Here is a 230,686-nt window from a genome sequence, read left to right as displayed (position 1 = left end):
CCACCGAGCTGGTCATAGATACCGCCGCCGATCATTTTATCCAGGCTCAGCAAGGCCTGTTGCCAGGCGGCCTGCGCCCTTTCGGGTTGCCGGTCACGATGGTAGTGCTGGTATTCCAGCAGGTACCGGATCGATCCGGTGGCCGGGAATTTAGGCGCGGGACCGAATCCGCCTTCTTCCGTATCGGCCTGCTGCAGCAGGTTGGCGGCAATGGTATCGACTACAGACAAGCTGATCGCTTCGTCATGCCCGGTTGCAGCAGCAACCAGGGAAGCTTGCTTCAGGTGCTCCAGCATTTGTTCCGACTGCAGCCTGATCTCTTCCGGCTTTTCGTGCCAGGCCCGGTGCAGGGCTTCCAGCAGCTGTCGCCAGGAGCTGCGTCCATAACGGTTTTCGGGCGGGAAATAAGTCCCGCCATAAAAAGGTTTCCGGTCTGGCGTAACAAACATATTCAGCGGCCAGCCCCCCGATCCGGTCATGGCTTGTAGCGCATCCATGTACAAGTGGTCCACATCAGGATGCTCCTCGCGGTCTACTTTGATATTGATGAAATGCTCGTTCATGAATGCCGCTACTGCCGGATCTTCGAAGCTTTCATGCTCCATAACGTGGCACCAGTGACATGCCGAATAGCCGATGCTCACCAGCACCGGCTTATGTTCCTGCCTGGCCCGTTCAAAAGCCTCGTTGCCCCAGGGATACCAATCGACGGGGTTATGGGCGTGTTGTTGCAGGTAAGGGCTGGACTCGTATTGCAAACGATTGGGCATAGCAATATTCAGATAAAAAGGTTAGGATGAAGTATCGAGAAAATCAAGCACGATCCGGCTGATGATATCGGCCCGGTTCAGGATCATGAGATGACCGCCGCCTTCGATGGCATAGTCGGCTTTTACGGCCTTAAAGGGGATGATCTTGTCGGCAGTCCCATGGATATGGATCAGGTGCGGTGGTATGGTCTCATTATCCCAATGTACGATACTATCCATGGCCCAGCGGAAGAAAGATACATCGGTATCTTCCAGTATGGCGCCCAGCAGCTCCTTGTCTGATGCGGTCTCTGCGCCGAAAAGATTGTTGGCGACAAAATTGGGCTGCTGCAGCAGGTATCCCGGAATATACTTGTACAGCTTCCACTTAAAGAAAAAATTGCTGCCGGCCGCCAGGTCGCTGCGGGTCTTGGCAGAAGAGATCAGGACCACTTTCCGCGCCGGCACCTGCTTGGCCACTTCTACCGCGATCATGCCGCCAAAGGAAAGCCCAATCAGCACCGGGTGGGGATCGGCGATCTGGCTCCGCAAACGCGTGGCATAATGAGCCATGCTTTCGTCTTTCTCCGGTCTGATCCATTGGATATGGACCAGGCGATAACCGGGCAGCGCCAGCTGGCTGAAGACCCTGTAATCCGCACCCAGGCCGCTAAAGAGGTAAACCGTCTCCTGCTTCGGCAAGCGGGCCCCGGCCGGCTGCCCGGCCATTAAGGATAAACAAAGCGAAAGCGTGGCAAAGTAATTCATAACATCAGAAATTAACAGGATAACGCAGCGATACAGGCCTCCCTTATCGTCCACAATTCGTCTGCGTGATAAGGCAAAGCAACCTGCTCCAGCCAGCGGCTGAGAAAAGCTTTGTGATAGCTTACCTTGAAATCACCGATCTGTTCCGGATCAATAATACATTCTTCAATCAGCTCCGGTTCGAAATCGGCGGCGGAGGCATTGACCCGCGTAGCATCGCATACCAGGCCGTCAATCCTGAGGTAGTTGTGCGCTTCAGGGATATAAGGAAGACCATAGCGATCCAGCACAGCAGCAATACACGGTGTATTCTCCCGGTTCATCTGGAAGATACCCATGCAGAGCTGTACCTGCTGCTGTCCTTGCTCACGGGCCAGTCGGCGGAGTGCTGCATGCTTGGTGCTGCAGGTGCCCTGCCCTTCTGTGAAGAGCACTATCGGGTTCATCTTGCCGTTATTACGGCAGTAGGGCAGTTGACGCACCCAGATCAGGGCCTGTTCAAAATCGGCAATCTCCTTGAGCCAGAATTGGTCCGACACCGGGCCGCTGCTCCTGATAGGAAAATTAAAGGTCATCTGGAAAATCTTCTCCAACAAAGCTAGCCATTGTGATCCAGGAAAAGAGGGTTTAATTATTTTGAAAAATAATTTTAGATTAATCTAAATTTTATTTTCCTTTGCAAAAAGGAACCAAAAATGATCCGCTTAAATTTTATACTTTCATTACTCTTAATTTCCGGGCTGGTCGCGGCACAATCTTTTTCAGGAAAAGTGGCGGACAGCCGCAGCGGCGAAATATTGCCCGGCGCCACGATACGGATTATGGGAAAAGATCTCGCCACGTTTACCGATGCAGGAGGCCGCTTCAATCTCGCGCTGCCTGATAGCATGACGACAGCATTGGTGATCATTTCCTATACCGGCTATTACAGCGACACGATCACCTTCAAACCGGCCAAAGACCAGACCATACGACTGAAACCGCAGCAGGACCTGGATGAAGTAGTGGTCACCGGTACCTTAAAGCCTGTAAGCCGCGCCGAAAGCCCTATCCCTGTGGAGATCTTTACCCCTAAATTTTTCAAAAAGAATCCCAGCCCTTCTCTTTTCGATGCCGTGGGCATGATCAACGGCGTAAGGCCGCAGCTGAACTGTAACGTGTGCAATACAGGCGATATTCATATCAATGGCATGGAAGGTCCTTATACCCTCGTGCTCATCGACGGGATGCCGATTGTAAGCGCCCTTTCAACCGTGTACGGCCTCAGCGGCATTCCCAACAGCATCGTGGAACGGCTGGAAGTAGTTAAAGGGCCTGCGGCTTCCCTCTATGGCAGCGAGGCCATGGGCGGCATTATTAACGTGATCACCCAATCGCCGCAAAGCGCGCCCCGCCTCAGCGCCGACATTATGGCCACCTCCTGGCAGGAATACAATACCGACCTCTCCTTCAAGGCAAAGCTGGGTAAGGCACAAAGCCTGCTGGGCATCAACTATTACAATTACCAGCAGCCGCAGGATCGTAACCACGACGGTTTCACCGACGTGACCCTGCAAAACAGGATCTCGGTCTTCAATAAATGGGACTTTGCCCGGAAGGACAACCGCGTAGCCAGCATCGCCGCCCGCTATGTGTATGAAGACCGCTGGGGCGGGCAGATGAGCTGGTCACGGCAATGGCGGGGTAGTGACAGCATTTACGGCGAAAGCATTTACACGTCGCGCTGGGAGCTGATCGGCCAGTACCAGCTGCCGGTAAAGGAAAAGATCATGACGCAGTTTTCCGTGATCGGTCACAACCAGGATTCGTATTATGGCACCGTATCTTTTCAGGCCAGCCAGAAAGTGGCTTTCGGCCAGGTTTACTGGGACAAGGAGCTGGGGCGGCACAGCCTGCTGGCCGGGGCTTCCTTCCGCTATACCGACTATAATGATAACACGCCGGGCACGGCTACAGCCTCCGGGGCAGATGCACCTTCCCGTACCCCGCTACCCGGCGCTTTCATCCAGGACGAATGGTCCCTGCATGCCCGGCACAAGCTGCTCCTGGGCTATCGCTTCGATTACGACAAAGTGCATCATGCCATTCATTCGCCCCGCCTGGCTTACAAATGGTCACCCGACAAGCGCAATACGATACGTGCCAGCTTCGGCACCGGCTTCCGTGTCGTGAACCTGTTTACCGAAGATCATGCTGCGCTTACCGGCGCACGTAAGGTGGAAATAGAAGAAGCGCTGAAGCCGGAGCGATCGTTCAACAGTAATCTCAATTATGTGCTGCAGCTCCCGCTGGGCAACAATTTCGTCAATGTCGATGCAACGGCATTCTACAGCTATTTCACCAATAAGATCATCGGCGACTATGACACGGATCCCAATAAGATCCTTTATCGCAACCTTGACGGGCATGCTTTATCGCAGGGCCTATCGCTCAACCTCAGCATGACTTGCAGCATACCGTTGCATGTTATGGTCGGCGCTACCTATATGGATGTGTACCAGGAGAACCTCGATCCGGCCAGTGGTCGCATGGTCAGGAGCAGCCAGCTGTTTGCCCCGAAATGGTCGGGCAACTATGCGATCACCTATACCCTGCCCCGGCGCTGGACCGTAGACCTTACCGGGATGGTGAACGGGCCGATGCGGCTGCCCCTGCAGCACGACGACTACCGTCCCGAATATTCACCGCTGTATTGCCTGGCCAATGTACAAGTAACCAAAAAGATCGGCAGCGGCTTTGAGGTATACGGTGGCTTGAAGAACCTGCTGAACTTTGTACCGAAGGAAACCTTTATGCGCCCTTTCGACCCCTTTGATAAACAGGTCAACGACCCGGTAAGCAATCCCAAGGGCTACACCTTCGATACGGAATACAACTATGCGCCTATCCAGGGCATCAGGGGATTTGCCGGGCTGCGGTACACTTTAAGATAGGCGGAAAGCTATCGCCCTATTGCAAAACATTAACCCTTATCTGAACCCTGCAGCTTTACCTTTGTGTCATGAAAAAATGGATCATAGCGGCACTGCTTTTCCTGGGCGGCTCTTCGCTTTATGCACAGGAATCCAAGGCAGGCGCAGGCTTGTACAACCCTGCTGCCAACGCTAACGCTGATATCAGGCTGGCGGTAAAGCAGGCACAGCAACAGCATAAAAACGTGCTGCTCATGGTAGGCGGCAACTGGTGTATCTGGTGCACCCGGTTCAACCAGACGGTTACCGGCAACGATACGCTCAGCAAGCTGATGAAAGACAACTATGTGCTGGTGCATGTGAATTATGAGAAAAAGAATGCAGAGGATAAGCTCTGGGGCAAGCTTGGCTATCCGCAACGCTTCGGCTTTCCGGTGTTCGTGATCCTTGACGAAAAAGGCAACCGCATCCATACCCAGAACTCGGGTTACCTGGAAGAGGGCAAAGGGCACAGCCCGGCGAAGATCGCGGAGTTCCTGCAGCAATGGTCGCCCGCGGCTGTAGCCGGGCAGACACTGAAATAAAGCGAATGGCTGCCGGCAATTTTTGTGTTAGTGTGTAGTATCGTAGCAGTGCTACGATACTACACACTAACACAAACCACCAAAAACGGTGACCGGACCAGTATCCACGATACAGGGTTTTCGGGTATCCATGAATACAATTCAGCAACCAGTAATCAGGCAGCGGTAATCCTTACCGGCTGCCGCTTTTTTTAAGCTACCTTTGCAGCTGAACCATGGGCGATCCTACAGGCGCCCGGCAAAAATTCACTTCCTTGAACAGACCATCGTTTAAACGCTCCGGCCCGTCCGTGCCCAAGAATCGATTGATCATCGGCCGCAAGCCCTTACTGGAAGCCCTTGAGCAAGGCACCAACCTGGAAAAGGTCTTCCTGCTGCAGACGGCGACGGGAGATGAGATCTCGGCGATCAAAAAGAAAGCCCGCGAGCTGAATATCGCCCTCAGCCTGGTTCCCCTGGAAAAGCTGGGCCGGTTCACTCAAGCCAATCACCAGGGTGTAGTTGCCATTGCCGGCCTCGTTGAATACCAGCCGCTGCAGGAGATCATCAGCCAGGCGGTCGATAAAGGAGAAACGCCGTTGATCGTTTTGCTCGATGGCATTACAGATACCCGCAACCTGGGCGCCATCGCCCGGTCGGCCCATTGCTACAGCGCTCATGCCCTGGTCGTTCCTTCCAGCAACAACGCTGCGATCACGGAAGAAGGGATCAAGGCTTCTGCCGGTGCGTTGGAGCGTATTCCTGTATGTCGTGTCGCCTCCGTGGAGCAAGCCGTTGATATCCTGCACCTGAACGGCATACAGCTGGCGGCGACCAGCTTGCAGGGCAGCACGCTGATACAGGAAGTAGACCTCACCATCCCCCTGGCCATCGTTATGGGTTCGGAAGACAAAGGTGTCAGCGACTTCGTGTTAAAACATGCCGACCATTTGGTACGCATTCCCATGGCCGGTAACTTTGATTCCCTTAATGTATCGGTAGCTACCGGCATCATGCTGTATGAAATGCAGCGGCAGAAGGCTTTAGGTTAAAATATGACAGCGCGTTCCCGTCGAAGATCACCGGCTTACCGGCCAAAGTGTTTCCCCGGGCAATGAAAAAGGCTGCCCTGCGTTTTAACATTTGCCGGAACCGGTCAAACGATGAACATCAATGAAACGCCACTTTCTTTTTCTTCCGGTAATCGCTTGTGTCCTGCTCCTGTTTTCCTGCGAGAAAGAAGTAAAATTCGACCTGGGTCCTTCAGCAGAAAAAGTAGTGGTCGAAGGCACCATCGAAACTGATCTTCCACCCCTTGTGGTCCTGACCAAAAGCTTTGGCTTTTTTGCGCGCATTGATCTCCAGACGCTGAATAACGCTTTCCTGCACGATGCCCGCATTACAGTGTCCGACGGTACACAATCTTTTGTATTAAGAGAGTACCAAATCGACAATAACGGTACGCCGGTCTACTTCTACAGTGTTGATTCTTCTGATATCAATGCCCTGCTGTTCAGGGGCAGAGCGGGAAAAACCTACCGGCTGAAGATCGACTATAACGGTAAGACTTACGAATCGGTAACGAGCATACCCTACCCCAAGGCGCTCGATTCCATATGGGCTGAGGCGCCCAAACCCGGAGAGATACCCGAAAAGTATCCTAATTCGATGCTGCTGTTTGCCCGGTATACCGATCCTGATACCTTGGGCAACCGCATCCGTTATTTTACCAAGGTCAACAGCGGGCCTTTCCTTGCTCCTTACTATTCCGTAAACGACGACGCCATCATCAACGGCAGCAAGATCACGATACAGCTGGCCGCCGGCTTCGACCGCATGGATACGATCGACCGGGAGACCTTCGGTTATTTTTACAAAGGAGATACCGTGGTGCTCAAATGGAGCGCGATCGACAAAGGCGTATTTGATTTCTGGCGCACGCTGGAATTCTCTTATGCGGCTAACGGCAACCCTTTTGCATCGCCTGTCGACATCAGCACCAATATCAGCAACGGCGCCCTGGGCGTGTGGGCGGGCTACGGCAATACTTTCGATACCCTGGTCATCCCTAAATGATCTCTATACAGGCTTTGACGCTGCCTATTTACTCATGAGAGAAAAAACACCTATTTTCGCAGGTATTCCGAAGCAATTCAAAAAAGCATCATAAAATGTCAGAAAGCACAGAAAGAATTCATTGCCTGATTATCGGTTCGGGACCGGCCGGCTATACCGCCGCCATCTATGCGGCGCGCGCCGGTATGAAACCCGTTCTGTATTCAGGATTACAACCCGGTGGTCAGCTGACCATCACGACCGACGTGGAAAACTATCCCGGCTATCCCGAAGGGATCATGGGCCCACAGATGATGAAAGATTTTGAAGCGCAGGCCCGCCGCATGGGTACCGATCTCCGCTGGGGCATGGTATCGAAAGTCGATTTTTCCCAACGCCCGTTCCGTGTAGAAGTAGATGAGGAAAAATGGATCGAAGCGGACTCTGTGATCATTGCTACCGGCGCTTCCGCCAAATGGCTGGGCATCGAGTCGGAGCAACGGCTCAACGGCTATGGCGTTTCTGCCTGCGCGGTGTGCGACGGCTTTTTCTTCAAGGATAAAGAAGTAGCGATCGTGGGCGCCGGCGATACTGCCTGCGAAGAGGCCCTGTACCTGGCCAAGCTTTGCTCCAAAGTACACATGATCGTACGCCGCGGCGAAATGCGCGCCTCCAAGGTAATGCAGGAACGTGTGCTGAAAACCGCCAACATCCAGATCTACTGGAACAGCGAAACCGTAGAGGTGCTGGGCGATAAAAAAGTAGATGGTGTAAAGATCAGGAACAACGAGCGCAACGAAGAAACGATTGTTCCGCTGAGCGCCTTCTTTGTGGCTATCGGTCACCAGCCCAATTCCGACCTGTTCAAAGATTACCTGCAAATGGACGAGCAGGGTTATATCCTGACCACTCCCGGTACATCAAAGACCAATATCGACGGCGTATTTGCCTGTGGCGATGTCCAGGATAAGATCTACCGCCAGGCCGTAACAGCAGCCGGCAGCGGTTGTATGGCTGCGCTGGATGCAGAACGCTACCTTGGCGCCCTGGAACATGAAGCGGCTACGGCAACCCACGCCAATGTCTGATACCGGTACCGTTATTTCATCAGACAAGAGGCTGTCTAAAAAGGAGTAATTTTTGTCCTGTTGCGCGCAGTCGAAATACAACAAAAATTACGTCTCAAGCCTGTTTACATTTCGACTCCGCTCAATGTAACAGGCTTGAGACCTTTTAGGCCAGCCTCTTTTTTTATCTGCTATGTACACTTCTTTTTACCAGTCGCCGCTCGGCCCCGTCAGGATCAGCGCCTCAGAAGCAGGCCTGCTTTCTGTTTCCTTCATCGAAGAAGAGCAGGGTCAGTACCTCGCTGAGCCCGCGGTGGCCAATACCCTCAGCCGTCTTGCCGTGCAACAGCTCGACGAATATTTCAACGGGAAAAGAACGGCATTCGATATCCCGCTCAGCCCTTCTGGGACCAGCTTCCAGGAAGCCGTATGGCGCGAGCTGGTCAAAGTGCCCTTCGGTAAAACGGAAAGCTATGGCTACATCGCCCACCAGCTCAACAATCCGCTGAGCATACGCGCCGTGGGCTCGGCCAACAACAGGAATCCCATTGCCGTCTTTATTCCCTGCCACCGGATCATCGGCGCCGATGGCTCGCTTACCGGCTACGCCGGCGGACTCTGGCGCAAAGAATACCTCCTGAAGCTGGAGCGGGCAGGCCAGCCCGTGCAGGCGACACTTTGGTAGGGTCAACCTTTTTTTATTTCTCCCGTTAAACAACCTCCGGGAAATTAAATTTTCATATCCCGATAAAAAGTAATTTGCACCCGCTTCCGGCAGGGAGCATGTTTTTACAATTCAAAACGGCTAAAATTTTACAAAAGCAATGCACACGACCTTACCCGATCAGGCCGCGCAAGGCCAGATCAAAAGATTACTGGTAGCTAACCGCGGAGAAATTGCCATCCGCATTCTGCGGGCAGCCTCCGAAATGCGTATCCGCACAGTAGCTATCTACACCTATGAAGACCGGTATTCCCTTCACCGGTATAAGGCCGATGAAGCTTATCTTATCGGTAACGAAGACGAGCCGCTGAAGCCCTACCTGGACATCGAAGCTATTATTAAAACCGCAAAGGATAATGCCATTGATGCGATTCATCCCGGATACGGCTTCCTGAGCGAGAATGTCCAGTTTGCCCGGCGTTGCCGGGAAGAAGGCATTATCTTCATCGGCCCCACCCCGGAGGTCATGGAACAGCTGGGCGATAAGATCGCCGCCAAAAAGATCGCCCGCTCGGTTAACATACCGGTTATAGAAGACAGCACCATCAACTTTGGCGACACTGCTAAAGTAATCGCAGAAGCAGAACGGATCGGCTTTCCTATTATCCTGAAAGCCGCTGCAGGCGGTGGCGGCAGGGGTATGCGCGTAGTGCGGCAGAAAGAGGATCTTGAGAAGTCTTTCAACGAAGCGCACAACGAGGCAGAGAAAGCCTTTGGCGACGGGACGATCTTTATCGAGAAATTCATTGACCAACCCAAGCATATCGAGGTGCAGCTGCTGGCCGACAATCACGGTCATATCGTCCATCTTTTTGAGCGCGACTGTTCCGTACAAAGGCGCTTCCAGAAAGTAGTCGAGATCGCCCCTGCCCCCAATCTGCCGCAGCAAGCCAGGCAGGCCGTATACGATTATGCGCTGAAGATAGCGCATGCCGTCAACTACAATAACGCAGGTACAGTAGAGTTCCTGGTCGACAAAGCGCATAACGTTTACTTTATAGAGGTGAACCCCAGGATACAGGTAGAGCATACTGTAACGGAAGAGGTGACCGGTATCGATATTGTCCGCAGCCAGATCCTCATCGCACAAGGCGTACCCTTATCAGATCCCAATATCTTTATCCGCAGCCAGGATGATGTAAAGCTGAACGGCTTTGCCATCCAGTGCCGCATCACGACCGAAGATCCGGAAAACAGCTTCAAGCCGGATTACGGCACGCTCATCACTTACCGCAATGCCGGCGGCTTTGGTATCCGGCTCGACGAAGGCAGCGCCTATTCGGGTATGAAGATCTCTCCCTTCTTCGATTCCATGCTGGTAAAGGTTACCGCATCGGGCCGTACCCTGGCCGGCGCAGCGCAGCGCCTGAACCGTTCCCTGCGCGAGTTCCGCGTAAGGGGCGTTACCACCAACATCCGCTTCCTTGAAAACGTAATCTCCCACGAGCAGTTCCGGAAAGGCCTGTGCACCGTGAATTTCATCGACAACAATCCCGAGCTGTTTGCTTTCGACCGGCCCAAGGATCGCGCCACACGCATCTTAAGATACCTGGCCGACATCAAGATCAACGGCCATCCCGACGTGAAGCATTACGATCCTACACGGAAATTCAGGGTACCGGAAATACCGGCATTCAATTCCTTTGCGCCCTTCCCCAAGGGCACCAAAGACAAGCTGACCGAGCTGGGAGCGCAGGGTTTTGTGCAATGGCTGAAGAACGAGCCTTCGGTATTGTTTACCGATACGACTTACCGCGACGCTCACCAGTCGCTGGTAGCTACGCGCATGCGCAGCCGGGATATCCTGGCCGTTGCCGAAGGCTATGCCCGCAACCACAACGAGCTTTTCTCCATGGAGGTATGGGGTGGCGCTACTTTCGATGTGGCACTCCGCTTCCTGCACGAATGCCCCTGGACCAGGCTGCAGGAGATCCGCAAGGCTATGCCCAATGTGCTGCTGCAAATGCTCTTCAGGGGATACAATGCGGTAGGCTATTCCGCTTATCCCCGCAACGTGATCCAGCAGTTCATTGAGAAGTCCTGGGAGAACGGCGTGGATGTGTTCCGCATCTTCGACTCCCTCAACAATATCGAATCTATGCTGCCGGGGATAGAGCATGTGGTGAAGCATACCGGCGGCATTGCCCAGCCAGCAATCTGCTATACCGGCGATGTATTGCGCAAAGAGAACAACAAGTACAATCTTCAATACTACATCGACCTGGCCCGCAGGCTGGAAGATACCGGGGCACATATGCTGGCCATTAAGGATATGGCCGGTCTGCTGAAACCCAATGCTGCGACAGAGCTGATCGGGGCGCTTAAAGAGCAGGTATCGCTGCCTATCGCCCTGCATACGCACGATACCGCCGGCACCCAGATCGCCACCTACCTTAACGCGGTCAATGCCGGCGTGGATACGATCGATTGCGCGCTGGCTTCATTCAGCGGCACAACGGCACAGCCCAACCTCAACTCGCTGATCGCCTTGCTGCAAGGGCACCCCCGCGAACGCAAGAGCGACCTGCACAGCCTCAACGCCTACAGCAATTACTGGGAAGCAGCGAGAGAATACTATTATCCTTTTGAATCGGATCTGAAGTCGGCTACCGCCGAGGTCTACGACAATGAAATACCGGGCGGGCAATATTCCAACCTGCGGCAGCAGGCGGAAGCCATCGGCCTGGGCGGCCAGCTCACCACTATCAAGCAGAACTATAAGGTAGTGAACGAACTCTTCGGCGATATTGTAAAAGTAACACCGAGCTCAAAAGTAGTTGGCGATATGGCCCTTTTCATGACAGCCAATGAGCTGACGGCAGAAGATGTCCTGGACGAAAACAAGAACCTTTCGTTTCCTGCTTCGGTGATCGGCTTCTTCAAAGGCGAGCTGGGCGTGCCTTACGGCGGCTTCCCCGAAAAATTGAAGAAGATCGTGCTGCGCAACGAACCGCAGGCCAATGGTACGAATGCGCAGCTGCTGCCGGACATCGACCTCGATAAAGCTTTCCGGGACTTTACGGAAAAGTACCCTGGCAGCACCTTTCTCGACTTCCTGTCGTACCAGATGTTCCCGAAGGTATATGATGAATATTACCAGTACCAGAACGAGTTCGGCGAAGTGAGCAATATTCCCACACCGGCTTTCTTCTATCCTTTGAAAAATGATGAAGAGCTGCTGATCGAGCTCGGCAAAGGCAAGACCATTCATGTGCGCCTGATCTTTGTTTCCGATGCCGACGATACCGGCATGCGTACCGTATCCTTCGAGCTGAATGGCTACAACCGGACCATTAGGGTTAAGGACAACTCCGTCAAATCGCTGAAACCCCAACACAAAAAAGTAAGCGACGCCGACAGGGAAACCGGTGCGCCGCTGCAAGGCAAGCTGAGCGTAGTGCTCGTGAAAGAGGGTGATGAGCTGCAATCCGGCACGCCGCTCTTCGTGATCGAGGCCATGAAGATGGAAAGCACAGTTAGCGCCGCCAAAGCGGGTAAGGTGAAACGGGTGCACATCAACGCCGGCACTATGGTCGATCAGAATGATGTGGTGATTGAGCTGGAATAAGTGGTTTTATCTCCCGGATCATAAAGCGCCGCCCTACTTTGGGCGGCGCTTCTTTTTCACATCGGTATTGTATAATCTTTTCTCTCTCAGCGCTGCGAGCGCTATTGATAAACATAAATTGTTTCTCGCAACAGCGCGAAGACGCTGGTATTGCTGTTATATCTTTCATTTCTTTGCAAGCACTTATTGATGGCGTATTTCTTTCTCACGAAGGCGCAGAGGCACAATGTGAAAACTTTACGATTTTGTGAATAACTAAAGGTATACTTCGGTTCCTTCGGAGACCTCAGTATGACAATGGGATGTTTATACTGCGGCGCTTCATCTGTAAACGCTCAATGTCATCCTGAATGCAGCTTGCGCAGCATGTGGAATGAAGTATCTCCGCCCGCTTTATTTCCCTGGTCCTTGAAAAACGTTGAGCCGTTGTGAGCAGCTAAAAGAGATACTTCGGTTGCTCCGCAGACCTCAGTATGACAATGGTATGTTTATACCGCGGCGCTGCTTCATCTGTAAACGCTCAATGTCATCCTGAATGTAGCTTGCGCAGCATGTAGAATGAAGGATCTCCGCCCGCTTTATTTCCCTGGTCCTTGAAAAACGTTGAGCCGTTGTGAGCAGCTAAAAGAGATACTTCGGTTGCTCCGCAGACCTCAGTATGACAATGGGGTGTTTTACTGCGGCGCTGCTTCATCTGTAAACGCTCAATGTCATCCTGAATGTAGCTTGCGCAGCATGCGGAATGAAGGATCTCCACTCACTTTATTTCCCTGGTCCTTGAAAAACGTTGAGCCGTTGTGAGCAGCTAAAAGAGATACTTCGGTTGCTCCGCAGACCTCAGTATGACAATGGGGTGTTTTACTGCGGCGCTGCTTCATCTGTAAACGCTCAATGTCATCCTGAATGCAGCTTGCGCAGCATGTGGAATGAAGGATCTCCACTCACTTTATTTCCCAACGTTGAGCCGTTGTGACTTTGTGAACAGCCTGATACACTTCCTTCGCTGCCCCGCCGCATCGCGGTGGGAAATAAAGAACGCTACTCCGAAAGTCCCAGCAGCAGCGCCTTCCGTATCAGGCCTGCCATGTTCTTTACATCCAGCTTCAGGAAAAGATTAGAGCGGTAATATTCGACGGTACGCAAGCCGATGAACAGCTTTTCCGATATCTCCTGTATGGTATCGCCATTGACGGTCATCCGCAGAATCTCTTTTTCCCTTAGCGTAAGCGTAGGCTTCAGCGCTGCTTCTCTTTTCATTCTTTGCTTAAACTGGTCCAGGCTATCCATTAAAGCCGGATCGATAAATTCCCTGCCTTCGTATACGGTCTCTACAGCCCTGATCACAATCTCCGGATCGGTATTTTTCAGCACATAGCCGAGCACCCCCATGCGCAGCATATTGTGTACATACAGGGCGCTGTTGAGATTGGTGAGCGCCAGGATACGTACGCCAGGATGGCGTTTCAGAATTACCGGCGCCAGCAGGTCGCCAGTCTTATCGGGCAGCTGTATGTCGAGCAGCAGCACCTCCGGCTCCATTTTTTCCAGGCCTTTCAGCAGATCGGCGCCATTCACATAGGCCCCGGCCAGGGTTATATGCGGGTACACAGACAACATGTTCTTCAGTCCGCCAATGATCATCGGATGATCGTCTGCTATTGCTATACGAATGTTCATGCCTTCTTCAGTTTATTTTATCCAGGTCAAGCTCTATAAAGGCAGTGGTGCCCTTTGCGGCCGGCTCTATAGAAAAATAGCCGTTCAATGCCTGCACCCGTGCTTCTATATTCATCAATCCCAGGCCTCCTTTTTTGTCCTGCGGCCTGAAACCGCTGCCATTATCCTCTACCAGTATGCTGAGCACATTACCCTCGCGCCGTACCTGGATGGCCACCAGCGTAGCCTGCGCATGCTTGAGAATATTCTGCAGCAGCTCCTGTATCATCCGGTATACCGGCAGCTCCAGCGATTTATCCAGGCTGTCGAGATCGCCGTAAAGCTGCAGATCGATTGCCGGCCGGCCGCCGGTATCCAGCTGTTCGCAATAGAGCTGCAACGCTTCCCTCAGGTGGTGCTTCAGCAGGATGTCGGGCATCAGGTTATGTGCTGTTTTATGGATCTCCCGGCCCATATCCTGCAGCATCTCCATAACATCGCCCAGGCCGTTACCGGTAACTTCATGCTCATGCAGCTTTTGCCAGGTCTTCAGGTTCATCTTGATCCCAGTAAGCATACCACCGATACCATCGTGCAATTCCCTGGAAAGGCGTACCCGTTCCTTTTCTTCCCCGGTCATCATGGCTTTCAGCTGTTCTATCCGACGGTCTCTCATTGCGATCCTGCGGCGGCTGCGCCAGACCCCTATCACCACGGCCAGCAGGATCAGCGTGCCGCCGACGACAGTGCCGATGAGCATATTCTTGTGTTCCAGCTTCCGTTTTTGCTCTGCGATAGTCCATTCTTTTTCCAGCAGCGCCTTATCCTTCTGTATAGTTTGGTACCGTGCTTCCACTTCATTAATGGCGCGCACTTTCTCCGTATTGGTCTGGCTGTCTTTCAGCTGATCATACAGCCGGTGCTGCTCCAGCGCCTCACGATACCGGCCTGTCGCCTCGTATAGCGCTGCCAGCGTGGCGCGCCCATCTTTCATATTGCCCGTAAGCCTTGTTTCCTCTGCCCGGGCCAAAGCAGCCAGCAATATTTGCTCCGCCTCACGGTATTCTCCCAGCCGGAACAAGGCCAGACCCAGCGAATAGCCCGGGGTGATAAAGGCATGTATCGGGCTGGTGGTGGTGCTCAGCTGCATAGCTTCCCTGTAGTGGGCAACAGCCTCCCGGTTGCGGCCGGCCTTCAGCAGAAGGTCTCCGATACTGGTCAGGCAGGCCTGCTGGATATCGACAACACCTTCTTTCCGGCTCAGCTGCAACGCTTCGCGGAAGGCCAGCATCGCGCTGTCGGAAAGGAGCAGCTTATCATATGCCGTGCCTTTATTGACCAGGGCGCTGCCGACCAGCACCGCTGCATTCTTTTTACGGGCAAAGGCTTCAGCCTTCAAGGCATAGTCCAGGGCCTGCCGGTGCTGTCCCAGCTCTTCCTGCACTGTCGCCAGGTTGTTGTACACCGCCGCGATATTATCGTTAGACGGCATGTACTGCTGCAGGTACTTCAGTGCCTGGTAATAGTATTCATAGGCACGTTCATAGTTACCCACCTGGAAAAAGCTGCCGCCCATATTGATATAGAGGCTGGGCAGGGCATTACCGATGAAGCGGGCCCGCCGGCAGTAAGGCATGGCTTCCCGGTAAAGAGCAAGGCCTTTGCTGAAATCGCCTTTGTCCGTAACTGCCGCGCCCAGGAAAGCCAGGGCATAGCCGATGCCGTCGTCGAAGCCGGTATTCCGGCTCAGTGTTTCGGCGGCTTCGAAGCAGGCGATCGCACTATCGGTATTGCGCGACAACAGCACAATTCCCTTGCGGATAAGAGCCCGTACTTCAAGCGTATCCGTCCGGGAAAAGGTAGCATGGGAAAGATGCAGCTGCTCCTGTGCCCGGCCCCGGCCAGCAGGCAGCAGCAGGCTACCGGTCAGCAGCGCTGCTCCAAAAAGCAAGCGGTAGCGAAAGCGATTGAAAAACACTTTACTCAATGCTGTACAGCGGGAATTGTAGTTAAATAAAAAATATCAGTAAAATCCGAAAAGATTTTCTGCAACAGGGTTCCTTAATTTGTAAGGAAAGACTGGAGCAGCGTCCGGGTATCACGGTATCCGGGTTTGGTCCTGGCTTTGCGTATCAAGATAATCAAAATAAAAATGTTCGCCGATTTCTTAACAACTAAAAACAAGCTGAATCCCTGGGGAATGCCGCCCTTTAAGACCAATGCACAACAAGCCCGGTTGGGTACCGCCCGGTACACCTTCCTGAACCAATACAACATTCCTGTGGCGTTCATTTTTCACCTTAAAACCAATAAAACGCTTCTATGAAGAAGATACTTACACTTGCCTTGCTGCTTTCGGGCAGCGCGGCATTGCAGGCGCAGCAAGGTACGCTCGACGCCACTTTCAATCCCGGTCCGGCGCTCGATTACAATGGCGCCAATTCCCTGGCGCTGCAACCCGACGGGAAAATACTCGTCGGCGGAGGCTTTTCCAAGCATGTCGCCCGGTTGAATACCGACGGCACTATCGATGCTTCCTTCTCCCTTACCGGCAACGGCTTCAATAGCTATGTACCTGCTATGGCGCTGCAAAGCGATGGTAAAGTGGTGGTCGGCGGCGGATTTACCGAATTCAACAATCTTCCCATTCCCGGCCGTATTGCCCGGCTTAACAGCGACGGATCGGTGGATGCCACTTTCAAGACCAACCTGGGTACCGGCATTACCACCGACTACTCTTCTGTAAACGCCGTGGCCCTGCAAAATGATGGCAAAATACTGGTCGGCGGTGAATTCGACGCTTTCAACGGCAGCACCAACAACAATATCCTGCGCCTGAACAGCGACGGTACGCGCGATGCTACCTTTAATACCGGAACCGGCTTCAACCGCGCCGTGACCTGCTTTACTATCCAGCCCGACGGCAAGATCCTGGTGGGCGGCTCCTTCTGGACTTATAAGGGACTGGCTGTACCGGCCCGCCTCGTGCGCCTTAATGCCGACGGCACATTGGATGCGACCTTTGGTGTAGCCAGCGGCTTCGACGGTACTGTGAACTCCATTGCCTTGCAACCCGATGGCAAAATGATCGTCGCGGGCTTTTTCTCCAATGCCAACGGTGTTCCCCGCGCCGGCATTACCCGTCTCAACAGCGATGGCACCACAGATGCCACTTTCAATGTAGGTACGGCGCTCAGCGGTCCCCAGCCTTTTGCACATGCAGTGAAGCTCCAGAGCGATGGTAAAGTATTGCTGGGCGGCCAGTTTGTGACCTACAACGGCACGAGCATTAACCGCATTGCACGCCTCAACAGCGACGGCACACTCGATGCAACTTTCAACGTAGGTATCGGCTGCGACCAAACCGTGCTGGTCTTCGCCATACAGCCCAATGAAAAGATCATTATCGCGGGCGAGTTGACCAGCTACAACGGCACCAACCGCAACTTTGTCGCCCGCCTTACCGGTCCCGATAACATTAAGACCAATGCGCTGACGCCAGGCAATTTCTGCCAGAACCCGGCAATCGCCGTACCCTTTACGGTAACCGGAACGATCAACAGCGGCAATGTGTTTACAGCGCAGCTCAGCGATGCCACCGGCAACTTCAGCAGTCCTGTAGCCATAGGGACGCTTACGGGTACAGCCAGCGGCACCATCAATGCTACTTTGCCTGCCAATACGCCGAGCGGCACGGGCTACCGTATCCGCGTGATCAGCAGTAATCCTGCGCTTACCGGCAGCGACAATGGCGAAGACCTCTCTATCACCAATGTAGCTCCCGCCGTGATCCAGCGTACAAGCAATACCCTATCGACCACCTTGCCTTACGCTACTTACCAGTGGATACGGAACAATGCCGCTATTACCGGTGCCACCAACAGCACTTATACCGTAACGGCCAACGGTGACTATAAAGTAGCGGTAACCAATACAGAAGGTTGCAAGGATACTTCCGAGGTCTTTTCGGTAGTCAACCTCAGCCTGGACGAAACGGAGCTGATGGCCCGCCAGGTGCAGGTGTATCCCAACCCTGCAACTGATGTGCTGAATATCCGTGCGCCGTTCAAAACAGGTATAAGCATTACCGGTATTGAAGGGAAACTGACCCGTGAAGAACGCCAGGCGACCACGGTGCAGCTGAGCAATCTGCCTGCGGGCATCTACCTGCTGCGCATTACCGATACTAAAGGCATGCTGATCAAGACCGAGAAGCTTGTCATAGCCCGATAGTCGATTAACCAGGCACAACCAGCCGGCCTTGCAGGATCTCCTGCGAGGCCTTTTTATTCCCCCCGGGACTTAACCGCTTCACGGCCTGACCACTGACGGTAATTGGACCTTATCCACATACTGATCTCCAGGTCGGATGCCGTCCGGGCATAATCGTAAGGCATAGGATAAGTATTCATGAAAGCAGCGAGGGTATCTCCGGTAAGACCGGTAAGGGCGTGTACTTCATCCGGGGTATAACGGGTATCGATAAAGGATTGCTTTTCCTGCGCTTTAAACCGTCTCTGAAAAGCGCGCAATCTTTTGTATTTGCGTGCGAAGCGCTGGTAAGGCGCAGATATGGGGTTGTTAAAGACCAGGCCAAAGCCGCCGGGCGGACCACGCTTGTTCAAACCAAACCGTACCCGTTCCTGCGCCACTTTTTTTCCAAATAGCCTGCGATATTCCAAGGAGTCCCGCTGGTAGTCGCTGAGGCCGGGGCGCACCACCACCGTATCGATGTGCTGCAGGTATTTTTCAAGCGGAATGCGCTGGTATTGTTCCGCCTCCCCGGAGCCGACAAGAAATTCCCTGACGGTGTACCCGAGCAGCTTGAAGCGCACCCTGTCCCCGCTCTTTACGGCTATCGAATAGGTTCCTTTTTCCGAAGACAGGATATGCTCGCCGCTGCGGTCATTGTCTATGCCCACAGCGGGCAAAGGCGTTCCCGTAGCCGCATCTACGACCACACCATACAGCTGCTGCGCCCGAAGGCCGACAGCTCCGGGAAGCCATAAAAAAAGAAAAAGAAACCTCATGGTTTCTTTAACGTATCAGCAGTTTCTTTTGGTATCGGTTTGGGCAGCACTATGGGCTTCTTTATCCATTCCCTATAATTGTATTTGATCCACATCTTGACCTCGAGATCTGTAGCCGACCGGGCATAATCGTAAGGCATAGGATAAGCATTCATAAAGGCAGCGAGGGTGTCGCCGCTAAGCCCGGTAAGCGTTTCCACTTCTTCCGGCGTGTATCGTGTGTCTACAAACTTCTGACTTTCCCATTTCCTGAAATTCTCCTGGAAGCGGGTACGCTGCTTGCTCTTTTTGTTGAACTGCTCGGCCAGCGCCGACGCCGGGCTGAATATAGAGCCCATCACCGTGCTGCTGGCCCTTTTGCGGGAAAGGTCCAGGGCATAGCGTTTGGCGCGTGCAATAGAATCGAGCTGATAGGGTGTCCAGTCGGGCCGTATCTCCACTTCTTCCAGGGTAAACAGCTTTTTCTTCAGCATAACCCGGCGAAAGACATCGACGCCTTCGGGCATTTGAAAAGTAACCGGGTAATAGCCCACATAGGTAAACTCAAGATCGTCCCCCTTATCGGCCCTGAGGCTGTATTTGCCATCAGCATCGGTCATGGTAGAAAGGTTCTTCGTCTTATTGACAACGATAACTGCCGGAAGAGCGTCGCCCTCATTGTCGGCCACAATGCCGTCGAGCGACTGGGCTACGGCGGGTAATGCGCCGAACAGGATAAGCAGCAGGATACAATAGCGAAGCAGCAAGAGAGAATGGTTTTCGGGAATAAAACAGGAACAGGTCAAAATTATTGTTTTTGACCCATAAAAAATCCCGGTAGTGAACTACCGGGACTATTTCATTAAGAAATTTAGCATTACTTTTTCTTAGCAGCAACCTTAGTAGGGGTTGGCTTTTTAGCAGCTTTAGGAGCAGCTTTTTTAGCAGCAGCTTTCTTCGGAGCGGCTTTTTTAGGAGCAGCTTTCTTAGCGGCGGCTTTTTTAGGAGCAGCTTTCTTAGCAGCAGCTTTTTTGGGAGCGGCTTTCTTAGCGGCTGCTTTCTTCGGAGCAGCTTTCTTTGCAGCAGCTTTCTTAGCTGGAGCGGCTTTTTTTGCGGCTGCTTTCTTCGGAGCAGCTTTCTTTGCAGTTGCCATACTTATCGAATTTATGGGTTAGAAAATAAAAAAGCTCTTTTATTTATGGCAAAACCGCGGGAAGGGGGTTAGGCTTCAGCGGCGCTTACTTCGTTTATGGAAACTAAAGTCTTACTGCGTGTTTTTCTGAATTCAACGATACCGTCTTTCAGTGCGAATATAGTAAAATCTTTACCAATTCCAACATTTGCACCAGGATGATATACTGTACCCTTCTGACGCAGAATGATATTTCCGGAGATAGCAGGCTGGCCACCGAAAATTTTAACACCCAGCCTTCTGCTACGTGAATCGCGACCGTTCCTTACGCTGCCTTCACCTTTTTTATGTGCCATTACTTTTTTATTAAGTTGTAGTAACTACAAAGTTAAATAATAATTTGATTTATCCAAGAAATCGTTATGCGAACATTACGCGATTGCCTGGATCCTGATTTTGGTCAGCGCCTGGCGGTGACCATTCAGCTTCTGATATCCTTTGCGGCGCTTCTTTTTAAAGATAAGCACTTTATCGCCTTTCAGGTGATCGATGATCTCTGCCTTTACTACGGCTTTCACAGCGCTGCCTACGGCAACATTGCCGCCATCGCTGGTCATCAGCACATCAGAAAATTCCACGCTCTCCCCTGCATTACCTGCGAGGCGGTGTACGAAAAGCTCATCGTTCGCCTGAACTCTGAACTGCTGTCCTGCTATTGTTACAACTGCAAACATGCTCCAAAAATTTTGCGCAAAATTACCGGAATTTTAATTTATAGCAAAATTATTTTTGATCTTTTTTGCTGCGACCGAATTCTGCCAGCACTTTTTCACCCTGCATCAGGCTCAGTTTATCGCCCGAAACCCGGTAATGATCCACCTGCGTGTACAGCTCAAACAGCTTGTTTTCCGTCTTCATACCCGGCATACAGGCCATTTTGGTCGAGAGCACCCGCCCCAGCTTAAGGCTGCTGCCTTCCAGGGTATAGGCCCCGCCGTAGCCGTTGCAACCGCCGTTGCCGCTGAAACGAAGGCTATCCTGGAACGAAATGGTGACCGGCTTGGGTGTCTTTTCAGCTTCAAAACCCGATATAGCGCTGAGCGTCCAGCTGGTGCCGGCAAGCGGATCGCTGTTTTTGGCGCCTGATTGGGACTGCTTTTTCATGGAGGAGCAGGAGCACCACACCAGGAGCGATAAAGCAATACAGGAAAGGAGATAACGCATAGTAGTCTTTATTTTAGAATTGATGAACAAAAAGGAACGGACTTTATTTCCACAATCGTTGTACCTGCTCAGCAATAGCGGTCACGGAAATATCATTCATGCAACGGAAATGCTTCCGGGGACATTTATGATAGCCGATCTTGCTGCAGGGCCGGCAGCCCAGGTCCTTTACTTCCATGATTACAGACAATTGCGATACGTTTTGGTTTAAATTATTGAAGCCATAATAAGGGAACATGCCCATTTCCGGCGTCGTGTTTCCCCACAGCGATACGATCGGCTTCTTAAAGGCAGCAGCGATATGCATCAGGCCGGTGTCATTGCTCACCACTACCTTCGCGCGCTTCACCAGGTCGGCCGACTCGTTGAGGTTGAATTTACCGCAGGCATTATACACCTTCGCCGGGTCGGCAGCCACGATCTCGTTGCCTGCATCGCGGTCCTCGGGACCACCCAGCAGGATGATGGGATAAGGGCATTGCGCCACGAATTCTTTCCAGCGGTCTGCAGGAAGCTTCTTGGTAAAATAAGAACCACCGATCACGCAGCCGACGAAGCCGGCCCAATGGCCCATAGGAATATCGTCCTGGCGGGTACGCAGGTTCTCGGGGATGAAATAGTCCAGCCCTTCTCCGTCGTTCTTCAGCTTCAGCGGCTTCATACCTTCAAAGTAACGGTCCACGATGCTCTTGTCGGGCATCACCTTCCATTTGAAATTGACATAAAGCCATTTCCGGAAGTTCAGCTTTTCGAAGGTAAGCGAAGGCGCTCCCAGCGCTTTTTTAACGCGCATGGTCCTCAGGTTGCGGTGCAGGTCGATGATATGGTCGAAGCGAATCTGCTTCAGCGCGGCCACTGTTTCACCAAGGTCCTGGTCCAGCGTATGGATCACATCGATATAAGGGTTGGCTGCAATCACAGGTTTAAACTGCTGCTTGACCAGGAAGTGGATCTCGGCCTGGGGGTATTGACGTTTCAGGCAACGCAGCACCGGTGTGGTCAGCACGATATCGCCTATGGAAGAAAAACGGATGAGGAGTAATTTCATGAAAAAGGAATCGCTGTGCAAAGATAAAAGGGCCATTCAAATAAAAGTGGCCTGTACTTCCCCTTCGCTGCGTTTTTTTTGGCGGTGTGCTGAAAAGGAATTTACTTTGTAATTAAAAGTGCTTTTTAAAACAGAAACCATGAAAACACAGATCAGGTCGATACGCTTCTGGCTCCTGCTGTTTATGACAGGGCTTTTGCTGAGCGGCTTTACGGCATTCGTAGTGGAGCCGGGACTTCAATGGCTGCTTTCCTTCGGACCGTATGATAACGCCTTGTACCGCTGGCTCGAAACAAACTACCAGGCCATCAGCGCCACCAACAAAGCTTTCCCGGCCATAGCCTATGGCTACGACTGGCTGGCCTTTGCTCATATTGTGATCGCCACCGCTTTTATCGGCCCGCTGATCGATCCGGTGCGGAATGTATGGGTGGTACAGTTTGGTTGCATCGCCTGCCTGATGATTTTCCCTCTTGCTTTCATCGCCGGGCGCATCAGGCATATTCCCTTCTTCTGGCAGCTGATCGATTGTTCTTTCGGGGTACTGGGGCTGGTCCCCTTGCTGGTCTGCTATTATAAGATCAGGCTGCTCAACCGCAGCCGCCATTCATCTGTTCTGTCTAAAACGGTACGCTCATGAAGTATTTTGTGCCGCAGAGTTCGATCGTACGGGAGGTATGGGGCCAATCGGATACGGTGCTGTTCATCTTTGCCGGCGCTGCTGCAGAATTTGCCTTGAACAAAGCGGTGGACTGGCTTTACTTTACCGGAAAGCTTCCCGCCGATCCTATAGGCCGGCTGTTCTCTACCGTGGCTTATGCCCGCCAGATCATCTTCGCCGGCGAGGCCGAGGCCCATGCGGCCATCACCCGCATCCGCCAGATCCATACCGGTGTGGAGCAAAGCCGGGGCAGCGCCATTCCCGATTGGGCTTACCGCGATGTGCTCTTCCTGCTGATCCACTACTCCATCGCTTCTTTTGAGCTGCTGCAGCGACCGATGACCCTGGCAGAGCGTGAAGAGCTGACTGCCGTCTTTCTCCGGGTAGGCGAACTGATGGGGATCAAAGACCTGCCTGCGGATTATGACAGCTGGTGTATAGCCTACCAGCAGCAGCTGGCGGCCGACCTGCAATACAGCAAGTATACGGCCGACCTGTACCGGCAATACCGCAAGCACCTGGGGCCGCTGCGCTACTACCTTTTGCAGCAAGTGCAGGTACGCCTGGTATCGCCCGTTCCCCTCAGTCTGCTTCCGCTAAGATCATCTGCCCTGGTCGACCTGGCGCTGCACCTGTACCGGGGTAGCCGGACACTGGGTCTTCACCGTTTTCTGCGCGCCTTCCTGATACCGGCGGCTTACAAAGAGCAGGTAAAAGAGCTGGATGTAAAGGCCTGAGGTCGCTACGGCTTCTTTCACCGGGGAATATGCTTCAGGAATCGTGCTGTGGCAATCGGGCTCTACACACTTTTTAGCTGAACGCTATACACTTTCAGCGATTGGAATTTGCCTTTCAGCTGCACATCGCCGATAAGGCCCAGCGTAAATTTTTTGTTCCCGGCAATAGGATTGAAGATGCTCTCAGAAATGAGCAATTGCTGGCTGTGCTGATTGCACAAGCCCTGTATGCGGGAAGCGGTATTGACCACGTCGCCATGATAGGCGATCTCCGTCTTCAGCTCGCCTACTTCGGCGGCGACTACGGTGCCGGAGTGGATGCCCGCTTTGAAGACAGGCTGCACCCCAAAGGTCTTCATGAAGTATTCTTTTTTGCCCAACAGCGCATTGGCAAAGGCAAAGTAAAAATTAACGCATTGCCCGTAGTCAAAGTCTTTATTTACCTTCCAGGTCACCACCACCTCATCGCCTACGAACTGGTATACATGCGCCGAATAAGTGCTGATCGGCTCCGTCAGCTCTATGTAGCAGGATTGAAGGAACTGGCTGTACAGCAGGGTATCCAGCGATTCCGCTATGGTAGTGGATGCGGTAAGATCGAGGAACATGAACACCCGCTTTTCTTCCTTCGGGCTAAAATACTTCCCGATAATATATTCAAACAGCACACCCGGCCCGAACTTCTTGTTCATCTGCAGGATAAAATGGTATAAAAGACTGCATACCGACAGGTAAAATAAAGTGACCAGGCTGGCGCTTGAAAGGCTGTACTGAACAGCAAACGCCAGGGTGTTACCGACAAGGCTTGAGCCGAAGATCACTGCACCGAAGAAACAGACATAGAGCACCGTATTGATAAGCACCGTACTGAAAAAGGCTCTCCGCTTGAGTCTCAGGCTTAAGGAAGAAGAGGTGAAAATACCAAAAAGAAAACCGATGACAATGCTGTCGAAAGTAGCGAGGAAAAAAATCTCCCCGTAGTTTATCTTTCCGGCTGCATCGCCATCGATCCCTATAAAACGCAGTATGATATAGCAGTGGCAGGCCAGAAGCCAGTACACCACCGAAAACAGTATGTATTTAAGCCTGTTACTGAATTTCATTTGCTAATGAAGATAATGCTTAAAAATAACATTTGATTACCTACACTGCAAATGATGAAGAGGGGGCTTATTTTTTAGAAACTTTTACATCGATCCTCCTGTTCATAGCCCTTCCCAGCTCGGTGTTGTTGTCCCCTACGGGGAACTCTTGTCCGTAGCCATCGGCTTCCAGGCGAGAAGCATCGATGCCCAGCGCGACAAGGCGGCTTTTTACGTGCTCCGCCCTTTCCTGGCTCAGCTTCAGGTTTGCTGCTGCATCGCCGGTATTGTCGGTATAGCCGCCGATCTTAAGGCCTACCTGGGGATACGCTTTCAGGATAGCGACGATATTGTTCAGCTGCTCCTCCGAAGAGGGTTTCAGCGTGGCTTTGCCTGTTTCGAATTGCAAGCGGTCGAAGGATATCCAGTTGGCGCTTTTGTTGGCCTCATCTATGGTACCGGTTTGAATAAAATCGACCAGCTTCCGTTCTACGCTTTGCTCGCCTACCTGCAGCTCGGTATTGTTCTGCAGCTTCAGCACAGTAATGCTGCCCAGGTCAGCCACAAATTCATTGTCGACCAGCTTGCCGCTGCGCTCGGTCTTCACTGTGGCATCGGGTGTCTGCGCTACAGTCTCCTGCTGCACATTTACGGTAGTACCGGGCGCTACTTCCGTACCGGAAGCGGCCAGCTGCATGCGTGCTATGCTGGCGGTACGCTGCTCCTGTATCTTACCGGCATAGATATGCGACAAGGTAGGCGCGATCACCAGGCTCACGATGCTCATCAGCTTGATGAGGATGTTCATGGAAGGCCCGGAAGTATCTTTGAAAGGATCACCTACAGTATCTCCTGTTACAGAAGCTTTATGCGGCTCCGATTTCTTATAGTAGGTCTCGCCGTTGATCTGAACACCTTTTTCAAAAGATTTTTTGGCATTGTCCCAGGCGCCGCCGGCATTGTTCTGGAACATGCCCATCAGCACACCGCTGACAGTAGCGCCTGCCAGGAAACCGCCCAGCACTTCGGGTCCCAGCAGGAAACCGATGATGAGCGGAGACAGGATGGCGATCGCACCGGGCAGCATCATTTTCTTAATGGAAGCATCGGTAGAGATGGCCACACATTTTTCGTACTGAGGCTTGCCCGTACCTTCCATGATACCGGGTATCTCGCGGAACTGGCGGCGCACTTCTTCCACCATGGACATGGCTGCCTGTCCCACGGCCTTAATGGCCAGGGAAGAAAAGATAAAGGGGATCATGCCACCAACAAACAGGCCGGCCAGCACATCTGCCCTGTAAATATCGATGCCATCGATCTTCGAAATGCCGACAAAGGCCGCAAACAAAGCCAGGGCGGTAAGCGCTGCAGAGGCAATAGCGAAGCCCTTACCTGTGGCTGCCGTGGTGTTGCCTACAGCATCAAGGATATCGGTCTTCTCACGTACATCGCCGGGAAGCTCGCTCATTTCGGCAATACCACCGGCATTGTCGGCAATAGGACCAAAGGCATCGATTGCCAGCTGCATGGCAGTAGTTGCCATCATGCCGGCTGCGGCAATGGCCACACCATACAGACCTGCAAAAGCGTAAGAGCCGTAGATACCGCCGGCCAGCACCAGGATAGGCAGCAGGGTACTTTCCATACCCACGCTGAGGCCCCCGATAATATTGGTGGCATGGCCCGTGGCCGACTGGCGGATAATGCTGAGCACCGGGCGCTTGCCCATTGCGGTAAAGTATTCGGTAATGACACTCATCAGGGTACCGACAACCAGGCCGACAATGATGGCGCCGAAGATATCCATCTTGTTGAATTCATGCCCGCGAAGGGTCATTGTATCGGGCATAAGGCCATTAACCAGGAGGAAGGCGGCAATAGCGGTCAGCACAATGGCTCCGTAGTTACCCATGTTCAGCGCGCGCTGCACCTTTGCCGTGCTTAAACCGGCGCCTTCGCTGATGCGTACAAAAAAAGTACCGATAATCGACAGGATGATACCGACGCCTGCGATCAGCATCGGCAGCAGAATGGGCGCCAATCCGTGGAACCGGTCACCGGCCCCGCTTATTGTTTCCCTGCCCAGCACCATAGTGGCCAGCACGGTAGCTACGTAGCTGCCGAAGAGATCGGCGCCCATACCGGCTACGTCGCCTACGTTGTCGCCTACGTTATCGGCAATGGTGGCCGGATTGCGCGGATCATCTTCCGGGATACCAGCTTCCACTTTGCCCACCAGGTCGGCGCCTACGTCGGCGGCCTTCGTATAGATACCGCCGCCTACACGGGCAAAGAGCGCGATGCTTTCTGCGCCAAGGCTGAAACCGGTAAGCACTTCTATGGTACGCTCCATTTCAAGGGAGTCCACACCTGCTTCCGGAGCAAAGATCATTTTCAAAATGATAAAGAGACCACCCAGGCCCAATACAGCAAGACCAGCGACGCCCATACCCATAACACTGCCGCCGGTGAAAGAGACTTTAAGGGCCTTACTCAGGCTGGTACGGGCGGCCTCGGCAGTACGTACATTGGCCTTTGTAGCGATACGCATACCAATGAAACCGGCCAGGGCGCTCATAAAAGCGCCCAGCACGAAGGCCAGGGCAATACTCCAGTGCGAATTGGCATTGCTGGAACCCATAATCCCCAGAAGGATCGCCGCAAGGATCACGAAATAAGTGAGGATCTTATACTCTGCCTTAAGAAAAGCCATCGCACCATCGGCGATGTATTTGCTGATCTCTTTCATCCGATCATTACCTGCTGATTGCCGGCCTACCCAGCCGCTTTGTATCAGTGTAAACAGCAATGCTACTATCCCGAAACAGGGCACCAAGTAAAAAAGTGAGTCCATGCTTAGTATTAAGTTTTTAGAGTTGAAACAAAAATAGTCGTATAAACGGAAAATCCATGCCATTTTTTACAGACAAATAAAAAAAGATATGGAGCAATAAAAAAACCGCGCCTGGCGCGGTTTTCAAAATATCGGTTCTATAAATTTCTTAGCGGATCAGGGTCACGGTACCTTTATAGGTCTCCACATAACCATCGGGATAACCGATACGGATCACATAGCCATATACACCCAGCGGCTGCATCTGCCCCTTATTGGTGCCGTCCCATCCTTGCTTGGGATCGGTGGTACGGAAAAGGATCGTGCCCCAGCGGTTGAATACCTTGAAGTCGATCAGCTTTTCATTGGTAATATTACATACTTTAAAAAAATCATTTTGTCCGTCGTTATTGGGACTAAAGGCATTCGGGATCAGCAATTCCTTTCTGGCAGCCGGCGCCGGTACACTGCCGGGCATAGCACCTACATTGATCGTCTGCGCCTTAGCGGCCAGCGGCAGTAGGGCAATGAGCACAAGCACCAGGTAAATATGTTTCTTCATCTTCTTGAGTTAACGATACAAAAGTAGACGCTTTCTCTGTAAAAAAAGTTGGGTAACAGAAAAACAACACCGAAATACATGCGAAATTAACACAAATTAACTCAATCGCGTATCTATAACTCAAAAACCAGGCTTTTGCCTGAGAACCCCGGCAGGTGGGCTTCCCGAGAAGCTATTAAACAAGGATCAGAAGTCGGTACCCAAAGAAATATACCATTGAAAATCGTTACGGATGTTCCAGGCGGCATCAAAACGAGCAAAATATCCAAACAGCATGGTTCTCACGCCTGCGCCGTAGCCGATAGCAATACCGTTATCGGTGTAGTTGGGCACCGATACCGAAACAATGGGGCTTGTAGGAGCGGGCGGCCAGCTGACATGATAATAGCGGTCCATGTTTGTAGAGGTGGGGAGCAGACCTTCCCAGGCCGAGCCCACATCGACGAAGCCAACCACCTGGAGATGCTTCAGTATCGAAGACTGTATAGGACGACGCATCAGGGTACCAAATACCGGGAACCGCAGCTCGGCATTCAGCAACGCATAGGTATTCCCGTTCCTGGAATTCTGGGTGTAGCCGCGCAGGTTATTGGCCAGGGCCTGGAAAGCATAATCATTCTTCCCGGATGGCTGCAGCGCATTGTTGAATTTAGGATTGACATCATTATCGACGCCACCCATATAGTAGACGATCTTCTGGTTTCCGCCCGAGTGCGCGCCGGCCGCGCGGATAGCAAAGATGAAGTTCTTATAGATCTTATGGTAATAGCGGAAATCGAAGCCCAGGTTGTAGAAGCCGCCCTTTTTGGTGGAGGCGCTGGTATCGACGTCCGTGGTATACGTATTGTTGGAGTAGAGCCGGTACATATATTCGGCGAAAAGCTTGTACCGCAGACCATTCCATATATTCAAAGTAGGATTGCGCGTATCGTCGTAGACAAATTCGGCGCGGCTCATGACCCAATATTGCTTGGTATTGGGCAAAGCCAATCCTACCGGGTCTTTGGCCTTAATCACCATTTTGTCTTCCCTGCCGCCCATATGCAGCCGGAAGCTTTTCACTTTATCGAGGGGATAGCTGACGCTTCCCTGTACCAGCGTGGTGATGTTCTTACCCGGCTCAGTAAAAACGATAGGTTGGGTGGGGTCGACCGAAAAGTTATAGTTGTTCTTGGTTTCCTGGCGATAGAAAATAAGCCCCCAGTCTACCCTGCGCCGGAAATTCTCAAATTGCATGAAGTAGGTCAGGCCCGAGAAGTTGACCGGGATACGCAAACTGCCCGTGAACCTGTAGTCTTCCAGCTTATCGATAAGGCTGGCCGTAAGCATACCGGAGATCGGCGTGTTGGAAAACTGGCCAAGGGTATTGTCGTAGGACTGGTAGCGGTTAAAGATAATGCTGTTATCGGCCCGTATGCTGAAGAAGTCCAGCGTGAAAGACCGGCGGTAAGGTTGTGAGCGGAGGTCGATGAAAGTGCTGTCGACATAGACGATCCGCTTATTCAACGCGCCATCGGTGGCTCCTGAAGCGGAAGTGATCCTGGGCTGGGCCGTATCGGTGCTTGTATCGGTATGGGTGATACCGGGTATCGCTGTAGAATCGGCCGGCTTATTCAGCGCCAGCATTTCGGCCAGCGTATTCGATTCGGCGCCCGGCTCGACCCTGGCTGAATCCTCGGGATCGATCTTGCTTCTGCGGCTGAACTCACTCTGCAGCTGATCGCCGGTGGGAACTGAAAAATCATCTTCCTTCTTTTCCAGCTCCGACTTATCCATAAAGTTTACGGGAGTGCTGGTTACCGTTGCAGTCTTATTGTTGACGATGCCATCTACAAATACCAGAGGCAGCAGCTTCCGGGGCGTTGCAGTACCATCGGGAGCCGGTAATTCGATCTTATGAAAAAAGACCTCGTATTGTTTCTGCTGCTGGATGACATCTGCGATCTTTCCGCTGGCAGGATTGTATTGCTGGTAGAGGATACTGCGGCTGAAATTAGTCGTGGGTACGGCATAGGCCGAATCCTGGTTCTTTGCATTACGGGCAAACATGACCACAAAGCGGTTGCGCACGCCGTTCTGGTCGGAAAGAAAAGCGAAGTGGTCGCTGCCATAGGGAATGGCCTGCATCACTTCTCCCTTTACACTACGGCTCAGCTGCAGCAGGTCATAGCTTTTGGTGGTCGAATTGTAGAAGAAAGCGTTCATGGGACCTGCCGGCAGCTCATTGGGCAAAGGCTTCAGGTTGAGGTACGGCTCGGGCCGGTTGCTCAGGAAAACAATGCCTTTGCGCGAGCCCCCGCTGACGAATACCGGTGCGAGATCGTCCCAGGTATCGTCGGTAAGCTGGTTCATACGGCCGCCTTTCAGCCGGTATTCAAAGAGATCGCTTTGTCCTTTCCTGATTGCCGAGAGGATCAGCATATCGTCATCTTCCATAAAGGTGAAGCCGGTAATGCGATCGAACCGCGAGACGGGCACCCTGAAATCTTCAATTTTGCCTTTGATGGAATTATATACACGAATACGCAGCCGGTTCTTGATCTTGGAGATGATCCCCAGCTTAAAGCCCGTATTGTTCCAGGCCACCAGCGGATAATCGGGATCATCGTTCTCACGATAATTCTTCACGCCACCGGAAAGGATCACGGAGCTTTCCCTTTTAGCGACGCCATCCACCATTTTTGTTTTTTCAAGCACGACCTGGTATTCTCCGAAGCGCCACTTCACATAAGCCACATCACCGCCCCTGGGCGAAACGGCGATATCCCGGACGCGCCCTTCATCATCGGGTACGGGAATACGTGTAAGCATATGCGAAGTATCCACCGGCTCGAATATCTGCTCTTCAAAGCCATACCGGCCTTTGTAATAGCTCACCAGGGAATCGTAGGTTATCTTCAGCTTCTGGTTGATCGTAAGCTTGAGCGCCTTATTGAGACTGCTTTTCAGCTGGGTAAGGTACAGCAGGTTCTTGACATTGTTCTCTCCGTGCTTGACGGCAATGTACTTCCAGAAAGCCTTTCCGGCCAGCCTGGGATTACGGTCGCCGATCTCGTCAAAGTGGATCTTTTCTCCCGTCATCAGGATATTCTTCCAGTCGTTATCGTCGTTGGTAGTCCAGCCATCCACGACATAATCGACATAACCTGCGGTGACCCAGGAGGGAAGATTCAGCAGCACTGCATTACGAACCATTTCCCTGAAGTTCTCGCCAAACATAAGCCGCTCCATCACCACCTGGGCCATACCCTGGCGCAACTGGCGCTTCAGGTCGGCATGCCTGCCCGTAAAATAGATCACCAGCTTGTCTCCTACCAGGTTGACGGTACCTGCAGGATTGTCGTTCTGCAGCTGCAGCTCACCATTAAGGCCTACATTGCTTTGCTGATACTCATCGTAGGAATTATAGACAATAATATTGAGCCTTTCGGGAAAAAGCCCTCCCAGCCTTCGTTCTATAGCGCTTACATCCTGTTCGGCCTGTTCGGCGACATAGCGGGCAAGCTCACGGCCGGCGCGGTCGTAATGGTAGATCTTAAAGTGTGCAGCATCGTAAAATTTCCAATCGAATCTGCGGAACTGAACGCGGTTCTGACCAAACACTTCCAGGTTGGTCTGTGCAAAGGTCGTCAACCCTGCCCCCAGGAACAGCAGGAGGCTAACGATATATTTCAGCCTGTAATTCATTATTGAGCCCAGAATGCTTTACGGTAATGCCGGTTAAAAATTAATGTAATTTACTTGAAATTTCCGAAATTCCCCTTTTATAACGCCGGCAGCGCATATTAATTATTGGAGAAGAGGCATATTGCGCAATTTTCTACAAGACAAAGAAAGAGTTTTCCAAAATAACTATAATTTTAGCCTCTCTAAAACAAAGATCAACATGACTGATTTCAATCAATTCCACGACAGCTTCAATGCCGACAGCCAGGCGCAGACCAAGAAATTGCCGGATATGCTCAATATTCTGACGATCCTGACTTTTATCGGTTGCGCCATTGGGCTGCTCTCGTCCATATACAATTACTTTGCCGTTTGCAAATCGGTGGAGATGATGGCTAAGCTGACAGAAGACGGCGACAACCCGATGGCGAGCATGATGAGCTCCATGTCCGAAGCCATGGTAAAGCAATGCGAGCTGAAGCTGCCGATATTGATCATTATGCTGGCAAGCATGGCGCTTTGCTTTTTGGGCGCCCTTCAAATGAGGAAGCTGAAGCGTACGGGCTTCTTCCTCTACCTCTTGGGCCAGGTTGTGGCGCCAGTGGCCATGATAGTGATGGGTGCAGCCGGCGGCGGTATCCTGGCCATGATCGGCTATATATTTCCGGTGATCTTCCTGGTGCTCTATGCTACCCAGCTCAAACATCTTAAATAAACCGGGCGCTTCTGCGCAGCAACAATGCCTGATGACCATTAAATTAAAAAGTGCGGCTCATAAGAGCCGCACTTTTATTATTATAGACTAACCAGGCAGCAGTCTGCAGGCTTATTTTTTCTTATAAGCTGTTTTCACTTCTTTCATGATGTCCAGGAAACGCTGTACATCGGGAACATAGCCTCCGGCCTTCTTCAGTACTTTTCCTTCGCTGTCTACAAAAATGTAGATCGGCTGTCCCACTTCGCCATAGGTATTCACCTCCAGGTCCACATTCCGGTCGCCCAGCGTGGTGATCATATTGCCATCTTTAGCCGATTTGTACACTTCATTCTCCGGCAGCGATGATTTATCGTCGCAATACAGGCTGGCGACAATAAAGTCTTCGCTCAGCCCGCGCAGCACCTCGGGCTTGGACAATACGGCACGTTCCATTTTGCGGCAGTTGACGCAGCTATGCCCGGTAAAGTCGAGCAGTATGGGCTTACCAGTCTTCTTAGAAGCGGCCAGGGCTTCTTCATAGTCAAAGAAGGCATCTACACCCGGCAGTTCTGATTTCAGGTTCTCGGTGTATTTAACAGGAGCGACCTCAGAGGCGCCCTTGCTGCTGACCGACACTTGTCCGCGCTTCAGGCTGATGATATTGTCATGAAGGTTAAACTCAAGTGTTTTGCGTTCCGGTAACCAGCCGCTGATCCCCGACAAAGGAGCGCCCCAAAGACCAGGGATCATGTAAACGGTAAAGGCCAGGGCCGCTATGGCAAAGAACAAACGCGTCACAGTTAGGTACGGTTGCCCGAACATATTCTTCGGCAGGTCATCGTCGTGCGAAAACTTCAGCTTGCCCAGCAGGTACATGCCCAGCAAAGCCGACAAGACAATCCATATGCTGAGATAGACTTCAAAATCAAGCAGATGCCAGTGGTACTGCAGGTCGATATTGGATAAGAACTTCATCGCCATGGCCAGCTCGATAAAGCCCATTGTCACCTTTACGCTGTTGAGCCATCCGCCCGACTTGGCAATATTGTTGAGCAGGCCGGGGAAGAAAGCGAAAATAGCAAAAGGCAGCGCGATGGCCATACCGAAGCCCATGAAGCCGACCAGGCCGCCGATGCGGTTATGGGCCTGTACAATCTGAACAATCAGCCAGCTGATAAAGGCGGAAGTACAGCTGAAGGAGACGACAACCAGCACCAGCGCCATAAAGAAGATACCGCCGAAGCTGTTGGAGTTGGCTTTGCTATCAAGCTTCGTGCTCCAGGAGGCCGGCAGGGTAATTTCGAAAGCGCCCAGCAAAGAGATACCAAACACCACGAACACCGCGAATACAAAGAAATTGAACCAGATGCTGGTTGAGATAAGGTACATCGTATTCTCCTTAAAGAAGAGGCTGATGAGCACGCCGATAAGAGAGAAGATGCCAATGATAGAGAGGGAATAAATTAATGCATTGCGGATGCCTGTAGCCCGGTTCTTGCTGCGCTTGGTAAAGAAGCTGACGGTAATGGGCAACATGGCATAGATACAAGGCGTAACAAAAGCCGCGAAGCCTGCACCCAGGCCGGTAAGGAATATCGCCCACAAGGACAGCTCACCACCCGCAGCGGCGCCGCTTTGTGTTCCGCCGTCCTTATGAGCAGTAACGGCAGCTGTGTCTTTACCGGAAGCTGCTGCTACCGTTTCTTTGTTATCCTGTACCGGGGTATCAGTTGCCGCGATAGCAGATGTATCCTGCGTTTCCGCGGCTGTCGTGGCCAGGCCTTCAACCTTCAGCTGGAATTTTTTAACCGCGGGCGGCAGGCAAAAATCCTTACAGGTCATGAAAGAGACCTTGCCGTTCAGCGTGGTATTGGCCAAGGCTACGATCTTCTGTGTATAAACTACTTTCTTTTCGTAATACTGGATAGAATAGCCCAGCTCTTTGATCTCTTCGTTAATGGGCTTGCCATCGACCTTAAGCTTACCGGCAAAGCGGATGCTGGGGTTCTTACTGAACTCGACCTTGGTAGGCACCTCGGTACCTTCGCCGCCCGGCGTGGCCGTATAGATATGCCAGCCGTCTATTATTTTTGCTGTTACCACAACATCGAAAGTACTGTCTCCGGTCTTTTTAATGTCATAGGTCCATTTCACCACTTCATCCACCGACTTCTGGGCAAACAAAGGCATTCCGATGATCAGAAAGGAAAGCAAGAATAATAAACGCTTCATTTAAGGAAGATTAATAAAAAATGAAAGAACTGTTTTTGGGTGGTGCAAAATACCAAAATTTAGGTAATAAAAAATGACATTTATGGGTGGTTAACGAGCACACAGGAATAGCGCTATCATTTTCTTTTATAAAAAACATAGCCGTTGCGTTCCCCGATCCGGATCAGGTTGGGATGCTTGTCATATTCTTCCTGCGAAGTGATCTTACTGATAAAATAACAGGGCTTATCTACCTGCCCGTTCAGCATCCAGCCTCTTTTGTCCTTATAGTATTCAGGATTGGTTGAGGGTTGCTTGGCCGAATAAAAGAGATAGCCATAGCTGGCAAAGTCCAGTGTCTGGAGGTAAACATCCTTGCCGGCAAAGCCCTTGTAATAATCCACAGCAGCCTTTTGCGAGTAGGCCTCGATCTTAGGCACGAAATGGATCATAGTGACTTGTATAATGAGCAGCTGAAGCCCGAGGAGGAGCACCATGCCCTTCTGAAAAGAACGACGGGCCAGCACAAGCGCGGCTATGATGCCGGCCAGGTAGACCAGACCATAAAGACATTCGGCATAGCTCCAGGGAACAGCGGCCTGCAGGTTGGCCACAGCAAAGGGATCGTCGAACAGGGGCACCAGCTTCTCTTTATTGATCCCTACCACCGGCATCAGGGTAATGGCAATAGCAATGAGGATGCCGATCCCCGCCAGGAAACCGGTAACGATCTTTTTCATATTGATCTTCTTCTCGTCGAGCCGGCTCAGCTGCACCGCTGCCAGGAAGGTAAGCGGGAAATAACAAAGCGAAGAATAGTGCACGATCTTGGACTGCACGATGGAGAACAGCACCAGCACCACCCAGAACATGATCCACATCCAGCGGATGAAATCTTTTTCCTCCTTACGCACCACAGTAGCCGCCGAGCGCTTTCCCGACTGGAACAGGAGCGCCGAAGCGGGGAAGCAGCCGATCAGCAGCACGACAACATGGTAGTAAATAGGTCCGCCATGCCCCGCGTCTTCGGTAAGGAACAGGCGCACCTGGTATTTCAGGAATTCGCGGGTAAACCACAATCCGTTCTGGATCATATCCACACCAAACCACAGGAAGGCGGTAACAAAGCAGGTAAGGGCCAACACCAGGAAGGAATACCATTTGTAGCCCCACAAGCCTTTGTTGAGCAGGATATAGATGCCGAGACTCAATACAGGAACCAGTACCGCCACAGGGCCTTTAGTCATAATAGCCAGCCCCATGAAAATGCCCCCCAGCAGGGCATGCAGCATGCTGCGCCGGCCATAGCGCATCAGGTACACCTGGTAGAAAGAAAGGAAGATAAAGAGATTGAAAGTAGGATCGATGATTGCGGTTTTAAAGTAAAAAGCAGGCAGCCAGCTGGTCGCATAAATAGCAACCCACCACCAGGCCATTCTTTCGCTGATCACTTTCCTGCCGACATGAAACAAGGTGCACAGCGTAATGATACCCACGACCGCATTGGGAAAGCGGGCCGCGAACTCGTTGATGCCGAACAGGTGCATGCAGATCGCCTGCATCCAGATGAACAGGGGCGGCTTTTCCCAGAAAGGCTGGAAATCTATCTGCACCCGCATGTAATTCCTGCTCACCAGCATTTCTCTTGCACATTCAGCGAAATTCACCTCGTCCCAGTCGAAAAGGTGAACATGTCCCAGGAAAGGGATAAAGAGTATTGCTGCGCCCAGGGCGATCAGCAGCTGCTTGACGACGGTTTGTTTCATGAATGGGGCAAAAATAAGGATAAAGACCCGCATAATATTATACTCGGCGCATAACAGGCCGGCAACAAAAATTTTGCGGGGCAATTGCTAACTTGCAGTATGCTGAAGAAAATGCTGACCCTCCTGCTGTTCACGATTACCGCGCTCGCTCCCTCAAGGGCCGGTAAGCTTTATATCCCCATGAGCGCCGACAACCAGGGCAATCACCTTAAGGCCTATGGTATTGCCTTCCTGGCGCTTAAAGCAGGCATGCCTGTAGACTGGCTGCTGAACTATGATGGCGGGGCTTTTGCTATGGACCGGAACGCAGAGCTGGAGCGGGCCTGCAAGCTGCGCGGTGTGGATTATACCGTTATGGCCGATGCCCAATACGACGGCATCCTGCAAAAGATCGCCGATCCCGATTTCAATGGTGATGTCATCAAGCTGGAAAAGGCGCCCAAAGTAGCCGTGTATACACCCAAAAGCAAGCTTCCCTGGGACGACGCGGTGACGATGGCGCTGGAATATGCCGAGATCCCCTACGATAAGGTCTATGATGATGAGCTGCTGGCCGACAAGCTTCACGAATATGACTGGCTGCACCTGCACCACGAGGACTTTACAGGACAGTATGGTAAATTCTGGTCGCAGTACCGTGGTGCCAAGTGGTATGAAGAAGATGTAAAAATGCAGGAAGCTATGGCCGCCAGGCACGGCTTCCGCAAGGTATCGCAGCTCAAGCTGGCCGTTGCCAAAAAGATACAGGGATTCGTTGCCGGCGGCGGCTACCTGTTTGCCATGTGCAGCGCTACCGATAGTTACGATATTGCGCTGGCAGCGGAAGGCGTCGATATCTGCGACGTGCCTTTCGATGGCGACCCCGCCGATCCGCAGGCCCAGCAGAAGCTGAATTACGGCGCCTGCTTTGCCTTTAAAGATTTTCGGCTCAACACCAATGTTATGGACTACGAATATTCCGACATCGACAATGGTCCACCGCTGCCAGGCACCCGCAGGGTCAACCCCGCTTCCGACTATTTCACTCTATTCACCTTTTCCGCCAAGTTTGATCCCGTGCCCACAATGCTTTGCCAGAACCATACCACGACTATAAAAGGTTTTATGGGTCAAACGACCGCCTTCCATAAAGAAGTGCTGAAAAGCAATGTGCTGATCATGGGCGACTATAAACCGGAGAACGAAGCACGCTATATCCATGGCGAATACGGCAAAGGCACTTTCACTTTCTATGGTGGCCACGATCCTGAGGATTACCAGCATATGATCGATGATCCGCATACCGACCTTTCGCTGCATCCCACCTCGCCGGGCTACCGCCTTATCCTGAATAATGTACTGTTCCCGGCTGCAAAAAAGAAACCGAGAAAGACATAAACTTTTATTTATAAGCTTATTATAAGCCCGCACACCAACCGTTGGCGCCGAAAACCGGTTATGGACCATGGCCAATCGCCGGGTGCTATTTCCCGAATGCAGGTATTTTATCAGGCAAAAACCTGGTTTTTAAGCTGTAATTTCCCTAATTATCAGAAAGTTAAATTCGCATAATTTTTTACAAAAAGGCTGCGCTTTTTGGATGATAAATCTATATCTTTGATATCCATATTTATTCATTAAATTTTTTTACAGTGGAAAAAGAAAAATTCCAGGGAACAGTAAAGTTCTTCAACTCAGAAAAAGGCTTTGGTTTTATTAAAAGCGCTGCCAGCAAAGAAGACGTCTTCGTTCATGCTACGGGTGTTATTGATGAAATTAAGGAAAACGACCAGGTTGAATTCGAATTACAGCAAGGTCGTAAAGGTATGAATGCAGTCAATGTCGTAGTTGTACGATAGTCGAGTATATAGATACCAACCTTAAGCTATGCTAAGTCCGGCCCGCAGCCGGACTTTTTTTGTCTTCCGCTATACGCTTTTCCATGTTCTTTTAACGTTACGGACTGACAGCTTCCCTATGCGGACATCATCCCATCTCTGTTTTTTCCTTTTCTTTGCAGCATTCTTCTTTCCGAAAACAGTTCAACGCTTTTATACAATACGACCATGGACGTAATTAAATTCGGTACCGACGGCTGGCGGGCAATCATAGCCAAAGACTTTACAGTGTACAATGTAGCGAGAGTATCGCAGGGCCTTGCCGCTTGGCTCAACCAATCAGGCAAGGAATCCCGTGTGGTGATCGGGCACGATTGCCGTTTTGGCGGTGAGCTTTTTGCAGCCACTGCGGCTGGCGTGCTGTGTGCCAATGGTATCAAAGTATCGCTGGCAAAAGGTTTTGTCAGCACCCCTATGGTTTCCTTCGGCGTTAAGGCCCTGAGCGCGCAGCAAGGCGTGGTGATCACCGCTTCGCACAACCCTCCCGACTATAATGGTTATAAGCTGAAAGGCCCGCACGGCGGCCCTACCAGCCCTAAAGACATTGCTGCTGTAGAAGCCTTGATTCCCGATACAGTTACGGTTCCGCAAACATCCCTGGCCGAATGGGAAAGCAAAGGCATGCTGCAGTATGTAGACCTGGAGCAGATGTACCTCGACTACCTGCATACCAAGTTCGATTTCGGAAAGCTGGATAACGCCCCTTACAAACTGGCTTATGACGCGATGTATGGCGCCGGGCAACATGTGATCCGTCGTACACTGCCCTCAGCCGTGCTGCTGCATTGCGATTATAACCCGTCCTTTAAAGGTACACCTCCTGAACCGATCCATAAGAATCTGGGCGAGCTGTCGGACACCCTGGCCCGCACCCCGGAGCTGAAGGTTGGCCTGGCCACCGATGGCGACGCCGACCGCATAGGCCTTTACGATGAAGACGGCCATTTTGTCGATGCTCATCACATTATCCTGCTGCTGATCCAGTACCTGCATCAATACAAGGGGCTCGGCGGCAAAGTTGTGATCGCGTTCTCTGTTACCGACCGTGTGAAAAAGATGTGCGCCGCCTATGGCCTCGAGGTAGAGGTAACGCCGATAGGCTTCAAATACATCAGCGAAAAAATGATCGAAGGCGATGTGCTGCTGGGTGGCGAGGAAAGCGGTGGTATCGCGATCAAGGGGCATATACCCGAGCGCGACGGCATATACGACGGCCTCATCATTTACGAATACATGATGGAGACCGGCAAAACGCTGAAAGAGCTCTGCGAAGAAGTATATGCGGTAACCGGTCGCTTTGCGTACGAGCGGAATGACCTGCACCTGCTGGAAGAGCAGAAGCAAAGGATCGTGAAGGAAGCGGCCGACGGTGTGTACAAAGCATTCGGCCCTTATGGTATCGATCGTGTGGAGACCATTGATGGTATCAAGTACCACCTCAGCAATGGTGGCTGGGTAATGCTGCGGGCCTCGGGTACCGAGCCTGTGCTGCGTATTTATGCAGAAGGCAACAGCCGCGAAGAAGCGCTGGATATACTTGAGCAGGTGAAAAAGACCGTGCTTTAAGCACGGGGTATCGTAATCTCGAATACCGTACCCACAGGCTCGTTATCCCTTACCAGGATGGCTCCTTTGTATTGCTGAATGATCTTTGAAGTGAGGTACAGGCCCAGGCCTGTACCTTTTGTTTTGCGGGAGTTTTCGTTGCCTACACGATAAAATTTGCGGAAGACCTTTCGCTTTTCCTCGTCGCTGATACCACAGCCCTGGTCGGCCACGCTCAGGATATAATCCTCATCCTGCCGCACCAGCTCCAATGTGATGGTGCTTTCTGCAGGCGAGTACTTGACCGCATTTTCCAGCAGGTTGTTGATGGCCAGCTTCCACAGCAGGCGATCGCCTTGTATGAAGCAGTCCTCTTCAAGATTGACAATGTAATGGTTGCGCCCCCGATGTTCATAAGCCTGCACACATTCGGCAGCAACGCCGGTAAGGCTGATACGCTCTTCGGCCGGGCGGAAGTGCCGGCTTTCGATCTGCGAAGCCAGCAGCAGGTTATTGCACAGGTCGTCGAGCCGGTTAGCTTCCTGTATGCTTCTGCTGATCAGCTGCTCCTGGGTATTTTCATCGAGCTTGCGCCGGGCCATGGTTTGCAGGTTCAGCTTCACTGCAGCGATCGGCGATTTAAGCTCGTGGGTTACGGAAAGAATGAAATTGGATTGCTGCCGGGACAGCAGGTGATTGCTGCGTATCGAAGAGTATACCACGCCGGCGCCGATCAGGATAATGGCCAGGAAAGTAGCTCCTTCTCCCAGGTATTGCCGCTTCCGGGTATTTTCCCTTTCCCTGATGGCCTTTACTGCTTTCTGGTAGGCCTGCGGCCGCGACACGCTGTCGATATGGGTATGCAGCGCATCAATCTCATTGCTCACGATCAGGGCGCTTTGCCGGTTGAGACTGAGTCCCCAGAAAACAATGGCGGCTATAATGTAGACCAGCAGCAGGAAATAGAGGAAAGAGATCAGCCGCATAGGTTCTTAAAGTTCTAATTCGAGTTTCGTAGTGACATTGCTTTTGATGCTGAAAAGCTTCAGCTCGGCCTTGGACAGCGGATCTACAGGCCCCTTGTAATAACGGACCTGGTAATTGCCCGGCTGAAGGCTCAGCTTCTGCATATCCACCCTACCCGAGATCATCATCTCATAAAAGGGCACGTAGGTCTGATCGCCCATCTGGTACCAGAACTGGATCTTGCCCACACTGGTCTTGTTGGTGATTTGCACGGTGCCTTGCTCCTTGATGGGTATACGCTTGTTCACATTAAACTCCAGGTCCATATTCAGCATCATAGGCGGCATGGTCGTGATCTCGACATGGTAGTTATCGGGATCGTAAGGCAATTCCTCATCACAGTTCTGGTTGACTACCGGTCCGTTCTTGAAACGCTTGCTGACACGGGCCTGAAACTCTTTTACCGGGCGATCGGGTGCGGTGGGATAAAAGAAAGAAAGGGATCCTGATCCCACCCGCATATAGTACTTCTTGTTTTTGCCCGCCTCGATCAAAACACCGTTTGCTTTACTTCCCGATCCGGGCATGCTGATATCATAGGTACCCGGCTCCAGCTTGATAGGATCGGGCTCTCCGTTCGTCACATTGCGGTATACATTCCTGACTTCCTTTCCCGTTTTGCTGTCCCTGATCACCATACGGGGTTCGGTAAGATAGTTCTTTCCCTGCCCGTTGGTAAAATAGATCTGCAGGGTGCTTTCCTTTGCATCTTCTGTCTTCACCACATATTCCAACTGTTCTTCTTTCCGGGGTACAGACTGTATATCGTTACCTGCAGGCTTCACAGGTTTTTTCGCAGCAGCAGGTGGCTTTGCTGCGGCGGGTGCAGGACGCGTTGCCGTTCCTGTACGGGCTACCGGCACGACAGCACGGGGCGGCACAGGGCCATCTTCTTCAATACGGATAGTCATCTTCAGGGGCGGCACCTTTACCATCCGTTCTTCCCCGGGCAGTGTGAACAGCAAGCCCTGGCGGCTGGGTTTTGTCCTTTGGTAGATCCGGTTTATAGTCACAGGTGCAGGGCGGGTAACAGCAGGCTCCGGGGCTCTCACCGGTTCTTCTTCCGGAACAGGCGTCGCCGCTACAGGCTTTACAGGTTCAGGCGCGGTATGGGTTATCACCGGTACCGACCGGCGCACCGGCGCTCCCTTGGGAGCATTTGCAACGACATTGGTTTGTTTCAGCCCGCTGGTTCTGATCGTGAGTATTTTCCTGTTGTCGTTGATAATGGTATTGATAGCAGGAACAATATCCTTCTCTTTGGCAACAATAAGGTATTTGCCCAGGCAGGCGTATTGTTCCCGCAGCGGCTCATAATCCACCAGGCTCAGGATGTAAGGCTTGAAGCTGATCTTTTTGGCCAGCAGGCTGGCTACTGTAGCACAGATATCGCCGCCGCAGCTTTCTCCGCCATCGGTAATGAGGATAATGCTGTAAGCATAGGCATTGCTTTCAATAAAGTCATTCTCAGCTGTTTCTTTCAGCGACCAGGCGATAGGCGAATAACCTCTCGGCACCAGGTACCTGAGCCGCGTCTTTATCTGTCCCTCGTTGTTGAGCCCGAAAGGTACTTCCAGGCGGGTATCGTAGCAATTTTTGTCCTGCGCCGGGTACTGGCTGCCGAATGCCCTTACCGCAAAAGCGACATCGGGATTAACCTTGTGAATACTGTCTACAATTGAGCTGATGAGCCGGGAAGCGGCATGGAAACGATTTTCAGGGGCATTCCAATCGCCCAGCATGCTGCTTGAAGCGTCCAGGAGAAATAAAATACGGGCAGGCTTCTCCGCTTCGGGTTGCGCGAAGCCCGGGGCCGAGCAAGCCAGCATCAGCAAAAATATCATCGCCCGTATGCCGTAATGTTTCCGGCTTCGCCCGGATTTCCGATTCACCTCTTTCAAAATGTCGACCTGTTTATTGAATTATACTTAATGATCAGGCTGCCAAATTACGAGGATTACTTTAAAGATGCTCCACTAAGCCGTTTATGCCTTTTGCAACAGGTTTCGTTATCTTTGCAGGAAAGGCCCTCCGGGTGTTTTTGTACAATATGATATTCTCCTCCAGACTGATAGAAGATGCTGTCGACGCGTTTTCCCGGCTGCCGGGCATTGGCCGGAAAACGGCGTTAAGAATGGTGCTCCACCTGCTTAAGGAAGATAAGGACAGTGTAAGCCGGTTCAGCGATACGATCAGCCGCATGCGCTCGGATATCTGCTTTTGCCCGCAATGCAACAATATATCGGACAATGGGCCATGCGGCATCTGCAGCGATCCCTTGCGCAACCGCACTATTGTGTGTGTAGTTGAGAATATAAGGGATGTGATCTCCATTGAAAGCACGAGACAGTTTAACGGCCTGTATCATGTGCTGGGCGGATTGCTTTCGCCACTGGACGGCATCGGCCCCGATCAGCTGCAGCTGTCCAACCTTATCGGAAGGCTTGACCAGGGCGGCATTGAAGAGATTATAATGGCATTGAACCCAACAATCGAGGGTGATACCACCGTCTATTATATCAGCAGGCAGCTGCGCGACTTCCCTGTACGGATCACAGGTATCGCGCGGGGTGTATCTTTCGGGGGCGAATTGGAGTATACGGATGAGCTGACGCTTGCCCGTTCAATAGCCAAAAGATTACCCGTTGAAACATATGTTAATACTGAAAACAAAAATTAGCGCGGTGTTGGAAATTATCCAAAATCTTTCCTACATTTGAAGCCTAAATTAAATTTTTATAAACAAAAAAAGAAGAACTATGAAACGTATCTACTTGACGCTGGGTTTGATCGCAGCAGCTACTACTGGAGTAATGGCACAAACGTCTAAAGCTATCGACTTAGGAGTACGGTTGCTGAACCCCATGGACAATCAGACTTTCAACAACTTTGTTGCCGGCACTGATACCATGAAGTATCAAATTGAGATTTCAAACAATGGTACAGATGCCATCACTACTACTGATACTCTTACCATCATTATGGATCTGACTGCTATGGGTATTGCCCCTACCGGCTCCAATACTAAGAACCTGCTCTCTCTGGGTACTCCTGCTCTGAGCATTGCTCCTGGCGCAAAAGATACCCTGTACTGGAATGTTGGCCAGGGTCAGGTGTTTAACTTCACTTCCGGAGCTAAAACCGTTGCTTACCCCGCTGATTCCAAGGTATGTACTTATGCCCTTATCTATGGTTATGACGTAGATTTCGGTTACTTCAACGATCCTGGTTTTGACGGTGCTGCACTCAATGCTGCTACTACCGCTGACCAGCTGTATGCTGCCTTTACCGGCAACAACAGGGACAATGTTGACAACGTTAAATTCGGTTCCGGTGCTGCAGACAAATGCAGCGGTGGCGTAGGTATCATCGAATTCGGTGGCGATTCTAAAGTTGCCCTGAACGTTTACCCCAACCCTGTTATGGATAACCTGAACTTTGATTTCAACCTGGACAAAGCTGCTAACGCTGTTGTACGGATCACTGATATCGCTGGTCGCACTGTTAAGACTCAGGACCTGGGTAAAGTTAAAGCAGGAGATCACAAATTCTCTATCAACGTATCTAACCTGAACTCTGGTCTGTACATGGTAGAAGTTTCTGCTGAAGGCAAACGCTTCGTAAGCAAATTCAACAGGAAGTAATTCATCTTCCGGATGAAAACATAAAAAGCGCCCCGCATGCGGGGCGCTTTTCTTTTTAAAATATTACCGGGTCAAGCGGAAGATCTGGGGGACAGTAAGTGTACGGATGAGGTTATGGGAACTTCCATTACGAAATGATAAGATAGCACAGTCGGGCCCGCACTGCTGTACACACCCCTTCCCGGTCCACAGGATCGGGGAGATGATTCCTATAGCTATCCGCGCGTTATAGGGCTCCTACGGAGCCTAACGTTTGTAGCGCCAGCAAGGAACAAACATAAATTGCTCCGTAGGAGCAAAACCAGGGTTGCTAAGAAAGAGACGGATTCAGCCTACTGTCAGGGCCATTGTATGTCCCGACCGGCCTGACCCGAGCAGATGCGCTACAAGCTCACCGATAAGTATAAAGCGTTCCATCCTCTGAGACATGAATCGGTGCTCCGGATTTTGTCAGGACCATACTTAATTGTATTCCCAACTTTTCCGCTTGCTCCGCTGATTGATCCTTTGAAACCTGCTCTTGTGCCCCGGCCCGGCTGATGCATCATACTATCGCCGCTACAGCCCGGCCTTTCTGCAGCCGGATGCTGCTTGTCTGGACCATGTTTATACAAAAAAAGAGGGTTGCCCATAAGCAACCCTCTCTCTGTATTTTTTGCTGTCTTAGAACTTAGGACAGGCGAAGTTGTATTTTTTGCGGGTAATTTTGTTGATGATACCGTTGTAGATCACGGAAACTTCATAGGCACCCTGGCCACCGTTCATATTCTGTGCGCTGGACAAGGTTACGTCATAGCTGAAGCCGATCTTCATACGGGACCATTCGAACCCGATATAGGGAGCGATCGCGTCACCGTAGCGATACCAGCCACCCAGGTAGAATACGGTATTGCGGGTAAACTCGTCGTGACCGGGGTTCATTACAAAACCAACTGCGCCACCCAGCAGGAATTCGGAGGCCGGCCCTTGCTTCTGGTACATAGCGCTGAGGTACATCACCGTATTCTCATTCATTTCAAAAGAACCGCCAAGGTGGGCAGAATAACGGGAATTGATCTTTACTGCGCTGCCGCTCTGGAGAAACTTCTCTTCGGGGCGGGTAAAGTGATAATAGGCAAAACCACCATACAGCGTCGCTTTTTCCGCTACACGACCTGAATACATGATACCGGCATTGAAGTCGGGATAAGTAAGATCGGCATTACCGAAGCTTTCAGCGGAAGTCCCCTTCAGGTAACCTTCCGGCATATTGGGATCGAACTGATCGCCAAAGATGAGCTTATCGAACTGGATGCTTTTTTGAACGAGGTAACCCTGTACGCCCAATGACAAAGTATGCTGCTTGTCTATACCAAAGGCTTTATGGTAGGCAACAGATAATCCGACTGTGGTATTCTGTAATCCTCCGCTGCCGGACCTGTCGTACAAACCCAGCACACCGATACCCAGGGCATCGCCCTCTGGCAGCTTACCCCTCAGCGTAGGGATATCAAAGGCAACCGTTCCGCTCATGTAAGGGTTATCAGATACCGTATACCACTGAGTCCGAAAGTTTGCCGATGCGCGCCAGTCATTTTGGGTAAGCCCTGTTTGCGCAGGATTCAAAGTCAGCGGTGACGTAAAGTATTGGGTAAAGTGCACATCCTGAGCCCCTACACCCAAAGAAATACCTGCCAGAGCCAACGCGCTTAGTAATACTTTCTTCATGATTTTTATTTATCGGGATTACCAATTTTTCTTATCAATTGTGCACAAAATAGCACAAAGGAAGATATTATACAATAGACAGCGAAAAAAAATTTTGTGTTGGGTATTTGCGCCCCTTTACTATACGAAAATAGCGGAAAACACAGTGCTTTGCAACTACGACTTTCGGGCCCACATCCTCATGTATTTCAGCATTATCCCTGCTGCTTGCTGCCGAAAGCCAGGTCGCCGGCATCGCCCAGCCCGGGCACAATATACCCTTTGGCCGTCAGTTCGTCGTCAATATCTCCTGCCCATATATCGACCTCTGGAAAACGGCGCAGCACATTTTCAATACCTTCGGAGCAGGCAATAGCTGTAACGATATGAACATGGGCTGGCTTGCCATAACCCATCAGCGTTTCCAGGGCCAGGATAAGCGAGGCGCCGGTAGCCAGCATCGGATCGGCGATAATCAGCACACGCCCCTCCAGGGATGGGCAGGTAATATAATGCTGCTCAATCTCGAAGCTTCCATCCCTGTGATGCTTGCGATAGGCAGCAATGAATGCGGAGTCCGCCTGGTCAAAATAATTCAGCAAACCCTGGTACAGCGGTACACCTGCCCTTAAAATGGTTGTCAGCACCGGCTGCCCGTCCATCACATTCACCATCGACTCACCCATGGGCGTTTGTACCAGCCGTTCGGTAAAGGGAAGCCTGCGGCTCAGCTCATAAGCAGCCACTTCGCCTATGCGCTCCATATTGCGGCGAAACCGCATCCGGTCCTTCTGTATCTCGTGGTCTCGGATCTCGCTCATCCACTGCGACAACAGAGAATGCTGCACGCTTAAATTATAAACCATTATGCTTCGGAATTTGACGCTAAAAAAACTATTTTTTCAGCAGAACCGGAAATAATTTACCGCTAATCTTTGAACGGTTAAACTCCGGGCCTTCATCCCGATCCAAAATTTTTCCGTTTCATAAATTAATCAGAACTTTATATTTTGATTGTCCCGGCTATATGAGCAGATTGTTGAAGGCCTGTTTTTTCCTGGTTGCGGTACTCCTGCCTGCGATCAGATCAGGCGCCCAGAAGGGCGTCAACGATACGATTTTGCTCGGCGGCATACAGGTCGGGAGCGAGGTTTATCCCATGCTCTTTATCGATGAGGTCGAGATTACCGGCCCCTATACCGATCCCAAGCGCCGCGACGAGCTCCGGCGGCTACGGTACAATGTATACAAAGTATACCCCTATGCCGTTACCGCAGCTTTTGTGCTGAATAAGGTGGATAAAGAGGTTGCGATCAGGACCAAAAAAAGAGACCGTAAGCAGTACCTGAAGCAGGTGGAAAAAGAAATGAACAGCCGTTTTAAAGATGAGCTCAAAAACCTCTCTATGACCCAGGGAAAGATTCTGGTCAAGCTGATCAACCGGCAAACCGGCAGGGACTGCTACAGCGTGATCAAGGAGATTAAGGGCGGCCTGAATGCCCGTATTTACCAGACGGCGGCCTTCTTTTTCGACAATGATCTGAAGGCACAGTATGATCCATACGGCAAGGATAAGGATATTGAAATGATCGTGCAGGAAATAGAATCCAAAAACTATTACCAGTATCAATACATGCAGCAGCAGAAACGGCTGGCCAACAGGCCATGATATGCTCCCTTTCTCTTTCCGGCATTTATTCCGCTTAAGCCCTTAATTTTGCGCCCATCTCCGTCCATAAAAGAAGCCGCGGAGCATTTGTCAAGCGCATGAAACTTCACATACTCGCCATAGGCGCCCACCCCGACGATGTAGAGCTGGGTTGTACCGGTACACTGATCAATCATATCCGGAAAGGACAAAAGGCCGGGGTGCTCGACCTTACCGAAGGCGAGCTGGGCTCGAGAGGTACGGTCCAGAGCCGCTATGAAGAAGCACAGGCCTCGGCCGGGGTGCTGGGCCTTTCGATGAGGACCAACCTGCAGATGGCCGACGGTTTTTTTCAGAACAATAAAGAGCACCAGCTGAAGATCATCCGCATCCTGCGCCGTTTCCAGCCCGACCTTGTGCTGGCCAATGCGCTGGCTGACCGGCACCCCGACCACGGCCGTGCCGGCAGGCTGATCGCCGACGCCTGCTTTTTCAGCGGGCTGCGTAAGATCGAAACGGAATGGGAAGGCGAGCCGCAAAGCCCCTGGCGCCCTAAAAAAGTATTCCATTATATCCAGGACCGCTTCTTCGAGCCGGACCTGATCGTCGATATCTCCAGCAGCTTCGAACAGAAAATGGAAGCGATCAGCTGCTTTAAGACCCAGTTTTTCAATGACAATTCGGGCGAGCCTGAAACCTATATTTCCAACCCCGGCTTCCTGGATAAGATCCGTAACCGGGCCAGCCAGCTGGGGCACCGCATCGGTGTTCAGTACGGAGAAGGCTTTATGGTCGAATCCCGCCTGGGCGTCAGCGACCTGGACCAGCTGATCTACCCCGACCTGGTATGATCTCCGGAACAGCAGAAGGGATTGTTCAATGAGAACAATCCCTTCTGCTGTTCCGGTCATTGGCTGGGTTAATAGCCGACACAGCGGAATGAAGAAACCTGGTCATTGCGTATGCCAACAGCTTCGACCCAGGGGTAATACCCCGGTCCCAGCACCGGCCCCAGCGGCTCCACAAAGTCACGGTGGAGGTAAAACTGCCACTGCCCCGACACCACGACGATTGAAGATATCTGGTCATTCCACACTCCACCAACAAACAAAACATTAAGGTTTGTACGATATTCAGATCCCTTGAAATCCTTATCGTAATAAATCACTACTTCGGGAAGATGAATGTGCCCGGCGCTGGCAACACCTGCTTCTTTTAAATCGATGGCTGCGGTAATAAATTCCATAGTATGTGTTGTTTAGGCTCCTACTCGTATGGCTTTTCGGTTTCGCCCCGTTTTTGATGGTCTCCGGACTCCATTTGTCGGCAACAAAGTTAGTCTCCGGCCCGGGCCATCCGGGAAGAAGAAATACGGAATTAAGCGGCGTAGAACTACGGAATTGTGGTGATGACCGGGGAAAAAGCGCATAGCTTGTTTTTTTATATTTCAGGGAAAGAAAGCGTATCTTTGCAGCCGCTTTGGCAACAGCGGGCCGGGGCAGCCAACGAAAAAAATATTTTTAGAATATTTTTGCCGTTTCCAAAATAATCCGCACCTTTGCAGTCCAAAAAAATTTAAGTCATGGCTCGTGTTTGTCAGGTAACCGGCAAGAAACCAATTACAGGTCACAAGGTTTGCTTCTCTAACAAGAAGGCAAAACGCCGTTTTTTACCCAATTTACAGACCAAGCGTTTCTTCCTGGTTGAAGAAGACCGCTGGATCACAATGAAAGTGTCTTCCGACGCTATTCGCACCATTAATAAAAGAGGCCTGTTCACCGTAGTTTCCGAACTGCGCGAGCAAGGTGTTGCAATCTAATTTTCATTTTATATTATTCTCAATAATTACCCAAGATGGCTAAAAAAGGAAACCGCGTTCAGGTGATTTTGGAATGTACCGAGCATAAGACCAGCGGAATGCCCGGCACGAGCCGTTACGTCACACAAAAGAATAAAAAGAATACTCCGGAGCGTATTGAATTGAAAAAATACAATCCTATTCTTAAGAAAGTAACCGTTCATAAAGAAATCAAGTAATTGAACAATAGGCAGATAGGCAGATGTGCAAATTCGGAGTGATTTGTATAATTTGCTGATTTGCACATTTGCTAATTTTTCAAAAAAAATATCATGGCTAAAGCAGCGAAAACCGCGATCAAGAAGGACCCGAAAGCGAACCTGGAGGCGAAGAACTATACGAAGGTGATCAAAACCGTTCGCAGCCCCAAAACAGGCGCTTATTCTTTCAAAGAGGCGATCATTCACAAAGACAAAGTGAAAGATTTCTTCGACGCGAAATAATTTTTACCACATCGATTCGGGTAATCATAAAAAAGCAAACCTCCAGGGGTTTGCTTTTTTGCTTTGCTATCACCTGCCATCCTGCTGCAAGAAGCATATAGGTGACCGATCCGTTTTATGCTTAACTTGCAAGGCTAAATAAAATACCCCGTCTTGCAGTTCGCCGACGTAATATTACCGCTTAATCTTCCCCGTACACTTACTTATGGCATTCCCCTGCAATGGCAGGACAGGCTTGTGCCCGGTATGCGCGTGGAGGTAAGCCTGGGCCGCAATAAGATCTACTCCGGCGTTGTGCTGCAAACGCATGATTTCCGCCCGGAGAGCTATACAGTAAAACCGATACGCAATGTGATCGACGAAGACCCGGTGGTCTATCCGCTGCAGCTGCACTTCTGGCAATGGGTGGCGCAATATTACCTTTGTGGCATCGGCGAGGTGATGAACGCTGCGCTGCCGGCGCATCTCAAGCTCATGAGCGAATCTTTGCTGCTGTGGAACGAGACTTTCGCAACGCCACCGCTCAATCTGAGCGATGCCGCTTTCATTCTTGCGGAAGCACTGCATATCCGCAAGCAGCTGACCATTGGCGAAGTGCGCCAGCTGCTGGAAGGAAAAAATACCGCGAAGGCCATTAATGAGCTGCTGGAGCGGGAAGTGGCTACCGTAGCGGAAATACTGGAGGAGCGCTATAAAGCCAAGGTGGAGCGCTATGTATTCCTGGAAAGCCTGTATGAAGCAGAAGCGCCGCTGAACCTCCTTTTCCGCGACCTGGAGAAAGCGCCCAAACAGCTGGCGCTGCTGATGACCTTTTTCCAACTGAGACAGCAGGAAGCTGCTGTTGCAGTACCTGCGCTGCTGAAAAAGGCCAGCGCCACTGCCGCGCAGCTGAACAGCCTTATCGACAAGGGCATCCTGCGGGCGGAGTATATACCGGTCGATCGTGTAGGCCTTCTGGAACAAAAAAGCCCGATTGCGTTCCAGCTCAGCACGGAGCAGCAGACCGCACTGGAGCAGGTGCAAAAGGGCTGGGAGCAGCATAATGTAGCCTTACTGCACGGCGTTACCGGCAGCGGCAAGACCCTGATCTATGTGCAGCTCATCAGGGAAGCGTTGGCGCAGGGCAAGCAGGCCTTGTTCCTGCTGCCGGAAATCGCGCTCACCACACAGGTGGTAAACCGGCTGCGGGCCTATTTCGGCGATGAGCTGGGGGTGTACCACTCCCGCTTTACCAACAATGAACGGGTTGAGATCTGGAACAAGGTAAAGGAGGGTAAGTTCAGGGCCGTTGTCGGGCCCCGCTCGGTACTGTGGCTGCCTTTCCGCGAGCTGGGCTATATTATTGTCGACGAAGAGCATGACCCTTCTTACAAGCAATATGATCCGGCGCCGCGTTTTCATGCGCGCGATGCCGCAGTGTACCTTGCCGGCCTGCATAAGGCCAAAGTGCTGCTTGGCTCGGCTACGCCTTCGCTGGAAAGCACGGCCAATGCCCAGCAGGGCAAGTATACCTATGTGCAGCTCAGGCAGCGCTATCGCGGCATTTCCATGCCTGATATCGAGATCGTTTCGGCCAAGAACATACAGGCAGCTTTATCTCCCCTGCTGACCACCGATCTGCTGGAAAGGATCACAGCTACCCTATCGGCCGGCAAGCAGGTAATCCTCTTCCAGAACAAACGCGGCTATGCGCCCTTCCTGATCTGCGGCTCCTGTGGCTGGGTGGCGCACTGTAAGAACTGCGACGTGTCGCTCACCTACCATAAATCCACCGATAAGCTGCACTGTCATTACTGCGGCACCAAATCGCCGCCGTTCAGGCATTGCCCGCAATGCGGTCATATGAAGATCGTGGCCAGGAGTTTCGGCACGGAAAAGATCGAAGAAGAGCTGCAACGTATTTTTCCCAAGGTAAAGACAGCGCGCATGGACTGGGACAGCGTGAAGGGCAAGAACAAAATGTCGCAGCTGATCGAAGACTTCACGCGCGGGCGTATAGATATCCTGGTAGGGACCCAGATGATCGTTAAGGGACTGGACTTTGAAAACGTAGGCCTGGTAGGCATTCTCAGTGCCGACAGCTTGCTCAGCTATCCCGATTTCCGGGTCAACGAACGAGGCTTCCAGCTGATGGAGCAGGTAAGCGGGCGCGCGGGAAGGCTCGACGGCGAGGGCCAGGTGATCATCCAGAGCTATGACCTGAAGCATCCTGTGCTGCAATGGGTGAAAGAACACGATTTCCGCGCTTTCTACCAAACGGAATCGGCCTCCCGTCAGCAATTCGGCTATCCGCCTTACAGCCGTATGATCAAGCTCACCTGCCGGCATCGCGATGAAGAACGCAGCGCCCAGGCTGCTACAGCATTGGCTGCGGAGCTGCAGCAGATCGAAGGTATCCATATCCAGGGACCGGCGCCGGCGCTGGTGCCGAGGGTACGCAATTATTACCTGCAGGAGATATGGCTGAAGCTCCCCAGGGACAATCAATTCCTGCGACAGGCTAAAGAGCGGATCGCTGTAGCCATCAATATGGTTTTGCAGAAGCGGGGCAACTCTGCGCTGCAGATCATTACGGATGTCGATCCGCAGTAAAGCGATCCATTCCAAAGCGCCCGTCCGTCCCGTATTGGCGCACATGGATACAACGGAGAAACCCATTTGTAAAAAACATGACTGCGAACCGGCTGCTTATGCCTAATTTTAATGGCAGGTAATTGCTTAATGCGGCCCCTGTAGCATCCGCTCATCAGTATTTTCCTGCAACAAATCCAAACAATAACATCCTCATGAAAAAACACTACCTGCTTGCCTTCCTGGTCCTGCTTTTTAATCTGCAGGCGCCCGGACAAAGCGTATCTCCCTGCCTGATCTCTAGCGGGATCGTGAAAACTTTTTGCCCCGCCGGCGTTAACGCTTCCATCGAAGATCCCTGGTGCGCGGGTATTCCCAAACAGATCGCGCGCAGCTTCAATGCCGAGGGGCTTTCTGCCTGGATCATGCCCGACAAGTGCTGGGGCTGGATCGGCGTGGACGGCACACCCTATGACGACAATGCGATCCCTCCGGGCACGACGCCCGTTAATTGTACACCGCCTTATGATCGCTGCTTCGGCAATTATTGCCCCGATAAATATTGCAGCATTATCAGAAGCATGATCGATCTTAAAGCTTCCATTATTCTGAGAGCTGCCAACACCTGGGGAAAATACGGCTTGATGAAGCCCGGCACCCTTTTTTACCAGAGCATGAAACAGATCGTGATCGACATTAATGCCGCTTATGATTGCAACGGCCTGAAGCGCCCGGTGATCCAGGGTACCATTTTTGAAAATATAGACGCTGGCGTGGACCAGGTACCGATCCCTGCAGAGATCATTACTGCTTACAAAACCGAGCCCGGATTTGAAAGCAGTTATTACCTGGATGCATTGGGCAACCCGAAGACCAATCTTTTTTTCCACCTGACAAGGATCAGGAACAACATCTTCGGATCCGGCCTTTCCGACTGCCCCGACATTACCCGTATCGAAGCCCGCATGTGGTTTTATTACCAGGCCAAGCTTTTCATCGATCTCGGCTATACTTCTATCCATATGGGACAGCTGAACAACTGGGGGCGCCCCGACCAGCCCAATTACGCCAATACAGCCGCTACGCTGGCGAAGATCAGGGCTTACGCCCAATCGAAGAGTACTTTCGTGCTGCTGACCCAGGAAAATTTCAGAGCCCTGAAGTATCCCGGCACCAATACGTTTATGTTTGATTACGACAGCAGGGCCTTACGTATCCGTGAGATATCTAATCCGCAGGTCTGCGGCGATTTTGACTGCACCAATGCGCCGGTAAATTACCTGGTGAATTCACCCTGCGCCAGCGAAGCTTTTCCTGCCGTGATCGATCAGTGTGTTGTTTCCGCGCAGGGCAATACCAGCGGCGTCAACCCGGTATACAATACGGCTACCCCTTACCAGCCTTTTAATACTTATTTCGACTTCGGCCCCGGTAACTATCCCAATCCCGGCGTTGCTTCGGGAGGCTGTGGCTCCAATCCCCAGTGGGGTACCTGGGGCTGGGACGATACCAAATGGTTTGCCATGAAGATCCATGAGCCCTGCCGGGCCTTCTGGATGGACGATGCCATACCGCGGCTCAGGCAATATTATAACGGGTTCGGCTTTATGGCGGCGCCCGGGTTGCTGGCGGTACCGATGCCGGAAAACAGCGATCGTTATCTGAGCGGCCACAACCCGACGGCGGGTGCATCGTACCTGCTGGCTGATGAAGCTTCGGTGAAGAACACGGTGAAGGGCCGCTGGGAACCCAGCAACGTCGCCGAGATCTATGTGGACCTGCTGTGCACAACGGACGCAGGACAGTGTACCAATACCATTCCCGCAACCCGGAGAAGGGTAAAGACCTATACGTTTAAAGTGCTTGGCGGAGACAATACCACCGTTTATACCTGGCATATACAGAACCCCGATGCCAGCTGGCAGCCGCATACCTATGGTCAGAGCCGTACCTTTACGGCGCCCGCGGATGGTACCTATACTGTGTACCTGCGCCAGGACAACCTGGGTAAGTTCAGCGACAACAGCACGATCAAAACCATCTCCATGCAGATCAACCTCAGCAGGTATTGCTGCGGTGATTTCGAGGTGCCTCCCGGCGGCCCGGTGGGCCTTGCTATGCGTCCGGCTTCTACAGCTTATCCACAAGGCAGCATTCCTTATGAAAAGAACGAGGATTTTACGGCCTATAACGATTACCTCAACCGGCATGGGGGTACGGCGCATACCCCTCCCCTGCAGGAGAAAAAGGCAGCAGGACTATCGGCAGGACTGGAAACAGGAAAGGAAAAGCCGGCTATCTATCCCAATCCCTCCGACCACTTTATTTACCTCAAAAATGTACAGGAAGCCAACCTGGATGTGGTTAAGCTGACGGATGTGCTGGGCAGAACGGTAATGTCGCTGGATGGCCGGCAGCTGGCGCACGATACCTTCCGCATTAACATTGCGGCACTTAAGCCCGCGGTGTACTTTGTGCTCATCGCACAAAGGAACGGACAGGTGGATCAATTTAAGCTGGTAAAGCAATAGCTGCAACAAATACCTGAAAACTTTTTTTACAGGCCGCCTTGCTTTTAGAGGGCGGCCTTTTTCAGGCAGCTACTGCCTTGCCTCATAGCAGACACAAGGCTGCAAACGGGGATGCGCGGCTAATAGAGGATGGCTGAATTCAAGGAGCGGCTTCATTCCACATTTTTCCATGACATGAATGGAAGGTGCATTGACCAAAGGTGCAACCGCTACCACACGATCCAACGCTAAGGTGTGGAAAGCATGATCCTGGCAGCGTTTCGCGCCTTCGGTAGCATAGCCTTTGCCCCAGGCATGGGGTGAGAGCCGCCAGCCCATCTCTGCGCAGGGAGTAAAAGGCGCATCGTACGTAATCCAGGACAGGCCGATAAAGCCAATGAACTGTTGCCCGGCAAGCGTATCCACAGCATAAAAACAATATCCCTTTTCGACGTACATATTACGGAAGCGTTGCAACGCTACAGCCGTTTCCGCTTCGCTTTGCAGTGCGGGGAAGTACCGCATCACTGCGGCGTCGCTGTTGATGGCGGCCATAGCAGGCAGATCGGCGTCGGTCCAGGTACGGAAGCCCAGGCGCTCGGAGGTAAAAAGATAAGGTGAAGACATTTGTTACAGCATCAGCATTGTGATCACATAATCGGCAAAAAGGATCATAATACAGCTTACTACTACAGAGGTGGTAGAAGACCGGCCGATCTCCAGTGCGCCGCCCTCTACATTGTAGCCATAGTAAGCCGGCACAGAAGCAATGATAAAGGCAAAGGTGAAGGCTTTGACCATGGCCACCAGTATGCCGAATGCTTTAAACCCTTCGACCAGGCCATAGGTATATTGCTCGCTCGACATAATGCCGGTCAGCAAACCGGTGGCAAAGCCGCCGGCAAGGCTCAGGGAGATGGCGATCACGATAAGGCAGGGGATCATGATCAGGGCAGAGACGAGCTTGGGCATGACCAGGTAGGATTTGGTATTGATGCCCATGATCTCCAGCGCATCGATCTGCTCGCTTACCCGCATATTACCCAGCTCGGATGCGATCTTGGATCCGACCACACCTGCGAGCACAATACAGATAATCGTTGGCGACAGCTCCAGGATCACGGAATCACGCACTACCTGGGCCATAACATATTTGGGGATAATAGGGCTGATGAGCTGATAGGCTGTCTGTACGGTCATTACCGCACCCAGGAATACCGAGATGATGATCACGATGGGCAGTGAACGGAATCCGATATCGATACACTGATGCATAAACTCCTTCCAATAGACCTTGCCGTTCTCGGGCTTGCTGAACATGCCTTTCAGCATAAGGGTATAGCGGCCCAGGTGTTCAAAAAATAAGCTTATCATCTTGAGCATAGGGTACAAATATAAATGAAAAAAGCGCCTCGTTGTTGAGGCGCTTTTCAAATATATTAAACTATTATTTAGATCGCTACAGGCTGGCGTCCGGAAATACGGCCGGTCTTCATCAGACCATCGTAATGGCGCATCAGCAAATGGCTTTCGATCTGCTGCAGGGTATCCAGGATAACCCCTACACCGATCAGCATGGAAGTCCCCCCGAAGAAGCTGGCGAAACCGCTGGTAACACCGCAAAGGGCGGCAATACCGGGCAGGATACCGGCAGCTGCCAGGAACACCGCACCGGGTAAGGTGATGCGATCCATGATAGCACCGATGTAATCGGCTGTCGGCTGACCAGGCTTAATGCCGGGAATAAAGCTGTTGTTGCGCTTCAAGTTCTCTGCCATTTCCGTGGGGTTAAAGATCAATGCGGTGTAGAAATAGGTGAATGCGATCACCAGCACGGCGTAGATCACGTTATACCACAGGGAAGTGTGGTCGGAAAGAGAACGCATGAAATTGTTGCCGCCGCTGTCTTCACCGGTAGCAAAACCGGCAACCATTGCGGGGATGAACATCAGGGCCTGGGCAAAGATAATGGGCATTACACCGGCAGAGTTCACTTTCAGGGGAATAAAGTTACGCGCGCCGCCGATCTCTTTGGCAGCATTGGTACCCACAATACGGCGGGCATAGTTGAGCGGGATACGGCGTACGCCTTGTGTCAGCAGCACCAGCCCGATGATCACAGCAACAAATACGGCCAGCTCCACCAGGAAGAAAAGCAGCTTGTCTGTTTGCTGCTTAGAGGTGAATTCTTCCACGAGGGAGTGCGGCAGACGGGCCAGGATACCCACCATGATGATCATGGAAGTACCATTACCGATACCTTTATCCGTGATCTTCTCGCCCAGGTACATTACAAACAGGGTGCCTGCGGTGAGGACAACGATCGTAGAGACATAGAACAGGAGACCGTCGTTAACGATAGCACCGTTAGTTTGCGTACGCAGGTAAGCGATATAGGCCGAAGCCTGAAAAACGGTTACGAGCACGGTCAGGAACCGCGTGTACTGGTTCATTTTGTTACGGCCGCTTTCTTCTTTCTGCATCTTGGCAAACTGGGGGATGACGATACCCGCCAATTGCATGAAGATGGATGCCGAGATGTAAGGCATTACACCCAGGGCAAAGATAGAGGCGTTCCCGAAGGCGCCGCCTGCGAACATATTGATCAGGCCCAGCAGGCCTTCCTGGCTTTGGCTTTGCCCCAATACAAGCGGGTTGATCCCGGGAAGCACGATATAGCTACCGACGCGATAAACGAGGATCAGGCCCAGCGTAAACAGGATACGCTTACGAAGCTCTTCGATGCTCCAGATGTTCTTGAGGGTTTCAATAAGTTTCTTCACAAAAACGGTAATATTTTTAAATAGGTTGCGAATAAACGACAAAAGACGCGTTTTACCAAATCTTTAATAAAGATAATCATTTATTAAAGCAACTCTTGGTTAAAAAGCGTCTTTTGTAATAACTAAGTACCTGTTAATGACCTAGATCAGCTCAACAGTACCACCGGCAGTTTCTACAGCACTTTTCGCTTTTTCGCTGATCGCGTTCACTTTGACGGTTACTTTTGATTTGAGCTCACCGGTACCCAGCACTTTCACCAGGTCGGTGCGGTTGATCAGGCCATTGATGTACAGGGCATCCAGGGAGAATTCCTGCAGGCTGTATTTTTCCATCAGGTAATCGATCTGACCCAGGTTGAAAGCTTTATACTCAACACGGTTCCTGTTTTTGAAACCACGTTTAGGCATACGGCGCTGGATAGGCATCTGACCACCTTCGTGACCTTTTTTGGATTGATAACCGGTACGGGATTGCTGACCCTTGTTACCTTTACCTGCGGTAACACCGTGACCGCTACCTTCACCGCGGCCTACGCGTTTCTGATGATGAGTTGCACCTTCGGCCGGCTTTAAATTGTGTAGTTGCATTGTATTTTGTTTTTGAACTTACGCGGGTATCTCCCGCTCGCGTTTTAAAAAATGAAAAAGCAAAACTAAAATTAAAAATCGGCAAGCGTCTATGACGCTTTTGACTTTTTAATTCTGACTTTTTACCTGGATATTTACTTTACGTCTTCAACCTTTACCAGGTGGAGCACTTTGGTTACCATACCTTTGATCTGGTCGGTAGCTTCCACTTCCACGGTAGCGTTCATTTTGCGCAGACCCAGCGCGCGCAGGGTACGTTTCTGGCGCTCCGGACGATCGATACCGCTTTTTACCTGAGTTATTTTGATCTTAGCCATTGTACTAAAATTTTGAAAAATGAGAAATGGGAAATTACTGAAGCATCCCGGGAATTAACCGTTGAATACTTTTTTCAGGCCAATGTTGCGCTTCCTGGCTACTTCGATCGGCTCGCGCATTTCGCCCAGGGCTTTAACGGTGGCTTTAACCACGTTGTGCGGGTTAGCAGAACCCAGGGATTTGGCCAGAACGTCGGTATAACCGGCAGCTTCCAGTACAGCGCGCATGCTGCCACCGGCCAGTACACCGGTACCATGGGCTGCAGGCTTGATCAATACTTTGGCAGCGCCTGCTTTGGTAAACTGATCGTGGGGAACGGTACCGTTCATTACGGGAACCTTGATCAGGTTTTTCTTAGCGTCGTCGATACCCTTGGCAATCGCTTCTTTTACTTCTTTAGCTTTACCCAGTCCCTGACCTACCACACCATTACCGTTGCCTACTACTACCAGGGCAGAAAAGCTGAACGCACGGCCGCCTTTGGTGGTTTTCACCACGCGGTTGATGGCAACCACTTTGTCTGTTAATTCTAATTCTCCGGATTTGATCCGGTTATTGGATTGCGTCATTTTTTTTGAATATGCTCTACGGGTTTCGGCTTACCTGGCCCGTAAAATTTTTAAAAAATATTTTTTGCTTACGTGGATTAGAATTTCAATCCACCTTCACGAGCGCCATCAGCCAGTGATTTCACACGGCCATGGTACAGGTAACCGCCACGATCAAACACGCAGGCTTCGATACCCAGGTCTTTCGCTTTCTGGGCGATAGCCTTACCTACGAACGCTGCTTTTTCGGACTTGGTGCCGGATTGGGCAGCGATGTCCTTCTGACGGGAGTTGGCTGAAGCCAGGGTAAGGCCGGTAGCGTCGTCGATCAGCTGAGCATAAATATCTTTGTTACTGCGGAAAACGGATAAGCGCGGCGCCTGAGCTGTGCCCTTAACATTTTTCCGGATACGCCAGCGCAGCTTCTGGCGGCGTATTACTGTTTTTGCTGTTTTTGACATTGTGTCTCTATTTGTACGGGCTCGCCTTTGTGTTGTGATGGGCAGCGGACCGATCCCTTTTGATCTGAGGCCCTGTCACCCGGCAACGGTCATAGACGGCTTCCGAAGGTTACGTATAAATTCAAAAATCAAAAGCCAAAAGTCAAAATGTGCCTTCCCGGATATTGACTTTTTGCTTTCCGTATTATTTACCGGCAGTTTTACCAGCTTTACGGCGAACGATCTCACCAGCAAAACGCACACCTTTTCCTTTGTAAGGCTCGGGCTTGCGCAGGCTGCGGATCTTAGCGGCTACCTGGCCTACCAGCTGCTTGTCGATAGATTCGAGCACAACGCGGGGAGGCTGACCTTTTTCCATGGTAGCGGTTGCTTTCACCTCGGGGGGAAGATTCAGGATAATGTTGTGGGAGTAACCCAGGGACATGTCCAGCTGCTGTCCGGCAACTGCGGCACGATAACCCACACCTACCAACTCCAGGGTCTTGGTGTAACCGTTGGTCACACCTTCCACCATATTGGCGAGCAGGGCGCGGGTAAGGCCGTGCAGGGCACGGTGGCGGATCTGGTCGGTAGGACGGGTAATGGTCACTTTACCATCGGCCACTTCCACTTTCAGATCGCGGTCTACTACTTGTTTCAGTTCGCCCTTGGGGCCTTTTACGGTTACTTCGTTGGCAGCGCTAACGGTAACGGTTACTTTGTCGGCCAATGTGATTGGCGCTTTTCCTACACGTGACATTTTAACGTATGAATTTAAAAATGTAAAAACGGAACCTGCCCTGAGGCAATTTCCTTTGAATAACAGGTCCTGGTCTTTCAGCGCTGTATAGGGTGGGCTTAGATTGCCCAAAACCTGCCCCATAAAATTGGGAGTGCAAAGGTATAGTATTTTCTTTAAAAAAATACTTCCGGATCATTTTTTAAATAATTTGCCGGATGGCCAGGGCTAAAAATACAATACAAGGCCTGGTACCGGTATAAAAGCGGGCCTCTTCTGGTAAGCCCAGGGCCTGTCTAATTACCCAACCAAAGCGGGTGGCCCAATGTCTGCCTACGCTCTTAGCATGTATAAACTATTTTCCTGAACGCCTCCCAAATTATCCTACCTATGAAAAACAACCGGACCCGGTCTGTTGTCCTAACCTCCTGCATTTTTGCAGGCATCGTGATCACTATACTCTTTTTCTCCTGTAAGAAAGACAAAGCAACCGGCAACATCGGCTGCATCCCCGCCGGCCTAGCCAACCATGTGATTGCATTTTATCCGTTTGCAGACGGTTCGTTGAACGATATATCGGGCAACAACCATCACCTGCTGAATTCCGGCTCGGCCCTGCCGGCTACCGACCGCGACGGCAATCCTGACTGTGCTTATGCCTTCTCCAATTTCATGGTGGGTAATTCGTACCTGGTGCGCCCCAACCCGGTTTTTCTGGATAATCTCAATGCGTTTTCGATATCGCTCTGGTATCGGGCTACCGACACTTTCAGAGGCGGTCCCGATTATGAGGCGCTCATCAGCCGCGATTCTGTCTGGAACTGCCCTTTCTACGGGCAATGGTCCGTATCGTTGAATTACTGCAAGCGGACAATTTTCGGAAGGACCAGCTCAGTATCCGAACCATTTGACAGCTGCAACGTAACCGTCGCAGCCAAACTCAACCATTGGCATCATGTGGTCGCTACCTATAACAGTAATGGTACCCAGATGGCTCTGTACAGCGACGGTATACTACAGGGCAGCAGCAGCGGGAATTACAATTGCGGTTCAGCAGGCTCACCGTCACCGGCTTCAGCACAAGACATCGGCGCCTTGTTCCTGGGTTTAGGCTATAATGGCGACCTGGACGATGTAATGATCCTGGATAAGGCTGTAAATCAACAGGAGGTGAACAGCCTGTTCACTATGGGCAGCTGCTGCGCGCAATAACCCTGAGCGGCGCTTCTGCACAAAACAAAGGAGCAAACCACGCATATCGCATAGTTTGCTCCTTTGTTCACCTAAATATATCTTACCAGATCTGGCAAAGCACCTCTCCGCCTACATTCTGGGCGCGGGCTTCTTTATCGGTCATAACACCTTTGGAGGTTGAAACGATGGCGATACCCAGGCCGCTCTTCACCCTGCGAATCTCTGCAGGCTTGGCGTACTGGCGCAGACCGGGACGGCTAACACGCTCCAGGGAACGGATTGCAGGCTCCTTCGTTTCAGCATTGTATTTCAAAGCGATCTTGATGATACCTTGCTTGCTGTCGTCTTCAAATTTGTACTTCAGGATATAACCTTTATCGTACAGGATTTCCGTAATGCGTTTTTTCAGATTGGAAGCGGGGATCTCAACGATACGGTGGCGTGCCATCTGGGCATTACGAACGCGGGTAAGGAAATCTGCAATAGGATCAGTTACCATTTTTACTCTGTGTTTTTATTTGTTTGATAATTGATGATAGTTACCCTGGGGTCTTTTCATCTAATGTTTCAAGTCCTTTAGGATAATGCGGCTTACCAGGAAGCTTTCTTTACACCGGGCAGCTTGCCTTCCAGGGCCATATCGCGGAAGATAACACGACCCAGAGCGAACTGACGCATGTAACCTTTAGGACGGCCGGTAAGCTGGCAACGGTTTTTCAGGCGTACAGGAGAAGCGTTCTTGGGCAGTTTGTCCAGGGCTTCGTAATCTCCTGCTGCTTTCAAAGCGGCGCGCTTTTCAGCAAACTTGGCAACCATCTTCTCACGCTTACGCTGGCGTGCTATAATTGAGGTTCTTGACATATCGATTAGTTGTTGTCTTTTTTGATATTTTTAAAGGGCATACCCAGCTCTTTCAGCAGCTCGTAGGCCTCTTCGTTGGTACGGGCAGTAGTAACGAAAGTGATATCCATACCGCTGATACGGCTCACCTTATCGATGTCGATCTCGGGGTAGATGATCTGCTCGGTAACGCCGAAGGTATAGTTACCATAGCCGTCGAAAGCTTTCTCGTTGATACCTTTGAAGTCGCGTACACGGGGCAGAGACACCGATACCAGACGGTCCAGGAATTCAAACATGGTAGCACCGCGCAAAGTTACACGGGCGCCGATAGGCATATTCTTACGCAGCTTGAAGTTGGAGATATCTTTCTTGGACAGTGTGGGTACTGCTTTCTGACCGGCAATCATGGTCATTTCCTTCACAGCATCGTCCACCAGTTTCTTGTCCGACACAGATCCTTTCACGCCCTGGTTCAGACAGATCTTTACCAGACGGGGAACCTGCATCACAGTAGAGTAGCCGAACTTCTTCATCAGGGCAGCCACTACTTCGTCTTTGTATTTCGTTTGAAGACGCGGTTGGTAATTTACAGTGCTCATTATTTAATTTCTTGACCGGTTTTTTTAGATATACGAATCGCTTTACCGTCTTTGCGTTCGCGACGAACACGTACGGGAGCTTTCGCTTTTGCATCCCACAGCTGCACATTGGAGATGTGGATCGTGGCTTCTTCTTTTACGATGCCGCCCTGAGGATTCTTAGCATTAGGCTTCAGGTGTTTGGTAACGATATTAACACCTTCCACCAGGATGCGTGCATCCTGCGGATATACAGCCAGCACCTGGCGGGGCGTAGTACGGTTTTTGTCGTTACCGGCAATAACCACTACCTGGTCGCCTTTTTTGATGCTGAACTTAGGTTTGAATCTAGTACTCATTTCTATAGATCTTGAGCCGCTATTTTATCAACGGGCGGCAAAGGTACGAAAATATTTTAATTATAATACTTCTGGCGCCAGAGAAACAATTTTCATGTATCCTTTATCACGCAGTTCGCGGGCTACGGGCCCGAAGATACGCGTACCACGGGGATCATCAGAGTTGTTCAACAACACCACTGCGTTGTCGTCAAAGCTGATATAAGAACCGTCCTTACGACGTAATTTGTTTTTGGTACGAACAATAACGGCTTTGCTTACAGTTCCTTTCTTCACACCACCGGCGGGGATAGAATCTTTTACTGTAACCACGATCTTGTCGCCAATACCTGCATATACCTGGCCGCTATTGCCCAGCACGCGGATGCAGAGTACTTCTTTAGCGCCGCTGTTATCAGCTACGTTGAGCCTTGATTCCTGCTGTATCATTGTTATTTTGTTTAGCTGTGAGCTAATTTCAATTTTTAGGTTTTACGATGCGCCGATCTTCCATCCGGGCATCTCAAAGACTTGAAAAGAGGCTATGCTTTGCCAATCTGTATTCCCTTGCGGAACAGAGATCGTATCGCTTATTTAGCTTTTTCAATGATTTCTACCAGCCTCCAGCGCTTAGTGCGGCTCATGGGGCGGGTTTCCATGATCCTTACGGTATCGCCGATGCCACACTGGTTGGTCTCGTCGTGCGCGTGGAACTTGGTGGTTTTTTTAAGGAACTTACCGTAAAAGGGATGCTTTACTTTACGTTCTACCGCAACGGTAATGGTTTTATCCATCTTGTCGCTGGTAACAAGCCCGATACGGCTCTTCCTGGTTTTCCTTTCTACTGCTGACATTATGAAAGAGGTTGAATATGAATTAAGATGCTAATTGTCTTTTACGCTGCTCGGTTTTCAACGTTGCAATCGTACGGCGAATGCTGCGGATAATCATCGGGTTTTCGATGGGATTAACTGCATGGCTGAATTTTGTTTTCTTCAGACGCAGGCTCTCTTCGCCAATTTTGTCGTTAAGCGCTTCATCGCTCATAGAGCGATAATCTTCAACTTTCGCTGCTTTTGACTTTGCCATTGTTAAATATTGTATTGAGATTTGAGTATTGGGTATTGAGCGTTCTTACCCGCTACCCTAATTCATAATTAGTACGCTTCCTTAAGATTAGCCTGCATAGTCGGGACGAACCACGAACTTGGTCTTGATCGGCAGTTTCTGTGCTGCCAGCTCAAAAGCTTCGCGGGCTACCTGCTCGGGAACGCCATCGGCCTCGAACATAATGCGGCCGGGCTTCACTACAGCTGCCCAGTACTCCAGGCTACCCTTACCTTTACCCATACGCACCTCTGCAGGCTTTGCAGTAATCGGCTTGTCGGGGAAAATACGGATCCAGACGTTACCTTCACGCTTCATGTGACGGGTCATAGCCTGACGGGCAGCTTCAATCTGGCGGTTGGTGATCCATACCGGCTCCAGGGCTTTCAGACCGAAAGAACCGAAGGAAATGGTAGCACCACGCTCAGCATTACCCCTGATACGTCCTTTATGCTGCTTACGATGCTTTACTCTTTTTGGTTGTAACATTGCTGATATTTTTAAGTATCAAGTATTTTGTTGTATGATGTATATTAAGCCGTTGTCTTCCTTACCGGGGCTTCTGATCAGAAGATCCGGGTAGTCCGCCGGCGCGGAATACAGCGACAATTAATCTTTCCTTGGACCGCTGTTGCGACGGTCGCCGCCACCACGACGGTCACCACCACCACCGCGACGGTCACCACCGCCACGACGATCACGGTCGCCACCCCTGTCGCGACGCTCTTCACCACCCTGGTTGCCACGACGGTCGGTTGCACCGCTGGTCAGGTTGGGGTTCAGATCGCGTTTGCCCAGCACTTCGCCTTTACAGATCCACACTTTCAGGCCGATCTTACCGTATACCGTCATTGCATAAACAGAAGCGTAATCGATATCCATACGGAAGGTGTGCAGCGGCGTACGGCCTTGCTTGATCTCTTCGCTACGGGCAATTTCAGCACCACCCAAGCGGCCGCCGGCCTTGATCTTGATACCTTCAGCACCCATACGCATAGCGGTAGAGATAGCCATTTTGATGGCACGCTTGTAGCTTACGCGGCCTTCGATCTGGCGGGCAATCGATTCACCTACGATCTGTGCGTCCAGCTCGGGACGACGGATTTCCATGATGTTGATCTGGACATCGTTGTTGCCGGTCAGCTTCTTCAGCTCTTCTTTGATCCTGTCTACTTCCTGACCGCCTTTACCGATAATGATACCGGGCTTGGAGGTGTGGATGGTGATGATCAGTTTACCCAGTGTACGCTCGATAACGATGCGGGCTACGCCGCCTTTATTGATACGTGCGTTCAGATACGTACGGATTTTGTGATCTTCTACCACTTTACCGCCGAAATCTTTCGGATTGCTGAACCACATAGAATCCCAACCACGGATAATTCCCAAACGGTTACCTATCGGATTTGCTTTTTGACCCATGTTCTTTGATTATGAATTTTGGATTTCAGATTTTGAATGTTTTCAACAAAATCCAACCCTTAATTAATATTGTGAATTATTTGATTTGGAAAAAGTAATGGAACTAAACCAATTCACATTCAAAATCCAAAATTTAAAATTAGTTCGCTTTGCTGTCTACGATGATCGTTACGTGATTGCTGCGCTTGCGTACGCGGTAAGCACGACCCTGGGGAGCAGGCAGCATACGCTTCAGCATACGGCCGCCATCCACGTAGATGGTCTTTACGATCAGGTTGGCTGAAGCCACGTCTGCACCTTCATTCTTTTGCTTCCAGTTGTCGATAGCGCTCAGCAGCAATTTCTCCAGGGGCACTGAAGGATGCTTGGTGTTGAACTTCAGAATATTCAAAGCTTTTTCTACATCCAGGCCACGGATCAGGTCTGCCAAAAGACGCATCTTGCGCGGGGAAGTAGGATAATTGCGTAAACGGGCTGTTGCTTCCATTTTATTAATTTGATAATTAGCTATGCTAATCGGATAATTACTTTTGTATTGATAGCCGGCTGTCGCCGATGAATCAAATGTTTCTTTACTTAAGCGCTGATCTCCTCATTAGCCAATCTCACATCAGCTAATCATACATCAGCTTATTTTTTCTTGTCGCCGCCGTGACCCCTGAAGTTACGGGTAGGAGCAAACTCACCCAGCTTGTGGCCTACCATGTACTCTGTTACATACACGGGGATGAACTTGTTACCATTGTGTACAGCGAAAGTGTGTCCTACGAATTCGGGAATGATAGTGGAACGACGGCTCCAGGTTTTCACTACCGATTTACGACCGCCTTCAGCGTTCATCTTGGTTATTTTCTCTTCCAGGTTATGGTCTACGTAAGGACCTTTTTTAATTGAACGACCCATTTAATTTGGTGTTTTTGATGATTTGATCCCGGCCGGGCCGGAACCCATTTTATCTGTTATTGTTGAGACGCATCGCGTCTTTACCTTTTTATTTCAAGGGGTGAGACGCCAGGCATGGCGTCTCTGCCCAGGATTGATTATTTTTTAGCTTTACCGGACAGCTTCTTACCGTCGCGGCGCTGAATGATCAGCTTATTGGAACCTTTGGTCAGGCTGCGTGTTTTTTCACCTTTGGCGTATTTACCAGTACGGCTGCGGGGGTGACCACCGGAAGATTTACCTTCACCACCACCCATCGGGTGATCTACGGGGTTCATAGCCACACCACGTACGCGGGGACGCTGACCTTTCCAACGGTTACGACCGGCTTTACCTGCAGATTCCAGGGCGTGGTCGCTGTTGGATACGATACCTACGGTAGCAATACAAGTGCTCAGTACTTTACGCAATTCACCGCTGGGCATTTTCAGTACAGCGTACTTTTCTTCTTTAGCGTTCAGCTGGGCATAAGTACCTGCAGAACGGGCCATAGCACCACCTTTACCGGGCTGCAGCTCAATATTGTGGATCACGGTACCGAGGGGCATATTTTTCAGCAGCAGTGCATTACCTACTTCAGGTGCTGCATTGTCGCCGCTCACCACTTTGGCGCCTACTTCGAGACCCTGGGGAGCGATGATGTAACGTTTTTCACCATCGGCATAAGCCAGCAGAGCGATAAACGCGGTACGGTTCGGATCGTATTCGATGGTTTTCACGGTAGCAGGAATGTCCTTCTTATCGCGCTTGAAATCGATGATACGATATTGTTTTTTATGACCGCCACCCATGTAGCGCATAACACGACGACCCTGAACGTTACGTCCGGCTGTGCTTTTCTTGGGCGCCAGCAGGCTTTTCTCGGGGGTATCGGTAGTGATTTCTGCAAAGGCGTTGCCTATTCTCCAACGTGTACCGGCCGTAGTCGGTTTGTATTTACGTAAAGCCATTTCTTTTGTTAATTTGTCCGCGGTCTTGCACCGGCGGTATTTATAGTTTTGTTGTTAGCGGTGGCACTATCCGCCACCATACTTAAGCTGCTGCGTTCTTAGAAGGCAAACAGATCGATGTTCTCGCCTTCGGCCAGGGTTACGATCGCTTTCTTGAAAGAAGCTTTGCGGCCGGAAATGAAACCGGCTTTGGTGAAGCGGCTCTTGCTTTTGGCAGGCATAACGATCGTGTTTACGTCAGTAACCTTTACGTTATAGAACTCTTCTACGGCAGCTTTAATTTCCAATTTGTTAGAACGCTTGTCGACTACGAAGGTGTAACGGTTTTGCTTTTCCATCTGGCCGTTTACCTTTTCAGTAACTTTAGGGCGAACCAATACTTCTGAAATTTTCATCTTTATTTTATTTGTTGGTCCGCCGCATGCGCCGGATCCATGTTTTTATGAGTTGAGTACCGAACCGGTTTGCTTATTCCGCTACTTCCACTACTTCTTCAGTAAATACCTTGGCAGCGCTTTCTGTCAACAGGATGGTGTTGGCGTGTACGATGTCGTAAGTATTGATATCGCTCAGCACGCTGCTTTTTACGCGGGGTACATTGCGGCTGCTCAGGTACAGGTTCTGATCGTAGTCTACATTCACCAGGAGCAGTTTTTTGCCGCCGATCTTGAGGCCGTTCACCACCTGCAGGAACGCTTTGGTGCTGGGCTTTTCGATCTTGATGTCTTCCACGACCACAATGTTCTTCTCGCGGGCTTTGTAAGTGAGCGCAGACATCTTGGCGAGGTCTTTCACTTTACGGTTCAGCTTGAAATCGTAGCGGTGCGGGATGGGTCCGTTGATGGTACCACCACCTTTATACAGCGGGTTGCGGATATTACCTTTACGGGAGCCACCGGTACCTTTCTGGCGGTGCAGCTTGCGGGAAGCACCTTTCACCTCGCCACGGGTTTTGGTTTTGTGGGTACCCAAACGTTGAGCCGCCAGGTATTGCTTTACAGCAAGGTAAATGACGTGATCGTTGGGTTCGATATTGAAAATATCCTCCGGTAATTCTACGCTACGTCCGGTATTTTCACCTTTGCTATTTAAAACTTCGATTTGCATTTCTTATAAATTTTAGCTGATGCTAATGGAAATATTGTTTACTATCCGCGGGATTAACCTACGTTGTTTTGGATCAGAACGATAGAACCGTTGTGACCGGGAACGGAGCCGCTTACCAGGATGTAGTTCTGCTCGGGATATACTTTCAGTACTTTCAGCGCTTTCACTTTTACGCGATCGCCACCCATACGGCCGGCCATACGCATACCTTTGAATACACGGCTGGGATAAGAAGAACCACCGATAGAACCGGGAGCGCGCTGACGGTCGTGCTGACCGTGAGAAGCTTCACCCACACCGCCGAATCCGTGACGCTTTACCACGCCCTGGAAACCTTTACCTTTTGAGGTACCGATCACGTTCACCTTTTCACCTTCGGAGAAGATGTCTACGGTAATGCTTTCACCAACTTGTTTATTAATGGAACTGTTGCGGATTTCTTTTACGACAGCTTTGGGAGCTGATTCTGCTTTCGCGAAGTGATTGAGCAGGGCTTTGGGCGTATTTTTTTCTTTACGCTCGCCAAAGGCGATCTGCAAGGCTTCGTACCCGTCGGTTTCGACTGTTTTCTTTTGCGTTACAACGCAAGGTCCGGCCTCGATAATGGTGCAGGACACCTGCTTTCCATTAGATTCGAACACGGAGGTCATGCCGATTTTTTTGCCAATAATACCTTTCATAATATTTTGTTTTCAGCACCGGCTATAAGGGATTGAACCGGGACTGTTGTTATTATTTAATGCTAACGGAAAGCCAGAACTGTGCCTGCTTCCCAGCCAAGCGCCCGTTGGTTGCTGCTGTATCTGGCCTTTGAGACCGGGATACGAACCCGCGGGATTAGCTGTTATTCCTATTGCTTTAAAGAACTATGCTTTCGCTTTTTCTCTGTTTATACAGGGAGAAGACTGTTAGGCTTTGATCTCTACTTCTACGCCGCTGGGAAGGTCCAGTTTGGACAAGGCATCCACGGTACGGCTGGAAGAAGTATAAATGTCCAGCAATCGCTTGTGCGTACACAATTGGAACTGTTCACGTGCTTTTTTATTTACGTGCGGGGAACGCAGAACCGTAAAAATTTTCTTATCCGTAGGTAAGGGAATAGGACCGGTAACTACGGCGCCTGTATTACGAACGGTCTTTACGATCTTCTCTGCGGACTTATCCACGAGATTGTGGTCGTAAGACTTTAGCTTAATGCGAATACGCTGTGACATATCAAAAAACTTCCTTGTTAAAATTTTTGGGACTGCAAAGGTAGAGATTCTTTTTAAAATACCAAAAATATTTTAAATTTTCTCCCCGGGACTTTCCAATCGGGCCGCAAAGATACATAGAATCCAGATATAATACTTCTTTTTCTGCACTTTTTTCTTCCGTTTTTTCCTTTCGGAGCCTAAAAGCTCCCGGCAAGCACGTTCGTGCGGCCTGTGAACGGCAGATACCGTAAAAAAACATCGCCTGCAACAAAACAGCATGTGTTACAGGCGACTATAGAGGCGATCCAATATTATAAGGTGCTCATATTATTTTTTACTGAGCCTTAATACCTGCCGCTGCCCACCGGAAGATGCCAGCTCAAGATAATAGGCGCCCGCAGGCAGGGCCTTCAGGCTCAGGAAGGCCTGTACCGGCTTCAGCCTGCCCGACTGCACGCAAGCGCCGATGTTATTGTACAGCCTGAAATCGCAGGCCGCTTCCAGCCCTTTTACATAAACCCTGTCCTCGACCGGGTTGGGATAGAGACCGATGTTACCCACCGTTTGACGGCCGCCGATGCCTACCGTGCCGACATTGACCTGCTTGCATAGCTTTATGGTGTCGCAACCATCGATCGCTTTCAGGCAAACTTCGTATATGCCTGTTGCTGCATAGGTGTGCGTCGGACTGGCCGAGGCGGATGCAGGGCTGCCGTCGCCGAAGGTCCAGCTGTAGGCCGTGGCCCCGGTAGTCGTATTACTGAAGCTGGCGGTTGTACCGCTCACTGTCGCGGTGAAGGCAGCTTTCGGCACAGGATCAAACCGGCGCCAGTAATCCAGGCTGTCAAAAGCCACAACGCTTGCGGCCGCTTTGATCGCTGCGGCATCGCCGGCGCTGAGGCTGTAGTTATAAGCATTGGTTACCGGGTCTTTACCATACAGAACGGTGTAAAAGCTGAGCGCAGCAGCAAAAGTACCTGCAGCCGAAGGGTGGCTGCCATCGGCATCGTACAGCTCGATAGACGGATTAAGCGCGCGCAGCCTGCGCCTTACGCGACCGGCGGGGCTGAGCCAGGCATTGTAGTTCTCCGCCATGATCGAGTACCTCAGGTACAGCATGCTGTCCATTCCTGAGTAGGTACATATAGGAGGCCATACCGGACAATTACCGGCATCGCCATTTTTGTAGCCCCAGGTCATATAGAAAACCGTTTTGGCACAAGGACTGGCGCGATGGATGAGGCTGTCCAGCCTTTTGGCATAGGGATACACCTCATCGGCTACCTGCCCGTCGGAGAAGGATGGCCGCTGGCTTTGCTCCTGGAGCACTACATAGTCCCAACCGCCCTGGGCAATGAGCGATAAACTGGTACTGTTGCTGCAATGCTGCTGAAGAGTCTGCCCGCCAGGCGTGTTCGACTGATAGATCAGCCGGTCGCCACCTGCAGCAGCCAGGTCGGCAACTACCTGGGGCAGGTTATTGACCGCGGTATAGCTATTTCCAATAAACAATACCCGCAGGGTGTCGGCGGCCACGGACAAGGATGTGATAAAGAGTGCGGCCACAGCCAGCAGAAGCGTCTTTTTGCTCATAGATCCGGTCGATCGGTTTCTTTTGTTCATGTTCGTCAGTTTTATCTTTATGATTAGCTTATAATACGTAGAGCCGATAATCTGATAGACGGGCGGCACAAGGCCGTTCTTAGCGGGAGGCTATAGTTACCGGTTTTCCGGTAGCCGGGAATAGCTGCCCGTCGTAAGTTTTCTCTAGCATCAGACAGCTATGGCTCCGGGCAGGTTGGTAACCTTTGCAGATAATAACGACAAAGGGGAGAAGACGATCTTCTCCCCTTTGCCTGCAGCCTGCCCTGCCGGATTACTCCTCTTCTTCCGGCATTTCCTCTTCTTCATATTCTTCATAAAACCCTTCGCCGCCGGGAAGCAATTGATCGTTGAGGATTACGATCATGGGCATACGGCCATTTACGGGATCATCGGTAAGGAAAGACCAGTCTTCGATCTCCCAGCCTTCGGCCAGCAATTCATTGAGCCCCTCGAGCTCAACCATAGAGATCACTTTATCGGGCTGGCTGGCCAGCTCATTGACGTTTACGGATACTGCTATTACCTTTTGCATAGGTTTGATTTTTTTGATTACCTACAAAGCTTGCTAAAGCGTGTGACCTCTAAGCAGTCGGCAGGTTATGCTTTGGTGATCTTTTGCCACGGCCACCGGGATATGCACGCCCGCTCATATTAAATTTTATATTTTACCGCTCGGTTTTTGTATGTTTTTTTTCTTACTTTTGCCGCCCTAAAAGTCGAGAACCTCCGGGTATTAATATAACTATGGAATACAGACAAATTGTAGCAGTAACCGGCCTCAGCGGTCTTTACCAACTGATGAGCACCAAGAACGACGGTGCCATTGTACGCAGCCTCACCGACAAGAGCGTGAAATTCGTATCGGCCCGTATTCACCACATTACGCCGCTGGAAAGCATCGAGATATATACCACCGGCGACAATGTGCGCCTGCACGAAGTAATGGAAAAGATCAAGGAACAGGATAGCGAAATTGCAGCGTTGAACAAGAAAAAAGACGACAAAGCTGCTAAAGCTTATTTCAAGACGGTGCTGCCCGACTTTGATGAAAGCCGTGTGTACACCAGCGATATCAGGAAAGTGCTGAAATGGTATGAGATCCTGAAAGCAAACGACCTGCTGAACTTCGATTACCTGAAGGAACAGCCCGAAGAAGAAGCTACGGTAGCAGAAGCTGCCCCGGCCGCTGATACGCAGGACGAAGCTGTTGAAGAGGCGAAGCCCAAAAAGAAAGCAGCTACCAAGAAAGCGGTCCCTGCAGAAGACGGCGAGGAAAAGCCTGTGAAGAAAGCGGCTGCCAAGAAGAAGGCGGCTACAGGAGACGGTGAAGAGAAGCCCGCCAAAAAGGCCGCTCCTAAAAAGAAAAAAGAAGAAGAAGCTTAAATACCTTCTTTCAAAGCATCAATAAAAAGCATAAGGCTGCCTCAGTGAGCAGCCTTATGCTTTTTTATCTCCTCCCGGAGCCGGCGGCACTGGTGGAAGCGCCTATTTTAATTTGCCTGCCGGGAAAATTTTCAAAACCGAATGCTTACTTTTGCGCAAAATTTTCAAAGTATTCTCAATGGAACTTCAGCAATTGAAAGAGATGGCCACCCAGGTGCGCCGCGATATCGTAAGAATGGTGCATGGAGCGCAGAGCGGTCATCCCGGCGGCTCGCTGGGCTGCAGCGACTTTCTTACCGCTTTATACTTTAAGGTAATGAAGCACGATCCGGCCTTTAATATGGATGGCATAGGTGAAGACTTGTTCTTTCTGTCCAACGGGCACATCTCTCCCCTGCTGTACAGTGTGCTGGCACGCAGCGGCTATTTCCGCGTCGAAGAGCTGGCTACTTTCCGTCAGCTGAACTCCAGGCTGCAGGGCCATCCGGCCACACACGAGCATCTGCCCGGCGTACGCATCGCTTCCGGCTCCCTGGGGCAGGGCATGAGCGTAGCTGTGGGCGCCGCACTGGCCAAGAAGCTGAACAAGGACGACCGTATGGTCTACTCCCTGCACGGCGACGGCGAGCTGCAGGAAGGCCAGAACTGGGAAGCCATCATGTTTGCCGCTCATCACAAAGTAGATAACCTGATCGCAACGATCGACTATAACGGTCAGCAGATCGATGGCCCTACCGAAATGGTCATGGGCCTGGGCGATCTTCGCGGCAAGTTCGAAGCCTTTGGCTGGACCGTGCTGGATATTGCCGAAGGCAACAATATGGAACGTGTGCTGGAAGGCCTGGAAGAAGCCAAAGCCCTTTCCGGCAAAGGCAAGCCGGTATGTATCCTGCTGCACACGGCTATGGGCAGCGGTGTTTCCTTCATGGAAGGCACACACGAATGGCATGGCATAGCGCCCAACGATGCCCAGCTCGCGCAGGCGCTGGTAGAGCTTACCGGAGCCACTACCGATTATTAAGACAGACCTCTTTATAGGAAACCGTGTAGCACAACTACACGGTTTTTTTTGTATCATGCAGCCTCAAAAACAACAAGCTTATGCAAAGTGAGCGTTCCCGCAGCAGGAATGTGGTCCTGCTGGTGCTGGTAGCCGCGCTGGGTTATTTCGTAGACATCTACGACCTGCTCATCTTCACTATCGTAAGGGTGCAGAGCCTTTCCGATATCGGCGTGAAGCCGGAAGACAGCCGCCGCCTGGGCGAGTTTGTGATCAATGTGCAGATGGCCGGGCTGCTGCTGGGCGGTATCTTATGGGGTATTATCGGCGATAAGTTCGGCCGTATCAAGGTCCTGTTCGGCTCCATATTGCTTTACTCTGTAGCCAATGTGATCAATGGTTTTGTGCAGGATGTCAATACCTATGCGGCCATCCGCTTTATTGCCGGCATAGGCCTGGCCGGTGAGCTGGGCGCGGGCATTACCCTGGTAACCGAGACCATGAGCAAGGAGAAGCGGGGCTACGGTACTATGCTGGTAGCCGTGATCGGTCTTTTCGGCGCCGTGGCTGCCAACCTTGTGGCGCATCATTTTTCCTGGCGCACGGCTTATTTCGTTGGCGGCGGCCTGGGCTTTGTGCTGCTGCTGCTACGGGTAGGTACGTTTGAATCGGGTATGTACCGGCATGTAGAAGGCAGCATGGTACGCCGGGGCAGCTTCCGTATGCTGTTTGCCAACCGCCAGCGGGCTTTCAAATATCTCTATTGCATTCTCATCGGAGTACCTTTATGGTTTGTTGTCGGTATCCTTATTGCACAGTCGCCGGAGTTTGGCAAAGCCCTGGGTGCTACGGAAACCCTTACGGCGGGTGCAGGCATCATGTATTCCTACATTGGCATTTCCATAGGCGATATCTTTGCCGGCCTGCTGGCGCAGTGGACCCGTTCGCGCCGCCTGGCGATCTTTATCTTCCTCCTGTTGTCGATGGGCACTGTAGTATGGTACCTCAACAGCAAGGGCATCGATGCGCGCAGCTTCCACATCCTGGCCTTTATTATGGGATTGGGTGTGGGCTACTGGGCCACCTTTGTAACCATAGCCTCGGAGCAGTTCGGCACCAACCTGCGGGCTACCGTTACGACCACAGTGCCCAATTTTGTCAGAGGCTCGCTGATCCCCATTACTTTCATTTTCGATTTTTTTGTCGAGCGCAGCAATATCATTACAGCCGGTTACATCGTCATGTTCGGGCTTACTGCTATTTCCCTGTTTGCACTTAGCCGCCTCAGGGAAACCTTCGGCAAGGACCTGGATTATCTTGAAGAATAACCGCCATCTTTTCTTTACTATATGTTCAGCTACTGGGAACAAGCTTCTTTCCTGAATTATGACGCCATTGTCATCGGCGCCGGTATTGTAGGGTTACATACTGCTATCGAATATAAGGAGCGCTTTCCCGCAAAGCGTGTGCTGGTGCTCGAGCGCAGCCTCTTCCCTTACGGCGCCAGCACCCGCAATGCCGGCTTCGCTTGTATGGGCAGCTTTACCGAACTGCTCGATGACCTGAAGCATCACAGCGAGGCCGAAATGGTGGCCTTGTTCTGCCGCAGGAAAGAAGGTCTGTCCCTGCTGCGCCAACGCCTGGGCGATGCGGCCATCGGCTACCGGGAAAACGGCAGCTATGAGCTGATCAGCCCCGTCGAGCTACCTCTTCTGGGGCAGTTGGACCGGATCAATACGCTGATTGCCGACGTCACCGGCTCCCTGCCTTTCCGCCGGGCAGACGAAAAAATAGCTGCTTTCGGCTTTCCGCCGGCTATGGTATCGGCGCTTATTGAGAATACCGGAGAGGGCGAGCTGCACACCGGGCAGATGATGCGCCGGCTCACCGACTATGCGCTTGAAAAAGGTATCGAGATCAAGACAGGCGCAGCAGTAGCGCGTTTCGAAGAAGAAAGTGCAGGCGTCTCCGTTTACGTAGCTGATACCGCCAGAGATACGGCGATACCGCTTCGCGCCGGCCACCTGTTTATCTGTACCAATGCTTTCACCCGCACCCTGCTGCCCCAGGCCGCCCTTCAGCCGGGAAGGGGGCAGGTGCTGCTCACCGAACCTGTGCGGAACCTGCCGTTCAAGGGCATCTTCCATTTTGACGAAGGCTATTATTATTTCCGGGAGATCGATGGACGGGTACTGTTCGGGGGCGGGCGCAACCTGGATATCGCGGGGGAAACAACAACGGATATTGCCCTGCACCCGGCCATACAGGCCGACCTGGAAACAAAGCTACGGGAGCTGATCCTGCCTGGCAGCAAGGTAGCTGTCGCGCAGCGCTGGGCTGGCATTATGGCCTTCGGGGAGGCCAAACGCCCCGTGGTGCAGCAGTTCAGTCCCCATGTCTATGGCGCTTTCCGTATGGGTGGTATGGGTGTCGCCCTTGGCGCTGCGGTAGCCCGCGACTGTGTGCAGCTACTCCTTTCCTGAACGCCGTTCTCTTATACATCCGGATAAAAGAAGCCCGCCAGTTCTTCCGGCGGGTCCTTCCTGTTTTATTGGCTGATTGTTTTTATCGTATAAGGGTTACATTTCCATTGTAATCTTCCACGCGGCCGTTTTTCAGCACAGCCCTGATCTGGTAGATGTAAACGCCCATCGGTTGCTCCTTGTCGTTGAAGCGGCCATCCCAGCCTCTTCCATTAATGTTGCTGGTCTCGAATACCTTCTGTCCCCAACGGTTAAAGACGATCATCGAGAAAGAGACCACTCCTTTGCTCATCAGCTGGCGGGGATAGAAATAGTCATTGCTACCATCATTATTGGGTGTAAAGGCATTGGGGATATCGGTGTAGCAGTCCTTGTTCACCACGATCTTTTCCATGGTAGCGCAGTCGCCACGGGTGGCCGTCACCGAGTATTCACCCGGATGAACAATGTCGATATAGGGCGTCGTTTCTCCGGTGCTCCACAGCCAGCGCAGGGAGGGATCGGCAGCGTTGTGCGCATCGCCTACTTTCACTGCCGGGCCGTCGAGGCACAATACGCTGTCGGGACCAAGGTAGACCTGCGGCTGCATATTGACCACTACAGAATCTGTCTTCATCATATCCTCGCATACCGGGTAATCTGCGCTTAAGGAAATGTAATAAGTCCCTGCCTGGTCGAAGCTGTGGCTGGTAACGCCTTTCTCCTGCCAGTGCACGCCATCACCGAAATTCCAGCTCAGGCTTTTGGCTGTGTACAGGTACGCAGGCGTAAAGGTGACCCGGTCGCCGGTACAGATGCTGTGCTTGTCCGTTACCAGATCCAGGAAGGGTATAGAATCGACATAGACATTGCGGTAGACGGTATCGTAGCAGGGAATTTTATCATTGATAATGAGCCTTACCCTATGGGTTCCGGCCAGGGTAAAGGTATGCGTGGGATGCTGCAGGGTTGAGCTTGTACCGTCGTTAAAATCCCAATTCCAGTTCCCTGCTCCTACCGAACCGTCAGTAAAGACCACTGGTGTTCCGCTGGACTGGCATACCGAATCGATGCTCATATCGAAGGATGCTTTCAGCGGATGTTTTACATCGACAAATTTCAGCAGCGAATCACGACAACCTTCTTTAGTCTTTACGGTAAGCCGGACAAGATAGACATCCTGGTCTTCATAAATGTGTACGGGGTGCATGGTGGTATCTTCAGGCAGGCTGCCGTCGCCAAAGCGCCACCAGTATTTTCCCGGTTCGCTCAGGTTGGTAAACCGGACCGTATCTTCGGTACAGCCGGGCTGTAACGTAAAATTGAAGCCGACCTGCACATCATTAACGACATTAAAGGTAATAGTCGCTGTCGTATCGCAATTCCATTTGTGCAGGCGGTAAACCACCTGATGTGTGCCGATGCCGGCAACAGCAGGATTGAATACACCGGCAGCGTTTACGCCTGTTCCGGACCAGGCACCGCCGGGAGTTACATTGCTGCCCAGGTAGCTAAAGGCGTCTACAGGGTCATGTCCCAGACAGATTTTCACGGTTGTATCCTTGCCGGGATTACCGGGATCGATCACATAAACACACACGGTGGTGTCATAGGGACAATTGAAGCTGTCGACCACCCTGAAGGTGTAACAGTGCAGCCCTTCACCCGATTCCGGCCGGATCGTGATGTTTTTCCCTCCGTTGCTGGTACCGATAATATCGGCATTGGCATCCCATTGCTGCTGCGGATAGCCGGGTATGAAATTATAAGCGCCGGTCCCTTTACTGAAGGTAATGCCCCAGTTAAAGATATAGCCGTTGTCGGCGGGGAGATTGTCGTTCACTATAATCGTCCAGGCGCCGTTCAGCGGGCAACCGATAAGATTGTTCCAGTTGCCGTCGGCCTGGTAAGTACCAGGATTGGCCTGGTTGATGTTGGGATCTGTGCTTACATTGCCCAGGATATCGGTATAGGGTGATACATTGGTCGCATTGGCCGGGTCGTAAATGAAGCCGCTGGTCGATGCCGGCGAAAAGCAATAGGTAAAGCCGATACCAGGATCCAGCAAGGTGGCGCTGCTGCCGTCGACAGGCAGGTCAGTGGCTACCGGCTGTCCCAGGATGGTGCCGGCGCCAGCCGAATTCAGCAGGGATAAGGTTTGCCCGTTGGGACAGGTGATGTCAATATCGAGATCACCCATGTAAGAGTGCTCCATATTGAGGCAAATGCTCTCAATGTCGCCGGGAACAGCCACGGTATCGCAGGGTGTAAAGCAGCTTACGTTCACGCTGGTGGTATAGGGAGTGCCCTGGCCGTCGGGCAGGAAGGTCGTTCCCGATACCGGCGGGGCGCAATCGTATTTGCCTTCAACCGGTGTTACCACACCAGCGATAACCGCCACTTTATGCATACACATGGTATCCGGCTTCTGGATCTGGTTGAAATGCGGCGTGGTCGATACCTGGATGATTTTACGGCTATCACAATTCTTGTTCACGCAGCCGCTGCCGTCGGTGGCAACGAAATCGACCACATATACACCTTCATTGGGGAAATTGCGGCTTACTGTGGTTCCCGGCAAAACGGGGCCGTCGTTGAAGCGCCACTCGTAGGTAGCGCCGGCAGCCGAAGTGCTGAAAGTCGCCGACCCGGTAAATGTTACCGTCGTTCCTTTACATATCTTGACAATAGAATCCACCGGGGATGCAGCCGGGGATGTGCTGTTTACGGTGGCTATGATTGTTTGGCAGGGAGGCTGGGCCTCGCTCATTACTGCCCTTCCGGTAAAGAACAACAGCAACAGCAGGCAGGAAAGAATACGGCGGATGGGTATGGTTACAGGCATAAATGGTGATATTGAGGATATGGGGAAATGAGCAGGTTATCAGGGCGCTTTTCCGGCAACGAAAAGTACATAGTCCGTTCCGTCGATCCGGTAGATAACATCTTCCCGGCTTTGGAACTTCAGGTTGTACTTCAGGGGATTGATCCCGGCTGGCTCGGTAAAATTATCCGGCTTTAGGTTCGCCACAAACTTGGTCACCAGAGGCTGGCTGGAAAGCAGGGGATATTGCTCACCTTGCTGCATGGGCATTTGCTTTACAGAGCAACGGAGCAGGCGGGCCTTCAGCTCAAGCACCTGGGCTTCTGTCAGCTTGGACGTATAGCTGCCATAAACTTCTGAAATACGTTGGTCGGCAGTGCCCGGCTGGGCTTTGACCAAACTGAGGCCTGACAACAGGAGCAGGGTTGCCAGCAACAATGTGAAGTGCGATAATCTGAACATAACAAATTACATATATAAACGTAGACCTTTTTTAGCCTTCTTTAGTTGGGTACCGCGCAAAAAAAGTCCCTCAGACGGTTGTGTCTGAGGGACTTTCACTTCATTTCAGCTGCAGCTTGTGGCTGTATTATGACAAATTATCTTACAAGGGTAACATTGCCGTTGTATTCTTCCGTGCGGCCGTTTTTGAGCACGGCTTTAATCTGGTAGATATACACACCCATAGGCTGATCCTTCTCATTGAACTTGCCATCCCATCCTCTGCCATTGATGCTGGTCGTTTCGAATACTTTTTGTCCCCAGCGGTTCACTACCGTCATCGAGAAGGAAACCACTCCTTTGCTCAGCAGCTGGCGGGGGTAGAAATAATCGTTGTTACCGTCGCCGTTGGGGGTAAAGGCATTAGGCATATCGGTGTAGCAATCCTTATTTACCACGATCCTTTCGGTGGTGCCGCAATCACCGCGGGAAGCTGTCACAGAGTACTCACCGGGATGTACGATCTCAATATAAGGGGTAGTGGCACCGGTACTCCACATCCAGTGAATAGTGGGATCCGCGGCATTATTAGCATCCCCTACCCTTATTGCAGGTCCGTCCAGACATAAAACACTGTCGGGACCCAGGTTCACTACCGGCAGGGCGTGTACCACTACAGAGTCGGTTTTCATGATCTCGGCGCATACCGGGAAGGTAGCCAGCAGCTTCACCCAATAAGTACCGGGCTGATCGAAGCTATGGCTGGTAGGGCCATTCTCTTTCCAATGCATACCGTCGCCAAAATCCCAGCTCAGCTCCTGGGCGGTATACAGGAAGCTGGGTGTAAAGCTGACGCGGTCGCCGACACAGATGCTGTGCTTATCCGTAACAAACTCCAGGAAAGGCAGTGAGTCGACATAAACCTGGTGGTATGCAGTATCGTAGCAGGGCAGGTTATCATTTATGATCAGCCTGACTGTATGGCCGCCGGCCTGGGTGTAGGTATGCGTCGGATGCTGCTGGGTAGCTGTCGCGCCATCACCGAAATCCCAGTTCCAGCCCGTAGCGCCTACAGAGGCGTCGGTAAAGGGTATAGGTGTACCATTAGCCTGGCAAACGGAATCAATACCTGCGCTGAACGCGGCGTGAAGCGGGTGCTGCACATCTACAAATTTGACTACCGAATCCACGCAGCCATCCATATCCTTCATCTTCAGCCTGACTACATAGTTATCCTGGTCCTGGTAAATATGCAGGGGGCTCGCCAGCGTATCTTCGGGCGTAGTGCCGTCTCCAAAGCTCCACCAATAATTCCCCGGCTCGCTAAGGTTATTGAATTGCACGGTATCTTCCGTACAGCCTTTCATTATCGTGAAATTAAAGTCGACATCCGTAAAGCTTAGCTTTACCAGTATATCTTCCGAAGTATCGGTACAGCCTTCAGGGCTGACAGCAGTCACATGGTAGGTGCCATTGACCCTTACCACCAGGCTGGCGTTCGTATCGTTGGGTAGCGCCACACCGTCTCTAAACCACTGGTAATGGATACCAGCAGAGGGGTTGTTCAGCGCAAGCGTAGTGCTGTCAATATTACACAATATACGGTCGTTGGGATTAGCCAGCGTAACGCTAGGCAAAGGATGAACGACCACATCAGTGCTGGCTTTACAGGTATCGTTCTCGTCAGATACCGCCATTACATTAAAGGTGAAGTTGCCAGGAGCAGTAGGATTAAAGGTAACTACCCTTCCTCCGGCAGCAAAGCCGTTAGGGCCCGACCAATAATAGGTAAATGCAGTGGCGGTATCGCTATTGATCGCTGTCAGGGTGATCGGATTGCCAAAACACTTGGGTCCGCTGTTTTCAGCAGTAAGACCACACACGATGCCACAATCGGCCGAGCCGGTACCGGCGGTCTGGCTAAAGCTGATCGTACCGGGAGAATTGGCATAGTTGGTCAGCATGAGGATATATACTTCTCCCGCTACTGCTGCAGGGGGTGTAGTACCGCCAGGGGGGAAAGGCGGATTGCCTTGTCCTACCTGGCTGCCGCCGGGCAGCCCCAGGCCGGCTATTTCGGTTACGCCACCGCCATCATAGCTTGATTGAATGGATGCCGTTCCGGCGAGTATCGCCGCGCAACCGCTGGCCAGGTCGGTGAAGGGCCCCCACATGGTAAAATCCACATCGGTACCTGCGCCGCCGGCGTTGGTCTGGTTGATGGTGATCTGGATCGTGCCCGATGTACCGATCTGCATCCAGTACCACACCGGGTTGGGCTGTGTGCTCACCACGCCATAATCCACGGGAGGACTGGGCGGTGCACTAAAGATATTACCGCTGGTATTGGGAAAGGTATAGCTGCTATCGCTACAGAATGGGTTGGCATCGCAGGGTGAGGTGACCGTGGGCTGGGCCCAGCTTTTTATCCCTGCCGACAAAAAGAGCAGCATAAGCAGCAGGCTGCCGCAGATCTTGCCGGGGTGCATATGTAATTTTTTAAACGTCATCTATTAAAGAAATTAAAACGACAGAAGAAAATAGTCTGATTCCATCCGGAGCGTCTCAGGGTTTGGGATGCACCAGGATCACATAGTAAGTGTTGTCGACACGGTATTTGGTATCCACTTTCGGGTAATAGTTCAGGAAATATTTCAGCGGGTTGAAATGGCCGGGATTGAAATTATTCTCATCCCGGGTCATTTGCGGGTTGCATTTGTTTTTGAACATCACCGTAGAAAGCCTCGGGTAAGTCTCCTGGGCAGTAGCCGGCTCCGTAATGACGGATATGCGGCTAATGATTTCAGCATACTCCGGGATATAAGCAGGCCCGGCAAAGACGGGACAATTGGCAAAAACCTCATCAGCGTAAGTTTTCGCTTTGACCAGATCCGGTGCAGGAGCGGTCTGGGCATAGCTGCCATAGCTGAGCGCCGATAGCAGTACAAACAGCACTTTTTTCATATTGTGAGCTTGATTCGACAAAAAAAATAAATGCCACCCAAATGGCGGTATTGGTACAGGATAAGCTAATAGACCTTATACCGGACCAAAAGGCTGGGTAAACGGCCAAAAAATATTCTTGTTTGCAAATATAACTAATCCAGCCCAAAAGCCGGGAGCACATTTAACGTTCTGGTAATAATGCTGTTCAGAGAGGATAATAGCATTCTCAGGGGAGCACATATCGCTGGGAGACGCTCCAGGCCTGCGCTTTGTCAGCAAACAGTTCACGGGTCCGGGTCCAGGTATCTTTAAAAAAAGCGGAGAAACGGTAATGGTCCAGAGCGGCTTCGCTGGTCCAATGGCTATAAGTAAAAAATACGGTCTCGCTGCCAGCCTCCTGCCACAGCTCCAGGTGCCAGCAGCCTTCAAAATGACGGATCTGCTCCTTTCGTTCCTCAAAAAGCGCCAGGAAACCGGGAACAGCCTCAGGACGGAAGGTCATTTTTACAATACGGACGATCATAGGAATTCTATCTTAATATTCTGGTAGATCAGTTGGCGTTCGTGGTGCAGGCGCAGGCCGAGCAGAGAGGAAGCCTTACCCTGGTTGATTGCGATCTCCATATAACCGGCACTGTTGAACAGGCAAAGCTTCTCGCTCACCGGCACATCGGAATAATCGTTGCTGATATGGGTCAGCGTATCGCGCACGATCTGGATGCGGAACTTGCGCCCCCGGCGCTGGGCTTCAAACTCATCGCGGGTAAGGTTGATCACCACATTTTCGTAACGATCAATATGGATCACCTGGCATTCGATGGAGTTGTCCTTGACCACGGCCTGCAGCCGGGCGGGATGTACTTTGGGCTCAAGTGTCTGGAAACGGGAAATATCAGAATTTCCCTGGTCCAGTCCGGCAATAAAATCGGCCGCCAGGTTGAGCCATTCCATATAAGAGCTTACGATACGGTCGTGCACATATACCTTCCCCAGGCGATTGTTGAAGGTAAGCGGCAACAGGCCGTTGTCGGCGCTGATAACATATTGGCTGTCGATTTCGGTAACCAGGAGAGAGGCCGGATTACGGTGCATGATATCGAAAAGCGACAAATGCACGGTATGATGCGGAAAGTTGGCATAAGCGCTTTTGAGAAGGTAGCTGCACTGAAGCAGATGAAAGGGCTCAACTTCATGGTTGAGGTCGATCAACCTTGCCGTAGGCAGGCGCTGCAGTAAAACCCCTTTCGCTACACCAACAAAATTATCCTGGTAACCAAAATCTGACAAAAGGGTTATGATCATCTGAAGGTAGCAATAGGATGGCACGGCGCCATCCGGTTAGCATCGGTAAAATTATTCTTCTTTCGCTTCGTAAAGCTGGTTGCGCGGCACGACCTTCACTTTCGACTTATCCTGCAGGGTGCGGGCCACCACGCCATATGGAGCGACAACAACCACATCTCCTTTCCGGATACCGGAGGTCACCTGGATGAATTCATTGTTCTGGATACCGGTCTTCACATCGCGCAGCGTCACGGTCTTGCTGTCCTTATTATAGATAAAGAGCACCTGCCGGATATCATTGCCCGCATCGGCTACTGAAGATTTCTTCTTCAGCGAGTCGGGCCAGTCTCGCGTGGTCACGGCGTTGATCGGGATCGAGAGGATACCGTTCTCCTTTCGGGTCTGGATCTCCACTCCTGCGCTCATGCCCGGCTTGAAAGGGAATTGTCCTTTACCCAGCTCGGCGCGTAAGCCAGCGTAAGATTCGGGCAGAATAAAGATATGTACGGTATAATTGGTTACCTGGTCGGTAGAAGAGCTGGTTGCGGCTGCAGTAACCGAATTCAGCTGTACGCTGGACACGGATATCTTGGACACGACCCCTTTGAACTTACGTCCCCGGAAGGCATCGACTTCGATGAGGCTGGTATCGCCTATGCTTACCTTGGTAATATCGGTTTCGCTGACGTCGACCCGGACTTCCATGCGACCAAGGTTTGCGATAGTAAGGATCTGTGTGCCGTCCATCTGTGCAGTACCCACCACACGTTCGCCTTTCTTAACCAGCAGTTGTGAAATGATACCGGAGGTGGGCGCAGTAATGGTGGTACGGCGCAGGTTCTCCTGAGCCTGCGACAGGCTGGCCTGGGCACCCGTTACGCCGTAGTTTCCGCCGGCAACATTGGCCTGGGTCGCTTCAAAGTTGGCTTTGGCCGAAAGATAATCGGCCTGGGCCTGCTCGTATTCCATGCGGCTGATTACTTTGCCGGTGAAAAGCTCTTTATTGCGGTCAAAGTTGGCTTTGGTCCGTTCCATCTGCGCTTTGGCCTGGGCCACCAGCTCCCGAGCGTTGTTTACGCTGGCACGGCTCTGGAACATAGAAGCTTCGGCCTGGGTTACTGCAGAAGAATAGATGGTGGGATTGATCTTGACCAGCAGCTGCCCTTTGGTTATCGAATCGCCTTCCAGTATAGGGAGCTCTACGATCTCACCGCTGACATCGGGCTTGATCTTGACTTCCGTTTCAGGGTATATCTTACCGCTGGCGCTCACCGTCTCGATAATGGTCCTTTCCGTTGCAGTGTCTACCGCGACCCTCAGTCCCTCGCCCCCTCCAAGGGCTCCGCAGCCTTTCAGCAGCAACAGCAGGATTACGATAAAGATCAGGATACCGGTGAGCCACCACAGGGTTTTCTTTTTCATAAAGAAAAGAAGGATGAATTGGGTTAAAAGTACTGATTTATGTTGATTCTGAATATGAATATAGTATGTTTGAGGCAACCTTATTTCACCTCGCTGCCAGCCTGAACCGCATCGGCAGGCGCTACAAACACCAGCTTACCGGAGGCGTCTTCTGCCATAAGGATCATACCAGCGCTCTCGATCCCTTTCATTTTGCGCGACGCCAGGTTGACCACTACGGTTACCTGCCGGCCTACGATCGCTTCAGGTGCATAGTGTTGGGCAATGCCCGAAACAATAGTTCTCTTTTCTGCGCCCAAGTCCACCTCCAGCTTCAGCAGCTTGTCTGCTTTAGGCACTTTCTCTGCAGCCAGGATAGTCGCAGCACGCAGCTCGATCTTTGCAAAGTCGTCGAATGCGATCACCGGCTTCGGCTCGGCTGCAGCCACCGGGGCAGCTTCGGCCTGGGCCGCCTTTGCTGCCGCGCTGCGGGCTTCCAGCTTCTGCTTCTGCTGCTCCACTTCTTCATTCTCGACTTTGCGGAACAGCAACTCCGGCGCCCGCAGGGGATAGCCGGTACGCAGCAGGTCCATCTTGCCTGCATGTTCCCAATCCAGCATTTTGTCCACTACCTTCAGCAGGTGGCAGATCTTTTTTGCCGTAAAGGGCAGGAAGGGATGAGACAGTATCGCCAGGTTGGCCGTCAGCTGCAGGCATATATGCAGGCAGTTGTCGATCAGCTTCTGGTTTTCGGCCTGCATTTCCGGCGTTTTGGCCAGGTTCCAGGGCGCAACATCCTGCAGGTATTTGTTGCCTTTGCTGGACAGCTCGATCACTTCAAACAGGGCATCGCGGAATTTATAGGCTTCGATCAGCTCCTCTACTTTCTTCTTGGTAGCGATAATTTCACGTATCAGCTCCAGGTCACGCTCTTCCTTAACGTCATCGTGGAATTGGGGCACCCTGCCGCCGCAAAACTTATGCATCAGGACCATGGCCCGGTTGACAAAGTTGCCGAACTTGGCCACCAGCTCGCTGTTGTGGCGGTCCTGGAAATCTTTCCAGGTAAAGTCATTGTCTTTGGTCTCCGGGGCATTAGCGCACAGCACATAGCGCAGGGTATCTTCCATGCCGGGAAAGTCTTCGGCATACTCATGCACCCATACCGCCCAGTTACGGGAAGTTGATACCTTCTCGCCTTCAATGTTCAGGAATTCATTGGCCGGCACATTATCGGGCAGCACATAGCCGCCATGTGCCTTCAGCATCGCCGGGAATATGATGCAATGGAATACGATATTGTCTTTACCGATAAAGTGGACCAGCTTGGTATCTTCCTGTTTCCAGTAATCGTCCCAGCCCTGGGGCAGCAGCTCCTTGGTGGCGCTGATATAGCCGATAGGGGCATCGAACCATACATACAGCACTTTGCCTTCTGCATCTTCCAGCGGCACCGGCACGCCCCAGCTGCTGTCGCGGGTCATGGCACGGGGCTGCAGACCGCTGTCGAGCCAGCTTTTACACTGTCCGTACACATTGGGCTTCCACTCGTTCTTTTTCCCTTCCACGATCCACTCCTTCAGGAACGCTTCGTAATCGTTCAACGGGAAATACCAGTGCTTCGTGGCTTTCTTTATTGGCACGGCATTGCTCAGCGCGCTCCTCGGGTTCTTCAGCTGTTCGGGAGAAAGCGAAGAACCGCATCTTTCGCATTGGTCGCCGTAAGCATTTTCATTACCGCATACCGGGCAGGTGCCGATGATATAGCGGTCGGCCAGGAACATTTTCTTTTCCTCGTCGTAGTATTGCTGGCTTTCTCTTTCTTCAAACAGGCCCTCATCGTACAGCTTTTTAAAGAAAGCCTGTGAGGTCTGCGCATGCACTTTGGAAGAAGTACGGGAATAGATATCGAACGAAATACCCATCCTGCTGAAGCTCTCGGAGATCAACGCATGGTACTTGTCCACTACATCCTGCGGTGTGATGCCTTCCTTCATCGCCCTGATGGTAATCGGTACGCCGTGTTCGTCGCTGCCGCAGATAAACTTCACATCACGTCGTTGCGCACGCTGGTAGCGTACGTAGATATCGGCAGGCAGATAGCAGCCTGCCAGGTGTCCTATATGAACCGGTCCGTTGGCATAAGGCAATGCCGCGGTGACCAGGATTCTCTTATAATCTTTAGCCATAATCTTGTTACAGTCAGCAAAAGTCGGAATTAATTGATTAAAACAGCAACAAGCGGGGGGAATATGTGAAATTATCACTTTGCTGCTGAAAGACCGTTGCGGTGCAGGCCTCCTGTACTACTCTTTATCCCTTACACGGCCGGGATTGGCCTCGACAAAGGCTGCCCAGCCTTTAGCCGGCTTGTGCGATGAAGACCTGGATATACCTTTCCCGGTATCCATGCGGCACTCGAAATGATGACACAGCGCGGCTGCAACGGCATCGGTCGCATCCAGGAAGCCGGGATCTTCCTTAAACCCCAGCTGGTGCTGCAGCATTTTCCATACCTGCTCTTTAGAAGCGTTGCCATTTCCGGTAATGACCTGCTTGATCTTACGGGGCGCATATTCGACCGTGGTGCTGCCATGCGCCATAGCAGCAGCCATGGCTACTCCCTGTGCCCGGCCCAGCTTCAGCATGCTTTGTACATTCTTGCCGAAGAAAGGCGCTTCCAGCGCAACGATCCCCGGCCGGTGGATCTGCACCAGCGCGCTCACCCTTTCAAAGATAAAATGAAGGCGTTCGGAATGATCTTTGTATTTGGATAAATGCAGCACACCCATTTCGACAAGGGAAAGGTTACTTTTGTCGGCGGAAATGATACCATATCCCATCAGGAGGGTACCGGGGTCAATACCAAGAATGATCGGCAAAGCGAAGAATTTAGACCAGAAAGCAATCGAATTACGTGAACAAAACTACCAAAAAAAAGTGGCTTAATTATGTGCTCGCCCCGGCGCTGATGCTGGTGCTGCTGTGGCTGATCTACCGGCAGATCCAGTCCAAAGGGGATTTTGCGGTGCAATGGGCCGATTTCAAACACCACTGGCAGGAAGGCAATAAGCTCCTGCTGCTGGCGGTAGCCTTGCTGGCGCCTGCCAACTGGACGCTGGAAGCGATCAAATGGAAAATGCTACTGCAGAAGATAGAGCCCCTGCCCTTTCGCAAAGCCTTCGCCTCTACCCTTACCGGCATCGCCTTCTCCCTGATAACACCCAATAAGATCGGCGATTTTGCGGGCCGCATTCTCTACCTCGACGACAAGAACAAGCTGAGGGCGGCCATTGCAACACTCATCAGCAACCTGTCTCAAACCCTGGTCACCTATGGCTTCGGTATTGCCGGGCTCGTCTATTTCAATATTACCTACCCGGGCAGCTGGCCCCGTATCGCCCTGGCCGCTGCGCTATTGTCGGCCGCATTGCTGCTGCTCCTGTACCTGCGTATCGACAAAGTGGCCGGCTGGGCCGAACACCGGCCCTGGCTGCGTAAGGTTATCGTTTCGATCCGTATACTGAAGCGGTACTCGCGGAAGGACCTGTTACAGCTGCTTGGCATTTCCTTTATCCGCTTTTGCGTGTACAACCTGCAGTTCCTGCTATTGGCCAATGTGCTGGGCGCCGGGCTGCCCTGGGCTGCCGGTTTCCTGCTGTCGGGATTGATGTTCTGGCTCATCACCGTGATCCCTTCTATATTCCTTGCCGACCTTGGCGTGCGGGGCTATGTTGCCGGCCTCCTGTTTACCGACACCGGCATTGCTGCTAACAGTATGGCCATACTCGCGGGCAGCTATATGATATGGTTGCTCAACCTGGTAGTGCCGGCCATTATCGGCAGTCTGCTGCTGATCACGATCCGCATAGCCCGCTAACCCTTATATGTGATTTTCTGCGCATTTACATCAAAGGCGATTTCAGATTAAGAAAAATCAATATTTTCGATCTTCACATTAAAAAGCAGCCCATGCGTACGTTCCGCGGATTCTTCCTCCTGCTCCTTATGGCATGTGTTCTTTCTCTTCATGCACAGGTACCGGGAAAAGATATTGTACTTGGCGAAGGCGCCACGAAGGTTACCGCCACGACAATAAGCCCCACCCTGCTGCGGATCGAGCTGCATACCGGCCAGGTAACCCTTCGCTATGACGAAGCGTCATCGGCCTACCTGGCCGGCCTCGACAAAGGGGTAAAGCTACTGAAGCAGGGTGCTCCCGACCTGCAGCGGCTGAGCTACGCGCTTCAGCTGCCTTCGGACAAGCCCGCAACGGTAAAGCTGCTGCAATCCGAATCGGAAACCTACAACGACTACGCTCTGGCGCCATCACTGGGTAATATCAGCCGCAGCAGCAAGCCCGGCACGAGAGTGCAGGGAGCCGAATACCGCCAGGACGCTTTTTATCCCGGCGCAACGCTGAGCACCGGCGATGTGTACCAGGTACGCGAGCTGTACGGCCAGGCGCTGGCCATTGCACCTATACAGTATAACCCGGTAAGCCATACGCTCAAGGTCTACACCCATATGGTCATCGAAGTCCGCTTTGCTGAGCCTGCGCAAAAAAAAAACGCCGCAAACGCTGAGTGGGAAAGCCTGTTCCGGCAACGCTTCCTCAATTACGGACAAGCAGCGGGCGCCCCGGCAACACGCTTCGCCCCTATACCTGCAAATGGCAGCATGCTGATCGTAACACCGGGCAAATACCTGGAAACCCTGGCGCCTTTTATCCGCTGGAAAAATATGCTCGGGCTGCGCACCCATGTTTTGAAAACAGACACACTGACCGGCGGTTCTTCTGCTACCAACATTCAACAATACATCAAGCGGCAGTATATCCCGCTCAACCTGAGCTATGTGCTGCTGGTAGGCGACAATGCAGATATTGCACCGGTGCACGCCAGCAACCTCGCCGGCTCTTCAGATGCTGCCTTTGCCTACGTTTCGGGCAATGATCACTATCCCGATCTCATGGTAGGCCGTTTCTCGGCCAATACCGATGCCGAGCTCAAAGTGCAGATCGACCGTGTGCTGGCTTATGAGAAAACGCCTGTACAGAACCAGGCCTGGTACCAGCATGCCATCGGTGTTGCTTCCAATGAAGGTCCCGGCGACAATAATGAGTTCGATTGGGAGCATATGCGCAATATCCGCAGCAAGCTGATGAATGCGACAGGTATGTACACACAGGTGGCCGAACTGTACGATGGCAGTCATGGCGGTGCAGATGCTGCGGGTGATCCTGTACCGGATAACCTGAAGGACCAGGTGAATGCCGGCGCAACCCTTATCAACTATTGCGGCCACGGTTCCTTTGACTTCCTCGTCACCTCCGGCTTCAGCGTGAATGATGTTCCTTTGCTGACCAACGATAACGGGGCCTGGCCCCTGGTATGGGGTGTGGCTTGTGTTTCGGGCGACTTCGAAAACCAGACCTGCCTGGGTGAGCAATTGCTGCGTCAATCGAGAGCAAGCTCAGGTAAACCCAGCGGCGCTATTGCTGCTTTCTTCAGTACGATCAACCAATATTGGGACCCGCCGATGCGGGCTCAGGACGCTTATATCGATATGCTGACCGATGGTGTCGATACTAAACAAAAACCTATGGGAGCGCTTACCACCTCGGCTGTAATGGCGATGAATGATGCTTACGGTAATGCAGGAGAAGATATGACCGATACCTGGGTGCTTTTCGGCGATCCTTCCGTCAAGCTGCAAACCCGGAATCCAGGGTCGCTCGTCGTTACCCATCCGGCAACGATCAACCGGAACGCAACGCAGCTGAACCTGAACATCAATGTCGCCGGCAGCAAAGCAGTGCTCTACTATCCCGACAGCATTCTTTCTGTTGCCACGGCAGCAGGCGGCGGCAGCACACATGCCTTTCCTGCGCTCAGCGTGCTGGATACGATATGGGTGACCGTTTCATCCGATTACTACAAACCTTATACCGGATATATCAGGGTGGTTGACGGCGTGGGCATCGACGAAACGAAAAAGAACGAGGATGCTGTTTACCTGTATCCCAATCCTGCAAAAACCACGCTGCATATTGCGCAGCTGAAGGAAGATTGCGCATATGCCTGCTACAGCGTCAGCGGCGCTCTCATGCGGGAAGGCTTTGTCCGTGCCGGCCATAATACACTTGATCTCGCCGGGCTGTCCGATGGCGCGTATTTCCTGCGGTTAACGGGCAAACAGACAGCAACCAGCCTTCCCTTCCAGGTTGCGCGGTAGAGCCGATACATTATTATTCATTCGAGCAGCCCTCTGCCCTTCGCCGCATTGATGGCTTCGATCGCATTATCTGCGCCCAACTTGGCCAGTATCCGCTGTCGGTGCGTATGTACAGTATGAATGCTGATGACCAGCTGTGCGGCGATCTCCTTACACAAACGCCCATCGCGCATCAGCTTCAGTATCGCCAGCTCCCGCTGTGTCAACCGCGGCGCCTGCTCCGGAAGCAGGTTGCCGATCACTTCGCCGTTCCGGAAATTCACCACACAGCTTCTGGCTCCGGGACTATCATAATGGCCGGGTGCAAGATCCAGTATGCTCAACGACAGCCAGGGGTTACCGTTGCTGTCCAGCTCCAGCAATTGCCAGCGATCCGTAACCGCGACATAAGCACCTTGCGCATTGGCCAGCCGGTACTCGCTGGTAAGCTTGTAATCTTTCCGCTGCTGCGCTCCCAAGCCGGCAAGGAATTTCAGCATGTGAGCATTTATACGCATCATTGCAGCACGATCATCGGGGTGCATCAGGCTGTAGAGATAGCTACCGGTAGCGACAGGCGCCGCTCCCGGCGCCCAACCCAGCAGATTACGGAAATTGGCACAGGCATACACCCGTATTTCCTGCTGCATATCAAAGACTGAAACGCAGTAGTTACCCACTTCAGACAAATAGGCCAGGCAATCCAGGTGATGGCTGAGACAACTGCCGTCCCTGCTTCCCGCCAGCCATTGCAGCTGCCGCCGTATCAGCCGGTATTTCTTGCGCAGTGCATCCATTTCTTCTTTTTCCATAGGGCGTAGTAATGGTAATTCAGTATTGTCTGCTGCATCTTCCTGCGGTTACTTTGTATCTATAAGATAACTGAAGCAGCAATTCCCCTCTTATCATTTTGCTAAAAACAGGCTTTTACGTACACCCAAAACAGCGCCGCATGATCTGAATTTTAAAGCAAGCATTTGGATGAATCACTTAAAAAAGGAAAAAGATGAAAAAGATGAAAAATGAGATCCGCAGCGAGGGCCGGCAGCAATCCTGGTACCCTCTTGGTATTTTTGAAAACCCGGTGCTGGAAAGCGTTTTCCTGTTTTACCTCGGCAGCGCATGGCAACGGCTATCGGACATAGGAGAGTGCTTCGACACAGCCAGCCGCATCGATGAAAGCGAAGAATATAGCTGGGCAGAAGCCTGGATGAAAACGGGCGACCGGCTGCATGCGCTGGGCAACACCTGCCTGCAGCAGCGGCACCGGCTCACTGCGGGCGAATCCTACCTGAGGGCCTCCACCTATTACCGGGCTGCGCTGCACCATCACCCCAACCCCACCAATCCTGAGGTAAAGCAGCTCACGCTGAAAGTAATCAGGAATTATAAGGATGCCCTGCAGCATATGGATATCCCGGTTGAAGCTGTAGCGATTCCATACGAACGTACCCATATTCCGGGATACCTGTTCAAAGCGCCGGTGAGCGGGCGCAAAAAGCATCCCATCCTGATCTTCCATTCGGGCAGGGATGCCTGGGCTGAAGATTACCTCTGGATCGCGCAGCAGGCCGTTCGTCGCGGCTATCATTGCTTGCTCCTGGATGGACCGGGGCAGGGCAAGATGCTGCGCCTGCAAAATCTGCCTTTCCGTTATGACTGGGAAAACGTGATCACACCGGTTGTCGATTTCGTTATTAAAGACAGAAGCGTAGACAAAGAGCGGATCGCGCTCATCGGCTTCAGCATGGGCGGCTTCCTGGCGCCGAGAGCGGTAACCGCAGAGAAGCGGATCAAGCTTTGCATTGCCAACCCGGGCGTCTTAAGCTGGGCAGAGGGTACTTACACTTTTCTCAACCAGCTGAATCCTGAACTGATGACGCTCTTCCACAACGGGGAATATGAGCGCTTCGACCAGGCCATGAAGGAATACATGGAAACCAATGCTTTTTTCCGCTGGGGCATTACGGACAGCATGTGGAAGCACGGCGCCCGCACACCATCGGAGCTGATGCTATTGTTGCAGGAATATACCATAGAAGATCGTGTACATCAGATCAAATGCCGCATGCTGGTGATCGATGGTACCGGAGAGGAGTATTCGGCAGGGCAGGCCAAAAAGCTCTATGATGCCTTGCGTTGTCCCAAAGACTTTATGCTCTTTACCGAAGAGGATACCGGCTTCCTGCATTGTCAGCCGGGCGCATTGTCCATCTCTTATACCCGCATCTTCAACTGGCTGGATGATCATCTCTAACTGCCGGCAAGCTCCGGGTAAAAATCGGCAACCCCTGGCCTGCGGGCTCAGGGGTTGCTCTTATAATGTTCTCTTTGCTTTCTATTCCGCCAGGTGTCAGCTGTGGTCGCTCAAAGCCGCATTGCTGCTTTTATAAGATGAGCACTTCCTCAGCAAAACCTATTGCAGCTGCAGTTTGCCACTGTATTGCAAAGCTTCGCTGCTGATCTTTAAAAGATACAATCCCCGGCTCAGGCTTCCGACAGATAGGGTAGCGCCGCTCTTCACCGTTTGTCTTAACACCACCTGTCCCATGGCGTTGATCAGTTCCAGTGTAAACGGCCGGTCGTAGTGCTCTGCCATTACGGTAAAGTAAGCCGTTGCGGGATTAGGAAAGCAGGTCACCTCGAGTTGTTCTTTATTGGTGAGCTCAGGCAGGTATGCTGTGCCTTTCAGCAATACCCTAGGATTGCCGGGATCGTTGCAGGTAGGATTAAGCGTCTCACAAGGCTCATATTTGAAGTAGGAAAGATGTCCGTTGCGCCGGGTGTAGTACAGATTTCCGGAAGGGCTGCTGCGCACGGAAGCATATTGCCCCGGCTGGCCGCTGTTGTAAGATGCAAAGAGGTCCGTATTCCAGAAATCATCTGTCCAGTAATGCGTCCAGGTTCCGGTTGACATGTTGCGTGCGAACGATTGCATGCGACCATCGTAACCCACATAGTTCAATGCTTTCGAATCCTCGCTCCAGTCGATGCTGCCGTTGAGATAATCGGCGCCCGCATAGCCCAGGCTTGCGCTGGCATAGCTGTAAGGAATGTACTGGTGTATCCAGTTCGTGTTCCAGTAATACAAGTGCAGCTTATTATCCGTACCGTTGTACAGCACACCGTTCAGGGCCGGCGCCCAGGTCATGGAACCAGGTTTGGCGTTTACCTGGTAGGCTGAGGTAGCCCAGTTATCGTCGATCCAGCCCTGGTGGTATACCCCGGCATCTTTATAGAATACCTGGAGCCGGTTATCCGATCCCTTATAGAAAACCGTATTATTGTTGGGATCGATCGTAATATCTCCCTGCACAAAGTCCACCGGATGCGAAGGATTGTAGGTAGCGCTTAATATCTGATGCGCCCAGTTGCTGCCGTTCATATAATAGCGATGCATTTTATTGTCGAGCCCCCTGTAGAAAACTTCTCCATTGGGTGTTGTCTGCAGCGCACCTGCTGAAGGTGAGATCAGGTCGTCGCTGTTGCACCAGTAGCAGCTCCAGTTGGAAGTAAGGCACCAGTGGTAAAAGCCGGTACCGGTGCTGGTCGACCTTCCGAATAAATTGATCCGGTTGTCGGTACCCACGTAGAGCAGCATATCGTATACCGGCAGATAACGTACATCGCCTGCCGCCAGCGTGGAAGAGCCATCGTTGAACAGCAGCTTTTTGATATTCCAGCCGCTTGCTCCTTTGGTCGCTACATACAGATAGTTGTCCGTTCCCCTGTAGAAGACCTCGTTCGGATTGCTGGTATTCGGTGCGATGGAATTGGCGGCAGAATGAACAGGGGCATAAGTCCCCGTGGCGTTTTCAAAGATATCATGGCTCAACGATTCGTAAGCATTTTTATAGCTCAGGTTATAGTTGCGCAGCTTGGGCTTATACACCCGCACATAATCTACGTCCATATAATTTGAGGACACATTATGCCAGGGGTTCATGGCCAGGTTGACAATGATCGACGCCGGGCAGTAAGCATAGGTTGCCTTCTGGCTGCTGTTGACCGTACGGGTTTCCCGGCCATCGAAAAAGAAAGTCACTTTATCCGGCGTCCATACGCAGGTAATGGTGTGCCAATCGGAAGGCAGGGGATTACCGGTCGACTTATTGAAGAAACCCTGGCAGCCGCTGCCGGTACCACCCGACCACCAAATTACGTTATTGGATATCTGGCGGTCATTGCCGCCGTATTCAAAGATATCGATCTCTGTGGGCCCGGTTGTCGGCAGCCAGAAGGCCGGGAAACATTCTGCGCTGGGCGGCAGCTTTACCCTTATCTCGAACATACCATAGAGAAAGCCCGTCCTGTCGGTACATCCGCTAACGGTCCTGTCGAAGCGGCTGTCGCTGAACAGGTCGTTGCGCAGCTGGATCATACCGGATTTATACTTGGGATAGCGGTAGCTATTGAGCCAATTGGACCATACCGGGATTGCCCCATCTACCCGCTGTGCAGTAAGCCGCATAATGCCGCCCGGCTGTATGCTTACCTGCGATTGGTTATAGAACTCACCATAGGTACGTACATTGGTAACCGGATCGACATAGTCGCCCCAGCCGTAGCCCGGATCGTCGTGCACAAACTGCCAGACATTGCTGAGCTGGCTGGTGCTGCTGATGTTGTCGAAGGTTTCCTCGAATACAAGATCATAATTGTTGTAGAGGATACGGCATTGGGAAAAGGCCTGGCCGCCGAGGCAAAAAGAGGCGAAGAAAAGCAAAGCTTTTTTCATGTTGAGGAATTTGTTTGGTTCACCGGCAAAGTAAACACTTATACCCGATTAACCCAGCAGCCAATCGCAGTTCAGCAGGTACCGGCATAAAAAAAGCCGCTCTTTTGGGAACGGCTACTGGTCGGTATCCTGACGGCTAAGCGCCAGCTGCAGAAGGCAGCACCACCGGCATGCCTTTTACTTCTCTCATCTTACCGAAGCCGCCCAGTACATTGCGCAGGTTGTGAAAGCCTTCACGCTTCATCAGCGAACAGGCGATCACGCTACGATAGCCGCCGGCACAGTGTACATAGAGGTTGGCATCATCATCGACCTGCGCCATGTGCAAGGGGTTACTCAATTCACCGAGCGGAATATTCTCGGCGCCCTTTACATGCCCGCTTTCAAATTCGGAGGGCTTGCGCACATCGATCACCTGCAGCTTATTGTCGAAGGGGATATCCATCGCCAGCTCTTCCGGCATTACATCAATGATCAGGTCGATGGTTTTACCGGCCTGCTGCCAGGCTTCAAAACCACCATCAAGATATCCCGTCACCTTATCGAGGCCTACCCGGGCCAGCCGTACGACCGTCTCTTCCTCTTTACCGGGCTCGGTAACCAGCACCAGCTCCTGGCCAAAAGGCAGCAAGCTTCCGGCCCATTCGGCAAAGCGACCGTCGAGCCCTATGCTGATGGATTCGGGCACGAAACCTTCGGTGAATACAGAAGAGGGGCGGCTGTCAAGTATCCAGGCGCCATCCTTTACTTTTTGCTCAAACGTGCTGATGGGAAGCGCCTGCAAAGCGCCGGCCCTTATTTTATCCATACTTTCATAACCTTGCGCATTGAGCTGGGCATTGACCGGGAAGTAAGCCGGCGGCGCGCTGAGCCCTGTTGTCACTTCACTGATAAAGTCTTCCCGGCTTTGATCTTTCAACGCATAATTGGTGGCCTTCTGTGTGGCGATCGTGCTGAAGGTCTCCTTGCCGAGATTCTTTCCGCAGGCCGATCCCGGGCCATGTGCGGGATACACGATCACGTGATCAGGCAGCGTTTTGATCTTATTGTTCAGCGAATCGTACATCATCGAGGCCAGCTGTTCTTTCGACAGGTTGCCGCTGAACAGGTCGGGGCGCCCCACATCGCCTACAAATAAAGTATCGCCTGTAAACACGCAATACTCACGGTCCTCAGCATCGAGCAGCAGGTAGCAGGTGCTTTCGAGCGTATGCCCCGGTGTATGCAGCGCCTTCAGCTTCAGGTTCCCTACGGTAAAGACCTCGCCGTCCTTCGCCAGGTGAAAGTCGAAGGAGGCATTGGTTTGCGGCCCATACACAATGGTAGCGCCGGTAGCCTTCGCCAGCTCCAGGTGACCGCTCACAAAGTCGGCATGAAAATGGGTCTCGAAAATATATTTGATTTTCGCATTGTGCTTTGCCGCAAGATCGAGATAAGCCCCGATGTCACGTAAAGGATCTATCACTGCAGCTTCGCCCTCATCGGCAATAAAATAAGCAGCCTCGCTGAGACAATTGGTATAAAGCTGTTCTACGATCATAAATTTCAGTTAGTGCGGTAAATTTTACCCGGAAAAACAATAGGCAAAATTAAGTATAATCCCCGGTATGGACGCTGATAAGAGCATAGACAAAGCAAATGTGCTTTAGTTGCCTGCATGGGGCTCGTTTTCCAGGGAGAAATAGACCTTTTTACCGCCGATAAGGGTATAGGGCGGCTCAAATCCCGGCATATAAGTCGCCCGGATGGCCTTCTGCACCTGCTTTTCGCCCCGGGTAAGGTCAATCTGCTTCAGGGCCCCGATCTCCTCACGGAAATGCAGGCTGCTGGGGCGATGCTTCATCAGCTCCGACTGAGGTGTGCGTGCGTAGCTCCCGTCCAGCAAGGGTTTCAATGAGTCGCGGAATAAAGACATACCAGCGCTGAAGGTAAGCTCGTAGAGCTCGTTCACCCAGCAATTTTCAGGAATGGAAAAGCGCTGCTCGAACAGCACATCACCGTGGTCGATACGGGTATCGATCTCGTGCAGGGTAACGCCAAACTCGGTCGCTTCATCCATAATGGCAAAGGAGAACTGGTTGCAGCCCCTGTATTCGGGCAAGGGCGCCAGGTGCAGGTTGACGGCGATCCGCCGGGCTTTTCGGATATGTGCGGCCTGCAGCAATTCATGGTGCTGTACCGAATAGATGATATCGCATTCGGGCAGCTCGTCCAGCGACTGCAGCAGGGGAATGCCGTGCTGTGCAGCGAGCGCAGCAAGATCATTGCCTTCAGCCCCAAACTCTTTGCGCATGCGGGTTCGGACACCTACAAGCGCTACATCCAGCGCATCTTTCTTTTCCAGGAGATACTGAAGACATTGGTAACCTATGGGCTTGGAACCCAGGAATACAATACGGACTGCCATACGCAAATGTAGGAATTCGACCGGAGGAAAACGGCGCGTTTTAAGGGATCGGCATGAAGAAAATATCATAAGCGCATCAAAATCCGCATTGAAAATCCCTATTTTTTAATAGCCAAAATTTTGACGGCATAACAAAAAGGTTAGCGACCTTTGCCCCGCAAAAAAACAACAACACTTTATTTCAAAATCAAAAAATTAAAAAAGCAATGAGCAACAAAACAGTTTCAGTAGGCAGCCAGTTCCCCGAATTCAAGAAGAAAGCAGTAGTGGCGTCAGCGTTAGCCGCCGATGCACCGGGTAAAGAATTCGCAGATATTACCAATGCGATCCATACCGAGAGCGGCAAATGGATGGTGATGTTCTGGTGGCCAAAGGATTTCACCTTTGTCTGTCCTACCGAAATCGCTGCTTTCAATAATGTATATGGCGAATTTGCCGACAGGGATACTGTGCTGATCGGCGCTTCTACAGACTCCGAGTTTGTGCACCTGGCCTGGAGAAGGGAGAACAACGATTTGCGCGACCTGAAGTTCCCCATGCTGGCCGATACCTCCAAATCACTGGCCGAAGCGCTGGGTATCCTGGAAGCCAATGAAAAGATCGCTTACCGCGCTACTTTCATCGTAGATCCCCAGGGTATCATCCGCTGGGTCAATGTAAACGACCTGAGCGTAGGCCGCAATGTAGAAGAAGTGCTGCGTGTTCTGGATGCATTGCAAACGGATGAACTGTGCCCCTGTAACTGGAAGAAAGGCGAAGAAACCCTGACTGCTCAGCTGCAGGAAGCTTAATCCATCTTTTTAAGAGATGTGGATCTGTGCCCTTGGTGCAGCATTCACATCTCTTTCTCCATCCGGGATACAAGCAGCCATCGTATGGCAACGCCTTTCGCTTGTATCGCTTTATTCAATTTTAATGCTGTCAATAACATGAATGAGACAATCCAGAATCTCTATAGTGATCTGCATATCCCTGCCGGTCATAAAAGCGCCGGGCTGGAAAAGCTGGCTGCCGCCGATAACCGCTTCCTAAAAGACCTGAAGCTCAATATCGGCGCAGTCTTGAAAAGCCCTAATATCGATAAGAAAGAAGCCGTACTGCTGGCCTTGTCTGTGGCTGTGAACGAGAAATCGGAAGTGCTGATCGGCGCACTCGAAAGCCTGGCCCGCCAGGAAGGCGCCGATGATGCAGCTATCGCCGAGATACATGCCTGCACGGCGCTGATGAATACCAATAATGTTTTCTATCGTTTTCGTCATTACCTGCCGCAAAACCAATATTACAACAATACTCCGGCGGGTCTGCGCATGAGCATTATGATGAATCCGGTGCTGGGCAAAGGCCTCTTCGAGCTGGTGAGCCTGGTAGTGTCTGCACTCAATGGCTGCGAGCTGTGCGTTACTTCGCACGAAGCTTCCGTAAAGCAGCATGGCGCCAGCGAGGCCCGCATCTATGATGCCATACGCCTGGGCGCTGTTATCAAAAGCCTGACGGTGCTGCTATAATGACGCTCCCGGCTTTGGTAGCAATATACATTTTGGAAGAATAGACCTGGTAGGGACGTAGCAATGCTACGTCCCTACCAGGTCAAATTTTATTACACACAGCAAATGGCTACTGTAGCTGTCTTTTGTACAACTGCACCGTATTCTGAAGGCCATAATACAAGGCATCGCTGATCAGGGCATGGCCGATGGATACTTCGTCCAGATTGGGTAATCGTTGCGCGAGGAACTGCAGGTTTTCAAGGTCGAGATCATGACCTGCATTCAGCCCCAGCCCTACCCTGGCGGCCTCATGAGCAGTAGCTACATAATCTTTTATTGCCGCTTCGCTGTCTTTCGGATAGTCGCGGGCATAAGCTTCGGTATACAGCTCGATGCGGTCGGTGCCGCAGGCCCTGGCCCCGGAGACCATCTCCACTACCGGATCGACAAAAATAGATACGCGTATCCCTTTTTCTTTGAATACCGCAATGATCTGCTTCAGGTAGTCTGCCTCTTTAACCGTGTCCCATCCATGGTTGGAGGTCAGCTGGTCGCGACTGTCAGGCACTAAGGTTACCTGTGCAGGCAGGGTTTCCAGCACCAGCTGCACAAAGCTGTCTTCGACAGGATTGCCTTCTATATTGAGCTCTGTACTGATCACCTTTTTCAGCTCCCTTACATCGGCATAGCGGATGTGACGCTCATCCGGACGGGGATGCACGGTAATGCCATCGGCACCGAAGCGCTCAATGTCCAGCGCAGCTTTGATCACATCGGGATTGTTGCCGCCACGGCTGTTGCGCAGCGTGGCGATCTTATTGATATTGACGGAGAGTTTTGCAGGCATGGCATGGTTGTTTGAGCGGCAAAATTAGGTAAACCCCTTCGGGTAGCAAGAGCTGCCGGCAGATAAAAAACTGCCAGCCTTACGGGGCTGGCAGCAGTTGGATGCAGGTTCTTCACCTGCCACTTATCTTGTCAGTTTGCTGGCCAGCATCTTTCTTGCGAAGTGGATGCGGCTCTTGATGGTGCCCAGGGGCTCCTGCAGCGTATCGGCGATCTCCTGGTATTTGTAGCCCAGGTAATGCAGCTCAAAGGACAGCCTGAAGATATCGGGAAGCCTGTTGATCGCCGCCTTGATCTCGCGGATACCGGCGTTAATGATGCCATCATTGTGCGCCACCTTATCGGTCTGGTACAGGAAATAATCCTGGGGCACATCCGAAGTTACCTTAGTGAACTTCTTCTTGCGGCGGTAGTTATTGATAAAGATATTGCGCATGATGGTGTACAGCCATGCTTTGATATTGGTACCCGTCTGGTACTTTTCCCTGTTGGCCATGGCACGATACAAAGTTTCCTGGATCAGGTCCTTTGCCTCTTCGGTATCATGGGTAAGTGAAACAGCAACGGGCTGAAGAAAATCGCTGTTGGCGATAAGCATGTCGTTAAAAGCTTTTTCTGTCATGATATATCGGTTTTGATTGTTGTTGTAAAATTACGACGGATCAAGGTCAAATGTGCCTCATTATCTGATATTTGTGCCTTCATAAACACATTTTTAAACAATTCTTTAGCTTTGGGCAATATATTACCCGGATTCCCGGCAAAGGCGTAATAAATTCCACAATAATTCATTAATTATCAGTCATAAAAGATCACTATCAAGCTTTAGAACTGGGGCCGGAGGCCGGAACCGAGGAAATCAAGAAAGCTTTCCGGAGGCTCGCGCATGAATTTCACCCGGACAAAAATCCGTCCAATGTGTTTGCGGAAGCCCGTTTCCGGGAAATCCACGAAGCCTATACAGTACTTTCCCATGTAGAAAAGAGAGCATTATACGATTATGAACGATGGCTTTCGGGCCGCTTCCACAAACAAGCGGCTATCCTCACTCCCGGCTACCTGCACCTGGAGCTGGAGAAGCTCAACGCGCATATCGCGCAGGTAGATGTGTACCGCATGAACAAGCAATTGCTGCACCAATACCTGCTCTTCATCTTTTCAGACGATAAGATCGGCATCATACAGCTGAAGGCAGGGGACCAGGACCGTGCCGGGATTATTGCCGAAGCTGCGAAAGCCGCGGTGCACCTCCCCCATTACTATGCACGCGACATATGGGAACGGCTGCTGCTGATCGCAGCAAACGATGAAGAGCGCGCCGGCTTACAGCGTGTACTGTCCCGTCTGGCACGGGAAGCCCGCTGGCAAAAGCTTTTCCCCTGGCTGGCCGTACTGGCGGCTTTGCTGCTCTGCATGGCGATGTATCTCTTTGGCAGGAAATAAAATGTTGATAAAAAATAAAGCGTGCCTTCCCGGTATCAGGGGTGCATAGATTATCTTTGCCCGGAACCATTAAACAAAGAGACTTTGCACTATTTCTATTTCCTGCTGGTATCCCTGTTCTGTATACCTGTTGTCGCTCAGGCCGGGCCCCATGCGCCCAAGAGGGAAATGCGGGCGGTATGGATCGCTACTGTGGGCAATATCGACTGGCCTTCAAAGCCCGGCCTCTCGGCCCAGCAGCAGCAGCAGGAGTTCCTCAACCAGCTGAACTTTTTCCAGAAAAGCGGCTTCAATACCGTAGTGGTCCAGGTGCGGCCTGCTGCCGATGCTTTCTATCCTTCGCCCTATGAGCCCTGGAGCAAATACCTTACCGGCAAGCAGGGCCAGCCGCCTTTTCCCAAATACGATCCGCTGGAATTCATGATCAACGAGACGCATAAGCGCAATATGGAGTTTCATGCCTGGTTCAATCCCTATCGCGCCCTGGTCAGCAGCAGCAGCAACCCTAACCCGCCGGGGCATGCGACCCGCGAGCATCCCGACTGGATCATCAACTATGATGGCAAATCCTATTTCGATCCCGGCAATCCCGATGCCCGCGAATATATCCTGAAGGTTATCCTGGATGTGGTCAGGCGTTATGATATCGATGCGGTGCATATAGACGACTATTTCTATCCCTATCCCGCAGGCGGCAGGCCATTTCCCGACCGGGCCAGCTACAACCGTTACAACAACGGGCAAAGCCTGGAAGACTGGCGTCGCGGCAATGTGAACCTGTTCATATCGCAACTGAATACTAACATCAAGAAGGAGAAGGCCTGGGTCAAATTCGGCGTGAGCCCTTTCGGCATCTGGCGCAACCAAAAAGATGACCCGGAGGGGTCGGCGACCCGCGGCAGCAGCTGCTACGACGACTTGTATTCCGATATTCTCCTGTGGATCGAGCGGAAATGGGTAGACTATGTAGCGCCGCAGCTGTACTGGGAGCATGGCCACCGGGTAGCGCCCTACGATGTGCTGCTGCCCTGGTGGAAGCAGCATTCGGGGCAACGCCAGCTGTATATCGGCCTGGGTGTTTACCGGATGCTGAATGCTACAGCTTCGCCCTGGAACAGCCCCAATGAAATACTGAAGCAGATCCGTGCCGCGCGCCAGGCTGGTACCGACGGCTTTATCTTCTACAGCTCGTCCAGCTTCAGCAAGATCAGGCTCGGCCTGACAGACAGCCTGCAGCAAAATTATTTCGGCTCTATTGCTATCCCACCTGCTATGCCCTGGCTCGACCATACGGCGCCGGCTGCGCCGGTACTGATGGCATCGGGCGCCAATGGTGGTGTATTGCTGCAATGGGAGGGTAATACCAAAGCTCAGCAACGTTACCTGATCTACCGTTTCGATGAAGATGAAAAAATCGACCTCAGCGATGCGGGACAGATCATAGCGCTGACGCGCAACAACAGCTTCCTGGACAAGGAGGGTGGTAGAAGCTTCCGGTACGTGGTCACGGCGCTTGACCGGCTCTGGAACGAGAGCGCCCCCAGCAATACGGCTACGGCCGCTACTCCATGAACGGGAAACGACAGTCATGTTTGCCGACAATAACCCTATTTTTGCAACCAGATGTTTATAGAACCTTTTAAGACCGGAGTGGACTCGGGCTGGATCGAAGTGATCTGCGGCTCGATGTTTTCCGGCAAAACGGAAGAGCTTATCCGCCGGCTGAAACGCGCCCAGATCGCCAACCAGCGCATCGAGATCTTCAAGCCTGCCATCGATACCCGCTACCATGAAACGGATGTTGTGTCGCACGATGAAAGCCGTATTCGCTCCACGCCGGTAACGGCTTCCCAGAATATATTGCTGCTGGCCGAAGATGCGGAGGTGATCGGCATCGACGAGGCGCAGTTCTTCGATGCCGAGCTGCCCAATGTGGCCGAGACACTGGCTTCCAAAGGTGTAAGGGTAATTGTAGCGGGCCTGGACATGGATTTCCAGGGTCAGCCTTTCGGTCCTGTACCGGCCTTGCTGGCCAAGGCCGATTATATTACCAAGCTCCACGCCATTTGTGTGGTCTGCGGCAACATTGCTAATTATTCTTATCGCACCTCTGCTGACGAGGGCCGCCTGGTGCTGGGCGAGAAAGACAAATATGAGCCCCGCTGCCGTAAATGTTATCATAGGGGCTAGATGTAGATGCAAGATGTTAGATTGGCATCAAGCATCAGATGTAAACTATTGTAAGTATTTGGAATTTTTGAAATTTGGAATTTGAGCACCCCAATACTCAGTACCCAATACTCAGTACTCAATACTCAAATACTCACCCCTGATAATCTTTCTTTAATTTTACTTCATGGAACCATCGCATATCCGTCCGAAAGACAGCCTTAGCTCCGGGGAGAAGGAATATGAGAACAGCATCAGACCGCAATCGATCGAGGATTTTTCGGGGCAGCCGCAGCTGATCGAAAACCTGCGCATCTTTATCAAGGCGGCCAATATGCGGGGCGAAGCGCTGGATCATGTGCTGTTCCATGGTCCTCCGGGCCTGGGTAAAACAACGCTATCGCGCATTGTCGCCAATGAGCTGGGGGTAAGCATTAAGGAGACCAGCGGGCCTGTGCTGGAAAAGCCGGGCGACCTGGCCGGCCTGCTCACCAACCTGGAAAACCGTAGTGTGCTGTTCATCGACGAGATCCACCGGCTGAGTGTCGTGGTAGAGGAATACCTGTATGCGGCGATGGAAGACTATAAGATCGATCTGCTGATCGAAAGCGGGCCTAATGCCCGCAGCATACAGATCAGCCTCAGCCCTTTTACGCTCATTGGGGCGACCACGCGTTCAGGGCTGCTTACGTCTCCGCTGCTGTCGCGCTTCGGCATCAAGTCGCGGCTCGACTATTATCCGCAGGAGGTGCTGCAGAAGATCGTCGTCCGCTCGGCAGCGTTGATCCATGTAAAGATCACATCCGATGCTGCCGGTGAAATTGCCCGGCGCAGCCGGGGCACGCCACGTATTGCCAATGGCCTGCTGCGCCGTATGCGCGACTTTGCTCAGGTGCTGGGCAATGGGGTGATCGACCTGGGCATTACCGAACACAGCCTGAAGGCGCTGAATGTGGATGCCAGCGGTCTCGACGATATGGACAACCGGATCCTCAGCACCCTGATCGAAAAGTTCAAAGGTGGCCCCGTAGGCATCAGCAATATTGCCACAGCGGTAGGTGAAGAAGCAGGCACCATTGAAGAAGTTTACGAGCCTTTCCTGATCCAGGAGGGCTATATCGTCCGTACGCCAAGGGGCAGGGAAGCTACCGAGAAAGCTTACCGCCACCTGGGTAAGGACAGGGGCCCGCAGGGCACCGTGCAAATGCTGTTTTAAGCATTACGCAAACGATATACCCGGCCTAAAAATCATTTTCGCACCTTGCTGTACATACGAAAGCCGCCGCTGATTGGGATCAGCGGCGGCTTCTTCATTTTTCGGGTAGAGACGTTGCATGCAACGTCTCTACCCGAAAAATGAAGAAAAATTATTTCCTTTCTATCTTTTCGACGATCAATCCCACATTCAGCACCGAGGGCAAGGGATTGCTGCGCATGATCTGCTCGATGCGGAATTCGTAACGGCCCGGCTTAGCCAGCCTGGGCACCTCTTTCGCCAACAAGGGTAGCTTGTGTTCCCAGATACCGCCCATACCTCTTCCCAGCCATTCGCCTTTGCTGTCGGCCAGGTCCTTCTCTATGCGTATACCCTCGCTGAAAGTGGTATCGCCCGGCGCTTTTACTTTCAGCCGGAACCAGAGGTTGGCGTTGGGATAGCCCTCGTCGTGGCGCACCAGTAGGTAAAAACGGTACAGGGCCTGCGTATCGGTAATATCTACGGCAAATACCGGTTGAAATTTATATTCCCATTGCGCGCCGGGGATAGCTTCCTGCTTTTGGTAGTAAGCTGATTTTACCCCGCAGGATATAGCAGTCAGCAATAAGACGGCTGCGCCCAGGGCAAGAGAAACAATGCGATTTTTCATATGCTGTTTACGGTCCCCGAATATTACAATACGTTTAATACTTGTTCCTTCGCCTTTTCCAGGTTGTCTTTCATATTCACGACGATCTTCTGGATATCGGCATCATTGGCTTTGGAGCCGAGGGTATTGATCTCGCGGCCGATCTCCTGCAGCACAAAGCCCAGTTTCTTACCGATGCCATCGGCAAGACCGTTGCCGGCGAGCTCGGCAAAATAGGCGCAATGCGTACGCAGACGTTGCTTCTCTTCAGAGAAATCGATCTTTTCGATATAATAGATCAGCTCCTGTTCCAGGCGGTTCATATCGATCCTTTCCTTTTCGGCCCACTCATTCAGGGAGCTGTTGATGCGCTGACGGATCCGTTCGATCCTTGCCGGCTCATATTGCTCTACCGCTTTCAGCAGGGTTTCGATACCATTGATATTGGCCAGCAGATCTTTTTCAATGGCTTTACCCTCCTCTTCGCGATGCCTGCTCAGCCGTTCGGCTGCTTCCGTGATCAGCTGTTTGATCTCCAGCCATTCCGCCTCGGGCAGGGTATCGGTATCGGCCGCCACTACTTCGGGCATCCGCATCAGCGTAGCCAGTATGTGTTCAGGGTGGCCGTCCACTTCAAGCTTCAGGTCAGCAGCAATAGCAGTCATGGCCTGGTGATAGTAACGGGCCAGCTCGGTATTGACTTGCATCGGCTTGCCTGCGCCTTCCTGCTTTACCGTAACAGCCAGGTCGATCGTTCCTCTCTTCAGGATACGCATCAGCTCGTTACGGATATCGGCTTCATAAGCTTTCAGCAAAGGCGTGATGCGGCTGTTGAGCTCAAACTGTTTCCCGTTCAGGGATTTCACTTCTACAATTACCTGCCGGTTGCCCGCCTTGCCTTCAGCACGGCCGTAGCCTGTCATGGAAAATATCATTCAATGCTATTTAAAGTTGCTTTGCCAGACACAGGGGTTTAAGCAGCGATCGCCGAGTATGGCCATATCCATGATCGAAACAACGGTTTGTTCTTTCCTGGATCCCTTCGCATTTTTGCTGCGGATAGCGCTTATCCATAAATCTGTAAAAAGACGCAATTTAATCACTAACCGTCAATCCAGCCGAATTTTATTAATATTGCCTGCTACAATTGCTTCTTTATGCTCCAGGCTATAGGTAAAGGAATTAATTATTTTTTAGGGAAAAGGCTTTTACATAAATCTAAAATGGCCATCGCGCCTTCGCTGGCTTACCTCTCCAGGAACCGGAAGATCGATACCAGGTATTATGACTACATACGGCTATCCACCCTTGAGCTGATCAGCAACGAGATCAAGGAGAGGAAGGTACCAGGCAGCATTGCGGAAGTGGGTGTTTTCAAAGGAAAATTCGCCCGGTACCTGAATGCTTACTTCCCCGATCGTGCCCTTTACCTGTTTGATACCTTCGAGGGCTTCGACAACAGGGATAAAAAGAAAGAGCTCGGCGAAAGTTACTCAACGGCCAACCAGGATTTTTCGGAAACCTCCGTACAGCAGGTGCTGGCGATTATGCCTCATCCTGGAAAATGCATCATCAAAAAAGGCTATTTTCCCGAGACCGCGGATGATGTGAGGGATACTTTTGCCTTCGTGAGCCTCGATACCGATCTGTATGACCCCATTTATAACGGGTTGGTCTATTTCTATCCCAGGCTCAATGCCGGAGGATATATTATGGTACACGATTTCAACAATGAAGGCTATAAAGGTGTTAGAGATGCCGTAGTCCGGTTCTGCGCAGAGCAGCAAATCGGCTATACGCCGCTTCCCGACAAGGCGGGATCGGTAGTCATCGTTAAATAAGTTGCCGGCAATCAGAATTTAAAATAGCGTTAAATGACATTATTTTATTGATCCTCAACACAATAATCGTTTAGCTTTAGGCCTCCAAAATCTAACAGATATGAATTTGAAATCGATAACGACAACTGCTGTGTCTGTCGCGTTGCTTGCACTTACCGCCTGCAACAACAATACAACCGAAACAGCTTCTACCTCGGATACAACCAAGGTGGAAACCACCACCACGGCTCCTTCCGGCCCCATTACCATTACGCCGGTAACCGGATCGCCTGAATTCCCGGATGCACAGCTGGGTATCAAAAACGTAAAGGCCGAGCTGCAAGGCTCCGACTCCGTAAAGATCACCATCGACTATGATGTCAAAAATTATGAGCTAAAAAGCCAGACGGGCGATGCTGCTTCCAAGAACTGCAACAATTCAAAGGACGGCCAGCACATTCATTTCATCCTGGACAACCAACCTTACGTGGCACTCTACGAACCCACCAGGAGCTTTACCGTGCCGGTTAAGTCGGAGCATTACCTGATGTCGTTCCTGTCCCGCTCTTACCACGAGTCGATCAAAACACCAAAAGCCGGTGTGCTGTATCATTTCTCCGTAGATGAGAAAGGCAAGCTGACCAAAATGGAGCTCCCCAAAACGCCGATGATCTTCTACAGCCGTCCAAAAGGCGACTATGTAGGCGCCGACACCAAAAATCTCCTGCTTGATTTTTATGTCTACAACACAGGCCTGGCGCCGGATGGCAACAAGGTAAAAGTAGATGTGAACGGTACTAATTTCGATATTGACAAATGGCAGCCGTATTTCATCCAGAATGCGCCCATGGGCGACGTAACCGTTAAGGTACAGCTCGTGGATAAGGACGGCAAGAACATAGAAGGTGTTAATACTTCGGTAAGCCGCACCGCCAAGCTGGCGGCGCAGGAGCCGATGAAGTAATCCTTTTCCAACCCGGAAAGGGGATAACGGTTAAGGTGTCTGCCGCGCCTTAACCGTTCTTTTTTTAACTTAGCAGAAACCGCGGGCACCGGTATTAGCCCTGCAGATGCGTCATGCTTATGAAAAATAGATTGCTGTTGCTGCTCCTGTGCTGCATATCGCTTTGTACCAAAGCCCAGGACACTTTATGGGTGAAGCATAAGGAGGACATGCCCTATCTCATCCACCGGGTGAAGAGCGGAGAAACACTATTCATCTTATCGAAACGCTATTCCGTTCCTCCGGCAGTGCTTGCCGATGTGAACCGGGTCAGCTACCAGGACGGTCTCCCGGAAGGTTCGAAATTCAGGATACCGATCGACGACTATAATTTTATCCGTATCGAAAGTGTGGTCAAAAGCAAGCCTGTCTTTTACCGGGCGGGCGATGAGGATGACCTGCGCAGCATCAGCCGTATGATGGGTGTATCGCAAAGCGCGATCCAGCGATGGAATCACCGCAACACCCCCGATATCGCTACCGGCGACATCCTGCAGGTCGGCTGGGTGGCTTATGATGCTGCGCAGAAGCCTTTTGCCAAGCCCGATACCGCCCGTCCGCAGGCTATTGCGGTTCACCCGGGAACGGCTCTCCCCACCCGCCCTGTGATGCACGACACCGTGAAGCCGGTGCAGAAACCGGCCCTGGCGGAGAAGGACACAACAACAGAAATAGTATCTGCCTTCGAAGCGCTTTACGAAAAACAGGTGCAGGGTGTTTCGACCAATGAGGAGTCTGGCGCAGCGGTCTTCTACCCTTTGCGCACCAAGGCTGCACCCGGCGTATATTATGCCTTCCACAATACAGCCGGCAAAGGAACGATCCTGTCTATTACCAACCCGGCCAACGGGAAAACAGTATATGCCAAAGTGATCGGGACGATCCCGAATCTGAAGGAATACCACAACAGCATTGTCGGTCTTAGCGGCAATGCGATCTCAGCGCTGGGCGCCCGCGAACGGCGCATGTTTTGCAAGATCAGGTACCGCTAACGGATCAGGATACATTGTCTCATCATGCGCTTTTACCGGATGGCACCGCTTACAATGCGATTGGCCATGCATTGCGGGCGGATTTGTATTTAACCTTTTCATGACAGTATTTTACTGCTATCCCTATACTATTGCTTCGCTCCTTTACGGACCATCCGCGCCTTCACCGCGATCTTCATATCCTTATAGTAGAACCGGCTGATGGTCTCCGGAATGCGTACTGCGTAATCGTGCGGATCGATCATAAAATCGCTGTTGAGCGTAGCAATACCGCTTTTCATCGTTACGGTGCCTTTAACCGTGATGATCTTTATTACATCGTGCATAGAAAGCTTGCCCTCACAGCTGATCTCATAAGTCCCGTCTTTCGCCGGATCTATTTTCTTCAGTGCAGCGGCAGCGCCGTTAAAAGTAGCCAGCGGATACCGTTCACTGTCGAAGTAGTAATGATGAAAGCGATAAGTGGCGCCTTTCCGCATCAGCTCGGGCATTTCAGCCGAGGTGAAGGCAAAGCCCGCTACATAGGCGGTTATACGGAGCGTTCCTTTGCCCAGGTCCAGGCTGCCGGAAAGGGAATCGTTGTCTGCAGTAAGCTCCGATGCGGGCGCGATAATGCTGAAGCGTATGTGGCCTTCCCGCAGTTGGTATTGCTGCCCGGCAACACGGCTGCATAAGGGCGCGAGACCACCGAGCAGGATCATTATTTTCAGGATCAATTTCATAGCTGTCTTTTTTGAGGCTAACGGATAAGGTTAATGTCGCCTTTCTTATATTCGCTTATGTTCCGCACACCTCCTGTGTACCTGAGCTCATACATATAAGTGCCTACTTCCGAGGGCTGCCCGTTGAACTGCCCGTCCCAGCCCTGGCCGGGTTTGGCGCTGAAGAAAACCCGCTGTCCGAAACGGTTGTACACCGACAGGGAATAGTTGCTTACCGGGCAATCCGCGGCCAGCACGGGTTTGAACCAATCGTTCATACCGTCGCCGTTGGGTGAAAAAGCGTTGGGCACCAGGGGCTGACACGCGCAATAGCCCACGCTGATGGTGATCTCGTCACGGCCGGTACATTTGCCTGCAGTCACCTTCACACTGTAGGTCCCGGTATCCGTTACGATAGTGGTCTCGCCCGTAGCGCCGGTGCTCCAGACGGCTGTTCCGCCCGCCGGGACATTGGCTTTCAGCAGAACATTAACGGGGTCTCCGCGGCAGATGATCCTGTCGTCGCCCAGGTCCTGCTGCACATCGGAAAAGGTTATGGAGATGGTATCGGCCAGGGTGCAGCCGCCGGCAAAGCGTACCTGTACCCAATATTGCCCGTCCTGCAGCACCTGCAGACTATTACCTGTGCTGCCATCCTGCCAGAGGAAAGATTGCACCTGCCCTTTTACACCCGCCTGCAGCAGCAGGGGCGGCGCCTTGCAGATCACCGTATCGCGCGGCCCCAGGCCGGCGCCCATTTCATTCAGCTTATAGGGCTTGATATAGGTATGGCAGCCGTCGTTATAAGTCACTTTATACTGTCCCGAAGTGTAGAAGTTGTGCATGCTGTCTGCCACACCATCTCCCCATACGTAATCCTTATAGCCGGGAGGGGCATGCAGGGTTATCTTCCTGAAAAAGCAGGTGTCGGTCATCGCCAGCGTTACCGTATCAGGTGGCATGGGAAAGACAACATCATTGCCAATGGGATAGCCCAGGTTGCCCAGCGGATAGCCGGGCGGTAGAAAGGGTGTGGCTGTCGAAGGTGCAAAGCCACAGGCCGCCCCGGCAAGATTAGGCTGGCTGAAATACCCGCGGAAAGCCGACAGGAAAACCGTATCGCCCCGGCGGCGCAGCGCGCCGCCGGTATAAGGTATGGTATAGCGCGAGGCAATAATGGTGGCCTGTACACCGCTGCTCAGATCATGCTGGCACAGATAGCCGCAGTTGTCGGCATCGATCATACCAGTGATCAAAGCACTGTACAGCTTGGAATTGTCGGGAGAAAAGCAAACGCCTTCCCCCATAGAAGTATCGGTCAGTACCATGTTGTTCGACAGTGTACCGTTCTCCGGATCGAAGTCGGCGACCTGGACACCTATAGTGCCATAAAACCCGAAGCCGAAGCCGGAAGTCTCCAGGCCGTTGTTGCTGGCCATTGCTACTTTCTTACGGTCGGGCGATACCGCCAGGGCGCCCGCTGTAAAGGACATGGGGCCGGTAATGCCGGGTGTCAGCGTCGATACTACCGGTGTAGTATCCACACCGGCGGCGGTGATATGAAAGGCCTTTACATCGGGAACATCAGTGGGATGAGTCAGCAACCACACATCGCAGTTGTTGCCGGGTACGGCGGCGATCATATCGCCCAGGGGCCCATGTGCTGCAACGATATTTTTCTTGCCGGGGACTATTGCTCCCAGACCATTATCCAGGTTCATATCCACTACCGAGTAAGTCAGGTTGTAATCGAAAATACCCGGAGGGAAAGGAGGCGCCGGTCCGCCAAGGGATAAAACAATGCCGCCCTGCTTGATATAGAACAAATAGTATTTGCTGGTATCATTAATAAAAGGCACGATACAGATGTTCTGCATCGACAGGCCGGATCCCGCCAGGCCCAGGCCATCGGGCATGATCTGGTGGTTACGGTTCCATACGTAATAACCATCTGAGTAAAACAGCAGCTGGCCTGTTTTCGGGTGGCAAAGGGAGACGCAGCCGCTGGTACCGCTGGTCATTACAGAGTTCTGCAGGGCAGCAGGATTTGTATTGAAGTTTACGCCCTTCGTCCGGAACATCCATATGCTGTTCGCGTTACGGAACTGTGGCAGCTGGGTAAAATCCTGCGCCCGCAGGCTTCCGCTCACCAGGAGGAATAAAAGGACCCATAGCGGCCGGGGAAAAAATCGTTTCTGTTTCATAGTCGTTTCTGTTGAATGTCTGCGTAGAACAGGGAAGCCTTAGTATTTAACCAGCTTGGCTTTCGAGGTCCTGGCTCCCTCCGCCAGCTCAACAAAATAGATACCCGGCGGCAGGTTTGCGGTGCTCACCCTGAAAGACCGCCCCTGCAGCGGTTGCTGCAGCAATACCGTCTTGCCCATAATATCGATAAGCCTTAGCGAAGCATGGTCCAGCACCTGGGCGGCTTCGATGAACAACATATCCTTCACCGGATTGGGATACAGCTTCACCCGGTTGCCGGATACGGTACGGATGGTGGTGCTGGTCCCTATAGTATAGCAGGCCGAGGTATCGCTGCAGCCGCCCAGCGTGATCACGAGCGCATAGCTGCCATCTTCCACCGGGCTGAATTGCCGGGTCGTCGCTCCCGGCACGGGACTGTTGTCATTGCAATCGATCCATCGATAATAATCGCCCTCCGTGCTCCGGGCGCTAAGCGTTCTCCCGGCAAGGGTCACGGCAGTATCGGGCGCGTTGATCAACAGGTCCAGCACCAGGACGCTATCGCAGCCGGCAGCATTGGTATAGGTCTGGGTATAGATGCCGCTTTCGGTATAGGTTTGACTGTTCAATACAAATTGCTTGCAGCCCGTATCGACCCGCCTGATGCTGTCGCCTTCGATGACCAGGTGGAGTATGGCCATGCTGTCGCAGCCCAGGCTTCCGATATATGGCTGGCTGTAGGAGCCGCTGGCGGTATAGACCTCACCATTGAAGGTATAGGGACCACAGGCGGAATCCCGCTTTACGGAAGAGGTCAGCGCGCAGGAAGAGGCCAGCTTAAGGATAAAGTGGCTGGCCGGCGTCGCCGCTGTCAGGTTATATATGCCGGCGTCCGGATCGAAGTCTACGGTATTTTTAAAGGTGCCGGAAGTATAGACATTGCCGGAGGCGTCGACGTCCACAGTCAGCGGCATTATGTCAAAGCCCGTACTGGTCTGATACTGGTTGTCGAGGTTTTTAACCCATTCAAAATTGCCTTCAGCATCGAGCTTCTGAAGATAAGTGTTGACTTTACCCGCCCCCGCAGTAAGGGCAGACACACCGGCGCCCGGGTCAAAATCGGCCGTTTCTATAAAGGCGCCCGCCGTATACACCGCTCCTGCCCTGTCGGTAGCAATGCTGAATCCCCTGCCATTGTCGAGCTCCGCATTGATATAACTACCGGAGAGGATCGCACCGTATTGCTTTACCCATACGAATCCTCCGTTGGTGTTCAGCTTGAGCACATAGCCATCGAATGCGCCGTAATAGGGTATCCCGGTGCTGCTGTAAGGGTTGAGACTGGTAAGGTTATATACGTTAGCCGGTCCTTCTTCCGGGTTGAAATCGACCGTCCCGTAGAAACCACCGGTAAGGAACACATTGCCCGTTACGTCGGCAGCGATCCCATGGCACCAGAGCCGGCCGGTACCCTGCAAGCCCCTGGCCCATTGAAAGGCTCCATGGGTATTGAGCTTGACAATATAACCGGTAACACCGCTCACCACGCCATAGACGCCGGGCGTCGGATCGAGGTCGATCGTGCCAAAAAAGTTGCCGGTCATGTAGATATTGGCCTGGGCATCGACGGCCATATTTTCCAGTCCTGCTTCCGCATCACAGACCATCTCACCCCCCCATACAAAATCGCCCATAGGCGTCAGCTTCGCTACGAATACTGACATGCAGTTGGTACAGACATTGGCTATGGTATAGTTGGCCGTTCCCGGACCGGGATCAAGATCAATGCCGCCATTGAACTGTCCGCCGAAATATACGTTCTCATCGTTATCTACCACGACGCTTTTACTCTCGTTCAGTATATTGACGCTGAGCCCGCCCGTAGCGCCGTTCATCTGTTTGGCCCATACCAGGTTCCCGCTGCTGTTCAGCTTGGCTACAAACAGGCTGTTGTTGTTCGTGGTGCTGCCGGTAAGGGTTGCCGGCCCGGGATCATAATCGATAGTGGATGCCTCTTCCAGCTTGCCGGTAATGTATACCGAACCTTTTTTATCAATGGTTATGGCCGAAGCAGATCCGTTACCGGCGCTTACCGGCATGCACCTGGCCCATACCAGGCTGCCCTGCGCATTGAGCTTCGTGATGTAGATACTGCTGATCGTTGCACCGGAGGTAAGATCGACCACACCGGGACCAGGATCGAAATCGACTGTTCCCCAAAAGGCGCCCGTCGTATAGACATTTCCCTGTGAGTCGACAGCCATGGCATGATGCTTATTGACTTCCGCATTCAGAGAAAACACCACGGTGTTGGGATTGTCGATCTGTCGTGCCCAGGCAAAACCGACCGTTTGCGTAAAGGCCGTCGCATAGCTCAGACCGCCTAGCAACAACAATAAAACATAGGGGTACATTTTCTTCATAATGTATTACAGTTTAATGGAACCCTGTGTCGTCCCGGTATTGGTTTGAGAAAAAGCCTGTTCATAAGACAAAAGCAGGAAACACCCTACTTTTATCATGGTCCCGCCTGTCTTCCTTCAGCAGAAGCCAGGGAACGGGGGGCTCTTACAAATCTATATGCCTTCTGTTTTTTTTCATAAATTACAGCTACGTAATTTCGTCAGATTACGTAGTTATACTTAGCCGCAACGCGGACCATCCATGAGGAAAATGAGGCGCTTAGGATTACTTGTGTTTGCACTGTTCCCGTTTATGACGAACGGACAGGAGCTCTTTTCCCGGCTGGGCAGCCTGCCAGACGGTCCGCTGGACTATGTGGATTCTGTGGCCATATACCGTATGCTGGACCGGGGCTACAAGCTACAGAACGGCAGCGGCAACAGGGATAGCGCCATCGTCTATTACAAAGCAGCTTTAAGGGAATCCCAACTGCGAAACCAGCACCGGCACCGGGCGCGCATTCTCACGTATATAGGCTCCTGGTATATTGCCAAAGCAGATTATCCATCGGCTATCCGGTTCATGAGCCTATCGGCAGAAGCTTATCGGCAAAAGGGCGAATACCCTTTCAAGCAATACTTTTCCCTATCCGGCCTGTATGTCCAGGTAGGCGCTTACGATCAGTCTATCGCCTTGTACCAGAAGGTTGCGGTACAAACACCCCGGTGTGTTGTCGACAGCTATTATTACTATCTTACTTTCACCAATGCTGCCGATGCCTACTGGCAAAAAGGAAAGGCAGATTCCGCAACGAAGCTCTACTATCGCATACTGTCGGGCACACGCCAGGCAGATACCAATCATGCCATTCTCATCAGGGCCTATACCGGTCTGGCTAATATCCAAATGCGCCTGGAACAATGGGACAAGGTATGGCCGCTTATGGACAAGGCGATCGCCCTGGCCAAACACCGCGGCGACTCATCGGAGATCATCAATATGATCGCCAATAAAGGCACCATTTATTACCAGAAAAAGCAGTACGAAGAGGCCAAGGCCTATCACTACCCTGCCCTGGCTTATGCCCACCGTAAGAATGATGTGCATCTTATCTATACCAGCGCCTTTATCCTGGGCGCAACCCTGGCCAAGGAGGGCAGGTATCCCGAGGCTCAGCGTATGGCCCGCGAGGCTTACGACAAGGCCAGCGGGATCAGCTCCACCGCCGAATGGCTGAGCGCGTCGTACCTTATGGGCTGCGTGTACACGCATACCGGTCAGTATGCCATAGCCAAGCGCTACCTGCTGCCCGCAGTTGCTTATGCCGAGCAATACAATAACCTTGTCAATGTGGGAGATGGCTACGACCACCTGAGCACGATCTATGCCGGGCTGGGTCAATACAAAAAAGCGCTCTATTACAAAGAGCGGCAGCTGAAAATACAGGACAGCTTCACCGGCAGCAACAACGCTGGACGTATTGCCGAGGTGGAGATGAAATACAAGACAGCAGAAAAAGACAAGCTGCTGGCGCAAAAGGAGCTGCAGCTGATTACGGAGCGTAACCGCATACGGGAGAAGAATATCTGGATCGGCGGCCTGGGTGCGGGCGGCTTGCTGTTGGCGCTTATCCTGTCGGGCTTGTATACCCGGAAGCAGCAGCGGGAAAAGCTGCACCGGTCTTACATTCTTAACCTGGAAAAAGACGGGGAAATCCTGGCGCTGAAAGCTAAGATGGAAGGCGAGGAAGAAGAGCGCCTGCGCCTGGCGCGGGACCTGCATGACGGAGTGGTTGTCAAATTTTCGGCGGTAAAAATGAACCTGAGCGTACTACCCGAGCGGCACCACAGCCTGGAAGGCGCCGGCGATTTCCGGCAGATCATCAGCCGCCTGGACGAAGCCACCACCGAACTCAGGGCCACCGCACATAACCTGCTGCCCGATACGCTGCTTGAAGGCGGGCTTTCCGAAGCGGTCTACTATTTCTGCAGGAATGTACAGCACAGCGGTCTCGATATCGACCTGCAGTATACCGACATTCCCCGCTTCGATCCGGGATTTGAGCTGTCGGTCTACCGCATCATCCAGGAGCTGGTGCAGAATGTACTGAAACACGCCGCCGCTACACAAGCCCTGGTACAGATGATCTATAACGAGGGCCTGCTGAACATTACCGTTGAGGATAACGGGAAAGGCTTCGGCCTGGAGGCGCCGGCGCCGGAAGGCATAGGCCTGCGCAACCTCCGCTCCCGTACCGCTTCGCTTAAAGGCTATATGGACCTGCGCAGCAGCCCCGGGAAGGGAACCTCTGTCTATCTTGAATTCACCATCAATAAACGAACCAATTGATCATGCCCATCACTGTTGCTATTACCGACGATCATCCCCTTGCTATAGAAGGCCTGCAAAATATGCTGCTGTCGGCGTCCTCGATACGGGTAAAAGGGACTTACACTTCAGCGGCAGCGCTGATGGAGGGCCTTACGCAGCAGCAGCCCGATGTGCTGCTGCTCGACATACTGCTGCCCGACCAGAAAGGTACCGAGCTTGTGCCCATTATCCGCCGTCTGTATCCCGATATAAAGATCGTAGCCCTGACGAGCCTCGATGCGCCCATCTATGTCCGCTCGATGATAAGACAGGGCTGCAAGGGCTATGTGCTGAAGAATACGGACAAGCTATCGCTGGTGCACGCCATAGAGCAGGTGTACAACGGACAGGAATATATCGAGCCTTCGCTCAAGGAGCAAATGTTCTACAATGTGCTGCACCAGAAAAAGCATACACCCGGCAGGTCGCCCAACCTCACCAGCCGTGAAAAGGAAATCCTGCAACTGATCGTGGCCGAGCTGACCAGCCAGCAGATCGCCGATAAGCTTTTCCTGAGCCTGCGTACCGTGGAGACCCATCGCTTTAATTTACACAAGAAGCTGGAGGTCAGCAATAATGTAGGGCTGGCCAAGGCTGCACTGCTGCTGGGGCTGGTAGAATGAGCGTTCCCGCAGCGCTTAAAAAAAATCTTCTATATGCTTGGTTTTCCAAGATTATCCGTACTTTTGCACTCCTTTTTTGAGGCGCGGGTGTGGTGAAATTGGCAGACACGCTAGACTTAGGATCTAGTGCCGCGAGGCTTGGGGGTTCGAGTCCCTCCACCCGCACTAAGATAAGAGCCCCGCATGAGAGCGGGGTTTTGTTTTTTCTTGAGTATAAATTTTAATAAATAACAGCAAGACAACCTTTTAAAAATTATAAACATGGCAACGGTAACTCGTGAATCCATCGGTAACCTCCACGATAAACTGGTGGTGAAAATTACCAAAGAAGATTACCTCCCTTCTTTTGAGAGTGCTTTGAAAAAATATGGTAAGAATGCCAACATACCGGGCTTCCGTAAAGGCAGCGTACCTGTTGGCATGGTGCGTAAAATGTACGGCCAGTCTGTATTCGTGGAAGAAGTGCTGAACAGTGCCAATCGTGAGTTGCAAAACTACCTCTCCGAGCATAAGCCCGAGATCTTTGCACAGCCGGTGGCTATGGAAAACCGCGAGCTGAAGTTTGACATGAACCAGCCTTCCGATTTTGATTTCTCTTTCGAGATCGGCCTGAAGCCCGACTTCGAGATCACGCCGCTGAACAAGAAAGGCAGCGTGACCCGCTACAAGATCCAGGTAAGCGACAAGCTGGTCAACGACGAGACTGAGAACATCACCCGCCGTGCCGGTAAGGTGGAAAATCCCGAATCTTTCGAAAAAGATACCGATATCGTTTATGCCACTTACGAAGCCTGCGACGCCGATGGCAACGTAGCGGAAGATGCGGCCAAAACGGAAGACGTGGTTACCCTGGAGCAAATGCCCAAGAAGCTGGCCGAAAAGCTGAAAGGCATCAAGCCCGAAGGCACTATCGTATTCAAGCCCGCCGAAGAGTGCACAGCCGAAGAGCTGCCCGAGTTCATGAAAAGCGCGCTGCGCAAGGCCGACGACGCCGAAGCGCCCAACCATTATTACAAGCTTACCCTGACTAAGATCGGCCGCCTGATCCCGCGCGAGATGAACGAAGAGTTCTATGCGGAAGCCTTCCCCGGCGCAGAGATCAAGGACGAAGCTGCGTTCAGGGAAAGAGTAAAACAGGAGCTGGAAAAGGAAACTGACCGTATTGCCAAAGAGCGCATCCAGAACGAGCTGTTTGAGCTGCTGGTACACGAGACGCCGCTCGACCTGCCCGTGGATTTCCTGAAGCTGTGGCTGAAGAGGGGCGGTGAGAAAGAGAAGACCGAAGAAGAAGTGGAAAAGGAATATCCTTCCTTTGATCACCAGCTGCGCTGGACGCTGATCTCCGACAAGCTGATCCGCGACAACGATATCCAGGTTTCTTACGACGAAGTAATGGACGATATCAAAGCCAAGGTAATGGCCTATTTTGGTCTTCAATCAGAAGAAGATGCCCCCTGGATGGCTTCTTATATGGAGAAGATGGCAAAAGAAGAGAAGACCATGGACGAGACTTACCGCCGCTTGCTGTTCGACAAGCTGTTTGCCAGGCTCGAAGAGGTTATGGAGGTGAAGCAGGAAGAAGTAAGCGAAGAAGAATTCTCCAAGCTGGCGCCTTCGCACCACCACCATCATTAATCGGATAGATTATCCCATATTGCAGAGGCCGCTTCCAAAAAGAAGCGGCCTCATTTTTTTGTTTTATTTTCCGCCTTTATTGTCCCGCCGATGGAAAGGTTATTACAGCATCTGAAAAACATTTATGATCTCAACCCCGAGCTGCAGGTAGCCCTGCAGGAAAGCTTTCAGCAGGTAAGCTTGTCCAAAGGCGACTATCTTATCAGGGAAGGCAAGACCTGCCGTCACCTCTATTTCCTGGAACAAGGCTGCCTGCGCGGCTTTTACCAGGTAGAGGACAGGGAAGTCACCCACTGGTTCGGCTTTGAAAATGATTTCGTCACCTCCTTCCACAGCTTTATCACGCAGCAGCCGGCCATCGAGAACATACAGCTGATCGAGGATTGCCGGCTATGGTCTATATCGAAAGACAGGCTGAACGGGCTGCTGGCCAGCCATCACAAGGCCGAGCGCCTGCTGCGCATGGCTTACGAACAATATTACATCCGCCTCGAGGAAAGGTATGTGAACGCCCAGTTTAAGTCTGCGTCCGAGCTCTACGAAGACCTGCTCGACCGTACACCGCACATTATCGAAAGAGTGCCGCTGGGCTATGTAGCCGCTTACCTGGGCATGTCGCAGGAAACGCTCAGCAGAGTGCGCAGCCGGCTTGCCCATTAGGCCGCCCGTTTTTTTGACCAATATCAAAAGATATGTTTTTCCTCCTCGATAGCTTTGCTTCCATAATTCATTCGTTATGGAACAAAAAACATCTTTACAGCCCTCAGCCGCCTTTATGGCTGCTTCCTGGGTTGCGCTGCTCGCCGGTATCGTGGCATTCATCATTGGCTTATGGAACGCCGAGATGCAGCTGAACGAAAAAGGATATTATTTTACGGTGCTTATGTTTGGGCTGTTCTCCGCGGTTTCCGTACAAAAGGCCGTTCGCGACCAGCTGGAGGGTATTCCCGTTACTCCTATCTATTACGGCCTTTCCTGGTTCTGTGTAATCCTCTGCCTGGTGCTGCTTACCGTGGGCTTATGGCATGCGGAGCTGAGCAAAAGTGAAAAAGGCTTCTATGCGATGTCCTATGTGCTGGGCATTTTCGGCGCTATTGCTGTTCAGAAAAATACGCGGGATATGAAAGCAGCGGAAACGGCTGCCCGCCGGGACAAAGGCGTGGAATAGCGCTTTCCCGCCATGCAGAGAGAAGTCAAGTTTTCAAACTTGACTTCTCTTGTATCGCCCTTAAATAATTTCAGGCTTTCCCCTTGCCTTTTCAATTTATTTTGTATCTTAACAGCCTATTTCAACCTAAACGGACATCCATCTATAAGAAAATTTTACAGCGTAATATGAAAAACTGGAAATCCATACTCGTTACTGTCTTCTGCTTTTTTGCGATCGCCAGTATGGTGCTGCTCAACTCCTGTGTAAAAGACCCCTGCACCGACCTCGCCTGTAAGAACGGCGGCAGCTGCAGCGATGGTTATTGCCAATGTCCTGTAGGATTCGAAGGCGCGGAGTGTGAGATCAAGACCTCCAGCCGCTTCCTCGGCAAATGGGCCGGCAGCACCCGCTGCAACAATTTCCCCATCCTGGCCGATACGGTGAATATTACCCTTGTTTCCGAGCCTAACCAGATACTGCTGAAGCTGGGTGCGGGTAATACAGCGCTGCTGGGCTACAAAGGCACTGCCGAAACGCCAGAGACCCGCTTCTATACCTACAGCGACGACGATGTGGAAGTGAATGCCTATATGCGTGTCGATGCCAACCTGCTGCAGCTGTACATGCAAACCATCAATAAAAAAGTGAACACGCGCCAGAATTGCTATTTCTCCGGTATGCGCATCAGCGAATAAACGCATCCATCAACGATATAAATACCGCTATAAAACAGAGCTGCCCTCCGAACCGGGCAGCTCTGTTTACATTTGCAGCACCGCAGCCGGACGATCTTCGTATTTATCCGTAATTTTGCCCTCCGGCAGAAGACAAATCGACGCTTATGAAGACGGTAATATTAAAGGACCTGGGCACCATTGAATACGGTGAAGCCTGGGCATTGCAGGAACAATACCTGAAAGCAGGCCTGGATATCAAATCGGCCCGCTTTCACGGCGAAACGGCTGCGCTGGAGCAAGCGATAGCGCACTACCTCTTCCTCTGTCAGCATCCGCATGTGTACACGCTTGGGAAAAGCGGCATCCCCGAAAACCTGCTGATCAATGACCAGCGCATGAAGGACCTGGAAGTCACTTTTTACAAGACCAACCGGGGCGGCGATATTACCTATCATGGTCCCGGCCAAATGGTGGCCTACCCTGTGCTGGACCTCGAGCAATTCTTTACCGACCTGGGCCGCTACATGCGCACCCTTGAAGAGGCTGTTATCCTCACTTTGCAGGAGTACGGCATTGTAGCCGGAAGGCTGCCGGGATCGACAGGGGTATGGCTGGATGCCGATACGCCCCAAGCCCGTAAAATATGTGCTATGGGCGTAAAAAGCAGCCGCTGGATCACCATTCATGGCCTGGCGCTCAATGTGAATACCAACCTGGACTATTTCAATTATATCGTGCCCTGCGGCATCGTGGATAAAGGGGTGACCAGCATGAAGCAGGAACTGGGCCGCAAGGTAGACGAGGAGGGAGTGAAGCAGGTATTTGCCCGGCAATTCGCACATGTTTTCGAGGCAGCGCTGATAGCGCCTGCTGCCGCTGTTCCCGCCTCCTAAAGGAGAAGCTAATAGCCTGTATCTTATCTTTTTTATTCCTGCTCAGGGTGGCCGGCGGTAATGAGGATATAATCGCCCTGCGCAACATATTTGCTCCAGTCGGGCGAGGCGAAATCGGCAGCGGCGAAGCTGCTGATCGTCGTCACCTTCTTCTTGTAATCAAGCTCCAGCCGCCGCACCAGGCCCAGGTGATTGTCACTGTGGAAGCGGCCGTTGAACATCAGCACTACCCCTTTCTTTTTCTTCTTCAAGGCTTCGGCAATGGACCAGGACATGGTCGCGTCCCAGAAATTCTGCGACTGGAACAGGTTCATACCGGGTGTGGTATGGCCGCCCATCGCCTCCAGGAACTTATCGTAATACACCCCGGTGACCGTATCGACCGGCAATGGTGCAATATAGCGGTCCTTTACTTCCTTGCTGAGCGCATTCAGCGAAGAAAGGCCCTTCCGGGTCACCATATTGGTATAGCGCGAAGGAGCGTTGGCGGCAATCACCTGCAATTGCTTTTCTTTGGCAAATTCGACGGAGGGCCGGTAATCCGTTTTATAGCTGTCCCAGGCCCGCGCCTCCTTTATAAAATTCTTTTCGCTGATGAGCCCTGCCAGGTACTCGTCCACTATGTACTGCACATCGCGGTGAAACATTTCCATGGCCAGCATTACTTCAGCGCCCTGCCTGGCATAGAGCGCCTCCAGCACCTTCTGCTCCATCAGGTGGCCTATCGAATCATCGTGCTGCTCGCCGAATACCAGCACTTCCCCGCTGCCGATACCTGCAGCGATGGCCTCTACTGTTGTTTCCTTTTTCAGACGGCTGTCATAAAGCTTATAATCGGTACCGGCTACCTGGGCAATGCTCCAATATGTGCTGAGCAGGAAGAGAGACAGGAAAAGAGAACGCATAAACGGGAATTTAACCCGCAAAGGTAGGCCTTATAGCCTGCTTGTTTGTGAATGTCAGCAAGTATTTACAAAAGCAGAGCGCCGCTCCTGCGGAACGGCGCTCAATATTATGACTAATGTTCTTCTTCTCCGGGTCTCAGCGGAATGTGCTGCGGGATGAAGTCGTTACCCTGACCATCATCTTTGTAATCATAAGGCCAGCGGTGCACTTCAGGAATATCGCCTTCCCAGTTACCATGACCGGGGTGCAGCGGTGTTGTCCATTCCAGGGTAGTAGAGCCCCAGGGATTCGGGTTGGTCACCTTACGTCCCTTGAAGATGCTGATAAAGAAGTTGAATACGAACAGTAATTGTGTAAAGAATACGATGATCACCACTACGCTGATAAAGGCGTTCAGGTGGCCAAACTGCTTAAAGGACTCCCAGGCGCTGTAATCGTAGTAACGGCGGGGCATACCGGCAAAGCCTTCATAGTGCATGGGCCAGAAGATCAGGTAAGCACCGGCCAGCGTAACGAAGAAGTGGATATAGCCCAGGGTATTGTTCATAAAGCGACCGAACATCTTGGGGAACCAGTGGTAAATACCGGCAAACATACCGAAGAAAGCGCTCACACCCATTACCAGGTGGAAGTGGGCAATAACGAAGTAAGTATCGTGCAGGTGAATGTCCAGTGCGGAGTTACCCAGGAAGATACCGGTAAGACCACCGGAAATGAACAGGGAAACAAAGCCCAGGGCAAACATCATCGGTACGGTAAACTTAAGGTTACCTCTCCATATGGTCGTCAGCCAGTTGAACACCTTGATCGCCGAAGGGATCGCGATCAGCAGCGTCAGCAGCACGAAGATACCACCAAGGAAGGGGCTCATACCGGTAACGAACATGTGGTGCGCCCATACTACGAAAGCCAAGGCGGTGATACCGGTCAGGGAGATGATCATCGCCAGGTAACCGAAGATGGGCTTACGGCTATGCGTAGACAATATCTCCGAGGCCATACCCATACCGGGAAGCATTACGATATATACCTCGGGGTGACCCAGGAACCAGAACAAGTGCTGGTACAATACGGCCGAACCACCGATATGAGACAAGGCTTTGCCGCCGATGAAGATCTCGGAAAGATAGAAGCTGGTGCCGAAGTGACGATCGAAGATCAACAGCACGAAACCGGAAAGCAGCACAGGGAAAGACAATACACCCAGAACGGCGGTGAAGAACAGCGCCCAGATGGTGAGCGGCATGCGGGTCATCTTCATACCCTTGGTCCGCATGTTCAGGATGGTGGTAATATAGTTCAGACCGGCAAGCAGCTGCGATACCACAAACAGGGCCATACTGATCAGCCAGAGGTCCATACCCAGTCCGGAACCCAGGGAAGCTTCTTTCAACGCGCTCAGGGGAGGATAGGTCGTCCAGCCACCGGCAGCAGGACCGGTTTGTACAAACAGGGAAACGAACATGAAGATGCTGGAAATAAAGAAGAACCAGTAAGATAGCATGTTCATGAAAGGAGATGCCATATCGCGCGCACCGATCTGCAGGGGAATAAGGAAGTTACTGAAGGTACCGCTCAAACCTGCGGTCAGTACGAAGAACACGAGAATGGTACCATGCATGGTAACCAGTGCATAGTAAAATTCAGGGGTCAGCTTACCGCCCTTAGCCCAGTGGCCGAGGAACTTTTCCATAATGGGGAAAGTGTCTTCGGGGAAACCCAGCTGCAGACGGAAGAAAACGGAGAATAAAGCGCCGACTATAGCCCAGATGATACCGGTGATCAGGTATTGCTTGGCAATAACTTTGTGATCCTGGCTGAAGATCCACTTCGTGATGAAGTGCTGCTCATGGTGTTCATGGCCGTGCGCATGCGCATGTCCGTGTGAATCCAGGTGAGCGTGCGCTACATGCGCATTTCCGGTTGTTGCTTCGTGACTCATTGTATTTTTATATTTCCGGCCCTTTGAACAAGGGGCAATCAATTTGTAAAAAGAAAAACGGTGGTTACTCCATCTGCGGAAGCGGCTACAAAATTACGGCTTCCTGCCGGTTCTCCCGGTCTTTTATTTGTGGGCTGTCGCGCCTTCTGCCGCTTTATGGGCAGTTGAATCGCCCACCGGGGGGGTAGCAGGAGCTGCGCCTTCAGCCGGAGCGGCTTCAGGTGCAGCCGCTTTCTGCACATTGGCATAATAAGCCGGCTGCTTATCCAGCCATTCCTTAAACTCCTGGGCTGTTTGCACGATCACAGTACCCCTCATGGAATAGTGACCTTTACCACACATCTGGTCGCAGGAGATCTCATACACAAATTTCGGATTGTTGGTTTTAGCCTTCATCTCATCGGTCGTGAACTTGGGCGTAAACCACATGGTCGTCGTAATACCGGGCACAGCATCCATCTTCATACGGAAGTGCGGCAGGCCCACATCATGGATCACGTCGCGGCTATTGATCACCAGCTGAACCGGTTTATCCTTGATGATGTGCATTTCACCATTTTCAATAATGATATCGTCTTTTGCAGCAGGATCGTTCCAGTCGAGCCCCATTACATTGTTGGCATCGTTCATCAGGCGGAAGTCGGTCTTACCCAATACGCCATCAGCGCCGGGGTAGCGGATCAGCCAGTTAAATTGCTTACCCATTACCTGCACCACCATTGCATTATCGGGTGCCTTATCGGTGATGGTAAACCAGTTCTTCAGACCGATTACGACCAGCACAACCAGGGCAAGGGCGGGAACAGTTGTCCACAGCACTTCCAGGCGGTTGTTGTGTGCATAGAAATAAGGCTTACGGTTCTCTGTAGACTGGTAGCGGTAAATAAAATAGAACAGGAGGATCTGGGTTACGAAAAATACGAAGCCGGTCAGCGCTAAGGTAACGATGAGCATGGTATCGTAATGGTCGCCCTGTACAGAAGCCGATTCGGGCAGCATTTTATCCGCGAGGGATTCATGGCATTTGAAAATGCCGATCATACCCAGGATGAAGAAGGCAACCATCAACCAGGCCATCAGGCGGTTGGTTTGCGATTTTACCTTCTCTTCTCCGCGGAGAATGGTTGCTAATTCGCTGGCTTTTGCAATCTGATAAATGACGATAAAAACCAGAACAACTAAGGCGGTAACAATTAATCCCGACATTGCTTATTTTATTTTATGTACTCCGGCCTTTTGAAAAGGCTGTTTTTGTTTAAATGTTTTCTTTCAGCAGTACCGGCAAAAAGGCCGGCAATGCTTAGCTGATATGGATCAAAGTTTCTTTCAGGAACGGGTTGTTCACGGGAACCAGGTCGGCCTTGGCCAGGGTCTTGGAAACAGTCAGGATCATGATACCGATAAACCCACATACAATGCCCAGCTCGTACCAATCCAGGTGCCAGTGCTGCTGCAGCGGTCCGGGCATGGTCATTACGTAAAAGTCGATCCAGTGTCCGAAGATGATCGTCATCGCCATAAACACGATCGTAAAGTAGTTACGCTTGCTGGGACGCGCCATCAGGATCAGGATAGGCAGCACAAAGTTCAGGATCAGGTTGGCCCAGAAGAAGAAGGCATAAGGACCCTGCATACGGATCTTGAAGTAAGTAGTCTCCTCTGGGATGTTGGCGTACCAGATCAGCATGAACTGTGCAAACCACAGGTAAGTCCAGAAGATGCTGAAGGCAAACATGAATTTACCCAGATCGTGCATGTGCTCTTTCGTTACGAATTCCAGATTACCGCGGTTCTTCAGGTATACGGTCCACAGCAGGATCAATGCCATACCGCTTACGAAGGAGCTGGCGAATACATACCAGCTGAACAGGGTGGAATACCAGTGGGCATCAATGCTCATGATCCAGTACCAGGGGGTAGTGCTCATCATGCTCAATGCATATACAAAGAGGAATGCGCCGCTCATGGCCACCATTTTCCAATAGATCTTAGTGCTGTTGCGGGGCGCGCGGTCCTGTGCCAGGGACATGGAACGGAACTTGATGCCGAACCAGCTCCAGAGGCCTACCGTAACGATAGAGAAACCGGCAAACATACCTTTGTTCAGGAACGACGATTTACCTTCCAGTACTTTATCGCCGTGGGGGTGCACCCAGTGATAGATAGGATTGTGCTCGCCAAGGCCAAACACGATCGAAAATAACACGATCAGTGCGATCAGGCCGAAGACCCATACATTGGCGCCAATCGCTTCAGGCACACGGCGGTAGGCCACTATCCAGCCACCCTGCGCCAGACCGGCAGCAGCCTGAATAAAGATAGACGCAGCGGAAACAAACAGGAAGAACACACTGTTTTGCAACAGTACGGTCCAAAAGCGGGCCTGATCGTGCTCCGCGCCGGGCAGCAGCGTGGCAAAGCCACCAACCAGGGCCAGTACACCGATAAGCAGTAATACAATGCCGGTAGTTCTTAATCGGGATGGTACTTCAAAACGATCCGTAATCATAATTGTAATCCTTAAAGGAGCATTTTATTATTTGATGTAATAATGCCGTTCTCGGCCGGCAAGGTACTGCGTACCGTACTTATTTCTTTATATTAACTGTGTCCTTAACGCCACCGGCTACGAGGCTTACCAGGGGCATGCCCGCAGCAGTTGTGTCTTTGCTGTTGACACCCATAGTAAAGGGTGCGCCGCCATTCTCAGACTGTACTTTCTTGATATAAGCGATCACCATCCAGCGCTGGTGCACGTCCAGCTGGGCGGCATAGGAGCCCATCATGTTCTTACCGTACATGATCGCATAGTACATTTTACCGGCGGGCATAGTCAGGTAAGCAGCACCGGACTTCAGGTTCGCCGGCATAGAAGCGAATTTGCCACTGGTGTACAGAGGTCCCTGGCCGTCAAGGTCGGTACCGTGACAGATACCGCAGTAAATGTTGAAGATACGCTTCCCTTCTTCCATTTCCTTATCGGAAAAGCGGTAAGGCGATTGTAAAGCATTATAGGCAGCCGAATCCTTTTCGGTAAGGTGATCGGGCAAGGCATGGCCCCTGGCAATGGTGCCGGTTACCGGCGCCTGGCTGGTAAGGCCGTTATGCGTTACGGGGTTGGCTGTGTATGCGTCGTAAGCCCTGGAATAGGTCATATCCGGAGCATAGGTCTTACCCGGATTACGGCGGATATCACCACTGTTACAGGCTGCGAACAGCGCCGCACCAGCTACCATTAATGTTACTAAATATTTTTTCTTCATGTTTATGATTCAATAATAGGCTGCGCCCATCAGCAAATTTTACTATGCAAGTTGTTTTTGGTTCTGATACTTTTCTTCCTTGTGCCACCAGCCGTACCACCAGCCTTCTTCCGCTACCTGTACATCGGTTTCAATAGCGCCGGTCGTCTTGAGAAAATCAACGATCTCTCCTTCTGAAGCAGGATCGGTGATCTCCATCACGATCACGAACAGATCGTCGGTCTGGCGCGGATGAAATATATGCTTCTTTACGCCGGGCATGATCTGGTTCAGGTAGCAGTAGGTCAATACCATACCTACAGCAGCAAACATTACCGTCAGCTCGAAAGTGATGGGAATGAAGGCCGGAAGGGCAAAGAAAGGCTTACCGCCATAGTTGATCGACCAGTCTTTGGTAAAGATCCAGCTCATAAAGCCCAGGGCCGTAGCTGTACCGGTAATACCGTAGCAGAAGCCAGCGATATGCAGATCTGTTTCTTTTTGTCCCAGCGCTACGTCCAGCCCGTGTACGGGGAAGGGAGTATAAACATCGTGCAGCTTGTAACCGCTGTTGCGTACTTTATCCACTGCGGGAAACAATACCGCTTCGTCGTCGTAACAGGCTACTGCAAATTTTTTAACAGCCATTTCTTATCAATTCAAAAGTCAGAAAGCAAAAAGTCAAAAAACAGGTTGTTTCAACTTTTTAATTTTTAGTTTTTAATTAGTGCGCGTGTTCTGCCACGTGAATAAATTCCTCAACGGTTTTCTCATCCAGGGCCTGCATTTCGCGTTTGTAATTGTCGCCTGAAGTTTTCAGGGTAAACTTGATCTCCGCAATAGCGACAACCGGGAAGTATTTGGCAAACAGGAAGAAGCAGGTAAAGAACAGTCCGAAGGTGCCGATATAGAAGCCCATTTCTGTCCAGGTGGGGCTGTAGTAAGTCCAGCTGGAGGGCAGGTAATCGCGGTACAGGGAGGTTACAATGATCACGAAGCGCTCGAACCACATACCGATATTCACCACGATAGACAGGAGGAACGTAAACACGATATTACGACGCAGCTTCTTGAACCAGAAGAACTGGGGCGATACCACGTTACAGGCCATCATTGCCCAGTAGCTCCACCAGTAGGGACCAAGCACGCGCCACTTGAATGCTTCCTGCTCGTATACCACCTGGCTGTACCAGGCCATAAAGAGCTCGGTAAGGTAAGCGACACCTACGATAGAACCGGTCAGTACAATTACCTTGTTCATCGCCTCGATATGACCGATGGTGATGTAATCTTCCAGGCGGAAGATTTTACGCACCAGCACCAGGAGGGTATTTACCATCGCGAAGCCGGAGAATACTGCACCCGCAACAAAGTAAGGCGGGAAGATGGTGGCGTGCCAGCCGGGAATAACAGAGGTAGCAAAGTCGAAAGATACGATCGTGTGTACGGAAAGTACCAGAGGTGTAGACAGGCCTGCGAGCACCAGGGAAAGGGCCTCAAAACGCTGCCAGTTCTTGGCGGTGCCGGTCCAGCCGAAAGAGGCAACACCATACAGTTTTTTGCGCAGCTTGGTCTTGGCCCTGTCGCGGATGGTAGCAAAGTCGGGCACCAGGCCGGAATACCAGAATAACAGGGAAACAGTAAAGTAAGTAGAGATCGCAAATACGTCCCATAGCAGCGCTGAGTTGAAGTTGGGCCACAGGGCGCCGCGGGTGTTGGGCAGCGGCAATACATAGAAGGCATTCCATACACGACCCATGTGGAAGATGGGGAACTGGCCCGCACACATTACCGCAAAGATGGTCATCGCTTCCGCTGCACGGTTTACACCGGTACGCCATCCCTGGCGGAACAGCAGCAGAATCGCAGAGATGAGGGTACCTGCGTGACCGATACCTACCCACCATACGAAGTTGGTGATGTCCCAACCCCAGCCTACGGTACGGTTAATACCCCAGGTGCCGATACCCCAGTAAACTTCCCAGGTTACAGAGAAAGCACCAAAGCCCAGCAGCAGCAATGAGAAGATGAATCCCATATACCAAAGTCTTGTAGGCTTCTGTTCTATCGGGCGACAGATATCCTCAGTTACCTGAGCGTATGTCTTATTGCCGTTAATCAAGGGCTCCCGAACAAACGATTCGTATTTAAGATGCATAACGTGTAATTATTGGATGTCAGATCTGTAAAAACTACAAAAACGGATCCAAGTTTTTATTCTGAATGATAATGACTGTTAACCCTAAAAATTAAATATGCTGTTTGTACATTTCGTCTGTTGCACCACCGGCCACAATCGTATTGGTGTTACGGATCTTGGACAGGTAGCTTACGTTGGGCAATACGTGGAGCTGCTCCAGCATGTAGAACACGCGCTCTTTATTGTCCTCGTAACGTACTTTGTAGATCTCGCTCTCTTTATCGTTCACGTTACCGAAAGTGATACAGTTGGATGCGCAGGCTACCTGGCAGGCAGTCTTCGCAGCGCCGTCCTTCATCGGGTGGCCTTCTTTCTTGGCGGCCAGCTTGGCATCCTGCAGGCGCTGTACGCAGAAAGAACATTTTTCCATTACACCGCGGCTACGAACCGTAACATCCGGGTTCAGCACCATGCGGGTCAGGTCGTCGTTGATATCATCGCGCTGACCGTCCTCGTAAAGGTTATCGGCAAAGCTGTCGGCGCCGTTGAAGTCGAACCAGTTGAAGCGACGTACTTTATAAGGGCAGTTATTGGCGCAGTATTTGGTACCGATACAACGGTTGTAAGCCATCTGGTTCAAGCCTTCGCTGCTGTGGTTGGTAGCGGATACCGGGCAAACGTTTTCACAAGGCGCATTGTCGCAGTGCTGGCACATGATCGGCTGGAATACCGCTTGGATGCTGTCCGGATCGTTGGGGTTACCGCTGAAGTAACGGTCGATACGGATCCAGCTCATTTCCTGTGATTTCAGCACTTCATGCTTACCGACTACCGATACGTTGTTCTCGGCCTGGCAGGCAACCACGCAGGCGGCGCAACCGGTACAGGTGTTCAGGTCGATCGACATACCCCATTTGATACCGGGTTTGTCGTGCACAGGGTACATGGTACCATTCTTCTCGAAGGCTTTTTCATCCACGTCTGCATTGGGGTCCTCAGGATGATGACCTTCCCAGTGCAGGTGGGTATAGTGTTCCAGCTCCTTTTTGCGGTCTTCGATCAGCTCGCGGGGATTTTCCTTAAAGCTGGCCAGTGTATATTCACGCAGGATGGGGCGATTCTCATAGCTGTGGTGCGTCTGAGTGATCGCTATGGGATAAAAATCGTTTGTTTTTTCGATGCTCGCTTCATTGGCATACTCGAAGGTCTGACCGTTGAAGGTTACCAGCGGGTAAGTGTTCTTACCGTTTACAGAAGCGCGGCCTACCTTGGCATCGCGACCGTAGCCTACCGCAACAGCGATCACATCGTTGTGCATACCGGGTACCACAACTATCGGCAGGGCAACTTCTTTACCGCCTACTTTCACCTTCGCGATACGCTTTTCGCGTACCACCTGGTTAATGCCGGTCAGCTCAGCGTCAAATTGCTCTTTAGCCGTTTTGGGCGACATGCAGATAAAGTTATCCCAGGTCGCTTTGGTTACCGGGTCGGGCATTTCCTGCAGCCATGGGTTATTACTCCAGGCGCCGCCATAGCCCAGGCCAAGGGATTCGTAAACGATCACCTCGTACTTTCCACCTTTTTTAGCGGCCGCTTTAGCAATAGCGTCTTCAACATTTCCGCTGAAGGAAGCACCGCCTATTGAAGGAGAGGAGGGCTCTGCAACACCGTCCTGGAGGGCTTTGTCAAAATTGGCCTGGCCGCCCAGCTTGGACACCCAGTACTGGTTGTAAATATCGTGATAAGTCTCGCTGGCGCCAGACCATTTCAGCAGGCTGTCCTGGAAGGCGCGTGTTTTGAACAGGGGCGCAATGGTCGGCTGGATAAAGCTGTAGTAGCCAACCCTGGGTTCTGCATCACCCCAGCTTTCGAGCCAGTGGTGATCAGGTACAGCATAAGTACACAGCTGGGTGGTCTCATCCATCCTGTCGTTAAAGGATACGGAAACTTTGGCTTTAGCCAGCGCTTTTTTGAATTTCTCGCTGTCGAAGTAATCGTAAGCGGGATTGACACCATGGAACAGCACGGTGCCTACTTGTCCGGCATCCAGGGCGTTCACAAAGTTCACCATATCGCCATCGATACCTTGTTTTGCATTAGTGGTCGCGTTCCAGTCGATGGTCGTACCATTGGCGCCGATGGCATTGTTGATCGCATTCACGATCACCTGTACGTTTACATCGTTGCTGCCGCATACCACCAGGCCATTGCCTTTTTTCAGATCGGCAGCAGCAGCCTTAACCAGCTTGTCTACATTGGCCGAACCGGTGCTGACCGCCGCACCGCCTGTAATGGCGCGGTAAAGGGCAGCTGCCACCTTGCCATATTCAGAAGGCTTGCAGGTAGCGCGCTCATCGGCGTTGGCGCCGGTAAGGCTCATCATACCTTCGACCTGGTAATGCTTGCTCATCGTGGCATTCTTAGCATCCCTACCCAGGATCTTGCGGGTAGTGGTGAAGGCCGCAGAGAATTCAACAGGGCTCAGCCAGGAACCGAGGAAATCGGCGCCGATGCTGAATACCGTCTGTACTTTGTCGAAATGATAACCGGGCAGCGCACGCTTGCCATAGCTCATTTCATTGGCCAGCAGCATACCGGAATAAGATACCGGATCGTACTGGATATGTTTGGCTCCCGGGTATCTGGCCAGGAAGCGGCTGATCACTTCTTTAGTGGTGGGGCTTACGATAGAACCGGTTACCAGGTAGTTGGCGCCGCCGGAAGAAAGGGCCTGTGCAATCGGCGCATCCACTTTTTCGAAAGTATCTACAGACTTGCCGGAAACATGGGGCTGACGGAGGCGGGCTTTATCGTACAGGCTTAAGGTTGCGGCGATCACGCGGGCGTTGATACCGCCTTTGGTAATCGTAGAGAGCGTATTGGGCTCGATCATGATCGGGCGCCCGTCACGGGTCTTTACAATTACGGAAACAGATTCGCCGTTATCTACAAATGTGGAAGCGTAGTAGTTGGGGACACTGGGCGTGAGCAGCTCCGCATCGGGCCTGATCGCGTAAGGAATTGCTTTGCGTACCGGCATTTCACAGCTTGCAGCCACTGTAGCAGCAAGTGTACTGAAGCCCAGGAATTTCAGGAAGTCCCTCCTGGGGGTAGTCGCATCCAGCAGCTTGTCGCTCAAGCCTAAAACGGGCAGATCATTCTGAAACTCGTTTTCGATGATCTGCTGATGCTCCGGAGTTTGCTCCAGTTCTTCTAAACCCTTCCAGTATTGTTTTTGACTCATAAGTCTGATGTGAAAATATGATAATGTGCAGATGTGAAAGCGCTCCGTTCACATACCCCACCTTAATGCTTGTTTAAAATCGTACTCAGGTAATATCTTCAGATGACCGGCGCCGGAACGCCGGCTGCCAGATTAATAGTGACATTTCTGGCACTCCGTACCACCCAGCTCAGCTTCAGTTACTTTTTCACGTTTGCCGGATTTGATTTCGTCGTGGTACTTCTGGAATATGCTGTAGTAATCGTTTTCTTTGAATTGCACTGCGGTCTGGCGGTGACAGTTGATACACCAGCCCATAGACAGATCGGCAGCCTGGTGCACTTCATCCATTTCCTGGATTGCGCCGTGACAGGTCTGGCACTGTACTTTACCTACAGCAACGTGCTGGCTGTGGTTGAAATAAACATGGTCGGGCAGGTTGTGGATCTTGATCCACTCGATGGGCGTGGCTTTGATATTGCCGGCTGCATCGCGGATGTATTGTTTTTTCTCAGGATCCCAGCCTGCAGCTTTGTACAGCTTATGGATCTCTTCAGTACCGTTTACTTCTTTGCCTTCATAAGTGATCAGCTTCTCCTCGCCGGTGTATTCGGATATCTGCTTGTGACAGTTCATACACACGTTGGTGGAGGGGATCATCGCCTGGCGGCTCTTCTCGGCGCCGGCATGGCAATACTGGCAGTTGATCTGGTTAACGCCGGCATGCACTTTATGGGAGTAGAAAATCGGTTGCTTCGGCATGTAGTTCTGCTGACGGCCTGTGTTTACAGCGCCGTTCACGATCCAGTAACCGGCAAGGCACAGCAGGATAATACCAACAATAGCGATGGTTACTTTGCTGCGGAACAGCGGTGTTTCCTTTTTGGAGGGAAGGCCCTGCTTGTCATTAGCAACTTTATTCAGGGTCTTGTTTACACGGGTCAGGATGAAGATCAGCAGCGCCAGGCCCAGCGTGATGATGGTGTACATCCAAGTGTTGTCTTTTTCTTCGCCACCACCACCGCCGGCAGGTGCAGCAGGTCCTGCAGGCTTATCCGGTACACTGTTCACATAAGCCACGATCGCGTCAATCTCCTGCTCCGACAGGTTGGGGAAAGCGGTCATCGCCGTCTTGTTCCACTTGGCGTAGAGCTCATTGGCGTATTTATCGCCGCTGGCAATCACCTTAGCGGAATTGTGCACCCAGTTGTGCAACCAGTCTTTGCTCGGCACACGCTTATCCACGCCTTTCAAAGCCGGACCAGTCGCGTCTTTGATGGGGTTGTGGCAGCTGGCGCAGTTGGCCTGGAACAGGGCTTTGCCGTCCTGGGCAGATGCGGAACCAACAGAAATAAGAGTGAAAATGAGCGCAAGAACAGCAAAAGTTACCTGCCTGAAAAATGATTTTGACCTGAAATATAGAGACACGTGTAAACTATTTTTTTATTTTACGATCCTTTTTAGGCTAATGTGGGGGCAAAAGTACAACACGAACGCCAAAGTTTCTACACATTCGTTAAAAAAAATTTTTCAGTACTGGCGCGGGTTTCAGCGTTTTTAATTGTCATTTTGAATATGTGTTTGTCATGATTATGTCATCAAAACGTCCCCCGATTGTCATTTTAGCGTCTTTAAACTGTCATTTTTTTCTTCGCTGACTACAGGGGCCAAAAAATAGGCCTTATTGAGGCTTTACCGAAAAATAACAGCAGTTCGCCGTTTGTGCGGTCACCCGGAACCGGTCGTCTGCACGCCGGCCTACCACCCAAACGATCTTCTTATCGCTCTCCAGCACCCATACCTGCTCCTTTTCATGCAAAGGCACTTTCTGCTCGATCAGGTAGCGGCTTACTTTTTTCTTTTTGCGCAGCTTGCCCAGGGGATAGAAGTAATCGCCGGTCTTCCAGGGACGAAGCACCAGCGGATAATGCAGCTTTCCGGCATCCACACACAGCGCCTCCGGTTCCAGCTTGCGGATATGAGCCATATCGGGTTCTCCACCGAATACCTGTCGCTTCAGGCTGAGAATAAAGCCAGGAGCAGCTACCCCACTCTCCCCTTCTTCTATTAATATATGTGTGCTTTCTTCTGTATGCCGGGCCGTAATGATGAGAAAGTTCCGGTTGCGGATAATGCGGTAGTCGGGTACAGCCACATAGCGTCCCGTTTCTGCATCGAGCAGGTGCAGTATGTCGGGTAGTTGTGCTGCATTAAAGCCGAACGGCTTCACCAGTTCCCAGAGCACGGTAGCCAGGGCCTGCACCTGCCGCAGCTTCAGCACCGGCAGGTACCAATCCTGCCTGCGCTGCTCCATCAGCTTCTTCCGGTAGCGGCCGATGGCTTCGTCGTACAACAGCCCTACCTCCCGGAAACGCTGCGTATTGCCGGTCAGCTGCTCTATGGCCTGTGGAAAGATACCGAGCACCACAGGTAACAGGTGCTGCCTGATGGCATTGCGGGTATAATCGTCTTTATAGTTGCTGCTGTCTTCTCTCCAGGGGATCGCATGCTCCCGGGCATATTGCTCCAGCTCTTCCTTTGTAAAAGCCAGCAAAGGACGGATCACCTTACCCTGCTGTGGCAGGATACCGTGCAAACCGGCGATGCCGGTTCCCCTGAAGAAATTGATCAGCAGGGTTTCTACAGAATCCTGCCGGTGATGCGCAGTGGCCACCAGGTCGAAGCCCAGCTCCTGCCTCAGTGTTTCAAACCAGGCGTAGCGCAGGTCGCGGGCGAGCTCCTGCAAGTTACCGCCCTGCGCTTTCAGCAGCCCGGGCGTATCAAACTTTTGCACATGAACGGGAATGCCCGCTACCTGCGACCAGGAGCGGACGAAGGCCTCATCGGCATCCGACTCGGCGCCCCTCAGGTTGAAGTTGCAATGCGCAATGGCAATCTCTGCTCCCATCCGTTGCAGCAGCGCAGCCAAAGTCATGCTGTCCGCTCCGCCGCTTACCGCTACCAGTATCTTTTTGTGCTGCCACCCCTGTGCAGCGAAAACCGCCTGCAAACGCTTAAGGATCATAAATAAAAAAGCCGGTCCTTCCGGCCCGGCAAATTTAGAATGGTTCTGCGGATAACCGCGTTTTATTTTCGGCATCTTAGCGCAGCAGGACGACGTCCCCTTTCTTTTCATAGTTGTTACCATCGGTGCAGGAATACTTGATGTAGTACATATAAGTATCCAGGGCGGCCGGTTCGCCGTTCTTATAAGCACCGTTCCAGCCTTTTTCGATATTGCCGTTATTGTATACCAGCTTACCCAACCGGTCGTAAACGCGCATCGTTACAATTACCTGTCCCGGCTGCAGGTGCGGGTTGAAGTAGTCGTTCACACCATCCTGGTTGGGTGAAAATGCAGTAGGAACGAAGACCTCGCAGCAGGGATGCGTATTCAGCATTACAGAAGCGGTATCCTGGCAACCGTACCGGTTGTATACAGTAAGGGTCAAAGGACCGGTATAGTCGATCTTACCTTTTACGGTGCTGCCTTCCGCATCAGAGAACATCCTGAAGAACTTCTCGGGCGCCCAGCGATACATGTAGCGTTCGCCTTCCTGCGCCTTGAGCGTAACCGTATCGCCGGCACAGATGTTATTATTGCTTACTGAAAGGATCTGCGCTTCAGCTGCAGGATACAGGTCGACCTTGATCCGTTTGGAAGTATCCCGGCAACCCTCGTCGGTGACGGCAGTAACCCTGTAGATGCCACCATCGGAAGCGGCATAGGCAGGTCCCGTTTCTCCGGCGATCGGCGATTCATCCTTAAACCATTGGTAAGTGGTACCGGCTTCGGGCAGGGCCAGCGACAGCAAGGTCTCGTTACCCGGGCATACCCCGGCTGCGTTGCCGCCGTTCAGCAGCATATTGGGCAATGGATTCACTTTAAGGTTCAGCACCTTCACACTGTCACATCCATAGATGGATTTAAAAGTGGTATCATAGATGCCGGTCTTAAAATACAGGTTACCATAAAACTCGTAGGTCTCACCGTTACAAATCTCAATCGTATCGTTACGGCCCGAAGTGTATGCCTCATGTATGGTAATTGTATAGGCAATAGTCTGGGTTACCCTTACCGGGCAGCCATCGTCGCGGAGGGTAACAAAGAAAATATAGTCGCCGGGAGCAAAGCCGCCGATATCCCAGCTGAAATGCAGCACAGGATTGGGCGTGCCGTTGTTGGTCACCGGCGCGGTAGCCCCTTCGGGCAGGTTGGTTGCGAAGATATTGATGTTGTCGCCATCGGGATCGTTGCCCTGCAGCTCGAAGGCCACATTCCCGCTGATACCCTGGCATACGTTGATCCTGGTGGGATCGGAAGGATCGACATTTCCGTTGTTGATATTGGTTACCGGTCCTTTCGGGCCTTCGTTGGGACAGTTATCGAGCATGATGAAGGTCATCTCACGCATACTGGTCCCTACCAGCTTTCCTTCCCGGTATTCGCTCACCTGCTGTACCACGCAGGCATTGACCATAGCGTTGGGGGTAAAAGAGGTCTGACCGGTGACGGGGCTGAAGCTGAATGAGCCCGGGGCCGCTGCAATAGGATTGGTGCCTGATAAAGGCGCAACATAGTTACAGTTGGTATAAGTGCCATTGGCCATTACAGGCGTATTCAGCGCCGGGATCAGGGCAAAGGACAGCGAGTCGCCATCGCCGTCGATAGCCGCAAGGTTGAAGGTGGTCGGCTGGTTAATGCAGAAGAACGGTGTGGGATCGGAAGTAAAAGAAGGCGAGTTGTTCTTGCCCGTGGTATCGTAAGGCGGGAATACAGGTACATAGTTGCCTGCTGCATCCTGATAATAGCCCTCCGGATCGGGAATAATGGGTATGGTATTGTTGAGCGTGGCATAGATGCACATCGTACCGGTGCCGGCCAGGTTGTTGATAAGCCCGCTGCGCCCTGCAGTGTTGTTGGTATGATCGCCTTCAAAATTGAAACGCCAGTTGGAAGAAGTATCCGGAAGCGTAACGGTACCCTCGAAGGTAAATTTCATCACACCGGGATAATCGCCTTTAGGCACGGAACACTGTGTATTGTTTGCCTCATCGGGACATACGGGTGTAATTTCTTCCTGGTAGTTGACCGCTATGGGATCGAGCAATACGGAGCCCGAAGGACCGGAGCCCAGGGACTGGTGTGTACCATTCTTGTACACTTCAATCCGTATTCTCGGCGTAGCAGGGGGCACCAGCGTGCTGAACGAGCCGGAAGATGCCAGGCTGCAATCGGCAAAGAAAACAAAGGTCAGCTTATAGGTTTGCGTGCTACCCGACGCCGACACAAACTGGTAACGCAGCTCAGAGCCGAGAATGTGGTTGGCATAGGAAGCGGTAGCATTCCAAAGCAAAATGAAGAAGAGGAAAAAAGAGGAATAGTAAAGCTTTTTCATAGTTCTTTTATTAGTCGGAGCCATCCGGTACAGATGGGGTGTTGGATATTGATGTGATGAGCTGTTGTCGCAGCCTGGTAGTTACTGAGTAAGTGCAAATTTCCCACAGGCATACTGCTGCCCGTCGTTGACCTCAAGCAGGTACAATCCTTTGCTGAGTCCTGCTGCAGCCAGATCGACTGAAAACCGGTGGTCGCCGGCAGCGCCTGTGCGCTCCTTCCGGCGCAGCACCACATTACCGGTAATGCTCCGGATGACAATGTCCAGGGCAGCAGATGCCCGGCTGGTCGTATAATCAAAGCTGATCTTGTCGCTGGCAGGATTGGGGAACAGTAATAAAGATCTTCTCTCTCCGCGGCTCAGCAATTCCTGTATGGATACCGGGGTACAACCCCATACAATCTTCTTTACCGCCCAGTTGTTCGTGGTATCGTTGTCATCATTTTCCAGTTCGTCGGGACCATCGCCGGCGCCGATCACGTGTACAAAAAAGCCGTAAGCGGAATCAGCGGTATAAGGAGGGGCGACGTATTTGATGATGCCATCCTCATAAGCCCGCCAGTCGAGCAGGATGCCGATATCATTAACCGGCCGGTTGGTCTCGCGGTTCAGGTAGTCCGGCGCTTCAACATTTTCCTGGATCAGCAGCTTTTGTATCCAGTAGCTGCCGGGACCGGTCCCCAGGCTGTCCTGCTCGTGGGGGGTAAGGAAACGGCTCATTGAGTTCAGGTACCAGATCACCGTATTTTCAAAAACTGAAGCCGGCCCGTAAGTACCCATGCTCCACACGCCTTTGGGTCCGCTGTCCGTTGTGGTATCGGCAAACATTTTGCCCGGGCAGAGATTGGGATGGGCATCCATGTCGAGCTCGGCAAAAAGATCAATGTTCTGCGCTCTTGTTGAAGGACCTGAAGCAAGAAATAAAAAGAGAAAACAAAAAAAACAATGGAAAAGTCTGTTCATCGGCAAAATAAATATTGTATAGTCAGGGATCATTTGGTTCGAGCGAATATACCCTTTTATGATTAAAAAGACGCCCATTTATCAAATAAAGAAGGGATAACTTGAATATAATTTTCACTTTAATCTATACTAATTTATGAATACACAAAGGGCTTTCCTTGCGGAAAGCCCTTCAGTTTTTTGATCTGACGCCGGTTTTTATCAGCGGAGCAAGGTTACCGACTCTTTCTTTTCATAGAGCTTGCCGTCGGCACAAGTATACTTCATCAGGTACATGTAGACTTCGGCGCCGGCCTCGCTGCCATTGCTGTAGCGGCCGTCCCAACCTTTTTTAATATTGGTATTGTTGTACACCAGCTTACCGTAGCGATCAAATATCTGCAGGGATACCAGTACCTGGCCGGGCTGCAGATGCGGGTTGAAATAATCGTTCAACCCGTCGCCATTGGGCGAGAACGCATTAGGGGCAAACACCTCGCAGCAGGGCTTGGTCCGTACAAGAACAGTATCGGTAATATAGCAGCCGTATTTATTGTATACCGTCAGCACAACCTCCGTTGGTTCCAGAAACAAGCCTCTTACTTTAGGACCATCGGGGCCAGACAGGAAGCGGAAGGGTTTTTCAGGCGACCAGCGGTAATCATAATAATCGCCGGCTGCAATGTTGCCCGGAAGCGCTTTCATTTCCAGCGTATCGTAGGCACAAAGGATTTCATCGTTAAGCGGCTCGATCTTTGCCTCCGGAGTGGGATTGATCGTTACTGTCACCTGCTGCGATGTGAGCGCACAATTCTTGTTTGTAGTGGCGGTTACCGTATAAACACCCGGTTCCTGCACTACATATTTCGGCAGATTAGCGCCCGGTATGGGATAACCATCACGGTTCCATTGATAGCTGGTTGTCGGCTCAGGATTGGCCAAAGCCAGCAGGGCGCTGTCCGATCCGCAGAGGCCGAGTGTAGAAGAGAAATTGCTTAAAGTCATATCGGGCAGCGGGTTTACCGTAAGCTCCAGCCTCAGGAAGCTATCGCAGCCCATAGTTGTTTTCAGCAAGGTATCATAATTCCCCGCCAGGAAAAGGTCGTGACCAAACCAGCTGTAGGTGGTACCGGCGCAAATCTCGGCCCGGGTCGTATCATATGAAGTACCGAAGTGCACCCTAACGGTGTCCGTAAAGGTGAGGATACCAGGATCGCAACCGGCATTACCGGTAAAGTTCACGACATAATAGTTGATATTGGCATCCGTAACAGTAGAAGCGCAGGCACCGGTACCGATCGGCAGGTTGGGTTCTCCTTCTGCATACCATTTCAGATCAGGGGAGCTTATGGAGTCGATGATCAGCCATGGGTTAAAGGCAATGGGGCTCATGGAATAAGTCGTTGCGCCTGTAGGGGTATACAGCATACCATCATTGTTGATCCCTGTCACACCCCAGTTCGTAGCCGTTACCGCCGGATCGCGGTTGGCTGGGTAAAAGGAGGCCGTTCCGTTATCATTGCGCAAGCCCTGAACGACCTGCCCCAGGTTAGACGGGGAGGCAGAAGGACAAGGGCCGGTAAAGCCCATTGGCGATATATGGGTTGTATACATTTCGATATTGTTACTGCCCTCATACAGGATCACCTGGCTGGTTACAAAAAGCTGCTCACAGGTACCGACGAATACAGGAACACGGCACCACTCTACCACAAACCGCCTGCTGCCTGCCTGTCCGAAGCGCTGATAACGGATCACACCCGCATTAACCGGGTAAAGGTCGAGGAAGGTAACCATAATCGAATTGTTGGCCTGGGTAACACCGTTCCAACCTGCAGTGGATGCCTGTCCCCAGTTCCAGTTAGCGCCACTCTGACCTGCCATGGTCGTATCGAAGGTCAGCATACCGTTACCCGATACGATACATTTAGTGTATTGCTTTCCAAAGTAAGTGAATTGAAATCCCAGATCGATCACAAAGCTGTATTCATCATCAGCATCAATTTTAGTTCCCTGTCCTGTCAACGCCGCGCACATCGTAAGCGGCTGGCCCGGGCAGGTTGTGGTATCTGTATACTGAAGCGCAATCTGAGCATGTGACCGTACCATTCCGCAGGCGAATAGCACTGTTAAAAAGAAAAGTATCTTGAACCCCTTCATATCAATAAATAATTAAAAAAATGAGCGTTGAAGTTATGAAATTTGACAGAAAGACAACATTGTTTGGTTGCAAAATAATAAGACCCCTGTCAAAAACCTGCGGTTGGGTAAAAAAGGATTTTTTTTTCCTTCCTGTACTGAATTAACCGTCAATTACTCATGGCGATAATAATGGGTATCAATAGGCTTTGGCAAACAGCACTCTTTCCTTTGAGGGCTTTCCGGTAAGGATGCATTTTCCTTCCTCCTGCTCGTTGTTCAGCGGAATGCAGCGTATCGTTGCTTTGGTTTTTGCTTTGATCTCTTCTTCGGTCTCCGGCGTACCATCCCAATGCGCCGAAATAAAGCCGCCCTTTTCTTCCAGCACCTGCTCAAACTCGGCCCAGGTATCGACCCTTGTGATATGATCGTCCCGGAAAGCCTTGGCTTTGTTGAACATAGCCTCCTGGATCTCTTCCAGCAAAGCGGCCGCATGGGCCACCAGGCCGTCGAGCGCAACGGTTTGCTTTTCTTTGGTATCTCTGCGGGCCACCTCGGCCTGATTATTCTCTATGTCCCTCAGTCCCAGCGCAATACGCACAGGCACACCCTGAAGCTCGTATTGGGCGAATTTCCAACCCGGACGCGTGCTGTCGTCATCGTCAAATTTAACCGATATACCTTTGGCTTTCAGTTCTTTAACGATACTCTGCGCCCTCTCGTCTATCACCACTTTGGATTCAGGCCCTTTGTACACCGGTACCAGCACCACCTGCAGCGGCGCAATTTTCGGCGGCAGCACCAGGCCGCTGTCATCGCTGTGCGCCATTACCAGCGCGCCGATGAGGCGGGTGCTCACACCCCAGCTGGTTGCCCATACATATTCCAGCTTGTTTTCCTTATCGGCAAACTTCACATCGAAAGCTTTGGCGAAGTTTTGTCCCAGGAAATGCGAAGTTCCCGCCTGCAGGGCTTTCCCGTCCTGCATCAGGGCTTCGATGCAATAAGTATCTTCGGCGCCGGCAAAGCGTTCATTGGCCGATTTTACACCCTTGACCACAGGCAGCGCCATGTATTCTTCAGCAAAAGTGGCGTAGACCTCCAGCATTTTGCGGGTTTCCTCCAGGGCCTCCTCCTTGGTAGCATGCGCAGTATGCCCTTCCTGCCACAGGAATTCGGCTGTACGCAGGAACAGGCGGGTACGCATTTCCCAGCGCACCACGTTGGCCCATTGGTTGATAAGGATGGGCAGATCGCGGTAGGATTGGATCCAGCCTTTATAGGTATTCCAGATAATGGCCTCCGACGTGGGTCGCACCACCAGCTCTTCTTCCAGGCGGGCCTCGGGATCTACGATCAGCTTGCCTTTGTGCTCAGGATCGGTCTTCAGGCGATAGTGTGTTACCACGGCGCATTCCTTGGCAAAGCCTTCCGCATTTTTTTCCTCCGCCTCAAATAAGCTTTTGGGCACAAACAAGGGGAAATAGGCGTTCCGGTGGCCAGTCTCTTTAAACATCCGGTCGAGCTGGTCCCGCATGTTCTCCCAAAGAGCGAAACCGTAAGGCTTGATGACCATACAGCCCCTCACCGCCGAATAGTCGGCCAGCTCCCCTTTTAAGACCAGATCGTTGTACCACTGGGAGTAATCCTGTTCCCGGCTCGTAATTTCTTTACTCATGCGATTAAACCTTATTGATTAGTTAATGTCTATATTTCTATATAAGAAGTAAACCTCCGAATTGCCGCAAATGTAGTATTTTTGGATGCAAAGAAGCTATTCAGACTGGCATTAGGTCTTTAACTTTTTAGAGAAACAACATTAGGAAATTCAAAATACGCTCACATGAAACGCTTATTTTTTGCCGGCCTTGTTATGGCGCTGTTCTCCGGCTCCGCTGCTTTCGCCCAAAGCAACGGCAGCTATGTAGACGACGTCTATTACAACGGTTCCCAGGCGCAGAAAGATGCTAAAGCAGAGGCTAAGAAGCAGAAGAAACAACAGGAGGCGCAGCAGGGCGACGCTGAGTATTACAACAGCTCGAACAGCTACAGCAATGGCGGCTACGACGGCAATGCCCAGGTGTACAACAACTCCTACGGCAACGACGACGACGCTTATATCGACTACGACGATGATTCCTATACTTCCCGTATCCGCAGGTTCTACTACCCTATGGCCTCTGTAGGCTATTGGGGCGGTGTGTATAGTCCCTTCTGGTACGATCCGTTCTATATGAACCCTTACTACGGCTGGGGCGGCTGGTATACTCCCGGCATCAGCATTGGTATTGGCTGGGGCTGGGGCGGTGGTCCTTACTGGAACAACTGCTGGGGCATGAACACCTGGTTCGGCTATGGTGGCTTCGGCTCCTGGTATTACCCCGGTTGGGGCTGGGGCGGCGGTTATGGCCTCGGCTACTGGAACGGCTACTATGCGGGCATCAACGATGGCCGTTATGGCAGCTACGGCCGCAGTGTTAATTACGGTCCCCGCGGCGCCCGCAACGGTATGATGAATGCCGGCGCTTATGGCCGCGCCAGCAATATGCGCGCCATGAACGTGAATGGCAACGGAACCGTAATGCAGCCCATGAGAGGTCGCGGCGGAAACGCTGTTATGATGAACCGCGATAATGCAGTTAGGCTCAACGGCAATACGATGAACAGGGGCGGCATGCAGGTCGACGACCAGCGTGTACGCGCTAACCGCTCATTTGACAATAATAACCAGGCAATCCGGTTGAACGATCGTGGCGCCGCGGAAATAAACCAGGGAGCAGCAGGTGGAAGGCAGCAGATGCAGGAAGCTGCACCGGCACGCCGCGGCGGCTTCTTCGGTAATGTATTCCGTGGCAACAGCTCCGAAAACATGAACCGCGGCAATATGGAACGCGCACAGCCTTCACGCAGCTACAATGTAGAACGCGCGCAACCTTCCCGCAGCTTCAACATGGAGAGAGCACAACCCTCCCGCAGCTTCAGCAGCCCCTCACCGGCACGCAGCAGCGGTGGTGGTTTTGGTGGCGGCGGTGGCGCCCGCATGAGCGGTGGCCGCAGATAAGAACACTTATAAAATGCTTTATAAAAACCACGCCATTCCGGCGTGGTTTTTTCGTTGGGCACGGTGATAAAAGTTCAGATAGCAGACCTGAACTTTATCCACAGGGCTGTGGATATTAAAAAGGACTTTTCCTTAATATCTGCTCTAACTTCGTAAGCACCCGCAATCATTATCTTCAATAAAATCGCGCTCCCATGAGTAAATCCAAGACAACCGACAAAGGCAAAGGCTTATCTTTCCAGCGACACTACAGCCGGGAAGACATTCCCGTTTTTGACCTTTTCCAATATGATTACCGAACTTCTGTGATCCGGAATCCCAACGGGGAGAAGGTATTCGAGATGACCGACGTCGAAGTGCCCAGCCATTGGTCGCAGATCGCTACCGATATCCTGGCCCAGAAATATTTCAGGAAGGCGGGGGTGCCGCAACCGGATGGCAGCCTGGGCCGGGAGACTTCTATTAAGCAGGTAGCGCATCGCCTGGCCGAGTGCTGGCGCAGCTGGGGCTGGAAATATGGCTATTTCGCCTCGGAAAAGGATGCTGCCGTTTTCTATGACGAGCTGGTGTACAGCATCCTGCAGCAAAGCTGCGCGCCCAATTCCCCCCAATGGTTCAATACAGGCCTCTACAATAGCTATGGCATCAACGGGAAGGCCCAGGGTCACTTCTATGTCGACCCGGTTACCGGTAAGCTGGAACGCTCAACAAATGCCTATGAACGCCCCCAACCGCATGCCTGCTTTATTCTCAGCGTCGAAGATGACCTGGTCAACCAGGGTGGCATTATGGACCTCTGGACCCGGGAAGCCCGCATCTTTAAATACGGCAGCGGCGTAGGCACCAATTATTCCAATATCCGCGCGGAAGGAGAAAAGCTCAGCGGCGGCGGTACTTCCAGCGGCCTGATGAGCTTCCTTAAGATCGGCGACCGCGCCGCCGGCGCGATCAAGAGCGGCGGTACCACCCGCCGCGCCGCCAAGATGGTATGCCTCGACCTGGATCATCCCGAAGTGATCGACTTCATCGACTGGAAAGTAGAGGAAGAGAAGAAGGTAGCAGCCCTTATTGCTGCCGGCTATGCTTCCGATTATGAAGGCGAGGCCTACCGCACCGTCTCCGGCCAGAACTCCAACAATTCCGTAAGGGTACCGAATGCCTTCTTCCGCAAGCTGATCAACAACGAGGACTGGACGCTCACCGCCCGCACCGACGGCAGGGTAATGCGCTCCATTCCGGCCAAAGAGATGTGGGAAAAGATCGCCTATGCCGCCTGGCGCTGCGCCGATCCCGGCACACAGTACGACAGCACCATCAACGAATGGCATACCTGCCCCGAAGGCGGCGCCATACGGGCTTCCAATCCCTGCAGCGAATATATGTTCCTCGACAACACCGCCTGCAACCTGGCCTCGCTCAACCTGCGCCGCTTCTTCGACGAGGCCAGCAGCACCTTCGATGTCGCGGGCTTTGAATACATGGTACGCCTGTGGACGGTCGTGCTAGAAATTTCGGTGCTGATGGCCCAGTTCCCCTCTCCCGAGGTAGCGCAGCTCAGTTACGACTACCGCACCCTGGGCCTGGGCTATGCCAACCTCGGCTCCATGCTGATGGTGAGCGGCATTGCCTACGACAGCAATGAGGCAAGGGCTATCGCCGGCGCCATCACCGCCATTATGAACGGCGTGGCTTATAAGACTTCCGCGGAGATGGCACAGCACCTGGGCGCTTTCCCCCGTTATGAAGAAAACAAGAAGCATATGCTGCGGGTGATGCGCAACCACCGCGCCGCGGCCTATGATGCCGGCGATGCTTACGAAGGACTCGAGATCAAGCCCATGGGCATCAACGCACGCTACTGCCCCGATTATCTGCTGAGCGCCGCTACCAAGGCCTGGGACGAAGCGGTACAGATGGGAGAGCAATACGGCTATCGCAACGCACAAGCTACGGTGATCGCACCTACCGGTACGATCGGTCTCGTTATGGATTGCGATACGACCGGTATCGAGCCCGATTTTGCTTTGGTAAAATTCAAAAAATTAAGCGGTGGCGGTTACTTCAAGATCATCAACCAGTCGATCCCTACAGCGCTAAAGAAGCTGGGCTACAAAGCCGATGAGGCCGATGCCATTGTAAAATATGCCAAAGGCCACGGCACCTTTGCCGGTGCGCCATTCATCAACCATCAATCACTCAGTGAGAAAGGATTTATCGCCGAAGAGCTGAAGAAGCTGGACGCTGCTGTAGAAAGCGCTTTCGAGATCAGCTTCGTATTCAATGCCTATACCCTGGGCGAAGAGTGCCTGCAAAGACTGGGCTTCAAACCGGAGCAATATTTTGATTACAACTTCAACCTGCTGGAGGCCCTGGGCTTTACCGAGCAGGAAACAGAAGCGGCCAACGATTACGTTTGCGGCACCATGATGATCGAAGGCGCGCCCCACCTGAAACCCGAGCACCTGCCGGTATTCGACTGCGCCAATAAATGCGGCCGCAAAGGCGAGCGTTATATCCATGCCCATGGCCACATCCGTATGATGGCTGCTACGCAACCTTTTATCAGCGGGGCGATATCCAAAACGATCAACCTTCCGCATGAAGCTACGGTAGAAGAGATCAAGGATTGCTATTTCCTGAGCTGGGAGCTGGGCATCAAAGCCTGTGCCCTTTACCGCGACGGTTCCAAGCTGAGCCAGCCGCTGAGCAATAAGAGCGACAAGAAAAAGAAAGAAGACCCACCGGCCGAAATACCGGCAGCCGAAAGCCACATCGTCGATATGAGCCAGCTCACGATCGAAGACCTGCTGGAAGAAGTGAACAAGCGCGTGCAGGCCAGCCCCGATACCCAACTGAAGCGCCAGCTGTCGCGCATAGTAGAGCGTAAGACGCTGCCGGCCAAACGTCGTGGCTACACCTATAAAGCCAAAGTAGGCGGCCAACCTTTGTTCCTGCGTACCGGCGAGTACAGCGACGGCACGCTGGGCGAGATATTCATCGACATGGCCAAGGAAGGCGCTACCATGCGAAGCCTGCTGAACAGCTTTGCCATAGCCGTTTCTGTAGGAATGCAATATGGCGTACCCTTGGAAGAGTACGTGGATAAGTTCATTTTCACCCGCTTTGAACCCAGCGGTATCGTGGAACATCCCAACATCAAAACGGCTACCTCGGTGCTGGACTTCGTTTTCAGAGCCCTGGCTTATGAATACCTGGACCGCGAAGACCTGGTGCACGTGACCGACGACGAGAAGCTGCCACACCACTCGGACAATACCGCCGGCCAGCAGCTGTCGCAGGTAAGGATCACCGCGCCGCAACCCGCGCTGGTACCGCAAAAGGTGAAAGCCATAGCGCCCAAGCCCGTAGCCACCGAAGCTGATACCAAGAAGCTGATGGGCACCAGCGCCGATGCGCCCGCCTGCAGTAATTGCGGCAATATCACCTTACGCAATGGCACCTGCTATATGTGCCCCAATTGCGGCACTACTACAGGCTGCAGCTAATGTTACTTTTAGTTTGTGTTTGCTTATAAAGGCGCCTTATCCAGGGCGCCTTATCTTATCTCAGCTCTCGTGTGATCGCGGAATCCCCAGCCCCTTCCGGCCGGCTCAGGCAGCCGCAATCCGAGCCTTTAGGTTTCAGCTGCTCCACGTCTTTCAATCGCCTGTCTATTTTCCGGATCGAATCGGCATTACGGGCGTCTTTGGCTTCGATGCTCAGCTGGTTGAAGTCGAGCGCTTTGATCTTCTGGTTCATCGTGGCCTTATCAGTAGCTTCCGGTGTCACGGTGATGTTATTTTCACGGCCGGTTGTAAAGCGGGTCAGGCCGAAAGTGATCTGGTCATCCTTCTCTGTGAAGGCAAGAATAAAGGCCGTTTTACCCTGCGGTAAGGGTAATTGACCATCGTCGGTATAAAAACCATAAGTTGCTGCTTCTCCCTTCAGCAAGCCCCCGCTGACAAACACCCTTGCTCCCGGAATAACGAGATAAATATTGGTATGCCCGCGGTAATTGCCGCCCAGGCTGGCTTTCAGGCTGCTGGGCACAAAGCCGGGAAGGTCTGCCAGGAAGGCATCCACATTGTACCAGCCGAATATGTTGATCTCGAATTGATAATAGGTGCTGTAATCTGCTTTAGGCACAACAAGGTTGCCCGGCGCTTCAAAAGTATGGTACAGGCTATCGGTGTAGCGATACACGACTTCCGGACCATTCTGTGTGATCAGGTCCTGCCGCTTCCCTTCCAGCGCCGCCTTCATTTTAAAATAAGTGCTGCAGCTGTCGAAACTGGCCTTAAAATCGGGATAGTCGGCAGGATTCAGGTATTTGCTTTCCTGGTCGATGTAACGGTACAGGCTCTCCAGCTCTGCATCGGTAAGCGTAGGAAAGGCCGTCATTGCGGTCTTATTCCAACGCTCGTAGAGACAATTGGCGAGCGGGTCGCCCTCTGCGATCAGCTTCGCGCTGTTATGGATAAATTGCTTCAGCCATTTCCGGTCGCGGCGCTGTGGAATGAAAGCCAATGAAGGCCCCGTAAGATCTTTAACAGGATTATGGCAGGAGCCGCAATTGTTCTCAAACAAGGCCTTCCCTGCAGCAATGGTATCGAAAACCTTCGGCGCCGTCAGCGGTTGCGGGTCTACCCAATCAATACGGCCATCGTTATCTTCTTTACCCTTAAACAATTGCATATTCTGATCGGCATGCTGCGAGGGCATTCCTATCTGCAAGGCTTTTACAATGCGCGCCTCCTTGTCCCCGGCTTTAATGCTGATCATGCCGCCGCTGCTCAGTGGACGGTCGCCGCTTTTTGTCGTCAGCCCCGCCCTTACCATATCTTCTATACTATATGCCTCCTGTACAGCCAGCCGTACGGTCTTTTTACTGCCCGCGACGATAGCGCCTGCAGGAATCCTGATCTCGGCGCCCTTTGCGGTATGCAGCAAGGTGTCCCGGGTAAGATCGATATCGTAATAATTCGTTTCAAGATTACCGGTATTCAGCCAGGAAGACAAAAAGACGCCTTCTTCCGTACAGCCGGAACCCAGGCATAAACAGATAAGAAGGGGTAGCAGATATTTTTTCACGGACCGATGTTTCTGCTCAGGATGCAGGCGACAAGCTTATTCCACAACCTTCCCCCGATTTAATTTGCTGTTTTTATAGCCATACAGGAAATAGACCACCAGGCCCAATACCAGCCAGCCAATGAACCAGACCCAATTGCTTTTGCTCATACCGGTCAGCAGATAAGAACAGGTAATGATCCCCATCAAAGGAATCAGGGAATATTGCTTCATAAAGGAAAACACGGCCAGTATGACTGCGAAGAGCCAGAAAATGATCAGGGAGATCTGCGGTACAGCTATATCCCAAAAGCTCGTTTTCCCCGCGACATAATCGGGGATACCGGAATAATCGAAGCGCAGCAGGTCGCCGAAGTAAGCAGGATTAAAAAACCAGGCCAGCAGGATGGCGAGCAGCACGATAAAGGGAAAGATGAAACGGCCGTTGATATAGGGTAGCTGGAAACGCCCGGCCACCTTATCTTTACGGGGAATGAGCAAAACACCGCCGCAGACCAGCACAAAGGCAAACAAAGTGGCAATGCTGGTAAAGTCGAGCACAAAGGTCTTATCGGTAAATAAGATAGGTATGCCCACCACCAGGCCGGTAACGATAGTAGAAAAGGAAGGCGTCTTGTGCCGCGGGTGGATTCGTTGGAATACAGGCGGGAGCAGGCCGTCGCGGCTCATGCTCATCCATATGCGGGGCTGTCCCATCTGGAACACCAGCAGCACGCTGGTCATGGCAATTACTGCCGTTACCGCCACGAAGAACTGCATCCAGCCTACATTGAGGTGCTCCGGCTCGAAGATAAAGGCCAGCGGATCGCCCACCCCATCGAAGCTGCGGTAATCTACTGCACCGGTAAGCACGAGGGTAAGCAGGATATAGATAATGGTACAGGATACCAGCGACAGGATCATTCCCCGGGGCAGGTCGCGTTGGGGATTCTTGCTTTCCTCGGCAAGCACGCTCACAGCATCGAAGCCGATATAAGCAAAGAACACGCCGCTTACCGCCATCATTACAGCGCCAAAGCCGTTAGGCATAAAAGAGTGGTCGCCGGCCTTACCTGATGGGTTCCAGTTGGCGGTAAGATCATGAGCAAACACCAGGTAACCGCCCACAACAATGATCAGCAGCACCACCGCCAGCTTCAGCACAACCATGAGGTTGCTGAAATTCCGGCTTTCCTTTACCCCTATAAAGACCAGGTAGGTGATCAGCACATTAATGATCAGGGCAGGCACATCGAGGATGATACGCAAGCCGCCCACTATTGGTGCGTTGTTCCAGGCTTCCAGTATCTCCTTGTTGATCGTGCCGCGGGCCACGGCATGCTTGGCCTCCATATAGCTGGTCGACAGGTATGCCGGCATATGGATATGCATTTTGCCCAGCAGCGAGGTAAAGTAATCGCTCCAGCTGTAGGCCACATAAATATTACCGATCGAATATTCCATGATCAGCGCCCAGCCGATCATCCAGGCAAAAAGCTCGCCGAAGCTGGCATAGGAATAGGTATAGGCGCTGCCGGCTACCGGTATGCGGCTGGCAAATTCAGAATAGCACATTGCAGTGAAGGCACAGGCAATCGCCGTAATCACAAACAGTACTACAACACCCGGGCCGCCATGGAAAATAGCGCCGCCGAGACTGCTAAAACTGCCGGCGCCCAGGATGGCGGCGATCCCGAAAAAAGTAAGATCTCTTACCGTAAGCACTCTCTTAAGACCACCGGCATGCCCTTCGCTATCGCCCAGCCCTTGCTCAGCATCTTTGATTATGGTACCAATGGACTTCTTCCGGAATAAGGGATGAGGCATATAAATATTGTGATTACGGGCTAAAAATAAAAAAAGAAGTTCCATTTATGACGAAAACGGAACTTCTTTTAAGATTTGCAGCAAATAAAAGCCGGGAGCAGCCTTTATACCCGGAATAAAAACCAACCTCTTGCTGCTATTATTTTTTATGAATTTTTATCGTGCATCCGCTGCCGTCATGCTCCAGCAGATCCACGATGTACATGCCCTGGGCATAGGCGCTGATATCGATATCAAATGCAGTCTTGCTCACTACCGTACGGTACATCTCCCGTCCGGTGGCATCGTATATCTTCAGCGCATAGATACGCTTATTGTTGACGGTAACGTGCAGGATCTGGTCTGCAGGATTGGGATAGAGTATGGCACAGTCGACGATCAGCTCCAGGTATACGGTAGCCTCATTGGCCAGCCTGCCGTCCACGTCTTTCACACGGTAAGTAAACCTGTCGGTGCCGATGATTGTGGTTGAGGGTTTATAAACGATATAGCCTTGCTCCCAGGAGGTAAGGGTACCAATGGAGGGCGGCGAAACAATAGCAAAGGTATTCCTGTCGAAAGGCGCGCACAGGGGCTGATCATTGGCCAGCGCATCGAAAGACACCGGCTTGCCCAGCGGGGCTATGATATGATCGTCGACGGTCTGTGGCGACGTGACAAAGACCCTGATATCGCCCGACCGGTCCATACAGACACCCTTTCCAGAATAGGCCCGCAGGTAGAACAGCCCTCCTTCAAGGTATACAAGCGTATCCTTGTTGGCTCCCATGACCGGCATATCGTTGCGAAACCACTGCAGGCTGTCCGCATAAAGCACTTCGGCGCTCATGGTCACGGTATCGCCCACACACATCGTCACCTCCTTATCAGGGGTGCTTTGTGCGCGAACGGTGTAACAGCCGAGCAGCAGAAGACATAAGCATAGAAGTCGGAGCATCATTGCTGGATTTAGCATCAGTTCAACTGTAAACTAACCAGGAGGAAGGGCCGCGCACAACTGGCAAAGGCGCTCCCATATACCTCCCGGAATTTTTCTTCGAGCAGCCTGGCTGACGAAATTACCTGCTACTGGAACGTGGTCGTTACGTTCACGTTCTGTATAGAAGGCTGTGGTGTAACATCCACTGTAATGCTTTTGGTTACCGAACAGGTGCCGGTAGCCGATGCCCCTACACCCAGAGAATACGTGCCGAGGCTATATGCTACTGTATTGGAATAAGGATAGGAGCCAGGGCCAGCCGAAATGAGCGACGATCCGGGTATGGTATAGGTCTGTCCTGTGGGCGTGCCTCCCGGCGTACCGGCAGGGCTCGGCGCTGTATTTACCCAGGAGTAAGCCAGCGACACATAGGCTGGGAGGCCGGTCAGGCTGGGCGGGTTCGTGGTATTGTTGGCGGTGACATTGCTGGCCAGCACGATGTTGGTCGGTATGCTGCCGACGCAATAGAACACAGCGCCGCTGTCGATGGCTACATTAAAAGCCGGCAGCGCATAAACAATCTTATAAAACGTATCGGACGAACAGGTAGCCCCGCCGGTGGAATCGACGATCAGCTTATAGATCAGCCGTACCGGCGTATTGCTTGGTACATTGGTAACACCGGAAGCAGTACCTGGTATAGTATAGGTAGCGGTGTTACCTACCTGGCTATTGGCTTCATCGAGCCAGCGGAAAGTGTACCCTGTAGTATTTTGCGCTGCAAGCACTACCTGTGTACCGCTACACACATAGGAGGTATCGTAGCGGGCGGCATGAAGGCCCAGCGTGCCTGTCAGCAACAGCAGGGCCAGGATAATCGGTTTGAGGATGTTCTTGTTCATAAATCTGTTTTAGTTTGTGTTGGAAAAAGGTTGTGTTGATTTGTTTATTCCGGTTAGATGATCCGGGTTATTGAAAACTGGTTGATGGCGGCGATGGATGCGGTGTAGGCTGTATGACCAGTGTGAACAGATAGCTGCGCGTGCAGGTATTGGCTCCGGTCAGCGTCAGCGTGCCTGCATAAGATTGCGGCGCAGCATTTCCCGGTATGGTGATATTGAACGGACTTGCAGGGAAAGCAGTATTCGGCACATTGGTGAAGCCGGCTGACAGCGCCCCGGCGCTCCAGGCGATGCTGTAGATCGAAGGACTGTTTATCGCGGCTGTATAGTTAAGCTGGGCTTGTGTTCTGGACTGGCACAGGTAAAACGGGGAGGTGAATGTAATGCCGGGGAGGGGCCTTACATTCACCTGCACCAGGGTACGCACGCTGCTGACGCAGCCGCTCGAGGCCCGGTAGGCGTCTACATAGTACCGGGTTGTATCGGCGAGCCCCGGCGTGGTATAGCTGCTTCCCGTAAAGAAGCTGGCTCCTCCTGAAGGATCCGTATACCAGCGATAGACCGCACCGGTATCGGAGCCCGTGACATTCAGCGTCGTTGTGCCGCCGCTGCAGATCGCCGGTACTCCCGCAAAGCCCGGCGCCGCAGGCAAAGGCCTTACAGTGACGGTAACTGCCGTGCGGCCCGAACGGTAGGCTGTGGCGCTGCTGCTTTCACAGGCTTCTACATAATAGACCTTGGTAGCAGACAAGCCACTTACTGCGAAAGTAGTACTGGCGCTACCCTGGAGCTGAGTACCTCCTGTAAGCGAATCATACCAGCGGTAAGTATAACCGACCTGCGGATTGGTGATCGTAAGCGTGGTGCTCACACCGCTGCAGATGGTCTGATCAGACACTACCGGCGCCTTGATGAAGAATGCATAATACAGCTTTGCTGATAGCGCTACACCAAGCACTGTATTCACCTGCAGGTATACGCCATCATTAGCCGCACCGGCCACACCGGGTATGGGCAGCACCACTTCGGGCGAAGAACCAGCATTGGCCAGGTTCAGCAGATCCAGCAACGTGCCCGCCGTATAAGAAGGCCCTACCGGGTTATTGATACCGCCATTCGTCCGCTGCAGAATAATGCCGTTGACCAGCCCCAGCACAGCGCTGCTCGAGCCGAAGCGCACCATCATGGGCGAAGTGGGTAAAGGTAAGGAGCCCGCCTGTGTAAAACGGAGGTTTTGTGTCGCCGAAAGCAGGCCCAACGCACCCAGTGTTACGCTCAGCGTGGAAAAATTGCTGGTATCGACATCCGTTGCTCTGGTTGGATTAGTAATTGAACCGAAGAGTGTGTTCGCGGTCGTCTGGTCATCCGCATATACCCTTTGCGCCTTAGCCGCCTTTATGTCTGCGAGAGAGCACAATAAAAATAACCCGCACGCGTATAGAAGCGTAACGATATTATTTCTAAGTTTAGAGAAGTAAAGTTCGCCCATGCCCTTGCAGAATACACCTGCTTTTGTTAATTTTGTTAAAGAAAACTATAAGTATTATACAATAATTACCAACTAGTAGTAATAATTATGATTTATTGTGTATAGTTTTATTTTTATAAACCTTAAAATGAATTACTTATAAAAAATCATCATTTTATACTACAAAAATAGGAGCAGGTGCTCATACGAAAAATCATTGCACCTACCTTTGTGCATGAACAACAGATTTTTGTCCTTCAAAAGCAGGACACAAACGAGATCTTAGCCCTATAATTACTGAATAACCGTGTTCCGAATACTGATCTTATCTGCACTGCTGCTGCTTTCTGTTCCACTGGTAAAAGCCCAGGACGGCTTCCTGTCCGACTATGCCAAAGAACAGCTCAGCGGGATACCTCCCGAGCAGCAGGATTCGTTCTACCTGGTGCAGGGACGGTACTACTATGCTTTTTATACCCGAGAGAGCTACCGGCGCGCTATGGAATGCTACCTGGAAGCCTTGCGGCTGGCCATCCAGTACAAGCATAAGGCCATCATGTACCAATGCTACTTCGGTATCGGTTCGGTATATGATGCCAACAATAACCTGCCACAGGCAGTACGCTATTACAAAATGCACTACGATGGCGTGCTGCAGGCCCGGCCATTCAATGCCACCAATGTGCTGCGCGCGACCTACAACATTGCCGCATCATATGCGAAAGCCGGCGACACGGCAAATGCCAGCCACTACACGCTTAAGATGGGCCAGATGCTGGACTGGCTTACCGATTCGACCACCAAACACCGCTATTCCCTGCTGATCGCCCACCTGTTCTCTATAACCGGCCAGCAGGACGACTTCCTGAAATACTTTGCCCAGATACAGGACCGCAACGATTTCAGCGACGGAGAGCTGGCCTATGGCCGGCTTTTTGCCGAAGAAAAAAGCCGCTATGCCCTGCTTAAAGGCCAGAAGGACCAGGTGATCCCACCCTTGCTCAACGAGCTGGCACATACCAAAGATTCCATCCCCCTGCTGAACCTGCTGCACAAGTCCTATGCACGGCTGGGGCAGTATAAGGAGGCTTACGAGGTAGAGCAGCTGCTGGTGGATGCCGACATGCGCAGCATGGATCGCGCCACCTACGGAGACATCAATTACCGGTTGCTGGAAGCCGACAACCTGCTGAAGCAAAGGGAAAATGCCGAGCTGCAACTCAATGGGCAGGAGCTGCAATGGCAGTCATCGCTGCTCTATGCGCTGGCCGCATTGCTGACCACCGGTCTTGTCATTACCCTGATCCTGTACCGCCGCTTCCGCAACCGCAACCGGATCACCACCGAGGAGAATAAGGAGATCAGGGAACATGATGAAAGCAACAGCCTGATGCTGAAAGAAATTCATCATCGTGTCAAGAACAACCTGCAGATCATCAGCAGTATGGTAGAGATGCAGCTGAACAAGCCGGGGAACGATCTTTATTTTTCCATGCGGGAGATACAGACCAAAATGCGCACCCTGGCTATTGCGCACCAGATGATGTATGAAGGCGAGGAAATGAAGGAAGTGGATATGCAGGCCTATTTTGAGAATATGGTTGTAATGACGCTGGAGCTGCTGGCCTCCTCCTCAAACCCTGTAGAGCAGCGGATACAGATGCACGACAACAAGCTGGGGCTGGAAAAGCTGATTATCCTCGCCCTGGCAGTGAACGAAATGCTCATCAATAGCCTCAAACACGTGCTGCCTTATGTGGGTGGCTGCTACATCGCCATGGAGTGCCGGCTGATCGACGGGGAATACCATTTCACCTACAGCGACAATGGCCCGGAAGCCGCCGCAGAAGGCAATGTAGCCACGATAACAGGAACGGGCATCCGGCTGATCCATAAGCTGGCCAAGCAAATGGATGCCAAAATACTGGTGGAGAAAGAACAGTCGGGCAAGATCCAGTACCTGATGATCTTTAGTAAGACCAATAAGCGCCAATAAACAGTAACCGGAGTACACGACGAACCAAGACCAAACCCAACCGGCATTTTATGAGAATCCTGATCCTTGAGGATGAGGCGATCATCGCTGAAAGCCTCTACCAGCTGCTGAACCTGCTTGAATATTCCCCTTATGAGCCTGTAGACAACCCGGATGATGCTATAGCCATGATCCGGAGCTTTTCTCCCAACCTGGTGCTGCTCGACCTTAACCTGAGCCATAACCGGTCGGGGCTGGAAGTTGCCGCTTACCTGTATGAGCACAAGCTCAATATCCCCTTTATCGTACTGACGGCGCACAGCGATGCTGGTACCATTGCTTCTGTAAAAAAATATCATCCCGCGGCTTTCCTGGTGAAACCCTTCATGCGGGAATCCCTGTTTGCCGCGATCGAGCTGGCCATTCCCGATACGGAAGAGGCAGCCAATATCAGCGACCAGGACTGCGAGCTGTTCCTGAAGACCGGCACGCGCTATGAAAAGCTGGACCTGAGATCGCTGGCTTATGTGAAAGCCAATGGTAAATATACCGAGCTGCATTTTACCTTCGGTAAAAGGCTGATCCGCATGCCGCTGTCCACTTTTATCCAGGAAAACAACAACAATGTGCAGTTCCTGAGAGTGCATAAAACCTATGCCGTCAATCCCGAATTCATTACCTCTTTTACAGCCGACGAGCTGTTGCTGGCCAACAGCCGGATACCGATAGGCCGCTTCTTCATGCCCGGCGTCAACAATTACCTGCGGACCCGGTCCTTCGGCAGGAAGAAATGAAACATGGGGCAGCGCCTCCCAGATGTTCCGGTAGCCTTAAATGAAGGAGAATAGATTTATCTTTGCGCTCCTACAATAACGCATTTATGGAACTATCGGCGCATTTTACCATAGCCAACCTCAAAGAAACTTTAAACGAAAAAATATCGCTCAGCGCTTCCGACCTGGAAAAGGTGAGGGCCAACAGGAATTACCTGGACAATAAGATCGCCGGCGGCGGTACCTATTATGGCATCAATACCGGCTTCGGCTCGCTCTGCAACGTGCGTATCGACGACGATCAGCTGAAAGCCCTGCAGGAAAACCTGGTTACCTCTCACTCCTGCGGCTTCGGCGACGAGGTGCCGGAGGCTATCGTAAAGCTGATGCTGCTGCTTAAGATACGTGGCTTGGCCCAGGGCTTCAGCGGTATCCATGAAGACACTCTGCAAAGGCTGGTGGCTTTTTATAATGAAGATATTCTCCCCGTAGTATACGAGCAGGGCTCGCTCGGCGCCTCCGGCGATCTCGCGCCGCTGGCGCATCTCAGCCTCCCCCTGCTGGGCAAAGGTGAAGTGCGCTGGCAAAATAAAAAGACGGCCTCCGGAGCGGCGCTGGCTCACTACGGTCTCGAAGCCCTTCCCCTGCATGCCAAGGAAGGACTGGCACTGCTCAACGGCACACAGTTCATGAGCAGCTATGCCAGCTGGGCGCTGCTACAGGCCGGTCGCCTGCAGCGCTGGGCCGACGTGATCGCCGCCTTGTCGCTGGAAGCTTTCGACGGCAAAGCGGAACCTTTTTCCCATCCCATCCACCGAGTACGCCCGCATGCCGGACAGATCGAAACGGCAGCTGCAGTGCGCGAGCTGCTGCAGGGCAGCGCCTTACAGCAACATGTAAAAACACAAGTGCAGGATCCTTACTCTTTCCGCTGCGTACCCCAGGTGCACGGCGCTACCAAAGACGTGATCCGTCATATCACGGAGGTGGTGGAGACCGAGATCAATTCGGTGACGGACAATCCCATTGTTTTCGAAGAAGAAGACCAGATCCTCAGCGGCGGCAATTTCCACGGACAACCCCTGGCGCTGCATCTCGACTTCTTTGCCATCGCTATGGCCGAGCTGGCCAACATTTCTGAACGGAGGACCTATCTCCTGGTGAGCGGCCAGAGAGGCCTGCAGCCTTTCCTGGCAAAGAATGCAGGATTGCACAGCGGCTTTATGATCGCACAATATACTGCGGCCGCCATCGTGAGCCAGAACAAGCAGCTGTGCACACCGGCATCTGTCGACAGCATCGTGAGCAGCAACGGCCAGGAAGATCATGTAAGCATGGGTGCCAATGCAGCCACCAAACTGAAGAAGGTGATCGAAAATGTACAGCGTGTGCTGGCCATCGAGTTGCTCTGTGCAGCCCAGGCTATGGATTTCCGCCGGCCGGGCCTCAGCTCGCCTGCGCTGGAAAACCTGCTGACAGCTTTCCGGAAAGAAGTGTCTTTCAACGATGCCGACCGGGTGCTGCACGAAGACATGATGAAAGCAGAACGTTTCCTCAACCAGGACGCCGACCCGCTGCTGCAGCCGGCTTAATTCAACCCTCAACGTAAGAGCGATCTATGTCCATTCAGGAATTATATGAGCTGTACCTCGGCTATCCCCATGTACAGACCGACAGCCGGAAAGTGAAGCCGGGCGAGCTTTTCTTCGCGCTCAAAGGCGATCGCTTCAACGGCAATGCCTTCGCCGCCCGGGCCCTTGCTGATGGCGCGGCTTATGCCATCGTCGACGAAGCGGCTTATGCTACGGAGGATCGTTGCATCCTGGTCGACGATGCGCTGAGCACCCTGCAGCAGCTGGCACATCATCACCGCCTTCAGCTGGATATTCCCGTCGTTGGCGTAACCGGCTCCAATGGCAAGACCACGACCAAGGAGCTGCTGGTAGCTGTGCTGTCGCGCCGGTACAAGACCTATGCGACAGAAGGTAACCTAAACAATCATATCGGCGTTCCGCTTACCTTGCTGAAAATAAGACCTGATGCCGGGATGGCCATTATCGAAATGGGGGCCAACCATATCGGTGAGATCGCGGCGTACTGCCGCATTGCCAATCCCGATTACGGGCTCATTACCAATTGCGGCAAAGCGCACCTGGAAGGCTTCGGCAGCATGGAAGGCGTGCGTAAAGCCAAGGGTGAGCTGTACGACCACCTGCGTGCCTTTGATGGAACCATATTCCGGAACGCTGACCTGGACTACCTGAAGGATATGGCTAAAGGTATAGAGAAGCAGATCACCTATGGCACGGCTAACGCACAGATCATCGGTAAAGCGACCGGCGACGGCGCCCTGCTGCAGGTGACCCTGCTGACTTCACAGCTGGAAACGCAGATACAGACACAGCTTGTAGGTGCTTACAACCTGCCCAATGTGCTGGCGGCGGTAGCGGTAGGCCATCATTTCGATGTCCCTGTAGAAGACATTAAAGCGGCGCTTGAGACCTACCTGCCTTCCAACAGCCGTTCCCAATGGCTGGAGAAAGGCGACAACAAGATCATTCTTGATGCCTATAACGCCAACCCTTCGAGCATGAAGCTGGCGGTAGAGAACCTGGCCGCATTGCCCGGCGACAACAAATGGCTGCTGCTGGGCGCTATGAAAGAAATGGGACAGGAATCCGCAGCCGAGCACCAGGCCCTGGCCGACCTGATTGGCGCGCACGGTTTCCGCAATGTGATCCTGACCGGGCCGGAATTCGCAGAGACGCAGCACACCTATCTTTGGTTTGCCGATTCGGCCCAGGCCCGGGACTACCTGCAGCTGCATCCTATACACCAGGCGCTGGTGCTCATCAAAGGTTCAAGAGGCTCCCGCATGGAGCTGGTATTGGAGGCATTTTAACCAGAAGAAAAATTTATGAAAGTACTTTCCTTTTTATTGCTGTGTTTTGCCGGATACTTACCGGCAGCATTGGCACAGCACAAAGTAAAGCTGGACAGCAGGGCCAGCGTGGTGTTCCCGGGTAAAACGCAGGAGATGCAGGGCGCTACAGGCCCCATTACGTTTAGTACGCTCGACGACAGGCAGAAGGTTACCGGTATGGCTACCGTGATCGACGCTACACAGTTCGGCGTGGATTCTGCCACGATCGCAGCGAACTACAACAACAGCGGTTTCATCGAGCTGATCCTGCAAGGTCTGCTGGGACAGTATCCCGGCGTGGAAGTGATATCGCGCAAGAAAATTGCCCGGGGCAGCCAGATGGGCTATGAGCTGGCTTTGCAAAAGGATAAGCCCGACCAGGCCGTACCCTACAAGAACCTGTATACCCAGGTCTTGTTTGCCGGCGCCAATATTTATGCGCTTACAGTGCTGGCAGAAGAAGGCGCCGATGCCAGTGCAGAGAAAGAACAATTCTTCAGCTCGCTGAAGATCGATTGATCACCTGGCAGTAGCGCCGCTTATTTTGAAGGCAGCAACAGCAGCAGGATCGCCAGTACGGCCAGGCTGGCCACCACTCCCGAAAACAGCTGTATCAACGCGTAACGCAGTGCCGGCTTGCCGATCACACGCCCTTTGCACCAGCCCGCCAGGAACAGCAGCAGCCATACCGCCGGCAACACAGGCCACCGGTAAGGCAATAGGGTGCTCAGGCCTGCAAAGCAGAGTGCCACCAGCACGCCGCCGGCCAGGAAGCCTCCGGCCGTTTGCAGCCCGCCGCCGCGGGCACGTCCGGCGTCGTACATTTCCCAGCCCAGGCCGTGCTCCCGTATCTCTTCCAGCCACTGTTCCCGCTCGACAGCCATCTTATCCTTCATTTCGCTGGTCAGCTGCGGATCGATACCGATCGCGTGCATCAGCGAAATTTCCGTTTCCGCTTCGGCAGCGCCCAGCTCAGGATGATGGTGCCGGATCTCTTCCTTCTCGCCCAACATCCGCGCCAGGCCAAAGGCCAGCGCCCCCAGCGAGGCTGCCCCGATACCGGCAGACAGCGTATACACCACGGACAGCGACAAGGCCCATGCCGCCACCATTACGGTAAACGGCAGCAGCATGCCATCGGATATGCCGGTAACGAAGTTAACAAGGAACAAAGGCGATTTTTTCAGGGCGGCCATAGCACAAATATAGGCACTGCCCTGCTATCCTGCTCCCGCTCCGGCCTTGTTGCTTGCCGGCGCTACTATCGCTGAAAGCGAAAAGGAACGCCGGGACGTTCCTTTTCATATTGGTTATCTGTATCGTTTTTACAATACAGCCAGGCTCTTTTCGATAATGGCTACGCATTCGTCGATTTGCTCACGGGTAATGCAGAGGGGCGGGGCAAAACGGATCTTGTCGCCATGCGTCGGCTTGGCCAGCAGGCCATGTTCTTTCAGTTGCAGGCACAGGTCCCAGGCGGCATCTGCATTATCGTGACGGATCACGATCGCATTCAGCAGGCCTTTACCCCTTACCAGCGCGATATGCGGATGGTTCAGCGCACGGAGCTGCTCGCGGAAATATTCCCCCAGGACGGCAGCATTTTCGGCCATCTTCTCTTCCTTCAGTACCTCGAGCGCCACTATAGCTACTTTACAGGCCAGCGGGTTGCCGCCATAAGTAGAACCATGATCGCCGGGTTTGATGGTCATCATGATCTCATCATCGGCTAATACCGCAGACACGGGAAGCGTGCCACCGCTGAGCGCCTTACCCAGGATCAGGATATCGGGGCGAACGTTCTCATGGTCGCAGGCCAGCATTTTACCCGTACGGGCCAGACCGGTCTGGATCTCATCGGCCAGGAAGAGCACGTTAGCCGCGCGGCACATTTCCGCCGCTTGGGCCAGATAGCCTTCATCGGGTACCTTAACGCCTGCCTCTCCCTGTATGGGCTCTACCAGGAAACCCGCTACATCCGGGTCCTGCAGGGCCTTTTCGAGCGCCTGGATATCATTGTAGGGAATGATTACATAGCCCGGCATAAAGGGACCGAAATCGGTGCGGGCCGAAGGATCGGTGCTGAAAGAGATCACATTGAGCGTACGACCATGAAAGTTGCCCTCAACAGTGATGATCTTCGCTTTATTCTCCGGCACACCTTTTACCTGGTAGGCCCAGCGACGTGCCAGCTTCAGCGCGGTCTCCACGGCCTCAACGCCGGTATTCATCGGCAGCACTTTATCGTAACCGAAATATTTGGTGATATATTCGGCATATTCGCCCAGCAGGTTGCTGTGGAAAGCGCGCGAAGTCAGTGTGAGCTTCCGGGCCTGCTCTATAAAGGCTTTGATGATCTTCGGATGGCAATGTCCCTGGTTTACGGCCGAATAGCCGGAAAGGAAATCGTAATAGCGTTTGCCTTCCACATCCCACATGAACACGCCTTCTGCACGTTCGATCACTACGGGCAGCGGGTGGTAATTGTGTGCGCCGTATTGCTCTTCCTTATCGATATAGGCCTGCGTTAAAGGGGCCATAGGTGTCGTATCCTGCATAACGCAAAGATACACTTTATTCTGCGAACGCCGGGGAAGCGCTGCGACAGGTAAAAGAAGAAAACAGGCAGACCCGGAAGCAGGCAAGACTGCTCCCGGCATAGTGAGCAGCCCCGATCCTGCTGCACTATTTTATGCAGCAATCACGTTGAAGCAACTACTATGACTTTTTTGTTGATGGAATAAAAGGCGTACAGCCTGCCGGCGATAACACGTCATACATATTTTAAAAGCAAATGCCAATAAATCCTGCGGTCTATAAGGAGATTTTACGGAAGGCAGAATAATGCTTATTTTTGCGGCGCAAATCCAAAAACAAAAGAAAATGTCCAACAGAACATTCACAATGATCAAGCCTGATGCCGTATCGTCCAACTATATCGGCGGCATCCTCGATAAGATCAATGCCGGTGGTTTCAAGATCATCGCGATGAAATATACCCGGCTGAGCAAAGAGCAGGCAGGCAAATTCTATGAAGTGCATAGCGCACGCCCCTTCTACGGCGAGCTGGTTGACTTCATGAGCAGCGGCCCTATCGTTGCAGCGATCCTGGAAAAAGACAACGCTGTGGCCGATTTCCGTACGCTTATCGGCGCTACCAATCCTGCTGAAGCTGCAGAAGGTACTATCCGCAAGCAGTATGCCAAATCCATTGGGGAAAATGCCGTGCACGGTTCCGACAGCGACGAGAATGCCAAGATCGAAGGCGACTTCTTCTTCAGCATGACAGAGCGTTTCTAAGAATAATAAGCTTATGAAAAGCCTCTTTTTCCTCCGGAAAAGAGGCTTTCTCTTTTTGCAGGGCTATTGCCCCGCCCTGCTCTTCTCCTCTTCAATACCGGTGTTACGGTCTCTCCGCGCCTTCAGCTTAGGATTCCCCCATTTATAATTCACCGACAAGCGCAGATTGCGACTATCGAAATAGTTGTCGACCGATTGGCCGGTAACGACATGAAAGCCCCGGGCTTTCTGGCTGGCCAGCATATCGGATACATTCAGCGCAAGGGCAATTTTCCGCTTTGCGAGCAGCACCTTGAAGCCCGCATCAATGCCGCCCATAGGCCGTATCTCCAGGAAGTCTTCCCGGTAGCGGCTCAGGTAAAAGCCGTTCAGCTCGGCAAGGAGCGTACGCCCGGCGTTAAGGCTGAAACTGTTGCCCAGGTAAATATAATACATCGGCAGACTGTGGGATTGTGTTGTTGCGGTATACTCCCTGCTCTTCAGCTGCTGCTGCTGGACGCTAAGCTGGGCTTGCATTTCCCAGAAAGCAAAAGGTTGAAAAGCAGCAGTAGCATTCAGCCCGTAAGCCATAAAATCGGCGAAGTTGCGGCTGATGCCAGAGGTCACTTTCTTCACAGGATCGATCATCCATACGGAGCCGAAGTGGTTCTGCTCATACTGGTAGAAAGCGGCAAAGACAAAACGGCTGTGCATCGTATAGCTGAGCTCTGTATTGTGGTTGATGGAAGGCTCTAAGAAAGGATTGCCTTCGCTATAATGATAGGGCGTGGCATAAGCACGGTAGGGATCGAGGCTGCGATAGTCGGGCCGGTTGATCCGCTTGCTGTAGCTCAGGCTCCAGCTGTGCTTATCACTCAGCTGGTACTGCAGATAAGCTGTTGGAAAGAGTTTAAGATAGCGGTTCTCGCTGCGCCGGGCCAGGCTGTTGGAATAGCCTGTTGTTTGTGTGTATTCAGCGCGCAGCCCGGCCTGGAATTGCCAGCGGCCCAGGCTTCGCGCGGTGCTGAGGTAAAGCGCCTGTACCCGTTCCTTGTAAGTAAAAGCATTGGAAATAGAAGGATCTTCATAGGTCTGCCCGCCATCTTCGTAGTAAAAGTGATTGGCGCTGCTGTTGTCGATAAAGCTGAGCTTCCCGCCGAAAGACAAGGACAGCCAGGGATAAGGAAGTGTTACATCCGCCTGTGCCGTAGTGATCCCGATATCCTGCCGGCCGTTGGTCAGGTTGTGAAAAGCAGGCCCGGACGGTGTCTGCCATTCATGATCATAGTGGGTAGTACTGAAATCGTTGCTACGCCGGCCGTCGAACCATAGCCGGTTGGCATTAATGTTGAGCTTTTTCCCGCTGCTGTCGATGGTCCACTGGTAGTTGAGATTCAGCACCTGGTTGCTGCTTCGGGCCGTACTGTAGCTTGTTGTATTGAACATGGAATCGGAAAGACCGGTTATGCCGTTGAGCGCCCGGGTACGGGTCTGTCCTTCGTTGGCCCTGTTGGCCCAAACAGCGGTATATTGCAGTCCGAGCATCGCATTGCGGTTCGGCTCGTAGTCGATACCGGCGGTATACTGCAGGGGCTTCAGTATGCGCTTATAGTCGTCGGTAACCTGGAACAGCTGCGCCGGATAAGGCGTATTCAGCCTTTCGACGATCTGGTTGCTGCCGTTGCTGTAGCTGGCATTGCCGTACAGGTTCCATTTTCCCGAACGGTAATTGAGCTCGGCGCCGGCCAGACTTTTTCCATAAGAGGCCTGCTCGTAGCCGGCGCGAAGGCTGCCGTTGAGTCCTTGCCGGTTATTTTTCTTCAGTACGATGTGCACGAAGCCTGTATTGCCGGCAGCATCGTATTGTGCCGGGGGCGCTGTAATCACTTCGATCCGTTCGATGTTGTCTGAAGGTATGCTTTGCAGCAGCGCCATCAGCTCTTCCCCCGACAGCTGCTGCAGCTTATCGTTGATCATGACCTGCACAGCGCTCTTTCCCACCAGGTTGATGCTGTTGTCCTGCTGCCGGATCCATATGCCGGGCGTCTTTTTCAGCGCATCCAACGCTGTACCGCCCGCCACCGTCACACTGGAAGCGACATTAAAGATCAGCCTGTCGGGCTTGCGCTCCAGGAGCGACCTGGCTGCAACGATGCTTACTTCCTGCATAGCATGCTGCTCCGCCTTCAGCACGATATCCGGCAGCCTGCCCGCGAAGTCAGCAGCGAGCGGTACAAGCCGCTCTGCATAGCCTATCGCTGTCGCCTTCAGCCAAAGGACGCCTGCGGGAATTTCCGCCAACCGGTAATCGCCGGCAGTATCCGCAAAAGTGCTGCGCTGCACGCTGCTGTCGCTGCCCAGCAGATAGACCGCTGCAAAGGCAAGCGGCCGTTTCGAGGTGTCGGTTATTTTGCCCGAAATGGTGGGTTGTGCCATCAGGCCATGAGAGGCGATCAGGCACAACAGGGTGATACAGGGGCGCAAAAACAACTTGTTCATAAAGCCTTATTCCGGGCACAAAAGTAATCCCGGGCAAAGGCAGCAAGGTTAATGCAATATGGATTAAGGTTAATTAAAGTTAAACCGGGGGCTAGAGGATTCCGAACCGCACATAGATTGAAACGGCCATCAGGCATTTTCGCATCATCATTTTTTATATCGCTGAAATGTTTTGTACCGGTGCATGTCGGCGCCTTCAAATTCAAGCCCGGCGTGCAATACAGGCACCAATTCCGAAAGTTCGAATACGTTGGTATAACCATAGCCGTAAAGATTGATATAAGTCGGTATATTCAGGGCAAGGGTAACGGGCTTGGTTTCCGGCCCCGCCAGTTTGGGTACTACTGTTTTGGTGGCAAAGACTAACGGGTCGCCTTCTATATTGTTGTTGCAATAGATCAGTATCCGGGTATTCCGGCTGGGGATCAATGCCGCCAGGCTTTCCTGTGTGAAATCGGAGAAACTCAGGTTGACTGCGCCTTTAATATGCTTCCTCCGGTACATTTCAGCCGAACGTGTATCGAGGATGATCGTATTGGGCTCCCTGCTCATTTCCAGGAAACGGCTAAGCCCGACGAGGCGCTGTGCGCGGTGTGGCTTCACAGCCGCTACCAGCGCTTCGTAGTTTTCGTAGCTCACTTTAGCCGGCGGCAGGGTTTGTGCTTCAGCATTGCTTACTGCGCTCAGCTGGCAGGCAGCGAAGAAAAAAAGGACGGCTTTCATATGGATCGTTTTTGAGGATTATTGTACAGCGACATAGCCTTTGGTCCTGGCCAGCTCAAGGATAGTGTTACTGATCGCCGCGCCCAGGTCGTCTTTCGTATCTTCTTTCTTCATCGCTTCGTCGATATAGGCCTGGCGTTCGCGGGCCAGTTGTGCGATCTCTTTCTGCAGGGCTTCCCGCTCTTTCGCTTTGCCGGCCACAATCGCCGCGATTTCCGCTTTGTTCTTACCCTTCAGCTCTCCCGGCATGTCTTCCGGGGACAGTTTTTCCAGGGCACGCTTGTCATCTTTTACCTTGTCTACCAGGTCCCACTCGGCATTCTTATACATGGCTTTCGATTTGCTGACAGCCCGCTCTGTATAGTTGGCGGCAGACACTGTACGGGCATTGGCGTCCTGCAGCTCCTGATAGCTTTTACGGGCTGAGCCGGCCGTACCGTAGCCTAGATAAGTCTTGTTGACCTTTTCGTTACAGGCCTCTATGCGTTTGTCATAAGGCGTTTCGATGAACCGCACCTTCCTGTCCGAATCGATATTGAAGTATTTGCCTTTCCCGCGTTCCGCACCATCCTTCCAATAGGTATCGATGCCTTCTTCCCTGTTGCCGCAGAAAATGGTATTGATATAGATATCGTGCGCCACAGCATCGCTGATCATTTCTTTATAGCTCACATTGCCTTGGTCGAAAGGTTCGTTACCTGCGATATAGACCAGCTTCATAGCAGTGCTGTTGTTGCTCCAGCGCAGCTTCTTTACGGCCTGGCCGATCACGGCGCCGCAGTATTCGTTACCGCCATTGGTTCTTAAGCTGAAGAGCTTTTCGGAGATAAGGTCCAGATCGGTGGTCAATGCCGTTAGCTGGCGGATGTAGCCGCTTTCGCCCGACAGGCCGTCATTACCGTATTCATACAAGGCGATCTCCACCACTGGTGTCTTACCTTTATATTTCAGCGTGGTAAGGGTATTCACGATATTCCAAAGGCGGGATTTGGCCTGATCGATCAATCCGTCCATACTGTTCGAAGTATCGAGCAGCAGGGCAACCTGGACCCGCGTATTATCGGTATCCGGTGCATGATGGTCGCCCTGTGGATCTGTTGCGGCCGATTCGGGCCTTGTATGCGCAGTACAGCGGGTAAAGATGCCGGATGTCAGCAGCAGCGCTCCGGCCAGCAATATCGTTTTCATATGGAATCATTTTAAGTACAGCACAAATGTATCCCGGCCTCCGGACCTATTGCCGGCACACTTGGTGAAACGGCCGTTCGACTGGGTGAAATCTTAGGTTATCCCTTTCAAATTGGCTTATTTTACATCAAAATTCCGAACAGCATGTACCGCGCCCTGAAACTGCTTTTCCTGTACTTGCTCCTTGTCCCCGGCATGATTGCCCGGGCACAGGATTCCGCTATGGTACAGGGCAAGGCAAAAAGCAAGGCTTATAAATTACGGACAGCCTCGGAAGCGCTCAGCAAATCGCTTTCGGATGCGGATGACCTGCAAGCCGCACAGCAATATGAAAAGCTGGCCCGGGAGTTCCTGAACCAAGGCGACAATGCCCGCGCAGAGGAGCAGCTTAAAAAAGCGAAAGAGATCTATACCCGCCTGAAGAAAACGGAAGAGCTTGCTGCTGTCAGCCGCAAGCTGGCGCAGGCGCAGGAAGCGCAGCAGAAGATCGCGCCGGCCATTGCCAATTACCAGTCGGCGGCCGGGAATGCGCAGGACAACACTTTCTTCCAGGCCAATAGCAATGATGTAAAGCGGCTACAGGTCAACGATCCGGGTATGCAGCAGGAGCTGGTGCAATCCAATATCGATCTCCTTGAGAAAAGCGGCAGAAAAGATGAAGCAGCAGACGCCTACCGGCAGCTGGCGGAAAATCAATTGCAGCAAAAGGACACCCGGGGCGCGATCGAGAGCTACCGGAAAGCCATAGCCGTTACGAATGATGCCGATGCCACTGCGCAGCTGCAGAAAAAGATCACTGACGCTTATGTCGCCGACAACCAGCTGGATAAGGCTATCGCATTGAGCGAAGCGGGACTGGCCCGAGCAAAGCAGCAGGGAAATGCAGAGCAGCAGATCGACCAGCTGCAGGAGCTCGCGCTTCTCTATTCCCGCCAGCACAATGCCGCACGGACCGAAGCCCTGCTACTCGAAGCCTATCGCCTGGCGCTGCAGCAAGGCTATACGCTCAAAGCGAAAGACTGCCTCATGGCTTTGATCGGGTATTATGAAGACCGTAAGGATTACGACCGCAGCCTGGCCCTGTCGCGCGCTTTCCTGGGCCAGCTGGATACCCTTATCCGTACCGACAGCTCGCTTGTAGACAACAAGCTGTACGAGGTCACAGAAGGGCGTATCAGGGAACTGGAAAAGGAGCGCCGGCTGCAGCTGGAGCTGATCAGCCGCAAGAACCGCTTCAACTACTTTCTGCTTGGCGCTACGATAGTCATGCTGGTGCTGCTCTTCCTGGTGCTGCGCTCCTGGATGGCGATCAGGTTAAAGAACAAAAGGATAGCCCTGCAATCGCTGCGACGCGAGATGAACCCGCATTTCATCTTCAACAGCCTTAACAGCGTCAACCAGTACATTGCGGAGAGCAACGAGCTGGAGGCCAATAAATATCTTACGTCCTATTCGGGCCTGATGCGCAATGTAATGGAGCATTCCAATAAGGACTTTGTCACGTTAAGTGCGGAGACGGAGCAATTACGTCAATACCTGGAGCTGGAGCATATGCGATTCCGCGACCAGTTTGATTATAGCATTACGATGGACGATACGCTGGATAGCGATGCGACCCTAATCCCTAATATGCTGATCCAGCCGCACCTGGAGAATGCCATATGGCACGGCCTCCGTTACAAAGAGGGGAAAGGCCACCTGGCGCTGCGTTTCAGCAAAGAAAAGCAAAGCCTTAAGATCACTATCGAAGACGATGGCATAGGCCTCGAGCGGAGCAAAGCGCTGAAGACAAGGAACCAGAAGGCTCATCAATCGCGCGGGCTGACGAACACAGCCGAACGCATCAGCCTGCTGAATGACCTGTACAAGACCCGTATCACCATGAACATAGCGCCACGCAATGATGCCAGTGGCACAAGGGTGATGCTTACGCTTCCTTTAATGATGAGATCATGAACCCGAACGAAAAAATACGCGCCGTGCTGGTAGAAGATGAGGCTGCAGCCATGGTCGCATTGCAAAGCTATATCGCCAAATTTTGTCCGCAGGTGCAGATATGCGGCACGGCGCAGAACAGCAGGGAAGCAGTAAGCGTGCTGCACGAGCAACAACCGCAGCTGGTATTCCTGGATGTGGAAATGCCTTTCGGTAATGCTTTTGATGTACTGGATGCTTGCCAGGATCTGCAGTTTGAGACGATATTCGTGACGGCCTTCTCCGAGTACTCGCTCAAGGCGCTGAACCAGAGCGCCGCTTACTACCTGCTGAAGCCGGTAAGCATTGAAGAGCTGATCCTTGCGGTGAACAAGGTGCAGCAGCAGCTGCAGAAGGAGCAGCTGTTTAACCGCAACCAGATCATCGTGGCCAATGCCCGTGAAAGCAAGCCCGAAAAGCAGCAGGTGATCCTGCCCACGCTCGACGGCTTCGATGTGGTAAAGATGGAAGAGATCGTACGGCTGAAAGGCAATGGTAACTTTACCGATGTCTTCCTGGCCGACGGAAGGAAAAAAATGGTCTGCCGTTTCCTGAAGCATTTTACGGAGATATTGCCTCACCCTTTTTTGCGGGTGCACAAATCGCATGTGATCAATGTCCACTTTATTCAATCGTACCACAAAGGTACCGGCGGCTATGTGACACTGCAGGACGGAGAAGAGATAGAGGTATCGCCGGCCTATAAAGAACAGCTGCTGGCGGCGTTCCGTTAAGTCCCCGTCCGCTGCAGAACAGGATAAAGGCAAAGGGCCGCCCGGTAGATCCGTGCAGCCCTTTGTTTTTCAGCGTAAATTACAATGTCTCCTTCAGCCAGGCAAAGAACTCGCGTTGCCATACCAGGCCATTGTGCGCATGCAGCACCCAGTGGTTCTCATTGGGGATATACAGCAGCTTGCTCTTGATTCCTTTTAGCTGGGCAGCCTGGAAAGCTTCCAGTCCCTGCTCGATGGGCACCCGGAAATCGATACCACCCTGAACGACCATGATCGGCGTGTTCCACTGATCGATGTAATTGGAAGGATTAAACTGATCATAGCTTTTCGGAATGGGCTTGCTCCAGTAGTTACCGCCCAGGTCCCAATTGGCAAACCACAGCTCTTCTGTCGTACCGTACCAGCTCTTCATATCAAACAAACCATCGTGAGCGATGAAGCTCTTGAAGCGGTTGTTGTGTATCCCCGCCAGCATGAAGACACTATAGCCGCCGTAGCTGGCGCCCACACAACCCAGGCGGTTCTTGTCTACATAGGATTCCTTAGCCACATCGTCGATTGCCGACAGGTAATCTTTCATCGGCTGGCCACCCCAGTCTTTGGCGATGGCTTCATTCCAGGCTACGCCCCAGCCCGGCATACCGCGGCGGTTGGGGGCTACCACAATATAACCATTAGCGGCCATCAGCTGAAAGTTCCACCGTACGCTGTAAAACTGCGACAAAGCGGATTCGGGGCCACCCTGGCAATACAGCAGTGTGGGGTATTTTTTTGCAGGGTCAAAACCGGGCGGGTAAATCACCCACACGCCCATTTGCTTACCGTCGGTGGTGGTGACCATACGCAGCTTAGTCTCACTCAGCTTCAACTTGCTGTACACGGCATCGTTGGCATGTGTAACCGCTTTCATATTGCCGTTTTTCAGATCGACCAGGAACAGCTCCGTCGCATGGTTCATATCGGTGCGGGATACCACCAGGTTATTGCCCTGCTGACCAACTACACCGGTCACATCAAATATGCCTTTGGTTACCTGGGCGACCGCAGGCATCATTTTGACCATTACATTGGCCGGCACGTTCACCGCAAACAATTGCTGCGTTCCTTTGGTGGCCGCATTGAAATAAATCTTATCGCCTTTGGTGCTCCAGGCAAAACCGCCGTCAACAGTCTCATCCCATCCCGCAGTCAGGTTGAGCCTGGCTTTGGTCGCAATGTCCATAACCACGATGTCGTTCTTATCGGCTTCATAGCCATCGCGCTTCATGCTGAGCCAGGCAATCTTTTTACCATCGGGGCTGAAGGAGGGGGCCACATCATAGCCCATCATACCTTCCGTCCAGTTGCTGGTTTTGCCATCACCGATATCGTAGGCGTAGAGGTCGGTATTGGTGCTTTGCGCATAGGCTTTGCCGGCTTTCTTCTTGCATACATATACCACTGTTTTGCTGTCGCCGCTGAAGACAAAATCCTCGGCACCGCCAAAAGGCTTCTGGGGACAGTCGTAAGGCTCGCCGGCCATGATGTCCTTTACCGGTGTACGGGGATTATCGATACTGGCCAGGAATACATGCGATACTTTGCCATCGTTCCAGGTATCCCAGTGACGGTAGTTGAGATCGGTATAGACCTGGGCTGTGCTGTTTCCTACGTCGTTGTAGCGCTCTTTGCCCAGCACTTTTTCCGAAGGAACCGTTTTGGAAAAGGCGACCCAGCGGCCATCGGGTGATACCCTCAGGTTCTCTGCATCCTGTACCTGTGTAGAGACCACTGTCCAGCTGGCGCCATTGTCAGTGCTCCGGGACAGCTCGTCACCCTTAGTCGCATACATACCGTTCTTATCCCACTGGACAAAAGTTCTTCCGTTCAGCAGCTCAGTCTGGCTGACCTGGTTGTTTTCCAGGTTGAGCAGGAAGTATGCCGAACTGCTTTTTTCAGTAGCGAGGTCGGTCTTCGCTACCTTATACAATAAGGTTTTGGCATCGGGGCTCATGCTCACTGCCGATACCCGGCCCAGGCTCCATAGCAGCTCGGGTGTCATCACCTCCTGCGCTTTCATCGCGAAAGGCAGGCAAGAAAGGAACAATAAGAAGATTTTCTTCATCCGTACATGTTTTTTTGTTTGGTTAATCATCCGGCGGCAGGAGCTGCGCTTTCAGCTGCGCCCCTTCGGAAAAGGGATAGCCCATGCCTTATAGAAACGAGAGATCGGTTTAAAGAAATACCTGCTCGTAGATGGCTTCATCGAAGCGGATGGCGACCACTTTATCGTCCAGCTCGATCACCGGTCTTTTAATGACACTGGTGTTGTTCAGCATCAGGTCTATGGCAGCGGCCTGTGTGGTAATGCTATTTTGCGTCGCCTCATCAAGATCGCGCCAGGTAGTGCCTTTTTTATTGATGAGGTTTTCCCAGCCCATCTGTTTGCACCAGCGGCTTAGCCGGCTTTTGCTGATACCTGATTTTTTATAGTCGTGAAATTCGTAGGCGACCTGGTGCTTCTCGAGCCAGGTCCTGGCCTTTTGTACTGAGTTGCAATTGGGGATTCCGTAGAGAATATACATTGTTTCGTTTAAGGACATAAATATACAGCGCTGCAAAAATAACCATTACGGATCACTTTGGCCAGCCAGCTTGTTTGTAAAACAAATGTCAATCCTGATCCTGCATGGGCCGAATCCAGTATATTCGCAAAACAACGGAATCCTTCAGATAAAGCGCCTGCCGTTTGCCCGGCAGCTTTTTAGATATGCCACAAACAGATTTCCTCGTCATCGGCTCAGGCATCGCCGGCCTGACCTTCGCGGTAAAGACCGCCCAGCAATTCCCCGGCAAAACAATTACGATCCTGACCAAGGCTTTCGCCGACGAAACGAACACCAAGTATGCCCAGGGCGGTATCGCGGTGGTGAACGACGATGAGCATGACAGCTTCGAGAAGCATATACAGGATACGCTGATCGCCGGCGACGGCCTCTGCAACGAAGAGATCGTGCGCATGGTAGTTACCGAAGGCCGGCAACGGGTGGAGGAGATCATCAACTGGGGCACGCGTTTTGACAAAGATGAAGAGGGGGACTATCTACGCGGTAAGGAGGGCGGCCATTCGGAATTCCGCATACTGCACCATAAGGATATTACCGGTTTCGAGATCGAACGCTCCCTGCTGGCCGAGGCTGCGAAATACAAGAACATCGTGGTCAACAACCATTGGTTCGTCGTTGATATCATCACCCAGCACCACCTGGGCTACCTGGTATCCAAGTCTACCGCCGATATCGAATGCTACGGCGTGTATGTGCTCAATATGCACACGGGAGAGATCGAAAAGCTGCTCTCCAAGATTACCTTAATGGCTTCCGGCGGCTGCGGCCAGGTATACCGCACCACTACCAACCCGCGTATCGCTACCGGCGATGGCGTGGCAATGGTCTACCGTGCAAAGGGTCGCATCGAGAACATGGAGTTTATCCAGTTCCATCCCACCGCCTTGTATGAAGCAGGAGTAAGCCCATCTTTCCTCATCACGGAAGCGGTAAGGGGCGATGGCGGTATCCTGCGCAACAAAGACGAAGAGGCTTTTATGGTACGCTATGATGAACGGAAAGACCTGGCGCCGCGCGACATCGTCGCCCGTGCCATCGATAGTGAAATGAAACGTACCGGTACGGAACATGTGTACCTGGACTGCCGGCACATGGACAAGGAGAAATTCCTGCATCATTTTCCCAATATCTACGAGCGCTGTCTGAAATCGGGCATCAATGCGCTGACGCAGATGATACCGGTCGCACCCGCGGCGCATTACTCCTGCGGCGGTATCAAGGTCGACAAGCATGGACGCACGTCGATCAAAAACCTGTATGCCTGCGGCGAATGCTCGAGCACTGGTCTGCACGGCGCCAACCGCCTCGCAAGCAATTCCCTGCTGGAAGCCCTGGTATTTGCCCATCGCTGCCATATCGATACGATAGTAAAAATGGATACGCTCAGCTTCAAAGAAGATATCCCCGAATGGAATGCGGCGGGCACCACCCAGCCCCGGGAAATGATCCTGATCACCCAAAGCCTGAAGGAGCTGCAGTCGGTGATGAGCGATTACGTGGGTATCGTGCGGAATGATGTCCGCCTGGAACGCGCGATGCGCCGCCTGGACCTGCTGCATGAAGAAACAGAGCGGCTTTACGAAACGACCACCTTATCCCCGCAGCTGGCCGAATTGCGCAACCTGATCACTATCGGCTACCTGATCGTGAAAGGCGCCCAGTTCCGCAAGGAGAGCCGCGGACTACATTTCAATACCGACTATCCGCAGCACAGCAAACGGATCGAGAATATGGTGTTGTAACTTCCGGGGAACGCTATCGCTCCCGGAGTGAAAAAGCGCAATCTTTGCACCCCATTGTTTATGGGTATAAGGCGCCAAAAAATCTTGTGCTGCCCGTATTCAGGGGCAGCACAAGAGCCAATCGATCTTTATTATTGTTTTACGACTTTAAGTTGCTCCAAAATACCGTTGTGATTGACTTGTAACAGGTATATACCGGGCGCCAGGTTTTCTACAGGCAACATTGTTTCCTCTTTATTGCTCTGCATCTCGGTCATTTTCCGTCCATTTAAATCCCACAAGGTCAACAAAGCCGGTACTTTTTCCTGATTGAGCTTTACATACATCGATTCTCTTACAGGATTCGGATACACCCGTACGCCGTCGGATACTAATCCCGATTCCAGGGAAATTTTTCCCACAATCGGCTGATTCGGCAAACCCATTTTCGTATCGGTTGCCGAACGGATAGAACCGGACATATCTGTTCCTGCAGGAATCTGTGCCGCTCCCGCTGGCGCCTGGTTCCCGGCAATACCATAAGCACCTTCACTGCTACTATCGCTGTAAACGATCTGGACATCGTCTACATACAGCGTATTGCCTGCATGAATGGGCAAGCTTCCCAAAAAGACGCTCGTTCCCGGAGCAATATAACTGCTGATAAAATTGATACTGAGTTTTTCGGGTATCACATTATTGTCTGTATAAACCAGAGGAATAGTAACCTCGGTAAAAGTTGCCAGGCCGGGCTGCAATACCATTATTCCCTCCCCCACGGTAACAGAAGTAACCATACCCATAAAATCATACGACTGGGTAGCCTTTACGTGAATAACCGAGGGATCGGTATTACCGGGATCAAGCCTAACGTAGGCTTTAACGGCTTCCACCCGCCGGTTAACAGGTAGTCCGCTTGCATCGGCCGAAATAAAGGGAAATGTGCTTTCCCGGATGGAGATAGGGGAATGCCCAAAATTTGTAGCAATTTCCAATGCACCTTCATCTAATCCTACTGTTGCAGTCGACAATACACCCGGCACAACGCCCAGGAGCGTTCCGGCATCCTTGGTCTGGATCTTTACAGCAGCCGTACCGCTATGCTTCACTACACAACTTTTGGTCACCTGGTTTACGGGGGTAAAGGGGCCGCCATATAAATTCATATTAGGTAACGCCCAATCACTGGTACCCCAGCCAGTAGGTTGTTCGATAATCGATCCCTGTGGCATTACCGGGCTTTGCCAGCATTCAAACCCCGCATTGGATAATGATTGTGCGTCCGCTACGCTACCGGCTGCAAGCAACACGAGAATAAGGCCAAATTTTGATTTTAGCATAAACATTATTTTTTAAAAAGGTTAAAGAAAAATGTTCGTCAAAAATAAGCTCAAAAGATTTAAATACATTATTTATGCACATAAATCATTCTTATAGTAAGATAGTTTAATTCGCACCTCTGTACTATAGTACCTTTTGCAATTAACTGAATATAAAATGATTTATAATAAGAAAGGGCTGCGCCTTATTTCAAGACTCAGCCCCGGATATGGCTAATTAAAAAAATAATTTATGCAATCAATTTAATCCGTTCGATCCCCACTTTACGCAGCAGCGCGCTGGCACGGTAACGGTCTTCACGATAGGTATCATATAAGGCATCGAGACCGGCCAGCACATAATCGGCGCCCAGCTCGTCGCACCATTGCAGCAGGCCCTTGGGATAGTTCACGCCTTTGGTCATCGCCAGCTCGATATCGGCAGCCGAGGCGATTTGCCACTGAAGGGCATCTACGGCCTCGTTGATGAGCATGAACAAGATACGCTCGGCGATCTTCCTGCCGGCAACTTCATCCTGTACCGGTTCGGGCTGCGTTGCGCCTTCGGCATAATTATAAAAACCCCGGCCCGACTTACGTCCCAGCCAACCAGCCTCCAGCAGGCGTTTCTGGGAGAAAGAAGGTTTGTAACGGGGATCATAGAAGAAGGACTGAAAGACGGTTTCGGTCACGACATAATTTACATCGTGCCCGATGTAATCCATTAGTATAAAAGGCCCCATCTTAAACCCGGAGAGCGTAGTCATCGCCCAATCAATAGTGGCCATACCTGCAATGCCTTCTTCATAGACGCGCAGCGCCTCGCCATAGAAAGGACGGGCAACACGGTTCACGATAAAACCCGGTGTGTCTTTGGCAATCACGGGCGCTTTACCCCATTGGAGCATCAGGGCTTTGACCTGTTCCGGCAGTCCTGCTTCTGTTTGTACTGCGGGGATCACTTCTACCAGGGCCATCAGCGGTGCGGGGTTAAAGAAGTGGATGCCCAGCACCCGCTCCGGCCGCTTACAGGCCGAGGCGATCGATGCAATAGACAGGGAAGAGGTATTGGAAGCCAGGATACAGCTGGCGCTCACTACGTCCTCTAATCCTGCGAATACTTTTTTCTTGATCTCCAGGTTCTCCACGATGGCCTCGATCACGAGCCCGCAGGAAGCGAAAGCATTGTTGTCGGTGGCAAAGGACAGTCTGTTAATAACGGCTTGCGCATCGGCGAGCTTACCTTTTTCCTGGAGCTTCAGCAGGGTTGCGCCGAGCTGCTGCTTGCTTTTTTCAAGTGCCGCCGGGTTGCTGTCCAGCACAATCACATCATGTCCGGCCATGGCCGCTACCTGGGCAATACCGCTGCCCATAGCGCCGCTGCCGATAATACCTACGGGAAAACGTTGGTCTGTTTGCATAGCATTATTTCGATTGTGCGCAAAAATAGCAATTGTTTTCAGGCCCGGAAAAGAAAAAGGCCTGCCGGCGGCTATTCCGGGGCAGGCCTTATTGATAAGGGTAAGGTCTAGAACTTATTTTTCCACATCATGCTTTCTACCGGCCTTATGGTACGCTCGGTGTACTTGGCATTCTGCTTGGTGTTGTACTTGTTTTCTACTTTGCCCTCGAGAGGAAAATAGATCAGCTGGCCGATGGGCATGCCGGTATAGATGCGCACCGGATGCACACAGGAGATCTCCAGGGTCCAGGTATTGCAGAAGCCTACGTCACCTTTACCGGCCGTCGCGTGGATATCGATACCCAGGCGGCCTGTCGACGACTTGCCTTCCAGGAAGGGGACATGGGCATGTGTTTCGGTATACTCCTGCGTTACGCCCAGGTAGAGTACACCGGGCTGGAGCACATAGCCTTCTTCGGGAATATCGAAATGCCTGATCCGGTTATGCTGCTTTGCATCCAGCACCTTATCCTCATACACGGCCAGATGCTTGCCCAGGTGCACGTCGTAGGAGTTGCTGCCCAGGTATTGCCTGTCGTAAGGGTCAATAACAATAGTACCTTTTTCTATCTCTTCAAGGATACGCAGGTCGGAAAGGATCATGGATGAATGATTAAAAATTGAAATGCTGCGCAAAAATAGAAAAACCGGGCTATTTCCGCATCAATTGTTGACGGGTAGCTGTACGCGGTCGCGCAACCAGCTGTAGTTCAGGGGCTGCAGCCAGTTGCGGAGCATTTCTGCCTTCGTAGCCACAAGATTGTTGAACAGCAAGGTGTCGCCATTGATGTATCCTTTATCGATGGCATATTGCACCTGGCCCATAGGCAGCACTTCCGGCTGGCCTTTGACCAGGAAAGTGATCGACAGGCGGTCGAAGAGATTGACCTCGTACTGGCGCTCGATGCTTTTGATCACCCTTACGGAGCTATCTGTGCTGCAACCGCTGACTGCCACATCCGTTTCATCGGCCATCAGCACAATAAAGCGGCGGAATAGCAGCCTGGCCCAGCCTTTGACGGGCACGTCATGCGCCTGCCACTGGGTATAAAAATGATGCAGCTGCTCATTGATCTCCAGCTCTTCTTTTTCGCTGAAAGGGCGGCTGCTCTGGTATATCCATACCCTCGACCCGTCTTCAAAACCTTCGGGCAACAGGGCAGCTATATTGTAATGATCCATACTGCAAAGTTAGCTAAAAAGAGAAGGCCCTGCCCTATCGTTCCATCGATAAAAAATAAGGGTGCATAGGATTGAAGCCAGGGGTAAAAGTCAATACCAGTCGGGGAGACTCCTGGCGAAGACCCGCTCTTTAATGCCCGGCCATTCTTCTTTGAGGATGCTGTAATAGACCGTATTGCGCAGGGTACCGTCATCGTTTACCATGTGATGGCGCGCCAGGCCTTCGTATTGCCCTCCTATTGCCTCAATGGCGCGCCTGGAGCGGGTATTGAGCTCGTTGGTCTTAATTTCTATGCGATTAAGATCAAGGGTGATAAAAGCGTATTCGAGCATCAGGTATTTCATCGCCCGGTTCAGGCCGGTACGGTGAAAGCGCTGGTCGATCCAGGTCCAGCCGATCTCCGCTCTTTTGTTCTTTTCGTCGATATTGCCCAAACGGGTAGAGCCGGCCACGGCCTGGTGCAGCTTGTCGATCACGAGGAAAGGAATCGTACGTTGGCCGTCACGGTCGGCCAGGGCCTGCGCCACAACGCGAGCCAGGTCTTCCTCCGTACAGATGAACGCCGACATATACCGGTATAGCTCAGGCTGGGCCATAGCGATCGGTTTCAACAGCGCCACATCTTCCTGCTGCAGCGGCCGGAGCAAGGCACGTTTGTTTTCAAGAGTAGGATAAAAGTCCATATGGGTCGGCCATTATTAATCGGATAAAGATAGAACCCGGCTGCTATTCAAATGTTTAATGCCGCTTTAAAAGATTATGAAAAAACCTGTAAGGCCATGGGCTTTACAGGTTTGCATCATCATTTTGCAGCAGGTGATCAGAGCGATCGGGCTACCATTTCAGCAATATCCAGCACCTGGACATGTTCTTCCTGTTCCTTATTCTTTACGCCGTCCATCAGCATGGTAGTGCAGAAAGGACAGTTGGCTGCGATTACTGTCGCGCCGGTCGCCAGCGCTTCTTCGGTGCGTTCGATATTAATCCGCTTGTTACCCGGCTCGTCTTCCTTAAACATCTGGGCGCCGCCGGCGCCACAGCACAAGCCATTGGTCTTGCAGCGTTTCATCTCGATCAGCTCCACATCCATGGCTTCGAGCACCGCACGCGGTGCTTCATAGATATTGTTGGCGCGGCCCAGGTAGCAGCTGTCGTGGTAGGTGATCTTTTTTCCCTTAAAGGCGCCGCCTTCTTTCATAATGATCTTTCCATCGGCGATCAGCTGGTTGATGAAAGTGGTATGATGGATGACTTCGTACTCCCCACCCAGGGCAGGATATTCGTTCTTGAAGATATTGAAGCAGTGCGGGCAGGCGGTAACGATCTTTTTGATTCCGTAGCCGTTCAGCAATTGAATATTGTTGTAGGCCATCATCTGGAACAGGAATTCGTTGCCCGAGCGTCGTGCGGGGTCGCCGGTGCACATTTCTTCCTTGCCCAATATGGCAAAGGATACGCCTACCTTGTCGAGTATCTGCGCGAAGGCCTTGGTGATGCGTTGCGCCCGCTGATCAAAGCTTCCGGCACAGCCTACCCAGAACAATACTTCCGGCTGGATTCCTTCGGCCATGAATTCGGCCATTGTCTTTATATGCATGCATTACTTTTTAGGTGGTTTAAAGCCGATCGGCTCCCGCTTTTGCCAGGACTTCAACTCTGTCTGATCGTCCAGCATCCGCTCAATAGTATCGTATATCCGGCCCAACTGAATATCGTGGCTGCCCAGCTGTTCCTTCAATGCCTGTATTTGTTCCGACAGGTCGCGGTATTGCAGGGCGAAGCGGCGCAAATGAATGAATGCCCTCACAATAAGAATATTCATCTCTACAGCCTTTTCACTTTTCAGCACACTCGCCAGCATGGTAACGCCATGTTCCGTAAAAGCGTAAGGCTGGTACCTGGCCCCGCGATGCTTGCCGGAACTCATCACAAATTGTGATGAGTTCATTTGCTGTATGGCTTCCCATTCTGCAGCAGAAAGCCGGAACATAAAATCATCGGGGAATCGCTTCTGGTTTCGCTTCACGGCCTGGTTCAGCGCTGTTTCAACGTCATAAAGAGCAGCAAGGTCATAGTCCAGCATCACTTTCTGACCCCGGATCTCAAAAATACGCTCTTGTATAACGGTCAATTCCATAAAGATTGTGGCTATATCCTCAGCACTTCAGGCAGACGCTACGCCTCCGCGAGCTCCTGCGCCCATTTGTCGCGGTCATCGGGACTGAATTTCCAGGGCGCCATGTTGTTCTCAATATTGCCAAACATCATGTTCCACTCCTGGGGCGCATTGCTTTCCTCCATCACCAGGTTGCGCCGCAGCTGCAATATGATCGACAGGGGATCGATGCTTACGGGGCAGGCCTCCACACAGGCGTTGCAGGTGGTGCAGGCCCTCAGCTCTTCGGTGCTGATATAGTCGTGCAGCAGGGATTTTCCATCATCTACAAATTCCTTGTTCTGATCAATATTGCGGCCCATTTCCTCCATGCGATCGCGCGTATCCATCATGATCTTACGGGGCGACAGCTTCTTGCCGGTGATATTGGCCGGACAAACGGCGGTACAGCGGCCACATTCAGTGCAGCTGTAGGCATCCATCAGGTTCTTCCAGCTCAGGTCGTTCACATCCTTTGCGCCAAAACGATGGGGCTCGGCAGCGGCAGCGTCTGTGGGCGCTTTATCCGGCTCCATCATATACAGCACCTCGTTCTGGATATCCTTCATGTTGTCCATCTTACCCTGGGGCACCAATTTGGCGTAGTAAGCATTGGGAAAGGCCAGCACAATATGCAGGTGCTTGGAATAAGGAAGATAGTTGAGGAAAGCGAAGATGCCGGCAATGTGCAGCCACCAGCAGGTACGCTCTAAAGCAACCAGCCCTCCTTCACCCATACCGGACAACAGCGGGGCAATAAGCCCCGATACCCAGAAAGGGCCGCCGGTGTTGTAATAATGGTGGACGTTCATTTGCTGCAGATTATAATCGGCGGCATTCATGGTCAGCAGCAGTGCCATCAGGACGATCTCTGTGATGAGGATCGCGTTGGCATCCGTTTTGGGCCAGCCGTTCAGCTCGCCCTGGTTCAGGCGCTTCAGCTTAAGAATGTTGCGACGCACCAGGAAAATAGCGCAGGAAACCAGCACCAGCGCGGCCAGTATCTCAAAGCAGCCGATAAGAATATTGTACAGACCACCCAGATAAGGCGCAAACAAGCGGTGCGTGCCGAAAATGCCGTCCAGGATGATCTCCAGGATCTCGATATTGATGATCACAAAACCGGCATAAACAAAGAAGTGGAGGATGGCAGGCGTCATCCGCTTGAACATCTTCTTCTGACCGAAGGCCAGCAGCAATACATTGCGCCAGCGGGCGGAAGGATTATCATTGATCCCGGCATCTTTGCCCAGCTTAATATTGCGCCGGATCTCGCGCACCTTACGGGCAAAAAGAAAAACAGCCGCAGCGGCCAGGAGCACAAACAGGATTTGCTGAACGATTTGCATGAATCGGTATTATTTTCAACTCTTTACAAGGATAGTGGCTACCCCGGTAAACAGTCGCCGGGAAAAAGAGTTCGGATAATTGCCTGAAAAAATGAACAAACGTTCAGCCTCAAACAACACTGCGAAAATACACTGTTTGCGGTTAAAAATGCAGCAATGTCATGAATTTGTAAAAATTCACAGTAGCGGCATTACGCCCTTATCTGTATACCATTTTATCGCGAACAACCGAACCCGGGTACTAGACCGTGGCCTCATATTCCTTCAGCCATGCTTCAAGCCTTTCGCAAAAGGCAGGCTGCTCAATGTTAGTAAAGAAATCGCCTTCGGCCTGGATACGGCTCATTAATGTATCCTGGGCTTTGGTGCAATGCAGGGCATAGGCGTATGGCGTATGGCTGAAGGACACCATTTCGTAAACCGAATTGAAACGGCCGGCATAGCGCCTGCCCAGCTCTTTCTCGATCTTTTTGCGCTCGAGGAAGGCGGGATCGGCTACCTTATCCCGCATTTCGATGAAATTGTTCAGGGCCAGGTCGGCTACAGCATCGGCATTGGGCTTCCTTTGCTTTTCAAATTCGGCCAGGATAGTGGTCCAGTCTTCACCATGTTCCGCCATCAGGGCTTCCAGCGTGGAGCAATCTTCAAAGCCGGCGTTCATACCCTGGCCATAGAAAGGCACAATAGCATGGGCCGCATCGCCGATGAGGCAGCTTTTGTCCTGGTGCTTCCAGGGAAATATACGGGTGGTAATGAGCGATGAAACGGGATTATGCAGGAAATCTTCGACGAGTGTAGGCATCAGCGGTACGGCGTCAGGGAACTGCCTGGTAAAAAAGTCCCGGATCTCCTCCTCGGTACGGATCGACGCAAAGGAAGGATTGCCCTCGAAAGGAAAGAACAGCGTGCAGGTGAAGCTACCATCGATATTGGGCAGCGCGATCATCATATAGTTGTGCCGCGGCCAGATGTGCAAAGCATTCTTCTCGATCAGCCAGCTGCCGCCGGGTCCTGCGGGAATATTCAGCTCTTTGTAGCCGGCCTCGATATAGTGCTGGGAAAAATTGGTGCGGTCCGTAAACGACATGGCGGTACGCAGCGAAGAGAAGGCGCCGTCGGCGCCGAAAAGCAGGTCGCAGGCCATTTCCCGTTCTTGTCCCTGCTCGTTGAGCAGGTGGACCGTATTGCGTTGCACATCGACCTTGGTGCAGCGCTGGTTGAAGTGGATCTTTGCGCCGCTCTGCTCGGCCAGGTCCATCAGCTTTTTGTTCAGCTCGCCCCGGCTTACCGAGTAGATCGCTTCTCCGTTCTTACCATAAGCCTGGAACGCAGAAGTACCATCCTCCTGGTGCAGGAAACGGCCCGGCATCGGGATGGCGATTGCTTCTATTTCGGCGCGCAAACCGGCCAGCTCAAGGGCTTTCCAGCCCCTGTTGCTCATCGCGAGGTTAATGGAACGCCCGGCGCCTATGCTTTCCTTTCGCATATCGGAACGGCGCTCATAGACCGTCACTTCGTAGCCGCGCTTGCGTAGCAATACCGCCAGTACCGAGCCCACCAGGCCGGCGCCTAATATGGTAACAGAACGTTTGTTCATCGTGTGTTCGTTTTTGGGCGGCTAAGGTACAAAAATGCAGGAAGGCAGAGAAACGGCTGCGCCAACGGCAATTCTCAACCTATCGTTATTCTCTCATGCACAGCAACTATATCGCAGCAGATTTGTTGAACTTGGAACAAAAACAAAACGATCATGAGCCGGCATATCATCAGCTTATACGACGACCACGGTAAAGCGGTAGCTGCCGTATCCTTATTAAAAGCCGAGGGCTTCAACGAAAAACACATCAGCCTGCTGGGTACGGCCGACGTAGGCGACGAAATACAGGCGAGAGATGCGACGGTGGCGGCGCGGGGCGTGGGAATCGGCGCGCTGGTAGGCGTGCTGGCCGGCATAGGCCTGGCCGTGATACCGGGTATAGGAATCCTCTACGGCCTGGGAGCAGTGGCTGGAGCAGTGGCCGGCTTCGATTTTGGGGTGATCGGCGGTACGATCGTCTCGGCCCTGGCGATCAAAAATATGGGCAAGGAAGTTGCCGATCGCTATGCCGCCGAGCTCAAAGCCGGGAAAACTCTGCTGGCCTTTTCGGGTAACGAGGACGAAATACTAAAGGCGCGCAATGTGCTGGAAGGCCATGGCATGCATACCGAGCTGCTGGAGCATTAAGCTGAGACTTGAAGATATTTGGAAAGACAATGCTGCGGGCCTTGGCCCGCAGCATTGTCTTCTTTTTATGTTATGTTTACCGGGAATTACAAGCCCAGCTGTGCGCTCAGCTCCAGCATCCGGTCGATCGGCTTCTTGGCCGCCAGCCGCAGCTGCTCTTCCATCTGTATCTCCGGCGTTTCGTATTTCATGCACAGGTACAGCTTTTCCAGGGTATTCAGCTTCATGTGCGGGCAATCGTTGCAGGCGCAATTGTTGTCGGGCGGTGCGGGGATCAGGGTCTTCTGCGGTGCATTCTTCTGCATCTGGTGTAGGATACCGGTCTCCGTTGCCACGATGAAAGCCTGTGCCGCATCGGTCTCCACATACTTCAGCAGCTGGGTGGTGGAGCCGATGAAGTCGGCTACCTTCAGCAGCGGCTCTTCGCATTCGGGATGGGCAATGATCTTGGCTTCGGGATGCTGCTCCTTCAGGCGGATGATCTTTTCCAGGGAGAAGATCTCGTGCACCATACAGGCGCCGTCCCACAGCAGCATGTTGCGGCCGGTCATTTTATTGATATAGCCGCCGAGGTTTTTATCGGGGGCAAAGATGATCTTCTGGTCTTTGGGTAAGCTGTCAACGATCAGTTTGGCATTGGATGAAGTACAGATGATATCGCTCAGGGCCTTTATACCGGCGCTGCAGTTGATATAGGAGATCACGAGGTGATCGGGATGCTCTGCCTTGAAACGGGCAAACTCCGGCGGCGGGCAGCTGTCGCTCAGGGAGCAGCCGGCATTAAGGTCGGGCAGCAATACCTTCTTGTGTGGGTTGAGTATCTTGGCGGTTTCTGCCATGAAATGCACGCCGGCAAATACGATCACGGAAGCATTGGTCTTGGCAGCTTCCTGCGCCAGGCCCAGGCTGTCGCCGATATAGTCGGCCACATCCTGGATGTCGGGCTCCTGGTAATAGTGCGCCAGCAGCACGGCATTTTTCTCCTTCTTTAATTGTTCTATTTCTGCAAAAAGATCCAGGGTAGGATCGATGTCTATATCCAAAAAGCCGCGGCGGCTGACATTGCGCTTTGCGGTCTCTAAATCTGCGATCATGTTATTCTTTTTTGGGCGGTCAGGGCCTGGCGGCCAATGACAAAATCGTGACACAAACTTCGCATTTTATTTTGGAAACGCATGAGCTGTTCCCTTAAGAATTAACAATATCCTTATAGCGTTAAGCCTATCGTTAAAGCTACTTGTTTCCCTTTTTGCTGTTTCTTTTTTGCTACCAATCCGTTATCTTTGAATGAACGTTCATTTTTCAATCGTTCTCCCCGCAATTAAACCATTAATGCTTATGCAGCAGCCACAGCGATTATTTGACTTTGTAGACTACCAGGTGGCGCAACGGCCGGCGGGTGTGATGCTGGCCTCGAAGATCAACGGCGCCTGGCAAACGATCTCGTGCAAAGAAGTAATGCAACGCGCGCGCGACCTGGCGTCGGGCCTGCTGAGCCTGGGCATTGCCAACGGGGAACTGGTACCCGAACGCCAGGAAAAGATCGCGATCGTATCCCAGAATCGGCCCGAATGGGTGATCATCGACCTGGCTGTGCAACAGACCGGGGGCATACTTGTACCAATATATCCCACGGTGAGTCCCCAGGATTTTGCCTTTATCCTCAATGAAGCGGAAGTGAAGATCATCTTCTTCTCCAACCGTGAGCTGTATGAAAGATTTCAGCCTGCTTTTGCCGGGATACCCAGCCTGAAGCATGTCTATACCTTCGATGAGGTACCGGGCGTAGAACACTGGAGCCGACTGAAACCCACGGCCGAAGGCGAACAGCAGCGGGAAGCCGTTTGCGGCCGCATTACCACCGAGACCATTGCGACCATTATTTATACTTCGGGCACTACCGGCGCACCTAAGGGCGTTATGCTTTGCCACCGGAATATTGTCAGCAATGTGACCGACAGCGCGCCCCTGTTCCATTTTGCCCGTAAAGACGATCGCGCGCTCAGCTTCCTTCCGCTCAATCATATTTTTGAGAAAATGATCACCTATGTGTACATCCGCGGCGGGCTGGGCATTTACTATGCCGAAAGCATGGATACCATCGGCGACAACCTGAAGGAGGTCAAGCCTATGGTCTTTACCTGTGTGCCCCGGCTGCTGGAAAAAGTATATGAAAAGATCATGGCCAAGGGACATGAGCTGAAAGGGATCAAGAAGGCGATGTTCTTCTGGGCTGTCGACCTGGGTAAGCGCTATGACAATATCAAAAGGGGCAGCCTCTGGTACAGGATTCAGCTCTCGCTGGCCAACAAGCTTATCTTCAGCAAATGGCGGGAAGCGCTGGGCGGCCGTGTGGATGCTGTGGTCAGCGGCTCCGCTGCTTTGTCGGAGAAGCTGATCCGTATCTTCTCCGCAGCAAAGATAACCGTAATGGAAGGCTATGGCCTTACCGAAACTTCGCCGGTCATCTCGGTTAATCACCTCGAAAGTGAGAACCGCCGGATCGGTACCGTAGGGCCTGCGCTGAAAAATGTAGAGGTGAAGCTGGCCGAGGATGGTGAGATACTCTGCCGCGGCAACAATGTGATGGTGGGCTATTACAAAAACCCTGAAGCTACAGCCCGGGAAATTGATGCTGAGGGCTGGTTCCATACCGGCGACATCGGCATATGGGTCGAAGACCGTTTCCTTAAGATCACCGATCGAAAAAAAGAGATCTTCAAAACTTCAGGCGGTAAATATGTAGCGCCGCAGGCCATCGAAAACAAGATGCGGGAAAGCCCTTATATCGAGCAGATGATGGTGGTGGGCCCGGGGCGAAAATTTGTATCGGCGCTTATCGTACCCAACTACGCCCAGGTAAGGAATAAGCTAAAGAACGAGGGCAAATCGTTGCCGGCCGACAATGAGGCCCTGATCAAGGAGGAGTCGGTGATCCGGCTGATCCAGCAGCAGGTCGACCGATACAATCCCGAGTTCGGACATGTGGAGCAAGTGAAAAAGTTTGTGCTGCTTCCTTCGGAATGGACTGTCGACAATGGCATACTGACACCCAAACTCTCCATCCGGAGAAAGGTAGTGGATGAAAAATACAAGTCTGAAATTGACGCCATGTATGAAGGCAATGGCGAAGATTAAACCTTGCTTCGGTATCGCCTGTATTAAAAATCCTGCGACCCGGTCGCAGGATTTTTAATACAGGCAGGGTTGCCCCGCCTAATCTTCTTCCTGCTGCTGCTGCGCCATTATCGACTGCGCCGTCATCATCGCCTGATCCGCATTTTGCGTATCACCTTTAGCTTTGTAGATCTGAGCCAGCACCTGATAAAAATCGGGCCTTACCGGATCAAGCGCTACAGCAGCTTTAACAGCGCCGACAGCTTCGTCCAGCCTGCCCAGACTTGCCAGCGCAATGCCGTAGTTCAGGTAAACCATTTCATTGGTTTTATCTACTTTAAGATAGTCCTCCGAAAGCGTTGCAGCCTTCGCAAAATCGTTTACTTTGAGGGCTTCATAAGCATAGTAATCACCTTTGCTTTTACGTTCGATCACCACACCGATGGGTACGCCGCCCGCCTCTATGGAATACACCACGTTGCCCGGGGGCCATTTGCCGTTCTGCAGCTGCCATTCGGATACGAAGCGACCATAAGTAATATAATAGTCCCAGTCCTGCTGGTTACGTTCATAGTAGCGCGCATAGTTGGTAGCGATCCAGCTGGTATCCCTGGCAAAATACCAGTCCATACCGTCCATATTGGAGAACACCCTGATCTTTTGTCCCGCAGGCGGGCGTTTTACATTTTTCAATATCCATTGCGCCGACTGCTTGCCCGATGACTGGTAATAATCCAGGTCATAATAGCCGAAGGCGCCTTTGGGGCCGCCTTCCAGCTCGTTGAAATATACATATTGATTGGGATGCGCCTTCACAGTCCATACCATAACGGGCAGCAAACCGGCTACCGCTACGACCACCGGCACCAGCCTTGCCTTGCCTTTCAGGAAAGAAGACAATATATCGACACTTAATGCCGCTGTAACCACCCAGAATGGATAGACAAATATCACATGCCGCCAGGAGTCAAAATTGGTCGAATGCTTATAAATAATATAGAGCAGCGGGAACAGCGCGCAGAAGAATAAAATGAATACCGCCGGCGCACCATACATTTTGATAGCCTTGAGCGCCAGGACCACAAACAAAAAGCAGCAGACCACGACAATAACCGGTGAGGTAAGGATGATCCATTTGAAATTATAATGCCACGGCGTCTTGTTGCTCGGGTAGTACACGCCATCATAAAGCGTCCTGATAATGATGGAACGGTTGGACATTTCGGCCAGGGAAGTAAACAAATGGCTGACGGGAGAAGTGAGACCATAGGGCCAGGTGAAGAGCATCAGGCTATAGCCGGCTACAAAGGCGATAAGCAGCTGCAGTGCCAGGCGCTTCAGCAACGCATACTTGTTCTGCAGCAGCTCCGCCTTTTTTTCACGGGAGACCAGGAAGTAGACAAGAATAAAAAGACCGTAATAGGCTATTATTAGGATACCCCCGGCCGGCCGCATACCAAAAATAATGAAAATACCCAGAAGCATACCTATGGTATTAGGCCAGAATTTGCTCTTTACCGCAAGGTCCTGCAGGGCCCGTACCAGGTAGTAAATACACATTACCATCCCCAGCGCAAAAGGAATATCCTTACCATTGTTCATACTCTCGCCGAAAATACGGGGCGAAAAAAACATAAAGACCAGGGTGAGCACTGCTACCCACCATTGCCTGCGGCTTAGCCTGTAGGCCAATAGTCCGGTAAATATCATCAATAAGGCGCCGAAAATGGAAGCAAAAAAGTGACGTATGTGCATGATATCCCACCCTGGGAACACACGGTGCACAGCTTCGCCCAATACGTTGAACATACCGCCATAGAACTGCATTCCCTGCATATGCATCCCATATTGCGGATGGGGCTTGGCATCATAGTCCAGGGCCTGCCGGTCGCCCCGGGTGTAGTAATTTAAAATGTCCCGTCCATACTGCGCCTCTACATTTTCATCTCCATTCTGGCCATAATCATGGCTTAATCCAGGCATAACAATTAAAATAGCGATACCAAGAGCAAAAAACAATTTTCGCCAAAAGGCAGACTCAAATACAGTCATGTAGGATAAAATTACAAGGTACACATTGGTCTCTTCGTTCAGGCTGCCGACTCCCCGGCCGGTTGCCGGAGGCTACCCGGATTCCGCCCGGAGCTTGCCGTAAAGCGATCTGACATCTCCGTTTTTAATGCCGGCAATAATAAAACAAATGTAGGAAGCGGATATAAGTTTTTTACTATTTTCGCAAAAAAATCAGGAAAAAGCATGCCCGATCACATTGATGGCGGAATCCGGAAAATTCTTAAAGTACCCTTTATCTATACTTTTTATCAAAATCTGGTTTACCCCAGATCATCTCATTTACGCTATATCAGGGATTTTGTACAGCCTTTTCCGGGTGCTGAAGTAATGGACATCGGCTGTGGCCCGGGAACCGTGCTGGAATATTTATTGGCAGTAACGCCCCAGGTAAATTACAGCGGCTTCGATTTCAACCCGCAGTATATCGATCATGCCCAAAAGAAATATGGTGATAAAGGCTATTTTGCCTGCAAGCGTGTGTCCCACCTGGATACTGACGAGGCCAACAAATACGATATCGTGATGGCCAATGCTATTCTGCATCATCTGAACGACGAAGAGGCCAGACATTTGTATGCTACGGCTCATAATGCTTTGAAGCCCGGAGGTTACCTGGTAACTTTTGATCCTGTATGGATCCCTAACCAGAATTCGTTTGCCAAATGGCTCATTAAGAAGGACAGGGGACAGAATACCAGGACGGAGGCCGCTCAGCTGGCGCTCGCCAGAACATACTTCGACAAGAACGAGACTTTTATCGATCACAAGTTCCTGAATGTCCCCTATACGATCATTGTAGGCAAACATTATAAATAAGCTTCCGGCTCAGGGCCACGAATACGGGGCAATCGGCTGATACGCATAGAGCATATCAGCCGATTGTCGTTTGCGCTGCGGCATGACATTACTTATCTCAGATCTGATTCGACAATAAAACGTGGCCTTCTTTTGACCTCCTTATATATTTTGGCTACATATTCGCCGATCAGGCCTATGCACAGCAATTGTATCCCTCCCAGAAAATAGATAGGAATCACGGTCGAAGCCCAGCCGGGTGTGGTCTGAAAGCAGATATAAGCGACCAGGGCATAAATGGTGAGTAAAATACTAAGGATAAATACGAAAAAGCCACAGAAGGTAACAAAATGCAGCGGCCTGATGCTCAGGCTGGATATACCGTTCCAGGCGAAAGACAGCATTTTCCGGACATTGTATTTGCTGCTGCCGGCATAACGCTCTTCCCGTTTATAATATACAGAGGCAGGCTTAAATCCCACCATGGGAATCATACCCCGCAGGTAAAGGTTTGTTTCCGTAAAGTCTTTGAAGGCATCCATAACACGCCTGCTGATGAGACGGTAGTCGGCGTGATTATAAACCGATTCCACTCCCATTATGGAAAGGAACCGATAAAAGCCCAGTGCCGTTCTGCGCTTGAACCAGGTATCGGAGCTGCGGTCGTCTCGTACACCATATACGACATCGTAACCCTGCTTGAATTTGTCTACCATTTGCAGTATCGCGTTCGGATCATCCTGCAGGTCGGCATCTATGGAAATAAGTATATCGGCATCATCGGCGTAATGCAAGCCTGCCAGCACAGCATTCTGATGGCCGAAATTACGGGAAAGCTTCAGTCCTCTGAAAAGGGGCGACTCCGTATGCAAAGCCTCTATCTGGCTCCAGGTATTATCCCGGCTGCCATCGTCTACCAGCAAGGCATAGCTCCTGCTTCCGACCAGGCCCTGCCCGATCATCCGGGACAGCAGGGCTCCGATCCGTTTTGACATTTCCGGCAATACGGCTTCCTCATTATAGCAGGGAATGATGATGGCCAAGCACAAATCAGACATATACAAAAGGGGATGCTGCAATCTGTATTCACCGTCGGTATTGGCCGGCAGCCCACCCTATACACCTGTTCACGCGCCGTTTCCGGTCCGCAAAGCAGATACCCTATACACGCGCCTGCTCCTGATACCCGGGAAAAATATTGCAGGGCAAGATATAACTTTTATCCGAGAACAACCAAATGGCGATGGACGCCGCAGAAGCCCGGGCGCTCCTGCGGTACGCCGGCGGTTAACGTTTGTCCCTCTTTCCAGGGCTACCTGCTGCAAAATTTTTCTTATGCAGCCAAGCGGTGGATGAGCTGCCAGGCAAGTGTTTTTTTATATGGAAAAATGGATCACAATATATACCTCATACCTTTTCTATCGGGTAAATACTTATCTTCGAAATTATTCTTGCTGATGCCAATAAGATCTTTTCCCAGATAGATTTATACATTAAACGGAGTATCGCTTTCAATTTGTGCCATTGATTTTTCTGAAAACAAAATATTCCTGTCCCTCCTGCGGACTACCTCCTGTTCTGCGGCTTCTGACTACATGATGTAGCAAAGCCATTAACTTATTCGTATACTCAATTGAACACACTTTATCCCCGTCCGACGGCGCAGCGTTAATTATATTTAATAAATTGGCAGCTAATAAAAATCATGAATGTACTCTTTATAGATGATAAACCGGAAGCTTGTAAAAACACTGACCATAATGCTGTGCCGCCTCTGGTTGCCAGCGATCTTATTTTCGTTTAACAATTACATTACCAATTATGTCTGATCTTATTAACGTTATACTTGTAGACGATGAGCCGGAAGCTTGCGAAAATCTGCAAAATATCCTGATACAGTTTGTGAACGAGCAGATCAATGTGCTGGGCTATGCACATAGTACAGCGGAAGCAGAAGAAAAGATCATGAGCTTAAGCCCCGACGCCATATTCCTGGATATAGAAATGCCCAATGAGAATGCGTTTCAATTCCTGGAGCGGCTGCCTGCTGTCAATTTCGAGATCATATTCGTTACCGCTTACGACGAATATGCCATACGTGCCTTTAAGCTGAATGCGGTAGATTACATCCTCAAACCCATCAACATAGATGATCTGAAGAAGGCGATAGAAAAACTCAAAGAAAGGGTAACCTACAGGAAGGTAATCAATGCCAATGCCCACGGATACAATGAGCTGGCCCAGCAGATCAACCTCCGGAGAAAGCAGTCCCAGATCATCCTGCGCGACAACAACACCTGGGAGGCGCTACCCTTCAGCAATATCGTCTACATTAAGGCTATGGGCAGCTATTCCAAGATATTCTACCAGCTTAACGGTGAAGAAAAGAACATTCTGATGTCGCGGTCCATTTCGGAATATGAAGACCTGCTGCCCAAGGATATGTTCTTCAGGATACACCGTTCTTACCTGGTCAACTGCGATCATGTACAAAAGCTCACTAAGGAAGAGATCCCTTCTATCGTGCTGACGGATAAGGCCATTCTTCCTATCGGCCGGCGGAGGTTTTCAGAGCTGGTCCTGTTTTTAAAGAATTATACAAAGCGCAATGGCTAGATGGATCACCGGCTTTATCTTCTGTATTTTCTGCCTGAGCCGGTTTGGCCCTGTCGCTGCGCAAACAATACCGTTACGTCACTTCACGGCAGGCGATGGCCTTCCCTCCAATCTTATTTATTGCATCATGAGGGAAAGCAATGGCTACTTATGGATGACGACGGATAAAGGAATAAGCCGTTATAATGGCCGGTCGTTTAAATCCTTTACTACCGCCGATGGCCTGCCTGACAATGATATTTTTAATATCAGGGAGGACTACGAACGCCGCTTGTGGCTAACTACTTTCAACGGTACGCTTTGCTATTATAAAGACAACCGGCTATACACCCCGGACAATACGCCATGGCTGAAAGTCCCCATCAGGTTGAACCAGCTGATGTCGCGCTTGCTGCCCGACAGCAGTATTTTTATTCAATTGATGGACCCATCAAAACTATTACGGATCCGGCGCAGACAGGTTACAGTGCTTCATACGGTTAACTCAGGGCTCATTCATGATATAAGTATATTGCCCGGCGGACTGGGATACCGGCTTGCCACTTCAGATCGTGACATCGATATTGATACAATAGGAAAGCTGCTCGGCGAACATCCCCGCGGAACACATATATATTTTGCATTTCCCGCTTTCAGCCTCTATGATCAGCGATATATTTATTCTGATGGCCGCGTCTTCACTCCCGGCAATTCTACACCGCTACATATCCTGAAGCATGTACTCCGGTCTCCGGATACTCAAGGTGGTGTACCTATGCTTGTAGCCGGAAATGACCTGATGGTATGCAGTCCCGAAGGGCTATGGATCAACGACAGCCTGCAGATACCGACGGAGCAGGAGGTATTGTTTGCTGAAAAAGACAGCGACGGCAATTTCTGGTTTGGGACCAGGGGTAAAGGCCTGTATCAGTTCAGCCGCTTTTTCAAGCAACAGGCTGCATACCAGCATGTATACGAAGGACAGGCTGTATATGCCAGGCTGGTTAAGGGAATTTTATTCTTTACCAACAATATGGGAGACTTGTACCAGCTGGCCGAAAAAAAAGTTAACCGTGTATTCAGCGCAAAGCACAGGGATAACAATATGGCCCGGCACCATTTCCTGATCGATGACCAGGGCACCTATTTTGTATTTTCCCCGGCCGGAGCCTACATTGTACCTCACCTGCTGCAACCGGCGCCTTTCCAACCGATACCGTTGAAAGGCGCTCTTCGCTTCAAGTCCATCCTCTCCAAGGACAGCGTTCTCTATGCTTCCGGGCCCACAGGCATCTTAAAATATGCTTATAATCAATTTCGCCCCAATGCCCTCCCGGCCTTTAGGGCCTTTGACAGTCTGCGTATTTTTTCAGCCGGCCGTATCTACGCGCAAACCATAAACAAGACAGACCAGTGTATCTGGTTTTCCTGCACCAATACTGTATATCGCCTCGAAGACACGCAAGCAGTGCCGCAACCTCAACTGGCGCAGCACACCTTTAGGCAGATGGCCTTTGCCGGGCCTTATTTTGCCGGGATAACTGAGAATAATGCCCTGGTACTGGCTAACCATTATAAAGATGCCGACGCCATACTGGATACCGTTCCCGAGAGCAATTGTGTGTGGGAGAACTTCCACCCTATCGACCAACAGCACATACTGATCACTACCAACAATTATCACCGGCTCCTCACCTTATTGCCGGCCGCTACAGGCGTGAAGCCGCGCTATAGGCTGCAAACCATTGAAGATCCCTTTATTCCACAGCTGGTCGATGCTATCGCCGTCGACAGCAATACGTGCTATTTTTTAAAAGACGGCAATATCCTGCAGGTAGCCTCAAAAACACTATTTGAACGCACGCCGATTCCTCAGCCTGTATTTACTTCGTTTCAAACCACAGCCAGGAGTTATCCCTTGTCACAAGATATTATTGTTCCTTATTCGGAATCCGGCAATATCAATATCGCTTTTGATAATATCGATTTCGGCGGAACGGAGATCAGCTGTGAATACTCAATTTCCAGGCACGGGCAGGCCCAATGGACGGCTATCACCGGCAATGCCATCAATCTAAGTTCGCCGGGTTTTGGACAGTATATGCTTAAGATACGATCCAAAACACTGTCCAGCGGTTACTCCCGGCCGGTAATGCTTCGCTTCACCATTCAGAAGCCCTTTTGGGCTACCTGGTGGTTTCTTACCCTCTGCACCCTGGGGCTCCTTGCATTGGTATGGCTGGCCATACTCCTGGTAAGCCGGATAAAGATACGCAGGAAGCAGCGGCAACATGACGCGGACATGAAATACCAGCAATCGGAATACAAGGCGCTCAATGCCCTCATGAACCCTCACTTCATTTTCAACAGCCTCAACAATATCCAGGGGTTGATCAATAAGGATGAGAAAAGGATAGCTAATGAATACCTCGTGATCTTCTCTGACCTGGTAAGGCAGAATATGCATAATGTATCCAAAGGGTTTATTTCCTTGCAACAGGAGCTTAACCTGGTGGAGAATTACCTTAACCTGGAAAAGCTCCGCTTTAAAGACCTGATCCACTACGAGCTGCATATCGACGAAGAGGTAGATACGGAAGACATCATGATACCGCCGCTGATGATACAACCCCTGGTAGAGAATGCCGTTAAGCACGGGCTGCTGCCCAGGCAATCAGCCGATAGCAAGGTATGGATAAAGGTGTACGAAAAAGAGAACACACTTTATGTCGAGATCACGGACAACGGGATCGGGATCACAAAGTCTCTCGAAAGCCAGAACCGCCTTCATGAATCCTTTGGACTCTCTAACCTGAAAAAAAGAACAGAGCACCTGAAAAAGATACTGCAACGGGCCATCGATATCGAGGTAACGGAGCTGAAAAATACCGAGGGGCAGATCACCGGCACCCAGGCCTTAATCATCATCGCGCTCGACAGCCTATGAATACTCTACCTTTACCCTCAAAATATTGTAGCACTATAGCACATAAAGTCATTCTTCTTCTCTTCCTGTTGTTGCTGCAATGCCGTGGTACAGCAATGCTTTACGCGCAGGCCATTCCTCTCATCCATTACACCACGGAACAGGGTCTGCCCTCCAATGTCGTGTACTCCGTCTTTACAGATAGTAAAGGTTATCTTTGGATCTGCACTGACAAAGGGCTCTGCCGGTACAATGGCAGCAGCTTCAAGCAATTGACCACCAGGGACGGCCTGCCCAGCAACGATGTCTTTTCCTGCAGAGAAGATCCACAGGGCCGGCAATGGATTGCTACCTATAAGGGAACGCTGTGCTATTTGCAAGACGGGATTATGCACACTGCCGCCAATACACCCTGGCTGAGGCTTCCTCCTGAAGCCGGCCTTTTTTTCTCGCATTTAAATATCCAGAATGATGGCAGCTTAATCTTTTTGTCTAATTCGGGAGATCATTTCGTCGAAATAAAGGATACTATGCTAAGGTTATTTTCTACACCCAGGTCTCTACTCCCACCAAACGCTAAAGACCGCTTTGCAGGGGTACGGAAGGTTAATGCAAATCATTATTACCTGTATACTCCAGGCTGGAGGCTTAGTGTAGACACCTTCATGCATATCCGGGAAACAAAAAGTACCCAACCCTTGGTAGGGCACTGGCCAGACTCAATTTTTCTTGCCAATGATACGGCGATATACGACTGGAACAACAGGTTGTTGACGAAAGCCTGTGTTCGTGAGAAACCAGCTCCCATCGGGAGTACTTATATATTCCCCATAGCAGATTATCGTTATGCGATCGCCGAAAACCATATTCTGCACTTAAACCAGGAAACGGTATTCCGAAGCCCGGAGAAGATCACCTTTGTAGGTAAGGACATCGGGGGCAATTTCTGGATAGCTACCGAAGGCCGGGGAATGTACAAAACGAACCTGGATCCTTCAGTCATTCGCAACTATCCTTCGGCATATACCGGCAAAGTGATCGTCGCCAGGTCCATTGCCGGCCAACTTTACTTCGGCAGCACCACGAGTGATATCTATCGTCTGAAACCTACTCAGACCGAAAAGATCATGCACTGCACTGCTAATAAATTTAGTATGCGATTCAGCCCGGGACAGGTCATTATCAATAACTATGGATACCTGACAGCCCTCGTTTATCCTTTTATTTATTATGACTATTTATCGCCTGCCCAGAGCGGATTGCAAGTTTTTCGTCACAGGCAGAAAATAATTGGCGACTTTCCCTATGAACTTATTGCGAATACAAAAACATCTTTCGAAACAGACCATTCCTTTTATTTTTTCTCTGTCAGCAATATTATAAAAATAAACAAAGAGGATTTTCGCTCTGACCGTCCTCTGAGAACATATTTTGTCAGGCAGGACGATAACGACGAGAGCAACAGGATATACGCTAAAGCCATAGATTCCGAGACCCAGCAAGTCTGGTTTTGCGATGCCAGCGGCACTTACCGCCTGGTCGATGATACCCCCGGGCACATAAGCAGGTTCCCACCGTTCCGGTTCCAGCAGTTTACCGCATTGGGTCCTTATATGGCAGGCATCACCGACAACAGCAAACTGATCCTCTGCAATATCCGGGATACATCATATCCCTGGGACAGTAGTCGCAACGACCAGCGCTTATGGAAGCAAGTGTACCCTATAGACCGGCAGCATGCGCTGCTCGCCTCCGATCGTGAATACTGGCTGCTTTCCCTTGGATCGCCCGGTATTGCGGGCCAGCCCCGGTACACCTTGCAGCCTATCGAAAACGCTTTTTTACCACAGGGGGCCGAGTATATAGCCGCTGATACCGACAATTGCTATTTCTTTAAAGAAGGGACAATAATCGCCATAAAAACAGCGCTTCTGTTCGACAAAACACCGCCACCCCGGCTTCATTTTATTACCTTAAACACCCGCAGGCATAGCTATTCCCTAAGCCGGCAGATCGAAGTACCTTACGCCGAATCCCGCAATATCACTATTGAATTTGATCGTATTTCTTATGTAGGTAACGATATCTTTTGTGAATACAGCATTTCACAGAACGGCAAAGAAGAATGGTTCCCGATCAACAGTCCGGAGATCGTGCTCAGCAACCCGGGTTTCGGAGCGTATACCGTCAAAATAAGGGGCAGAACACTGTCCAGCGGTTACTCAAAAGTCGCGGTACTTCACTTTAAAGTGCTGAAACCCTATTGGGCCACCTGGTGGTTTCTTACCCTCTGCGCCCTGGTGTTCCTTGCACTGGTATGGCTGGCCATACTCCTGGTAAGCCGGATAAAGATACGCAGGAAGCAGCGACAACATGACGCCGACATGAAATACCAGCAATCAGAATACAAGGCGCTCAATGCCCTCATGAACCCTCACTTCATTTTCAACAGCCTCAACAATATCCAGGGGCTTATCAACAAGGATGAAAAGCGGACCGCCAACGAATACCTCGTTATTTTTTCCGATCTTGTCCGGCAGAATATGCATAATGTTTCCAAAGGGTTGATCTCTTTACAGCAGGAGCTGAACCTTGTGGAAAATTACCTCACCCTGGAGCAGCTGAGGTTTAAGGAGCTGGTCAGCTATGCTGTTGAGATCGGCGAAGAAGTGGATACAGAAGACATCATGATACCGCCGCTGATGATACAGCCCCTGGTGGAGAACGCCGTGAAGCACGGGCTGCTGCCCAGGCAATCCGCCGGCGGCAAAATATGGATCCGGGTAAAGGAAAACGACGACCAGCTGGTGATAGAGATCGAAGACAATGGCGTGGGACTCAATTATAAACCCGCAGGCAACCACCAACTGTATGAATCGTTCGGCCTGAGCAATCTTCAGAAAAGAACAGAGCATCTCAGGAAGATACAGCAGCACCGGATAACCATAGAAGTGAAAGAGCTGGGGCCGGAAGAAGGAGCGGCAAGAGGGAGCATAGCTATTATTACGATCGACTTCAGAAAGCATAACCGTGTAGCCCAATAAAGCCAGCCACTACCGATGATGTACCGATACTTTCTTATTCTTTTGCTGGCCTGTTTAAAATGCCCCTCGACTGCCCATGCGCAGTCCATTGCCATGCTGCATTTTAACACAAGCGACGGGCTTCCTTCCGACCTGACCTACAGCTCGTTTGTCGACAGCAAGGGATATATCTGGTTTGCTACGGACAAAGGTGCTTCCCGTTTTAATGGTACCCGCTTTACCAATTTTACCACCAGCGATGGCCTTACCGACAATGAAGTATTCGGGTTTATGGAAGATACCGACAACCGTATCTGGGTCTTCAGCTTCAAGGGTGATTTCTGCTATTACAAAGACGGATCTTTTCACTCCGTTGTCAATACCCCCTGGCTCAAACCGCCACCGGGAAGCCCGCCGACCTATACCCGCTTCCTGATCGAGTACGACAGCAGCCTTACTTCGGTCAGCAGCGATGCGCGGGTAATCTACAATATCAAGAACAAACAGATCAGGCGATACAATGCAGAGAAGATTAACCAGCAATTGCCGGCCAATGCCAGGATCATGCATGCGAGAAAGATGAACCCCGGAACCTATCGTCTGTGGTACACCAATGAGGTAATCGATGTCGATACCGCGATGCGGATGCTGAACCGGCGAAAATACCAAGGTGCCGGCTACAGCCAAAGCTTGTTTACGGGAGAGGATCTGGTACTGATAAATCCCAACGGGATTTACACGCTTGACGAAAAACCGGTCCGGGTCTACACCGACGGAAAGAAACATAGTATTACCTGCATCCATCCTGTGCACAGGGGGCACCGTCTGATCGGCATCGATTCTTTCCTGATGATGGACAACCATGTCATTCTTAAGAACGTGTATGTAACAGGCATCAGTCCCGATCTCTCGGGCAACTACTGGATCGCCACCAAGAACGACGGCGTCTATTATATCAGCGGGGACCTGCTCGGTAAGGTATACCTTGAAAAACGCTACCAGGGCCGAGTCCAGCGCGCAGCGTGCTATGGCAATGCCATCTCTTTTGTTACCGAATTCGATAATTTTTACCGGCTCAGGGAAGATTCCATACAGCTGCTCTATACCGGCAAACGCTACATCGATCCCAAGAAGAGCCGGTTCTTCAATATCCATTACCTGATCTGGGACAGCCTCAGCTATCTTAAATTTCACGATCTCTATCAATTCAGGGTAAGCGTATCACCCGGGGGAACCGCGACACAAACGGCCCTTCCTCCTATCCTGAACAACGACAAGCTGAGTGGGGTCACGAAAGAGATATTCAGGGTAGACGACTACCTGTACCTCACAAGCATCAGCCGTCTTATCCGGAGCCCGGCCTCCCGCCTCTTCAGGGGAGACGCTTCCCTGACGATACTGCTTGACTCTAAAAACGACTGGGGCAAGCGGATCACTGCCAGAACATTAAATCCTTATGACCATTCCGTATGGGTATCGCGTATCGACGGGATACTGAAGCTGGAAGATACCGTTGTGCACCGCCCTCCCGGTTATCAGAACATCGTATTCCGACAGATGGGTTTCTGGGGCGGCTATCTTATAGGCAAAACAGACAACAACCGGCTGCTGATCTGTAATGACTACGATCGTAATCCCCGGATCGCCGTCGTCGATAATCAAAACTGCATCTGGGAAAAGCTGTATCCCCTGGATGAGCACCACCTTATTGTTTCGACCAACAATTATTACCGCCTGCTCACGCTCTATCCGGGGAAGAAAGGCGCCGCACCGCGCTATTCCGTAAAGATCATCGAAGATCCTTTCCTTCCCCAGCAGGCAGAATATGTTATTGCCGATATGGGATACTGCTACTTCTTTAAAGAAGGCAATATCAGCAAGCTCAAAACGGACATTCTCCTGCGGGAAACACCGCCGCCGGCGCCCGTATTCGCTGCTTTCCGGACCCGCGACCGCAGCTATCCTGTACGGCCGCATATCACTATTCCCTATTACGAATCCAGGAGCGTCAATATCGTTTTCGACAATATATCTTTTCTCAGCAAGGAGCTGAGCTGCGAGTATTCTATTACACAGGACGGACGCGAAGAGTGGACCGCCATTACCGGCAATGAGATCAACCTGAATACACCCGGCTTCGGCGAATATACCATTAAGGTCCGCTCCCGTACACTTTCCAGCAGCTACTCGGCGCCCATATCGCTCCATCTGACCATATTGAAACCCTACTGGGCTACCTGGTGGTTCATTGCGCTATGTATCCTCGCCCTGATAGCCCTGGTATGGTGTGTGGTGCTGGTGCTTACCTGGCTCAACCTGCGCCAAAAACAAAAGGAACATGAAGCCGATATGAAATACCAGCAGTCGGAATACAAAGCGCTGAACGCCCTGATGAACCCGCATTTTATCTTCAATAGCCTCAACAATATCCAGGGTCTCATCAATAAGGATGAAAAACGAACAGCAAATGAGTACCTGGTTATCTTTTCCGACCTGGTACGGCAGAATATGAACAATATTTCCAGGGGCTTCATTTCGCTGCAGCAGGAGCTCAACCTGGTCGAGAACTATCTGAACCTGGAAAAGCTGCGTTTTAAGGAGCTGGTCAATTACGAGATCGAAGTGGGGGAAGACGTGGAGACCGACGACATTATGATCCCTCCGCTCATGATCCAGCCGCTGGTGGAGAATGCCGTGAAGCATGGCCTGCTGCCCAGGCAGTCGGCCAGCAGCCTGGTACGCATCCATGTATTCGAAAAAGACAACCTGCTGCATGTCGTTATTGAAGACAACGGGATCGGCATCAGGCAGTCGCTGCAAAGCAAGAACAGGCTCTATGAATCGTTCGGGCTCGTTAACCTGAGAAAGCGAACGGAACACCTGAAAAAAATACAGCAGCACAAAATAGAGATCGAGGTTGCCGAAATAAAGGAAGGCGATGCCGTCTTGGGCACCCGGGCCTCTATAAAGATGAGCCTGGACCCTTATTGAAGCCCGCTGGACCTAATATTTTTAGGTAAAAGTTTTAAAGTTTCGTGAGGAAAATTATCTTTGTTTGATCAAAAAGCGCAACATGAAAAAAATTTTAAGCATCGTTACTTTGCTGGGCATTGGTACGGCAGCATTCGCACAGAGTATCAAAGTGGGTCCCGAAGCCGGCGTAACGTTGACCACCATGTCGCAAAAGCTGAAAGGTATCAGCGGTGAGACCAACTACCAGCTTGGTTTCCGGATCGGTGGTACCGCCGATTTCCAGATCAACGAATATTTTTCCATACAACCCGGCGCTTTCCTCTCGCTGAACAACGGCACGGAAAGCTATTTTGAAAGAAATTATAAAACAGATGCAGGCACACCGGCCGGCGAGCGCGACCGCAGGAATTACGGTATCTCCTATATCCAGGTTCCGGTATATGCCCTGTATAAGACAGGCAAAGAATACGATGATCCGCACTTTTTCGTAGGCATCGGCCCCTCCTTCAACTTCGCGGTAGGAGGCTGGTTCAAACAGGACTTTGACCGTGTGCTGAACGGCGTCCCTACCACATCCCGTTACGATCATAGCGCCTATGTGGGCAACGACAGGAAGAAAGATCAGATCCGGTTCTTCGACCTCAGCGCCAATGCAACTGTAGGTTACGAACTGCCCTTCGGCCTCTATTTCCGGGCCTATTACGGCATCGGCCTGCTGAATGTAGCTCCCGGCGGCGACAGCGATAATTGCTTCCGCAATTCCGGCGGCGGTATCTCAGTCGGATTTTTCTTTAATGCAAAAGGCGGCGGCCCCCGCTGGCAATAAATAAATTATTTACTTTTGAAAGAGGACACCCGGCGTGTCCTCTTTTTTCATTTAAAATAATACGGCCGTGGCTTTCCGGACAGCTTATAAAAAGACCCTGAGGCAATTGCTTCCTTCCCTGACAAAAAGGAAAAAGCTGAACACGTTCAATCCCAAGCGGGCGATCGTTACCCCGGCGGATACGCCCACGGTATACGCCAACTACAATTATAACCACCAGCGCATGACGCACCTGACCACGTCGTCGCTGCAGGAATGCGCGACACATGTGCGCCCCGAATCGGTTACCTGGATCAATGTCGATGGTCTGCGTAAGCATGAAGTGGAAGCGTTGTGCAGCCAGTTCGATATCCATCCCCTGCTGGTCGAAGATATCCTGAGCACAGGGCAAAGGGCAAAAGCCGACGATATGGAAACGCACATGTTCTGCCTGATGCCGATGCTTTCTTACAATAACGACACGGGTATGGTACAGGCCGAGCAGCTCAGCATGGTGCTCATGAAAAACCTGCTGATCTCGTTCCAGCCCGATCCGCAGCAGGACCCGTTCAATCCTATAAGAGAACGGCTCAAGAATGAAGCGGCGCCTATCCGGAAAAAGGATTCACCCGATTACCTGGCTTATAGCCTCATGGATGCCATCGTGGACGATTACTTTACCGTGCTGGAAAAGTTGTCGGAGCGGCTCGAACGGCTGGAAGATGAGGTCGTGACCAAACCCAACAGCTCCATCCTGCTGAAAGTCACCCTGCTCCGGCACGAGATCATGGTGGTCAAAAGAGCCATTACACCGGTACGGGAGCTGATCACTTCATTCTGGCATTCCGAAAACCCACTGATCAATGCCGCGAACCGTAAATATTTTAAGGACGTATACGATCATATCGTTCTCGCCATCGAATACAACGAGAACTACAGAGAAATGGCGATCAACGTCCAGGACCTGTACATGAACCAGGTCAATACCCGCATGAACGAGGTGATGAAAATACTGACCGTGGTCACCACGTTGCTGGCGCCTGCCACAGTGATCGGCGGTATCTTCGGGATGAACTTCGACAAGATCCCTTATGCCCATCACCAGCATGGCTTTGCCATCGCCGTAGGCACCATGCTCTCCGTTTCAGTATTGATGCTCCTCTTCTTCCGCAAGAAAGGCTGGTTCTGATTTTCTGTAAAGAAATGAAGCGGCCCTCATCCGGGGCCGCTTCATTCAGTCTTTGAAAAGCAAGTCAGCTTTCCCTTTTGCCTTCCAGCAGCAGGTGCAAGGCATTATCCAGCGAACCGGCCATCTGCAGCGAGCCGGCATTGACGAAAAAGATCTCATCCGCATTCTCGATGGTATTCAGCCGGTGGGCAATGATCACCCGGGTGGTTTCCGCCGGCAGCCGTTCCAATATCTGCTGCAGCTGCTGCTCCGTTACCGTATCGATGTTGGCAGTCGCTTCATCCAGGATCAGCAGGGCGGGTTGCCGCAATACCGCGCGGACAAAGGCAATCAGCTGTTTCTGTCCCAGGCTGATCCCATCTCCGCCGGCATTTACTGGTGTATCCAGGCCCTGGTCGAAGCGGGCCAGCAATTGCTCCAGTCCGGCCTCCTGCAATACAGCCGTCAGCTGCTCTTTGCTGCTGTCTTTGTATTTCGCATTGCCATAAATGATATTGTCCCTGATCGTACCGCTGAAGAGAAAGGGCTCCTGCAGGATAAAGCCGATCGCTTCGGTACGTTCCTGTTCGGGATACGTTCTTATATCCTGCCCGTTAAGCAGCACCATGCCTTCCACAGGATCATACAGCCTGGCGATCAGCGAAGCTGTAGTGGTCTTGCCGCCGCCGGTAGGGCCTACAAGCGCATAGGTTTTACCCGCCTCCATCCTGAAGTTAATATCATGCAGTACCTGCTTGCCATCGGGATATTGAAAGGATACCTTGCGGAACTCCAGCAGGGGCGTCCCTTCTGCTGCTGCAGACACCTGCCCTGTGATCGCGGGCGGCACTTCCAGCTGCAGGATCACCGCGATGCGGTCCCAGGCAGCCATAGCCGCCTGGAAGCCCGCCCATAGCGCCGCAAGCTGCCGCAAAGGCAGGTAGAAGTTCTGCACATAGGCAATAAAGCTGATCAGCAGACCGATCGTAAACTCCCCTTGTGTAATGAGGTAAATACCATATACCAGCACGACCAGCTGCGCCACGTTGGAGAACAGGGTAAAGACAGGCGTAAAGACGTTATTGGCCAGCCCTGCTTTAATGGCCGACTTGTAGTTTTTCTCATTGGCTTCATCGAAGCCGTTGCGGAAATAATCCCGCCGGTTGAAGGTAATGATGGTCTTAAAGTTCTGCAGGCTCTCCTGTATCTCCGCGCTCAGGTCGCCGGTGCTCTTCATGCTGGCCGCATTCTTCTTCTTTACCCAGGCCGATACGAGCTGCACAAACAGCAGGATCAGCACTGCCGGCGCCAGCGAAGCAGCGCCCAGCTTTACATTAATGCTGACCAGGAATATAGCGGCACCCAGCATGGTAAAGATACTGTCGACAAACTGCATCAGCGATTGGGAAAAGAACTGGTTCACCTTATCGGTATCGCTGTTGATGCGGGAAATAAGGTCGCCGCTCTTGTTCTGGTTGAAAAAGGCTACGGGCAACTGCTGCAGCTTATTGAACACCGCGTTGCGCAGGCTGTACAGCATACGCTGCCCCACCCCGCCCATCAGCTTGGTCTGCAGGTATTCGGTACCGGCCCATATGATGTACAGCACCAGCAGCAACCCGGCAAAACGGATCACGCCCTGGTATTGCCCCGCCTGTATATAATGATCGATCGTATAGCCGATCAGGTAAGGCGTCAGCATCGTAATACCTGCATTCAGCATCATGACGAAGAAGGCCAGGTACAGCTCCTTCTTTTCTGCAGCCATGAACTGCAGCATTTTTTTCACCGCCGCGCGGGTGCCGCTCTTCTGATCGGTGTTGAGATTATAGTTCATGTGGTTATTAAAAGATTGAAAGATTCGGGCAAAGGCTTCAGCTACGGGTTACAGCCTAGTGGCTGTGCGGAAGCGATTGCTGCGAGTCGTAGATCTGTACGTATTCCGGGCAGCTGCTCATCAGTTCCTCATGTGTACCCCTGGCCACCAGCTCGCCTTCCATCAGCAGGATGATCTGGTCGTAGTCCCTGGCTGAAGCAATCTTTTGCGTGATCGACACGAGGGTAATATCGGGGTAATTGCGCTGCACATTGGCCAGTATCTTTTGTTCGGTGTGCGCATCCACTCTCGCCGTAAAGTCATCCAGCAGCAATATCCGCGGTTCTATCGCCAGCGCCCGTGCCAGCATTACCCGCTGCTTCTGCCCGCCCGACAGGCTGTTTCCCCTTTCAGATACGATCGTGTCGAGCTGCTGCGGCAGACCTGCTACGAAATCCTGCAGCTCCGCCGTTGCGATTGCCTTCTCCATAGCCGCTTCTGTTACCTTTGCATTGAAGGCGATGTTCTCTCTCAGGCTCATGTTGAAGATAATGCTGTCCTGGAAGGCCAGCCCGATCTGGCTTAGCAGGGTTTCCTGCCGGTACTCTGTTATCGGGATACCGTCGAAAGAAATCGATCCTTCATCGGGCTGTATCAGGGTCGTAAGCAGGTAGAGCAGCTGGGATTTGCCTGCGGCAGTGGGTCCTATGATGGCCGTGCGGCTACCGGCGGCCACTTCAAAGGAAACGTCTTTCAATGCTGCTTTCTCACCATACTTCACCGTGATGTTCTGCAGCGCAATATTACCTTCAAGCTGCCGGCTTACGGTGCCGTTGTCGACGGTATCCGGTGCATGCAGCGTAGCATAAATACGGCCGTAGGAAGCCGAAGCGCGCGCGATCACATTGCTCATGAAGCCGATGATGAGGATAGGAAAAATGAGGATCGAGATATAGCTGCTGAAGGCTGCGAACTCGCCGAGGCTCATGCTGCCTTCGATCACATAGTGGCCGCCCAGCGTCAGCACACCCAGCCGCGCCAGGTTGGAAGTGAACACGATCACGGGGATCAGCATGGCGAAGAGCTTCAGGATCGACATACCCAGGTTCTTTCCTTCCAGGCTGGCATCCATGAACTTGCTGTACTCCGTCGACTGCGCATTGAGCACCCGGATCAGCGCCGCACCCAGGATGCTTTCGTTGATCACCTTATTGAGCCAGTCCACCACTTCCTGTCCTTTTTTGAACAGCACTTTTACGCGCTTCAGCACCAGGAAGAAGGTTACTGCGATAATGGGAATGATGCCCAGCACCAGCAGGCCCAGCTTCCAGTTAATGTTGAGCAGAAGCATGCTGGCGCCAATGATGAGCACAATAGAAGAGACAATAGATACGATGGCCTGGGACACGAACATTTTGATCGCATCCACATCGGAGGTCAGGTTGGTCAGCAGCCTGGCGGGCGTCGCCTCCTGCACATAGAGGTAGCTTTGCTGGCTGATCTTGGCCGACAGCTGCTTGCGCAGATCCCGCGCTACCTTTTCCGAGGCATAGGTCTGGATAATGCTTTGCAGGTACAGCAGCACGAAGATGAGGACCGCTGCAATGCCGAATTCCCAGGCTACGCGGCCGATGCCGAAGCCGCCTTTCCCGAAATCGTCGATGCCGTTCTGGATAATTTTCGGCACCACCAGGTTGAGCGCATTGCTGAGCAGGGCAAACAGAAGCAGGCCGAGAATAAGGCCCCTATAAGGCTTGAGCAGCTGTGTCAGCCTGGGCTTCGCTGCTGCCGGTTGCTTGGATGTAGACATCTGTAAAGAATAATATTTTGCTGCCAGGTGCAGCGTGATCAAAAAGCCGGGTTCTGACTATCGTACGCAACTACAATTCGTCCTTATCGAATTTACTCAAAGAAATATTGATGCCCGCAAAGATAGTGCGGTACAGGGCCGGCTGCATCGGGTAACGGCTTTGCCCGTCGGCCGAATAGCGGTATCCGAAAATATTCTTACGGTTCAGCACATTGTCCACGCTCACATAGAACACCGCAAACCATTTGCCGAAAGACCGCAGGTGGCTCACCTGCAGGGCCAGGTTCTGGTAAGAGGAAGTTTTATCGCCCAGGAATACCGGGTTAGCCGGGTTGTAATAGGGCTTGCCGCTGGCATAGCTGAATGTTCCGCTCACCATACAGTTCAGCTTTTCCAGCCAGTATTTCGTTACGAGGCTCAGGTTGTGATCCGAGATGAAGTCGGGCGTGGCCTCTGCTGTATAGTTGCGGTAAAGCCGTTTGGTATTGATAAAGCTGTACGACAACCAGTAGTCCAGGTTCTTCACGCTCTTTTTATCGCGCCAGAACAGCTCCAGGCCGGTAGCATAGCCATGGCCGCTGTTGTCCACAGCACCGTTGATGAAGCGGTAGGTATTGGGGTCGTAAGGAGCGCCCAGCAATTCGCGCACCAATTGATCGTAGCTCTTGTAATAGCCTTCCAGCCTGAGCGTACGGTCATTTTTGGTGTACATGAAGTTGGCAATATAATGTACGGCCATCTGCTGCTCCGGGCGAAAGCCCTGCAGCAGGTATTGCTTGTCGGGGTTCTGGTAGAAGAGACCACCGGCAACAGAGGCAGAGCTGTATTTGCTGGTCTTCACCGAAGCCGACAAGCGGGGGGCCAGCGTGCTGGTGCTTAGCAGCTCGCTGTGCTCGAAACGCAGGCCGGGCTTGATGGCCAGCCAGTGTATGGGCGTCCATTCTCCCTCCAGGTAGCCTGCGATCTGCCGCTCGGTAAAGCCGCCGGGTAGGGTATCGAAGGTGCGGTTGACATCGAAGTACTGGAACTCGCCGCCGGCAACCACGTTGAAGCGTGTAGACGCAAACCAGGTCAGCTCGCTGCGTACCTGCGCCCTCTTTTCCTTACTCACTGTGGGGAAGGTGCCCCATTTCGTATCATCATTATTGTAAGAATAGGAGGTTGCCGTAAACCATTTGAACTGTTCGCCCAGGTTTTGCCTGAAGGTAGCCTGCGCATAAGCATTATCGTTTTTGATCCCGAAGTCCATATTTTGTCCCGCCTCAAAAGGATTCGGGATGCGGATGCCCGAGTTCGTGTGGGAATAATTGCCCATCACCTTCAGCAGGCCACCACTCTTGGTTTTCCAGATATAGTTGAGGGAACCGCCGCCGCCCTTGGGCACATCGTAGAAATCGAAATTGGTTTTGGCAATACCATAAAAAGGAGCCAGGTTGGTATAGTTGGCCGAGGCGGTAATGCTCATATTGTTGTCGTTAAACAGCTTGGTACCCGAAGCATACAATCCGGCCATAAAGATGCCCAGGTTGATCGTGCTGTTATCCGGGATATCCAGGGTATTCATTTCCAGCACAGACGACATGGCCTGCCCGTAGCGGGCGCTGTAGCCACCGCTGCTGAAGGCGATCCCTTTGAACTGGAACGCCCCGAAACGGCTGCGTTGCTGTACGCCGGGCACATCGCTGAAAAAGGGATTCTGCAGTGTAAGCCCGTCGACTACGATCGCCGCCTCGCTGGCATCACCGCCGCGCACCATCATACCGGTTTGCGTACCGTTCTTCTGCACGCCGGGCAGCATCTGCATAGCGGCAATGGGATCGGCCCCCGAACCGGCCGTGGTTACGATATCCAGGGGTTCCAGCACCGTTTTCTGCGTGCCGTCGGCCGAGCCGAAGCTGCCGGCAGTAATGCTCACCTGGTCCAGGGTATTGGTTACTGCATTCATTTTGAAAGCCAGCGGAGCCGCTGCAGCCTCTTCTACTTTTACCGGCTTGCTGATCGGTTCGTAGCCGACGGCCGAGATCACCAGGACCTGGTCGCCTTTTTCGGCGGTGCTCAACACAAACACACCGCTGGTGTCGCTGCTGGTACCGTCGAGGGTATTTTCCAGCGATACGCTGGCGCCGGGCACCGGCTGACCCTGGCCATCGGTCACCTTGCCTTTAATCACTTGCTGGGCATAACCGGCCACAGCGGTAAGGGTGAACAGGAAAAATAGTGTAATTCTGTGCATGGGTGTTGTTTTAATAGGGCAAAAGTAGGTTTGGGCCGCAACCATCGGAAATGGCTTTCGGTTATTGCGCCCCTGGATTCGGTAAACGGCTTATGGCATTTTTATCTTTTCGGTAAGTGGAAATAGATACCTTTGTTATCGTAATGGCATGAACAAAAGAAACTGTAAAATTAATTAAGTTTGCTTAGCTGCAAATCTTTTCTGATATGGAAGCCCGCGTATTGACGTTATTTGATGATGAAGATTTTCTTCCGAAAACGGAAGCGCCCAAAAAACCCGTAAAAAAGGTGACGGCGGCATCTAAGCCCGATGCTGCCGAACCCGCTCCGGCGGAAACAGAAGCCAGGACCGAAGCGCCTGCAGCATCGGTACCAGAAGCAATGCCGGAGATGCTTATTGAAGAAGGCGCTGATAGCCCGGTTGCGGCGCCCCCGGCTGAAGCTTTGGACGAGTCGCCCGACGCGACGGTCCTCCGAACACAAAACACCTTTGCTGAGGAAACCGCAGAAACACCTTCTTCTTTTATTTCGATTGAGCTGCCCGGGCAGCCACCTGCCACAGTCGCAGCACCTTCGACCGTCCCTGAACCAGAGAAGACACCTGCAACACCGGCAGCCGATGAGGCAAAGACCGCCGATGAAGAGCTGAACCGCCAGATCCTGAGCGAGCTGGTGCAGCTGGATTACACCGCGCTGATCCACAGGGATTATCCTTTCGATATACAGCAAGCTAGTGTGGTCAAAAAAGAAAAGCCCGCTGCACGCCACCCGGAGCCGGTTGAAGAACCGGAGCCCGCTGCTGCGGAGGACGAGGCCTTTGAAGAAGTGGTGCCCCTGCCCGAATGGAATCTTGATAAGAAATATTACACCATCGGCGAAGTAGCACAGCTCTTCGCTGTAAATACTTCCCATATCCGTTTCTGGACCAATGAATTTAAGCTGAAGCCCCGCACGACCCGTAAAGGCGACCGCCTTTACAGCCCCAAAGACATTGCCGAGCTAAGACTGATCCATCACCTGGTCAAGGAGAAGAAGCACACGATTAAGGGCGCCCGCGAAAAGCTGAAAGCAGAGAAAACAGGCGTCAACCAAAAGCTGGACCTCAAGGAATCGCTCACCGGCCTGCGGGATATGCTGCTGCGCATTCATGAACAGCTCTAAAATTATGCCTTGTTTAATTTATCCCGTAAATGACCGCTTGTAATGAAGAAGATAATGCTGATCGCTGCGCTGATCGCCGGGGCTGCCGGCGCCAGGGCGCAGAACAAGTCCGACTTTGAAATGGTAAAGAGCGACAATAAAGATGAAGTGATCTACAAAGGCCCGCTGACCTTCGACGATATACGGGAGGTCAAAGCCTTTCACCTTGAGAAGAATGCTGCGCGATATGATCCCAACCCGCAGGAGCTGGCGCTGCTGACCGACAAGCTGAAGGAGTACCAGCTGGTCGTCTTTCTCGGTACCTGGTGCGAAGACTCCCATAAGCTGATCCCCGAGCTGTACAAAGTATTAACCGCCACCAATTACCCATCCGACCGGCAGCTGCAGCTGTATGCCCTCGACCGCAGCAAAAAAGGCAGGGAGGGCGAAGAGCAGCCTTACCAGATCACCAATGTGCCGACCATTATCCTGCTCAAAGAGGGTAAGGAGAAGGGACGCATAACGGAGATTGTTGAAAAGAGCATCGAAGGCGACCTCCTCCGGATCATAGAGAAAGAATAAACGACCCTGACCGCTGCATGCCTCCCGAGCATAGTATAGAACTTGTTCCGGGTACAGCCTCCGCTGCAAGGGGATAGCGGGAGCTCCGGCTATCCTTTATGCTCCCTTTACCTGTTAAAGCCACCATCCCATCATGAAGCCTACCCTACCGGTGATCATTATCGGCTGCGGCCCTGCCGGCGCAGGCGCCTCTCTATTTCTGAGCCAGGCCGGCATCCCCCACCTGATCCTGGAAAAAGACCGTTTTCCCCGGGACAAGATATGCGGCGACGGCTGCAGCGGCAAAACGGCCTTCGTGCTGGGCAAGGCCGATCCTGCGCTGCTGGATGAGATCTTTTCCGACGAGGCGCATTTCCTGCCCAGCTTCGGCGTCACCTTTGCTGCGCCCAACGGCAAAGCGATCGATATCCCTTTCCGTTCGAAGAACAAGCAGGAAAGGCCTCCAGGCTTTACTTCGCGGCGCATGGACTTCGATCATTTCCTGTTCAGCAAGATACAGGGCCCGCAAGCCACCGTGATTCAGGACGCTACCGTAACCAGCCTCGACCGTACCCCGGAAGGCTATGCGGTAACCTACCGTACAGGAGAGGGACCGGAGACCACGGTGCATTGCCGCCTGCTCATCGGCGCCGATGGCGACAAAGGGATTTGCCGCCGCAAGCTGCTGCAGGGCGATGCGGTCTCCAAAACGGCTTCCGTAGGCCTCAGGGGTTATTATGAAGGCGTAACCGGCATGCATCCCCGGAATTTCATAGAGCTGCATTTCCTCAGGGAGATCCTGCCCGGCTATTTCTGGATCTTCCCCCTGCCCGGCGGCGCTGCCAATGTGGGCATCGGTATGGACGCCGTGCTGGTACGCAAAAAGAAGATCAACCTCCGGGAAGTCATGCTACTTGCCATCAGCGAAAATCCCAACATCCGCGAACGCTTCGCCCACGCCCGGCCAAGCGGTAAGATCTATGGTTGGGGATTGCCTATGGGTGTCGGCGCGGTCAAAGTATCGGGCGAGCATTTCCTGATCACCGGCGATGCGGCTGCGCTGATCGATCCCTTTACCGGCGAAGGTATCGGGAATGCGCTGTACAGCGGTATGCTGGCTGCCGAAGCCGCCGGTAAGGCGCTACAGGCGCAGCGTTTCGACGACAGCTTCCTCCAGGAACACTATGGCGATGTTCTGTTTCGCCGCATCGGCGACGAGCTTAAGCTGAGCTACACGATGCAGAAGCTGGTACGTTATCCCTGGCTCTTTAACCTGGTGGTCAACAAGGCCAATAAAAGCCCGGCCCTGCGCGATACCATGACCAGCATGTTTGCCGACCTTGATGTGCGGGCATTGCTGCGCCGGCCATCCTTCTACTGGAAGATACTGACCAATAAGTAATCGTATACAAAAGCGAGTGGGCCTGCAGCTGCAGGCCCACTCGCTTTTGCGCGCTGTCGATACAAGCGGATACTTTTCCAGCTCAGACCTTCTCCACTGCCGATGCAGCAATCCAGCCCTCGCGGCCATTAGGCAACTTCACATTCATAAAGCGCCCGTCTTCCTGGTTGATCTCCACCACGGTACCTTCGGGCAGGCTGCCCAGCGTTTTGCCCGTCATGCGCGGGGCATCGACAAGGTTCGCACCGGTTTGCAGCACTACTGCTTTGCGGCTGTTGCCCGCGGCATCATTGGTGAACCAGGTCATGCAGCCGCAGATGAGCAGGCTGACGATGCCGAGTGAAAGCCAGCGCCCCGAGTGGGCAAAGCGTTCTTTCCGCACCCGCGCCAGGTAGACCAGCACCATAGTGGCCAGGAAAACCAGCAGGGACAATACCGCCCACACATCGCTGCTGAAGGCCTGCAGCAGGTGTTTCCACCAGGTCACGAAAAAGATCGGCTGCGTTTCAGGCAGGGGGTTCTGCACACGTCCTTTCGCCAGCAGCAGATTGTCCTTCACCAGTGGGTTGCCCGGGTCAAGAAAAGCAGCCTTCTCATAATGCAATATGGCGGCGCCTACCTTGTTGAGGCGATAATAGGCATTGCCTGTGTTGTACTGCAGGCGGGCATCGCGGGGATGGCCCTGCAGCAAAGCCTCGTAGCAGGCCGCAGCGCTGTCATATTGTCTCTGTGCATATAAAATATTCGCTTTCTGCCAGAGGGCCTCATCGGCCGTTTTATTGCCGGCCCCTGCCGGAATTGCTGCGGGCAGGAGCAACGCCAGTAGCATCAATATCCTGCCCAGTACCTGTTTGTGCCCTTTAACCTGCATGTTGCAATACGTTGTTTTTATTTTTCAGAACATTTTCCAGCTCGCCGATCAGGCCGGCGGCTTCATCCAGGGTATGCTGCCGTTGCTGCTGCCCGCCGCTGGGACTGTACAGCGCCATCTCGCATTCCAGCACCAGGCGTTTTACCCGGTCGATCTGGGCCACGGGCACCTGCTTGTGCTCCAGCTCCAGGGCGACGTTGTCCTTGGACAAGTGCGACAGGGGTATGACCAGCTTATCGCTCAGGTACAGCCATATCGCTTTGGACACCTCTTCATAGAATTCCTTATGCTGTTGTTGCGGCAGCAGCCTGCGTGCCGTAGCCAGCCTTTTCCAGGCCACCTTGTTGGCCTTCTTATTTCGGAAGAGGGCCTGGTTACCGGCGTATACATCCTGGCGCTTGCGGCGCACCAGCATCAGGATCAGGCCGGCAAAGCCCAGCAGGTACAGCATCCAATACCAGGTACGGCTCACCAGCGGAGCACCGCTGTTCAGCGCCAGGCTGTTCTTATCGATATCGTGTATATCGCCGGGCAATCTTTTGTCGGCCACCGCAGCGGTATAATGTTTTCCTTTAGTCACATGGATAGACAGCGGCTGTGTATTGATGGTCTTGTAGCTGCCGCTGGCCGGATCGTAGTAGGAGAAAGGAATAGAAGGGATCACATAGTCGCCGGGAGTCTGCGGGTTCATGCTGTAGGCAAAGATCTTGCTCCCGGTAATGGCCGGGTTACGGCCGGTGATCGTATCGGTGATCTGGGGATCGTATACACCCAGCTCGGCAGGGAAGCCGATCTTCGGATTACCGATCAGCTTGAGGTTGCCGCTGCCCGATACGGTAAAAGTGAGCGTCGCGGCATCATCCGTGCTGAGGCTATTCTTATCCAGCGTTGCTTTTACCGTAAAATTACCCACCGCCCCGGTAAAGGAAGGCGGCTGGTTGGCCGGGGGTAAGGGACGTACATTGATCTTCACCGGCTGGCTCGACAGCTTTACGGCTACATCCTTGTAATTGTAGCCCGAGAACATGTCGTCGTTGAAGAAAGGATCGTCCATGAAGAAGGAGCCGAAGGCCTGGTCGTCGGCAAAGGGATTACGGCCCTTCACCTGCTGGATCACGCGCACCATGCCTTCCGCCTTGGCGGCATCGAGCTCAAGCGTGCCGTCCTGCTGGGGGAACAAAGCCGATTTCTTCAGCAGGAATACCTGGTAGCGCTGGCCGTTCACAATTTCCTCCCTGGGCTTGGGCGGGTTCGGTATCTGGAAATCCTGGCTCCAGAAGCCGTTCAGGGAAGGCAGCTGGGTAAGGTTGACCGACATGGCCAGGCGGGTATAGAGCTTATAGCTGGCCGTGATCTGCTCGCCTACATAGGGATTGGTCTTGTCTACTTCTACCTTAATGAAGATGTTCTTCCCGATGTTCTTTTCGCTCATTTCCTCCAGGTTGCTGTTCTGCTGCTGCATAGCCTGCTGGCGGCGTGCCCGCTGCTGCTGCATCTGTTGCTGCAGCATCTGCTGGAACTGGCGCATGGCAAAGGGATCGTCATCTTCGCCATAGGGATTCATGCGCTGCTGACGCTGCTGCGCGAGAGAACCGGGTACTACTTGTATGCTTACCGTGTTGGAGGTAATATCTTTCCCGTTGTAGCTCACTTTGGCCGGGGGAATGGTAATGACGCCGGTCTTATTGGCGACCAGCACATAAGTGATGTTGACCGAAGCGCTTTGCTTCATCTGCCCGTTGATGATGGTGGTGCTGCTGCTGTTGCTCTGGTAGGGACCGCCGGCGATGGAACAACCGGGGAAAGTGGGCGGTCTGAAATCGGATGCCCCCTGGGCATTAGTCAGCACATAAGTAACCTGGAACTGATCTTTAATACCCGTTTTCTGCACATTGGCCTGTGCAGAAAAAACCATTTCCTGGGCTATGGCCGGCAGGCTGCAAACCAGCATCAGCAAGGCCCAGACAAAACCCTTCTTAATCATGATTCTAAGATAGACAAATTACGCTTTAAGAACGTACAAAGTTAAAAATAACATATCCGTGTAGGGGTTAAAGCAGCGTTAAATGGAAGGGTTGCAGGCTTCGGCGGCCTGGCCCGTAGAAAAAGAAGACCAGCCAAACTCAGCATCATCAGGACATTGTGAAGCCGCGCTATGTGTAGGTTGTGCGCAGGCACGGGCAACAACGAAAAAATACATCCTTATGAAAAATCACCCTAAAGGGGGACAGCAGCTATTGTACGTACGGTATATTTTTGGGAGGTCAGTACATTGCTATACAGCTGCCGAACGCATACCCTTATTACCAAAGGCGTTCAGACACTATTTTATCTCCCAAAAATCAGTACAGAAAAACAGGTCGGTTCTATCAAATATTTGATCACTAATTCCCGAAAAATGAAGAATAAAGTCGCATTGCTATTGTTCACCGTATTGCTGGCGCAGCATGCCGGCTTCCTTTTTGCTCAATCAGGCCAATACAAATGGGAACAGGGAAGTTCCGGAGGGTATGCCTATAAATATGTATCCAACGATCCCATGAAAACCCGGTTCTATACTTTGAAGAACGGTCTTACCGTCATCCTCACCGAAAATAAAAAGGAACCGCGCATCGCTATGAAAATTGCGGTCCGGACGGGTAGCAACAATGATCCCCGGGACCATACGGGGCTGGCACATTACCTGGAGCACCTGCTGTTCAAAGGCACTGAAGACTTTGGCACAACCGATTATGCAAAGGAGAAACCTTACCTGGATAAAATCGAAGCGCTGTATGAGGCATACGGTCAGACTACTGACAAAGAGAAGAGAAAGGCCCTGTACAGGGAGATCGATAGCGTATCGGGGCTGGCCGCCAAAATTTCCATTGCCGGCGAATATAATAAAATGATGAGCGACCTGGGCGCGCAAGGCACCAATGCCGGCACCTGGCTGGAGTCGACTGTCTATGACGAGAATATTCCTTCCAGCGCGCTGAACAAGCTACTGCGCATTCAGGCCGATCGTTTCCGCAACCCCGTACTGCGCCTCTTTCATACCGAGCTGGAAGCCGTGTATGAAGAAAAGAACCGCGCCCTTGACAACGACGACCGGAAGCTGTTATACGCCCTGCACGAAAATCTTTTCCCGACGACAAACTACGGCCTGCAAACAACTATAGGGACCATAGCGCATCTCAAAAATCCTTCCATAAAAGCAATCAAAGCCTATTATGAGCAATACTATGTCCCCAATAATATGGCAGTTATTCTCGCGGGCGATTTTAACACCAATGCTGCGATAAAGCTTATCGACGAGAATTTTGCCTATATGAAGCCCAAACCGGTTTCCGCTTACGAGCATGCGCCAGAACCCGTAGTAAAGGGACCCGTAGTTACCGAGATCTACGGGCCCAGCGCCGAAAGGGTTCAGATCGGGTTCCGTACGGGGCCCGAAGGCAGCAGGGAGCGGTTGCTGACCGATATTACGGGCGCCATCCTGTTTAACGGAGAAGCCGGGCTGATCGATCTGAATTTAAACAAACAGCAAAAAGTATTGTCGGCCAGCGCTGGTCTTGATTTTCCCTATAAAGACTATGGCATCTTCAGGCTGTCGGCCAGCGCTAAGCAGGATCAATCGCTCGAGGAAGTAAAAGAGCTGTTGCTCGGCCAGCTCGACCTGGTTAAAAAGGGCGCCTTCGATGAATCGTTGCTGAAAGCGATTGTGGCCAACCAGAAGCTGAGCCAGATAAGAGGCTTATCCAGTAACGAAAACAGGGTAGAGCAGCTCTCCAGCGCTTTTATCAACAACAGGGGCGAGGGATGGCAGAGAGACGTCGCCTATATCCACGAGCTGTCAAAAGTGACCAAGCAGCAGATCATTGCTTTCGCAAACCAATTCTTCAGAGCAGACAACTATACTGTACTGTATAAAAGGAAAGGTGAAGATAAACATATTGTCAAGGTGGAAAAGCCTGCGATCACGCCCGTGGAAACCAATGCAGGATTGCAGTCGGCCTATATCGACAAGATAAATGAGATGCCGTCGACACCCGTACAGCCCTTATGGATCGACTATGACAAAGCGATCGGGAAAGCCAGGCTCGGGCCGGCAGATGTGCTCTATGTTCCCAATAAGGACAACGATCTCTTTTCTTTGTACTACCGCTTTGACATGGGACAATGGAACAACAAGAAGCTTTCTGTTGCCAGCAATTACCTGAGCTTTCTCAGCACCGACAAATACACTTCTGAGCAGATCAGCAAGGCTTTCTACGATATTGCCTGCAGCTACGATGTCAGCGTAAGCCAGGAGTTTACGACGGTGACGATATCGGGCCTCCAGGAAAACCTTGAAAAAGCAGTTCAGCTGTTTGAGCATATCATTACCCATTGCAAGCCCGATGAGCACACCCTTGCCGCACTCAAAGGAAGGATACGGAAAAGCAGGGCCGATTATAAGCTCAATAAAAACGTGATCTTACGCGGGCTGCAATACTACGCTACTTATGGCGCCAAAAACCCGTTTAATTATGTATTGACTAACGAGGAACTGGACAATCTTAAAAGCGAAGAGCTGGTAAACATGCTGCACAACCTGCTGCAATACAAGCATACCATTATGTATTACGGGCCTGCTGCCCTGGACAAGGTAACGGCATTGTTACAGCGCCATCATCCGCTACCCGCACAGTTCTTATCCTACCCCGGCGGCGCCACCTTTACCTATAGCCGGCAAACGGCTAACCAGGTCCTGTTTGCCAATTACGATATGGTGCAATCCGAGATACGGTGGGTACGGAATACGGATGCCTACAGCCCTGAAGAGGAGCTTACGGTTGATGTGTTCAATAACTACTTTGGCGCGGGACCATCCGGTATGGATAACCTTGTTTTCAAAACGATCAGGGGCTCCAAGGCCCTGGCCTATGCTACAGGCGCCTACTACATGATCCCCAATAAAAAAGAGGACCCGTACAGCTTCTTTGGCTATGTGGGTAGCCAGGCCGATAAGATGAACGATGCCATCGCCGGGATGAATGAACTGATCAACAACATGCCGGAGTCCAGGGCCGGTTTCGAATCGGCTAAAGCCAGCCTTAAAAGCGCCCTGGAAACGGACCGCATTGTCGATGAAGGCATCCTCGGAAGCTATCTCGACGCCCAACGCAAAGGCATCAGCTACGACATCCGGAAAGTGAAGTATGAGCGTCTTGATAAGATCAGCTTTGCCGATATCAGTAATTTTGAGCGGAAGCAGCTGTCGGGCAAACCCTATACTTACTGCATCCTTGCTTCTGACAAGAAGATCGCCCTGGCTGATCTGAAGCAATACGGAGCAGTTAAAACCCTTAGCCTCGAGGAGATCTTTGGCTTTTAACCGGCCAGCCGGGGAGCGATCCATTTGCTATAGGGCGGTCATCAGCTTCGCAATGGCCGCTTCCACCCGCTTTTCCCAACCAGGCTACATCATAAGGTCCCGGACGATGATTAATTGTCCGGGACCTTGTAGCTTTGTATGACCGCAACAGGCATTAATGAAAGCTACGAAGGCATTATACCTAATTTACTTAGGCCTATTAACGGGGTTGAATGCATCACTACGGCAGCTCCGGGCTTTTCGTTGCTATCCGGGGCGCAAGGATTACGCTTGTCACTACATTGCCATCTCACTCACCTTTCGCAGCGTCCCTTTCAGGAGACACTGTGGAAAAGGAATAGATGGGCTGTTGGTTCAAAATGCTTAATTACTCCTTTCAGCACTACTAATTTGTATTCTCTCCATCCCCGTAAGTAGCAGATTCTACTGTATCTGCATGAAAGCTAACGGTAGGTTCCGTCGACCATCCAATTTTATTTTTTGAAAAATAGATAAACTCGTAATCTAAAGAATCAACTGAGCTATGACCTACATTATCTGGTTGACCTAAAATTTTAATAACTTCATTTTTTGTCATGCCTGGTTTAACCCGGTCCAATAATGCTTTTTCTTTTTCATCATAACCAGATGGTATATTAGTGCAAGAGAAAAATAAAAAACACGGGATCAATGCCATTAATATTTTAACATTAAACATATTAATTTATTATTAAAATAATTGGACAAACTGGTTTCATGAGTACTACCAAATTGCCGCCCAAGTCGACCGTTACGGGTTTGTTGAAAGGATTGTAAGTTACGCTGCTGATGCCTTTGTTCAGTCTTGGCTCAGGTTGCCGTTGGGGGCGTAGTGTAGTTTTATTTTAGGGCGCCTGACTGGCTATCCACTACAAGGCCTCGCTGCAATTATAAGCTACGAAGACATTATACCCAATTTACTTAGGCTTATTAACGGATTGAATATATCGCTACGGCAGCTCCGGGCTTTTCGTTGCTATCCGGGGCGCAAAGATTACGCTTGTCACTACATTGCCATCTCACTCACCTTTCGCAGCGTCCCTTTCAGGAGACACTGCGGAAAAGGAAGCTTAAGAAGGAAAACTCAAACTCAAATCCATTCTCAAAAGTATTTGTATCAATTGCAGATAACGTGTCTTTCTATCCCTATGTTTAAACGCAATGCTTTGCTTCTGAAATTCAATACAGGCAGACTGGGACAATAACATCCTCTAAGATAGAATAAACAAACTATTTTTATGGGTAAACCTAAGCTTTCGCTGGAAGAAAAGATATAGCTTTTCATAGCGACGAAGACATGCGAAGGAATCCGTGTGCCAGTCGGGTAACGCACCTTGAATTACCAGTCTCGTTCTATCTTTAGTTTTAAGTGGGCTGGAATATTTAAGTCTCTTCTTAAATCCATATAATCGTCCTTTTTGTATGGCCCACGTAATGAATCGTTAACTATATCGATAATCCAAAACTGAACAGTATCCACGTTTTTAATTGGTGAATCAGGAAGAATTAAACAATTTTTCTTCGGTTTTTGGGATACCAATATATAGTCTTGATTGTAACAATAATCTAGCACAGTGCATGGAATAAATCTATAATTACCTTGAATAAATTGTTCATCCCTACTTTCACTAATAAATTGATATCCTCCTGGCAGTTCTTCAGTATAGTCGCTTACTCCTGCTCCGCAAGAAAAAAACAAAGCGACAGAGCACATCAAGGCTAATTTGTTTTTCATTTTTATCTTAGTTAAAAACCTAATTCCCATGCTTTAGTTGGCCCCTGAATATTAGGACTTATTTTACCTTTACCATAGAAAAAGATAGGATAACCTCTTCCTGCACCCGCCGTCCATGATCCAATTTGTGTCTCTGCATTTCTAACCCAATTTTGTGGTGTCCATGGTCTAATATCAAAATCGTAGAAATCAGGAGCTGCCGAAACTTCATTATTACCTAAGTATTTTAAGCCAATAGTACCATAAACAAGTCCATCTCTTCTATTAAAGCGAAACAGTAAATTAAAGTAGGTATATTTTTTCCCTTTTTCAAATTCAGCCGGTGTTACACTTTTTAGATATAACAGAGATAGGTTAGCATATAATGGCCTTCCGTGTCCTTCTCTATACCAATTATTCGCTTCTTCCAATGTAATCCTACCATCAAAATCAGGTATTCCGCTTAGATCTACTCCATTTATCAAATCCTGCATGACTGATAGATGACCGGTTTCGGTAGCATGCTCAAAATTTCCGTAGTCCTCACTAAAAATTAATGCCGAATTATTTGCCACAGCGGCCTGAACCTTCACATCTTTACTTTCGACCATTTCCTTAAACCAGGTTTTGGTAGCCTCCCCAAAAGCTTGTGCAAACGCGCCACTTGCCCCTTGGGCCATTTCTGTTGACGTTCTTTCTTGACCTTCTTTTTGTAAGTCATCCTTAATGGTAACCTTTCCTGATGTCTCATCCCAATCAAAGGTAACTCCATAAATGCGAGACAAACTATTCAAGAACCTCCATCCATCAGCATGAGATGCAAACAGGGAAAACTCTTCCCCATTCGGATCCACTAAACTTTCCGGCGCATTGCCCATGGCGGCATAAGGCGAGAACACCTGCTGTCCTTCCGCATCGGCCAGGGGGTCCACCGCCAGGAACCTGCCGATCTGTGGGTCATACTGCCGGGCGTTGAAGTCCATCCAGTTCAGCCCCAGGTCCTTGATGTACTCGTTGCCCTGGTACTTGCGGCGGTTGTCCTTCACGCCCTGCGCGGTGCTAGACAGTGCTTTGATCGGCAGCCCGTGCGGGTAGTAATGGTTCTCCTCCAGCAGGCTGCCTTTGGCGATCTCCAGCACCACCCGGTCAAAGAACACATTGCTGCAGGAGGCGCAGCTCAGGTCGCGCCAGCGGCTGTTCAAATATACGGCTAAATACCCGTTGGTGGGGATCATCCGCGCGCCGTTGCTGCCTATGCTGCCCCAGGTACCGTTGCCGTTCACCTGGTAGGCGCCGCTGAACTCATCGACCAGCTTCATGTTCTCGTCAAAGAGGGCGTAGGTCAGGTAGGCTTGCGGCCTTGTTGGATCGATGCCCTGGCTCTGGATCATGTTTTCCAGGGCAGAGAAGTTCTCCTGGGTAAAGAGCTCGCTGACCAATTTGGTATTGTGGCTCTCGCCGGGCATACCGTTCACGCCGCTGGTCAGGGTGCTGATCACGCTGGCCATCAATTGCTCGGGGGTTACGGGATCGGTGGTATTGCCTTCGAAGGTCTCGTAATAGTTGTTGACGTTCATGTCCACCAAATCGCCGGCCATCACTTTTACCAGCAGGGAGGTGCCTACTTCTCTTCCCGCTTCGGCGGCGTTGAGCCGCCCGGCCTTGCTGTCGCCGGGATCGGTGCTGGCGGGCTTCTCGTCCCGTATCTCGCTTACTTTCTCAAACAGCATCCCTTCCAGGTAGGCGCTGGCCACTTCGTAGGTGGCCAGGTATTGCCGCAGGGGCTTCAGCGTAATGTCGATAATGCTGCGCACATTGCCCAGGTGGTCTTTGACAAAGTATTCTTCTTTTATAGGGGTAGCGCTGCTGTAGTCGAATACAGTACGACCGTCATCAGTGAGAGCGTATTGAAGCGTATCATTTTGGTAAACGAAGTTGCCGATGTAGTCGGTCTGCTTTGTAGGCTGGCCGGGGTTAATGACAAGCTCCTGCACTTTAGCTCCCGTAGCATCGTAGCTGTACTGTATCTGCTTACCGCCGCCCAGGTCGATCGTTACGGGTTTGTTGAAATGGTTGTAAGTGATGCTGCCGATACCTTTGTTCAGGTCTTTGTACAGGTTGCCGTTGGGGTCGTAGCTGTAGTTTTACTTTAGGGCGCCTGACCCGCTATCCACTTCAAGTCCTCGCTGCAATTATAAGCTACGAAGACATTATACCCAATTTACTTAGGCTTATTAACGGATTGAATATATCGCTACGGCAGCTCCGGGCTTTTCGTTGCTATCCGGGGCGCAAGGATTACGCTTGTCACTACATTGCCATCTCACTCACCTTTCGCAGCGTCCCTTTCAGGAGACACTGCGGAAAAGGAATCTTCAGGAGATGCTGCGGAAAAAGAGAAAAGAAGTGTCCTCTTCAGGAGACACTGCGGAAAAGGAATGTTGCCGTTCTTGTCGTAGTAAAGGTTCGATACGGTAAAGTCCAGCAGGGTCTTGCTCCAGGGGTCTACCTGGCCCTGGCCGTTGTACTCCTGCTGCAGGTAATAGTCGGCCAGCTTCAGCCGCCCGCCCAGGTCGTAGTCGTAGCCATAGGCGTGCATGCTGCTGATATTGTTGCCCAAGTTGGCGCCGGCGCTGCCCCGCCAGATCATGCCGGCGATCTTGCCGTCGAAGCGGGGCTTATCGAAGCCGTAGTCTGCCGACACTTTACCCAAGCTAACGTGTCTTTACAAAGATAGAAAATATCTACTTGGTTACTAGTTCCACGTTCTTGAAGGTGCGAAGAAAAGAAGTGGACAGTCTCGCGACACGTCCGCGCTAGCTGGAAAATAAGTTAAACTTTTACTATTACCTTATCATGCTTTAAATTCGAATCATAATTAGATATTCTATCCTCATTCTCCCAACGATTTATTCCAACCAATAAGCCACTCGCAATGATGTAGTATTTTTTATTTCCATCATAAATTTCAAATACCTTTTGATCGTACTTACACAATTCCCTATTTATATTTTTAGGCAAATCATTTTCTGAGATCTCTACAATTTTTATATTTTCCAAGAGGATAGGAATATTAATATAAGTAACAGCCCAAAATTCCACATCAACATTGTAAGAAGTATCTTCTGAAAATCCATCTTCGTCAATAAACTTCATTACACTCCTTAATAATAGGGAGCTATGGCTAATCGTATAACTCCAAACTTTAAATTTTCTATTTGAATTGTAAACCATGCTAATACTACTTGAGGAAAGGTGAATAATTAGGTACTACCTCATATCCATTACCTACACTTTTATAGAATGTCGTTTTATTCAATAGAGTAGGACTGTTGAATATTGTATGCATTTCCCAATTTGTATAATTTTTGTATGATAACGGGCCTGATGGATTAAATTTAGAAAATCTATATCTACCAAAACCTGTTACATTAAAGTGAATATTATCATAAGACTTCATTGCATTTAGAATTTGATCTTTTTGAAATCCAGTTGAAAATGATTTGTAAGTATCAAATCCTTTGGTTTCTGCAAAGCGGAATAAATCGTCACCTAAACCTAACGCAAGATTACTTTCTCTCTTAAAGGCCCTTGGCGCAAAACCAATATTCAACATCTCCGCAAACTCGTTCTCTGCTCTAGCCTCTGCTCTTACAGGAAGCGTAGTATTATACAGCATGTCAATTGGGGTACTCAGGAGCATCATCATATCCATTCCCGCCTTGGCATCTGTAAGGAATTCTGCGGCGTTTGCTGGCTGTTTTCCTAAAATGCCTCGCCGTCCAGACTCAGTGGTTGGAGGAGATAAGGCTCTGCCAAATAATCCGAAGATTCCCGCTAAATTGTAAATTCCTGTTTCAATTATGCCTGCCTCTTCCTTATCATCATCCCCGCCACTTCCTCCCGCAGAGCCTATTCCGGCCATACCGGCTACAATGCCATAACGTGATTTTGAAAAATAATCCTTGTCCGATACAGCGGCGCCACCAATAGCATATCCCATAACCGCTTTAAACCTCGAAGATATCCAATCGGAAAATCTAACGTACTTACCTTGTACAAATACACCACCGCTGTAAAGAGAGCTTAAATTAGTAAGCAGTGTCGATATCGACGCAAAATCGGTATAGGTCGTCACTGAAGTCCCATTCGGATCCACCATGCTCTCCGGTGCATTGCCCATAGCCGCATAAGGGCTCCATATCTGTTGCCCTTCCGCATCGGCCAGGGGGTCCACCGCCAGGAACCTGCCAATCTGCGGGTCATACTGCCGGGCGTTGAAGTCCATCCAGTTCAGCCCCAGGTCTTTGATGTATTCATTGCTTTGGTACTTGTGGCGGTTATCCTTCACGCCCTGCGCCGTACTGGACAATGCTTTGATCGGCAGCCCGTGCGGGTAGTAATGGTTCTCCTCCAGCAGGCTGCCCTTGGCGATCTCCAGCACCACCCGGTCAAAGAACACATTGCTGCAGGAGGCACAGCTCAGGTCGCGCCAGCGGCTGTTCAAATATACAGCTAAATACCCGTTGGTGGGGATCATCCGGGCCCCGTTGCTGCCGATAGTGCCCCAGGTACCGTTGCCGTTCACCTGGTAGGCGCCGCTGAACTCATCGACCAGCTTCATGTTCTCGTCAAAGAGGGCGTAGGTCAGGTAGGCCTGCGGCCGCGCGGGGTCGATGCCCTGGCTCTGGATCATGTTCTCCAGGGCAGAGAAGTTCTCCTGGGTAAAGAGCTCGCTGACCAATTTGGTATTGTGGCTCTCGCCGGGCATACCGTTCACGCCGCTGGTCAGGGTGCTGATCACGCTGGCCATCAATTGCTCGGGGGTTACGGGATCGGTGGTATTGCCTTCGAAGGTCTCGTAATAGTTGTTGACGTTCATGTCCACCAAATCGCCGGCCATCACTTTCACCAGCAGGGAGGTGCCTACTTCTCTTCCCGCTTCGGCGGCGTTGAGCCGCCCGGCCTTGCTGTCGCCGGGATCGGTGCTGGCGGGTTTTTCGTCCCGTATCTCGCTTACTTTCTCAAACAGCAGACCTTCCAGGTAGGCGCTGGCCACTTCGTAGGTGGCCAGGTATTGCCGCAGGGGTTTGAGGGTAATGTCGATAATGCTGCGCACATTGCCCAGGTGGTCTTTGACAAAGTATTCTTCTTTTATAGGGGTAGCGCTGCTGTAGTCGAATACAGTACGACCGTCATCAGTGAGAGCGTATTGAAGCGTATCATTTTGGTAAACGAAGTTGCTAATGTAATCAGTCTGCTTCGTGGGCTGGCCGGGATTGATGATAAGCTCCTGGACTTTGCTGCCGGCGGCATCGTAGCTGTACTGTATCTGCTTACCGCCGCCCAGGTCGATCGTTACGGGTTTGTTGAAATGGTTGTAAGTGATGCTGCCGATGCCTTTGTTCAGGTCTTTGTACAGATTGCCGTTGGGGTCGTAGCTGTAGTCGCCCGCCCCGCTGTGGCCGTCCCGGAAGTCGCCTGCGCCATAGTCGGCTATACCCTGGTCGCTGACGGCGTCCAGCTGGTTGCCGTTGGTATAGCTGTAGCTCATGATATCCATGTTCACGGGGCCGGTACCGGGCTTGACGCCGCGCTGACTCATCGTTTTGATGTTGCCGTTCTTGTCGTAGTACAGGTTCGATACGGTAAAGTCCAGCAGGGTCTTGCTCCAGGGGTCTACCTGGCCCTGGCCGTTGTACTCCTGCTGCAGGTAATAGTCGGCCAGCTTTAGCCGCCCGCCCAGGTCGTAGTCGTAGCCATAGGCGTGCATGCTGCTGATATTGTTGCCCAGGTTGGCGCCGGCGCTGCCCCGCCAGATCATACCGGCGATCTTGCCGTCGAAGCGGGGCTTATCGAAGCCGTAGTCGTATTTAAGGGACTCGCCGAAGCTGCGGTACTGGAACTCCCGGTTGCCGGTCTCGGCATACACACCGTTGATTCCGGTGAGCTGCCCGCGGATATTGTAGCTGTAGTCCTGGGTCTCGCCGCCGTTGCTCAATACTTTGCGTTGCAGGCGGCCCAGCTCGTCGTAGTACAGCGAGGAGGTCAGGGTCCAGCCGCTGGCGTTGTCCACTTTGCGCCAGGTCTTGCTCAGGCGGCCGGTGGCGGCTTCGTATTCGTTGCGGGTCGCCTCGCTGTGCTCCAGGTAGCCGTCGCTGCTCTTGTTATTAACGATTACGTGCTTGGTGTTCAGCACCTGGCCGGTAAAGGTGTACTGGCTGCCGGCATAGGAGGCATGGACAATGTTAGTGCTGCCCGGGGTGGCGAGGTCCTGGCCGGCACTATAGATCAGCCGGCCTTTGTCGTCGTAGAACAGGGCCGTCCTGCGCCAGGCGCCGGTACCGGAGGCTCCGGGGGCGGGCAGTATCTTCACCAGGCTGCCGGTGGGCAGGCCCTGGGTGCGATTACTGCGCTGCGGGCTTTCCGAGCCGGAAAGGCTTTGCTGTTCGCTGAACTGCAGCTCCGTGCTGTAGGTGTTCCACAGATCGCCGTTGGGGTCGGCTTCCCTGTAATCGTCGTAATAGGTGTAGCTCCAGCTCTCGCAGTAATTTAAGGCTGCGGGATAAACATGATAGAGGTCGTAGTTTTTAGCATAATACAGCACATGGGTAGATGGATAAGTGGAACCGTCCTCCATCAAAGCGGCAAACTGCTGCCGGGTTGTGCCGATTGCCTGGCCCTTACCGGTAACGGTTGGCCGGTCCAGGGCATCATAAAGTGTAAAGGACCACCACCCTCCGGCGCTTTTCAGGCTGCTGTCCTGGTAAAATACCAGCCGGTCTCTTTTGTCATACACAAAATACTCCCAGCCTTTGCCGGGTACTTTCTGCTCTACTTTGCGGCCCTTGCTGTCGTAGCGGTACTGGAAGCAGTACTGGTCCAGGGTCGCCTGGCTGATGCTGCCGGCGGATAGGGCGTTATCGGCGGCGGCGGGTGGCACCACGTAGCAGAGCTGCCCCTGCGGGTTATAGATGTAGAAGGTCTGCAGGTAGGTATAGCCCGGGCCGGAGGTTAGGCTGTCGGCGATCTGCTCCAGCACCACGCGGCCATCCTTGTTCTTATACACGAACTTACGGGGAGGCAGGGCGGTCCCGCTGGCTGGCGATTGGACCAGGGTACCCAGCAGCTCGCCTGCGGCATAGACGCCGTTGCTCAGGGGGCTACCGTTCCCGTCCACGCTCCAGCGACGGATACAATTACAGGCCTCGGTAATAGGAAGTGTCTCGGTGCCTCTGCTCTGCCCGACCTGGCTTTTGCCGGGGGCATAACTGGTCGTGCGCAGCACATTTCCTGCCGAGGTGTTACGCTGCAGGCTGTAGGCGGTATTGCCTTCATTGGGATACAGGTTGCTGTAATAGGCTTGCTGCTCGGTAAAGGCATTGGCCCTGAAGCCGTAGCCGGCGCTGCTGTAAGGCAGGTAGCCGGTCTCCTGGGGCCGGAAGCGGGTATCCACAGGGCTTACGAGGCTCTT

The 230,686-nt window shown here is 51.8% G+C and carries 190 protein-coding genes, 1 tRNA gene and 1 pseudogene (2 of these 192 only partly in view); 74 read left to right on the top strand and 118 right to left on the bottom strand.

Features of this window, described 5'->3' with window-relative positions; all coding sequences use genetic code 11:
- The 3 genes in view from DZC79_RS02665 to DZC79_RS02655 are tightly spaced (at most 21 nt apart) and all read right to left on the bottom strand, a layout consistent with a single transcriptional unit that may run on beyond the window.
- Window positions 1–770 carry the beginning of a thioredoxin domain-containing protein gene (locus tag DZC79_RS02665; protein WP_118949979.1) on the bottom strand. The gene continues 1,294 nt to the left of window position 1, outside the view, so 770 of the gene's 2,064 nt are visible here — the first part of the coding sequence; the start codon lies at window positions 768–770; its stop codon lies beyond the left edge, outside the window.
- A 21-nt stretch (window positions 771–791) separates the two neighbouring features.
- Window positions 792–1,517 (bottom strand): alpha/beta fold hydrolase, encoded by a 726-nt coding sequence (locus tag DZC79_RS02660; RefSeq protein ID WP_118949978.1) that lies wholly within the window; start codon window positions 1,515–1,517, stop codon window positions 792–794.
- Window positions 1,518–1,528: 11 nt separating this feature from the next.
- On the bottom strand, window positions 1,529–2,113 hold the full coding sequence (locus DZC79_RS02655) for a hypothetical protein (RefSeq protein ID WP_157976867.1): 585 nt from the start codon (window positions 2,111–2,113) through the stop codon (window positions 1,529–1,531).
- Between the two features lie 99 nt (window positions 2,114–2,212).
- Between DZC79_RS02655 and DZC79_RS02650 the strand changes: the two genes are divergently transcribed.
- The 7 genes from DZC79_RS02650 to DZC79_RS02620 all read left to right on the top strand — a co-directional run bounded on the left by DZC79_RS02650 (window position 2,213) and on the right by DZC79_RS02620 (window position 12,406).
- Window positions 2,213–4,450: a TonB-dependent receptor gene (locus DZC79_RS02650; RefSeq protein WP_118949976.1), complete on the top strand. Its 2,238-nt coding sequence runs from the start codon at window positions 2,213–2,215 to the stop codon at window positions 4,448–4,450.
- A gap of 68 nt (window positions 4,451–4,518) precedes the next feature.
- Window positions 4,519–5,013, top strand: coding sequence for a thioredoxin family protein (locus tag DZC79_RS02645; RefSeq protein ID WP_118949975.1), 495 nt, complete (start codon window positions 4,519–4,521; stop codon window positions 5,011–5,013).
- A gap of 290 nt (window positions 5,014–5,303) precedes the next feature.
- Window positions 5,304–6,044 (top strand): 23S rRNA (guanosine(2251)-2'-O)-methyltransferase RlmB, encoded by a 741-nt coding sequence (gene rlmB / locus DZC79_RS02640; RefSeq protein ID WP_232831740.1) that lies wholly within the window; start codon window positions 5,304–5,306, stop codon window positions 6,042–6,044.
- Window positions 6,045–6,165: 121 nt separating this feature from the next.
- Window positions 6,166–7,068: a DUF4249 domain-containing protein gene (locus DZC79_RS02635; protein ID WP_118949973.1), complete on the top strand. Its 903-nt coding sequence runs from the start codon at window positions 6,166–6,168 to the stop codon at window positions 7,066–7,068.
- Window positions 7,069–7,163: 95 nt separating this feature from the next.
- On the top strand, window positions 7,164–8,135 hold the full coding sequence (gene trxB / locus DZC79_RS02630) for a thioredoxin-disulfide reductase (protein WP_118949972.1): 972 nt from the start codon (window positions 7,164–7,166) through the stop codon (window positions 8,133–8,135).
- A 172-nt stretch (window positions 8,136–8,307) separates the two neighbouring features.
- The gene (locus DZC79_RS02625; protein ID WP_118949971.1) at window positions 8,308–8,799 is read left to right on the top strand and encodes a methylated-DNA--[protein]-cysteine S-methyltransferase; all 492 of its coding nucleotides are present in this window, start codon (window positions 8,308–8,310) and stop codon (window positions 8,797–8,799) included.
- Between the two features lie 139 nt (window positions 8,800–8,938).
- A complete protein-coding gene (locus DZC79_RS02620) occupies window positions 8,939–12,406 on the top strand; it encodes a pyruvate carboxylase (RefSeq protein WP_118949970.1) in 3,468 nt (1,155 codons plus the stop codon).
- A 1,038-nt stretch (window positions 12,407–13,444) separates the two neighbouring features.
- Here the strand turns inward: DZC79_RS02620 and DZC79_RS02615 are convergent.
- Both DZC79_RS02615 and DZC79_RS02610 read right to left on the bottom strand, forming a co-directional pair.
- Entirely contained in the window at window positions 13,445–14,083 is a 639-nt protein-coding gene (locus DZC79_RS02615; RefSeq protein ID WP_118949969.1) for a response regulator, read from the bottom strand.
- A 7-nt stretch (window positions 14,084–14,090) separates the two neighbouring features.
- Window positions 14,091–16,040, bottom strand: a complete 1,950-nt coding sequence (locus DZC79_RS02610; RefSeq protein ID WP_232831742.1) for an ATP-binding protein — start codon at window positions 16,038–16,040, stop codon at window positions 14,091–14,093.
- Window positions 16,041–16,214: 174 nt separating this feature from the next.
- Here DZC79_RS02610 and DZC79_RS21045 point away from each other — a divergent pair, with 174 nt between their 5' ends.
- The gene (locus tag DZC79_RS21045) at window positions 16,215–16,388 is read left to right on the top strand and encodes a hypothetical protein (RefSeq protein ID WP_157976866.1); all 174 of its coding nucleotides are present in this window, start codon (window positions 16,215–16,217) and stop codon (window positions 16,386–16,388) included.
- Window positions 16,385–18,295, top strand: coding sequence for a T9SS type A sorting domain-containing protein (locus tag DZC79_RS02605; protein ID WP_118949967.1), 1,911 nt, complete (start codon window positions 16,385–16,387; stop codon window positions 18,293–18,295). Before DZC79_RS21045 ends, DZC79_RS02605 begins: the two co-directional genes overlap by 4 nt.
- 53 nt (window positions 18,296–18,348) lie before the next feature.
- Here the strand turns inward: DZC79_RS02605 and DZC79_RS02600 are convergent, their stop codons facing one another.
- From DZC79_RS02600 to DZC79_RS02570, 7 genes are all read right to left on the bottom strand, one after another.
- Window positions 18,349–19,092 carry a peptidase associated/transthyretin-like domain-containing protein gene (locus tag DZC79_RS02600; protein WP_118949966.1) on the bottom strand — a complete coding sequence of 248 codons (744 nt, stop codon included), beginning with the start codon at window positions 19,090–19,092 and terminating at the stop codon, window positions 18,349–18,351.
- Window positions 19,089–19,838: a carboxypeptidase-like regulatory domain-containing protein gene (locus DZC79_RS02595; RefSeq protein WP_157976865.1), complete on the bottom strand. Its 750-nt coding sequence runs from the start codon at window positions 19,836–19,838 to the stop codon at window positions 19,089–19,091. The genes DZC79_RS02600 and DZC79_RS02595 overlap by 4 nt, the downstream gene beginning before the upstream one ends.
- A 110-nt stretch (window positions 19,839–19,948) precedes the next feature.
- The gene (locus DZC79_RS02590; RefSeq protein WP_198666739.1) at window positions 19,949–20,224 is read right to left on the bottom strand and encodes a hypothetical protein; all 276 of its coding nucleotides are present in this window, start codon (window positions 20,222–20,224) and stop codon (window positions 19,949–19,951) included.
- 68 nt (window positions 20,225–20,292) lie between these two features.
- Window positions 20,293–20,559, bottom strand: a complete 267-nt coding sequence (gene rpmA / locus DZC79_RS02585) for a 50S ribosomal protein L27 (RefSeq protein ID WP_118949964.1) — start codon at window positions 20,557–20,559, stop codon at window positions 20,293–20,295.
- 75 nt (window positions 20,560–20,634) lie between these two features.
- Complete coding sequence (rplU, locus tag DZC79_RS02580; protein ID WP_118949963.1) at window positions 20,635–20,937, bottom strand: 50S ribosomal protein L21; 303 nt, start codon at window positions 20,935–20,937, stop codon at window positions 20,635–20,637.
- Window positions 20,938–20,986: 49 nt separating this feature from the next.
- On the bottom strand, window positions 20,987–21,427 hold the full coding sequence (locus DZC79_RS02575; protein ID WP_118949962.1) for an META domain-containing protein: 441 nt from the start codon (window positions 21,425–21,427) through the stop codon (window positions 20,987–20,989).
- Window positions 21,428–21,470: 43 nt separating this feature from the next.
- Window positions 21,471–22,475 carry a glycosyltransferase family 9 protein gene (locus tag DZC79_RS02570; RefSeq protein ID WP_118950026.1) on the bottom strand — a complete coding sequence of 335 codons (1,005 nt, stop codon included), beginning with the start codon at window positions 22,473–22,475 and terminating at the stop codon, window positions 21,471–21,473.
- A gap of 139 nt (window positions 22,476–22,614) precedes the next feature.
- Between DZC79_RS02570 and DZC79_RS02565 the strand changes: the two genes are divergently transcribed.
- Together DZC79_RS02565 and DZC79_RS02560 are read left to right on the top strand one after the other, a co-directional pair.
- Window positions 22,615–23,115: a hypothetical protein gene (locus DZC79_RS02565; RefSeq protein WP_118949961.1), complete on the top strand. Its 501-nt coding sequence runs from the start codon at window positions 22,615–22,617 to the stop codon at window positions 23,113–23,115.
- Window positions 23,112–23,873, top strand: coding sequence for an oxygenase MpaB family protein (locus tag DZC79_RS02560; protein WP_118949960.1), 762 nt, complete (start codon window positions 23,112–23,114; stop codon window positions 23,871–23,873). The genes DZC79_RS02565 and DZC79_RS02560 overlap by 4 nt, the downstream gene beginning before the upstream one ends.
- A 62-nt stretch (window positions 23,874–23,935) precedes the next feature.
- Here DZC79_RS02560 and DZC79_RS02555 read toward each other — a convergent pair whose 3' ends face one another.
- The 4 genes from DZC79_RS02555 to DZC79_RS02540 all read right to left on the bottom strand — a co-directional run bounded on the left by DZC79_RS02555 (window position 23,936) and on the right by DZC79_RS02540 (window position 32,040).
- Window positions 23,936–24,976, bottom strand: a complete 1,041-nt coding sequence (locus DZC79_RS02555; protein WP_118949959.1) for an adenylate/guanylate cyclase domain-containing protein — start codon at window positions 24,974–24,976, stop codon at window positions 23,936–23,938.
- Window positions 24,977–25,043: 67 nt separating this feature from the next.
- Window positions 25,044–27,812, bottom strand: a complete 2,769-nt coding sequence (locus DZC79_RS02550) for a sodium-translocating pyrophosphatase (protein ID WP_118949958.1) — start codon at window positions 27,810–27,812, stop codon at window positions 25,044–25,046.
- A gap of 148 nt (window positions 27,813–27,960) precedes the next feature.
- On the bottom strand, window positions 27,961–28,353 hold the full coding sequence (locus tag DZC79_RS02545; protein ID WP_118949957.1) for a gliding motility-associated C-terminal domain-containing protein: 393 nt from the start codon (window positions 28,351–28,353) through the stop codon (window positions 27,961–27,963).
- Between the two features lie 186 nt (window positions 28,354–28,539).
- Window positions 28,540–32,040 carry a BamA/TamA family outer membrane protein gene (locus DZC79_RS02540; RefSeq protein ID WP_118949956.1) on the bottom strand — a complete coding sequence of 1,167 codons (3,501 nt, stop codon included), beginning with the start codon at window positions 32,038–32,040 and terminating at the stop codon, window positions 28,540–28,542.
- Window positions 32,041–32,239: 199 nt separating this feature from the next.
- On the opposite strand from DZC79_RS02540, the gene DZC79_RS02535 reads away from it, so the two are divergent.
- Window positions 32,240–32,734 (top strand): hypothetical protein, encoded by a 495-nt coding sequence (locus tag DZC79_RS02535; RefSeq protein WP_118949955.1) that lies wholly within the window; start codon window positions 32,240–32,242, stop codon window positions 32,732–32,734.
- A gap of 111 nt (window positions 32,735–32,845) precedes the next feature.
- Here the strand turns inward: DZC79_RS02535 and DZC79_RS02530 are convergent, their stop codons facing one another.
- A complete protein-coding gene (locus tag DZC79_RS02530; RefSeq protein ID WP_118949954.1) occupies window positions 32,846–34,948 on the bottom strand; it encodes a protein-disulfide reductase DsbD family protein in 2,103 nt (700 codons plus the stop codon).
- A gap of 116 nt (window positions 34,949–35,064) precedes the next feature.
- The gene (locus DZC79_RS02525) at window positions 35,065–36,693 is read right to left on the bottom strand and encodes an ArnT family glycosyltransferase (protein WP_157976864.1); all 1,629 of its coding nucleotides are present in this window, start codon (window positions 36,691–36,693) and stop codon (window positions 35,065–35,067) included.
- A gap of 99 nt (window positions 36,694–36,792) precedes the next feature.
- Here DZC79_RS02525 and DZC79_RS02520 point away from each other — a divergent pair, with 99 nt between their 5' ends.
- The 3 genes from DZC79_RS02520 (at window position 36,793) to DZC79_RS02510 (ending at window position 40,136) form a co-directional block, all read left to right on the top strand.
- Complete coding sequence (locus DZC79_RS02520) at window positions 36,793–38,070, top strand: hypothetical protein (RefSeq protein ID WP_198666738.1); 1,278 nt, start codon at window positions 36,793–36,795, stop codon at window positions 38,068–38,070.
- 254 nt (window positions 38,071–38,324) lie between these two features.
- Window positions 38,325–38,531: a cold-shock protein gene (locus DZC79_RS02515; RefSeq protein ID WP_118949952.1), complete on the top strand. Its 207-nt coding sequence runs from the start codon at window positions 38,325–38,327 to the stop codon at window positions 38,529–38,531.
- A 207-nt stretch (window positions 38,532–38,738) separates the two neighbouring features.
- Complete coding sequence (locus tag DZC79_RS02510; RefSeq protein WP_118949951.1) at window positions 38,739–40,136, top strand: phosphoglucomutase/phosphomannomutase family protein; 1,398 nt, start codon at window positions 38,739–38,741, stop codon at window positions 40,134–40,136.
- Here the strand turns inward: DZC79_RS02510 and DZC79_RS02505 are convergent.
- Window positions 40,133–41,101 (bottom strand): sensor histidine kinase, encoded by a 969-nt coding sequence (locus tag DZC79_RS02505; protein WP_118949950.1) that lies wholly within the window; start codon window positions 41,099–41,101, stop codon window positions 40,133–40,135. The two genes, DZC79_RS02510 and DZC79_RS02505, sit on opposite strands and share 4 nt — an antisense overlap.
- 6 nt (window positions 41,102–41,107) lie before the next feature.
- Complete coding sequence (locus DZC79_RS02500; RefSeq protein ID WP_118949949.1) at window positions 41,108–42,985, bottom strand: vWA domain-containing protein; 1,878 nt, start codon at window positions 42,983–42,985, stop codon at window positions 41,108–41,110.
- Between the two features lie 206 nt (window positions 42,986–43,191).
- Between DZC79_RS02500 and recR the strand changes: the two genes are divergently transcribed.
- Together recR and DZC79_RS02490 are read left to right on the top strand one after the other, a co-directional pair.
- Window positions 43,192–43,821: a recombination mediator RecR gene (recR, locus tag DZC79_RS02495; protein WP_118950024.1), complete on the top strand. Its 630-nt coding sequence runs from the start codon at window positions 43,192–43,194 to the stop codon at window positions 43,819–43,821.
- Between the two features lie 79 nt (window positions 43,822–43,900).
- On the top strand, window positions 43,901–44,785 hold the full coding sequence (locus DZC79_RS02490; RefSeq protein ID WP_118949948.1) for a T9SS type A sorting domain-containing protein: 885 nt from the start codon (window positions 43,901–43,903) through the stop codon (window positions 44,783–44,785).
- A 663-nt stretch (window positions 44,786–45,448) separates the two neighbouring features.
- Here DZC79_RS02490 and DZC79_RS02485 read toward each other — a convergent pair.
- Together DZC79_RS02485 and upp are read right to left on the bottom strand one after the other, a co-directional pair.
- Window positions 45,449–46,492 (bottom strand): PorP/SprF family type IX secretion system membrane protein, encoded by a 1,044-nt coding sequence (locus DZC79_RS02485; protein WP_118949947.1) that lies wholly within the window; start codon window positions 46,490–46,492, stop codon window positions 45,449–45,451.
- Window positions 46,493–46,686: 194 nt separating this feature from the next.
- Window positions 46,687–47,337 carry a uracil phosphoribosyltransferase gene (gene upp, locus DZC79_RS02480; RefSeq protein ID WP_118949946.1) on the bottom strand — a complete coding sequence of 217 codons (651 nt, stop codon included), beginning with the start codon at window positions 47,335–47,337 and terminating at the stop codon, window positions 46,687–46,689.
- A gap of 161 nt (window positions 47,338–47,498) precedes the next feature.
- On the opposite strand from upp, the gene DZC79_RS02475 reads away from it, so the two are divergent.
- Both DZC79_RS02475 and bshB1 read left to right on the top strand, forming a co-directional pair.
- Window positions 47,499–48,140, top strand: coding sequence for a DUF4294 domain-containing protein (locus DZC79_RS02475; protein WP_118949945.1), 642 nt, complete (start codon window positions 47,499–47,501; stop codon window positions 48,138–48,140).
- Between the two features lie 98 nt (window positions 48,141–48,238).
- Window positions 48,239–48,970 (top strand): bacillithiol biosynthesis deacetylase BshB1, encoded by a 732-nt coding sequence (gene bshB1 / locus DZC79_RS02470; protein WP_118949944.1) that lies wholly within the window; start codon window positions 48,239–48,241, stop codon window positions 48,968–48,970.
- Window positions 48,971–49,038: 68 nt separating this feature from the next.
- Here the strand turns inward: bshB1 and DZC79_RS02465 are convergent, their stop codons facing one another.
- Window positions 49,039–49,365 (bottom strand): beta/gamma crystallin-related protein, encoded by a 327-nt coding sequence (locus tag DZC79_RS02465; protein WP_118949943.1) that lies wholly within the window; start codon window positions 49,363–49,365, stop codon window positions 49,039–49,041.
- Between the two features lie 336 nt (window positions 49,366–49,701).
- On the opposite strand from DZC79_RS02465, the gene rpmB reads away from it, so the two are divergent.
- From rpmB to DZC79_RS02440, 5 genes are all read left to right on the top strand, one after another.
- Window positions 49,702–49,938 carry a 50S ribosomal protein L28 gene (rpmB, locus tag DZC79_RS02460; RefSeq protein WP_118949942.1) on the top strand — a complete coding sequence of 79 codons (237 nt, stop codon included), beginning with the start codon at window positions 49,702–49,704 and terminating at the stop codon, window positions 49,936–49,938.
- Window positions 49,939–49,973: 35 nt separating this feature from the next.
- On the top strand, window positions 49,974–50,156 hold the full coding sequence (gene rpmG / locus DZC79_RS02455; protein ID WP_118949941.1) for a 50S ribosomal protein L33: 183 nt from the start codon (window positions 49,974–49,976) through the stop codon (window positions 50,154–50,156).
- Window positions 50,157–50,249: 93 nt separating this feature from the next.
- Window positions 50,250–50,420 carry a DUF4295 domain-containing protein gene (locus DZC79_RS02450; protein WP_118949940.1) on the top strand — a complete coding sequence of 57 codons (171 nt, stop codon included), beginning with the start codon at window positions 50,250–50,252 and terminating at the stop codon, window positions 50,418–50,420.
- 153 nt (window positions 50,421–50,573) lie between these two features.
- Complete coding sequence (priA, locus tag DZC79_RS02445) at window positions 50,574–53,012, top strand: replication restart helicase PriA (RefSeq protein ID WP_232831739.1); 2,439 nt, start codon at window positions 50,574–50,576, stop codon at window positions 53,010–53,012.
- 194 nt (window positions 53,013–53,206) lie between these two features.
- Entirely contained in the window at window positions 53,207–55,522 is a 2,316-nt protein-coding gene (locus tag DZC79_RS02440; protein WP_118949939.1) for a T9SS type A sorting domain-containing protein, read from the top strand.
- Between the two features lie 69 nt (window positions 55,523–55,591).
- On the opposite strand, the gene DZC79_RS02435 is transcribed toward DZC79_RS02440, so the two are convergent.
- From DZC79_RS02435 to rplF, 8 genes are all read right to left on the bottom strand, one after another.
- Window positions 55,592–56,128 (bottom strand): GNAT family N-acetyltransferase, encoded by a 537-nt coding sequence (locus DZC79_RS02435; RefSeq protein ID WP_118949938.1) that lies wholly within the window; start codon window positions 56,126–56,128, stop codon window positions 55,592–55,594.
- Window positions 56,129–56,131: 3 nt separating this feature from the next.
- Window positions 56,132–56,884 (bottom strand): MlaE family ABC transporter permease, encoded by a 753-nt coding sequence (locus DZC79_RS02430; RefSeq protein WP_232831738.1) that lies wholly within the window; start codon window positions 56,882–56,884, stop codon window positions 56,132–56,134.
- 68 nt (window positions 56,885–56,952) lie between these two features.
- On the bottom strand, window positions 56,953–58,284 hold the full coding sequence (gene secY, locus DZC79_RS02425) for a preprotein translocase subunit SecY (RefSeq protein WP_118950021.1): 1,332 nt from the start codon (window positions 58,282–58,284) through the stop codon (window positions 56,953–56,955).
- A gap of 141 nt (window positions 58,285–58,425) precedes the next feature.
- Window positions 58,426–58,872 (bottom strand): 50S ribosomal protein L15, encoded by a 447-nt coding sequence (gene rplO, locus DZC79_RS02420; RefSeq protein ID WP_118949937.1) that lies wholly within the window; start codon window positions 58,870–58,872, stop codon window positions 58,426–58,428.
- 134 nt (window positions 58,873–59,006) lie between these two features.
- Window positions 59,007–59,189, bottom strand: a complete 183-nt coding sequence (gene rpmD / locus DZC79_RS02415) for a 50S ribosomal protein L30 (protein ID WP_118949936.1) — start codon at window positions 59,187–59,189, stop codon at window positions 59,007–59,009.
- 54 nt (window positions 59,190–59,243) lie between these two features.
- Entirely contained in the window at window positions 59,244–59,759 is a 516-nt protein-coding gene (gene rpsE / locus DZC79_RS02410) for a 30S ribosomal protein S5 (RefSeq protein ID WP_118949935.1), read from the bottom strand.
- A 77-nt stretch (window positions 59,760–59,836) separates the two neighbouring features.
- Entirely contained in the window at window positions 59,837–60,199 is a 363-nt protein-coding gene (gene rplR / locus DZC79_RS02405; protein ID WP_118949934.1) for a 50S ribosomal protein L18, read from the bottom strand.
- A gap of 184 nt (window positions 60,200–60,383) precedes the next feature.
- Complete coding sequence (rplF, locus tag DZC79_RS02400) at window positions 60,384–60,938, bottom strand: 50S ribosomal protein L6 (RefSeq protein WP_118950020.1); 555 nt, start codon at window positions 60,936–60,938, stop codon at window positions 60,384–60,386.
- Window positions 60,939–61,307: 369 nt separating this feature from the next.
- On the opposite strand from rplF, the gene DZC79_RS02395 reads away from it, so the two are divergent.
- The gene (locus tag DZC79_RS02395) at window positions 61,308–62,129 is read left to right on the top strand and encodes a LamG domain-containing protein (RefSeq protein WP_118949933.1); all 822 of its coding nucleotides are present in this window, start codon (window positions 61,308–61,310) and stop codon (window positions 62,127–62,129) included.
- An 82-nt stretch (window positions 62,130–62,211) separates the two neighbouring features.
- On the opposite strand, the gene rpsH is transcribed toward DZC79_RS02395, so the two are convergent.
- The 18 genes from rpsH to DZC79_RS02300 form a co-directional block, all read right to left on the bottom strand.
- The gene (rpsH, locus tag DZC79_RS02390; protein ID WP_118949932.1) at window positions 62,212–62,610 is read right to left on the bottom strand and encodes a 30S ribosomal protein S8; all 399 of its coding nucleotides are present in this window, start codon (window positions 62,608–62,610) and stop codon (window positions 62,212–62,214) included.
- Window positions 62,611–62,702: 92 nt separating this feature from the next.
- The gene (gene rpsN / locus DZC79_RS02385) at window positions 62,703–62,972 is read right to left on the bottom strand and encodes a 30S ribosomal protein S14 (protein ID WP_118949931.1); all 270 of its coding nucleotides are present in this window, start codon (window positions 62,970–62,972) and stop codon (window positions 62,703–62,705) included.
- A 5-nt stretch (window positions 62,973–62,977) separates the two neighbouring features.
- Entirely contained in the window at window positions 62,978–63,553 is a 576-nt protein-coding gene (gene rplE, locus DZC79_RS02380) for a 50S ribosomal protein L5 (protein ID WP_118949930.1), read from the bottom strand.
- Window positions 63,553–63,891, bottom strand: coding sequence for a 50S ribosomal protein L24 (rplX, locus tag DZC79_RS02375; RefSeq protein WP_118949929.1), 339 nt, complete (start codon window positions 63,889–63,891; stop codon window positions 63,553–63,555). The genes rplE and rplX overlap by 1 nt, the downstream gene beginning before the upstream one ends.
- Before the next feature lie 60 nt (window positions 63,892–63,951).
- A complete protein-coding gene (gene rplN / locus DZC79_RS02370; protein WP_118949928.1) occupies window positions 63,952–64,320 on the bottom strand; it encodes a 50S ribosomal protein L14 in 369 nt (122 codons plus the stop codon).
- A gap of 140 nt (window positions 64,321–64,460) precedes the next feature.
- Window positions 64,461–64,724, bottom strand: a complete 264-nt coding sequence (rpsQ, locus tag DZC79_RS02365) for a 30S ribosomal protein S17 (RefSeq protein ID WP_118949927.1) — start codon at window positions 64,722–64,724, stop codon at window positions 64,461–64,463.
- Between the two features lie 22 nt (window positions 64,725–64,746).
- Entirely contained in the window at window positions 64,747–64,959 is a 213-nt protein-coding gene (rpmC, locus tag DZC79_RS02360; RefSeq protein ID WP_118949926.1) for a 50S ribosomal protein L29, read from the bottom strand.
- Between the two features lie 87 nt (window positions 64,960–65,046).
- A complete protein-coding gene (rplP, locus tag DZC79_RS02355; protein ID WP_118949925.1) occupies window positions 65,047–65,466 on the bottom strand; it encodes a 50S ribosomal protein L16 in 420 nt (139 codons plus the stop codon).
- Window positions 65,467–65,586: 120 nt separating this feature from the next.
- Window positions 65,587–66,399, bottom strand: a complete 813-nt coding sequence (rpsC, locus tag DZC79_RS02350; protein ID WP_118949924.1) for a 30S ribosomal protein S3 — start codon at window positions 66,397–66,399, stop codon at window positions 65,587–65,589.
- Between the two features lie 139 nt (window positions 66,400–66,538).
- The gene (rplV, locus tag DZC79_RS02345) at window positions 66,539–66,886 is read right to left on the bottom strand and encodes a 50S ribosomal protein L22 (protein WP_118949923.1); all 348 of its coding nucleotides are present in this window, start codon (window positions 66,884–66,886) and stop codon (window positions 66,539–66,541) included.
- Window positions 66,887–67,029: 143 nt separating this feature from the next.
- A complete protein-coding gene (rpsS, locus tag DZC79_RS02340) occupies window positions 67,030–67,302 on the bottom strand; it encodes a 30S ribosomal protein S19 (RefSeq protein ID WP_118949922.1) in 273 nt (90 codons plus the stop codon).
- Between the two features lie 137 nt (window positions 67,303–67,439).
- The gene (rplB, locus tag DZC79_RS02335; RefSeq protein WP_118949921.1) at window positions 67,440–68,291 is read right to left on the bottom strand and encodes a 50S ribosomal protein L2; all 852 of its coding nucleotides are present in this window, start codon (window positions 68,289–68,291) and stop codon (window positions 67,440–67,442) included.
- Between the two features lie 98 nt (window positions 68,292–68,389).
- Window positions 68,390–68,686 (bottom strand): 50S ribosomal protein L23, encoded by a 297-nt coding sequence (gene rplW, locus DZC79_RS02330; protein WP_118949920.1) that lies wholly within the window; start codon window positions 68,684–68,686, stop codon window positions 68,390–68,392.
- 73 nt (window positions 68,687–68,759) lie between these two features.
- Window positions 68,760–69,398: a 50S ribosomal protein L4 gene (rplD, locus tag DZC79_RS02325; RefSeq protein WP_118949919.1), complete on the bottom strand. Its 639-nt coding sequence runs from the start codon at window positions 69,396–69,398 to the stop codon at window positions 68,760–68,762.
- A 53-nt stretch (window positions 69,399–69,451) separates the two neighbouring features.
- Window positions 69,452–70,078, bottom strand: a complete 627-nt coding sequence (rplC, locus tag DZC79_RS02320) for a 50S ribosomal protein L3 (protein WP_118949918.1) — start codon at window positions 70,076–70,078, stop codon at window positions 69,452–69,454.
- 228 nt (window positions 70,079–70,306) lie between these two features.
- The gene (gene rpsJ, locus DZC79_RS02315) at window positions 70,307–70,612 is read right to left on the bottom strand and encodes a 30S ribosomal protein S10 (protein ID WP_106522046.1); all 306 of its coding nucleotides are present in this window, start codon (window positions 70,610–70,612) and stop codon (window positions 70,307–70,309) included.
- 309 nt (window positions 70,613–70,921) lie between these two features.
- On the bottom strand, window positions 70,922–72,217 hold the full coding sequence (locus tag DZC79_RS02305; protein WP_157976863.1) for a PKD domain-containing protein: 1,296 nt from the start codon (window positions 72,215–72,217) through the stop codon (window positions 70,922–70,924).
- A 253-nt stretch (window positions 72,218–72,470) separates the two neighbouring features.
- A complete protein-coding gene (locus tag DZC79_RS02300) occupies window positions 72,471–72,731 on the bottom strand; it encodes a hypothetical protein (RefSeq protein WP_118949916.1) in 261 nt (86 codons plus the stop codon).
- A gap of 212 nt (window positions 72,732–72,943) precedes the next feature.
- Between DZC79_RS02300 and DZC79_RS02295 the strand changes: the two genes are divergently transcribed.
- The 4 genes from DZC79_RS02295 (at window position 72,944) to DZC79_RS02280 (ending at window position 77,065) form a co-directional block, all read left to right on the top strand.
- A complete protein-coding gene (locus DZC79_RS02295) occupies window positions 72,944–73,582 on the top strand; it encodes a DUF5606 family protein (RefSeq protein ID WP_118949915.1) in 639 nt (212 codons plus the stop codon).
- A gap of 178 nt (window positions 73,583–73,760) precedes the next feature.
- Complete coding sequence (locus DZC79_RS02290) at window positions 73,761–74,603, top strand: transketolase (protein ID WP_118949914.1); 843 nt, start codon at window positions 73,761–73,763, stop codon at window positions 74,601–74,603.
- Between the two features lie 80 nt (window positions 74,604–74,683).
- Window positions 74,684–75,910: an MFS transporter gene (locus DZC79_RS02285; protein ID WP_118949913.1), complete on the top strand. Its 1,227-nt coding sequence runs from the start codon at window positions 74,684–74,686 to the stop codon at window positions 75,908–75,910.
- A gap of 21 nt (window positions 75,911–75,931) precedes the next feature.
- Window positions 75,932–77,065 (top strand): NAD(P)/FAD-dependent oxidoreductase, encoded by a 1,134-nt coding sequence (locus DZC79_RS02280; RefSeq protein WP_118949912.1) that lies wholly within the window; start codon window positions 75,932–75,934, stop codon window positions 77,063–77,065.
- An 82-nt stretch (window positions 77,066–77,147) separates the two neighbouring features.
- Here the strand turns inward: DZC79_RS02280 and DZC79_RS02275 are convergent, their stop codons facing one another.
- From DZC79_RS02275 to ruvC, 9 genes are all read right to left on the bottom strand, one after another.
- Window positions 77,148–79,889, bottom strand: a complete 2,742-nt coding sequence (locus DZC79_RS02275) for a PKD domain-containing protein (protein ID WP_118949911.1) — start codon at window positions 79,887–79,889, stop codon at window positions 77,148–77,150.
- Window positions 79,890–79,928: 39 nt separating this feature from the next.
- Window positions 79,929–80,330 (bottom strand): hypothetical protein, encoded by a 402-nt coding sequence (locus tag DZC79_RS02270; RefSeq protein WP_157976862.1) that lies wholly within the window; start codon window positions 80,328–80,330, stop codon window positions 79,929–79,931.
- Between the two features lie 137 nt (window positions 80,331–80,467).
- Window positions 80,468–82,798, bottom strand: coding sequence for a gliding motility-associated C-terminal domain-containing protein (locus DZC79_RS02265; protein ID WP_198666737.1), 2,331 nt, complete (start codon window positions 82,796–82,798; stop codon window positions 80,468–80,470).
- A 76-nt stretch (window positions 82,799–82,874) separates the two neighbouring features.
- Window positions 82,875–83,273 carry a hypothetical protein gene (locus tag DZC79_RS02260; RefSeq protein ID WP_118949908.1) on the bottom strand — a complete coding sequence of 133 codons (399 nt, stop codon included), beginning with the start codon at window positions 83,271–83,273 and terminating at the stop codon, window positions 82,875–82,877.
- 208 nt (window positions 83,274–83,481) lie between these two features.
- Window positions 83,482–83,778 carry a putative quinol monooxygenase gene (locus tag DZC79_RS02255; RefSeq protein ID WP_118949907.1) on the bottom strand — a complete coding sequence of 99 codons (297 nt, stop codon included), beginning with the start codon at window positions 83,776–83,778 and terminating at the stop codon, window positions 83,482–83,484.
- A complete protein-coding gene (locus DZC79_RS02250) occupies window positions 83,775–84,557 on the bottom strand; it encodes an SAM hydrolase/SAM-dependent halogenase family protein (RefSeq protein WP_118949906.1) in 783 nt (260 codons plus the stop codon). The genes DZC79_RS02255 and DZC79_RS02250 overlap by 4 nt, the downstream gene beginning before the upstream one ends.
- Window positions 84,558–84,608: 51 nt before the next feature.
- Entirely contained in the window at window positions 84,609–85,961 is a 1,353-nt protein-coding gene (locus DZC79_RS02245; RefSeq protein WP_118949905.1) for an efflux RND transporter periplasmic adaptor subunit, read from the bottom strand.
- Window positions 85,962–86,041: 80 nt separating this feature from the next.
- Window positions 86,042–88,129, bottom strand: coding sequence for a methionine--tRNA ligase (gene metG, locus DZC79_RS02240; RefSeq protein WP_118949904.1), 2,088 nt, complete (start codon window positions 88,127–88,129; stop codon window positions 86,042–86,044).
- A gap of 117 nt (window positions 88,130–88,246) precedes the next feature.
- Window positions 88,247–88,822, bottom strand: a complete 576-nt coding sequence (gene ruvC, locus DZC79_RS02235; protein WP_232831737.1) for a crossover junction endodeoxyribonuclease RuvC — start codon at window positions 88,820–88,822, stop codon at window positions 88,247–88,249.
- A gap of 35 nt (window positions 88,823–88,857) precedes the next feature.
- Here ruvC and DZC79_RS02230 point away from each other — a divergent pair, with 35 nt between their 5' ends.
- Window positions 88,858–89,820, top strand: coding sequence for a lysylphosphatidylglycerol synthase domain-containing protein (locus tag DZC79_RS02230; protein ID WP_118949903.1), 963 nt, complete (start codon window positions 88,858–88,860; stop codon window positions 89,818–89,820).
- Window positions 89,821–89,912: 92 nt separating this feature from the next.
- The gene (locus DZC79_RS02225; RefSeq protein WP_198666736.1) at window positions 89,913–92,177 is read left to right on the top strand and encodes a C25 family cysteine peptidase; all 2,265 of its coding nucleotides are present in this window, start codon (window positions 89,913–89,915) and stop codon (window positions 92,175–92,177) included.
- Between the two features lie 17 nt (window positions 92,178–92,194).
- On the opposite strand, the gene DZC79_RS02220 is transcribed toward DZC79_RS02225, so the two are convergent.
- Complete coding sequence (locus DZC79_RS02220; protein ID WP_118949901.1) at window positions 92,195–92,968, bottom strand: LuxR C-terminal-related transcriptional regulator; 774 nt, start codon at window positions 92,966–92,968, stop codon at window positions 92,195–92,197.
- Window positions 92,969–93,162: 194 nt separating this feature from the next.
- On the opposite strand from DZC79_RS02220, the gene DZC79_RS02215 reads away from it, so the two are divergent.
- Window positions 93,163–94,413 (top strand): alpha/beta hydrolase family protein, encoded by a 1,251-nt coding sequence (locus DZC79_RS02215; protein WP_118949900.1) that lies wholly within the window; start codon window positions 93,163–93,165, stop codon window positions 94,411–94,413.
- A 159-nt stretch (window positions 94,414–94,572) separates the two neighbouring features.
- Here DZC79_RS02215 and DZC79_RS02210 read toward each other — a convergent pair whose 3' ends face one another.
- From DZC79_RS02210 to DZC79_RS02200, 3 genes are all read right to left on the bottom strand, one after another.
- Window positions 94,573–96,894 (bottom strand): family 16 glycosylhydrolase, encoded by a 2,322-nt coding sequence (locus DZC79_RS02210; protein WP_118949899.1) that lies wholly within the window; start codon window positions 96,892–96,894, stop codon window positions 94,573–94,575.
- A 136-nt stretch (window positions 96,895–97,030) separates the two neighbouring features.
- Entirely contained in the window at window positions 97,031–98,434 is a 1,404-nt protein-coding gene (locus tag DZC79_RS02205) for an MBL fold metallo-hydrolase (RefSeq protein ID WP_118949898.1), read from the bottom strand.
- 105 nt (window positions 98,435–98,539) lie between these two features.
- The gene (locus tag DZC79_RS02200; protein ID WP_118949897.1) at window positions 98,540–99,301 is read right to left on the bottom strand and encodes a formyltransferase family protein; all 762 of its coding nucleotides are present in this window, start codon (window positions 99,299–99,301) and stop codon (window positions 98,540–98,542) included.
- A gap of 206 nt (window positions 99,302–99,507) precedes the next feature.
- Between DZC79_RS02200 and DZC79_RS02195 the strand changes: the two genes are divergently transcribed.
- Window positions 99,508–100,092, top strand: a complete 585-nt coding sequence (locus tag DZC79_RS02195; protein WP_118949896.1) for a peroxiredoxin — start codon at window positions 99,508–99,510, stop codon at window positions 100,090–100,092.
- Window positions 100,093–100,230: 138 nt separating this feature from the next.
- The gene (locus DZC79_RS02190; RefSeq protein ID WP_118950018.1) at window positions 100,231–100,806 is read left to right on the top strand and encodes a carboxymuconolactone decarboxylase family protein; all 576 of its coding nucleotides are present in this window, start codon (window positions 100,231–100,233) and stop codon (window positions 100,804–100,806) included.
- Window positions 100,807–100,915: 109 nt separating this feature from the next.
- Here the strand turns inward: DZC79_RS02190 and DZC79_RS02185 are convergent, their stop codons facing one another.
- Both DZC79_RS02185 and DZC79_RS02180 read right to left on the bottom strand, forming a co-directional pair.
- A complete protein-coding gene (locus DZC79_RS02185) occupies window positions 100,916–101,635 on the bottom strand; it encodes a pyridoxine 5'-phosphate synthase (protein ID WP_118949895.1) in 720 nt (239 codons plus the stop codon).
- Window positions 101,636–101,758: 123 nt separating this feature from the next.
- Window positions 101,759–102,256, bottom strand: coding sequence for an RNA polymerase sigma factor (locus tag DZC79_RS02180; RefSeq protein WP_118949894.1), 498 nt, complete (start codon window positions 102,254–102,256; stop codon window positions 101,759–101,761).
- 182 nt (window positions 102,257–102,438) lie between these two features.
- Between DZC79_RS02180 and DZC79_RS21765 the strand changes: the two genes are divergently transcribed.
- The 4 genes from DZC79_RS21765 to ruvB all read left to right on the top strand — a co-directional run bounded on the left by DZC79_RS21765 (window position 102,439) and on the right by ruvB (window position 106,462).
- The gene (locus DZC79_RS21765) at window positions 102,439–103,077 is read left to right on the top strand and encodes a J domain-containing protein (protein ID WP_118949893.1); all 639 of its coding nucleotides are present in this window, start codon (window positions 102,439–102,441) and stop codon (window positions 103,075–103,077) included.
- 84 nt (window positions 103,078–103,161) lie between these two features.
- Complete coding sequence (locus tag DZC79_RS02170) at window positions 103,162–104,649, top strand: glycoside hydrolase family 10 protein (RefSeq protein WP_198666735.1); 1,488 nt, start codon at window positions 103,162–103,164, stop codon at window positions 104,647–104,649.
- Window positions 104,650–104,700: 51 nt separating this feature from the next.
- On the top strand, window positions 104,701–105,267 hold the full coding sequence (locus tag DZC79_RS02165) for a thymidine kinase (protein WP_118949892.1): 567 nt from the start codon (window positions 104,701–104,703) through the stop codon (window positions 105,265–105,267).
- Between the two features lie 166 nt (window positions 105,268–105,433).
- Window positions 105,434–106,462, top strand: coding sequence for a Holliday junction branch migration DNA helicase RuvB (gene ruvB, locus DZC79_RS02160; RefSeq protein WP_118949891.1), 1,029 nt, complete (start codon window positions 105,434–105,436; stop codon window positions 106,460–106,462).
- A 151-nt stretch (window positions 106,463–106,613) separates the two neighbouring features.
- Here the strand turns inward: ruvB and DZC79_RS02155 are convergent, their stop codons facing one another.
- Together DZC79_RS02155 and DZC79_RS02150 are read right to left on the bottom strand one after the other, a co-directional pair.
- Window positions 106,614–107,111 (bottom strand): gliding motility lipoprotein GldH, encoded by a 498-nt coding sequence (locus tag DZC79_RS02155; protein WP_118949890.1) that lies wholly within the window; start codon window positions 107,109–107,111, stop codon window positions 106,614–106,616.
- A 23-nt stretch (window positions 107,112–107,134) separates the two neighbouring features.
- Complete coding sequence (locus tag DZC79_RS02150) at window positions 107,135–108,025, bottom strand: YicC/YloC family endoribonuclease (protein ID WP_118949889.1); 891 nt, start codon at window positions 108,023–108,025, stop codon at window positions 107,135–107,137.
- A 288-nt stretch (window positions 108,026–108,313) separates the two neighbouring features.
- Between DZC79_RS02150 and DZC79_RS02145 the strand changes: the two genes are divergently transcribed.
- The 3 genes from DZC79_RS02145 to DZC79_RS02135 all read left to right on the top strand — a co-directional run bounded on the left by DZC79_RS02145 (window position 108,314) and on the right by DZC79_RS02135 (window position 110,905).
- Window positions 108,314–108,931: a TylF/MycF/NovP-related O-methyltransferase gene (locus DZC79_RS02145; RefSeq protein WP_118949888.1), complete on the top strand. Its 618-nt coding sequence runs from the start codon at window positions 108,314–108,316 to the stop codon at window positions 108,929–108,931.
- 100 nt (window positions 108,932–109,031) lie between these two features.
- Window positions 109,032–109,874 (top strand): hypothetical protein, encoded by an 843-nt coding sequence (locus tag DZC79_RS02140; protein ID WP_118949887.1) that lies wholly within the window; start codon window positions 109,032–109,034, stop codon window positions 109,872–109,874.
- 119 nt (window positions 109,875–109,993) lie between these two features.
- Window positions 109,994–110,905 carry a lytic transglycosylase gene (locus DZC79_RS02135; RefSeq protein WP_198666734.1) on the top strand — a complete coding sequence of 304 codons (912 nt, stop codon included), beginning with the start codon at window positions 109,994–109,996 and terminating at the stop codon, window positions 110,903–110,905.
- A gap of 128 nt (window positions 110,906–111,033) precedes the next feature.
- Here the strand turns inward: DZC79_RS02135 and DZC79_RS02130 are convergent, their stop codons facing one another.
- The 3 genes from DZC79_RS02130 to DZC79_RS02120 are packed head-to-tail and all read right to left on the bottom strand — an operon-like array spanning window position 111,034 to window position 116,216.
- On the bottom strand, window positions 111,034–111,627 hold the full coding sequence (locus tag DZC79_RS02130) for a YceI family protein (RefSeq protein WP_118949885.1): 594 nt from the start codon (window positions 111,625–111,627) through the stop codon (window positions 111,034–111,036).
- A gap of 17 nt (window positions 111,628–111,644) precedes the next feature.
- A complete protein-coding gene (locus tag DZC79_RS02125; RefSeq protein WP_118949884.1) occupies window positions 111,645–113,810 on the bottom strand; it encodes a gliding motility-associated C-terminal domain-containing protein in 2,166 nt (721 codons plus the stop codon).
- A gap of 39 nt (window positions 113,811–113,849) precedes the next feature.
- Complete coding sequence (locus tag DZC79_RS02120; RefSeq protein ID WP_118949883.1) at window positions 113,850–116,216, bottom strand: T9SS type A sorting domain-containing protein; 2,367 nt, start codon at window positions 116,214–116,216, stop codon at window positions 113,850–113,852.
- Between the two features lie 292 nt (window positions 116,217–116,508).
- Between DZC79_RS02120 and DZC79_RS02115 the strand changes: the two genes are divergently transcribed.
- From DZC79_RS02115 to lipB, 8 genes are all read left to right on the top strand, one after another.
- Window positions 116,509–118,545 (top strand): tetratricopeptide repeat-containing sensor histidine kinase, encoded by a 2,037-nt coding sequence (locus tag DZC79_RS02115; RefSeq protein ID WP_198666733.1) that lies wholly within the window; start codon window positions 116,509–116,511, stop codon window positions 118,543–118,545.
- A 2-nt stretch (window positions 118,546–118,547) separates the two neighbouring features.
- Entirely contained in the window at window positions 118,548–119,189 is a 642-nt protein-coding gene (locus DZC79_RS02110; RefSeq protein WP_118949881.1) for a response regulator, read from the top strand.
- Between the two features lie 83 nt (window positions 119,190–119,272).
- A tRNA-Leu gene (locus tag DZC79_RS02105) sits at window positions 119,273–119,354 on the top strand.
- 96 nt (window positions 119,355–119,450) lie between these two features.
- Window positions 119,451–120,824, top strand: a complete 1,374-nt coding sequence (locus DZC79_RS02100; RefSeq protein WP_118949880.1) for a trigger factor — start codon at window positions 119,451–119,453, stop codon at window positions 120,822–120,824.
- A gap of 90 nt (window positions 120,825–120,914) precedes the next feature.
- A complete protein-coding gene (locus DZC79_RS02095) occupies window positions 120,915–121,484 on the top strand; it encodes a Crp/Fnr family transcriptional regulator (RefSeq protein WP_118949879.1) in 570 nt (189 codons plus the stop codon).
- Window positions 121,485–121,560: 76 nt separating this feature from the next.
- On the top strand, window positions 121,561–121,992 hold the full coding sequence (gene yiaA, locus DZC79_RS02090; RefSeq protein WP_118949878.1) for an inner membrane protein YiaA: 432 nt from the start codon (window positions 121,561–121,563) through the stop codon (window positions 121,990–121,992).
- Between the two features lie 167 nt (window positions 121,993–122,159).
- Window positions 122,160–122,669, top strand: a complete 510-nt coding sequence (locus DZC79_RS02085) for a calcium-binding EGF-like domain-containing protein (protein WP_118949877.1) — start codon at window positions 122,160–122,162, stop codon at window positions 122,667–122,669.
- A gap of 146 nt (window positions 122,670–122,815) precedes the next feature.
- Window positions 122,816–123,544, top strand: a complete 729-nt coding sequence (gene lipB, locus DZC79_RS02080; RefSeq protein ID WP_118949876.1) for a lipoyl(octanoyl) transferase LipB — start codon at window positions 122,816–122,818, stop codon at window positions 123,542–123,544.
- Window positions 123,545–123,576: 32 nt separating this feature from the next.
- Here the strand turns inward: lipB and DZC79_RS02075 are convergent, their stop codons facing one another.
- From DZC79_RS02075 to proS, 14 genes are all read right to left on the bottom strand, one after another.
- Window positions 123,577–124,449, bottom strand: coding sequence for a ChaN family lipoprotein (locus DZC79_RS02075; RefSeq protein ID WP_118949875.1), 873 nt, complete (start codon window positions 124,447–124,449; stop codon window positions 123,577–123,579).
- Between the two features lie 113 nt (window positions 124,450–124,562).
- Window positions 124,563–126,392 (bottom strand): cytochrome c oxidase subunit I, encoded by a 1,830-nt coding sequence (locus DZC79_RS02070; RefSeq protein ID WP_118949874.1) that lies wholly within the window; start codon window positions 126,390–126,392, stop codon window positions 124,563–124,565.
- Between the two features lie 123 nt (window positions 126,393–126,515).
- Entirely contained in the window at window positions 126,516–127,598 is a 1,083-nt protein-coding gene (locus DZC79_RS02065; protein ID WP_118949873.1) for a cytochrome c oxidase subunit II, read from the bottom strand.
- Window positions 127,599–127,692: 94 nt separating this feature from the next.
- On the bottom strand, window positions 127,693–128,901 hold the full coding sequence (locus DZC79_RS02060; protein ID WP_118949872.1) for a quinol:cytochrome C oxidoreductase: 1,209 nt from the start codon (window positions 128,899–128,901) through the stop codon (window positions 127,693–127,695).
- A gap of 79 nt (window positions 128,902–128,980) precedes the next feature.
- Entirely contained in the window at window positions 128,981–129,655 is a 675-nt protein-coding gene (locus DZC79_RS02055) for a c-type cytochrome (protein WP_118949871.1), read from the bottom strand.
- Window positions 129,656–129,697: 42 nt separating this feature from the next.
- Window positions 129,698–130,282 carry a DUF3341 domain-containing protein gene (locus DZC79_RS02050; protein WP_118949870.1) on the bottom strand — a complete coding sequence of 195 codons (585 nt, stop codon included), beginning with the start codon at window positions 130,280–130,282 and terminating at the stop codon, window positions 129,698–129,700.
- A 76-nt stretch (window positions 130,283–130,358) separates the two neighbouring features.
- Window positions 130,359–131,672: an NrfD/PsrC family molybdoenzyme membrane anchor subunit gene (gene nrfD, locus DZC79_RS02045; protein WP_232831736.1), complete on the bottom strand. Its 1,314-nt coding sequence runs from the start codon at window positions 131,670–131,672 to the stop codon at window positions 130,359–130,361.
- A gap of 211 nt (window positions 131,673–131,883) precedes the next feature.
- Complete coding sequence (locus DZC79_RS02040; RefSeq protein WP_118949868.1) at window positions 131,884–135,021, bottom strand: TAT-variant-translocated molybdopterin oxidoreductase; 3,138 nt, start codon at window positions 135,019–135,021, stop codon at window positions 131,884–131,886.
- Window positions 135,022–135,153: 132 nt separating this feature from the next.
- A complete protein-coding gene (locus DZC79_RS02035) occupies window positions 135,154–136,428 on the bottom strand; it encodes a c-type cytochrome (RefSeq protein WP_232831735.1) in 1,275 nt (424 codons plus the stop codon).
- A 253-nt stretch (window positions 136,429–136,681) separates the two neighbouring features.
- Window positions 136,682–138,025: a tRNA lysidine(34) synthetase TilS gene (gene tilS, locus DZC79_RS02030; protein ID WP_198666732.1), complete on the bottom strand. Its 1,344-nt coding sequence runs from the start codon at window positions 138,023–138,025 to the stop codon at window positions 136,682–136,684.
- A gap of 76 nt (window positions 138,026–138,101) precedes the next feature.
- Complete coding sequence (locus DZC79_RS02025; protein ID WP_157976861.1) at window positions 138,102–140,399, bottom strand: T9SS type B sorting domain-containing protein; 2,298 nt, start codon at window positions 140,397–140,399, stop codon at window positions 138,102–138,104.
- 81 nt (window positions 140,400–140,480) lie between these two features.
- Window positions 140,481–141,362: a T9SS type A sorting domain-containing protein gene (locus tag DZC79_RS02020; RefSeq protein WP_157976860.1), complete on the bottom strand. Its 882-nt coding sequence runs from the start codon at window positions 141,360–141,362 to the stop codon at window positions 140,481–140,483.
- A 201-nt stretch (window positions 141,363–141,563) separates the two neighbouring features.
- On the bottom strand, window positions 141,564–143,450 hold the full coding sequence (locus DZC79_RS02015; RefSeq protein WP_157976859.1) for a T9SS type B sorting domain-containing protein: 1,887 nt from the start codon (window positions 143,448–143,450) through the stop codon (window positions 141,564–141,566).
- Between the two features lie 229 nt (window positions 143,451–143,679).
- Window positions 143,680–145,158, bottom strand: a complete 1,479-nt coding sequence (gene proS / locus DZC79_RS02010) for a proline--tRNA ligase (protein ID WP_118949863.1) — start codon at window positions 145,156–145,158, stop codon at window positions 143,680–143,682.
- Between the two features lie 165 nt (window positions 145,159–145,323).
- Here proS and DZC79_RS02005 point away from each other — a divergent pair, with 165 nt between their 5' ends.
- Both DZC79_RS02005 and DZC79_RS02000 read left to right on the top strand, forming a co-directional pair.
- Entirely contained in the window at window positions 145,324–146,541 is a 1,218-nt protein-coding gene (locus DZC79_RS02005; protein ID WP_157976858.1) for a hypothetical protein, read from the top strand.
- A 194-nt stretch (window positions 146,542–146,735) separates the two neighbouring features.
- Entirely contained in the window at window positions 146,736–150,047 is a 3,312-nt protein-coding gene (locus tag DZC79_RS02000; RefSeq protein WP_118949861.1) for a vitamin B12-dependent ribonucleotide reductase, read from the top strand.
- A 55-nt stretch (window positions 150,048–150,102) separates the two neighbouring features.
- Here the strand turns inward: DZC79_RS02000 and DZC79_RS01995 are convergent, their stop codons facing one another.
- From DZC79_RS01995 to DZC79_RS01975, 5 genes are all read right to left on the bottom strand, one after another.
- Window positions 150,103–151,632: a c-type cytochrome gene (locus DZC79_RS01995; RefSeq protein WP_157976857.1), complete on the bottom strand. Its 1,530-nt coding sequence runs from the start codon at window positions 151,630–151,632 to the stop codon at window positions 150,103–150,105.
- 36 nt (window positions 151,633–151,668) lie between these two features.
- On the bottom strand, window positions 151,669–153,438 hold the full coding sequence (locus DZC79_RS01990; RefSeq protein WP_118949859.1) for an APC family permease: 1,770 nt from the start codon (window positions 153,436–153,438) through the stop codon (window positions 151,669–151,671).
- A 139-nt stretch (window positions 153,439–153,577) separates the two neighbouring features.
- On the bottom strand, window positions 153,578–154,375 hold the full coding sequence (locus tag DZC79_RS01985) for a T9SS type A sorting domain-containing protein (protein WP_198666731.1): 798 nt from the start codon (window positions 154,373–154,375) through the stop codon (window positions 153,578–153,580).
- Window positions 154,376–154,503: 128 nt separating this feature from the next.
- Window positions 154,504–155,259: a hypothetical protein gene (locus DZC79_RS01980; protein WP_118949857.1), complete on the bottom strand. Its 756-nt coding sequence runs from the start codon at window positions 155,257–155,259 to the stop codon at window positions 154,504–154,506.
- A gap of 67 nt (window positions 155,260–155,326) precedes the next feature.
- Complete coding sequence (locus tag DZC79_RS01975) at window positions 155,327–156,676, bottom strand: immunoglobulin domain-containing protein (protein ID WP_157976856.1); 1,350 nt, start codon at window positions 156,674–156,676, stop codon at window positions 155,327–155,329.
- 358 nt (window positions 156,677–157,034) lie between these two features.
- Between DZC79_RS01975 and DZC79_RS01970 the strand changes: the two genes are divergently transcribed.
- The 5 genes from DZC79_RS01970 (at window position 157,035) to DZC79_RS01950 (ending at window position 162,917) form a co-directional block, all read left to right on the top strand.
- Window positions 157,035–158,723 carry a tetratricopeptide repeat-containing sensor histidine kinase gene (locus DZC79_RS01970; protein ID WP_118949855.1) on the top strand — a complete coding sequence of 563 codons (1,689 nt, stop codon included), beginning with the start codon at window positions 157,035–157,037 and terminating at the stop codon, window positions 158,721–158,723.
- A gap of 50 nt (window positions 158,724–158,773) precedes the next feature.
- Window positions 158,774–159,496, top strand: a complete 723-nt coding sequence (locus tag DZC79_RS01965; RefSeq protein ID WP_118949854.1) for a LytR/AlgR family response regulator transcription factor — start codon at window positions 158,774–158,776, stop codon at window positions 159,494–159,496.
- A gap of 86 nt (window positions 159,497–159,582) precedes the next feature.
- Window positions 159,583–161,067 carry a histidine ammonia-lyase gene (gene hutH, locus DZC79_RS01960; RefSeq protein WP_118949853.1) on the top strand — a complete coding sequence of 495 codons (1,485 nt, stop codon included), beginning with the start codon at window positions 159,583–159,585 and terminating at the stop codon, window positions 161,065–161,067.
- Between the two features lie 26 nt (window positions 161,068–161,093).
- Entirely contained in the window at window positions 161,094–162,377 is a 1,284-nt protein-coding gene (locus DZC79_RS01955; protein ID WP_118949852.1) for a UDP-N-acetylmuramoyl-tripeptide--D-alanyl-D-alanine ligase, read from the top strand.
- A gap of 15 nt (window positions 162,378–162,392) precedes the next feature.
- A complete protein-coding gene (locus tag DZC79_RS01950) occupies window positions 162,393–162,917 on the top strand; it encodes a hypothetical protein (protein WP_157976855.1) in 525 nt (174 codons plus the stop codon).
- A gap of 20 nt (window positions 162,918–162,937) precedes the next feature.
- Here the strand turns inward: DZC79_RS01950 and DZC79_RS01945 are convergent, their stop codons facing one another.
- Window positions 162,938–163,594, bottom strand: coding sequence for a VIT1/CCC1 transporter family protein (locus tag DZC79_RS01945; RefSeq protein WP_118949850.1), 657 nt, complete (start codon window positions 163,592–163,594; stop codon window positions 162,938–162,940).
- A gap of 129 nt (window positions 163,595–163,723) precedes the next feature.
- Complete coding sequence (gene rocD / locus DZC79_RS01940; RefSeq protein WP_317124956.1) at window positions 163,724–164,956, bottom strand: ornithine--oxo-acid transaminase; 1,233 nt, start codon at window positions 164,954–164,956, stop codon at window positions 163,724–163,726.
- Window positions 164,957–165,281: 325 nt separating this feature from the next.
- On the opposite strand from rocD, the gene DZC79_RS01935 reads away from it, so the two are divergent.
- Window positions 165,282–165,698 (top strand): nucleoside-diphosphate kinase, encoded by a 417-nt coding sequence (locus DZC79_RS01935; RefSeq protein WP_118950014.1) that lies wholly within the window; start codon window positions 165,282–165,284, stop codon window positions 165,696–165,698.
- Between the two features lie 63 nt (window positions 165,699–165,761).
- On the opposite strand, the gene DZC79_RS01930 is transcribed toward DZC79_RS01935, so the two are convergent.
- From DZC79_RS01930 to DZC79_RS01920, 3 genes are all read right to left on the bottom strand, one after another.
- Window positions 165,762–168,176 carry a TonB-dependent receptor gene (locus DZC79_RS01930; protein ID WP_118949849.1) on the bottom strand — a complete coding sequence of 805 codons (2,415 nt, stop codon included), beginning with the start codon at window positions 168,174–168,176 and terminating at the stop codon, window positions 165,762–165,764.
- A gap of 147 nt (window positions 168,177–168,323) precedes the next feature.
- A complete protein-coding gene (locus DZC79_RS01925; RefSeq protein WP_118949848.1) occupies window positions 168,324–168,899 on the bottom strand; it encodes a rhodanese-like domain-containing protein in 576 nt (191 codons plus the stop codon).
- A gap of 18 nt (window positions 168,900–168,917) precedes the next feature.
- Window positions 168,918–170,087 carry a vWA domain-containing protein gene (locus DZC79_RS01920; protein WP_118949847.1) on the bottom strand — a complete coding sequence of 390 codons (1,170 nt, stop codon included), beginning with the start codon at window positions 170,085–170,087 and terminating at the stop codon, window positions 168,918–168,920.
- 144 nt (window positions 170,088–170,231) lie between these two features.
- On the opposite strand from DZC79_RS01920, the gene DZC79_RS01915 reads away from it, so the two are divergent.
- Together DZC79_RS01915 and DZC79_RS01910 are read left to right on the top strand one after the other, a co-directional pair.
- Window positions 170,232–172,043: a tetratricopeptide repeat-containing sensor histidine kinase gene (locus DZC79_RS01915; protein WP_118949846.1), complete on the top strand. Its 1,812-nt coding sequence runs from the start codon at window positions 170,232–170,234 to the stop codon at window positions 172,041–172,043.
- Window positions 172,040–172,795, top strand: a complete 756-nt coding sequence (locus tag DZC79_RS01910; protein WP_118949845.1) for a LytR/AlgR family response regulator transcription factor — start codon at window positions 172,040–172,042, stop codon at window positions 172,793–172,795. The genes DZC79_RS01915 and DZC79_RS01910 overlap by 4 nt, the downstream gene beginning before the upstream one ends.
- A gap of 79 nt (window positions 172,796–172,874) precedes the next feature.
- On the opposite strand, the gene DZC79_RS01905 is transcribed toward DZC79_RS01910, so the two are convergent.
- Both DZC79_RS01905 and DZC79_RS01900 read right to left on the bottom strand, forming a co-directional pair.
- Entirely contained in the window at window positions 172,875–174,899 is a 2,025-nt protein-coding gene (locus tag DZC79_RS01905; protein ID WP_118949844.1) for a S9 family peptidase, read from the bottom strand.
- A gap of 109 nt (window positions 174,900–175,008) precedes the next feature.
- The gene (locus DZC79_RS01900; RefSeq protein ID WP_118949843.1) at window positions 175,009–175,359 is read right to left on the bottom strand and encodes an ArsC family reductase; all 351 of its coding nucleotides are present in this window, start codon (window positions 175,357–175,359) and stop codon (window positions 175,009–175,011) included.
- A 185-nt stretch (window positions 175,360–175,544) separates the two neighbouring features.
- Here DZC79_RS01900 and nadB point away from each other — a divergent pair, with 185 nt between their 5' ends.
- On the top strand, window positions 175,545–177,143 hold the full coding sequence (gene nadB, locus DZC79_RS01895; RefSeq protein WP_118949842.1) for an L-aspartate oxidase: 1,599 nt from the start codon (window positions 175,545–175,547) through the stop codon (window positions 177,141–177,143).
- A gap of 131 nt (window positions 177,144–177,274) precedes the next feature.
- On the opposite strand, the gene DZC79_RS01890 is transcribed toward nadB, so the two are convergent.
- The 9 genes from DZC79_RS01890 to DZC79_RS01850 all read right to left on the bottom strand — a co-directional run bounded on the left by DZC79_RS01890 (window position 177,275) and on the right by DZC79_RS01850 (window position 186,187).
- The gene (locus DZC79_RS01890; protein WP_118949841.1) at window positions 177,275–178,468 is read right to left on the bottom strand and encodes a T9SS type A sorting domain-containing protein; all 1,194 of its coding nucleotides are present in this window, start codon (window positions 178,466–178,468) and stop codon (window positions 177,275–177,277) included.
- Window positions 178,469–178,692: 224 nt separating this feature from the next.
- Window positions 178,693–179,862: a 3-hydroxyacyl-CoA dehydrogenase NAD-binding domain-containing protein gene (locus tag DZC79_RS01885; protein WP_118949840.1), complete on the bottom strand. Its 1,170-nt coding sequence runs from the start codon at window positions 179,860–179,862 to the stop codon at window positions 178,693–178,695.
- Between the two features lie 107 nt (window positions 179,863–179,969).
- Complete coding sequence (gene dcd, locus DZC79_RS01880; protein ID WP_118949839.1) at window positions 179,970–180,506, bottom strand: dCTP deaminase; 537 nt, start codon at window positions 180,504–180,506, stop codon at window positions 179,970–179,972.
- A 60-nt stretch (window positions 180,507–180,566) separates the two neighbouring features.
- On the bottom strand, window positions 180,567–181,085 hold the full coding sequence (locus DZC79_RS01875) for a hypothetical protein (RefSeq protein ID WP_118949838.1): 519 nt from the start codon (window positions 181,083–181,085) through the stop codon (window positions 180,567–180,569).
- Between the two features lie 90 nt (window positions 181,086–181,175).
- Entirely contained in the window at window positions 181,176–181,769 is a 594-nt protein-coding gene (locus DZC79_RS01870) for a GNAT family N-acetyltransferase (protein WP_118949837.1), read from the bottom strand.
- Window positions 181,770–181,906: 137 nt separating this feature from the next.
- Entirely contained in the window at window positions 181,907–182,683 is a 777-nt protein-coding gene (locus DZC79_RS01865; protein ID WP_118949836.1) for a (Fe-S)-binding protein, read from the bottom strand.
- 3 nt (window positions 182,684–182,686) lie between these two features.
- Window positions 182,687–183,223, bottom strand: coding sequence for an ORF6N domain-containing protein (locus DZC79_RS01860; RefSeq protein ID WP_118949835.1), 537 nt, complete (start codon window positions 183,221–183,223; stop codon window positions 182,687–182,689).
- A gap of 38 nt (window positions 183,224–183,261) precedes the next feature.
- On the bottom strand, window positions 183,262–184,590 hold the full coding sequence (locus tag DZC79_RS01855; RefSeq protein ID WP_118949834.1) for a (Fe-S)-binding protein: 1,329 nt from the start codon (window positions 184,588–184,590) through the stop codon (window positions 183,262–183,264).
- Between the two features lie 241 nt (window positions 184,591–184,831).
- Complete coding sequence (locus DZC79_RS01850) at window positions 184,832–186,187, bottom strand: FAD-dependent oxidoreductase (protein WP_118949833.1); 1,356 nt, start codon at window positions 186,185–186,187, stop codon at window positions 184,832–184,834.
- Between the two features lie 153 nt (window positions 186,188–186,340).
- Between DZC79_RS01850 and DZC79_RS01845 the strand changes: the two genes are divergently transcribed.
- Window positions 186,341–186,814 (top strand): hypothetical protein, encoded by a 474-nt coding sequence (locus tag DZC79_RS01845; protein WP_118949832.1) that lies wholly within the window; start codon window positions 186,341–186,343, stop codon window positions 186,812–186,814.
- 86 nt (window positions 186,815–186,900) lie between these two features.
- Here the strand turns inward: DZC79_RS01845 and nadA are convergent, their stop codons facing one another.
- Window positions 186,901–187,908 carry a quinolinate synthase NadA gene (gene nadA, locus DZC79_RS01840; RefSeq protein WP_118949831.1) on the bottom strand — a complete coding sequence of 336 codons (1,008 nt, stop codon included), beginning with the start codon at window positions 187,906–187,908 and terminating at the stop codon, window positions 186,901–186,903.
- Window positions 187,909–188,152: 244 nt separating this feature from the next.
- On the opposite strand from nadA, the gene DZC79_RS01835 reads away from it, so the two are divergent.
- Window positions 188,153–189,952, top strand: a complete 1,800-nt coding sequence (locus tag DZC79_RS01835; RefSeq protein WP_118950013.1) for an AMP-dependent synthetase/ligase — start codon at window positions 188,153–188,155, stop codon at window positions 189,950–189,952.
- A 78-nt stretch (window positions 189,953–190,030) separates the two neighbouring features.
- Here the strand turns inward: DZC79_RS01835 and DZC79_RS01830 are convergent, their stop codons facing one another.
- Window positions 190,031–191,914, bottom strand: a complete 1,884-nt coding sequence (locus tag DZC79_RS01830; protein ID WP_157976854.1) for a tetratricopeptide repeat protein — start codon at window positions 191,912–191,914, stop codon at window positions 190,031–190,033.
- 273 nt (window positions 191,915–192,187) lie between these two features.
- Between DZC79_RS01830 and DZC79_RS01825 the strand changes: the two genes are divergently transcribed.
- The gene (locus DZC79_RS01825; protein WP_118949829.1) at window positions 192,188–192,820 is read left to right on the top strand and encodes a class I SAM-dependent methyltransferase; all 633 of its coding nucleotides are present in this window, start codon (window positions 192,188–192,190) and stop codon (window positions 192,818–192,820) included.
- Window positions 192,821–192,912: 92 nt separating this feature from the next.
- Here DZC79_RS01825 and DZC79_RS01820 read toward each other — a convergent pair whose 3' ends face one another.
- Complete coding sequence (locus DZC79_RS01820) at window positions 192,913–193,857, bottom strand: glycosyltransferase family 2 protein (RefSeq protein ID WP_118949828.1); 945 nt, start codon at window positions 193,855–193,857, stop codon at window positions 192,913–192,915.
- A 763-nt stretch (window positions 193,858–194,620) separates the two neighbouring features.
- Here DZC79_RS01820 and DZC79_RS01815 point away from each other — a divergent pair.
- From DZC79_RS01815 to corA, 7 genes and pseudogenes are all read left to right on the top strand, one after another.
- Window positions 194,621–195,415 carry a LytR/AlgR family response regulator transcription factor gene (locus DZC79_RS01815; RefSeq protein ID WP_118949827.1) on the top strand — a complete coding sequence of 265 codons (795 nt, stop codon included), beginning with the start codon at window positions 194,621–194,623 and terminating at the stop codon, window positions 195,413–195,415.
- Window positions 195,408–198,341, top strand: a complete 2,934-nt coding sequence (locus DZC79_RS01810) for a sensor histidine kinase (RefSeq protein ID WP_118949826.1) — start codon at window positions 195,408–195,410, stop codon at window positions 198,339–198,341. Before DZC79_RS01815 ends, DZC79_RS01810 begins: the two co-directional genes overlap by 8 nt.
- Window positions 198,338–198,523 (top strand): annotated as a pseudogene (locus tag DZC79_RS21790) (hypothetical protein); the annotation flags it as partial. The gene DZC79_RS01810 and the pseudogene DZC79_RS21790, both read left to right, overlap by 4 nt.
- Window positions 198,524–199,090: 567 nt before the next feature.
- The gene (locus tag DZC79_RS01805) at window positions 199,091–201,364 is read left to right on the top strand and encodes a sensor histidine kinase (RefSeq protein ID WP_232831733.1); all 2,274 of its coding nucleotides are present in this window, start codon (window positions 199,091–199,093) and stop codon (window positions 201,362–201,364) included.
- Between the two features lie 15 nt (window positions 201,365–201,379).
- Window positions 201,380–204,334, top strand: a complete 2,955-nt coding sequence (locus tag DZC79_RS01800; RefSeq protein WP_118949824.1) for a sensor histidine kinase — start codon at window positions 201,380–201,382, stop codon at window positions 204,332–204,334.
- A gap of 82 nt (window positions 204,335–204,416) precedes the next feature.
- Complete coding sequence (locus tag DZC79_RS01795) at window positions 204,417–205,142, top strand: porin family protein (RefSeq protein ID WP_157976853.1); 726 nt, start codon at window positions 204,417–204,419, stop codon at window positions 205,140–205,142.
- Between the two features lie 67 nt (window positions 205,143–205,209).
- Window positions 205,210–206,310: a magnesium/cobalt transporter CorA gene (gene corA / locus DZC79_RS01790; RefSeq protein WP_118949822.1), complete on the top strand. Its 1,101-nt coding sequence runs from the start codon at window positions 205,210–205,212 to the stop codon at window positions 206,308–206,310.
- Window positions 206,311–206,374: 64 nt separating this feature from the next.
- Here the strand turns inward: corA and DZC79_RS01785 are convergent, their stop codons facing one another.
- From DZC79_RS01785 to DZC79_RS01775, 3 genes are all read right to left on the bottom strand, one after another.
- Window positions 206,375–208,126 (bottom strand): ABC transporter ATP-binding protein, encoded by a 1,752-nt coding sequence (locus DZC79_RS01785; protein ID WP_118949821.1) that lies wholly within the window; start codon window positions 208,124–208,126, stop codon window positions 206,375–206,377.
- Between the two features lie 55 nt (window positions 208,127–208,181).
- The gene (locus tag DZC79_RS01780; RefSeq protein WP_118950012.1) at window positions 208,182–209,915 is read right to left on the bottom strand and encodes an ABC transporter ATP-binding protein; all 1,734 of its coding nucleotides are present in this window, start codon (window positions 209,913–209,915) and stop codon (window positions 208,182–208,184) included.
- A 70-nt stretch (window positions 209,916–209,985) separates the two neighbouring features.
- A complete protein-coding gene (locus DZC79_RS01775) occupies window positions 209,986–212,148 on the bottom strand; it encodes a TonB-dependent receptor (RefSeq protein WP_198666729.1) in 2,163 nt (720 codons plus the stop codon).
- Between the two features lie 206 nt (window positions 212,149–212,354).
- On the opposite strand from DZC79_RS01775, the gene DZC79_RS01770 reads away from it, so the two are divergent.
- The 3 genes from DZC79_RS01770 (at window position 212,355) to DZC79_RS01760 (ending at window position 215,250) form a co-directional block, all read left to right on the top strand.
- On the top strand, window positions 212,355–213,308 hold the full coding sequence (locus DZC79_RS01770; RefSeq protein WP_198666728.1) for a MerR family transcriptional regulator: 954 nt from the start codon (window positions 212,355–212,357) through the stop codon (window positions 213,306–213,308).
- 42 nt (window positions 213,309–213,350) lie between these two features.
- Window positions 213,351–213,869 carry a thioredoxin domain-containing protein gene (locus DZC79_RS01765; RefSeq protein ID WP_118949819.1) on the top strand — a complete coding sequence of 173 codons (519 nt, stop codon included), beginning with the start codon at window positions 213,351–213,353 and terminating at the stop codon, window positions 213,867–213,869.
- A gap of 133 nt (window positions 213,870–214,002) precedes the next feature.
- Window positions 214,003–215,250 (top strand): geranylgeranyl reductase family protein, encoded by a 1,248-nt coding sequence (locus DZC79_RS01760; protein WP_118949818.1) that lies wholly within the window; start codon window positions 214,003–214,005, stop codon window positions 215,248–215,250.
- Between the two features lie 82 nt (window positions 215,251–215,332).
- Here DZC79_RS01760 and DZC79_RS01755 read toward each other — a convergent pair whose 3' ends face one another.
- Together DZC79_RS01755 and DZC79_RS01750 are read right to left on the bottom strand one after the other, a co-directional pair.
- Entirely contained in the window at window positions 215,333–216,121 is a 789-nt protein-coding gene (locus DZC79_RS01755) for a tetratricopeptide repeat protein (protein WP_118949817.1), read from the bottom strand.
- Window positions 216,111–218,105 (bottom strand): BatD family protein, encoded by a 1,995-nt coding sequence (locus tag DZC79_RS01750; RefSeq protein ID WP_118949816.1) that lies wholly within the window; start codon window positions 218,103–218,105, stop codon window positions 216,111–216,113. The genes DZC79_RS01755 and DZC79_RS01750 overlap by 11 nt, the downstream gene beginning before the upstream one ends.
- Window positions 218,106–218,519: 414 nt before the next feature.
- Here DZC79_RS01750 and DZC79_RS01745 point away from each other — a divergent pair, with 414 nt between their 5' ends.
- Window positions 218,520–221,480 (top strand): M16 family metallopeptidase, encoded by a 2,961-nt coding sequence (locus DZC79_RS01745; protein WP_118949815.1) that lies wholly within the window; start codon window positions 218,520–218,522, stop codon window positions 221,478–221,480.
- Between the two features lie 385 nt (window positions 221,481–221,865).
- On the opposite strand, the gene bamE is transcribed toward DZC79_RS01745, so the two are convergent.
- From bamE to DZC79_RS01715, 6 genes are all read right to left on the bottom strand, one after another.
- Window positions 221,866–222,177, bottom strand: a complete 312-nt coding sequence (gene bamE, locus DZC79_RS01740; RefSeq protein WP_118949814.1) for an outer membrane protein assembly factor BamE domain-containing protein — start codon at window positions 222,175–222,177, stop codon at window positions 221,866–221,868.
- Window positions 222,178–222,837: 660 nt separating this feature from the next.
- Window positions 222,838–223,233: a DUF3997 domain-containing protein gene (locus DZC79_RS01735; RefSeq protein WP_157976852.1), complete on the bottom strand. Its 396-nt coding sequence runs from the start codon at window positions 223,231–223,233 to the stop codon at window positions 222,838–222,840.
- An 11-nt stretch (window positions 223,234–223,244) separates the two neighbouring features.
- Entirely contained in the window at window positions 223,245–225,206 is a 1,962-nt protein-coding gene (locus DZC79_RS01730; protein WP_118949812.1) for an RHS repeat domain-containing protein, read from the bottom strand.
- A 329-nt stretch (window positions 225,207–225,535) separates the two neighbouring features.
- Window positions 225,536–225,925, bottom strand: coding sequence for a hypothetical protein (locus DZC79_RS01725; protein WP_118949811.1), 390 nt, complete (start codon window positions 225,923–225,925; stop codon window positions 225,536–225,538).
- A gap of 119 nt (window positions 225,926–226,044) precedes the next feature.
- Window positions 226,045–226,368 (bottom strand): hypothetical protein, encoded by a 324-nt coding sequence (locus DZC79_RS01720; protein ID WP_118949810.1) that lies wholly within the window; start codon window positions 226,366–226,368, stop codon window positions 226,045–226,047.
- Between the two features lie 85 nt (window positions 226,369–226,453).
- Window positions 226,454–230,686 carry the 3' portion of an RHS repeat protein gene (locus tag DZC79_RS01715; RefSeq protein WP_118949809.1) on the bottom strand. 339 nt of this gene lie beyond the right edge of the window, so only the last 4,233 of its 4,572 coding nucleotides appear in the window; its start codon lies off the right edge, out of view; its stop codon occupies window positions 226,454–226,456.

The organism is Taibaiella helva (genome assembly GCF_003545695.1).
Lineage (GTDB): Bacteria > Bacteroidota > Bacteroidia > Chitinophagales > Chitinophagaceae > Taibaiella > Taibaiella helva.
The sequence above is the reverse complement of the archived record's forward strand: the minus strand, read 5'-3'. Positions and strand labels throughout refer to the sequence as shown.

Coding starts and splice junctions, on each gene's coding strand:
- DZC79_RS02660 (WP_118949978.1), bottom strand. CDS start 1,517: ATGAATTACTTTGCCACGCTTTCGCTTTGTTTATCCTTAATGGCCGGG.
- DZC79_RS02650 (WP_118949976.1), top strand. CDS start 2,213: ATGATCCGCTTAAATTTTATACTTTCATTACTCTTAATTTCCGGGCTG.
- DZC79_RS02645 (WP_118949975.1), top strand. CDS start 4,519: ATGAAAAAATGGATCATAGCGGCACTGCTTTTCCTGGGCGGCTCTTCG.
- DZC79_RS02635 (WP_118949973.1), top strand. CDS start 6,166: ATGAAACGCCACTTTCTTTTTCTTCCGGTAATCGCTTGTGTCCTGCTC.
- trxB (WP_118949972.1), top strand. CDS start 7,164: ATGTCAGAAAGCACAGAAAGAATTCATTGCCTGATTATCGGTTCGGGA.
- DZC79_RS02625 (WP_118949971.1), top strand. CDS start 8,308: ATGTACACTTCTTTTTACCAGTCGCCGCTCGGCCCCGTCAGGATCAGC.
- DZC79_RS02620 (WP_118949970.1), top strand. CDS start 8,939: ATGCACACGACCTTACCCGATCAGGCCGCGCAAGGCCAGATCAAAAGA.
- DZC79_RS02615 (WP_118949969.1), bottom strand. CDS start 14,083: ATGAACATTCGTATAGCAATAGCAGACGATCATCCGATGATCATTGGC.
- DZC79_RS21045 (WP_157976866.1), top strand. CDS start 16,215: ATGTTCGCCGATTTCTTAACAACTAAAAACAAGCTGAATCCCTGGGGA.
- DZC79_RS02605 (WP_118949967.1), top strand. CDS start 16,385: ATGAAGAAGATACTTACACTTGCCTTGCTGCTTTCGGGCAGCGCGGCA.
- DZC79_RS02600 (WP_118949966.1), bottom strand. CDS start 19,092: ATGAGGTTTCTTTTTCTTTTTTTATGGCTTCCCGGAGCTGTCGGCCTT.
- DZC79_RS02590 (WP_198666739.1), bottom strand. CDS start 20,224: ATGGCAACTGCAAAGAAAGCTGCTCCGAAGAAAGCAGCCGCAAAAAAA.
- rpmA (WP_118949964.1), bottom strand. CDS start 20,559: ATGGCACATAAAAAAGGTGAAGGCAGCGTAAGGAACGGTCGCGATTCA.
- rplU (WP_118949963.1), bottom strand. CDS start 20,937: ATGTTTGCAGTTGTAACAATAGCAGGACAGCAGTTCAGAGTTCAGGCG.
- DZC79_RS02575 (WP_118949962.1), bottom strand. CDS start 21,427: ATGCGTTATCTCCTTTCCTGTATTGCTTTATCGCTCCTGGTGTGGTGC.
- DZC79_RS02570 (WP_118950026.1), bottom strand. CDS start 22,475: ATGAAATTACTCCTCATCCGTTTTTCTTCCATAGGCGATATCGTGCTG.
- DZC79_RS02565 (WP_118949961.1), top strand. CDS start 22,615: ATGAAAACACAGATCAGGTCGATACGCTTCTGGCTCCTGCTGTTTATG.
- DZC79_RS02560 (WP_118949960.1), top strand. CDS start 23,112: ATGAAGTATTTTGTGCCGCAGAGTTCGATCGTACGGGAGGTATGGGGC.
- DZC79_RS02555 (WP_118949959.1), bottom strand. CDS start 24,976: ATGAAATTCAGTAACAGGCTTAAATACATACTGTTTTCGGTGGTGTAC.
- DZC79_RS02550 (WP_118949958.1), bottom strand. CDS start 27,812: ATGGACTCACTTTTTTACTTGGTGCCCTGTTTCGGGATAGTAGCATTG.
- DZC79_RS02545 (WP_118949957.1), bottom strand. CDS start 28,353: ATGAAGAAACATATTTACCTGGTGCTTGTGCTCATTGCCCTACTGCCG.
- DZC79_RS02540 (WP_118949956.1), bottom strand. CDS start 32,040: ATGAATTACAGGCTGAAATATATCGTTAGCCTCCTGCTGTTCCTGGGG.
- DZC79_RS02535 (WP_118949955.1), top strand. CDS start 32,240: ATGACTGATTTCAATCAATTCCACGACAGCTTCAATGCCGACAGCCAG.
- DZC79_RS02530 (WP_118949954.1), bottom strand. CDS start 34,948: ATGAAGCGTTTATTATTCTTGCTTTCCTTTCTGATCATCGGAATGCCT.
- DZC79_RS02525 (WP_157976864.1), bottom strand. CDS start 36,693: ATGAAACAAACCGTCGTCAAGCAGCTGCTGATCGCCCTGGGCGCAGCA.
- DZC79_RS02520 (WP_198666738.1), top strand. CDS start 36,793: ATGCTGAAGAAAATGCTGACCCTCCTGCTGTTCACGATTACCGCGCTC.
- DZC79_RS02510 (WP_118949951.1), top strand. CDS start 38,739: ATGGACGTAATTAAATTCGGTACCGACGGCTGGCGGGCAATCATAGCC.
- DZC79_RS02505 (WP_118949950.1), bottom strand. CDS start 41,101: ATGCGGCTGATCTCTTTCCTCTATTTCCTGCTGCTGGTCTACATTATA.
- DZC79_RS02500 (WP_118949949.1), bottom strand. CDS start 42,985: ATGATATTTTTGCTGATGCTGGCTTGCTCGGCCCCGGGCTTCGCGCAA.
- recR (WP_118950024.1), top strand. CDS start 43,192: ATGATATTCTCCTCCAGACTGATAGAAGATGCTGTCGACGCGTTTTCC.
- DZC79_RS02490 (WP_118949948.1), top strand. CDS start 43,901: ATGAAACGTATCTACTTGACGCTGGGTTTGATCGCAGCAGCTACTACT.
- DZC79_RS02485 (WP_118949947.1), bottom strand. CDS start 46,492: ATGAAGAAAGTATTACTAAGCGCGTTGGCTCTGGCAGGTATTTCTTTG.
- upp (WP_118949946.1), bottom strand. CDS start 47,337: ATGGTTTATAATTTAAGCGTGCAGCATTCTCTGTTGTCGCAGTGGATG.
- DZC79_RS02475 (WP_118949945.1), top strand. CDS start 47,499: ATGAGCAGATTGTTGAAGGCCTGTTTTTTCCTGGTTGCGGTACTCCTG.
- bshB1 (WP_118949944.1), top strand. CDS start 48,239: ATGAAACTTCACATACTCGCCATAGGCGCCCACCCCGACGATGTAGAG.
- DZC79_RS02465 (WP_118949943.1), bottom strand. CDS start 49,365: ATGGAATTTATTACCGCAGCCATCGATTTAAAAGAAGCAGGTGTTGCC.
- rpmB (WP_118949942.1), top strand. CDS start 49,702: ATGGCTCGTGTTTGTCAGGTAACCGGCAAGAAACCAATTACAGGTCAC.
- rpmG (WP_118949941.1), top strand. CDS start 49,974: ATGGCTAAAAAAGGAAACCGCGTTCAGGTGATTTTGGAATGTACCGAG.
- DZC79_RS02450 (WP_118949940.1), top strand. CDS start 50,250: ATGGCTAAAGCAGCGAAAACCGCGATCAAGAAGGACCCGAAAGCGAAC.
- DZC79_RS02440 (WP_118949939.1), top strand. CDS start 53,207: ATGAAAAAACACTACCTGCTTGCCTTCCTGGTCCTGCTTTTTAATCTG.
- DZC79_RS02435 (WP_118949938.1), bottom strand. CDS start 56,128: ATGTCTTCACCTTATCTTTTTACCTCCGAGCGCCTGGGCTTCCGTACC.
- DZC79_RS02430 (WP_232831738.1), bottom strand. CDS start 56,884: ATGCTCAAGATGATAAGCTTATTTTTTGAACACCTGGGCCGCTATACC.
- rplO (WP_118949937.1), bottom strand. CDS start 58,872: ATGCAACTACACAATTTAAAGCCGGCCGAAGGTGCAACTCATCATCAG.
- rpmD (WP_118949936.1), bottom strand. CDS start 59,189: ATGGCTAAGATCAAAATAACTCAGGTAAAAAGCGGTATCGATCGTCCG.
- rpsE (WP_118949935.1), bottom strand. CDS start 59,759: ATGACGCAATCCAATAACCGGATCAAATCCGGAGAATTAGAATTAACA.
- rplR (WP_118949934.1), bottom strand. CDS start 60,199: ATGTCAAAAACAGCAAAAACAGTAATACGCCGCCAGAAGCTGCGCTGG.
- rplF (WP_118950020.1), bottom strand. CDS start 60,938: ATGTCACGTGTAGGAAAAGCGCCAATCACATTGGCCGACAAAGTAACC.
- DZC79_RS02395 (WP_118949933.1), top strand. CDS start 61,308: ATGAAAAACAACCGGACCCGGTCTGTTGTCCTAACCTCCTGCATTTTT.
- rpsH (WP_118949932.1), bottom strand. CDS start 62,610: ATGGTAACTGATCCTATTGCAGATTTCCTTACCCGCGTTCGTAATGCC.
- rpsN (WP_118949931.1), bottom strand. CDS start 62,972: ATGTCAAGAACCTCAATTATAGCACGCCAGCGTAAGCGTGAGAAGATG.
- rplE (WP_118949930.1), bottom strand. CDS start 63,553: ATGAGCACTGTAAATTACCAACCGCGTCTTCAAACGAAATACAAAGAC.
- rplX (WP_118949929.1), bottom strand. CDS start 63,891: ATGAGTACTAGATTCAAACCTAAGTTCAGCATCAAAAAAGGCGACCAG.
- rplN (WP_118949928.1), bottom strand. CDS start 64,320: ATGATACAGCAGGAATCAAGGCTCAACGTAGCTGATAACAGCGGCGCT.
- rpsQ (WP_118949927.1), bottom strand. CDS start 64,724: ATGTCAGCAGTAGAAAGGAAAACCAGGAAGAGCCGTATCGGGCTTGTT.
- rpmC (WP_118949926.1), bottom strand. CDS start 64,959: ATGGCAAAGTCAAAAGCAGCGAAAGTTGAAGATTATCGCTCTATGAGC.
- rplP (WP_118949925.1), bottom strand. CDS start 65,466: ATGTTACAACCAAAAAGAGTAAAGCATCGTAAGCAGCATAAAGGACGT.
- rpsC (WP_118949924.1), bottom strand. CDS start 66,399: ATGGGTCAAAAAGCAAATCCGATAGGTAACCGTTTGGGAATTATCCGT.
- rplV (WP_118949923.1), bottom strand. CDS start 66,886: ATGGAAGCAACAGCCCGTTTACGCAATTATCCTACTTCCCCGCGCAAG.
- rpsS (WP_118949922.1), bottom strand. CDS start 67,302: ATGGGTCGTTCAATTAAAAAAGGTCCTTACGTAGACCATAACCTGGAA.
- rplB (WP_118949921.1), bottom strand. CDS start 68,291: ATGGCTTTACGTAAATACAAACCGACTACGGCCGGTACACGTTGGAGA.
- rplW (WP_118949920.1), bottom strand. CDS start 68,686: ATGAAAATTTCAGAAGTATTGGTTCGCCCTAAAGTTACTGAAAAGGTA.
- rplD (WP_118949919.1), bottom strand. CDS start 69,398: ATGCAAATCGAAGTTTTAAATAGCAAAGGTGAAAATACCGGACGTAGC.
- rplC (WP_118949918.1), bottom strand. CDS start 70,078: ATGAAAGGTATTATTGGCAAAAAAATCGGCATGACCTCCGTGTTCGAA.
- rpsJ (WP_106522046.1), bottom strand. CDS start 70,612: ATGTCACAGCGTATTCGCATTAAGCTAAAGTCTTACGACCACAATCTC.
- DZC79_RS02305 (WP_157976863.1), bottom strand. CDS start 72,217: ATGAACAAAAGAAACCGATCGACCGGATCTATGAGCAAAAAGACGCTT.
- DZC79_RS02300 (WP_118949916.1), bottom strand. CDS start 72,731: ATGCAAAAGGTAATAGCAGTATCCGTAAACGTCAATGAGCTGGCCAGC.
- DZC79_RS02295 (WP_118949915.1), top strand. CDS start 72,944: ATGGAATACAGACAAATTGTAGCAGTAACCGGCCTCAGCGGTCTTTAC.
- DZC79_RS02290 (WP_118949914.1), top strand. CDS start 73,761: ATGGAACTTCAGCAATTGAAAGAGATGGCCACCCAGGTGCGCCGCGAT.
- DZC79_RS02285 (WP_118949913.1), top strand. CDS start 74,684: ATGCAAAGTGAGCGTTCCCGCAGCAGGAATGTGGTCCTGCTGGTGCTG.
- DZC79_RS02280 (WP_118949912.1), top strand. CDS start 75,932: ATGTTCAGCTACTGGGAACAAGCTTCTTTCCTGAATTATGACGCCATT.
- DZC79_RS02275 (WP_118949911.1), bottom strand. CDS start 79,889: ATGCCTGTAACCATACCCATCCGCCGTATTCTTTCCTGCCTGCTGTTG.
- DZC79_RS02270 (WP_157976862.1), bottom strand. CDS start 80,330: ATGTTCAGATTATCGCACTTCACATTGTTGCTGGCAACCCTGCTCCTG.
- DZC79_RS02265 (WP_198666737.1), bottom strand. CDS start 82,798: ATGCACCCCGGCAAGATCTGCGGCAGCCTGCTGCTTATGCTGCTCTTT.
- DZC79_RS02260 (WP_118949908.1), bottom strand. CDS start 83,273: ATGAAAAAAGTGCTGTTTGTACTGCTATCGGCGCTCAGCTATGGCAGC.
- DZC79_RS02255 (WP_118949907.1), bottom strand. CDS start 83,778: ATGATCGTCCGTATTGTAAAAATGACCTTCCGTCCTGAGGCTGTTCCC.
- DZC79_RS02250 (WP_118949906.1), bottom strand. CDS start 84,557: ATGATCATAACCCTTTTGTCAGATTTTGGTTACCAGGATAATTTTGTT.
- DZC79_RS02245 (WP_118949905.1), bottom strand. CDS start 85,961: ATGAAAAAGAAAACCCTGTGGTGGCTCACCGGTATCCTGATCTTTATC.
- metG (WP_118949904.1), bottom strand. CDS start 88,129: ATGGCTAAAGATTATAAGAGAATCCTGGTCACCGCGGCATTGCCTTAT.
- DZC79_RS02225 (WP_198666736.1), top strand. CDS start 89,913: ATGCGTACGTTCCGCGGATTCTTCCTCCTGCTCCTTATGGCATGTGTT.
- DZC79_RS02220 (WP_118949901.1), bottom strand. CDS start 92,968: ATGGAAAAAGAAGAAATGGATGCACTGCGCAAGAAATACCGGCTGATA.
- DZC79_RS02215 (WP_118949900.1), top strand. CDS start 93,163: ATGAAAAAGATGAAAAATGAGATCCGCAGCGAGGGCCGGCAGCAATCC.
- DZC79_RS02210 (WP_118949899.1), bottom strand. CDS start 96,894: ATGAAAAAAGCTTTGCTTTTCTTCGCCTCTTTTTGCCTCGGCGGCCAG.
- DZC79_RS02205 (WP_118949898.1), bottom strand. CDS start 98,434: ATGATCGTAGAACAGCTTTATACCAATTGTCTCAGCGAGGCTGCTTAT.
- DZC79_RS02200 (WP_118949897.1), bottom strand. CDS start 99,301: ATGGCAGTCCGTATTGTATTCCTGGGTTCCAAGCCCATAGGTTACCAA.
- DZC79_RS02195 (WP_118949896.1), top strand. CDS start 99,508: ATGAGCAACAAAACAGTTTCAGTAGGCAGCCAGTTCCCCGAATTCAAG.
- DZC79_RS02190 (WP_118950018.1), top strand. CDS start 100,231: ATGAATGAGACAATCCAGAATCTCTATAGTGATCTGCATATCCCTGCC.
- DZC79_RS02185 (WP_118949895.1), bottom strand. CDS start 101,635: ATGCCTGCAAAACTCTCCGTCAATATCAATAAGATCGCCACGCTGCGC.
- DZC79_RS02180 (WP_118949894.1), bottom strand. CDS start 102,256: ATGACAGAAAAAGCTTTTAACGACATGCTTATCGCCAACAGCGATTTT.
- DZC79_RS02165 (WP_118949892.1), top strand. CDS start 104,701: ATGTTTATAGAACCTTTTAAGACCGGAGTGGACTCGGGCTGGATCGAA.
- ruvB (WP_118949891.1), top strand. CDS start 105,434: ATGGAACCATCGCATATCCGTCCGAAAGACAGCCTTAGCTCCGGGGAG.
- DZC79_RS02155 (WP_118949890.1), bottom strand. CDS start 107,111: ATGAAAAATCGCATTGTTTCTCTTGCCCTGGGCGCAGCCGTCTTATTG.
- DZC79_RS02150 (WP_118949889.1), bottom strand. CDS start 108,025: ATGATATTTTCCATGACAGGCTACGGCCGTGCTGAAGGCAAGGCGGGC.
- DZC79_RS02145 (WP_118949888.1), top strand. CDS start 108,314: ATGGCCATCGCGCCTTCGCTGGCTTACCTCTCCAGGAACCGGAAGATC.
- DZC79_RS02140 (WP_118949887.1), top strand. CDS start 109,032: ATGAATTTGAAATCGATAACGACAACTGCTGTGTCTGTCGCGTTGCTT.
- DZC79_RS02135 (WP_198666734.1), top strand. CDS start 109,994: ATGAAAAATAGATTGCTGTTGCTGCTCCTGTGCTGCATATCGCTTTGT.
- DZC79_RS02130 (WP_118949885.1), bottom strand. CDS start 111,627: ATGAAATTGATCCTGAAAATAATGATCCTGCTCGGTGGTCTCGCGCCC.
- DZC79_RS02125 (WP_118949884.1), bottom strand. CDS start 113,810: ATGAAACAGAAACGATTTTTTCCCCGGCCGCTATGGGTCCTTTTATTC.
- DZC79_RS02120 (WP_118949883.1), bottom strand. CDS start 116,216: ATGAAGAAAATGTACCCCTATGTTTTATTGTTGTTGCTAGGCGGTCTG.
- DZC79_RS02115 (WP_198666733.1), top strand. CDS start 116,509: ATGACGAACGGACAGGAGCTCTTTTCCCGGCTGGGCAGCCTGCCAGAC.
- DZC79_RS02110 (WP_118949881.1), top strand. CDS start 118,548: ATGCCCATCACTGTTGCTATTACCGACGATCATCCCCTTGCTATAGAA.
- DZC79_RS02100 (WP_118949880.1), top strand. CDS start 119,451: ATGGCAACGGTAACTCGTGAATCCATCGGTAACCTCCACGATAAACTG.
- DZC79_RS02095 (WP_118949879.1), top strand. CDS start 120,915: ATGGAAAGGTTATTACAGCATCTGAAAAACATTTATGATCTCAACCCC.
- yiaA (WP_118949878.1), top strand. CDS start 121,561: ATGGAACAAAAAACATCTTTACAGCCCTCAGCCGCCTTTATGGCTGCT.
- DZC79_RS02085 (WP_118949877.1), top strand. CDS start 122,160: ATGAAAAACTGGAAATCCATACTCGTTACTGTCTTCTGCTTTTTTGCG.
- lipB (WP_118949876.1), top strand. CDS start 122,816: ATGAAGACGGTAATATTAAAGGACCTGGGCACCATTGAATACGGTGAA.
- DZC79_RS02075 (WP_118949875.1), bottom strand. CDS start 124,449: ATGCGTTCTCTTTTCCTGTCTCTCTTCCTGCTCAGCACATATTGGAGC.
- DZC79_RS02070 (WP_118949874.1), bottom strand. CDS start 126,392: ATGAGTCACGAAGCAACAACCGGAAATGCGCATGTAGCGCACGCTCAC.
- DZC79_RS02065 (WP_118949873.1), bottom strand. CDS start 127,598: ATGTCGGGATTAATTGTTACCGCCTTAGTTGTTCTGGTTTTTATCGTC.
- DZC79_RS02060 (WP_118949872.1), bottom strand. CDS start 128,901: ATGATTACGGATCGTTTTGAAGTACCATCCCGATTAAGAACTACCGGC.
- DZC79_RS02055 (WP_118949871.1), bottom strand. CDS start 129,655: ATGAAGAAAAAATATTTAGTAACATTAATGGTAGCTGGTGCGGCGCTG.
- DZC79_RS02050 (WP_118949870.1), bottom strand. CDS start 130,282: ATGGCTGTTAAAAAATTTGCAGTAGCCTGTTACGACGACGAAGCGGTA.
- nrfD (WP_232831736.1), bottom strand. CDS start 131,672: ATGGGATTCATCTTCTCATTGCTGCTGCTGGGCTTTGGTGCTTTCTCT.
- DZC79_RS02040 (WP_118949868.1), bottom strand. CDS start 135,021: ATGAGTCAAAAACAATACTGGAAGGGTTTAGAAGAACTGGAGCAAACT.
- tilS (WP_198666732.1), bottom strand. CDS start 138,025: ATGATCCTTAAGCGTTTGCAGGCGGTTTTCGCTGCACAGGGGTGGCAG.
- DZC79_RS02025 (WP_157976861.1), bottom strand. CDS start 140,399: ATGAAAAAGCTTTACTATTCCTCTTTTTTCCTCTTCTTCATTTTGCTT.
- DZC79_RS02020 (WP_157976860.1), bottom strand. CDS start 141,362: ATGAACAGACTTTTCCATTGTTTTTTTTGTTTTCTCTTTTTATTTCTT.
- DZC79_RS02015 (WP_157976859.1), bottom strand. CDS start 143,450: ATGGTACGGTCACATGCTCAGATTGCGCTTCAGTATACAGATACCACA.
- proS (WP_118949863.1), bottom strand. CDS start 145,158: ATGAGTAAAGAAATTACGAGCCGGGAACAGGATTACTCCCAGTGGTAC.
- DZC79_RS02005 (WP_157976858.1), top strand. CDS start 145,324: ATGAAACGCTTATTTTTTGCCGGCCTTGTTATGGCGCTGTTCTCCGGC.
- DZC79_RS02000 (WP_118949861.1), top strand. CDS start 146,736: ATGAGTAAATCCAAGACAACCGACAAAGGCAAAGGCTTATCTTTCCAG.
- DZC79_RS01990 (WP_118949859.1), bottom strand. CDS start 153,438: ATGCCTCATCCCTTATTCCGGAAGAAGTCCATTGGTACCATAATCAAA.
- DZC79_RS01985 (WP_198666731.1), bottom strand. CDS start 154,375: ATGCTCCGACTTCTATGCTTATGTCTTCTGCTGCTCGGCTGTTACACC.
- DZC79_RS01980 (WP_118949857.1), bottom strand. CDS start 155,259: ATGAACAAGAACATCCTCAAACCGATTATCCTGGCCCTGCTGTTGCTG.
- DZC79_RS01965 (WP_118949854.1), top strand. CDS start 158,774: ATGAGAATCCTGATCCTTGAGGATGAGGCGATCATCGCTGAAAGCCTC.
- hutH (WP_118949853.1), top strand. CDS start 159,583: ATGGAACTATCGGCGCATTTTACCATAGCCAACCTCAAAGAAACTTTA.
- DZC79_RS01955 (WP_118949852.1), top strand. CDS start 161,094: ATGTCCATTCAGGAATTATATGAGCTGTACCTCGGCTATCCCCATGTA.
- DZC79_RS01950 (WP_157976855.1), top strand. CDS start 162,393: ATGAAAGTACTTTCCTTTTTATTGCTGTGTTTTGCCGGATACTTACCG.
- DZC79_RS01945 (WP_118949850.1), bottom strand. CDS start 163,594: ATGGCCGCCCTGAAAAAATCGCCTTTGTTCCTTGTTAACTTCGTTACC.
- rocD (WP_317124956.1), bottom strand. CDS start 164,956: ATGCAGGATACGACACCTATGGCCCCTTTAACGCAGGCCTATATCGAT.
- DZC79_RS01935 (WP_118950014.1), top strand. CDS start 165,282: ATGTCCAACAGAACATTCACAATGATCAAGCCTGATGCCGTATCGTCC.
- DZC79_RS01930 (WP_118949849.1), bottom strand. CDS start 168,176: ATGAACAAGTTGTTTTTGCGCCCCTGTATCACCCTGTTGTGCCTGATC.
- DZC79_RS01925 (WP_118949848.1), bottom strand. CDS start 168,899: ATGAAAGCCGTCCTTTTTTTCTTCGCTGCCTGCCAGCTGAGCGCAGTA.
- DZC79_RS01920 (WP_118949847.1), bottom strand. CDS start 170,087: ATGAAAACGATATTGCTGGCCGGAGCGCTGCTGCTGACATCCGGCATC.
- DZC79_RS01915 (WP_118949846.1), top strand. CDS start 170,232: ATGTACCGCGCCCTGAAACTGCTTTTCCTGTACTTGCTCCTTGTCCCC.
- DZC79_RS01910 (WP_118949845.1), top strand. CDS start 172,040: ATGAACCCGAACGAAAAAATACGCGCCGTGCTGGTAGAAGATGAGGCT.
- DZC79_RS01905 (WP_118949844.1), bottom strand. CDS start 174,899: ATGAAGAAAATCTTCTTATTGTTCCTTTCTTGCCTGCCTTTCGCGATG.
- DZC79_RS01900 (WP_118949843.1), bottom strand. CDS start 175,359: ATGTATATTCTCTACGGAATCCCCAATTGCAACTCAGTACAAAAGGCC.
- nadB (WP_118949842.1), top strand. CDS start 175,545: ATGCCACAAACAGATTTCCTCGTCATCGGCTCAGGCATCGCCGGCCTG.
- DZC79_RS01890 (WP_118949841.1), bottom strand. CDS start 178,468: ATGTTTATGCTAAAATCAAAATTTGGCCTTATTCTCGTGTTGCTTGCA.
- DZC79_RS01885 (WP_118949840.1), bottom strand. CDS start 179,862: ATGCAAACAGACCAACGTTTTCCCGTAGGTATTATCGGCAGCGGCGCT.
- dcd (WP_118949839.1), bottom strand. CDS start 180,506: ATGATCCTTTCCGACCTGCGTATCCTTGAAGAGATAGAAAAAGGTACT.
- DZC79_RS01875 (WP_118949838.1), bottom strand. CDS start 181,085: ATGGATCATTACAATATAGCTGCCCTGTTGCCCGAAGGTTTTGAAGAC.
- DZC79_RS01870 (WP_118949837.1), bottom strand. CDS start 181,769: ATGGACTTTTATCCTACTCTTGAAAACAAACGTGCCTTGCTCCGGCCG.
- DZC79_RS01865 (WP_118949836.1), bottom strand. CDS start 182,683: ATGCATATAAAGACAATGGCCGAATTCATGGCCGAAGGAATCCAGCCG.
- DZC79_RS01860 (WP_118949835.1), bottom strand. CDS start 183,223: ATGGAATTGACCGTTATACAAGAGCGTATTTTTGAGATCCGGGGTCAG.
- DZC79_RS01855 (WP_118949834.1), bottom strand. CDS start 184,590: ATGCAAATCGTTCAGCAAATCCTGTTTGTGCTCCTGGCCGCTGCGGCT.
- DZC79_RS01850 (WP_118949833.1), bottom strand. CDS start 186,187: ATGAACAAACGTTCTGTTACCATATTAGGCGCCGGCCTGGTGGGCTCG.
- DZC79_RS01845 (WP_118949832.1), top strand. CDS start 186,341: ATGAGCCGGCATATCATCAGCTTATACGACGACCACGGTAAAGCGGTA.
- nadA (WP_118949831.1), bottom strand. CDS start 187,908: ATGATCGCAGATTTAGAGACCGCAAAGCGCAATGTCAGCCGCCGCGGC.
- DZC79_RS01835 (WP_118950013.1), top strand. CDS start 188,153: ATGCAGCAGCCACAGCGATTATTTGACTTTGTAGACTACCAGGTGGCG.
- DZC79_RS01830 (WP_157976854.1), bottom strand. CDS start 191,914: ATGCCTGGATTAAGCCATGATTATGGCCAGAATGGAGATGAAAATGTA.
- DZC79_RS01825 (WP_118949829.1), top strand. CDS start 192,188: ATGCCCGATCACATTGATGGCGGAATCCGGAAAATTCTTAAAGTACCC.
- DZC79_RS01820 (WP_118949828.1), bottom strand. CDS start 193,857: ATGTCTGATTTGTGCTTGGCCATCATCATTCCCTGCTATAATGAGGAA.
- DZC79_RS01815 (WP_118949827.1), top strand. CDS start 194,621: ATGTCTGATCTTATTAACGTTATACTTGTAGACGATGAGCCGGAAGCT.
- DZC79_RS01810 (WP_118949826.1), top strand. CDS start 195,408: ATGGCTAGATGGATCACCGGCTTTATCTTCTGTATTTTCTGCCTGAGC.
- DZC79_RS01800 (WP_118949824.1), top strand. CDS start 201,380: ATGATGTACCGATACTTTCTTATTCTTTTGCTGGCCTGTTTAAAATGC.
- DZC79_RS01795 (WP_157976853.1), top strand. CDS start 204,417: ATGAAAAAAATTTTAAGCATCGTTACTTTGCTGGGCATTGGTACGGCA.
- DZC79_RS01785 (WP_118949821.1), bottom strand. CDS start 208,126: ATGAACTATAATCTCAACACCGATCAGAAGAGCGGCACCCGCGCGGCG.
- DZC79_RS01780 (WP_118950012.1), bottom strand. CDS start 209,915: ATGTCTACATCCAAGCAACCGGCAGCAGCGAAGCCCAGGCTGACACAG.
- DZC79_RS01775 (WP_198666729.1), bottom strand. CDS start 212,148: ATGCACAGAATTACACTATTTTTCCTGTTCACCCTTACCGCTGTGGCC.
- DZC79_RS01770 (WP_198666728.1), top strand. CDS start 212,355: ATGGAAGCCCGCGTATTGACGTTATTTGATGATGAAGATTTTCTTCCG.
- DZC79_RS01765 (WP_118949819.1), top strand. CDS start 213,351: ATGAAGAAGATAATGCTGATCGCTGCGCTGATCGCCGGGGCTGCCGGC.
- DZC79_RS01760 (WP_118949818.1), top strand. CDS start 214,003: ATGAAGCCTACCCTACCGGTGATCATTATCGGCTGCGGCCCTGCCGGC.
- DZC79_RS01755 (WP_118949817.1), bottom strand. CDS start 216,121: ATGCAGGTTAAAGGGCACAAACAGGTACTGGGCAGGATATTGATGCTA.
- DZC79_RS01750 (WP_118949816.1), bottom strand. CDS start 218,105: ATGATTAAGAAGGGTTTTGTCTGGGCCTTGCTGATGCTGGTTTGCAGC.
- DZC79_RS01745 (WP_118949815.1), top strand. CDS start 218,520: ATGAAGAATAAAGTCGCATTGCTATTGTTCACCGTATTGCTGGCGCAG.
- bamE (WP_118949814.1), bottom strand. CDS start 222,177: ATGTTTAATGTTAAAATATTAATGGCATTGATCCCGTGTTTTTTATTT.
- DZC79_RS01735 (WP_157976852.1), bottom strand. CDS start 223,233: ATGAAAAACAAATTAGCCTTGATGTGCTCTGTCGCTTTGTTTTTTTCT.
- DZC79_RS01720 (WP_118949810.1), bottom strand. CDS start 226,368: ATGAAGTTTATTGACGAAGATGGATTTTCAGAAGATACTTCTTACAAT.